Here is a 228,225-nt window from a genome sequence, read left to right on the forward strand (position 1 = left end):
CGGGCCGTCGCCAGGACGATGAGGCCGCCGAAGTCCTGCCGTTCGACGGCGGCCCCCACGAGCAGGTTCTCCGTCTGCAGAGCACCCGGGTGATCCCCGGTGACGGCCGGTGGACCGTGCTGGCGCCGGTCACCGAACGCGGCGAGGCGATCGGCCTGCTGGAGATAGAACTTCCCCACGAGCCGGACGACTCGGTGGTCGCGCAGGTCACCCGCACCGCGCACGCGCTGGCGTTCGTGGTCATCGCCAACCGCCGGCACACCGACCTGTTCGAGTGGGGCCAGCGCAGCACCCCGTTCACCCTCTCCGCGGAGATCCAGCGCCGGCTGCTGCCCGCCGCCTTCACCTGCGAGGCCGGCGCCTTCGCGCTGTCCGGATGGCTCGAACCGGCGGCCAGCGTCGGTGGGGACACCTTCGACTACAGCTTGGCCCGGGACCTGCTGCACATCAGCGTCACCGACGCGATGGGGCACGGCGTGGCCAGCGCGCTGACCGCCACTCTCGGAGTGGGCAGCCTGCGCAACACCCGCCGCCGCGGCGACGGCCTCGTCGTGCAGGCCGACCAGGCCAGCCGGGCCATCGCGGAGCACGCCAACGTGCCCGGCGCGTACGTGACCGCCGTGCTCGGCCGGATGGACCTGCCCAGCGGCCGCTGCGAACTGCTCAACGCCGGGCACGTTCCGCCGGTGCTGGTCCGTGGCGACCGGGTCGTGCCGGTGGAGCTGCCCAGTAACTTCCCGCTGGGCATGTTCCCCGAGGAGCCCTACCGCGCCGGGGAGATCTCCCTACTCCCCGGCGACCGGTTGGTGATCGTCACCGACGGGGTGCGGGAACGCAACGCCGCCGACCTGGACCTGGCCGGGGCGCTGCGCGAGATCGCCCACCTGCACCCGCGCGAGGCGGTCCGGGCGCTGTCCGACGCCGTGCTGGCGGCCGCCGGGCCGGTGCTGGCCGACGACGCGACCCTGCTCATCATCGACTGGTACGACGGCCACGGGCCGCGCCGCAGCGCCGCCGGCGCTGACACCGCCCGCGTCAGCGCCTCCTGAACGACGCTCAGGACGCCGCCGGGGACGCCTCCTCGGCGTCCTGCACGGTGTCGAAGGATTCGATGACCCGGTCCACCGACGTGATCGAGAGCACCTTGCGGACCGCCGGACGGACGCCGGCCAGACCGAGCCAGCCGTCCCGCGCCCGCATCTCCTTGTAGGCGACCACGAGTGCGCCCAGGCCGCTGGAATCCATGAACCCGACGTCGGTGAGGTCGACCACCACCACCCGGGCGCCGCTCTCCACCACCTCGAGCAGCCCGTCCCGTAGTCGTGGTGTGGTGCTCATGTCCAGATCGCCGACGACCTTTACCACCGTGCCGACGTGCCCTCGCCGGGTTGCCAACGCGAATTCCACCTGTCCCCCTCCCGTGCGCTACGCCGGCCCGCTCCGCGGCGCCTGATCGGTGTTCGCCTCCACCGTGCCAGAAACCGGTACCCACCGCCTTACCTGGGGGTCCCCCACTCGTCGCGGAGGCACCGGGTATCAGAGCGCCCGCCCCTGGGTATGACAGGGTGGTCCGGGTTCGCGACGCCGGGCCCGGGAAAGGAGCTACGCGATGCGGGTGGGCTTGACACTGTCACTCCCCCGCCAGGCGTCGACGGTGGCCCGCGCCCGGCAGATACTCGCCACCCTGCTGAGCTTGACAGACGTCGGCGACGACATCCGCGCCAACCTGGCCGTGGTGGTCAGCGAGGCGTGTTCCAACGCGGTGATCCATGGCGATCCCGACAGCACCGTCGACATCGCCATCAGCATCGACGACGACGTGTGCCTGATCGAGGTCGGCAACCGGGGCCGCACGCCGGACGCCGCCAAGCTGCACGCCGACCTCCCGGCGCCGCTCACCATCGGCGGCCGAGGGCTGCCGCTGATCGCCGCGCTCTCCGACACGGCCACCTTCGTCGCCGGGACGCCGGACCGGGTGCTGCTGCGCATCACCAAGGCCCTCACCGGGGTACGGGCAGCGTCCTAGCGCCGGGCCCTCGCGTCGCGCCGCAACCCACTCGACACAGCATTGACATATTTCACTGTCAGATCTAGCGTCGGGGCCGAATCGATTCGGCCGTGGACCGGCGCTCCGGCACCGTCCGACGGTCGGCCGCGTGGCGTTCGGGCGTACGGCGTGGGCCACCGACGATTCGACGACCCTCTGGTCCCGCTTGGGCGGCGAGGCCAGCGGTGGAGAACCCGTGGCGACGAGCCGACCGGCCGCCGTGGGCACACCGCGTCGGGGGTGCTTGTCCGCGCCGAGCGGCGTCGGCGGCGGTGAGCGGTGGCGTGTCGTCGCCGCCGTGGATCCCTTCACCTTCACTTCGTGCCGATTGGCGGAGCCCATCATGACAAGACGTAGACCCATCCTTGGTTCCCTTGCGACGGCGGCGCTCGTCGTCGCGACAGTGGGGGCGGCGATAGTGACCGGCGGTGCGAGCACCACCGCGTCGGCCGCGAACGTCACGGCGGCCGCAGCCACCGCCGGGTGCGGCAAGGCGCCCACGTTGACCAGCGGTCAGCGGTCCATCCAGAGCAGCGGCCAGAACCGTAGTTTCATCCTGCGGATTCCCGACAACTACGACCGGAACCACCCGTACCGGCTGATCTTCGGATTCCACTGGAACGGCGGCACCATGAACGACGTCGACGGCGGCGGATCGGACGGGGCTGCCTGGTCCTACTACGGCCTGCGCTCGCAGGCGAACAACAGCACGATCTTCGTGGCCCCCCAGGGGAACGGCAACGGCTGGGCCAACCCGGGCGGCCAGGACGTCACCTTCGTCGACAACATGATCAGCCTGATCGAGGCCGACCTCTGCGTCGACACGACGCAACTCTTCGCGCTCGGCTTCAGCTACGGCGGAGGCATGAGCTATTCGCTGGCCTGTTCCCGTGCCGGCGTCTTCCGCGCCGTCGCGGTCTACTCGGGCGGGCAGCTCAGCGGTTGCGGCGGCGGCACCCAGCCGATCGCGTACATGGGAATCCACGGCATCGGGGACCCGGTCCTCAACGTCTCCGCCGGGCGGTCCCTGCGCGACACGTTCGTCCGGAACAACGGGTGCACCGCACAGAGTCCTCCCGAGCCGAGAGCGGGCAGCCTGACCCACATCACCACCACCTACTCCGGCTGCCGGGCCGGCTATCCCGTGGTGTGGGCAGCCTTCGACGGCGGGCACACCCCCGGGCCGGTGGACGGCGGCGGGGACAGCGGAGCGCGGACCTGGACCAAGGGCGAGGTGTGGAGGTTCTTCACCCAGTTCGGCAGCACCGATCCGACGCCGAGCCCGAGCCCGACCGTCTCGCCCACCGGCAACCCGACCACGCCGCCGCCGAGCAGCACGTCGGCGGTACGCAACACGGCCTCCGGGCGCTGCCTGGACGTCAACGGCGGCTCGCAGGCCAACGGCGCGACGGCGATCATCTGGGACTGCCACGGTCAGAACAACCAGAGCTGGACCTCGACGGCCGCGCAGGAGTTGCGGGTGTTCGGCGGCAAGTGCCTCGACGTCAACGGCGCCGCCACGGCGAACGGCAGCTCGGTGATCATCTGGGACTGCAACGGCCAGTCCAACCAGCGGTGGCGGTTCAACTCCGACGGCTCGATCACCGGAGTCGGTTCCGGTCGGTGCCTCGACCTGGTCAGCAACGGAACCGCCAACGGCACGCGCGTCCAGATCTGGGACTGCAACGGCGCCGCCAACCAGCGGTGGAGCCGGAGCTGAGTCCGGCGGCCAGCCCCGGAGCACGACGGTAGGGGTCGTGGTGCTGCCGCACCACGACCAGTTCGGCGGCGGGACCATCCGGTCCCGCCGCTGAACCACCCCGGACCGCACCCACGGCATTCATCAAATCTTTTCCCTACATCGCCGGAGTCCATCGATGCAAATGGCGGCAAATGCGAGTGGTTGAGGCGTTGACCCGCGATCTATGCGGTGCTTAACATATGACGTCTACTCATCAACGATCTTCGATCGTCGGCCCCTGTGCCATGCGACAGCTCGACAACCTGCCGTACGGCTTCGGGCGTCCGTAACGGTCAGGGAGGCGGATCAGATGTTCCGTAGAGAGAGCCAGCGGCACGGCGCGGGCGAGGCGGCACGACGCCGGTCATGGCGACACACGCGGCGTCCACGTCGGTTAACTGCCGCGCTGGTGGGGGCGCTCATGGGGGCGGCAGCCGTGCTGACCGCCGTCGCCTCCCCGGCACAGGCCGCGACCGCCATCACGATCAACGGCGGGTCCGGTGGACGGGCGCTCGACGGGATCGGCGCGGTCAGTGGCGGTGGAGGCAACAGCAGACTGCTGATCGACTACCCGGAACCGCAGCGCAGCGACATCCTGGACTACCTGTTCAAGCCGGGCCGTGGCGCTGCGATGCAGCTGCTCAAGACGGAGATCGGCGGCGACACCAACTCGACCTCCGGCGCGGAGCCCAGCCACGAGCACACCCGGGGCAGCATCAACTGCAACCGGGGCTACGAGTGGTGGCTGATGGAGCAGGCGCGGACGCGCAACCCCAGCATCGCCCTGGCGGGCCTGGCCTGGGGCGCACCGGGCTGGATCGGCAACGGCAACTTCTGGTCCAACGACTCGATCGAGTACCTGGTCGCCTGGCTGGACTGCGCGGGCACCCACGGGCTGACCATCAACTACCTCGGCGGGTGGAACGAGAAGGGCTACAACGCCACCTGGTACAAGAACCTGCGGTCCACCCTGAACTCCCGCGGCTACAGCAACGTCAAGATCGTGGCCTCGGACGACTTCGGCTGGGGCGCCGCCGACGAATCACTGCGCGACCCGGCGTTCGCCAACGCCGTGCAGGTCTTCGGCAGCCACTACGTCTGCGGCTACCGCAGCGCCCAGACCAGTTGCCCCAGCTCCAACAACGCGATATCCACCGGCAAGTCGCTCTGGGCCAGCGAGAACGGGTCCGACGACTACAACGCCGGCGCGCAGGCGCTCGCCCGGGGCATCAACCGTGGCTACATCGACGGCAAGATGACCGGCTACATCAACTGGCCCGCCATCGCCGCCATCACCCCCAACATCCCGTGGGCGACCACGGGCGTGGCGGTGGCGCAGCAGCCCTGGTCCGGTGCCTACTCCATTGGCAAGAGCACGTGGGTGATGGCGCAGACCACGCAGTTCACCGCCCCGGGCTGGCGCTACCTCGACGGATCGACCGGCTACCTCGGCGGCAACCGCAACAACGGCAGCTACGTGTCGCTGAAGTCGACCAACAACAGCGACTACAGCACCATCATCGAGACTATGGACGCCGGGTCGGCGCAGACCCTCGACTTCACCGTCACCGGCGGACTGTCCACCGGCGCCGTGCACGTCTGGTCGACGAACGTCAGGTCGAACAACACCGCCGACCACTTCGTCCGGGGTAGCGACCTCACGCCGAGCGGCGGGCGCTTCTCGCTCACCGTCCAGCCCGGATACGTCTACAGCATCACGACCACCAGCGGGCAGGGCAAGAGCACGGCGACCAGCCCCGCGCAGGGCACGCTGAAGCTGCCGTACAGCGACACCTTCGACAGCTACGACGTCGGGCGTGAGGCCAAGTACCTGATGGACCAGCAGGGCTCGTTCGAGATCGCCGCCTGCGGCGGTGGTCACTCGGGTCGGTGCGTACGGCAGATGTCGGAGCAGACGCCGATCTTCTGGACGTCCGGCCAGGCCGAGCCGTACACGTTGCTGGGCGACCTGAGCTGGCGCAACTACACGGTCTCCTCCGACGTGATGCTGGAGAAGTCCGGTTACGCGCAGCTCATCGGACGCGCCAACACGTACAACCACCAGGGGCCGCAGAACCTCAACGGCTACTACTTCCGGGTGACCGACGGTGGCGCGTGGTCCATCCGGAGCAACAACACCAGCGGTAACTGGCGCACGCTGGCCAGCGGGAACACCTCGGCGCTGGGCACCGGCCGCTGGCACACGCTGGCGCTGACGCTCAACGGGAGCACCCTCACCGCGAGCATCGACGGCACCACCGTCGGCACGGCCTCCGACTCGACCTGGGTCGCCGGTCAGATCGGGTACGGCACGGGCCAGGGGGTCACCGCCCAGTTCGACAACCTCTCCATCACACCGGTCGGCAACTCCGGCGAGCCGGGTCCGACCGGGACCGTCCGGGGCGCGGGCTCCAACCGGTGCCTGGACGTCAACGGCCAGAGCCAGGCCGACGGTTCGGTCGTCCAGATCTGGGACTGCAACAGCGGGGCCAACCAGCAGTGGACGCTCACCTCGAGCAACCAGCTCACCGTCTACGGCAACAAGTGCCTCGACGTGGCGAGCACCGCGACGGGGAGCCGCGCCCGGATCATGACCTGCAACGGCGGCAGCGGCCAGCAGTGGCGCGTCAACGGCGACGGCACGATCACCGGGGTCGCCTCGGGGCTCTGCCTGGACGTCAACGGCGCGGGAACCGCCAACGGCACCGCCGTCCAGATCTGGACGTGCACCGGCGGCAGCAACCAGCAGTGGATCCGCGGCTGACCGACAGGAGTCCGTTCGAGGACCCCGTACCCGATTGATCGGCTGGCTGCCGGCCGCTCACCTGAGCGGCCGGCAGTCGCCTTTCCGGGCGGCCGACGCGGGCTCCACGTCGGAGGGTGAGGGCGTATCGTGTGGTGGCCGCGCCGCCTCCGGTGTCATTTCCCGAGGCGGCCGTCAGCCGTCACACGGGGGAGGTCTGATGGCGCAGTTTCCCAGCGCCGATTTCGGGGCGGCGACCGAGCGGTTCGTCGCCTCCTGGTCGGCCGGCATCTCGGAGCGGGCCGCCCGGGCGCACGAGTTGTCGGCGCGCGTGGCCGCGATGTCGGCGACCGCCGAGGGCGCGGAGGGCGCCGTCCAGGTCACCGTCGCCGCGTCCGGCGCGATGACCGACCTGCGGCTCGACGACCGGGTGCTGCGCTGGCGGGCCGACGAGATCGCCGTCGAGGTGCTCGCGGTGATGCGCCGGGCGCAGGGGCGGTTGGCACCGCAGGTGGCGGAGGCCGCCGCGGAGACCGTCGGCGCCGACTCCGAGACCGCCCGCGCCGTGGTGGGCAGCTACGAGACGCGCTTCCCGGAGGTGCCCGAGGAGGACGAGCAGGGGTACGGCCCCTGGGGTGACCGTGGGCGCTGAGGCAGCCGGGTTCGAGGTCACCACGGCGGCGGTGACCACCCACGCCCGTTCCGTCGACCGGATCTCCGGGGGGATCGGCGTCGCACACGACGCGGCGGCGTACGTGCGGATGGGCGGCGACGCGTACGGGCACCTGCCCGTCTGCCAGGCGATCCCCTTCCTGTTGGACTTCCTCCAGGGCCCGGCCGCCGACGCGCTCGCGGCGGCTCAGGAGGCGCTGCACAGCGCGGCCGGAGCGCTCGACGCCACGGTAGACGCCTACCACGACACGGATTCGACGATCTCCGCCTCCCTCGGGCGGATGCACCGGTGAGCACCGACGTCGCGAACCCGCTGATCGCCGCCCGGCAGGACACCACCACCTCGTACAGCGGCCTCGGCATCGTCGAGAGCCTCGTCGACCTGCGCAACGGCATCGAGAGCGGTTCCTGGGTCGACCTGAGCATCGGCGGCTTCGGCACGTCGATGGAGGTGCTGGCGACCTGCGTCGACCCGGTCGGTTCGATCGTCTCGTGGGGGGTGGCCTGGCTCATCGAGCACGTCAAGCCGCTCTCCGACGCCCTCGACTGGCTGGCCGGCGACCCGGACCAGATCACCGCGTACGCGCAGACGTGGCACAACGTCTCACGGCAGGTCGGTGATCAGGTCACCGCATTGTCCGAGGCGGTACGCACCGAGATCGCCACCTGGACGGGCCCGGCGTCCGAGGCGTACCGGCGCTACAGCGACCAGCACCTGCGCCACCTGGCCGGTCTGGCGGACGCCACCGATCTGATCGGCACCGTCGTCGAGGGCGCGGGCCTGCTGGTGGCGCTGGTCCGGGAACTGGTCCGCGACCTCATCGCCGACTTCGTCTCGGTCCTCGCCGTCCGGCTGTGGGTGTGGCTGGCCGAGGCCGGGCTGACCCTGGGTGCGGCCACTCCGCTGGTCGCGGCACAGGTCTCCTCGCTGGTCGCCAAGTGGGCCGCCAAGGTCGCCGGGCTCCTCACGGCGCTGGCCCGCAGCGTCAGCCGCCTGCGGCCGATCCTGTCCAAACTCGGCGAACTGCTCGACACCCTCCGTACGGCGCTGCGGGGCCTGCGACGTACCCCGGGTGGGTCGCCCTCCACCGACATGCCGGCACCCGGTCCGGGTGCCCGTGGCTACACCGATCCTGCGGGCGGCGGCGGGCAGCCGCCGCCGTGGGCCCGCCAGGACGACTGGCCACCCGACGTCGACCGCGAGCCGGGACCGCCCGGTGGCGGCGGCCCTCCCGGTGGCGGTGGCCCGCCGCATGGCGGCGGTGGAGGTCCCGACGGTGGTACGACGCGTGACGGCGGCTCAGGAAGTGACGGCGGCTCAGGAAGTGACGGCGGCTCTGGGCACGACGGCGGGGAGCCGGCGGACCTCGACGGGTCCGACGCGCCGGAGCCCGGGTCCGGCGCCGATCCGCAGGTGCCCGATCATGCGAGTGACGCCGAGTTGCGGCTGCTCGGCAGGGAGGTGCAGAGCATGACCGAACTCGACCCCGGCGGACACGTCAACGACGCGTACGACGTCACGTTCACCGACGGTACGCACGGCGTCTACAAGCCGAACGTGCCGGAGAACGAGTTCGTCCAGGTGCGTTCGTCCATCCCGGAGAACGAGTTGGCCCCGCGTGAGGTCGCCGCCTCGCGTCTGGACGAGGACCTGGGCTTCGGCCTGGTGCCGACGACGGCGCGCTGGGACGGTCCGCACGGGGCCGGTTCGATGCAGGAGTTCGTGGAGAACGCCAGCCCCGGTCGGCCCCCCAACGCCTACCCGGCCGCCGAGAGCGAGCGGATGGCGGTGCTCGACTACATCAGTGGCAACACCGACCGGCACATGGGTAACTATCTGACCGGACCCGACGGCCGCCTCGTCGCCATCGACCACGGCTACTCGTTCCCCGAGTCGAACGCCGAACCGTTGCGCTCGGACTTCGTGACGCAGCAGATGAACCGGCCGCTGAGCCCGGAGACGATGGCCCGGCTCCAGGACACCGACCCGGCGGCGCTGGCCGAGCGGCTGCGCGGCACCGGCCTGAGTGAACAGGCGCTGTCCGGTGCGATGGACCGCTTCAACGAGATCCGTGTCCGGGGCACGATCACGGGCGAGGCGTGGAACGCCTTCCGCCCGCCGAGCCCGTGGTGAGTGAGCCGCAGTGAACCAGGAGGCAGGAATGACCGAGCAGGTGGCGACCAGGGTGGCGCTCTACACGTTCGCCCAGCACACCAATCGCCGGGTGGCCGAGTTCCGTTGGCAGCCGGGCCAGCCGGTGTCGCTGACCGTCCTCGACCCGGAGTGGGGGGCGCTCGCACAGGACTTCTACGACAACGGCGTGCCGGTTGGACCGCAGCGGGTGCTGCCGGAGGCCGGTCCGGAGTTCATGCGCGCCCTGCTGCACCGTTTCCGGATGAGCTACTACAAGTTCGTGGACGAGAGCGACTGACCCGCGCCCTGCCCGGCGGCTTCGCGGCTCTTTTCGTATCCTGGCGAGGGTGAGCGGACCGCGTCGCAGTGGTCCTTCGACGAAAAGCCTTACGGAGAGGGACGACCACACCATGACGGCGGTACCGGACCAGCGGGCGACCGCCGTGCCATCAGGGGACGCCGGGCAGGCGGCGCAGGAGGATCTGCGGACGCTGTTCGGGCAGTCCATCGCGGTGTTCGCGTCGCTCGTGGGGCCGACGCACGTGGTGGAGGCGGCCAACCCGGCGTTCTTCGCCGCCATCGGTGAGGAACGCGCACGCATCGGGGGTCCGGTCGCCGAACTGCTGCCCGAGTTGGCCGGGCAGGGTTTCATCACTCTGCTCGACCAGGTCTACCGCACGGGTGAGGCGTACACCGGCCGCGACGCCCGGATCGTGTTGGGCACCGGCCCGCAGGCACGCGAGGCGTTCTTCGACTTCACCTACGAGCCCCGCCGCGACCTCGACGGCACGGTCACCGGCATCCGCGTGATCGGCGTGGAGATCACTCAGGTGAAGCACGCCCAGCGGCTGATGGCCGAGCACCGCGCCATGCTGGAGCAGATCGCGCGTCAGGCGCCCCTGGCCGAGGTGCTGGACGGGATGGCCCGCTGCATCGAGAACCTGGCACCGGACCAGGTGCTCGTCTCCGTGCTGCTCGCCGACGCGGACGGCCGGCACCTGCGGCACGGGGCCGCGCCGAGCCTGCCCGAGTTCTACAACCAGGCCATCGACGGGATCGCCACCGGTGAGGGTGTCGGTTCGTGCGGCACCGCCGCGCACCGGCGGGAGCCGGTCATCGTCACCGACATCGCCGTCGACCCCTTCTGGGCGGACTTCCGCGAGCTGGCCGAGCGGGCCGGTCTCGCCGCCTGCTGGTCGATGCCGATCCTGGCCCGTGACGGCGGCCTGTTGGGCACCTTCGCCATGTACCACCGCACGCCGCGGGTTCCACAGGACACCGACCTGGCTCTGGCCCGGGTCTTCGCCGACACCGCGGCCCTGGCCATCGAGCGTCACCGGGTCGAGCAGGCGAAGACCGCCGCCGAGGCACGTGCCAGGGAGGCCCACGAGGACCTGGCCAGGGCGGTACGCGCGGAGCGGCAGCTACGCGCCGAGGCGGAGCAGCGGGCCGCCACCGCCGCGGAACTCGCCGACCGGATTCGTGCCGCCGCGGCCGCGCAGGCCGCCCGACCGCACCCGGAGCACTGTCAGCTCGGCGGTGTCCAGGGCTGCTCCGCATCCGCCAAGATCAAGATCGCCGATTCGTGGGGCGACTCGGCCTGGGGCTGCGACGCCCACGTCGAGGAGGCCATCCTCAACGTGCGGTCGGTGTTCATCGCCAGCGAGGAACTCGGCGGCCTGGCCGCGTACGTCAGCCGCTGACCGCTGGCCCTCAGGCCGCGACGGCGGCCCGGACGTCGTCCCCGGCCGCACGCAGCCGTGCCGCGGCCTCCTCGGCCGTGCAGTGCGCGAGCAGCAGCACGATGGCCGTCTTGGCGTGGCCGTGCGCCGTGGCGAGCGCCCGCGCGGCCGTGTCGAGGTCGGTCTCGGCGGCCTCCGCGACGATCCGGCGCGCCCGGTCGACGAGCTTCTCGTTGGTGGCGTTCATGTCGACCATCAGGTTGCCGTAGACCTTGCCGAGCCGGGCCATCGTGACGGTGGAGAGCATGTTGCAGACGAGCTTCTCGGCGGTGCCGGCCTTGAGCCGGGTCGAGCCGGTGAGCACCTCGGGACCGGTGGGCACCTCGATGGCGACATCGGCGTGCCGGCTGACCACCGCGTCGGTGTTGCAGGCCACCGAGACGGTGGCCGCTCCGCGTGCGCGGGCGTGCGCCAGCCCACCCACCACATAGGGGGTACGACCGCTGGCCGCGAGCCCCACCACCGTGTCGCGGTCGGTGAGGCCGGCCGCGTCGAGGTCGGCGACGGCACGGGCCGGGTCGTCCTCGGCACCCTCGACGGCGACACCGAAGGCGCCCGCCCCGCCGGCGAGCAGACCGATGACCCGCTCGGGCGGCGTACCGAAGGTGGGCGGGCACTCGACGGCGTCGAGCATGCCGATCCGGCCGCTGGTGCCGGCGCCCAGGTAGATCAACCGACCTCCCTGGCGCAGCGAAGCCACGATGACGTCGACTGCGGCCGCGATGTCCGGCACGGCCCGGCGGACGGCGTCCGCGACCGTACGGTCCTCGTCGTTCATCGCGAGGAGCATCTCGGTGGGTGACATCCGGTCGAGGTCGGTGGTCTTGTCGTTGCGGGTCTCGGTGCCGAGGGTGCTGAGGTCCACGGGGTGTTCGTTCCTCTCGCTGGTGTCTCAGTCGCCGACCGGGCGAGTGCTCCCTGACCAGTTCGGCGGCGCGTACCGAATCGTTGAGATTCGGTCGGCAACGCGCCGTTCGGGCCTCGCGTCCGCTCGCATCAGCAGGCTGAGACCACAGCGTAACCAGGCCGGAGGGGCACTGGCAAAAAGTTTCGCGATAGTGTGGGCCAACGTCATTTTTTGACAACCCCGCTGGTTGGGAGTGAGCCGTGCGTCAACTCGACCTTGTCGTGATCGTGCTGTACCTCGTAGTGATCGCCGCCGTCGGACTGCGTCTGTCCGGCAAACAGAAGTCGTCCAAGGACTACTTCGTGGGCGAGGGCAAGCTGCCCTGGTGGACCGTCTCGTTCTCGGTGGTCGCCACCGAGACCAGCGTCCTGACGGTGATCAGCGTGCCCGGTGGCGCCTACAGCAGTCAGGGCTTCGGCAACGTCGAACTGGCCCTGGGCTACGTCATCGGTCGCGTCGTGGTGGCGGCGGTACTCATCCCGCTCTACAAGCGGGGTGGCTTCGTCAGCGCCTACCAGTACCTGGGTGAGCGGTTCGGCCTGAAACTCCAGGGCCTGGCGTCGGTCACCTTCGTCTTCACCCGCCTGCTCGCCGAGGGCGTACGACTGTTCGCCTCGGCCATCCCGATCAAGCTGCTCCTGGACGAGTTCGGGCTGAACGTCGGCTACCAGGCGATCATCATCGTGCTGACCCTGATCACGGTGGTCTACACCTACCTCGGTGGCATCAAGGCGGTCATCTGGACCGACGCCATCCAGATGGGCCTCTACCTGGGCGGGGCGATCCTGGCCATCGCGGTGCTCAGCCACGCCATCGGGTTCGACGGCTACTCGCAGGCGTTGGACGCCGGCAAGTTCCAGCTCTTCGACACCAACTTCAACCTGGCGCACGTGCTCACCAGCCCGTTCGCCCTGCCGACCGCGATCATCGGTGGCGCCATCTTCGCGATGGCCAGTCACGGGTCGGACCAGCTCATCGTCCAGCGCATCCTGTCGACCCGCACGCTTCGTGAGGGTCAACTGGCGATGGTCTCCTCCGGCATCTTCGTGGTCATCCAGTTCGCGGCGTTCTCGCTGGTCGGTGCCCTGCTGTGGTCGTACAACAAGGGTCAGACCTTCAAGGAACTCGGCCTGAACAGCACCGACAACCTGTACCCGAACTTCATCCTGCACGCCCTGCCGGTGGGCATCTCCGGCCTGCTGGTCGCCGGCATCCTCGGCGCGGCGATGGGATCGCTGTCGTCGGCGCTGAACTCAATGTCGAACTCCACGGTCGCCGACTTCATCCACAGCTTCTTCAAGAAGGTGCCGTCGGACGACGTGATGCTCCGGCTGGCCCGGGTGATGACCCTGGTCTGGGCGGTGTTCATGGCGATCTTCGCCTGCGCGTTCAGCTCGAGCACCGGAAACGTCTACCTGACCGGTCTGACCATCGCCGGCTACACCTACGGGGCGCTGCTCGGGGCCTTCCTGCTCGGCCGCCTCGTCAAGCGGGCCAACCAGGTCGACGCGGTGATCGCCTTCCTCGTCACGGTGGCGGTGATGACCTACATCGTCCGCTTCGTCAAGATCGACGTGACGACGGCCGGGACCACCACCGCGACCGCCATCGCCGCACAGTGGCTGGTGCCGATCGGCGTCCTGATCACCCTGGTCGTCGGCGCGGTGTCGAGCCGCTTCCACGCCGCACCGGAGACGCCGTACGACCACCGCCGCGTCGCCGATGACGACGAGGCAACGGCGACTCCCGTGAGCCGGGCGTGAAGGAGGCCGTGATGCGCGTGCTCGGCCTGATGTCCGGAACCTCGTACGACGGCATCGAAGCCGCCGCCGCTGAGTTCGAGCTGGACGGCGACACCCTGCGGATGCGCCCGCTGGGTCGGCTCAGCCACCCGTACCCCGACGAGCTGCGCACCCGCATCGCCGCCGCCCTGCCACCCGCGCCGACCACCACCGAGGCGATCTGCGTGCTGGACACCGGCATCGGCCAGGCGTTCGCCGAGGCCGGTGTACGGGCTCTCGCCGAGCTGTGCGACGGCCGGGCCGACCTGGTGGTCTCGCACGGCCAGACCATGCACCACTGGGTGGAGAACGGCGTGGTCCGGGGCACCCTGCAACTGGGCCAGCCGGCCTGGATCGCCGAGGCAACCGGTCTGCCGGTCGTGGCCGACCTGCGCAGCCGCGACGTCGCGGCCGGTGGTCAGGGAGCACCGCTGGTCGCCCTGTTCGACGCGCTGCTGCTGCGCGGCCTGCCCGGCGTTCCGGCCGCTCTCAACCTGGGCGGAATCGCCAACATCACCGTCGTCGCGCCGGACGCCGAGCCTCTCGCGTTCGACACCGGCCCCGCGAACGCGCTCCTCGACGCCGCCGTGCGCCACTTCAGCGGCGGCGTCGAGGAGTACGACCGGGACGGGCGAGGAGCAGCGGCCGGGCAGGTCGACCCGGCGCTGCTGCGACGGCTGCTCGACGAGCCGTACTACCGGCTGCCCGGCCCGAAGAGCACCGGCAAGGAACTGTTCCACCTGCCGTACCTGCTCGCCGCGCTGGCTGACGCGCCCACCCCGGATTCGCGGGACGTACTGGCCACGCTCACCCGGCTGACGGCGGTGACGGTGGCCGACGCCTGCCGGGCGCACGGCGTCACCCGGCTCGTCGTCTCCGGCGGCGGGGCGCACAACCCGACCCTGATGGGCATGCTCGTCGACGAGCTACCCGACGTCGACCTGACGTCCAGCGACGAGGTCGGTGTCGCCTCGGACGCCAAGGAGGCGCTGGCCTTCGCGCTGCTGGGCTACCTGACCGTGCACGGGCTGCCGGGCACCCTGCCCTCGGGCACCGGCGCACGGCACCCCTCGGTGCTCGGCAGCATCACGCCCGGTCGCCAGCCCTTGCGGCTACCCGATCCGGCCGGCACCGCCCCGAACCGGCTGCTGATCGTCGCGTCCGACTGACCGCCTCTTCCCGGGAGGATCCGCCATGAGCACCGTCGTTCCCGCGCCGAACGCGGCCGACGTCCGCGCCCGCGAGGTCGCCGACCTGCTGCGTGCGCGCATCGACGACCCGAGTCGGGTCAGCGCCGAGCTGCCCCGTCGGCTGGCCGTGGCCCACGACGCGTCGCCGTACCTGTTCGAGCCGCAGGCCGTCGTCCGCGCCGCCTCGGCGGCCGAGGTGGGCGCGTTGATGGTCGGCGCCCGGGAGGCCGGCGTGCCGCTGACCCTGCGCGGCGGCGGCACCAGCCTCGCGGGTCAGGCCGGCGGCGCGGGCGTGCTTGTCGACGTCCGCACCGACTGGCGCACCGCCGAGGTGCTCGACGACGGGCGGCGCATCCGGCTCCAACCCGGCCTGACGATCCGGCAGGCGAACGCCCGGCTGGCCCGCTACGGCCGCCGGCTCGGCCCGGACCCGGCCAGCGAGGCCGCCTGCACGGTGGGCGGCATGGTCGCCAACAACTCCAGCGGGATGACCTGCGGCACCACCGACAACGCCTACCGCACCATGGAGTCCCTGCGCTTCGTGCTGCCGTCCGGCACTGTCGTCGACTCCGCCGCCCGCGACGCCGACGAGCGGCTGCGCGCCGCCGAGCCCGACCTGCACGCCGGGCTGCTGCGGCTGCGCGACCGGGTGCGCGCGGACCCGGGCTCGCGGGCGACGATCGAGCGGCTGTTCGCCATGAAGAACACCATGGGGTACGGGCTGAACTCGCTGCTCGACCACAGCAGTCCGGTGGACATGCTCGCCCACCTCATGATCGGCAGCGAGGGCACGCTCGGCTTCGTGGCCGAGGCGGTCTTCCGGACCGTGGAGATCCACACGCACGCCGCCACCGGCCTGCTCGTCCTTCCCGGCCTCACCGACGCCACCGACGCGCTGCCCGCCCTGCTCGCCGCCGGTGCCCGTACCGCCGAACTGCTGGACGCGGCCGCGCTGCGGGTCAGCCAGCGCGACCCCGGCGCGAGCGCCGCCCTACGCGGACTGACGGTGACCGGGCACGCGGCGCTGCTCGTGGAGTTCGCCGAGGACAGCGAGGAGCACCTGGCCGCGACGCTGGCCGACGCGCGGCCCGTGCTGGACCGGCTGCCCGCCGTCGGCGGCACCGAACTGACCCGCGACCCGCGCGAACGCGCCAAGCTCTGGCATCTGCGCAAGGGCCTCTACACCGCCGTCGCCGGGGCCCGGCCGCCCGGGACCACCGCCCTGCTGGAGGACATCGCGGTGCCGATGCCGCGCCTGACCGGCACCTGCGACGGCCTGATCGACCTGTTCGAGCGGCACGGCTACACCGACGCGGTCATCTTCGGACACGCCCGCGACGGCAACCTGCACTTCATGCTGACCCAGTCGTTCGACACGCCAGCCGAGGTCGACCGCTACGCGCGGTTCACCGACGACATGGTCGACCTCGTGCTCGCCGAGGGCGGCACCCTCAAGGCCGAGCACGGCACCGGCCGCGCCATGGCGCCCTTCGTCCGTCGGCAGTACGGCGACGAGCTGTACGACGTCATGCGCGACCTCAAGCGGCTGTGCGACCCGAGCGGCCTGCTCAACCCGGGTGTGTTGCTCAACGACGACCCGATCGTGCACCTGCGGCAGCTCAAGGCCGTGCCGACGGTCGACGAGGAGCTGGACGCCTGCGTGGAGTGCGGCTACTGCGAGCCGGTCTGCCCCACCGCCGACGTCACCACCACGCCCCGGCAGCGCATCGTGCTGCAACGGCAGATCGCTCTGGCCACCGCCGCCGGCGACGAGGAGCGCCGCCGCCAGTTGACCGACGACTACGTGTACGCGGCGGTGGACAGCTGCGCCGCCGACAGCCTCTGCGTCACCGCCTGCCCGGTCGGCATCGACACGGGAGCCGCGATGAAACGGCTGCGCGCCGAGCGGCACAGCCCTCGTGCCCAGCGCACCGCCGCCGGTGCCGCCCGGCACTGGAAGACCGCCGTGGCCGGCGTCCGGGTCGGCCTGAACGCCGCGCACGTCACCCCGACACCGGTGGTCCGCGCCGCCACCGGGGTGATCCGCTCACTCGGGGCCACCGAACTCGTACCACAGTGGAGTGACGACATCCCACGTGCCGGCGCGCCCCGACCCGCGCCGCGCAGTTCGTCGGACGCCCGGGCGGTGTTCTTCGCGGCCTGCATCGGCAGCGTGTTCGCAGCCCAGGACGGCTCGTCCGGTGGCTCGGCGGCGGCGTTCCTGCGCCTGTGCGAGCTGGCCGGGGTGCCCGTGGTCGTACCGGACGGCACGGCGGGTCTGTGCTGCGGGACGCCCTGGCAGTCCAAGGGCTACCCCGCCGGGCACCGCGAGATGGCCGAGCGGACCCTCGCCGTGCTCTGGGAGGCCAGCGACCAGGGGCGGCTGCCCGTGGTGTGTGACGCGTCGTCCTGCACGCACGGCCTCGCGCAGCTGACCGCCGCGCTCGCCGTCCAGGACCGGGCACGGTACGCGGGGCTGCGCTTCGTCGACAGCGTCACCTTCACCGCCCAGCACCTGCTGCCGGCGCTGCCCGAGCCCCGGCGACTCGCTTCGCTCGCGCTGCACCCCACCTGCTCCACCGTGCACCTCGACGGCATCGACGACCTGCGCACGGTAGCCGGAGCGGTCGCCGAGACGGTCACCGTGCCGGACAGTTGGGGCTGCTGCGCCTTCGCCGGTGACCGGGGACTCCTGCACCCCGAGGTCACCGCGAGCGCCACCGCCGCCCAGGCCGCCGAGGTCAACCAGCGCCACCACGACGCGTACGCCTCCTGCAACCGCACCTGCGAGATGGGCATGAGCCGAGCCACCGGGAAGCCGTACCGGCACGTGCTCGAAGTGCTCGCCGAGGCGGTCGAGCCGCCGGCCTAGCGAGCAGCAGTCGCCGACCGCTCCCGGGGACCCGCGCGGCGCAGCAGCGCGGCGGCGAGCAGGCCACCGGCCAGGACCGCCGCCGCGCCGACCAGCTGACCGGTCTCCAGCGCCGCGGCGAAGGCGCTCGTCACGGCTACCCGCTGCGGTCCCTCCTGCGCCGCGGCGAGCGCAGCCGGGAACGAGTCCGCGCCGGCCAGCGCGGCGGGCAGAAGCGCCGCGAACCGGGCGTTCAACACGGCGCCGAGTACGGCGATGCCGAGGCTGCTGCCGACCTCCGTCATCGTCCCGTCCACCCCGGCCCCGGCGCCCGCCTTCTCGGCCGGGATCGCGCTCATCACCGCCTCCACGATCGCCGGGTTGGCCAGGGCGCAGCCGATGCCCATGACGAGCAGACCACCGAGCAGCACCCCGTACCCGCCGTCAGGCACGAGGGTCACCACCGCGAGGCCGCCCGCGAGCAGCGTCATGCCGACGGCGATGGCAGTGGCCAACCCGAGACGGCGGATCACGGCGGCGGCGACGCCGGTGACGTTGAGCAGCACGATGGACAGGGCGAAGGGAGCCATGCGCAGGCCCGCCTCCCAGGCCGGGTAGCCCCGGACGAACTGGAGGTGCTGGGTCAGCAGGAACAGCGCCCCGGTGGCCCCGAAGGTGATCAGGACGACGCCGGAGACCGCGCCGACGAACCGCCGGTCCCGGAAGAAGTGCATGTCCAGCATGGGGTGGACGATCCGCCGCTCCCAGCGGACGAACGACCCGAGCAGGAGTACGCCGACGACGGCCGCGCCGATCACCTCGGTCGACACCCAGCCCCGCTCCGGCCCGGCGATGATCGAGAAGACGACCGCGGTCAGCCCCGCGGTGGAGAGGATGGCGCCCCAGACGTCGAGGCGACCTCCGGCCGTGCCGCGAGACTCCGGCACGAGTGCCCGACCGACGAGCAGGCAGACCAGCACGATCGGTACGTTCAGCAGGAAGATGGCACCCCAGGGCAGGTGGGCCAGGATGGTGCCACCGATCGGCGGCCCGACCGCGAAGCCCAACGCGCTGGTGGCGGCCCAGATGCCGATGGCCCGGGACCGTTCGGGGCCGTCGAAGACCTGCATCGCCACCGCGAGCGTCGACGTGACCAGCAGCGCCCCGCCGACGCCCATTCCCGCCCGCGCGGCGATCAACTGACCACTGCTGCCCGCGAGGCCCGCCACCAGCGAGCCGAGTCCGAACAGGACGAGACCGGCGAGCAGCATCCGGCGGCGGCCGTACCGGTCGGCGGCGGCACCCGCCGTGAGCAACAGCCCGGACAGCACCAGGGCGTACGCGTTGATCATCCACTGCACGTCGGAGGTGCTGGCGCCAAGCTCGCTGGTGAGCACCGGCACCGCCACGGTCAGGATCGTGTTGTCCAACACCACGACGAGCTGGGCGACGCAGAGCACGGCCAGGATGAGCCAGCGGTGTGCTGGCCGGACCGCCACCGTGGGGACGGCGGCCGGTTGGGTGAGCGTCACACCGCCGCCCGTACGTACGGCGCGGTCAGCGTGCCGAGTCGGCCTCTCACGGGGCTTTCCAGTAGCCGAGCGAGGTCAGCCGGTCCTTGTCGACGCCCAGCGTCCGTCGGATGTGTCGGGTGATGCCCCGCGTGGTGGCGGCCTCGCAGGCGACCCAGTAGTGGGCCGCGTCGTGCGCCGGCAGGTCGGAGCGGACGGTGTCCACGAGGTGCTGGCCGTCGGCGTTCCGGGGCACCCAGGTGACGTCGTGGTGTGCCCGGGCGCGCGGCGCGAGGGCCTTCTCGCCCTCGTGGGCGTACTCCAGCCAGATCGTCGCCGGGATGTCGGCGCCGGCGTCGAGCAGGCTGTTCACGGCCGGCAGGGATGCGGCGTCACCGACCAGGTAGAGGTGCGCCGGTGCGGGGTCGGGCAGCTCGAAGGCGCTGCCCTGCACGGTGGCGACGATGGTGTCGCCCTCCTGCGCCGTGGTCGCCCAGCGCGCGGCGCAGCCGTCGTGGATGGCGAATTCGATGCTGAACCGGCCGGTGGCAGCGTCGGGGTCGACGAGTGTGTACGCCCGCTGGTGCGCCCGGCCGTCGTTGTCGAACCACAGTCGGACCCACATCGTGGGGTGGACGCCGCACGCCGCCAGCAGGCCACCGTCGTCCAGGAGTAGCCGCTGGTAGTGCCCGTCCACCGACTCGGTGGCCCGCACCGTCAACTGAAAGTCCCGGCCTCCCATGGCCTTGAGGACCAGGGCTTCCCAGTTCCGTTTCACGCACCCCTCCAGGTAAGGCGAACCTTTGTTAGGGCAGGCTAACCTACCTAAACCGCAGACGGAACGCGTGCCCCTCTCTCGACCCCCTCAGCAAAGGACCACGGCATGACATACCAGGAAAAGATCACCGGCCTCGGCGAGCTGGCGCTGACGCCCGTGGTGCCCGAGCGGGACACGGCGCTCCTGCACGGCTGGGTCACCCTGCCGCGCAACTCGTTCTGGGGGATGGAGTCACGCAGCCTCGACCAGGTCCGCGAGATCTACGCCTTCGTCGACGGCCTGCCCACCCACCACGCGTACCTGATCAGGGTCGACGGGGAGCCGGTCGGCCTGTTCCAGAGCTACCAGCCCGAGGCCGACCCGGTCGGCGAGCGGTACGCCGTACAGCCCGGCGACGTCGGGATGCACCTGCTGCTCAACCCCCCACGGCACCTCGCCCGCGGCCTGACCGACGCGGTTGGTCCGGCCCTCGCCCGGTTCCTGTTCCGCGACCCGAGCGCCCGGCGGATCGTCGTCGAGCCGGACGTCCGCAACCACCGCGCGCTGCGCCGCCTCGTGATCGAGGGGTTCACCTTCGACACCGAGATCGACATGCCGGACAAGCGCGCGCAGCTCGCGTTCCTCACCCGCGCCCGGTTCGAGGCCGACCACCCGACGGCCGCCTGACGGCAGGGCGGCGGTCAGCGGTTCGCGCTGAGGAACCCGATAAGCGTCGCGGTCCACCAGCCGAGCTGGGAGGTGACGGCGGCGACGACGCCGGGCAGCAGGGCGGACCAGGGCGGGCGGCCCTGGACCGCGACGAGTCGATCCCGCACCCGGCCGAGGAACAGCCCGTTGACGCCGACCACGAGCACCGCGAGCAGCTTGACCCACACCATCGCGGAGGACATGTCCGGTCCCAGCGCCGTGCCGCTGACGACGAGACCGACCAGGCCCAACCAGATGAGCAGGTGCGCTCCCCGCGCCGCGTTCAGCACGGCACCGAGCTGTTCACGGCGCACCATCCAGCGAAGACTGAACCAGTCCACAGTCAACACCGCACCGAAGCCCACCACCAGGCACGTCAGGTGGCAGAAGAGAGCGACCATCCGCCAGCCGGCGGAGATTGTCAGGTGCGGCGCGGCGAGGATCGCGAAGAGCCACCCGAGAGTCACCAGAGCGGTCGCGCCGACGAGGGCGGTGCGCCCGGCGGCACGACGGTGGCCACCGCGCCAACCTGCCGTCGGCGTGGTCGCGGCACCCCCGCCGGGCGCCACGGTCGTGCCGGTACGACGCCGTGGGGCGCTGCCCGCGTACCCGGTCGTCGTGGCACGATGGGCGGCCCGCATCGGGCTGCGCACGGCGGTGTGCAGGTCAGTTGTCCGCATCGCCGGTCGCGCCGGGCCGACCTGCCAGCGCCTTCAGTTCGGCAGCTCGCGTCGTCTGGATCCGGCCGGCGAGCGCCTTCACCTCCGGGCTGCCCCCGGCGTTCTGCTCGCCCCGACACAGCACGACGGTCTGTTCGAGGTGTGCCCGGAGCAGACCGACGGCTCGGGACGGCACCTCGGCTTCGGGGGCGGCGCGCAGCTCGGCGAGGCGGTCGTCCGTCACCATCCCCGGCATCTGATGCCCCTCGTGGATGTTCTGCTCCGGGACGTTGCCCGCGGCCAACAACCTCCGCAGCTCCACCAGCTCGGCTCGGTGCGCCGTCCGGATGTCGCCGAGAACGGCGCGCAACGCAGGGTCGGCGGCCGACGGACGGGTGTCGAGGTGGTCGATCAGCGCCAGCACCCCGTCGTCCATCGGGAGCAGCAGTTGGATGAAGGCGTCGTCGGTGCCGTTGAGGAGCACGGACGCGGTAGGCGCGGCAGCAACTGACGGGAGCGCGGCGGGCCGGTCGGTGCGGTCCGCGTGCCGGGTCAGGCCGACGGCCACCGTCGTCGCGGCCACCGTCACGACGACGCCGGCGATCCGCCAGCCGGACGTCCTGAGCCCGGTGCCGATCATCAGCGCGCGGCCTGGAACGCGCGGCCGATCGCCGTCACTCTGGTGCCGTCGCTGAACAACCCGGAGCGGTCCTTGTCGGTCGCGGGCAGACCGAACCAGGCGTACCGCTGCACGTAGGAGAGCTGGCCGAGCATGCCGCTGGCCGCGGTGAGGAAGGCCGCCTGCTGCTCCTGGCTGGGGAACACCTGACGCCCGCCGTCGTAACGGATCAGCGCGAACTCGGTCAGCCAGATCGGTTTCTTGTACCGCTGGTAGACGGCTTGCAGGTACTGCCGTAGCTGGTTCACCGCAGCGGTAGTCGTGAAGTCGGCCCCGTACCAGTGCAGGGCGATGAAGTCGACCCGGTGACCTCGGGCCTCGGCGCCGGTCATGAATCTGTCCAGCCAACCCTGCGGGTCCGCTCCGCCCCAGGCGACCGCCGGGCTGCTCAGTTTGCTGCCCGTGGCCATCAGTTGGGGCCACAGGTCCAGCGCCCGCTCGACGCTCATGTTCGCCTGCTCGCCCAGGTCCGGCTCGTTGAAGCCGAGCAGGTAGGGCCCGGCGGCACGGGCCCGCGCCAGCTCACCGGCGTTGACGTTCTCCGCGCTACGGATCATGGGGACGAACGTCGCGCCTCGCGGAGTGGTGATGCCGGGGTGCTGGGTGCCCCAGGTGTAGTACCAACCGGCCTTCGAGTTGGCCAACGCCTGGCTCGCGCCGGCGAAGTTCCACACCCCGACGCCCTTGCGCGCGGAGCTGACCGCCGGCACGACCGGTGCCTTCGACGGCGTGGGACGCACGCTCGGTGACGGAGCCCTGCTCGGGGAGGCGACGACGGTGGGCGAAGCGGGTGGCGCGGCGGCCCAGGAGGGCGTGGGCTGTGGCGCGGCGGCCGGGTCGGCCGGCAGGAGCACCACCACCGCGGTGATCGCGGCGACCGCCACCGCCACCGATGCGGCGAGAGACGGCAGCAGGCCCTTGGGTGCGGTCACCGCCAGGTCGACGACGTTCGAGGGGGGTCCGACCGGATGCGGCGCGGCCGGGGCGACCGCCGCGTGCGGGATCTTGGCGCCGAGCCCGGCCGGCAGCGGCAGCAGCGACATCCCCGCGAGCAGCCGGTCGATCGGCAGGAAAGCGGCACCCAGGTGCCCGCAGAACGCACAGTCACGGACGTGCCGGGCCAACCGCTTGCGCCACAGCGGGCTCGGGGTGCCGTCCCACTCGGCCGTCACGGCGTGCAGGTCCGGGCACCCGGGTCGTTCGTGCAGCGCGCGGACGACCCCGCGGGCGCTCTGGATCTGCTCCTTCATCCGGTGGATGCGTACGGCGACGTGCCCCGGTGACAGACTCGCCGCCTCGGCGATCTCGGTGCGCGTCAGCTCACCGGTCTCCTCCAGCCACCACAGCGAGAGCAGTTCCTGGTCGTCCGGATCGAGCCACCGGGTCGCTTCGGCGACTTCCCGACGCTGGTCGGTGAGGCCGAGCCGGAGGATCGTCATCCCGGCGAAGTCGGACGCGGGGTCGGGCACGTTGTGGATCACGTCGAGGCCGGCGTCGCGGTTGAGGGCGACGCGCCGACGCTGGTCCCAGTCGCGCACCTGCCGGATGGTGATCGCCACGAGCCAGGACCGGTACGCCTCCGGGTCGTTGAGGGTGGGCAGGTGCCGGATCACCCGTACCAAGGTCTCCTGGACCACGTCGTCGACGTCGGCGTGGCCGCGCAGCGCACGCCCGACGATGTTGTAGACCAGCGGAAGCGAAGCCGCCACGAGGTCGTCGAGAGCGCGCCGGTCGCCCTGTCGAGCTGCGACGACCAACCCGGGATCGGGTACTGCCCGACCGGCTGACGACATGGGTTCCACTCCTTGTGCGCTCGACCCGAACAGCGCCTGTGCGCGCTGACCGCCTCCTGATCGGAGACGAGCGGTGGCAGCCCAGATTACGGTTTTCTCCTCGGACCGGACACTGGTCGCGGCGGCCGGACGTGACCTGCCCGACTCACCCTGCCGGGTCCGCCCAGCACCGTTACGGTCGAGGATGCGGTAAGCGGATGTGGTGCGAAAGAACGGGACGGGACGGACATGACGGTTCAGATCGATCTTGCCGGTAGGACCGCGCTGGTCACCGGCTCGACCCAGGGCATCGGCGCGGCCATCACGGTCGGGCTCGCCCGGGCCGGCGCGCGCGTGGCCGTGAACGGTCGTACCGCCGCCGGGGTCGAGCGCGCGGCGAAGGCGCTGCGCGACGAGGTCCCGGGCGCCGAGGTGGTCGAGGTGGACGCGGACGTGTCGACCGACGAGGGTACGGCTCGGACGCTCGATCTCCTGCCCAGCGTCGACATCCTGGTCAACAATCTCGGCGTCTTCGGCCCGACCGATGCGTTGGAGATCTCGGACGACGAGTGGCGGCGCTACTTCGAGGTGAACGTGCTGGCCGGCGTCCGGCTGACCCGCGCCTACCTGCCGGCGATGATGGAACGGGGTTGGGGGCGGGTGCAGTACATCGCCAGTGACTCGGCGGTCGTCATCCCCGCCGAAATGATCCACTACGGCGTCTCGAAGACGGCCCTGCTCGGCGTCTCACGCGGCTTCGCCAAGGCCGCCGCCGGCACCGGCGTGACCGTCAACTCGGTGCTGGCCGGGCCGACGCACACCGGCGGCGTGGAGGATCTGGTGGCCGATCTCGTGGGTGACAGCCTTCCGTGGGAGGAGGCGCAGCGGGAGTTCATGCGGCTGCACCGGCCACAGTCGCTGCTCCAACGGCTCATCGAGCCCGAGGAGATCGCCAACATGGTCACGTACCTCGCCTCTCCGCTCGCCTCCGCGACGACGGGCGCGGCGGTCCGGGTCGACGGCGGCTACGTGGACGCGATCGTCCCGTAACGGCGTCCGCTCAGAGCTGGACGACGTGACCCACCCGCGGGGGCGTACGACCGGCGAGGACGTCGAGCCACGCGTGCCGCAGTGCCTCGGGACCGTTGCCGACCCGCACGTCGAGCCACCCGCTCACCATCGGGACGAACCGCTGCCAGGCGGCGGTGAACCGCTCGTCGAGCCCGTCGCGGCCCCAATCCTGGCTGCGCTTGCGCATCTGCACGGGCGCGAAGAAGACCTCCCCGGCGGCGTCGGCGTTGGGCGTCTGGTTGGTGAGCCCGACGGCGATGTCCCGGACGAGCCGGTCGCCGAGGTGATCGCGGAGCGCGGCCCTGGTCGCGGGCGCGCCGGACAGGTCGAGGTACGCCGTGTCGACCGCGTCGAGGGTGTCGATCGCGTCGTACGTGACGACGTCGTCGTAGCAACCCAGTGAGCGCGTGAACGCCAGGTTGCCGGGCGAGGTGAGCCCGACGAGTCGCGCGCCACGGCCGTGCAGTTCACACGCGGCGGCGTACGCCGTCTTGCTCGACGCCGACGACAGCACCAGCGACCGTGCACCGTAGAAGTCGTTGTCGACGACCTGGTCGGCCAGCATGAAGGAGGTGAAGAACAGCGGCCGGAACAGGATCAGCAGGTCCTCCTGCTCCGCCCGGTAGGCCGGGTCGCCGGTGGTCGCCCGGTACGCGTTGTACGGCGAGGGCAACCCGGCCCGGTGCGCGCTCGCGTCGCGGAACCCGGACGCGTCCACCCGGTCCGGGCGGACCACCAGGTGACCGGCGGGAGGGAGGTAGCCGTAGACGCGTTGACCCACCTCGACGCCGGCGACCGTCGACGCGACCACCTCGGCGAACCCCCACAGCGGCGGCAGCCCCCACTGTGGATCGAGTCCCTGCGGGCCGGGCGGAAAGAACTCCCAGTAGCGCATCGCCTCGCCGAGCACGGCGTAGGTCACGTTGTTGGCGGTGAGGCCGACCCGATCGACGCGCAGCAGCGCCGCCCCGTCGGGCACCTCGGGCACATTGCCGTCGGCGAGCGTGGTCCGGGAGAGATCGTCACGGGCCACGGCGAAGGTCCACGAGTCAGCCATGGTGTGACGCTAGACAGCCTCCGAATCCCAGACAAGTGCACTGGGAGTGCAAAATCCCACTCGGCGGTCAGAAGTGCGGCGTGGTGACGTGGCGCAGGTGCCCCAGCGGCAGGTGCGGCGGCTGCCACTCCAGGATCAGGGCCGTCGCGTCGTCGTCGAGCTGCTCGTCCTGGTAGGCGAGGACGGCACGCACCAGGCGGCGCATCGTCTCCGGGCTGGGCAGCCGGTCGTTGAGGGCACGGTTGACGAAGTCGACGAGCCGGTCCAGCCCGAACCGCTCCCCGTCGGCACTGCGCGCTTCGGTGATGCCGTCGGTGTAGGCGAGGAGGCGATCACCCGGGTGCAGCTCCTCCTCGTACACCTGGGGTCTGGTCTCCGACAGGTGACCGAGACCGAGCGGCAGCGCGGTCGGCCCCGGCAGCTCCCGGATCGCCTTGCCGTCGCGCAGCAGCATGGCGCCGGGGTGCCCGGCGTTGATGAGCTTGAGCCGGCCGGTCCGCCGGTCCAGCTCGGCGAGCAGCGCGGTCGCGAAGTAGCTCGGGTGCTCCGAGCGCACCCACCGGTCGATACTGATCGCCGTGTCGACGAGGTCGAGGCCGGTTCGGCGGGCGTTGCGGTACGCGCTGACCACCAGCGACGCCAGGCTGCTCGCCCTGATGCCGTGCCCACAGGTGTCGAAGAGCCCGACGCTGAGCACGTCGCCGTTCAGCGCGTAGTCGAAGATGTCCCCGCCGACGTCGTAGCACGGTTCGAGGATCGCGGTGACCACCAGATCGTCGGTCGCGAAGGTCAGCGGCGGCAGCAGCCCCCACACGATCTCGGCGGCGACCTGCATCGGCAGGCGGCGGCGCATCCGCTCGATGACGTCGCCGTAGCGCCGGCGGTTCACCAGGACCTGGGCGACGTTGACCGCCACCTCCCAGGCGGGCCCGTCCAACGACGTGTCACCGGCGGCCGGCGACACGACCTCCAGGACACCCAGCCGCTCGCAGCCGAGCAGCAGAGGCACCCAGACCCGGTCCGGGTTGTCGGCGGCCCGCTGCACGTCGAGGGTCGTGAACGCCCGTCCGGCCAGGGTCGTCTCGATCGTCAACTCGTCCCGGATCGGACCCGCGCCGAGCATGGGCACGAGGCAGGACTGGGTGTAGTCCGCCAGGTAGATCACGATCTCGGTGGCGCCGATCGCCGGCGCCGCCCGGGTGACGAGGAGCGACAGCTCGTCCGGCCCACCTCGGGGTGCGTTGAGCTGTAGCCAACGCGCTGCGTCGCCAGCGTCGACCACGCTTCACCTCCCCGTGTCCTCACCACCCTAGAAGCCCGGCAGCGAACTGCCAATGTGGGCCTGACCTCGCTTGACCTCCGACCCCTCATACTTTCGGCTAGTAATAACTCGGACTTTCGGGTAGCGTCGGGGCCGACATGTGAACGACATGACGCGGTGGCGAGGCCGGGTTGTGGCCCCTCCTCGACAGCGCATCCCGTCCGTCCATGCGCTCCGGCGACAGCCGGTTCGGATCTCTCTCCGGTCGACCTCGTCGATGGGCTCCCGCAGAGAGGACCATTCCCATGGTCACCACTGTCGAGCACGCCCCCACCACCGGTTTCACCCGTCGTAGCACCGCAGGCCTGGAAGAACTGATCGTCGAGTTGGCCACCACCGCGGTCGACGACCCGCGCCGACCGGCCCTGCGAGACCGCACCATCGAGGCGTGGATGCCACTCGCCCGTCACCTGGCCCGCCGTTACTCGGGACGCGGTGCAAACGACGAGGATCTGATGCAGACCGCGATGGTCGGGCTCATCAAGGCCGTCGACCACTTCGACGCGACCCGGGGCGTCGACTTCAGCGGGTACGCCATCCCGACGATCGTCGGCGAGGTCAAGCGGTACTTCCGGGACCGCACCTGGGCGGTGCGGGTGCCGCGCCGGCTCCAGGAACTCCGGTTGTCGATCAGTGCCGCCAACAGCACGCTGACGCACACTCTGGGCCGCTCGCCGACGGTCGCGGACATCGCGACCTACCTCGACGTCTCCGAGGAAGCCGTGCTCGAAGGGTTGGAGGGTGCCCGGGCGTACCGGGCGACCTCACTGTCCACACCCACGGGCCCTGACGGAACCCTGGAACTCGGCGACACCCTCGGGGAGCACGACCACGAGTTCGACCTCGTCGACCTCCGCGTCGCCCTCGGCCCGGCCCTCGCCACGCTGCCCGAACGCGAGCGCCGGATCCTGAGCCTGCGGTTCCACGGCAACCTGACCCAGGCCCAGATCGCCGAGCAGATCGGCGTCTCCCAGATGCACGTCTCCCGACTGCTCACCCGGGCGCTTGTCACACTGCGCGGGCACCTCGCCGAGGACGACGCCTAGGGTTCCAGCACCACCTTGCCGGGCCGACTGCGGGCCTCGGCGAAGGCCAGCGCGGCGGAGACCTCGGTCAGGGGGTAGCGGGCGGCGATCTGCGGCACGATCACACCCTGGCGCAGGAGGTCGAGCACGATGCCGAGGTCGGTACGCAGGCGACGTCGGAACGCCGCGCCGCGCGTGCGGCGACCAGCCCAGAAGTTGTAGAAGCCGACCCGGTGCCCGTTCGGCAGGGCGTTCCAGGTGTAGAGGCGGGCCAGCAGCTTCACGAAGACCCAGACGATCGACTGCGCATTGCCCGTGGCCGAGGCGTTGCCGTAGACGACGAGCGTGCCGCCGGGAGCGAGCAGCCGGTACGAGGTGCGTACGCCCGGGCCGGCAACCGGGTCGAAGACGGCGTCGACGCCTCCCGGAGACAACTCCCGGACGCGCGCGGCCAGGTCCGGGTCGCGGTAGTCGAGCGGTTCGACGCCGAGGTCCCGCAGCGCCGCGTGGTGTCGCGGGGCGGCTGTGCCGATGACCCGCACTCCGAGGTGGCGTCCGAGTTGGACGAGGACGGTCCCCACCCCGCCGTTCGCGCCGTGCACGAGGATCGTCTGGCCGGTCCGCAGCCGGGCGCGCTCCAGCATCTGCCATGCGGTCACCCCGTTGACCACGACGGTCTCGACTGCGGCCGGGTCCAGGTCGGGCGGGACGGGCGTGAGGTCGTCGACGTCCACCAGGGCGTGGGTCGTCCAGGCACCGGTCTTGGTGACCGCCGCGACCCGGGTGCCGACCAGCGCGCCGTCACCTCCCGGCCCCACCGCCCGGACGGTGCCGACCAGGTCGTAACCGGGCACGAACGGGAACGCCGGTTGGCCCGGGTAGAGGTCGCGGCGCATGCTCTGCTCGGCGTACGAGATGCCGGTGGCCTCGACCTCGACGAGCGCCCACCCTGCGGCGGGAACGGGCATGGCCCGTCGGTTGATCTGGAGCCCGTCCGGCTCCACGACGCCGGGAAGCACCACTTCGGTGATCATTGCACTGCTCGCCATCAGCTTCTCCTTTGTTTGTAAGTGTGCACTCACACACTTAGCTGGCGGAAAAAGTGGGCCGCCAGGAGCGGCCCGATCCGGTCGAACGTTGGGGCTCAGGGGTGCCGGATACCGGCGGTCAGCGCACGAGCCCACGGCTCGGGCACCTGCTCCAGGCCCGCCGTCACGATCAGGTGACAGAGCTGGCCGTACGCGAAGAACTGCTGCACCTGGGCGTCGCCTGCGCCCGACCGGTTCTGCACGAAGGTGGCGACGCGCCGGTAGCCGGCGCGCACCGCCTCGGCGATCTCTGGAACGTCACTGACGGCCTGCGCCTGCACCTGGAGCAGCAGGAGATCGCGATCGGCGATCAACTCGGCGTAGGCGTCACCCATCGCGTCCAGGATCTCCTGCGGACCCGTGCCGTCGGCACGCTCCGCGCCCATCTCGAGCGCCGCGACGATCCGCTCGAAGCACGCCTCGGCCGCCGCCACGAACAACCCGAGCTTCCCGCTGAAGAGCCGGAAGACGTACGCCTCGGAGATGCCGGCGGCAGCCGCGACGGCGGTGACCGGCGTGGCGTGGAAGCCAGTACGCGCGAACGCCGACACAGCGGCGTTCAGGACGGTGGCCCGACGGGCCTCGGCGGTGGATCGCATGTTTGTAAGTGTGCACTCACACACAAGACGGCGTCAAGTCCATGTCGCCGAGCACCTCGCCCTGCCGATCGGGGCGGCACCCGACGGACAGTCGTCCCAGGCATATCCGCGACGACAACGGATAGAGGAATGACATGAGCGACAACCTTCCCGGCGGGGCCCTGACCCTCGCCGACGGCCTCACCCTGAGCCGGATGGGCTACGGGGCGATGCAGCTTGCCGGCCCGCACGTCTACGGCCCACCGCGTGACCGCGCGCAGGCCCTCGCCGTGCTCCGTGAGGCGGTCGACCAGGGCGTGCGCCACATCGACACCAGCGACTTCTACGGCCCCGTGGTGGTGAACGAGCTGATCCGCGAGGCGCTGCACCCGTACCCCGAGGATCTGCACCTGGTCACCAAGGTCGGCGCGCGACGCGGCGACGACGCCTCCTGGATCCCCGCGCTCCGGCCGGACGAGCTGAAGGCCCAGGTCCGGGACAACCTCAAGCACCTCGGCCTGGACGTCCTCGACGTGGTCAACCTGCGGGTCGGTGTGGCCGAGGGCACCGAGGACGATCCGCTGTCGGAGCAGTTCGGCGCCCTCGCGGAGCTGCGGCAGGAGGGTCTGATCCGACACCTCGGGCTGAGCAACATCACGCCCGCCCAGCTCCCCGAGGCCCAGGCCATCGCCCCGGTGGTCACCGTGCAGAACCTCTACAACCTCGCCAACCGGCGGGACGACGCGCTCGTCGACAGGTGCGCTGCGGAGAACATCGCGTTCGCCGCGTTCTTCCCGCTGGGCGGGTTCACGCCGTTGCAGTCCGACACGCTCAACGCCGTGGCCGACCGGGTGGGCGCCTCAGCGCAGCAGGTCGCGCTGGCCTGGCTGCTGCAGCGCTCCCCCACCATGGCCCTGATCCCGGGTACGTCGACGCTGGCGCACCTGCGGGAGAACCTCGCCGCAGTCGACCTGACGCTGCCGGCCGACGCGATCGCGGACCTCGACACGATCGCCGACTGATCGCCGTCGGGTGCGTGCCGGTGTCGACGCGTACCCCGGCTCAGGCCGGTGCGACCGCGGCCCGGCGCTGGCGCGCCTGGCTGGTGCGGCCCTGCGCCGACGAGGCCTGGGCTGTCGCTGATGCGGGCTAGTGCTGGTGCTGATGGGGGCGGTTGCGGATCAGAGTCAGCGCGAGGGCGGCGGTGACGAGGAAGACGACGCCGGTCACCCGCAACCCGGCCTGGACCCCGGAGGTCATGGCCTCGGCGAGCGCCGCCCGCACCGGCTCGGGCAGCGGCTGGTCGCCGCCGGTCGCGCCGGCGGCGACCGCTGCCCGCACGGCGCTCCGCGTCGGTTCGTCGACCTGGTGGGCGGTCAGGCGGTCGGGCAGGTCGGCCGCCATCGTGGTGGTCAGCAGCGTGCCCAGCAGGGACGAGCCGAGCACCGATCCGACCTGGCGGGAAGCGTTGACCGCGCCGGAGGCCATCCCGGCCCGGGCCGGTGCCACGCTGGCCAACGCCGCCGCTGTCGCCGGCGCCACCACCAGACCGCTGGCCGCACCGAACAGCACGAACAACGCCCAACGGTGGTCGAACGTCGTGGTCGGGCCCTGCGCCGCCAGCCCGAACACGGCCACCGCGCCGAGCACCAGGCCGAGGGTGAGAGGCGCCTTGAATCCGGTACGCCGGATGGTCCGCCCGGCGGCGAAGGCCACGAGAACGTACGCGCCGAAGAGCACCAGCATCCGCCAGCCGGTGTCCAGCGGGCTGAGAGCCTGGGCACGCTCGTGGAAGAGGACCAGCAGGATCGCCACACCCGTGAAGCCGAACAGCGACACGGCGGCGACCACCATGACGGCGCTGAAGGACGCCGAGCGGAACAGCCGTACGTCGAGCATCGGCGCGCTGGTACGCAGCTCGACCAGCACGAACGCGACGAGCGCGGCGGCCGAGACGACCCAGACGACCGTCACGACTCCGCTGGTGTAGCCGTCGCGGCCGCCCTGGATCATGGCGTAGACGGCGGCGGCGATGGCGACGGTGCCGAGCAGCAGACCGGGCAGGTCGAGTCGACCGGCGCTGGGCCGCGACTCGGCCACCCCGATCGCGGCGACGACGAGGGTCACCACGCCCAGCACGATCGTCGACAGGTAGACGCTGTGCCAGGAGTGATGGTGCAGCAGCCCACCGGCGATGAGCGGGCCGACCGCCAGACCGATGCCCGAGGCGGCCGACCAGGCGGTGATGACCTCCGTACGGCGGTGCGGGTCGGTGAATGTCGCGCCGAGGATCGCCAGGCTGTTCGGCAGGATCAGGGCACCGCCGAGACCGGCGACCAACTGGCCGAGGATCACCCAGGCCACCGAGGGCGCACTGGCGATGACAGCGCCACCGACGACCATCGCCAGGATGCCGGCGCCGAACATGCGCCTGCGCCCGTAGCGATTGCCCAGGGTGGCGGCGGACAGCACCAGACTCGCCACGACCAGGGTGTACGCGCTGGGAATCCAGATCACGGTGGTCGGGTCGACCCGAAGGTCGGCCTGGATGGTGGTCAGGGCCGACACCGTGGCGGTGATTTGCAGGAACGTGATCATCGCGCCCAGGCACATGGCGATCAGAGTCACCGGCCGGGAGCCGCGAACTGTCGTACGGGTGGTGCCGGCCGGAGCGGTCGGCGCCGTGCTGCTGGTGGTCACAAGGCGTCCTCGGGCTGAAGTCCCGCTGGCTTGCGGTTGCATAAGTCAGCAGCGCCCCAGTTAATCACCTGGCTAGCCTTGTCGCAAGCCAGGTAGTCTGGGTGACATGGAGGACCTACGGGACGACCGCGAATCCTGGTCGATGGAGAACTGCTCCGTCGCACGCGCGATGGAGATCGTCGGCAGCCGGTCGACAATCCTGATCATGCGTGAGGCGTTGCTCGGCACACGCCGTTTCGACGACTTCGTCCGCCGCGTCGGCGTCGGAGAGCCCGCCATGGCGGCCCGCCTCAAGGAGATGGTCGGTGCCGGCCTGCTCGAACGAATCCCCTACCGGGAGCCAGGGCAGCGCACCCGCCACGAGTACCAACTGACCCGCAAGGGCCAGGAACTGCTGCCTGTCATCACCGCCCTGCGCAACTGGGGTGACACCTGGAGTGCCGACGAGGCCGGCCCCGGCATCCTCGCCACCCACCACGACTGCGGCGAACCGGTCCGCGCGGTACTGCGCTGCGCCGCCGGGCACGACGTCGGGAGCGGTGACATCGACATCACCGCAGGGCCAGGCCTGATCCGTCGCGACTGACCCCTCGACCCAGGCCCGCCACCTGCGGCACCACGGCCACCTCGTACTCGGGCGGACGATGCGCTCGGGCGGTCTGATGCGCTCGGGCAGCGAATGCGCTCGGGCGGTTTGATGCGCTCGGGGCGTCGGGGCGCGAGCCCTGGACAGCGATCGATCCCGGTCTACGAAAATTGTCGTACAGGTGTTCTAGTCTCTGGTCATGGTGGAAGGGCTGGCGCAGGCAGAGGCCGCTGTCGCGGCCTGCGCCGACTCGGCGCCGTGGGCCCTTCCTGGCGACGATCTCATCACCGCGCTCGACACCGCACACCGCGTCGAGCAGCGCCTCGCCGCCGTCAAGCTGGCCCTGATCCGGGAGCTTGACGGCAGGGGCACGGCAGTCGCTCAGGGTGCGTCGTCCACGGCGGTCTGGCTGCGCGAACGCCTCCACCTGACCGTCCCGGCCGCCCACCGTCTCGTCGGCCTCGCCAGCACCCTCGACGCCGGCCATCCAGCGATACGACAGGCACTCGCCGACGCCGACATCACGCTCGACCAGGCCGGGGTCATCAGCGACGCCGTCACCACGGTGCAGAACACCGCCGGCGCGGAAGCCGCCGACAAGGCCGTCACCGTGCTCGTCGACTGGGCCGGGCAGTTCGACCCCGCTCTGCTGCGCCGCCTCAGCACCCGCATCCTCGACCACGTCGCGCCCGACATCGCCGACGCCGCTGCCCGCGCCGCCATAGAGGCCCAGGCCCGGCGATCCGCTCGGGACCGGCACGTCACGCTGTCCCGACTGTCCGACGGCCGACTCCGACTCGGCGGCTTCCTCGACGCCGGGACGGGCGGCCTACTGCGCTCGGCGCTCGACCCGATGACCGCTCCCACTGGCCCCGACGACACCCGCAGCCCTGGGCAACGCCGTCACGACGCGCTCGCCGACATCTGTCGACTCGCCCTGCGCACCGGGGAGCTACCCGCCAACGGCGGCGACCCCGCCCAGATCGTCGTCACCACCAGCTACGACACACTGACCCGGCAGCTCAACAGCGGCTTCCTCGACACCGGCCCCACGCTGACCCCGGAGACAGTGCGCCGCATCGCCTGCGACGCCGCCATCCTGCCCACCGTCCTTGGCGGCACGGGCCAGGTCCTCGACGTCGGTCGACAACGCCGCCTGATCACCGGGCCACTGCGTCGGGCACTCGTCCTGCGCGACCGCGGCTGCGCGTTCCCCGGCTGCGACCGCCCACCTCGCTGGTGCGACGCCCACCACATCCGACACTGGGCCGACGGCGGCGGCACCAGCCTCGACAACGCCGTCCTCCTCTGCGGCCACCATCACCGCCACATCCACCACAGCGACTGGAACGTCCGGCTCGGCGGTGATGGCCAGCCGGTCTTCGTTCCACCCGCCTGGCTCGATCCCGAACAGATTCCCCGACGCAACCACTACCACCGGCGTACATGAGCCAACCCGCGCCAACGGCCGGCCCCCGACCGGCAACCATGCCCTCTGCGGGAGCGTGGACGGTGGAGATGCGCGGTACGGTCCGCTGACCGGCGGTCGGCGGCAACGCCACGGACCCGCTGGAGAGCCGCAGGAGGCGCGAGATGGAGCTGACCGAACCGACCGTCTGGAACGCGGAGCGGTTGGAGCTGGGCGAGGGGGTGCGCTGGGTCGACAACCGGCTGGTCCTCGTCGACCTGCTGGCCGGGCGCCTGCTGGAGACCGGCGGCGACCGGCCCGGCCCACTACGCGAGCTGCGCCGCCTCGACGTTCCGCTCGGCGCGGTCGCCCCCGTGGCCGACCGGCCCGGCGAGTGGCTGGCCGCCGCCGGCACCGGCATCGCCGTGCTGCCCGCCGCCGGTGATCCCCGGCCGGTCGCCGACCTGGTGGCCGACGCGCCCGAGCCCACCCGGATGAACGACGCGGTCGCCGACCCGCACGGCCGCTTCTGGGCCGGCAGCATGACGTACGCCGGCGGCCCCGGCGGGGGCACGCTGTACCGGCTCGACCCAGGCACGGCACCGGTGCCGGCGGTGACCGGCCTGTCCATCCCGAACGGGCCGGCCTTCGACGCCACCGGCACCACCATGTACCTGGCGGACACGCCGCGCGGCGCGATCGACCGGTTCGTCGTCGACCCGGCCACCGGCGACCTGCACGGGCGGGCGCCGTTCGTGCGGCTCGCACCGGGCGAGGGCAGCCCGGACGGGATGACCGTCGACGCGGCGGACCACCTCTGGATCGCGCTGTGGGGCGGCTCGGCCGTCCGCCGCTACCGGCCCGACGGCACCCTGGACCGGGAGATCCGGCTACCGGCGGTCCAGCCGACCGGCATCTGCCTGGGCGGCTCCGACCTGCGGCGACTCTTCATCGGCACCGCCTCGATCGGCCTCACGCCGGCCGGTCCCACGGACGGCGCGCTGCTCGCGGTCGACGTCGCCGTGCCCGGCCTGCCGATCTCGTACGCCCGCGCCGCCTGAAACGACCCGCCCGACCCGACCCGCCCGACAGCCCGACCCGTTCAGCAGCGCGGCGGAGGCATATCGGACGCCGGGGCGGGAATAGCCACGCCGGAAGCGGCAGTGGGTCGACCATCAGGGGGCTGGACGATGAGCACCATGGAGCGTGCGGCGTGAACGGGCCGGTCGGCGACGAGCCGCTCGGCGAGCTGGAGTTGGTGCACACCTTCACCGGGCCGATGCCGACCGGGGTGAGCGTCTCGCACCAGGGTCGGATCTTCATCAACTTCCCGCAGTGGGGCGACGACTCGCACGTCAGCGTGGTCGAGCTGCGCGACGGCCAGGAGGTGCCCTACCCCGATCAGGCGTGGAACAGCCCGTCCGGCGTCGACGACGCGGGCGCGTTCGTGTCCGTGCAGAGCATCGTGGTGGACCCGGCGGACCGGCTGTGGGTGGTGGACACCGGCAGCCCGAAGTTCCAGCCGACGAAGCCGGGTGGGCCGAAGCTGGTCCGGATCGACCTGGAGACCGACACGGTGGCCCAGGTGATCACCTTCCCGCAGGACGTGGCGCCCTCGACGACGTACCTGAACGACGTGCGGTTCGACCTGCGCAAGGGCGAGGCCGGGGTCGCCTACATCACCGACTCGACGGACTCCGGGCCGAACGGGATCATCGTGGTCGACCTGGCCAGCGGGGCCTCCTGGCGGCGGCTGCACGACCACCCGTCCACGAAGGCGGACCCGGTGACGACCTTCCGCCCGTTCGTCGAGGGCCGTCCGCTCATGAACCGGCCCCCGGACGGGCCGCCGAAGCCGATGGCGATGGGCTCCGACGGCATCGCCATCTCGGCGGACGGCGCTCGGTTGTACTACTCCCCGCTGATGTCCCGACACCTGCACAGCGTCTCGGCCGAGGCGTTGGCGGACCCGTCGGTGACCCAGGAGGCGGTCGCCGCGACGGTCGTCGACGAGGGGGACAAGGGCACCGGGTCGGACGGGTTGGAGTCCGACGACAAGGGGCGGCTCTACTTCACCTCGTACGAGCACAACGCGGTGCTGCGGCGGCTCCCGGACGGCGAGTACGAGACCTTCGTGCACGACCCGCGGCTGCTCTGGCCGGACACCATGTCGGTGGCCACCGACGGGTACCTGTACGTGACGGCCAACCAGCTGCACCGGCAGCCGCAGTACCAGCGGGGCCAGGACCTGCGACGCAAGCCGTACGGGCTGTTCCGTGTCCGCGTCGACGCCGGCCCGGTGCTGCTGCGCCCCTGACCGACGCAGGACGCAGCCCGGGCCTGCGGGTAGGCCCGCGTCAGTCCACCGGCAGGGTGCGGTCCAGCAGGTCGAACAGGGCCGCCCAGTGCCGTTCGGTGCCCTCCTCGTGGTACATCGGGGTGTCGGCCATCGTGAAGCCGTGGTGGGCGCCCTCGTACACCTCGGAGCGGTAGCGCACGCCGGCGGCGTCGAGCGCCTTCTCCAGCGTGGCGATCTGCTCGGACGTCATGGACTGGTCCGCGTCGGCGTGCCCGAAGTACAGCTCGCCGGTGATGGCGCCGACGCCCAGGTGCGGGCTGTCCGGCGCGTCGGTGACGACCCGCCCGGCGTGGAAGCTGGCAACGGCGGCGATCCGGTCCGGGTACGCCTCGATGGCCCGCAGCGCGTTCGTTCCGCCCATGCAGTAGCCGGTGATCGCCACCGGACCCGGCCGGACGTCGTCGCGGGCGGCCAGGAAGTCCAGGTACGCGGCGGTGTCCCGGCTGATCGCCTCCGGGGTCAACGCCCCGATCAGCGGCACGATCTTCTCGAAGAGGGCACCCCGCTGGTCGGCCTCGCCGAGCCGCGACAGGTCGAACAGCGGCGCCCGGCCGGCCCGGTAGAACAGGTGGGGCGTGAGCACCAGGTAGCCGCGTTCGGCGATCCGCTCGGCCATCTCCACCAGGCGGGGCCGGGGGCCGAAGGCGTCCATGAAGAGCAGTACGGCCGGGAACGGGCCGTCGCCGTCGGGCCGGGTCAGGCTCGCGTCCGCCGTTCCGTCGCTGGTCGGGATGTCCACCGTCGTCGTCTGCACCGAGCCTCCTCGTACGCCGATCTTGGTCGGTTCCGACGTTACTCGCCCCGCCGAAGTGCCCGACACCGCTCCAGCGCGGAGGCGATGCGGAGGCGATGCGGCGTCAACGACGCGTCAAGAATCGGCGGGCGCCCGTCGAAACGGCGTATCGGCGGCCCCTTCGCCGCCGGTGGACGGTGACGATGGGTCCATGAGCCCTTGGCGGATGACGCGTTGGGAACGCGGGAATGTGTCGCCCGACACCGACACCGGCGGCGATCCGATCGAGCCGGCCGCCGGCGTGGGGACGCCCGAACGCCGGCACGAGGCCCTGGTCAGCGTTCGGCTCGGGCCGTCCGCGCCCGGCAGCCACCTGGTGGAGTACCTGCGGCACGAGCCGTGCGCCGTCGACGCGTGGTGGATCGCCGCCGATGTCGACGCCGTGGTGCGGCTCTCCGCGAACAGCATGACCGTGCTGCATCGAGCCGTGGCCGACCTGCGTCTGCGCGCCGGGGTGGAGGTGGCCGAGGCCAACTACATCCTGCGCGCGCTCGACCTGTCCCGGCCGGCCGAGCGGCGCGACGACGCACCGGTGTGGGCGGTGTCCGCCGCATGAGCCCGATCGTCTACGTCGTTCCGGTGCGTGCGCTGCCGGGACGACTGATGGGGATGCTGCGGACCGGGCGTACGCCGCAGGGCGAGCGGGTGGGTGTCGCCTTCACCCGACCCGACCTGCTGGTCACCGCGATGGGCGCCGACCAGGCCTGGGAGGAGCTGTGCGAGTCGGCCCTGCGCGGCATGCTGCGGCCGCTCGGCATCGACCGGATCCAGGTCGACCCGCTGCTGGTGGCGCCACCGGTCGACGAGAGCATCGGCGACAGGGCCGCGCCGAGCGCCCCCGTTCAGGCCGGCACGAAGCGCACCGCGTCGGCGACCACGTAGCCGTCGGTGTTCTCGGTACGGATCAGCACGCTTCCGTCGCTGCCCGCCGTGAACGGGTAGATGCCCAGCGCCACCCACTGGCCGCCGGACTGCCGCTGGTCGACGGTGCGGGTGGTCACCCCACCGGAGTACGTGATGTCCACCGGCACGTTCGTCGCCCGGTTCGGGTGCCCGGTCCAGCGCAGCTGCACCGTCCACGATCCGGAGGTGGGCAGGGTCGGGCGGAACCGCAGCCGGTTGACGCCCTTGGCGGTGTTGCCGTCGTGTTCGTAGTCCGCGCCGTAGTAGCCGCCGACGTCGACGCTGCGCACCCACGTGCCGGCCCGGGTGATGCCGCTGGCCGCGGCGTTGTCCAGGATCACCTCGCCGGGCATCCCGGTGTCCAGCACCGCGCCGTCCTGACGGAGCCGGGCCTGGAGGGCGGGTACGGAGATGGTCTGCACGGGGAGGTTGCCGGTGAGCGCCAGGGACGCCGCGGTGGCCGCCGCCTGCCCGAGGATCATGAACACGGGTTCCATCCGGATCGAGCCGTACGCGATGTGGCTGGCCGAGAGGCAGACCGGCACGAGCAGGTTGGCGCACTGTGCCTCGTGCGGGACTATCGCGCGGTAGCTGACCGGGTACGGCTGCGGGACGCTGATCTGCACGTCCCCCTCGTTGCGGACCCTGCCGTCGACGACGACCCGCTGACAGTTGTGCGAGTCCATCGTGTAACTGGCCAGACCCACGGAGTCGGTGGCGCGTACCCGGCCCCGGCAGTCGGCCTCGGTCATGACGTACGCGGAGACCATCCGGCGCGCCTCGCGGATGTAGAGCAGCGGCGGCCAGCCGCCCGTGCCGGTGAACTCGTCGACCGGCAGCCCCCACCGGGCGGTCGACTCACGCACCGAGGCCGGTAGCCGGGGATCGTTGGCCAGGAACCACATCAGCCCCTGCTGGTACGTGCGGTGCTCGGCGATGATGCTCTCCCGGGCGGCCCAGCTCGCCGTCGGGTACGCGTAGTTGAAACCGATGTCGTCGGTGGAGACAGCGCCGTTGTTGTTGGAGTCGGTCTTGCCGCCGCCGATCGAGTTGCTGGTGAAGTACGGCCCGGTGTAGCCGGCCTGGATGTGGCGCAGCAGCAGCTCGTACCGGATCGGGTCGTAGCCGGACGGCCTGCCGAACGGGATGCGGTTCGCCGCCTGGGTCAGGCACATCCGGAAGCAGTACGCCTGGATGCGATCGTCGCCGCTGCCCTGCGGGGCGAGTGGTGTGGTGGAGATGCCCGGCAGCAGGCCGCTGGCGGGCGAGCCGGCCGTGACGTACGGGTCGACGGGGTAGACGAACTGGTGGGTGCTGCGGGACTGCACCCCGTTGATCGTCTCGCCGTAGGTGTCGTTGGACTCCCGCCCGACGGTGAACCCCACCCCGGCCATGGCCAACAAATCGCCCTCGTAGGTGGCGTCGACGAACATCGCACCCCGGTAGACCGAGCCGTCCTCGGTGCGCAGCTCGGTGATCCGGTTGCCGGTGCGGCCGAGGCTGGACAGCCGCGCGTCGACGATCACCGGGACGTCCGCCTCGGCCAGCATCTCCGCGAAGACCTCGGTGGCGACGTGCGGTTCGAAGGTCATCCGCAGCGGGGACGTCGGGGTGAGGATTCCGCCGTGGTACTTGACGTACACCCGGCGGTAGAACTCGGCCGCCAGCCCGCCGATGGACGCCTGGATGCCGGTGTCGGTGGCGCCGAGCCCGGCGGTGCTCAGCCCGCCGACGTGCCCGGTGGGCTCGACCACCACGGCGGTGCGGCCGAGCCGGCGCATGGTGATCGCGGCGGCCAGCCCGCCGGAGGTGGCACCGTAGACGACCAGGTCGGCGGTGGTGACGGCGGCTCGGGCGGGGCCGGCGCGGAACCGGTCGGCCAGGCCGGCCAGGACGAGACCGGCGCCGCCGGCGGTCAACAGCCGGCGGCGGGACAGGGGTAGGGACACGGCGAACTCCATCGGGGTAACCGGAGGTGACGGTTACAGAAGCACGCCGCTGCCGCTGCGGTACGAGATTCTTCAATCTCTTTCGGCGGGTGTCAACAGGTCAGGGACGGTAGCGGTAACCCATTCCCGGCTCGGTGATGAGGTGGCGGGGACGGGCCGGATCGTCCTCCAACTTGCGCCGGAGCTGGGCCAGGTACTGCCGCAGGTAGTTGGTCTCGTTCTGGTACTCCGGCCCCCACACCTCCTGGAGGAGCTGGCGCTGGCTGACCAGCTTGCCGGGGTGGCGCAGCAGCTTCTCCAGCACGCTCCACTGCGTGGGGGTCAGCTTGACCTCGGTGGCGTCGTCGCGCCACACGCGGTGGTCGGCCAGGTCGACGGTGTGCCGCCCGATCCGTAGCGCCGGCACGGCCTCGCTGGGCGCGCCGAGCCGCCGGGTCACCGCGCGGATGCGGGCCAACAGCTCCTCCACGCCGAACGGCTTGGTGACGTAGTCGTCGGCACCCGCGTCGAGCGCGGCGACCTTGTCCTCGCTGCCCGCCCGCCCGGAGAGCACGATGATCGGCACGCTGGTCCACCCGCGCAGGCCCCGGATCACCTCCACGCCGTCGATGTCGGGCAGGCCGAGGTCGAGTACCACCAGGTCGGGCGGGTGGCTGGCGGCTGCCTTCAACGCGGCGGCCCCGGTGTCGGCGACGTCCACGTCGTACCGGCGGGCGCGCAGGTTGATCCGCAGCGCCCGCAGGATCTGCGGTTCGTCGTCGACGACCAGGATGCGCGTCATTCCTGCGGCTCCTCCGGGCTGGTCTGCGCGGCGGCGGGCAGCCGCAGCACCATGGTGAGCCCACCACCGGGGGTGGTCTCCGGGGTGATGCTGCCACCCATCGCCTCGGCCAACCCTCGGGACAGGGCGAGCCCGAGGCCGACGCCGGTCTGGTTGTCCCGGTCACCGAGGCGCTGGAACGGCAGGAAGACGTGCTCCCACTTGTCTTCCGGGATGCCCGGCCCCCGGTCGATGACCCGCAGCTCCACCTGGCCGGCGTGCGCGCTGGCGGTGATCGTGGGCGGCTGGTCGGGCGGGCTGTAGCGCAACGCGTTCGCGATGACGTTGACCAGCACCCGTTCCAGCAGGCCCGGGTCGGCGGTCGCGGCCGGCAGGTCGGCCGGGATGTCCGTCGCGACGGTCGCGGCCGCGGGGCCAAGTTCGTCCAGAGCCAGGGGTACGGCGTCCTCCAGGCCGATGGCGGTCGACGTGATGCCCAGTGCGCCGGCCTGGAGGCGGCTCATGTCCAGCAGGTTCGCGACCAGCCGGGCGAGGCGGTCCAGTGACTCCTCGGCGGTCTCCAGCAACTCCTCGCGGTCGGCCTCGTCGAACTCGATGTCGTGACTGCGCAAGCTGGTCACCGCCGCCTTCGCCGACGCCAGCGGCGTACGCAGATCGTGGCTGACCGCCGCGAGCAGTGCGGTGCGCATCCGGTCGGCCTCGGCGAGGGGCCGGGCGCTGGCGGCCTCCTCGGCGAGCCGTTCCTGGCGTAGCGCGACGGCGGCCTGGGCGGCGAACGCCTCGACGATCCGCCGGTCGGCGGCCTCCAACCGCCGGCCGCTGAGCACGACGGTGATCCGCTCGTCGACGGGTACCGCCGTCTCGCCGTCGTCGGGCGTGCAGGCCGGCTGCTCGCCGACGCTGGCCACGACGCACCAGGCGTGCTCCTCGCGGGCCCGCTCGGGGCGGCCGATGGCCTCCTCGGCCAGCTCCAACAGGCTCACCGCGCGCAGTCCGAAGGTCTCCCGGAGCTGGTCCAGCAGGGCGGGCAGCGGGCGTTCGCCGCGCAGCACGCCGCCAGCGACGGCAGCGAGGGTCTGCGCGTCGGCGGCGGCACGCGCGGCCTCGCGGGTACGCCGGGCGGCCACGTCGACGATCCAGCTCACCGCGAGGGCCACCCCGACGAAGACGGCCAGGGCGAGCAGGTTGTCGGCCTCGGCGATGGTGAGCGTCCGGTACGGCGGGGTGAAGAACCAGTTGAGCAGCAGCGAACCGCCGAGCGCGGCGACCAGCGCCGGCCACACCCCGCCGACCAGCGCGACCCCGACCACCCCGGCGAGGAACAGCAGGATGTCGTTGGTGAGGGTCAGGTCGGGCAGCGCCTTGAGCAGCAGCGTGAGCAGGGACATGCCGAGCACCGCCAGGCCGAAGCCGAGCAGTCGACGACGGCGGGACAGCGCCGCCGGCACGGCCGCCGCCCGCCGGCCCTTGCCGGCCTGCTTGTGGGTGACCAGGTGTACGTCGATCGAGCCGGAGAGCGCGGTGGTGGTCACCCCGACGCCCCGGGCGAAGATCTGCGCGAGGCGACCCCGCCGACTCGCACCGAGCACGAGTTGGGTGGCGTTCACGCCCTGGGCGAAGTCGAGCAGCGCGGACGGCACGTCGGTGCCGAGCACCTGGTGGTACGTGCCTCCCAGGCTCTCCACGAGCACGCGTTGGCGGGCGAGCTGGGCCGGGTCGGCGCCGGCCAGACCGTCGCTGCGGGCCACGTGCACGGCGAGCAGGTCGGCACCCTTGCTGCGGGCGGCGATCCGGGCCGCCCGGCGGATCAGCGTCTCGCCCTCCGGGCCGCCGGTCAACGCGACCACGACGCGTTCCCGGGCCTCCCAGGTGGCGGCGATGCCCTGCTGGCTGCGGTACCTGTCGAGCTGCTCGTCGACCTTGTCGGCCAGCCAGAGCAGCGCCAGTTCGCGCAGCGCGGTGAGGTTGCCGACCCGGAAGTAGTTGCCGAGCGCGGCGTCGATCTTGTCGGGTCGGTAGATGTTGCCGTGCGCCATCCGCCGGCGCAGCGCCTCCGGGGTCATGTCGACGAGCTCGACCTGCTCGGCGGCGCGGACGATCTCGTCCGGCACGGTCTCCCGCTGGGTGGTGCCGGTGATCTGGGCGACGACGTCGTTCACGGATTCCAGGTGCTGCACGTTGACCGTGGACAGCACGTCGATCCCCGCGTCCAGCAACTCCTGGACGTCCTGCCAGCGCTTGTCGTGCCGGGCGCCGGGCACGTTGCTGTGAGCCAGCTCGTCGACGACCACGATCTCCGGACGGCGGGCCAGCACCGCGTCCACGTCCATCTCGGTGAACTCGACGCCCCGGTAGGTCATCGCCCGACGGGGCACCTGCTCCAGGTCGCCGATCATCGCGGCGGTGTGCTGGCGGCCGTGGGTCTCCACGAAACCGATCACCACGTCGGTGCCGCGCGCAGCCCGCCGCTGGGCCTCCTCCAACATGGCGTACGTCTTGCCGACGCCGGGAGCAGCCCCGAGATAGATGCGTAGTTCTCCGCGTGGCACGGGAACCATCCTCCCTGGTCAGAGTGGCGGGCGGGGCCGCGCCGGTCGGCACGGCCCCGCCCACGGGACGCTCAGTGCGCGGCGAACTGCCTGTCGAGGGCGACGTTGAGTTCCAGCACGTTCACGCCGGGCTCGCCCATGAAGCCGAGCCCCCGCCCATCGGTGTGCTCGTCGATGAGCCTGCGGACCGCCGCCGGGTCCGCGCCACGCTCCCGCGCAACCCGGTTGACCTGCAACTCGGCGTACGCCGGGCTGATCTGCGGGTCGAGGCCGCTGGCGCTGGAGGTGACCGCGTCGCCGGGCACGGCCGGATCGGCCGGCGCGTCACCCCGGATCGGGGTGACCACCCCGCCGGCCGCCACGTAGTCCTCGCCCGGCTTGGCCAGCTCCACCGCGACCCCCTGGTACGAGGTGACGAACGGTGTCGCCGGGGCGACCTGGTTGACGCTGACCACCCGGGTGACCGGGCCGGTCAGACCGTCGGCGCGGAAGACGGCGAGCACGGCGCCCACCCCGTCGTCGGTGCAGTAGGGCCGCCGCCCGTCGACGCCGTTCAGCTCGCCGACGGCCTTGCTGCGCCCGCAGACCTGGGTGAGCAAGCTCGCGCTGGACTCCTCCGGGTCGGTGGCGATGGTGTCGACCACGCTCTCCGGCCCGAGGTTGCTGGCCGAGGTGGACGTCGGGTCGTAGCCGTCACCGGCGGCCGACGGGCGGGACTGGAAGTAGCGCGGGACGGGGTTGCCGTCCGCGTCGGTGAAGGACTGGCCGATCAGCGAGCTGCCGACGGTGGTGCCGCCCACGCTGATCAGCGAGCCGTCGGCCTTGTGATCGAGGCCGGGCAGGTGACCGAGAGCGACCAGGGCCAGTGGGTAGACCAGGCCGAGCAGCACCGTGAAGACGAGCAGTGCGCGCAGGGCGGCGAGGTGTTGGGCGATCCAGGTGGGTAGGCGCATCACGAAATCCCCGGGACGAACTGGATGAGCAGGTCGATGAGCTTGATCCCGATGAACGGCACGATGATGCCGCCCAGGCCGTAGACCAGCAGGTTGCGGCTGAGCAGCTTCGACGCGGCGGCCGGCCGGTACCGCACGCCGCGCAGGGCGAGCGGGATCAGCGCGATGATCACCAGGGCGTTGAAGATGACGGCGGACAGGATCGCCGACTCCGGGCTGGCCAGCCGCATGACGTTCAGCGCGTCCAGGCTCGGGTAGAGGCCGGCGAACATGGCCGGGATGATCGCGAAGTACTTCGCGATGTCGTTGGAGATGCTGAACGTGGTCAGCGCTCCCCGGGTGATCAGCAACTGCTTGCCGATCTCCACGATCTCGATGAGCTTGGTCGGGTCGGAGTCGAGGTCGACCATGTTGCCGGCCTCCTTGGCGGCCGACGTACCGGTGTTCATGGCGACCCCGACGTCGGCCTGTGCGAGCGCCGGCGCGTCGTTGGTGCCGTCACCGGTCATGGCGACCAGCCGGCCACCCTCCTGCTCCCGCTTGATCAGCGCGAGCTTGTCCTCCGGCGTCGCCTCGGCCAGGAAGTCGTCCACCCCGGCCTCTTCGGCGATGGCCTTCGCGGTACGCGGGTTGTCACCGGTGATCATCACGGTCCGGATGCCCATCCGGCGCATCTCGTCGAACCGCTCGCGCATACCGGACTTGACCACGTCCTTGAGGTGGATGACGCCCAGAGCGCGGGCGGGCTCACCGTCGACGTGCTCCGCGACGACCAGCGGGGTGCCGCCGGTGCCGCTGATCGCGTCCACGATCTCGCCGACCTGCTCGGTGGGGTGGCCGCCGTTCTCGCGTACCCACTTCATGACCGCCGCGGCGGCGCCCTTGCGGACCCGACGGCCGGTGCCCGACGCGCCGCCGTCGACGCTGGCGTCCGGGGTCAGGTCGACACCGCTCATCCGGGTCTGCGCGGTGAACGGCACGAAGGTGGCGTGCGGCATGACGCCGGGCTCGCGTTCGCGCAGTCCGAACTCGTTCTTCGCCAGCACGACCACCGAGCGCCCCTCCGGGGTCTCGTCGGCCAGGCTGGAGAGCTGCGCTGCGTCGGCCACTGTCGCGGCGTCGACGCCCTCGACCGGTACGAACTCGGCGGCCTGCCGGTTGCCCAGCGTGATGGTGCCGGTCTTGTCCAGTAGCAGGGTGTTGACGTCGCCGGCCGCCTCGACGGCCCGACCGCTCATCGCCAGCACGTTGCGTTGGACCAGGCGGTCCATGCCGGCGATGCCGATGGCCGACAGCAGCGCGCCGATGGTGGTGGGGATCAGGCAGACCAGCAGCGAGACCAGTACGACGCCGGTCACACCGGCGCCGGTGATCGCCCCGCTGTCCGGTGCGGCGGCCTGGTACGCCTTCGAGAAGATCGCCAACGGCTGGAGGGTGACCACGGCCAGTAGGAAGATGACCGTGAGCGCGGCGAGCAGGATGTTCAGCGCGATCTCGTTCGGCGTCTTCTGCCGGTTGGCGCCCTCGACCAGGGCGATCATCCGGTCGATGAAGCTCTCCCCCGGCTTCTGGGTGATCTTCACGATGATCCGGTCGGACAGCACCTTCGTGCCACCGGTGACCGCGCTGCGGTCGCCGCCGGACTCTCGGATGACCGGGGCCGACTCGCCGGTGATGGCCGACTCGTCCACGCTGGCGATGCCCTCGACGATGTCGCCGTCGCCCGGGATGATCCCGCCCGCCTCGATGAGCACGACGTCGCCCTGGCGCAACTCCGGCGCGGGCACCGCCTCGTCGCGGTAGGTGTTGGCCCGCGCGCCGGGCTTCCAGTCGATCAGTCGGGTGGCGATGGTGTCCTTCTTCGCCTGCCGCAGCGTCGCGGCCTGGGCCTTGCCCCGGCCCTCGGCGACCGCCTCGGCCAGGTTGGCGAAGATCACTGTCAACCACAGCCAGACGGTGATCGCCCAGGCGAACACCGACGGGTCGGCCACCGCCAGCACGGTGGTGAAGGCCGCGCCGACCTCGACGATCAACATCACCGGGTTGCGCCACATCGTGGCCGGGTTGAGCTTGCGGACGGCGTCCGGCAGGGACCGGAGCAGTTGCGTGGGGTCGAGCAGGCCTCCGCCGATCCGGTTGCCCTGGTCGGTCCCGGTGGCGGGTTGCCCGGATGTCACGGACATGTCCTCGTTCCTCATGGTGGTCACAGCCCCTCCGCCAGCGGGCCGAGCGCGAGCGCGGGCAGGAAGGTCAGCGCGACGAGGACCACGGTGACGCCGACGACCATTCCGATGAACAGCGGTTTGTGGGTCGGCAGGGTGCCCTCGGACGCGGGGGTGGGTGCCTGGCGGGCCAGCGAGCCGGCCAGCGCGAGCACGAAGATGAGCGGCAGGAAGCGGCCCAGCAGCATGCACAGCGCCGTCGCGGTGTCCCACCAGGTGGTGTTGACGGTGATGCCGCCGAAGGCGGAGCCGTTGTTGTTGCTGGCCGAGGTGAACGCGTACAGCACCTCGGAGAGGCCGTGCGGGCCGACGTTGAGCGCCGTCGAGTTGTTGCCGGTGGCGAACGCGGCCGCCGTACCGACGAGCACCAGGATCGGCGTGATCAGGAAGTAGAGCGAGGCGAACTTGATCTCCCGCGAGCCGATCTTCTTGCCCAGGTACTCGGGAGTGCGACCGACCATCAGCCCGGCCACGAAGACCGTGATCACCGCGAGGATCAGCAGACCGTAGAGGCCGGAACCGGTCCCGCCGGGCGCGACCTCGCCGAGCATCATGTTGACCATCGTCATCATGCCGCCGAGCGAGGTGAACGAGTCGTGGAACGAGTTCACCGCGCCGGTCGAGGTGAGCGTGGTGGCGGCGGCGAAGGTTGCCGAGTTCGACACGTCGAACCGCACCTCCTTGCCTTCCAGCGCCGCGCCGACGGCCTGCGGGACCGTGCCGTGGCCGGCCAGCTCGAAGACGTTGGTGATGGCGACGCTGAGGAACGCGAGAATGCCCATCACCGCGGCGATGGCGTAGCCCTGCCGGTTCTGCCCGACCATCCGGCCGAAGACCCGGGGCAGGCTGAACGGGATCAGGAAGATCAGGAAGATCTGGAGCCAGTTCGTCCACGTCGTGGGGTTCTCGAACGGGTGGGCGCTGTTGACGTTGTAGAACCCGCCGCCGTTGGTGCCCAACTCCTTGATCACTTCCTGGCTGGCAACCGGGCCGCCGGTGACGGTCTGGGCGCCGCCGGTCAGGGTGCTCACGTCGGTGCCGGCGGAGAGGTTCTGCACCACCCCGCCGATCATCAGCGCGATCGCGCCGAGCACCGCGATCGGCACCAGGATGCGCAGCGTGATCCGGATCAGGTCGACCCAGAAGTTGCCGAGCTGCCCGGTGCGACTGCGGGCGAAGCCGCGGACCAGCGCGACCGCCACCGCGATGCCGACCGCCGCCGAGACGAAGTTCTGCACGGCCAGACCGGCCATCTGCACGAGGTGGCCCATCGTCGACTCACCCGAGTACGACTGCCAGTTCGTGTTCGTCACGAACGACACGGCGGTGTTCCACGCGCCGTGCGGCACCACCGGGTCGAAGCCCAGCGACAGCCACAGGTGGTTCTGCACCCGCTGGAACAGGTACAGGAACAGGATCGAGACGGCCGAGAACGCCAGCACGCTGCGGGCGTACACGCCCCAGGTCTGCTCGGCGGTCGGGTTGACCCCGACGAGGCGGTAGATACCCCGCTCGACGCGCGACTGCCTCGTCCCGGAGACCGCCCGGAACATGTAGTCGCCGAACGGCTTGTAGACGGCCACCAGGGCCGCCACCAGCGTCAGCACGAAGATGACGCCCGCTGTTGTCATGGTCATCAGAAGCGCTCCGGAAACAGCAGGGCGAACACCAGGAACGCGCCCAGGACGATCGCGAGCACCAGACCAACCGCGTTTGTCGCGTTCACAGCTTCTCCACCGCCCGGACCACCAGGGCGAGCACTGCGAACAGCGCCACCGTGAGGACCACGAACACCACGTCAGACACGCTGACTCCTCTTACCGGAAAGGTTCGTCGCGACCGCCTTCCGGTCGCGCCGGGCAAGCAAAGCCCGCGTGCCCACCGGGCGACAGGGGTCATAACGCGACCGTGACGGGGGTGCGCGTTTTCTTGACGTGGTTTTCACGCGCGTGCCTGATCAGGTGAAATGCGGCACAGAAGCGCGGAGGCCGAGGGGCCGAGGGGTGGGTGTCCGTCCTTTGCGCTGCTTCAGCCCAGGAGACAGTGGGGCTTCGAAACTGTTGCGTCGGTTGAAGCAGAGCAAAGGGGCCGGGGGGAGGGTGGCCGCGGGCGGCCAGGCCCCCGGTGCGCGGGGGTCGGGCCGGGGGGAGGGTGGCCGCGGGCGGCCAGGCCCCCGGTGCGCGGGGGTCGGGCCGGGGGAGGGTGGGGCGGGGCCGGAAAAGCCCGGCGCGCGGCGGGTCAGGCCGGGCGGCGGGCCACCAGCACGTCGCGCATGATCGACTGGTCGACCCGGTGCCGCAGCGCGCGGTAGGGCTCGTCGTCGACCACGGTCAGGCCGGCGTCGGCCAGTGCGGCCGCCGCGTCGTCCCGGCTCGCGACATGGGTGTTCCACGAGATGCCGAGCGCGCCGCCGGGGCGCAGCAACCGGGCCCAGACCGGCGCGGCGTCCGCGAGCAGCGCCAGCGGATCACGCGACAAGCCCTTGTCGGCGGTACGACTGCCGTGCTGTACGCCGTACGGCGCGTCGGCGACCACCACGTCGACGGTCTCCGGGCGGAAGAACTCACCGGCCCGGGTGGTGTCGGCGTTCACCACGTCCAGCAACTGCGTGCGGCCCGCCTTGTGCTCCTCGCGGGTCGGGGCCAGCTCGATGCGTACCCGCCGGCCGACCACCTTGCGCTCGCGCCGCACCGGTCCCGACTCCAGCACCCGGTGCTTGACGCGCTTCTGCTTCAGCCAGGTGGTGACGAACGCCCGGTACGCCTCGACGTCCTTCTGATCGCGCTCGATGCCAGCCGCGTCGAAGCCGTACATCAGCGCCTGGTTGAGGGTGGTGCCCCGACCGCACAGCGGGTCGAGCACGCGGAACCGACGGTCGGTCAGCTCGCCGGCCCAGTCCGACGCGAGCAGGGTGACGTTGAGCAGCAGCTTGGTGAACTGCTCGTTGGTCTTGCCCGCGTACTTCTGGATGGTGAGCAGGTCGTCGTCGTAGCGGTCCAGCCGGCTCCAGTCGACCGGGCGCAGCAGGTCTCCGACGATCTCGAACAGCGCGTACCCGGCGGAGAGATTGCCCAGGACGGCCAGGTCCCGTTCGGTCAGCCCGTCGCCGGCGAACGTGACGTACGTCGCGCCACCGACGACCTCGGTGTCCAGCTCGTCGATCCGGCCGTCGAGCGCCGACCGGCCGAAGATCTCCAGCTCGGCCCGGGTGAGGTCGATGGCGGAGCGGGCGTACACCCGGTTGGTGGCGGGCAGGATCAGCAGGCCGTAGCGCGTCATGATCGGGCGAGTATTCCACAACGGGTGACGGTCGCCGGGAACCGGAGCGGTCTGCGGACCGACTACCCACACATGGGGTGTGAGCAGTGGCGGGAGGTCCTGTCCGCGCAGTTGGACGGGGAAGAGACCGCCGTCGAACGGGCGGCGGCGCAGGGGCACCTGGACGAGTGCGCCCAGTGCCGGGCGTGGTTTGCGACGGCGGCGGCGGTAACGCGCCGCGTTCGTACCCGATTGGTCACCGATGTCCCCGACCGGACCGACGCGATCCTGGCCGCCCTCGGCGGCGCTGCCGCTGCCGGCGGGGTCGCCGACACCGGTGACATGCCTGCGGCCCGACGGTCGCGGTGGCGGCCCCACCTGCCCGGACGCGGCGCCCTGGTGCTCGGGCTGCGCGCGGCGCTCGGGCTGCTCGGCGCGGTTCAACTGGTGCTCGGCCTGGCCCAGGTGGGCCGGGGGGCGACCGCCGAGCACCTGCACGCCTCCGGCCAGCACCTGTGGCACGAGTCGGCCGCCTGGAACGTGGCGGTCGGGGCCGGCTTCCTCTTCGTGGCGGTTCGTCGCAGCCCGCCGGCGGGGCTCCTGCCGATGCTCAGCGCGTTCGTCGGCACCCTGCTGCTGCTCTCGGTCAACGACCTGGCCACCGGGTCGGTCAGCGGGGAACGACTGGTCAGCCACGGTTTCCTGGTGGTCGGCTACCTGGTCACCGTGCTGCTGTCCCGCCCGGGGCTGCGTCCCGGCGGACCCGCCCCGCAGCGGCAACCGGCGCCGTCGCGCTGGCGGTTCGGCGCGGACGAGGCCGAGCGGCCCCTGCGGGTGGTCAACTCCGGGGCGTACCCGGCGCAGGCCGCCGACCGTCACGCCGCCCCGGCGGCGCGGGCCGGCGACCGTCGGGCGGCCTGAGTCGGGGTACGACCTGGTCAGTCACGCCCGTGTCCCGCGTCGTCTCCGGCGATGACCTGCGGGATGACCTGTTCGACGATGGTCAGCAGCGTGGTGGTGAGCAGCAGGTGTACCTGGGCGCGGGTCAGCGCGCCCCGCTGAAGCCACTCCCGGGCCGTCGACGTCGCCAGCCCGCAGTACGCCCGGACCATCCCCCGCAATTCCTCGTGGTCCTCGGCTTCGTCGGCCAGCCCGACGGCGACGAGCATCCGGTCCGCCGCGACCTCCTCGGCCTCGGCGAGCACCCGCTCCACGTCGGCGTCGCCACCCATGCCCCGTGCGGTGACGGCCGCCAGCCAGGACGTGCTGTGCCGGGACACCACGTCGAGGAACCACGAGACGCTGGCGTCGACCCGCGTCCGCAGGTCGCCCTTGGGCAGCCGTTCGAGGGCGACCTCCGGGATCGTCACCATGACCCGGACGACCTCCAGATAGAGGTCCTTCTTGGTGCCGAAGTAGTGGTTCACCAGCCCTCGGGCGACGCCCGCCTCCCGGGCAACATCGGTGGTCGACACGTCGGCGTACGGCCGCTCGCCGAACAGCCGGACCGCACAGGCCAGGATCTGGCCGCGCCGGGCGTCCGGCTCCAGCCGGCGACGGCGAGGAGCGGTCTCGACACTCATCTGCCCGACCCTAGCGGCAACTTCCAGGCCGGCCCCCGCCCTCGCACTGATCACGTGGAGTAATCAATTGACGCGACTCTCCATTGCTAATCAACCAATCGTCCAGAGTGCCGCTTTAGCCTGAGTAATGCCCCATCCTGGCTGTGTGCCCGAAAGGGTCCGCCAGGGCACCACGGCCCGGGCCGACGGCCGACATGCCGGCTGGACCCCTGGAGCATCGAGCAAGGGAGCACGATTGTGGTTTCTCGACGTCGAGTCCTCTACGGCGCAGCCGGCGCGGCGGTGGGCCTGTCGACCGCCGGCACGTTCGCCGGGTCGGCGGCGGCCGCACCGTCCACCGCCACCGAAGTGACGTCGCCGCTGGCCGCCCCGCGCGGGCGACTGATGAGCAGGACCGTGGTGACCTCACCGGCCATCCCGCTGACCCACCTGTCCATCAGGCACGGCGGCCCCTCGGCGGCGGTGCGCCTGCGTACCGGCACGGTGTGGAGCGACTGGCTGGAGCTGAACGCGTGCCAGAACGGCCGCGACGGCGGCCGGGCCTCGGCCCGCTCGAACGTGGTGGTCGCCAACGGCGCCACCGCGTACGAGGTCCAGGTCGCCGACGGCTCCGACGCCACCGTGGCCGAACTGAACATGGTCGACGGGCCCCGGCGGACTGTTGCGAACCCGCAGACGAACAGCCTTCCGGTTCCGCGAGGTGGCCGAAAGCCGACGTACCTGCCCCGAGCCCGCTGGGGCGCTGACGAGTCGCTCCGCTTCGCCGACGACGGCAGCGAACTCTGGCCGGCCGAGTTCTTTCCCGTGCAGACGCTGACGGTCCACCACAGCGGCGTGTACGAGCACAACGAGGACCCGGACCCGGCCGCGACGGTCCGGGCCATCTACTACGACCAGTGCGTCCTGCAGGAGTTCGGCGACATCGGCTACCACCTGCTGATCGACGAGGCGGGACGGATCTACGAGGGCAAGTACTCCGACCCCGGCCCCCTCCCGGTGTACGGGCCGGGCCTCGGCAGCGACGGTCGACCGCTCATGGTCAACGCGGCGCACGTCGGTGGCTACAACGCCGGCAACATCGGCATCTGCCTGCTGGGCCGGTTCACGTCCCGCCAGCCCAGCGCAGCGGCGCACCGGTCGCTGGTGTTCGTCCTGGCGGGTCTCGCCGCCGCCGGCCGGCTCGCCCCCGGCGCGCGGACCAACTACGTCAACCCGGTCAGCGGGGCGAGTGGCAAGGTCGACGTCATCTCCGGTCACCGGGACTGGGCGACGATCGGGGCCGATCCGACCGAGTGCCCCGGCGACGCCTTCCACCCCTACCTCGGCACCCTCCGCCAGGAGGTCGCGGTGCTGCTGAGGCAGTTCCCGACCCCACCAAAGCACTCCCGATAGGTCGACGCCCGCAACAGGTCGACCCCTGGGCCCCACCGTCTCCGCTGGTCCCCTCCCGGCGGAGACGGTGGGGCCCAGTGCTCATCCAGGGTGATCATCGGAGCCCACGACGGCGGCGGACCACATGGCGGCCGAGGTGCCGCAGGTTGGACGTCTCGGAGTAGAGCGCCGCGTTGATCGCACCAACGGCGACTCCCGGCGCGCGCTGCACCCGGTCGACGTCCTACACCACCCGGCCGATCAACGTCAGCCGACACCGCAGGTCGAACAACTCCCGCCGCGCGGAGTGCAACGCCGTCTCCAGTCCCCCGACCCGCTCCCGCAACCACGCCAACTCCGTCGCCTGATCCATCACGCCCACCTCTCGCTGGACCGCACGAACACGGCCCGATGCCTTCTCGGATCACGTTCACCCTCACCCATTCGAGAGGGCTGCGCAAGTAGGTAGACGCAATTCGGCATGCCTGATCGCCCTACCGTCAAGTAATGGGTGAAGTTCCGGGTCCGCTGGTCGGTCCGCACGAGCTGCAAGAGCTGCTCGGCGTGAGCCGGACCCGCATGCGCCAGCTCATCCGCTACCCGACCTTCCCCGCGCCGTTCCAGAGGCTGCACGGCACCACGGTCTGGCTGCGCGCTGACGTGGAGGCGTGGATCGCCGAGCACCGCCCGCCACGCCCCACCGACGGCGACGAGGCCGAGTAGCACCCCATCCAACGTGATCCACACGAGATCGCCGAGCTGGGCGTATCCGATCGCCTGGATACCGCCACATCGCCGACCCGGAGTGGATCACGCTGTGCAGGCGTCCACGAAGGTCGCCATGGAGGGTGGCTTGCGGGCACGATCCTCACCCAACCGGGCTGCGTGATTGACTCGGTTTCCGGGAAGGCGGGGTGTCCGGCTCGGGCGGATGGCCCGACTTCATGGAAGCGGAGTCGATCAAGGCGTTGCAGGCTTATTGACATGCCGCCAACAGGGCGCGAGGGTGATGGACATGTCCACGCCCGCTGGCTCCCCCTCACCCTGGCGCGAACCGGAGCACGACGACCTGGCCGAGCTGGCCCGCACCTTCTTCACCAGGGAGGTGCTGCCGCACAGCGACCGCCTGCTGGCGCAGGGGCATCCGGACCGCGAGCACTACCGGCGCGCCGGTGAGCTGGGGCTGCTCGGCCTGTCCGTCCCGCAGGAGTACGGCGGCGGGGGCGGCGGCTTCACCCACGAGGCCGTCGTGCTGCACGAGCAGGCGTACGCCGGGGAGGGCAGCCTCGGGTTGGCCGTGCACAGTGGAATCGTCACCGGCTACCTCGTGGCGTACGGCAGCGAGGAGCAGAAGCGGCGGTGGCTGCCCGGCCTGTGCAGCGGTGAGCTGGTGGGCGCGATCGCGATGACCGAGCCCGACGGCGGCTCGGATCTTCAGGCGATGCGGACCAGGGCGGTCCGCGACGGGGACGACTACCTGGTCAGCGGCGCGAAGACGTTCATCACCAACGGCGGCCTGGCCGACCTGGTGATCGTGGCGGTCAAGACCGACCCCGAGCAGCGGGCCTCGGGCATCTCCCTGCTGGTCTGCGAGGTGGGCGGTGACCCCGCGGGGTTCCGTCGCGGCCGGCTGCTGTCCAAGATCGGGCTGCACGCCAACGACACCGCCGAGTTGTTCTTCGACGAGTTCCGGGTGCCGGCGGCCAACCTGCTCGGTGGCGCGGAAGGGCTGGGCTTCGTCCAGATGATGCAGCAGCTTCCGCAGGAGCGCCTTGTCATCGGCGTCGGTGCGGTGGCGGCCATGGAGCGGGCGGTCGAGCTGACCGTCGCGTACGCCAAGGAGCGCACCGCCTTCGGCAAGCCGCTGATGGGGCACCAGAACACCCGGATGGTGCTCGCGGAGTGCGCCACCCGCACCCGGGTCAGTCGGGTCTTCCTGGACGACTGCATCGTCCGGCACACCCGCGCCGACCTGGACCTGGCTACGGCGGCAATGGCGAAGTCGTGGCTCACCGACGGGCAGTGCGAGGTCGTCGACAGGTGCCTCCAGATCTTCGGCGGCTACGGCTACACGACGGAGTACCCGATCGCCCGGATGTACGCCGACGCCCGCGTGCAGAAGATCTACGGCGGCACCAACGAGATCATGAAGGAGTTGATCGCCCGTGCCCTCTGAGGCGTTTCCGCCCGGCGCGGACGGGTCGTCGCGGGGTGGGCCGTTGGCCGGCGTGCGGGTGATCGAGCTGGCCAGTCTCGCTCCGGCGCCGTTCGGCTGCATGGTGCTCGCCGACCTCGGTGCGGACGTGGTGCGGGTGGACCGGCCCGGCGGCCCGGGTGCCGGCCGGTTGGCCGCACCGAGCGGCGGCCCGTTGCAGCGCGGTCGGCGGCTCACGGCGCTGGACCTGAAGTCCCCGGCAGGTGTGGCGGACCTGCTGCACCTCGTCGAGCGGGCGGACGTGCTCGTCGAGGCGTACCGGCCGGGGGTTGCCGAACGGCTCGGCTTCGGCCCGGACGTCTGCCGGAACCGCAACCCACGACTGGTGTACGCCCGCATGACCGGCTGGGGTCAGGACGGCCCGCTGGCCACTCGGGCCGGGCACGACATCGACTACATCGCGCTCGCCGGGGCGCTGGAACCGATCGGCCGGGCGGGTGAGCGCCCGCACGCCCCGTTGAACCTGATCGGTGACTTCGCCGGCGGCGGCATGCTGCTGGCCGTGGGCGTGCTGGCCGCGCTGCTCGAACGGCAACGTTCGGGCCTCGGCCAGGTCGTCGACGCGGCCATGGTGGACGGTTCGGCGCTGCTCACCTCGTTCCTGCACGGGCTGCTCGGCACCGGCCTGTGGTCGGCTCCGCGCGGCCGGAACCTGCTCGACGGCGGCGCACCCTTCTACGACACGTACGCCACCGCCGACGGCGGTTTCGTGGCCGTCGGGGCGCTGGAACCAGCCTTCTACGCCGAACTGTTGACGGGTCTCGGCCTCGCCGACGCCAACCTGCCCGACCAGTACGACCCGCGTGGCTGGGACGAGCTGCGCAGGCGGTTCACCGAACGGTTCGCCGAGCGGACGCGGGACGAGTGGACGGCGGTCTTCGCCGACCTGGACGCCTGCGTCGCTCCGGTGCTCGCTCCCGGCGAGGCGCACCGGCACCCGCACAACATGGCCCGGGGGACGTTCGTCGAGGTGGACGGCGAGGTCCAGCCGGCACCGGCACCGCGCTTCGACCGTACGCCGACGGATCCGCCGGTGCCGGCACCCGACCCGGAGCGGGACGTCGCACCTGTCGAGGAGATCCTGACCGCCTGGCGGTAGATCCACCGTTGACCTGCGGGGCAGCCGGACGGTGGGGCGCGTTGGTACGGTCGTGCACCGACGGTGGATCACGGACCGAGGGGAACGAGCATGGCGAGTGGGATGGATCCGTCCGGCCTGAGCCGTTCGCTCGAAGAGGCGATGCGCCTGCTGAGCCAGGCGTCGGGCGCGGTCGCGGCACAGTCCGGCGACGCGGACGGGCAGACCGACGCGTCAGCGCCCTCCGCCGAGGAGATGGTGGGTCGGGGCACCGGCGGGGACGGGCTCGTCGAGGCCGAGGTCGCCGCCTTCGGGGCCCTGCGGAGCCTGACGATCGACCCGAGCCTGTCCCGGGCCGGCACGACCGTGATCTCCGAGTACGTCCTGGTGGCGGTGCAGGCGGCACAGGCCGACGAGCGTGCCCGCCGCGCCGAGGTGACGGCCGGGGCGCAGGTCGACGGCGCCGCCCTGACCCAGCAGCTCGAACGCGTCTCGGAGCAGGCGTTCCGCGGCTTCAACCAGATGATCGGTGACCTGGACGCGGCCACCCGCCGGATGGATCGTCGCTGAGCCATGACCGACGGGATCGAGGTGGACGTCGACGCGCTGCACGCCGCCGCGGCGTCGCTCGGGGCGACCGGGCAGCAACTCGGCGAGGCGGTCAGCGGCCTCGAAACGACAGTGAACGGCTCGGGTAACCCGTGGGGCGCCGACGAACCCGGGTCGCTCTTCGGCGCCGTGTACGTCGAGGTCCTGACGCATGCGCTCGACGTCTACCGGTCGATGGCCGACCAGTTGACGGAGACCGCGGAGAAGCTCGACTTCAGCGCCGACGCGCATGAGGCGACCGACCTCGCCAACGCCGAACTCTTCACGGGGCGAGCATGAGTGCGGACCGGTGACGTCCGACGCTAAGATCGACACGAGATCGTCGATATCGGGCTATCCGACTGGCCGGTATACCGCGACATCACCGATCTCGTGTGGATCTTGCGGCCGGCGGCGCGGCCTCTGACAAAGGAGATGCCCGTGCCGGACGCGGACGAACTCGTCGCCGACGCGCTGGCGGCGGTGCGCGGCACCGACGTACGCCAGGCGGAACGCCACCTGGACCGGCTGATGGTCGGCACCGGCGCGGCGGACGGCGGCACGGCGGTGGACGCCGCCCTGGCGCGTCGGCTGGTCCGCGGCCTCGGGCAGCTCTGGCGGCGCGGCTGGCAGCCGGTCGACGTACACCGGATCGCCCTGCGCCGGCTCGACGCCCGGGCGGCCCGGCTGGTCCGCGACGCGCTGGCCGCGCAACGACGCGAGCAGGCCGAGCCGGTCCCCGACTGGTGGGACGACCAGCTTCGCGCACTGGCCGCCGCGGGTCGGGACGACCGCCAGAACCTGCTGGCCACCTGGACGGCCGAGGAGGGGCTGGACCGGGTCGACGCGCTGCGCGCGGCTGTCGACGTCCTCGCGCTGGTGGAGAGCCTGCCGCCGGTTGCGGTACTGCGCCCGCCGCCGGGCTCGACCGGGACGGCGCTCCCCCGCGCCGCCGGCACGGCCCGCAGCGGGTCGCCGATGCTGGACCGGGTACGCGCGCTGCTGGCGAAGGCCGAGTCGACCACCTTTCCGGCCGAGGCGGAGGCGCTGACCGGCAAGGCGCAGGAGCTGATCGCCCGGCACAGCATCGACGAGGCGCTGCTGGCCGCCAGCACCGAGCGGGGCGACCTGCCGAGCGGGGTACGCCTGGGCGTCGAGAGCCCGTACGCGGGGGCGAAGGCGTTGCTGGTGCAGGAGGTGGCGGCGGCGAACCGGTGCGAGGCGGTCTGGTCCGACGACCTCGGCTTCACGACCGTGTTGGGCTGGCCGGCCGATCTGGTGGCGGTGGAGCTGCTCTACACCTCGCTACTGGTGCAGGCGACGGCCGCGATGCTGCGCGGGCGTGCCGAGCGTCGGCCGGGGTCGGGCCGCCGGACGAAGGTGTGGGACGAGTCCTTCCTGAACGCGTTCGCTCTGCGGATCGGTGAGCGGCTGCGCGCGGCCACGGACGCGGCGACCGAGGAGGCGGGTCAGACGGCAACCGGGTCGGATCGGCTGTTGCCGGTGCTCGCCGCGCGGGGCGAGGCGGTGCGGGAGCGGCTGGAGACGCTGTTCCCCGGCGTCACGCGGCACCGGCTCAGCGTGCGCGACGCCGAGGGTTGGTCGTCGGGCACCTCGGCCGCCGACCGGGCGTCCCTGGACGTCGGCGCTGGCCGGAAGCCCCGGCAGGTGCCGGGCCGACCCTGATCCGACCGGCGTGGGAACGTCACGGCCGGAAGTTTCTGCGATCTTCTTCGGTACGCGGTAGGGAACGGGCTGACGGCTCCGACCTTCCGGTGAGACGCACCCCAGCCGGGGCGCGACCAGTAGTCGAGGAGCATCGCCGTGAAGTACATGTTGCTGATCTGGAACCGGCCCGGCTTCACCGAGGGGCTGACCGAAGAGGACCGCACCGCCCTGTTCGGCGAGGTCGACGAGATCATGAAGGAGTTGACCGAGACCGGTGAGCTGATCGGCGGCCAGGCGCTGGCCAACCCGTCGCAGACGCAGACGGTCCGGCTCGCCAACGGTCAACCCGAGGTCGTCGACGGGCCGTTCATGGAGAGCAAGGAGCAGTTCGCCGGCTACCTGGCCGTGGACTGCGACAGCCCGCAGCGGGCCGCCGAGATCGCCGCCCGCTGGCCGGACGTGCGCTTCGGTGGCGCGATGGAGGTCCGACCGATCATGGACGAGGCCGGGACGGAGATGTGACCGACGACCGGACGGTCGAGGATCTGCTGCGCACACTCGCGCCGCAGGTCCTCGGCCTGCTGGTCCGCCGGCACGGCCAGTTCGACAGGTGCGAGGACGCGGTCCAGGAGGCGCTGCTCGCCGCCGCGACGCAGTGGCCCGGGCAGGGCGTACCGGACAACCCACGCGCCTGGCTGCTCACCGTGGCGACCCGCCGGCTCACCGACGAGTGGCGCAGCGAGAGCGCCCGCCGCCAGCGCGAGGTCGCGGTGGCGCTGCGCGAGCCGGCGTACGCCCAGGTGGCACCTCCGGCGGACGCCGAGCCGGCGGTGCCGGACGCGGACGACACCCTGACCCTGCTGTTCCTCTGCTGTCATCCGGCGCTGGCCCCCTCGGCGCAGGTGGCGCTCACGCTGCGCGCGGTGGGTGGTCTCAGCACCGCGCAGATCGCCCGGGCGCACCTGGTGCCGGAGGCGACGATGAGCCAGCGCATCCGGCGGGCCAAGCAGCGGATCGAGGCGGCCGGCGCTCGGTTCGCGCTGCCCGGACCGACCGAGCGGAACGAGCGGCTGCGGACGGTGCTGCGGGTGCTCTACCTCATCTTCAACGAGGGGTACACCGCGTCGAGCGGACCGGATCTGCGTCGGGCCGAACTGACCACCGAGGCGATCCGGCTCGGCCGCGTCCTGCACGGGCTGCTGCCCGACGACGGCGAGGTGACCGGACTGCTGGCGCTGATGCTGCTCACCGATGCGCACCGGGCGGCGCGGGTGGGCCCGGACGGGGAGCTGGTGCCGCTGACGGAACAGGACCGCTCCCGGTGGGACGCGGCCGCCATCGCGGAGGGGATCACGCTTATCACCGAGGCGTTGACCTGGTCGCCGCCCGGGCCGTACCAGCTCCAGGCGGCCATCGCCGCCGTGCACGCGGAGGCGTCGACGGCAGCGGAGACGGACTGGCGCCAGATCGTCGCGCTCTACCGCCTGCTGGGTCGGATCGCCCCGAACCCGCTGGTCACGCTCAACCAGGCGGTCGCGGTCGCCATGGTGGACGGACCCCGGGCGGGGCTCGCCCTGCTCGCCCCGTTGGACGCCGACGAGCGTACGGCCGGGCACCACCGGCTCACGGCCGTCCGGGCTCACCTGCTGGAGCTGGCCGGCGAGCCGGCCGCGGCGCGGGAGGCGTACCTGGCGGCGGCGCGCGGCACCACAAGCCTGCCCGAGCAGCGGTACCTGGAGCTGCGGGCCGCCCGACTGGCGGCGCGGCGGTGACCGCCGCGCCGCCCGCACATCAGACGTCGACCGCCGGGCAGGTCGTCCCCCGCGCCGGCACGACCGCATCGAGCAGGTAGGCGTCGACGGCCCGACCCACGCACGGACTGGTGGTGTAGCTGCCGTGCCCCCAGCCCTGGTAGGTGAGCAGCACCCCGTGCCGGCCCAACTGTCGGGCCACCTCGCGTGCCCAGACGTAACCGCTCGCCGGGTCGTGCACGGTGGCGGCGATCAGCAGCGGCACGTCGGTGCGTACCCGCAGTCGGTGTTGCGGGTTGGCGACCGGCGTCGGCGTGCCCAGGCAGGTGACCAGGGCGAACAGCGCCGGCGGATACCGCAGGTCGGGCGCGAGCCGGCCGCTGCGGCGCAGCAGCCCGGCGTACTCCCGGTAGTCGCGGACCGGCAGGCTCCAGTCCTGGCAGAAGACCGCGAAGGGGTACGGGACGACGGCGTCGTCCGCCAGCGTGGTGACGCCCGCAGTCGCGGGCCTCTCCAGCGTGCCGATCCACTCCGCGAGCCCCGGCCACCGCCACGTGTCGTAGAGCTTCTTGTGGGCGAGGCGGCTCAGCTCGAACGGTGGCAGTGCGGCCCCGGCGCGGTCCGGGTCGGTAAGCGTCCCGCGCTCGGCACGCGCGTGCAGTCCGGCCCAGAGCGCCCGCACGTCCCGCCCGTGCAGGACGCAGTCAGCGGACCGGTCACACCAGGCGATGAACTCGTCGAACGCGTCCTCGGCGGTCACGGCCTGGGTGTCGAGGAACGCGCGGGTGTCGAGGCTGTGGTCCATCGCGGCCTCCAGGACCATGGCCCGCACCCGAGAGGGGAACAGCTCGGCGTACCGCTGGCCCAGCAGGGTGCCGTACGAGCTGCCGTGGAAGGTGAGCTGTCGTTCACCGAGCGCGGCGCGGACCGCGTCCAGGTCACGGGCAGCGCTGGTGGTGTCGACGTGGTCGTAGAGCGCGCCCGTACGCGCCCGGCAGTCGGCGCGTAGCAGCGCGTTGGTGGCCAGGGTGGCGTCGAACTGGGCCTGGTCGGCGATCACCTGGGGTTGCCGGCCGAGCAGGTCCCGTGCGCAGCGCACCGGGTGACTTCCGCCGGTGCCCCGCGGGTCGAAGCTGACGATGTCGAATCGCCGGCGTAGGTCGGCGCTGAACCGGGAGACGCCGTTCACCACCCGGTCGACCCCGCTGTCACCCGGCCCTCCGGGGCCGAAGACCAGCGCGCCCTGCCGGGCGTTCGCGTCGGTGGCGACCCGACGGGCCAATGCCAGCTCGAAGCGCTCCCCCCGTGGTCGGTTCCAGTCGACCGGCAGCGACAGGGTGCCGCACTCGGCCGGGGCCTCCGGCTCCTCTTCGGGGGCGTCCTGGACGCAGGGATGCCAGCCGATGACGGGTCGGGCGACGGCCGGGCTCGCCGGGGTCAGGCCGGCGGCCGTGAGTGCCAGGGCCACCGCCCAACCAACTGCGGATTTGTGTACGCGCAGCATGAGGTGCTGTCCTCTCCTCGAAGGAGCGTTGCCGGTGAAACTCGCCCTCGGGGCGAGGTGATGCTGCTTCCACCCGGGTCGTCGAGTAGCCGCTCGACGACCCGGGGCCTTGACGGCGGGGTCAGTCGACGTCGCGCAGCACGCGTTCGAGCGTGGTCATCCGGGTCTCCATCCCGCCCAACCGGCCGTCCATGGCGGCGAGCAGTCGGGCGTTCTCCGCCTGCGCCTGCGCGGCGGTCTCGGCGAGCTTGCGGTAGTCGTCCGCGCGGTCCGCCTCGTACCGGGCTCGCCGGGTCTTGGCGATCTGCACGACGGTCACCGTGAACACGCTGATCAGCAGGGCGAACACCCCGAACGCGCCGACCACCTCGGTCCAGTCGTGCTCGCTCATGACCGCGCCTCCGGCTGCTCGCCCGCATCGGGCACGGTCAGCGTCTCGACCGCCGTCGCGATGACCGCGGGGGTGAGAGTGAGCACGAAGGGCTCCACCTCGTAGTAGTTCATGGCCTTCCCGTCCTCCGACAACTCCATGCGGGCGGTGACCAGCCCGGCCGCCGCCAGCTTCCGTAGGTGGACCTGCAACAGCGCGCGGCTGATGCCCAGTTGCCGGGCCAGCCCGCTGACGTACGCGCGCTCGCGGGCCAACGCGGCGACGACCCGCAGCCGGTGCGGGTTGGCCAGTGTGGCCAACATCCGGACCAGGTCGTCGCCGGTCGGCGGTGACGCCGCGCTCATAACCAGCCCTTGCACATGCCAAGGAAAGTTAGCAGGTGTTTCCGCACGACGGTGCGGCACGGAAGCGGAATCAGGGGGATCTCAGGGTCGCCGGGAGGGTCCGGACACACAGCACGCCGGGCCGGTGATGATCACCGGCCCGGCGTGCGGGTTACGTCGTACGTCAGCTCTTGAAGGCGTCCTTGATCTTCTCGCCGGCCTGCTTGAGCTTGGACGTGGCCTGGTCGGCGCGACCCTCGGCCTCGAGCTGCTCGTTGTCGGTGGCCCGACCGGCGCCTTCCTTCAGCTTGCCGGCCGCGTCCTCGGTGGCGTTGTTGATCTTGTCATCGAAACCCATTGCCAACCTCCATTGCAAGCGTCGCTACGAACTGAGAGGTACCCCCGTCGTCACCGGTCCAACCATCGCGTTCGTCACAGATCGGCAGCGGCCGAACGGAAGCGCCGCAGCCGCAGGCTGTTGGCCACCACGAAGACCGAGGAGAACGCCATGGTGGCACCGGCGATCATCGGGTTGAGCAGCCCGGCGGCGGCCAGCGGTAGGGCCGCCGCGTTGTAGCCGAACGCCCAGAACAGGTTGCCCCGGATGATGCCGAGCGTGCGCCGGGACAGCCGGATGGCGTCCACCGCGGCGTCCAGATCGCCCCGGACGAGGGTGAGGTCGGACGCCTCGATCGCCACGTCGGTGCCGGTGCCCATGGCGAGCCCGAGGTCGGCCTGGGCCAGCGCGGGCGCGTCGTTGACACCGTCGCCGACCATCGCCACCGACCGCCCCTGCGCCTGGAGCCGCTTGACCACGTCGACCTTGCCGGTCGGCAACACCCCGGCGATCACCTCGTCCACGCCCACCTCGGCGGCGACCGCCCGGGCGACGGTGGTGTTGTCGCCGGTCAAGAGGACCGGAGTGAGCCCCAGGGCACGCAGCCGCGCCACGGCCGCCCGACTCGTCGGCCGGACCACGTCGGCGACAGCGAGCACACCCCGGGCCCGCCCGGCCCAGCCCGCGACGATCGCCGTACGACCGGCCGCCTCCGCGTCCCGCACGGCCCACTCGACCTCCGGCGGTACGTCGACACCGCGTTCGCGCAGCAGCCGGACCCGACCGAGCAGCACGACGCGCTCCTCGACCGTGCCGGTCACGCCCAGCCCTTCGAGGTTGGCGAAGCCGGTCACCGCGGGCAGCTCGCCCGCCTCAGCCGCGCCCGCGGCGACGGCCCGGGCGATCGGGTGCTCGGAGGCGGCCTCCACCGCGCCGGCGAGCCGGAGCAGTTCCTCCCGGTCCTCGCCGCTGGCCGGCGTCACGCCCACCAGCGTCATCCGGCCGGTCGTCACGGTGCCCGTCTTGTCCAGCACGACGGTGTCCACCCGGCGGGTCGACTCCAGCACCTCCGGCCCCTTGATCAGCACACCGAGCTGGGCGCCTCGACCGGTGCCGACCAGCAGCGCGGTCGGGGTGGCCAGGCCCAGGGCGCACGGGCAGGCGATGATCAACACAGCTACGGCGGCGGTGAACGCGGCGGTCGGGCCGGCACCGGTGCCGAGCCACCAGCCGAGGGTGCCCACGGCCAGGGCGATGACGATCGGCACGAACACCCCGGAGATCCGGTCGGCGAGCCGCTGCACGGCCGCCTTGCCGCTCTGCGCCTGCTCGACGAGGTCGGCCATCCGAGCCAGTTGGGTGTCCGCACCGACCCGGGTGGCGGTGACGATCAGCCGGCCACCCGCGTTGATCGTGGCACCGACGACGGCGTCGCCGGGTGCGACCTCGACCGGCACCGACTCGCCGGTCAACATGCTCGCGTCGACGGCGGACGTGCCCTCGTCGACCACACCGTCGGTGGCGATCTTCTCGCCGGGGCGGACCACGAACCGGTCACCGACGGCGAGCCGGTCCACCGGGACCAGGGTCTCCACCCCGTCCCGCAGCACCGCCACCTCCTTCGCGCCGAGTTCGAGGAGGGCGCGCAGGGCCGCGCCGGCGGTCCGCTTGGACCGGGCCTCGAAGTACCGACCGGCCAGGATGAACACGGTGACCCCGGCGGCCGCCTCCAGGTAGATGTTGCCGGCGCCGTCGCTGCGGTTGATGGCGAAGCGGAACGGGTGGGTCATGCCGGGCATGCCGGCGTCACCGAGGAAGAGCGCCCAGAGCGACCACCCGAACGCGGCGAGCGTGCCCAGCGAGACCAGCGTGTCCATGGTGGCCGCGCCGTGCCGCAGGTTGGTCCAGGCCGCACGGTGGAACGGCAGCCCACCCCACACGACCACCGGGGCGGCCAGCGTCAGCGAGAGCCACTGCCAGTAGTCGAACTGCCAGGGTGGCACCATGGCGAGCAGGACCACCGGCACGCTCAGGACCGCCGAGACCCACAGCCGGGTACGCGGCAGGCGCAGCGGGTCCTCCATCGGCGGCTCGGCGGTCGGCGGTGCCGGCAGCGCAGCCGTGTAACCGGTCTTCTGGACGGTCTCGATCAGGTCGTCCGGGGTGACGTCGGCGGCGTACCGGACGGTCGCCTTCTCGGTGGCGTAGTTGACGGTGGCGCTGACCCCGTCCATCCGGTTGAGCTTCTTCTCGACCCGCGCGGCGCACGCGGCGCAGGTCATCCCCCCGATCGCCAGTTCGATCCGGTTCGGTGCCTCGGGCAGCGGTCTGCTGGTGGTGGTCATCGTCTGGTCCCGTCAGTTGTGCCCGTGCCCGGGGGTGCCGTGGTCGGCGCTCCCGGTCGGCGCGGGTCCGCTCGGGGTGGGCGCGGTCGTGGTGGTGGAGGTGCCGACGACCACGGTGAACTCGGCGGTGTGCACGCGCCCGCCGTGCTGGAAGTCGAGGTAGAGCCGGTAGGTGCCGGACGAGGGCACCTCGGCGAGGAAGGTGACGGCGGGGCCGGGCGGTGTGCGTCCGTCGTCAGGAGTCCCATCCGGGTGCACGTGCAGGTACGCGAGATCACCCCGCCGCAGCGCCACCAGGTGCCCGTACGCCCCCAGGTAGGGCTCCAGGTCGGTGACCGGCTGCCCGGCGCGGCTCACCGTCAGGGTGAGCGCCGAGGTGCGGCCCGGCTGCGGCGCGCCGGCCAGGGTGACCGTGTAACCGTCGACGGTGGTGCTGGTCGCCGGGGCGGGCAGCGGCGCTTCGGTCGGCTCGCCGGGGACGGCCACGTCGACGCCGAGGGTCAACGGCTCGCCCCCGGTCGGGGTGAAGTCGGCGAACGCCCGCCACTGCCCGGCACCGGCCAGCGGGGTGTCGACCCGCCAGGTGCCGTCCGGGGCGAGGTCGGGGTGGACGTGGCGGAAGCCGGACAGGTCCCGGCGGGCGACGATCAGGTGCATCCGCTTGTCGTGCGCCACGTCGTACCTGGTCACCGGCCGACCGTCCGGCCCGTCGATCCGGAACGCGAACTCGCCGGACGGGGCGACGACGGGTTCGAGCGTGTAGCCCCGATCGGAGACGAGCAACCCGCCGGGAACGAGGTCGGAGGTCTCGTCACTCGTGGTGGGGCCCGGGGTGCGGACGACCTCGGGCACGCTCTGCGCGACCGGGTCGGCCGGGTCGACCACCCGACCGACCGCGTAGGCCGCGCCGAAGATCGCCGCAAGGCCGAGGGTGAAGGCGCCCAACCTGGTCACCGTGGTCATCCCGGGCCCTCCGCTCACGCCTCGACGAGGTCGTAGCCGGCCTCGTCGACCGCCGCCCGGACGGCCTCGGTGTCCACGGGCTGCTCGCTGCTGACGGTGACCTGACCGGCGGCGAGATCGACCCGCACGTCACGCACGCCCGCGATCGCGCCCACCTCGGCGCTGACCGCGCTGACGCAGTGCCCGCAGGTCATACCCCGCACCTGGTACGTCGTGTCGACCATCGAACCGCTCCTCTCATCGTACCGGTACCCGGTGGGGGTATCCCGGCAGGAAGGGACGTTACCATACCCCCCAGGGGTACGCTATTCTCGTCGCTATGACCGCACCCACCCCGATCCGCGGGTACACCGCCAGCAAGGACCAACTGCTCGCGCGGCTCCGCCGCGTGGAGGGGCAGGTCCGGGGCATCGAGAAGATGGTCGACGAGGACCGCTACTGCATCGACGTGCTCACCCAGATCTCCGCGATCCAGGCCGCGCTCGACAAGGTGGCCCTGGGCCTGCTCGACGGGCACGCCCGGCACTGCATGCACGAGGGGGCGGCCGAGGGCCGGGCCGACGAGATGGCCAGCGAGATGATGGCGGCCGTCGGCCGACTGATGAAGCGCGGCTGAGCCGTCACTCCCGCTCCGGTTCGAGGCGTACCCGGCGCAGCAACTGGGCGTTGAGCGCCACCACGATCGTGGACGCGGACATCAGCACCGCCGCCAACGCCGGACTCAACGCCACCCCGGCCCAGGCGAGCACCCCGGCCGCCAGCGGCAGCGCCACCACGTTGTAGCTCGCGGCCCAGGCCAGGTTCTGCCGCATCTTGCGGTACGACGCCCGGGACAGCCTCAGCACGGCACCGACACCGCGCGGATCGGACGACGCAAGCACCACCTGGGCGGATTCGATCGCCACGTCGGTCCCCGCCCCGATCGCGATGCCCACGTCCGCGCGGGCCAGCGCAGGCGCGTCGTTCACCCCGTCGCCGACCATCGCCACCGTCAGTCCGCGCCGCTGGAGTTCCGCCACCCAGCTGTCCTTGTCTGCCGGCAGCACCTCGGCGAAGACCTCGTCCACGCCGGCCCGGAAACCGAGGTCGGCGGCCACCGACTCGGCCACCGACCGCGCGTCCCCGGTGATCATGGCGAGGGTGTGGACGCCGGCGGCCCGCAGCTCGGCGATGGCCTGCCGGGCCTCCGGGCGTACCTCGTCGGTCAGCGCGAACGCCCCGAGCACGGTGTCCGGAAGCCGCAGGAGGTACAGCACCACGGCACCGCGTGCCGACCAGCGTCCGGTCGCCTCCCGCAGATCGTCCGGCAGCGGCCCGCCCCGCTCCCGCAGCAGGGCCGGTCCGCCCACCGCGTACTCCGTACCGTCGATGGTGGCCCGCACCCCGCGGCCCGGCAGCGACCGGAAGTCGACAGCCCGCGCCGGGCCGCCCGGCCCGGCCGCCGCCACGATCGCCCAGGCCAGCGGATGCTCGCTGTCGGACTCCACAGCGGCGGCCGTCCGCAACGCCTCGTCCCGCCCCACCCCGGGGGCCGTCACCAGGTCGGTGACCGCATGCCCACCCCGGGTCAGCGTGCCGGTCTTGTCGAAGAGCACCGCGTCGACGGTCCGCATGCGCTCCAACGCCATCCGGTCCTTGACCAGGATCCCGCCCCGCGCCGCCGACGCCGTGGAGAGCGCGACGACGAGCGGGATGGCCAGGCCCAGCGCGTGCGGGCAGGCGATCACCAGAACGGTCACGGTACGCACCACCGCCTGGTCGGGCTCGCCGAGCGCGGTCCAGACCACAAGGGTGAGCACGGCCATACCGGTGGCCACGTAGAACAGCGCGGCGGCGAACCGGTCGGCGAGCAGTTGGGCCTGCCCTCCCGAGCGCTGCGCCTCCGCGACCATGCGCTGGATGCCCGCGAGCGCGGTCTGGTCGCCCAGCGCCTCGACCCGGACCCGGATCGCCGAGTCGGTGGCGACCGTGCCAGCAACCACCCGTTCGCCCACCGACCGGGCGACCGGGCGCGACTCGCCCGTGATCATCGATTCGTCCAACTCGGCGTCGCCGTCGACGATCCGACCGTCGGCAGGTACCCGACCTCCGGGGCGGACCAGCGCCACGTCGCCGACCCTCAGCGCGCCCACCGGCACGCGCTCGACCTGCCCGTCCGCCACCACGCGCTCGGCCTCGTCGGGCAACAACGCCGCCAGTGCCGCCAGAGCCCCTCGGGCCTGCCCGATGGCCTTCATCTCCTGCCAGTGCCCCAGCAGCATGATGGTGACCAGCGCCGCCAACTCCCACCAGAAGTCCAGGTCGAAGGCACCCAGGCTGGTGGCCAGCGACGCGGCGTACGCCACTGTGATCGCCATCGCGACCAGCAGCATCATGCCGGGCGTGCGATCCCGCACCTCCCGTACCGCGCCGACCAGGAACGGCCAGCCACCCCAGAGGAACACCACCGACCCGAGCACCGGCCCCACCAAGGAGCGACCCGGCACGTCCAGCCGGAGCCCGAGCCGGTCCACCACCAGGTGACTGCTCAGCACCACCGGCACGGTGAGCACCAGACAGACCCAGAACCGGCGACGGAACATCGCCGGGTCGTGCCCGGCGTGCCGGTCGTGCCCGGCGTGCCGGCGGTGGTCCGTCGCCGGCGCGGTGTGCCGGTGGTGCTCGGGGTCAGGCGGTGGCGCGGGCATGACTCCACCCTCCCGCCCCCGACGGGGCGGTGTCAGCGGTTCGACCGTCCGACACTCCGCCACGACCTGCGACACCCAGGCGCGCTGGTTAGCATCTTGCGACGATGACCCCTCCGATCCCGCCGAACAGTAGGGCGCCCGTGTCGTCCCGGTCGCGCGCCGCTGCCCGCCAACCGGGCCCGCCGGTCACGTTCCGTGATCGCCGAATCGTCAGCCCGCGAATTGCGGCGCTCGGCACCGCGTTCGTCCCGCAGAGCTGAACCGGACGGCCCGCCGGCACGTACCCCGCACCGGATCGTTGGGAGTCTCGCATTAACCGTCGTCGTCGCGCTGGTGCTGTGGCCGCGAGACGGCGCTTCCCCATCCACCGCCGCCACCGGGTGGCCAGAGCCGAACAGGAGCACGGATACGGCATGGTGACACTCCTCAGCGTGACCGGATCGGGCACCCGCCCTGAGAACCGCGTCACTGGTCACTCAACGCCATGGCGAAATGACGCTTTTAGTCGGCATCGGGACGTAGCTCAGGCGGTGGACTCTCGGGTAACCTCGCTGCCGGTCACCGACGAAGGCGCGCAGCGGCGCCTGCGGTGCCACCGCCCAATCGCCAACCGGCGAGCCGGGGACCCAGGTACGTGGGGTGAATCCGCGACAGCGGTAGGGGCCACTTCCGCCCCGAACCCGTCAGCTAACCCGGTCGGCGGTCGACGGAAGGGAAGATTGTGACGGCACCCCTACGCCGCTGGTTGACGCCCGTGGTGGCCGTGTTCGCCGCGCTGACCGTGCTCGCCGGGCCCCTCCCGGCCCACGCCGCCCCGACGACCCCCACACCGTCCGGGCACGAGGAGGACGGCGACGAGCCCAAGCTGCTCAATGACGTCATCGAGCAGACCAACCGGGACTACGTGGCGGCCAAGTCCAAGCTGGACAAGTCCAAGAAGCGGCAGGTCGAACTGGCGGCCGAGGTCGACCGGGCCAAGGCCGACCTGGCGGCGCTGGCCCCGCAGGTCGGGCAGATCGCCGCCCAGTCGTACCGGACCGGGCGTGTCGGCGCGATCGCGATGCTGCTGGAGAGCGACGCTCCGGACTCGTTCGTCCAACGGGCTGCGGCGCTCGACGAGATGAACATGGTCAACGAGAAGAAGCTCGCCGAGGTCAACGCCGTGAAGGCCCGCGCCGAGCAGGCCAAGCTGGCCCTCGACGCGGAGGTACGGGAGCAGCAGAAGCAGACCGCCCTGATGGCCAAGGACAAGCGCGACGCGGACAAGGCGCTCGCGCTGGTCGGCGGCCAGGGCTTCACCGGTGGCCTGGTCGACGCCATCTCGCCGGTCGCCCGGATCGGCCCGGGTCGCACCGCCGACGGCGAGTGGAAGGCGCAGTCGTGCAGCGAGGACGACCCGACCACCTCAGGCTGCATCACGCCGCGCACGCTGCACGCGTACAAGGAGGTCAAGCGGGCCGGGTTCAACCGGTTCGTGGGCTGCCACCGCAACGGTGGACCGTACGAGCACCCGAAGGGCCGCGCCTGTGACTGGTCGCTGCAGAAGAGCGGCTTCAGCCCGTGGCACAACAACGACACCCGCATGTACGGCAACAACGTGGCCGCATTCCTCATCCGCAACGCCGACCGGCTCGGCATCTACTACGTGATCTGGAACCGGCAGATCTGGATGCCGGCGACCGGCTGGAAGTCGTACAGCGGGCCGTCGAACCACACCGACCACGTACACATGTCGTTGCTCTGACCCGGTGATCAGCAGTCCGAGGGCCGTCCCGCGTTCAGCGGGGCGGCCCTCGGACGTGTTCGGTGCGGACCGGCCGGGTCAGGCGTCGGTCGTCGCGGCCTCGGCCGGTACGGGGGTCACGGGCCGCACCACTCCGGCCGCGAGCCGGTACGACATCCCCACCACCGCGCACCGCCCCCGCGCCACCTCGCCGGCCAGCACGGGGGACTGCTCGAGCAGTGTCTCGACGGTCTGTGCGATGTGGATGTCGACGATGCCGTCGATGTCGTCCACGCCCTCGGCGGTGGCGCGCCGCAGGCTGGGCAGCACGGCGTCGACCACCGCGGAAAGGTGCCCCGGGGGCGCGATGCCGGTGGCGGCGGACTCGCGGGCCGCCTGCACGGCGCCGCACGAGTCGTGACCGAGCACCACCACGAGCGGGGTGCCGAGCACGGTCACGGCGTACTCCACGCTGCCCAGCACCTCCGGCCCGGTGGTGTGCCCGGCCGTACGGACGACGAAGAGATCGCCCAGGCCCCGGTCGAAGATGATCTCGGCGGCCAGCCGGGAGTCGGAGCAGCCGACGATCACCGCGAACGGGTGCTGCCCGTCCGCCACGGCGGCCCGGTGTCCGGCGTCCTGGTTGGGGTGGCGCGGCGCTCCACCGACGAAGCGGAGGTTGCCGGCGGCCAGCTCGGCGTACGCTCGGGCCGGCTCGGTCGTGACCGACGATCGATCGACAGCCCGCTGTGCGCCCGGCTGCCCGCCAGGCGTACCGGAACGGCTCATCCCCGCACCTCGTTTCCACGCGTTTGACCTGCTCAACGGGCTTTGCAGCCGGGCCGGCGGTGGGCACTGGCTCGCGCTCAACGGTCACACGCACCGCAAGATGCGTCAAGATATGCGTGATTTAGATTTCATACGTTGACCGGAGAGGCGGCCCCCCGATGGCGAGCACGGCGGCCGGCGGCGGCCGGAACTGGACATTCCTCACCAACCACGGGCATGTGCTGCTCGCCATCGCCCGCGATCCCACCGCACGACTGCGCGACGTGGCGGCGGAGGTGGGCGTCACCGAGCGGGCCGCCCAGGCCATCGTCGCCGACCTGGAGGCCGGCGGTTACCTGCACCGCACCCGGGTGGGGCGTCGTAACGAGTACACCCTGAACCCGGCCGGGCGGTTCCGGCACCCCGCCGAGGCCGAGGTGCAGGTCGGCGACCTTCTCGCCCTGTTCGCCGAAACCCCCGCCGGCGACACTCCCTGACCGTCGCCACCGCACCCGTCGTCGGACGGCGTCGCCGGGCCGCGGCTCGACCCGACGCAGCGGTAATCTCAGCGGGTGCGCGAATGCCTGCCGTCGAGCGCTACCGAGCCGACCCGCCGTACCGTCCGCGCGGTCCTCAGTGGAACGCTCGCGGCCCTACTCGGGGCCGCCCTGGCGGTGGCACCCAGCACACCGGCGGCAGCGGCAGCGCCCGTCTGCGGCCCGCCCGGCGAGGACGGCCTGGCGGAGATGCCGTGGGCGCTGCGCCGGATCGACCCGGCCTCGGCGTGGCCCCTCTCCCGAGGTGCCGGTGTGACGGTGGCGGTCATCGACTCCGGGGTCTCGGCCATCCACCCGGTCCTGAAGACCCGGGTGCTCCCCGGACGCGACTTCAACAACCTGCCCGCCAACCGGGGCCAGTGCGACCTGGTGGGCCACGGCACGATGGTCGCCGGCATCATCGCCGGCCAGGACGGCACCGGAGCGCCGTTCAGCGGTATCGCCCCGGCCGCCCGCATCCTGCCGATCCGGGTCCTGCCGGACGCCAAGGGCACCAACGACGAGGCTCTGCCCGGGCAGATCGCCGCGGCCATCGACTGGGCGGTCGACAACGGCGCCGACGTGATCAACCTGTCCCTGGTGACCCTGCCCCGTCCCGAACTGGCACAGGCCGTCGAACGCGCCCTCGCCAAACGCGTCGTCCTGGTCGCCGCCGCTGGCAACCGGCAGGAGACGCAGGAGGACAAGCCGGCGTACCCGGCCGCCTACCCGGGCGTCATCGCCGTCGCCGGCGTCGACGAGCAGGGTGGACACGTCGGCACCTCGGTCAGTGGCAGTTACGTCGACGTCGCCGCGCCGGGCCTGAACATCATCGGCCCGGCACCGGGAGGATCGGGCTACCGCGCGGAGCCGACGGGCGGCACCAGCTTCGCCGCCGCGTACGTCTCCGGGGTGGCGGCGCTGGTCCGGGCCGCCTACCCGGACCTCACCCCGGAGCAGGTCGCCGACCGGTTGGAGCGTACGGCGGACAACCCGCCGCAGGGCCACAACGCCGAGGTCGGCTACGGGGTCGTCAATCCGTACCGGGCGGTGTCGAGCCTGCTCGGCACCCGCCCCAACCCGCCGGTCGGGGCGCTCGCCGCACCCGCACCCGAAGCCGATCCGCTGAGCTGGCAGCGCACCGCAGCTGTCTGGGCAGCCGTGGTCGGTGCCCTGCTCACCGTTCTGCTGCTGATCACGCGGCCAATCGTGGCGCGGGGCCGCCGACGCGGCTGGCGCACCGGCCCCCGCACCGACGAGCCGGTCACCGGCTGAGCCCGGTCACGGCGCTGGTCTGGTCGACCACACCAGCGCCGTGCCGCTGCGCTCAGCGCAGGATGCCGGAGGTGCCGCCGCCGTCCGCGCCCCACACGTCCTCGTCCTCTTCCAGCCAGGTGTTGCGGGCGCTGTCCTCCTCGCCGTAGCCGGCACCGCCACCCGCTCCGGCCAACCCGCCGGCACCGCGAGCACCCGCACCCCGACCGCCGGCACCCGCCGCGCCACGACCGGCACCGCCCCGCCCGGCACCGCCGCCGCCAGCGGCAGCGCCACCGATGCCGGGTGCCATGCCACCGCCCAGCTTGCCGCCCGCGCCGAGCCGACCGCCGGCACCCCGGCCACCACCGCGACCGGCGCCCGCCGCGCCACCACCCATCATCGGGCCCATGCCCGGGGCGACCGCCCGACCGAGCGCACCGCCGCCCGCGAGAGCGCCAGCGCCTCCCCCGGCGCTGCCCAGGCCGCCACCGCCGCCGAGCCCGGGCGAGGAGCCCAGACCACCGGAGCCGAGGCCGCCCAGCCCGGGTGAACCGCCACCGCCCGCGCCCGCGAGGCCGCTGCTGAACTCGTCGTCCGCGCCGGGTACGCCGCCGGTGCCCGGGTAGTCACCCGTGCCCGGGGTGTCGTACCCGCCGGAGAGGTCGGGATGGGTGCCGGACCCGCTGGGCAGGTTGCCGGTACCCGGCATGTCACCGGTCCCGATCGAGGGCGTTGCGCCCAGGCCACCACCGCCGCCACCGCCGCCGATCTTCGGCACGCCACCGCCGCCGCCACCGCCGCCGCCACCGTTGTCCAGATTGGGAATCTCGGTTGTCGGAGTGCTTTGTCGGGTGTTGCCAGCCTCACCCGGGGTGCCGGGCGCGATGGCCTGGTAGTCACCGCTCACCTGCTCGTAGACCCGGGCCGCGTCGTCCGACTGGTCGTTGATCCAGTCGGCGATCGCGGTCACCGGGTCGAACCAGCCCAGGAAGTCCGGCGAGACCTTCGCCTCGAAGAAGCCGACCCCGAGGGTCAGCTTGGCGTTACGCGCCTCCAACACGTCGTTGACGCAGGTCGCCGGGACCGGGAAGTCCCGCTGGGCCGCGGTCAGCTTGTCGGCGGCGCTCTTGAGCGACTGGACGATGCCGGTGCCCTTCTCGGCGTCCGCCACGATCTGCCCGGTGTCCTTGGAGATCTGCTCGACGTGGCCCTTGAACGCCTCGTACGCCGGGCCCTTCCAGGTCGTGCCCAGGTCCTTGATGTTGGTGTCGAGGCTCTGCTTGACGTTGTTGAGATTCTTGATCAGCTGTTCCCAACCGAGGGCGGCGCTCTCCACGTCGCCCGGCCGGCCGTCGATGACGACCTTCTGGCACATCTCTTCCCAGCTCAGGCCCATCTGCCGTCCTCCCCCGTCCTAGCGTCCGTCGCCGTTGCCGGCCACGTCGCCGAAGACACGCTGCATGTCGGCGGCGGACATCCTGTTCTGCTCCTCCGCCGTCTCGTAGTTCTGCTTGACCTGGCGCAGCGCCTCCGCCGCGTCGTACAGGCTCTGCGAGAGCTTCCGGACACCGGATTCGGTGCCCTGGTAGAGCCCCTGGTGCTTGGCGGCCAGCCGGGCCGCCCAGTCGAACCCCCCGAGCGGGCTCGGCTGGCCGCCGGCCCCGCCCGCCACGCCGCTGGCCGCGCCACCCATCAGGTCCTGGATGTCGACCATGTCGTAGGAGAGCTTGTTCAGGTACGCGGCGTGGGTCTCCAGCCAGGTGATGGCCGAGTCCAGGCTGGTCGCGTCCCACTCGGTCTTGACGCCGGCCTCACCGGGCGCGGCGACCAGACCTTCCGGCGTCGCGGCGTGGTTGACGTTGTCGAGCTCCAGGCCGGTCACGGCCAGGCCCGACGTCGGTATCCCGCCCACCGGAACCGGAATGTAGAGGTCGTCGTTCACATACCGTTCCGGCTGGGTGGTCCTATCGTCCGTCATCGGTCCCCTCCCCGAAACCCTGACTGGTGGTGTGCGCTCACTGCTGCTGATGCGGGCCCGGCGACGGTGGGCCCGAGCCCGGCCAGCCGGACGTGCCCGGCGCCGGAGCGGTCTGCGCCGGCGGATGGCCCTGTGCGGGATAGCCGGGCGGCCGGTACCCGGGCGGGCCGGGTGGTGGACCGTATCCGGGGACCGGCTGCTGCGGCGGGCCGTACCCGGCCGGTGGCGGTTGGGTGGCGGGCCAGCCGGGTGGCGGCATGCCGGGTGCGCCCGGGTACGGGCCGACGGCGGCCGGCGGTGTGCGCCGCCTGCGGCGTCGCAGCACCACGAACAGCACGATCAACCCGATGATCGGCACGCCGACACAGAGTCCCACCTGGACGATCGCGCCGGCCTTGTTCGTCACGCCGAACTCGACCGCCGGGCCGTCGTCGTCGCCCGGACGGGCAGCGCCACCGGAGCGGGTCGGGCCGGCCGCCTCGCCCTTGAGCAGCGGGTTCGCCGTCACGGCGGGCACCGAGCGGGTCAGGGCGGCGACCGGGTCGACCCGGCCGAAGCCGAACTGCGGGTCCCGGCCGGCCGGCCCGGCCTCGCGGGCGGTCTCGATAAGGCGGCTGATGACGTTGGGTGCGTCGAGCTTCGGATACTTCGCGCGGATCAGCGCCACCACGCCGGAGATGATGGCGCCCGCCGAACTGGTGCCGCTGCTCAGCGAGTAGCCGTTCGGCGAGACCACCTTGGGCGCGGGGGCGATGATGCTTTCCATCGGACTGGCGATGACTGTCTCCGGGCCCTGCACCGAGCCGGCGAAGAAGCCACCCCGCTTGTCGAACCCGGTGACGGCGACGACGCCGGGGATGTTGGCCGGCGCGGTGACCTCGCGGTCGCCCTGCTCGATGTTGCCCGCAGAGGCGACCACCACGGCGTTCTTGCTCAACGCGTAGTTGATGGCGTCCACGAGCTCGGGAGGAGCCACCGGCTGCGCGATTCTCAGCGAGAGATTGATGACGTCGGCACCGTTGTCCGCCGCCCACCGGACACCCAGGACCACGTCTTCGGTGCTCGACCTGGCACCCATCGAGACCGGAAGGATCTTCGCGGCCGGGGCGATGCCCAACTCGTGCGTCGTACCACCGCCGCGTCCGGCGATGATGCCGGCCATCGAGGTGCCGTGTCCCTTCACCTTGTCGTCGTCACGCCGGCCGTCCGAGGCAGCCGTGACGTTGGTGCCGTGCCCCGCGAGTACCTGCCCGCGCAGGTCGGGATGACTGGCCTCGACTCCAGCGTCGACGACGGCGACCACGACACCCGCGCCCTTGGTGATCTGGTGTGCGGCGGGGATCTTGAGGTAGTCCAGGTACCACTGCAGGCCACGGACCGTGTCAGCCGCCCGGGCCGACGCCGGCGCGACAGTCACCGCAGGGGCCAGCGCGGCGCAGAACGCCAGCACGGCCGCGCCCACGGCACGTGTCGATCGGAAAGGCTTCCCCGTACGCATTGCTCTCCCGTATCTCACCGACGCCTACACGATGCGGCTCCGGCCCGGTCGAGCCGGACCGGAGCCGCATCGGTGATTGTGTCAGCCCCAGACCTTGGAGTTGCTCATCTCGGTCGAGACGTAGTTCTCGCGGGCGATGCCGACGGCACCACCGATCTCGTTCAGGACCCGGTTGATGTCCCGGACCGACGAGTCCCACTTCGCCTGGTGCTGCTCGTAGGCGGTGCGGTCCTCGCCCTCCCACTCGAGCTTGGACAGCATCGACCGCAGCGTGTCCAGCTTCTCGTCGATGGTCTTCGAGATGGCCTGCATCTGCTGGTTGCTGCTCTCGAGGACCGCGTAGTCAACCTTGATCGTCACGACTTTCCCCTCTGCTGGCTGTGGATCACGGGTTGAGAGCAGAGTGGAACTTGTCCAGCATCTGCTGCTGCTCCTCGTCGTTGACCTGGTGCGTCGTACCCGACTTATCGAGCAGGTCCGCGATGTCGTCCATCGCGGTCAGCAGGCTCACGGTGTCCTCGTTCCAGCGAGTCATGAGCGACTGGAACCCCGTGGACGCCTGACCCTTCCACGCCATGGCCAGGTCGTCGACTACGTTCCACAGCTTCTTCAGCTCGCCGTCGACCTCGCTGCGCGTGGACCGCACGTCACTCGCGGCGGTATGCAGAGTCGCAGCTTCGACCTCGAACGCCATGCTTCACACCCTTCCGTCATGTTGTGGCGGCGGCTTTGCCGCGCCCCTCCCCCGCGGCAAGGCAGCAACACCCCACCGACGGACACTCCAACAGAGACCGTAGCGGAACCTGTCCAGCCACCGCAGCCCTGAGCGGGGCTGTTCGATGGATAGCGGTGGATCGGGCTGTTGGGATGAGTCACACCGGTCCGCGCGGGCCGACCGGAGCGGCTCGATCAGGCCGGCTCGGACCAGGCGGTCTGGATGAGCTGCTGACCGTCGCGCCGCCGGACCAGCGTGCCCCGACCCGGCGGCTGCGGGCTCGGACGCAGCGTGCCGAACACCGCACCCTCCTCCCGGTTGCCGGACATCAGCAGACCGGGAGAGTCCAGCTCACGCAGCCGTTGCAGCACGGGCTCGTAGAGCGCACGGGACACCCCGCCGACCCGACGCGTCACGATCAGGTGCAGGCCGATGTCGCGGGCCTGGGGCAGCAGCTCGTGCAGGGCGCTCAGCGGATTGCTGCCACCGGACGCCACCAGGTCGTAGTCGTCAACCAGGATGTACAGGTCCGGACCCTTCCACCAGCTACGGTCCCGCAGCTGGGCGGTGGTCACGTCCGGGCCCGGCAGGCGGTTGGACAGCGCGCTGCGGATCGATGTGAGCCCCTGCGCGAACGCCTGGTTGGACGGCGCGTAGTCGAGCAGGTGATCGCCCTCGACCGCGCCCAGCAGGCCACGCCGGTAGTCGGCGATCACCAGCCGGGCCTGGGCCGGCGTGTACCGCTCGGTGATACCCCGGGCGATCAGCCGCAGCAGGTTGGTCTTGCCGCACTCGGCGTCGCCGAAGACCGTCAGGTGCGGCTCGTTCGCCAGGTCCAGGTAGACCGGCGCGAGCGCCGACTCGTTGACACCGATCGGCAGGCCGGGCGCCGACCGGTCGATGATGCGGGCCAGCTCGGACACCGGCAACCGGCGCGGCAGCAGCCGTACCTTCGGCGCGGGACGCCCCGGCCAGTTCGCCGCCACGTGCCCGGCCAGCGCCACCGACGCCTCGCTCAGGTCCTCGATGTCGCGTCGACCGTCGATCCGCGAGATGGCCGTGAGGAAGTGCAGCTTGTCACGGGTGAGGCCGCGGCCGGGCGACTTCTCGGGCACGTTCATCGCCGAGCGCCTGTCGATCTCGGACTCCGCGGCGTCGCCGAGGCGCAGCTCCAGCTTGGTGCCGAGCAGGTCCCGCATGTTGATCCGGATTTCCGCCCAGCGCACCGCAGTGAGCACGACGTGCACCCCGAAGCCGAGGCCCCGGTTGGCGAGCGTCGTGATGGTCTGCTCCAGCTCCTCGTAGTCCTGGCGCAGGGTGTTCCAACCGTCGACCACCAGGAACACGTCGCCGAACGGGTCGTCGGCGAACTCGCCGGCCGCCCGGCGACGGCGGTAGCTCGCCACCGAGTCGATGCCGTGCTGGGCAAAGCGCGTCTCCCGCTCGTCCAGGACCGCGACCACCTCGGCCACCGTCCGGCGTACCGCCTCGACGTCCCGCCGGCCGGCCACCCCGGCCATGTGCGGCAGCCGTTCCAGGCTGCGTAGCGCGCCGCCCCCGAAGTCCAGACAGAAGAACTGGACCTCGCGCGGCGTGTGGGTGAGCGCCAACGAGGCCAGCAGCGACCGCAGCATCGTGCTCTTGCCGCTGAGCGAACTGCCGACGATGACCACGTTGCCGCCCGCGCCGGCCAACTCGACCATCATCGGATCGCGGCGCTGTTCGTACGGGCGGTCCACCACGCCGACCGGCACCGTCAGACGTCCACGGCCCGGCCAGGACGCCGTACACAATCCGTAGGTCGGGTCGACGGCCAGCGGGCCGAGCAGCTCGCCCAGGCCCGGCGGGTCGGCCAGCGGCGGCAGCCACACCTGGTGCGCCGGTCGGCCCTGCCCCCTCAGCTGGTCGATCAGCACGTCGAGCATGGCGACGGCCTTGCCGTCGGCCGGCTGCTCCGGCTCCGGCACGGAGTCCGCCGACACCTGCGGGACCTGCGCGGGGATGAAGTCGATGGTGTACGGCACGATGCGGCGCTGCACCAGGGCCTGCGACGCGGAGGCCTGCTGGCCGGGCGCCCGGTACGGCCCCGAGACGTACGCGGCCCGGAACCGCAGCATGGTGCTGGTGTCGGTCTTCAGGTAACCGTGCCCCGGCGCGCTCGGCAGCTCGTACGCGTCCGGTACGCCGAGCACGATCCGGCTCTCCACCGCCGAGAAGGTCCGCAACCCGATCCGGTACGACAGGTGCGTGTCCAGACCGCGCAGCTTGCCCTCCTCCAGACGCTGCGAGGCCAGCAACAGGTGCACACCCAGCGACCGACCCAACCGGCCGATCATCACGAACAGGTCGATGAAGTCCGGCTTCGCGGCCAACAACTCACTGAACTCGTCACAAATGATCAACAAACTCGGCATCGGCGCCAGCGGCTCCCCCGCCGCCCGCGCCTTCTCGTACTCGAACCGCGAGACGTAGTTACCCGCCGCCCGCAGCAACTCCTGCCGCCGCACCATCTCACCGGCGAGCGCGTCACGCATACGGTCGACCAGCGGCAACTCGTCGGCCAGGTTCGTGATCACCGCGCTGGTGTGCGGCAACGCCTCCAACGAGGCGAACGTCGCGCCACCCTTGAAGTCCACCAGGACGAAGTTCAGCTCCTCCGACGAATGGGTCACCGCCAGCGCGGCCACCACCGTACGGAGCAGTTCGCTCTTGCCGGAACCGGTCGCGCCGATGACCAGGCCGTGCGGTCCCATGCCCTCGTGTGCCGACTCCTTGAAGTCCAGCTCGACCACGTTGCCGTCCGGGCCGACGCCGAGCGGGATGCGCAGCCGGTCCCGGTGGCCGCGCGGCCGCCAGGTCTGGTGCACGTCCACCGCCGCGGCGTCGCCGACGCCGAGCAGGTCGGGCAGCTCCGTGCTGCGGGCCAGCGGCTCCTCGTTGCTGGTCTGCTGCTGCGACAACCGGTACGGCGCGATCTGCCGGGCGAGCCCCTCGGCCGCTGCGGCGGACAGCCGGTCGGGCCTGCCGAGACGCGACGTCGACGTGCCCCGGATCAGATCGAGGGTGCTGCCGTCGCCCGCGTCCAGGCAGAGCAACCAGCGGCCGGCGTCGCGCGGCACCGTCCCGGAGAGGTCGACGAGGGTGACGCCGAGCAGACCCTGACCCACGAGCTGGCAGGTCGGGGAGATCTCGCCACCGTCGACCACCACGACGAGGTGCGGCGCGGTGGTGAGCGGCTTGGCCTCGGCCGCGAACCGGGGTCGCCCGGCCAGCTCGGCGGCGAGGGAGTCCTCGGCCTCGGCCAGGCTGGCGAAGACCAGCCGGCGCGCGCCACCGGCGTCCGTCCGACCACTGTGGTGTGCGTGCGGGAGCCACTTCACCCAGTCCCAGGCGGACTGCCGGTCGGGCGCGGCGACCACCGCGATCACCAGGTCGTCGGGGGCGTGGAAGGTCACGAGCTGACCCAGGGCCGAGCGGGTGAGGTCGAGCACGGGCTCCCGGTCACCGCGCAGTACGACCCGGCTGAACGCCCGCACCGACAACGCGGTCGGCAGGTCGGGCACGTTGGAGTGCGCGCGGACGAACCGACGCAGCGCGATGGCGCTCATCGGCTCCAGGTCCTCGACCGGCTTGGTCTCCGGCGGAACGATCTCGACGGCGAGCCGCTGCGGGCCCAGCGCGATCCGCGTCTCGCCGAAGTCGGGCTCGGTGATCCGCCGCTCCCACAGTCGACGGGACGCCGCGATCGACCAGAGCGCGTCGGGCTCGGGGTGCCGCCAGGCCATCGCGTCGCGCTGCTGGGCCGCCGCACGCCGGGTGCGCTTGCGCATCTGCGCCAGGTAGCGCATGTAGTCGCGGCGGTCGGCGTTCAGCTCGGCCTTGTCGTTGCCGCCGCCGTTGCTCAGCGAGCCGATGGCCATGCCGAGCATCGACACACCGAACAGGCCACCGGCGACGTACGTCATCATGCCGCCGCCGCGGCCGGCGTAGAGGAACGCCATCGCGCCGACACCGCAGACCATCGGCAGGATCATGAGCAGTTGCCCCATCCCGCGTGGTGTCGGTTCGGGCAGCTCAGGCGGGGATTCCAGTACCACCTCGCCGCGCGGCAAGGCCGGCCCCGACTGGCGCGGGGGTCGGCGGAACACCACCGTGCTCACGGCTGTCTCCTCCCCAGAAGCGGCCCTGCCGTCGTGCCGGCGCGGCCCGAAGCTCGCGGGTGGGCACTGTACGTGCCCGTCATCGTAGGTAATCTCCCGTGGGCGCGGTGCACCCGTACCGTGGTGCCGCGGCCCGCTGATCGTAGATGGACACCAGGAGGCCACTGTGGTTACGAAGTCGGCGACCGGTGGTCTGAGCCGGATCACCATTGTGGCTCCACGTACCCGGATGGATCTGGCGCTGCCCTCGGACGTACCGATGGCGGACCTGCTGCCGACCCTGCTGCGCTACGCCGGGGAGGACCTGGCCGACGACGGGGTGCGGCACGGCGGCTGGGCACTGTCCCGCCTGGGTGAGCCGCCTCTGGACGGTGGTCGTACGGCCGCGCAGCTCGCGGTCCGCGACGGCGAGGTGCTGTACTTCAACCCCCGGTCGGCCGCCGCTCCGGAGATCGTCTTCGACGACGTGGTGGACGCGGTCGCCACCGCGACCACGCAACGGCCCGGCTCCTGGCAGGTCGACGCGACCCGCTCGTTCGCGGTGCTGTTCGCCGCGGTGGCGCTCGGCGGCGGCGCGCTGGCGGCGCTGTTCACCGGCCCTCCGCACCTACCCGGGGCGGTGGCCGCCCTGCTGGTCGCGGTGGCGCTGCTGGTCGGCGCGGCGGTGCTCGCCCGGGCTGCGGGCGACAGCCGGACGGGCGCGGTACTGGCGTTGGCCGGGTTGGCCTACGCGGGCACCGGCGGCCTGCTGCTGCTGGCCGGCGACCGGAAGCTGACCGAGCTGGCGAGTCCGCACGTCCTGCTCGCGGCAACCGCCGTGGTGGTCGCCGGGGCGGTGGCCGTGCTGGCGGTCGGTGACGACAGGTACCCCCTGTTCTTCGCCGCGATCGGCCTGGGCGCGGCGACCGGCGTGGGCGCGCTGCTCTGCCTACTGCTCGACATCGACGCCGCAGCCGGGGCCGCGGTGGTGGCGGCGGTGGCCTTCGGCATGGTGCCGGCGCTGCCGATGGCGGCCTACCGGCTGGCCCGGCTGCCGGTGCCGTCGATCCCGACCGGCCCGGACGATCTGAAGACCGACAGCGAGTTCGTGGACGGCCGACGCGTGCTCGAGCGCAGCGACCGCGCGGACGCGTTCCTCACTGGTCTGTGGTGGACGGTGTCGCTGCTGGTGCTCGGCGCGCAGCTGGTGTTGGCCCTGGACGGCAGCCTGGCCGCCGTACTGCTGTGCCTGGTGCTGGCACTCTTGTCGCTGCTTCGGGCGCGTCCGCTGCTGGGGCGGGCCCAGCGCGTCCCGGTGCTGCTCGCCGGCACCGTCGGGCTGGGACTGGGCGCCGCCGCGACCTTCGCGGGTGGCCCGCTGGCGGTCCGCCTCGGCCTGATCCTCGGTGGCCTGCTGATGGCGGCCGTGGTCAGCCTGATCTACGGCCTGTCCGTCGCGGGCAAGCGCATCTCGCCGGTGTGGGGGCGACTGCTCGACATCGTCGAGATCCTGCTGATCATCGCCCTGGTGCCGCTCGCCGTCTGGGTCTGCGGCATGTACGGCTGGATCGTCAACCTCCGCCCCTGACTGATCAGGCGGCGCCGCCCGGCTGGCGGCATTCGTGGTCGCGGTGGTGCTGAAGGGCTTCTTCCAGCTGGTCTTCGAGGATGATGATCCGGCAGGCGGCTTCCAGGGCGGTGCCGTGGTCGACCATCTCCCGGGCTCGTACGGCCAGGCGCAACTGGTATCGGGAGTAGCGGCGGTGGCCGCCGGCGGAGCGGAACGGGACGATCAGTCTCGCCTCGTCGAGGCGGCGCAGGAAGTCCTGCGAGGCGCCGACGATCTCGGCGGCGCGGCCCATGGTGTAGGCGGGGTAGTCGTCGTCGTCGAGCATGTCATCGGGTTGGGCCATACATTCCTTCTTCGTGAACGAGGGCCCCGGCGCGTGTCGCGCCGGGGCCCAGGGTTACGGGTTGAATACACCATCTACCGACAGGTTCGTCGGGTTCTCGTTTCCGCACCCTGCCGCTATCAGCAGGCAGTGCGAGGATCGCATAAGCGTGACCGGAGACCACCTCGCGTTCAAAGTGATTACGGTGTCCGCCCCAGAACTGGAACTACGTCCTGACGGCGGGCGATCCAACGGCGCCAAACCCTCCCTTTCCTCTGCTTTCACCTATCTACCGTGCTATCCGTCGATGTCGGAGCCCCACGCGACTTCATGGCCCCAAACATGTGCGGCGGATCCCTACTGCTTCAGGCGGAGCCCCGAACACTGCATCGGCCCGGCCTGCGGTTGCCCTGACCTGGAGTTACGTCAAGGTCTTGTCGTGCACGTGCCGTGTTGCACGCGGTGATGTGGTTCCACCGCGGTTACCGAGCCAGCCACGAGAACTTCCGGGCTCTGCTTCGCGCTCGGCCTGTCACGTCTGCGTCTTTAACCGATCTTCGTCGTCAACGGAGGAAACGTTACCACTCCCGCCGAGAAAGTCTAGTCTCCAGAGACTAAATTTTTTGGGCGACCGATTGCAGCTTCCCCTCCCCGTGCCGCCTGCGACAGGCTGGTGCGCCTGCCGGGCAGGAGGGGCCGGGTACCCGAGCAGGAGGAACGGTCAGCGGGGCTGCCGGCCTGTCGTCGAGGCGACCGGCGCGCTGGCGTACACGCCGGGTCCGTGCTGCCCGTCCATCGGCCGCGTCGGCGTACCGGCGCGATGCGCCACCTCCCGGACGACCTTGACCAGCGCCTCGACGTGGTTGTCCATCGCCGCGACCCGCAGCAGTGGGGCCGCCACGCGCCCGTCGGGCGTCACCGCCGCCGCCACCGTGTGCGAGGGCGCGGAGGTGGCGGTGATCGCGTCCACCAGCGGGCCGAGCGGTGCGCCCGGCCGGCCCCGCAGGGTCAGACAGCGGTGCGTCCAGCCGCCGCCGCGCAGCCCCTGCCAGGTCTCCGTCGGCGGCTCCGGCACCAGGTCCAGTCCGGCGGCGGACACCACGGCGGCGCGCAGCTCGTCGCGGCCCAGCGGCCGGTGGGCCAGGCCGGCCGCCGTCAGCGCCTTGCCCAGCCGGCCGATCCCGGTGGCGAGCGTCCGGTGGACGCCCGGCAACCCACCGCCTCGGCTCACGGTCTCGACCCGTGCGTCACGGACCGTGAGCCGCAACGCCACCCAGACGGTACGGTGTGCCGCCGGTGGCGCACCGGCTGCCGGGTACCAGACCAGGGTGTGCGCGACCACCTGGGCCCGGGAGACCGGCGCCGAGAAGTCGGCAAGCACCCGCAACGCCCGGTCCACTGTCGACGCGTCCACCGAGCCGACTGCGGCGCCGGTGGCCGGTTGCAGCGCGACCGCCGCGAACCACCCCTGGTCGTCCTGCCCGATGCCCAGCCGGGTGCCCCGATCGGTCAACTCGATGACATGCAGTTCGGGTGCCAGCGCGGCCAGCCGGGGGTCCGCTGCGGTATCGCCGGCCAGGGTCGCCTCGGCCCGCTCACGGCGGTCACGCAGCCGGCGCCGCAGCAGCACGTCCTCGAACCACCAGCGTCCACCACGTCGGGCGAACGCGGCGAGTACGAGCACCACCGCCACGACCGCCACGGCCGCGAGCAGCCAGCTCGGACCGGCCGTCGCAGCCCACACGGCCACGGCACAGACCTCGAGTACGACGAGCTGACCGACCAGCACCGGACCGATCCGACCCCGACCCGGCCGATCGGCCGCAGGGGTGGCCCGCGCCGGTACGGTGGACGGCCTGGTGACGGCATCCGCGGGTCGCGCCTGAACCTGCGTCATCGCTGACTGTCCCTCCTGGACGGTACGGCTCCGTGCCGAAGCGGTCCGGCGGGGGCCCCGAGGACCCACCGTCGGCCCCTTATCGTAGGGAAGCCCGCGACGGCACCCCGAGGACATCGTCGCGGATCCACCCCGCCGGAGGTAAGTCATGCGGACCCGCCGCGATCAGGTGCAGGCGTACCGCTTCGTCACCCGCCGGATCGTCTCCGCGCTGCTGTCGGGCGACCCGGAGACCACCAACCTGCCGATGCGACGACTCGGCATGGCGGTCATCGGCAGCGTGATCGCCGCCGCCGTGGTGCTCGGCGGCGTGGGCGCGTACGGCCAGTTGACCGGGAACACCGCTCCCCTGGAAGAGAACACGCTGGTCATCGAACGGGAGACCGGCGCGACCTACGTGTACGCCCAGGGACAGCTGCACCCGACGCTCAACTACACCTCGGCCCGGCTGATCCTGAACGAGCCCGACCCGGCGGTGCGCACCAAGTCGCAGGCGTCGCTGCGGGACCGGCCGCGGGGTCGTACCGTCGGCATCGTCGGCGCGCCCGACGCGCTGCCGGACCGCAAGTCGTTGACGGGCCTGCCGTGGTCGGTCTGCGACGTGCCCGACCCGGTCGACCCGCGCCGCTCCACCACCCGCGTCGTGATCGACCGGGCGCTTCCCGGCGGCACGCCACTCGGTGACCGCGCGGTGCTGGTCACCGTGGACGGCCAGCGGCACCTGCTCACCGGCGACTCCCGGCTGGAGGTGCGCGGCGGGGACCAGGCGATCGCGGCGCTGCGAATGACGGGTACGGCCCCACTACCGGTCGGGCAGCAACTGCTCAACGCCGTACCGGCCGGTCCACCACTGCGCAAGCCGTCACTGCCCGACATGGGTGAGCGCAGCGGGCTGAGCGTCGCCGGCAGTCCCGCCACCATCGGTCAGGTCTTCCAGGCGGCCGGGCAGCACTACGTACTGGCCCGCGAAGGCCTCGTCTCGATCAGTGAGATCACCGCGCTGCTGCTGCTCAGTGGTGGCGGTCGGATCACCGACATCACGCCCGATCAGGCCGGCCGTCTCCTGACGGAGCAGCGGCTCGACGCGGACGGGATGCCGAGGACGCTGCCGACCCTGTACGCGGCGCGGGCCGGACAGACGCTGCTCTGCGCGACGTACCGGGCCGGCGACGCGGGTGGTCCGCCGATCACCACGTTGGAGATCTTCGACCGGGTGCCGGCGGAGCTGACGGATAACGAGCCGGGCTCGGTGCCGGTGCGCCAGACCGCCCGGGACGCGGTGCGGACGGCGGAGTCGGTGCTGCTGCCCGGCGGTAAGGGCGTCCTGGCGCAGGCCGCGCCCGGCGCCGGCACCAGCGGTTCCGGCGCCGCCGGTGCGACGGTCTACCTGATCAGTCCCCAGGGTGTCCGGTACCCGCTCGGTTCGCCCGAGACGCTTGGCGCGCTCGGCTACGAGGGGGTCAAGCCGCTGGCGGTGCCCGGCTCGCTGCTCGCGTTGATCCCCACCGGCCCCACCCTTGACCAGCAGGCCGCGCTCGCTCAGTTCGCGCCCGGCGACGCACCGGCGAGCACGCCTGCGTCACCGCCGACCTCGCCGACGCCCAGCACGACCGCCCCGACGGGTGAGGGCACCGGCGGCGGAGGGCCGGAGGCATCGACCAGCGCTGACGACTGAGCCGTTCGGACGGGTCGCCCGGGTCGCGGAGGTGGACTAACCTGGGTCCGCTGACGGTTGTCAACCAGAACGACGGGGATGTTGCCATGACCGGGCGTACGGAAGTCGACCTGCTGTCCCTTGAGGACTTCCACCAGCACCTTGCGTTGCGGCTGAGCCAGGCCGAATCCTTGCTGCGCAAGCTCAACACCGAGATGCAGTGCAGTCCGCCGGCGCTTGGCTCGTTCGACGACGCGACACAGAACTCGCGCCGCTACAGCGAGGTCCACCAGTCCTACGTGGACCAGGCCGAGCGGCTCCGGCAGGCGGTGCAGGCGGCGCAGCAGGCGACCAGCACCATCCTCGCCAACTACCGCACCGCCGAGGCGCGTAACGCGGCCAACGCCACCGACATCACCGCGGCGTTGACCGGGGTCGACCGGGCGTTGCAGCCGAAGGGGGACGGGCGTGTCTGAGTACACCCAGCGTTACGAGGGTCGGAGCCACCAGGAGCTGTACGACGCGGTGATGGCCGGCAAGCCGGAGCAGATCGAAGGGATCGCCGCCCAGTGGGCCGCCCTCAAGGGCATCCTGGACGGCCTCGGCCGGGAGCTGAGCGGCGACCTCGACAAGCTCGGCAACACCTGGACGGGCTCGGCGGGCCGGGAGTTCCAGCGGCGCCTGACGCTGATCGTCGACCACTCCGACGCGCTGGGCGAGGGCATGTCCGGCATCAAGCAGGGGCTCACCATGATGGCGGGCCAACTGCGCACCGCGCACAAGAAGGCGGAGAGCCCGGAGGAGACCGACGACAACGATCAGGCCGTCTCCGGCGCGCTCAAGGGTTCCGCGTTCGGGCTGCCCGGCATGGTGGTCGGCGGCATCATGGGCCACCAGCAGGACAAGGCGGAGCAGGAGAAGGCCCACCAGCGGATGGTGACCCTCGTTGCCGAGTTGGCGGCCGGCTACGACCTCTCCGCCTACGACCGCGTCGTGGACCCGCCTCCTCCGCATCCGGAGACACCGCGCACGGTCAACGACGATCGGCCGACGCCGCGCAGCGGCCCGGCCAGCACGACGCCGTCGGCCGCGCCGACCGCCACCGGCCTCACCGCGCACACGGGCGGCGCGACCATGGCGACGCCCGACGGCGTGGCCGCTGCGCCGGCCGGCGGGGGTGGCTCGGTTCCCGGCCACGACGGCGGCACGTCTGTCGTCGTCGTCGGGCCGGAGGGCACCGGCGACGGCGAGCAGGGCTCCACCTCCCTCGCTGGCGCGGACCCGCTGGTCAGCGGCGCCCTGCTCGCCGGCGGGGCGGCCGGGTTGGCCGGTCTGTCCGGGCCGACCACCATGCCCGCCAGCGCCACCGGCGGTCCGAGCCTGCTCTTCGGGACACCGGGTGGCACACCGGCCGGCGGGGTGCTGCGCACCTCCGCGCTCGCCGGCTCCACCAGCACCCCCACCACGTCGGGCCGGCCGACCGGGGGCGCCGCCGCTGCCGAGAGCCGTTCGGCCAGCGGCGTCGGGCGGAGCATCGACGGTCGGCGCAACGAGTCCGGTCGGGCCGCCGCAGGCGGTCGGCAGGGCCTGACGGGTAACGGTCGGTCCGCCGGCCGTCCCGGGGTGCTCGGCGGGCACGGCCATGGAGAGGACGACGATTCCGACGACCGGCTGACCTGGCTGACCGAGGACGAGATGGTGTGGCGGGACGGCGGGGACGCCGCGCCACCGGTGCTCGGCGGCTGACACCGGCACCGCACACGACCACGGGTGACCCCCGCCGGAACCGCTCCGGCGGGGGTCACCGTGCGTCGGCGCACGAATATCGGCGTGCGGTCCACCGCCCACGGCTTGCAGCTCACGGCGCGGGATGTCGGGTTGGCGCGACCGTCCACAGTGTCGGCGGTGGCGGTGGTCACTGCCGATGTCGTCACCGCCGTGCTGCGCCGTGCCGGCGCGGAGGATAGGTTGGTCGGGTGTCGTCCGCAGCTCTGGTCCGCCCAGCCCGCTGGGCCGTGCTGCGGTCGCTGCGGGAGCTGACCCGGCTGGCGGTCACCGCGCTGGTGCTCGCTGTCGGCGTCGGCGGCGCCCTCGCCGCCACCCCGCCTCCCGCGCAGGCGCAACTGCGACCGAGCGCCGTGAGCAGCCGGGTGGACGCGGTTCGGCCCGGAGCCACCACGACCACCGAGCGTGCGAGCCAGCCGGCCCCTACCCGGCCGACCGACGGCGACCTCACCGCACCGGCCGGCCCGGTCCTCGCGGGCGCGGAGCACGTGCCGACCGTCGAGCCCGGCCGCCGCACCCCGCCCCGACGCGGCCCTCCCGCAAGCTGAGTTCAGGCCGCCAGGTCACCCGACGCTTCGCCTGACCCTTCTCCGGGTCGTCGTCCGGGTGCCCAGGGCGGCAGGTCGGCCGCGACGCGCAGCCACAGCCGCTCCGGAGCGCGAATCCGCCCGGCGACGGCGCTGAGCCCCGGCCGACCACCCGTACAGCTCGCCCCGACGCCGCGGAGCCCGTCCCGTCGGGACCCATCCCTCGATACCGTCATCCGACCGCGAGGTGCTGATCATGCAGACCGTCCTCTCCGCCGTCCTGCCCGACGTACCCCGGGCCGCCTTCATCTGGCTGAGCCTGCTCGGGGTGGTCGTGTTCGCCGTCGCCGCACTCCTGGTACGCCCCGGCCGCCTCGGCCTCGACCCGACCGCCCGCATCCGCGAGGCCGCCATGCCCAGCCACCTGGAACAGGCGCTCCAGGAGCGGGAGCAGAGCCGTTACGCGCAGGAGATCGCGGTGGCCGCCGAACGTGCCACCACCACCGCCCAGCGCCGCCGGGCGGAGTGGGAAGCCGCGCAGGAGACCGTCGAAGCCGCTTGGCAGGCGCTGGAGACGGCCGAGGCCGGCGTACGGCGGCTCGGCGCGGCGGCCGCGATGCCGTTGCCGCACACCGACCGGACGCCGGCCGAGTACGCCGACCGCGAGCGCTACCTGCACCGGGCCGCACTGGACGCGTACTGGCGACGGGAGTTGTCGGTGGAACAACTCAGTGACGTCTTTGCGCACCGCGACGGCTGGGACCCCCGGCTGCACCCCGTCGAGCAGGAACTCGTGCTCCACCGGGCCGTCCGCGACAACCTGGCGGCCCGGCACGCTGCCGCCCGGGATCGGGAGCAGGCTGCCTGGCGGGCTGCCGAGTTGGCCGTGGCGGCGGCTCGCAGTCTGCGTGCGGAGGCGCAGGCGGCCAGCGGACGGCGCAGGGCGGAATCGTCCTCGGTGCTGCCGCTCAGCGAGGTCCTTCGCCCGTCCGCCGACCAGACGCGGGAGAACACGGTGGTCGCCAGGGGTCGGGCGGCGGTCCCGGCGTTCTGACCCGGCGGCGCGACGAGCGGTTCTGCCGAGCGAGCGATCCGAGCCGGGACGGCGTCCGTGGGTTAGCGTGACGGCATGTCCCGACAGTCGTGGGTCCTCGTGGTGGTCGCCGGCATCCTGGCGCTCGCCACACTTGTCGGCGCGGTGGTGCTGGCGGTGCGTGTGGTGCGCACGAGGCGGCTGCTGACCGGGCTCGGCGCGGGCGGCAAGGTGGCCTTCTACGGGGCACTGATCTATACGATCTTCCCGGTGGACATCCTCCCGGACCCGATCTACCTGGACGACATGGGCGTCCTGGCCGGCGCGCTGATCTATCTCACCCGACTGGTCCACAAGCGCCGGGCGGCCGGCCGTCGCCTGCCCGGGCAGTCGGACGCTCCGCCGGAGGAGGACCGCGCCCGCTCCGTACGATGATCGGGGTTGGGACACAGGACGGGAGACGCACATGGCGGGTGGTCACCGGCTGGACATCCGTGACGACCGGGTGGCCGCCTTCTGTGCGGAGCGGCACCTCGCGACGCTGACCACCCTGCGCGCCGACGGCACCCCGCACGTGGTGCCCGTCGGAGTCACTCTCGATCCGGCGGCCGGGCTGGCCCGGGTGATCACCTCCGGCACGTCCCGCAAGGCCCGGCAGGTGGCCGCAGCCGGCCCGGACGGCACCCCGGTGGCCGTGTGTCACGTGGATGGCCGTCGCTGGTTGACGATCGAGGGGCGGGCGGTGCTCCGCTCGGATCGGACCGCCGTCGCGGAGGCCGAGCGCCGTTACGCCGAGCGGTACCGTACGCCGCGCCCGAATCCGGAGCGTGTGGTCATCGAGATCACCGTGACGGGTTTGCTCGGAAGTCTCTGACGTCCGGTACGTCCCTCCTGACCGTTTCGGCGGTGGCGGAATGCCACCCGGAGCCGGGTCGTTACGTCCCCGGTAACCACGGCCGAGACCGCCACGAGGGCGGCACCCCCGAACGGAGACTCGACCATGAACCCCATCGTGCAGAAGAGCGGCCTGTCCGTCGTCGGGCTGCTGGTCGCCGGCGGTTGCGCCCTCGGGCCCGCCGTCGCCGCGCAGGCAGCCCCCGCGCAGGGTGCCCCGTCCTCGTCGAGCCAGACCAACCGCAGCGCCGAGCGAATCCTCGACATCGACTACCAGGCACAGCCGAACTTCTTCTACTGCGGCCCGGCCGCGACACGCATCGCGCTGTCCGCGCAGGGCAAGGCGCTGTCCCAGGACGAGGTGGCCAAGCGCCTCGGCACCACCGAGGCGGGCACACCGTCGGCCCTCGACACCACCCGCGTGCTCAACGAGCTGACCGGAGGCCGCTACCGGACCACGGAGATCCGTGACTCGGTGGCCCGCCCCGACCAGGTCGAGAAGCTACGCCGAGACGTGCTGGCCGCGATCGACGCCGGCCGCCCGGTGGTGGCCAACATCAAGGGCACAACCGTGGACACCGACGGCAACCCGCACTCGTACGAGGGCGGCCACTACCTGACGCTCGTCGGCTACCGCGACGGTGGAGACGACATCCGTGTCGCCGACCCGGCCGACCCGGCGCTGGGCGAGTACTGGATGAGCCTGCCGAAGGTCGCCAACTGGATCGCCGAACGCGGCTACTCGTCCTGATCCGACCGTTCAGCGGGCCGGCCTCTCCCGCGCGGAGGGGCCGGCCCTGCTGTTGTCGCGTCTGCGGTTGGCGAGGTGCACCCGACGCCGCGCACGAACGGCCCGCGTCGGCCGGGCGCGGTGCAGCTCACGCCGGGGCGGCGGAGCGATGGTCGACTCGCCGGCGCCGGCCGCCCGACGCACGATCCGGTTGGCGTCGTCCGGTTCGCAGCCGGCGGCCCGGAGCAGGTCGCTCGCCGCGGTACGCAGGCCGGTGACGAGCGCATCGCCGAAGGATTTGACCCCGCTCGCGGCGGCCCTTCCGGCCAACTCGGCACACTCCTCGACCAGCTTCCGCGTGCACCGCGGATCGTTGCCGACCCGGCACTCCTTCCGCATCTCCGTTACCGCCTGCCCCAGCCGACCGATCGCGTCCGGCAGCTCCGACGGGATCGGCTCGTCGTACTCGAGGGCGGTCGTCGACCAGCGGGCGAGGACGCGAGTGTCCAGCAGCAGCCGTTCGAGGTTGTCGGCGCTGTGGGCGTACCGGTGGAACTGCTGGCGACGGTGCCACCGGACCGGCGCGATCGTCACCACCTCCTCCGCCCCGCTCAGTGCGTCGTGCAGTCGGCCGAGGTCCTCGTCGGTGCCGCGCAGCCGATCCAGCACGTGTCTCGTCCGGTTGCTGTCGCGCTGCCGCAGCGCCCGCCCAAGCTCGTCGAGTTGCTCGCAGAGGATCGTGAAGATCGGCGTCGCCGCCCGGTCCAACACCCGCATCGGGTTGACCGGCAGCAACAGCGCGACAACCACCAGACCAACCGCCCCGCCGACGAGCGCGTCGAAGATCCGGGGCACCTCCAGGCCACGGCCCATCGGGGCCAGCGTGGCGATCAGTACGGCGGTACCGCCGGCCTGACCGACCAGAGGGCCACCCTTCCCGGCCACCAGCAGCGCGCTGGCGATGGCCAGGGCGACGACCACCCCGGTCTGCCACGGTCCCGAGCCGACGATGAAGCGCAGCCCGTCGCCAATGACGATGCCCAGCCCGACACCGGCCAACAGTTCGAAGGTGCGCCGGGCCCGCTGCCCGATGGCGGTGGCGATCGTACCGACGGCGGCAGCGGGAGCGAAGACGTGCGCCCCCTGGCCAAGGAAGTGCTTGGCGATCAGGGCCGCGAGCGCCGCCGCCAGCCCGGACTGGACGGCGATCACCAGGGTGACCTGCCACTGCCGGGCACGAATCCGGCCCGCCTGGCCGCTGCGGTGCCGCACCCGTTCGACCGCTTGGCCGCCGCGCTCGGCTGCCTCGTCGAGGCGTGACCGGTCGCGCTCTGCCGGTGTGCGGTCGTCGGGCATGGCGGCGCTTACCCCGGAGGCGTCCGACCAATCGTGCCTCTGTGTCCCACCCGCCCCACCGACACCGGCAGCATCCGAATCCATCGGCGTCCGTAGGTTTGCCGGTCCGCTGCGGGGTACCAGGGGCCACACACCCACCGATCCGCAACCGGTAAGGGGCCCAGATGAGCAGTCCACAGAGCACCGGCGACCAGGATGTGGTCGACATCCTCGTCGCCGACCACCGCGAGGTCGAAACCCTCTTCGTCGAGTTGGAGACGCGACAGGGTACGCCCGAGCACCGTCGTCAGCTCGCCGACGTGGTGATCGCCGAGCTGGTCCGGCACGCCGTGGCCGAGGAGGCGTACGTCTATCCGACAGCCCGCGAGGTACTGCCCGACGGCGACCAGATCGCCGAGCACGAGATCGCGGAACATGCCGACGCCGAACGCACGATGAAGGACCTGGAATCGGTCGACCCGTCCGACCCACGCTTCGACGAGTTGCTGGCCCACCTGACCAGCACCATCCGTCACCACGTGCAGGACGAGGAGAACGACCTGTTCCCGCGGCTGCGCGCCGCCACCGCCCAGGAGGAGATGGTCGAGCTGGCCGGCAAGGTGACGGCGTTCAAGAAGATCGCGCCGACCCGGCCGCACCCGAGCGCCCCGGACCACCCCCCGGCCAACAAACTGCTCGCCCCCGGCACGGGGATCATCGACCGGATGCGCGACGCGCTGAGCGACCGGCCGACCTCGATGGACGAACTGCGCCAGGGCTGACCGACGTCAGGTCCGACAAGGACAGTCCCGGGCCGCCGAATCCTCGGCGGCCCGGGGAACGTCCGGTACGTCAGCGGACCTGGTCACCCTCACCGGTACGCGCCTGAGCCTGGTCGACGCCCTTGTCGATCTGGTCGTCGTACTTCCCGCCCGTGCGCTTGTCGGCCATGTCGCCGGCCTTCTCCATACCCTGGTCAACCTGCTTGTCGTGCTTGTCGGCGAAGTCCTTGGCCTTGTCCATGAAGTCACCCACGGCGCTCCTCCTCCTTCGGTGGTTCCCCTTCGCCTTCCCCCGGCCCGACGGCGCAAACACCGGGCGATGGCCCTTCGGACGCGAAGCACCGACCAGCGGACCCCGGGCGGCGTACGATCCGCGCGGGCGGTCGGGTGTCGGCGCACGACCGGCCGGGTACGGACCTCGCCGAGCGAGGAGGCCGACATGACGGCAGACGAACCCGGGGCGCACGCCGCACCGACGACCGGCGGCACGGCGACGACCGGTGACACGGCGACGACCGGTGACACCGGAGCGCGCCACGCGTGGGCGGCACTGCCCTGGTTGGTCCGGACCGCGGTGCTCTGGAGCGCCTGCCTGGTGGTGATCGTCACCGGGCTCTACCTGCTGGGCCGGATCGCCGTCCTGCTGGCCCCGCTCGCCATCGCCCTGGCCGCCACCATCTTCCTCACCGCGCTGTTGGACCCGGTGCTGGTCCGCCTGCGCCGACTTCGCCTGCCCGCGGCGCTGGCCGCGCTGCTCACCGTCCTGCTGCTGCTCGGCATCCTGGTGGGCGTCGGCGCGCTGGTGTGGAACCTGACCGCCAGCCAGTTCGACCAGCTCAGTCAGGAACTCACCCAGGGGCTCGACCGCAGCCGCGACTTCGTCACGTCGACCCTGCCGGTCAGCGAGGCCCAACTCGACAAACTGGTCGACCAGGCCCGCGACGGGCTCAGCGGCAGCTCGCCCGACCCGGTGTCCGGGGCCCGGACGGCCAGCGAGGTCGTCGGCTCCGCACTGCTCGCACTGGTGCTGCTCTTCTTCCTGCTCAAGGACGGCCGGTCGATGTGGCAGTGGACGCTGTCACGGATGGCCGGCCCGAACCGGGAGTTGGTGGCCGAGGCCGGTCGGGGCGGCTGGCAGACGCTCGGCGCGTACAGCCGGGGAACCATGCTGATCGCGGCCATCGACGCGATCGGCATCGGTCTGGCCCTGGTGGTGCTGCGGGTGCCGCTGGCCCTGCCGCTGGCGCTGATCACATTCCTGGGCGGCTTCGTGCCGATCATCGGGGCGACGGTGGCGGGGGCGGTCGCGGTGCTGGTGGCGTTGGCAGCCAACGGGCCGACAACCGCCCTGCTCACCCTCGCCGCAGTCGTCGCGGTGCAGCAGATCGAGGGCAACCTGCTGGAGCCGCTGGTCATGAAGCGCCAGGTACGCCTGCACCCGGCCGTGATCCTGGTGGCGGTCACCGCCGGCACCCTCATCGCGGGCATCGCCGGCGCCTTCGTCAGCGTCCCGATCACCGCCGTCCTGTGGCGCATCATCGACACCGTGCAACGCCACCGCTCCACCACGCACGTGCCAGCGGCGCAGTGACGCCGACGCCCGGTCAGGCGTGGCGGCGCGCGGTGGTCGTCCGGGCCAGGTGGGTGGTGAACCAGACGCCGGCGTGCTCGGCGACCTGGTCGAGCGTGCCGGGCTCCTCGAAGAGATGGGTGGCCCCCGGTACCACCCGCAACTCGCCGACATCTCCCAGCTCGGCGAGCGCCCGCTCGTTGAGCGCGAGCACCTCCTCGTCCAGGCCACCGACCAGCAGCAACGTCGGAGTGCGCACCTGGCCCAACGCCGAGCCCGCCAGGTCGGGTCGGCCACCACGGGAGACCACCGCGCCCAACCGGTCGGCGCGGGACGCGGCCGCCACCAGCGCGGCGGCGGCGCCCGTGCTGGCGCCGAAGAGACCGATCGGCACGTCACCCGCCGGACGTTCGGCCGCCAACCAGTCGACGATCCCGGCCAGCCGGCTGGCGAGCAGCCCGATGTCGAACCGCAGTTCGGCGGTGCGGGTGTCCACCTCCTCCTCGGCCGGCGTGAGCAGGTCGACCAGGACGGTCGCGAGGCCGTAGTCGTTGAGCTTCCGGGCCACCGCCACGTTGCGCGGGCTGCGCCGCGAGCTACCACTGCCATGCGCGAACAGCACCACGCCGGCCGGCTGAGCCGGCACCAGCAGGTCGGCGGGGAGCGGGGCGTCCCGAACCGGGATGGTCACCGTGCTGCCCTGCTCGTCCATGCCACACCTCCGCACGCTCGCCTGCGGTCCGGTTACCCCGCCCGCCGCGTCACACGCGCCGGGTCGCACAGCGCGTCAGTTGCGCCCGGTCGCACAGCGCGTCAGTTGCGCCCGGTCGCACAGCGCGTCACACGCGCCGGGCAGCCGGAGGGCGCGGCGTTTGTCGGGTGGGCCGTCGGGTACGCGACGCCGAGACCGCAGACCGTGTAGGCGCAGCCGCGCCCCGACGGATCGCGAGGATCATGATGGCCAAGCAGCAGATTTCCCGACAGCAGCAGATGGCCGAGCGCGCCCAACGCGAACAGGACGCCGAGCGCAACCAGGACTTCGGCGACCAGGCCGCCTCGGCCCGCCTGCCCGACGATCCCAAGGCCGCTGCGCCCCGGGACGCGATCGGACGCCCCTCGACCGGAGAGCCGGTCTGACTTACGCACACGACGGCCGGGGCGGGAACATTCCCGCCCCGGCCGTCACTGCTGCTTGTGTTCGGGCAGCCGGAGCAGGGGCGACCGGCCCGGCGGCTGTTCCGGTGGGGGCCCCGCCGGCTCGGCCGGAGGCACCGGCACGGTCACCGGCTCGTCGCAGGTGACCCGCAGCATCTGGTCGTGATGCCGCAGCTCCACGACGTCGTCCGGGCCTCCGTGGCGCAGCGAGTACGTCGTCTGGTGCGGCCGGACGTCCACCCGTAGCGACAGCCCGCGCCACTGGACGGAGAACTCCAGACGGCTGAGCCGGCTGGAGAGCCGAGGTGCGAACGACAGCTCGCCGTCATGGTCGCGCAGCCCGCCGAGCCCGCTCACCAGGGCGAGCCACGCGCCGGCCAGCGAAGCCATGTGTACGCCGTCGCGGGTGTTCTCATTGAGGTCGTGCAGGTCCATCAGCGCGGCTTCGCGCAGGTAGATGTGCGCCAGGTCCGGGTGGCCCACCTCGGCGGCGAGCACCGACTGGGTGCAGGCCGACAGCGACGAGTCGCGAACCGTCCGGCGTTCGTAGTAGAGGAAGTTGCGCACCTTCTGCTCGGGGGTGAAGGCGTCCCCCCGCCAGTGCATCGCCAGGACCAGGTCGGCCTGCTTGACGACCTGTTTGCGGTACAGGTCGAAGTACGGATAGTGCAGGAGCAGCGGGTACTTCTCGGCGGGCGTGTGCGCGAAGTCCCACTCCTGGAGCCGGGTGAACCCCTCCACCTGCTGGTGCACGTCCAACTCGTCGTCGTACGGCACGTGCATCGACGTGGCGGCGTCCCGCCAGCTCGCCGCCTCCTCGTCGGTGACCCCGAGGTGGAACGCCTCGTCCCGGTAGCGCATGACGGCGTCGGCGGCGGTGAGCAGGTTCCGCTGGGCCATCAGGTTGGTGTAGATGTTGTCGTTCTTCACCGCCGTGTACTCGTCGGGGCCGGTGACCCCGTCGATGTGGAACTGGCCGCGCCGGTCGTGGTGCCCGATCGAGCGCCAGAGTCGGGCGGTCTCCACCAGCAGTTCCAGCCCGATCTCCCGCTCGGTGGCGGTGTCACCGGTGACCAGCACGTACCGTCGTACCGCGTCGGCGATGTCGGCGGCGATGTGGAAGGCTGCCGTACCCGCCGGCCAGTACCCGGACGACTCCGGCCCTTCGATGGTCCGCCACGGGAAGGCGGCACCCTTGAGGTTGAGCGTCGCGGCGCGTTCCCGGGCCTGCTCCAACGTGCTGTGCCGCCACTGCAGGGCGCTGCGCACCGCGGAGGGCTGGGTGTACGTGAGCACCGGCAGGACGAACATCTCGGTGTCCCAGAAGGCGTGCCCGTCGTAGCCCGGGCCGGTCAGCCCCTTCGCCGAGATCGGCCGCTGCTCGGCACGGGCACCGGCCTGGAGCACGTGGAAGAGCCCGAACCGTACGGCCTGCTGGATCTCCGGATCACCGTCGACCAGCACGTCGGCCGCGTCCCAGAACTCGTCCAGGTACGCGCGCTGCTCCCGGTGCAACCCGTCCCAGCCGTCCAGCCGGGCGCCGGCCAGTGCCGCGCCGACCTGGTCGCGCAGCGCGGGCAGCGACCGTCGACTCGACCAGCCGTACGTCAGGTACTTGACCACCCGCAGCTTCTCGCCGGGTTGGAGCACACAGCCGATGGTGGTACGCACCCAGTCCTCGTACCCCTCGGACTCGATGGTCGTGCGGTCCGGACCGTGCACCTCGTGCTCCATGGCCGCGGCCACGCGCAGCCCGGAGACCTTGGTGCGGTGGATGAGCTGGCCGCCGTCCGGGGTGGTCAGCTCCTCCTCGGCCTGCAACGGGGATTCGAGAACGGCCGCGACCCGGGGGTCCTTGCTCTGCGCGGGCAGCGACTCGTTGGCCACCAGCTCGGACTGCACGATCAACCGCAGCGGGCCGTCGACGGCCTCCACCTCGTAGCTGATCGCGGCGACCGACCGTTGGGTGAACGACACGAGCCGGGTGCTGCGAACCTTGACCTCGCGGCCGGCCGGCGAGCGCCAGTGCAGCTCCCGGTGCAGGGTGCCGGCCCGCATGTCGAGGACCCGTTCGTGGGACAGCAGCTCGCCGTAGCGCACGTCGAGCGGTTCGTCGTCGACGAGCAGTCGCATCAGTTTGCCGTTGGTGACGTTGACGATGGTCTGCCCGGATTCGGGGAAGCCGTAACCGGCCTCCGCGTACGGCAGCGGACGCAGCTCGTAGAACGAGTTGAGGTAGGTGCCGGGCAGACCGTGCGGCTCGCCCTCGTCGAGGTTGCCGCGCAGGCCGACGTGCCCGTTGGAGAGCGCGAAGACGGATTCCGACTGGGCCAGCACGTCCATGTCCAGCCGGGTCTCCCGGATGTGCCACGGCTCGACGGGATAGGCCCGTTCCCGGATCATGTCAGGCCCCGCTCGCCGGTCGGGCGTGGCGCCGGCGGGGTGGCGTCGCCCGCGTCGAGCAGATCCGCGAGATCCTTCACCACGATGTCAGCGCCGTGCGCGAGCAGTTCGTCGGCCTGCCCCACCCGGTCGACACCGATCACGTACCCGAAACCGCCGGCCCGGCCGGCGGCCACGCCGGAGAGCGCGTCCTCGAACACTGCGGCCTGGGTCGGGTCGACGCCGAGGACCTCGGCACCGGCCAGGAAGGTGTCGGGTTGGGGTTTGCCGCGCAGCTTCCGCTCGCGGGCCACGAGCCCGTCGACCCGCGCCTCCAGCAGGTCTTCCAGCCCGGCGGCGGCCACCACCTCCCGCCCGTTGGCGCTCGCGGTCACCACCGCCCGACGTAACCCGGCTTCGGTCGCCGCCCGCAGATAGCGCACCGACCCCGGGTACACCTCGACGCCGGAGGTGCGCAGACGATCCAGTAGCAGGACGTTCTTGCGGTTGCCGATGCCGTTGACCGTGTCGGCCTCCGGCGGGTCGTCCGGGCTGCCCTCGGGGAGCTCAATCCCGCGGGAGGCCAGGAACGACCGGACGCCGTCGGCGCGGGGCCGGCCGTCCACGTAGCGGTTGTAATCCGGGCCGGGGTCGAACGGCCGGAACGGTTCCCCGGTCGCCGTGGCCCGCTTGCGCAGGAACTCGTCGAACGTCTCGGTCCAGGCGGCATTGTGCACCCGGGCGGTCTGCGTCAGCACACCGTCCAGATCGAAGAGACAGGCGGTCACATGAGCAGGTAGGCCCAGCACGGTACGAATCTAACCACCCGGCTGGGCGCCCAAACCCGTTTTCAGCCGTCGCCGGGCCGGCTCAGTTCGGGCGCAGGGTCCAGATGACGGTCATCGCCGAGGTGGGTGTGCCGTCCTCGGTGGCGATCTCCACCTCGACGGCGAACTCGGGCCGCCGACCGGATTCGAGCTCCGCGACCACCTCCGAGGCTGGGCGACCGAGCCGCGCGGTGGCCAGCACCGCACCCCGGGCCAGCTTGTGGTACGCGATCTCGGCACGGACGGCGAGCGGCACGGCCCGGTCGAGCAGCTGCCCGAAGGCGGCCAGCACGACCGCGCCGGAGGCCGTCTCGCCGAGGGTGAACATCGCCCCGGCGTGCGGGCCGCCGACGTGGTTGTGGGTGGCCGGCGTGTCCGGGAGCCGGACGGTGGCCCGCACCCCGCCGTCCGCCTCCGGAGCCACCTCGACGAATTCGATGCCGAGCGTCCGGGCGAACGGCACCGCTTGCAGGATGCCGGCCGCCACCTGGCGGGAGTCGATGGTCATGGCCCGACGCTACTTCTCGGTAACCAGGGCGGCAACCAGGGTTTTCCCCGACTCCGCGACGCGTCAGAGGTTGGCGATCGTCCGCAGGATCTCCGCGTAGAAGTTGCCGTCGATGCTGCGGAAGAGGGCGAAATCCTGACCCGGATCGCCGAAGAACGGGCGCAGCGTCCACGCCAACTGGGTGCCGACGAAGCCGAAGAGCAGGATCCAGATGTACAGCAGCGTCATACTTGCCGGACGCTGCGTGGGCTCGCCGCGCCGCACCGGCGGGTTGGCCCACGGGCGCTGCTGCGCCGGGTAACCCGGCGGCAGCGTACCGGGCGGGAGCGCGACGCCGGGCTGCTGCCCACCCCACTGCGCCGGAACAGCCGCCGGGGCCGGCGCGGTGGCCGTGCTGGTCGCCGTGGCGCCGTTGGCAGCCGCCCCGGCCGATACCGCGACCGGCTCGGCGGCTCCCGCCGGCGCGGTGCCGGCGTGCACGACGGCCGAGGCGTCGACCTGGGCCGGAGCGCTGACCGCCACCGGAACGCCGACCTGGCCGGGGGCGCTGGCCGTCGCCGGAGCGCTGGCCGCCGGGGCGAGCAGCCCGTGGTCGTTGAGCACCTGCATGCCGCCGGTCAGGAAGCGGAGCCCGACCAGCGCCGACAGCGTCAGGATCGCCACGTTGAGCAGCTTGAAGAAGCCGTAGTCGGGCGCGGTGATCAGGAAGAAGAGGCTGATCGGCGCGAACGCCACCGCGAGCATCGAGGTGACAGTGATCGCCACCATCACGAGCGCCAACGACTGACGCACCGAGAGCCGGGCACCGAACACCAGGTTGAACAGGTAGAGCGTGGGCAGGCAGATGGCCAGCGTCACCAGGAACAGCAGCGGCAGCTTCAGCGCGGACGTCAGCGCCATCAGCGGGCTGTGGAACGCGCCGAGCACCGCCCCGTAACAGGCGAGGGCGATGGCGGAGCTGGCCAGCATCCGGCCGGTCAACGCGTTGAGATCACCCTCGGCGACGATCTGCTGCCAGATGCCCTGACGGTCGCGCAGGATGCGCTCGATGACGAGCGGACTGGGACGGTCACCCGACACGGGCGCACCCCTCTCGGTCTGGCACGGACGGGACTAGGTGGGCAGACGGTAGGACACCGGACGCACGGGCCGCCACCCCGCTGCGGCGTGGCGTCACCGCCACCCCACGTCGATGCGCGCACCGCGCTCGTCGAAGAAGTGCAGGGCGTCCATCCGGACCGAGACCGCGAGCGGGTGCCCGGCCGTGACGGCCGGGTACGGCGCGAGTCGTACCGCCAGCTCCGCCGGGCGGCGGTGGTGCCGACCCGGGTCGGGAAGGACGCTCGTCGTCCGCGAGGCGGCACTCGGCACGTCCTCGGTCTCCACCGGCTTGCCGGTGAGCCGCTGCATCACCGCGCCGAACCGGCGCAGGCCACGCTGGCCCACCGGCGGCGGGTCCAGCGGCGCGCCCATCTCGTCCACCATGATCGCGGTCGCCCCGATGTCGAGGAACGCCAGCGACTCGTGGCCGTGGTGCTCGAGGTAGCGGATACGGCCCCGCAGCACGTCGCCGGGGCTGTCCGGAGCGACGGGCGTGAGCGCCTCGGCCCGCATCCCGACCACGATCCGCTCACCGTGGTAGTGCGCGACCGCCCGGCTGCGGATGTCGTTCCAGGGCAGGTAGAGCGACTGCTCACCGAGGTTGAGCGCGATGTACCGGTCGAGGTGGACGTAGACCGACGCCTCCAGCAGGTTCATCCGGGGACTGCCCAGGAACGCGGCGACGTAGAGCGTCGCCGGACGGCCGTACACCTGGGTGGGCGTGCCCACGTCCTGGAGCACGCCACGGCGCATGATGGCCACCCGGTCGGCCATGGTCAGCGCCTCGGCCTGGTCGTGGGTGACGTACACGGTGGTAACGCCCAGCTCCCGGGTCAGACCGGAGATCTCCGCCCGCAGCTCGGCGCGCAGCCCGCTGTCCAGGTTCGAGAGCGGCTCGTCCATCAGGAAGAGCCCGGGTCGCCGGACGATCGCGCGACCCATGGCGACCCGCTGGCGCTGACCGCCGGAGAGCTGGCCGGGCTTGCGACCGAGCACGTCACTGATGCCCAGGGCGCTCGCCACGTCGGTGACCCGTTCACCCCGCGGCTCCGGCTCCACACCGGCCAGCCGCAGCGGGAAGGCGATGTTGTCGCCGACCGTCATGTGCGGATAGAGCGCGAAGTCCTGGAAGACCATGGCGATCTTGCGGTCGCGTGGCGGAAGATCGTTCGCCAGCTCCCCGTCCAGCAGCACCGCGCCCTGCGTCGGGTCCTCCAGACCGGCGATCATGCGCAGCACTGTGGACTTGCCGCAGCCCGACGGCCCCAGCAGCACCATGAACTCGCCGTCGTTCACATCCAGATTTATGCTGTCGACGGCCAAGGTGCCGTCCTTGAAAACCTTGGTCACATCTTTGAGTGCGACGGTGCTCACCGTCATCTCCCCCACGTCTCTCGGCCGAACCCCTGATGACTGTGACCAGGATCATTGGTTTCGCACATCGGGTAAACGTCTCATGTTCGGCCCATGTCACCGGCATTACGCGGGGGGCGGGAGACCGAGCTCTCAGCAGCTCGCTGCCTGGTCGGACCGCTCGCCGAGGAACACCCGGCGCACCACCCGCTCGGCCGCGTGTCCGTCGTCCAACCCGCAGAACCGGCTCCGGAAGCGCTCGCGGGCCTTGTGTGCCGCCTCGGAGCGCACCGCGTCCGTGCGGAACAGGTCGACCAGGTCGGCGAACGTACCGGCCACGACGCCCGGCGGTTCCGCCGTGACGTCGAAGTAGACACCCCGGGCCAGGCGGTACGCCTCCCAGTCGGGTGTGTAGAGCACGATCGGCCGGTCCAGCACCGCGTAGTCGAACATCGCCGATGAGTAGTCGGTGACCAGCACGTCGGCGACCAGGTAGAGGTCCTCCACCCGCTGGTAGCCGCTGACGTCGCGCACCCGGTGGAACTCCGCCGGGCGGCCCGGCCGGCGCTCCCGGTCGTGGAAGTAGTGACTGCGCATCAGCAGCCGTCCCGAGTCGCCGAGCGCCTCGACGAACCGGTCCGGGTCGAACGGCGGTCGGTAACCGGGCAGGTGTTCGCGGTGCGTCGGGGCGTACAGCACCACCTGCTCGTCCGGGGAGAGACCGAACTCGGCACGCAGTCGGCGCACTTCGTCAGGGCCGGCGGTGGCCAGCCGGTCGTTGCGCGGGTAACCCACCTCCAGCGTGGTGTACGTGGCCGGGTAGGCCCGGTCCCACATCTGGGTGGAGAAGCTGTTGGCGCTGACGCTGTAGTCCCAGCGGTCCACCCGGCGCAGCAGGCCGGCGAAGTCCATCCGGCCCGCGCCGACCGGGTAGCGCTGCTGGTCCAGCCCCATCACCTTGACCGGGGTGCCGTGGTGGGTCTGCACGTGCACCTGCTCCGGCCGCTTGCGGACGAAGTCCGGGTAGTTCACGTTGTTGACCAGCCAACGGGCACGGGCCAGCACCCGGTAGTAGGCCGGGGTGCCGGCCACCACGTACTCCACCCCGTCCGGCACGGCGTCCACCCGGTCGCGGCGCACGATCCACACCCCGCGTACCTCGGGGGCCAGCCGGCGGGCAGCCTCGTAGATCGCCGCCGGGTTGCAGGAGTATCCCCGGAACCAGTAGGCCGCGTACACCGCGAGTGTCGGGTCCACCGGCCGGCGCAGCTCGGCCCGGTAGTACTCACGCAGCAGGCCGTCGCGGGTCAGTCGGGCACCCCGCCGGGCCACCGGCCCCAGCCGACGCCGGGCGGTGCGCGCCTGCCGACGGGCCGTGTCACGGGCCCGGCTGGCCGCCCGCAGGGCGCTGAACGTCCGCCACCGTCCGTCCGCGACCAGCCGGTGTTTCACCCCCTCGACACCCGCCGGTACGGGGTACCCGCCGACCGGCAGCCACCGCGCGTAGTCCGCGGTGATCTGCGCGAAGAACGCCGGCCGCAGCTCGGGGGCGATGCGCTGGCCGTTGCCCAGCACGGTCAGGTAGTGCCAGATCATCCGCTCGAAGACCGCCGGACGCAGCGCGTCCACGGCCGGTGACCAGGCATCCATCAGGTGGAAGACCCGGTGCCACTGGGAGAACACCTCGAAGTGCCGGTCCCCCCGGGTCTTCGTGATCGCGCCCGCGCGGCGCTGCCGGTAGTTCACGCAGACCCGGTCGAGTACGCCGATCCGGCGCGCCGCCATCAGCACCGGATAGCTGAACGGGACGTCCTCGTACCAGCCGGCCGCGAAGCGCAGGCCCAGGTCGACCAGGAACTCGCGGCGCACCAGGCGGTTCCAGGCGGTGTGCAGCAGCCGCATGGCCTCCGGTCGCTCCCGCAGCGCGAAGGTCTCCGGGCCGGGCGACTCCGGGAACACCTCGGCCATCGCGCTGCGGGTGGCGGTGTCGTTCCAGTGTGTCCGGACGTGGTCCACCAGCAGCACGTCCGGCCGGGTCACCCGAAGGCGCTCGGCCACCTCCGACAGGCAGTCCGGCACCAGCCAGTCGTCCCCGTCGAGAAACCACACGTACTCGCCGACGGCCCGGTCCAGCCCGATGTTGCGGGCTGGACCCAGGCCGACGTTCTCCGACAGTCGGACGGCCCGGACCCGCTGGTCGCGGGCCGCGTACTCGTCGATGATCTCGCCGCTGGCGTCGGGCGAGCAGTCGTCGACGGCGATCACCTCGAGGTCGGTCTCCGGCTGGCCGAGGATCGAGTCCAGGCACTCGCGCAGATAACCCTGCACCCGGAAGGCCGGCACCACGAAGCTGATCAGCGTCATCGGGCCGTCCCCTTCGTCAGCGCGGCGCGACACCTCCCGCGCCCACCGGCGCGGCCGAGGCCCGCGCGCTACGGGCCGGCCGGACGAACCAGGCCAGGACGACGCTCACCACGAAAACCACGAGAAGGTACGCACCGAGTGTAGCCATGCCGATACTCACGACGCCGGTAATCGCCGCGAGCGCCAGCAGCACCGAACGCCCCTCCCAGCCCAGCGTGGCGGTGTGCAGCGGAGGTGCCGCCTGCCGCTTCTCCAGTCGGGCGGTCAGGTCGTAGTGGTGCACGGTGAGCACGAAGACGTACCCGAAGATCAGCCACCCCGGCGCGCCGCCGACGACCCCGACCGCGATCGCGAACAGGTACTCGGCGGCCCGCAACGCGGCGGGTACCAGCCAGTCCAGCGGGCCGTTGTGCGCGGCCCCGGCACCGAGGCCGCCGGCCAGCAGCACCAGCAACGCCACCGGCACCGCCCAGCGCAGTCCGGCCGGATCGTCGCCCACTCCGGCGGCGACCAGCAGCACCGCCGGGCCGAGCGCGGCGATCACCGCCAGGGTGAGCGGCCCCATCGGGCGCACCACGGGCAGCCGGCGGGCCAGTGGCCCGTCGTCGCGGTGCAACGTGGCGTCGACCGTGTCCAGCACCGGCACCCACATCCAGCGGGCCCGCAGCGTCCGCAGGGCACCGGTGTACGCGAACGCCAACCCGCCCCACACCAGCACCGCGATCAGGCTGACCAGCGGGTTGAACAGCGCCACGGTCAGCGCGATCAGCGCCCAGCGCTCCCCGATCGGGAAGACCACGGTCCGCTTCAGCCAGTACGACAGCGAGCCGGTGTCCGCCTGCACCCGGGTGGAGGCCGCGTTGAGCCGGTCGCCGATCCCGCCGCTGGCACCCGTCGTCGTACGCGGTCGGCGGGCCGCCTCGTCGTGCAGCGCCCCGTACCAGGTGTCGGTCATGTGCCGGACGGTCTGCAACGTCATCGCGGCGATGGCGAGTGCCCAGCCGTTGCCCAGTCCGGCGTGGCTCACGCCGAAGCCCAGCCCGGCGTAGACCAGGTACTCCTTGGCCCGGTCCGCCATCGTGTCCAGCCAGCCGCCCCACGCGCTGAAGTGCCGGGTGTAGCGGGCCAACTGGCCGTCCACGCAGTCCAGCACGAAGCCGAGGTAGAGCAGCACCGCGCCGCTGACGAGCGCGAGCCGGCCGCCGACCCCGAACAGCACCGCCGCACCCAACGCGAAGAGCACCGAGATCACCGTGACCCCGGTCGGGGTGAGCCGCAGCCGGGCCGCCATCCGCACGACGTACGGCGACCAGGTGCTGACGAAGTAGGTGGAGAAGAAGTCGTCGCGCTCCTTCACCGACAGCCGCAGCTCGGCCCGGTCCTCGTCGACGGCGGTCACCGCCGCCTCGGCGGCGACCAGGCCGGCACCGTCCTCGACCCGGTGGGCCACGAGCAGACGTACCCGCTGGGCGAAGATCAGGGTGCCGAGCGCCGCGAGACCCGCGACGAGCCGGTCCACGGCGGACCCGCTGTCGTCGTGGCCGGCGCGCCCGCCCGCCGGCAGCGGCGACACGTCACCGGCCGGGCCGATCGGGGCGGCGACCGGCCGCGCGCCGACGGCGGCGGCCCGCGCGGCGGCGGCGAGGGTCGGCAGGTCGTCCACACCGACCCGGAGCGCGCCGCCGAACACGCCTGTGGCGTCGCCGTCGAGGGCTTCCAGCGGGCCGGCGTCGACCACCTGACCGCGCTCCTCGCGCACGGCCGTCCGTCCGGGCACCGGCGGATCGGTCAGGACCAACGCCACGGTCGGCCCGACCGGGCTGGTGGCGAGGTGCCGCAGGACGGCGGTGTGCGCCACCAGGTCGGTGCCGGTGATCAGCAGCGGACCGGTGGCCGTGTCGGCCAGCGCGGCCAACTCGTCCAGGGTGGCGGCGAAGCGCACCTCGGCCGCGCCGGCCCGGCGCAACTGGTCGGCGAGCCGGTCGGCCAGCGGCTCGCCGGTCGCGGTGGTCAGGCCCGCCGCGGTCGTTCCGCCGGCGAGCACGATCGCGAGCGTCACCGCGGGACCGCGGCGTGATACGCGTCGAGCGCCTCGGCGATGGTGCCGTCGAGCGTCAACCGGCCCGCGTCGAGGTACAACCCCCGACGGCAGAACCGGGTCAGGTCCTTTTCGTTGTGTGACACCAGCACGAGCGTGCGCCCCTCCCCGAGCAGACGGTCAATCGTCGCGTAACACTTCTTGCGGAACTCCGCGTCCCCGACCGCGGTCACCTCGTCCATCAGCAGGATCGGGTGCGGCAGGTGCGAGATGATCGCGAACCCCAGCCGTACCTTCATCCCCGACGAGTAGTGCCGCACCGACGTGTCGATGGCCCGTTCCACCTGCTCACCGGCGAACTCGACGATCTCGTCGAAGTGCCGCTTCAGGTAGCTCGTCGACAGCCCGTGCAGCCCGCCGACCAGGTGCAGGTTCTCCCGGCCGGTCAGGTCGTTGGAGAAACCGGCCGACAACTCCAGCAGCGGCGCCACCGCGCCGTGCACCCGGATGTCGCCCTCGTCCGGGATGAGCACCCCGGCGATCAGCCGCAGCAGGGTGCTCTTGCCGGTGCCGTTGCGCCCGATCACCCCCACGGTCTCGCCCGGCTCCACGGTGAACGACACGTCCCGCAGCGGCCAGAACTGACCCGGCAGCGCACCGCGCCCACCCCGATGGATGAACAGCTCACGCAGCCGAAGCTGGCGGCGACGGTTGCGGACGAACCGGATGCCCAGCCCGTCCGCCTCGATGATCGGCGCGGCCACGTCAGAGCTCCTTGAGCACGGCGGGCTCCAACCGGCGGAACGACCACCAGCCGGCGGTCAGCACCAGCAGACTGCCGACGATCGTCGTGGCGAGCAGCCGGGCGTCCGGGAACTCGTCCGGGTACCAGATCGCGTGGTGCAGCTGGAAGATCCCTACCAGCGGGTTCAGCTCGTACAGCACCTTCAGCCAGTGCGGCAGGCCGGACTCCCGGACCAGGCTGAGCGGGTAGATGATCGGCGTGGCGTAGAAGAGCACCCGGATGATCAGCCGCATCAACCGTTCCACGTCGCGCATCAGCACGTTCCAGGCCGACAGCAGCAGTGCGAGCCCGATCAACAGGACCGCCTGCACGGCCACCGCCAGCGGCAGGGCGAGCAGCGACCAGCCGGGGTGCACCCGCCCGTGCGCCGCGTAGATCACCGCGATGGCGGCGAGGATCGGCAGGCCGGCCGCGTACTCGGCGAACCGGCCGGTGACCCGGCCGATCGGAAAGACCTGACGCGGCACGTTCATGGTGGTGATCAGCCGGGACTGGCCGGTCAACGCGTTGGTGGCCTCGCTCAGCGCCGAACTGGTCCACATCCAGGCGAAGATGCCGGTGATGAGAAACAGCGGGTACGACCCGGCGGCCTCACCGAGATGCCGCCCGGTGTCGCGGGAGTAGAGCACGCCGAAGACGAACCAGTAGATCGCGCCCATGCCGAGCGGCTCGATCAACGACCAGAAGTAGCCCAGCACCGACTGCTGGTACTTGACCGCCAGATCACGCCTGACCAGGATGCGCAGCGAGTTGCGGTGCGACCACAGGGCCGCGACGCCAGAGGTCACCGCCGCCTCCCGCCTCCTGAAAACGGACGCCAGGTTAGCAGTCGGTGAACGAATGCCCCGAATCGACCGGCTTCAGCACTCGATCACGTTGACGGCCAGACCGCCACGCGCCGTCTCCTTGTACTTGACCTTCATGTCGGCGCCCGTCTCCCGCATGGTCTTGATGACCTTGTCCAACGACACCTTGTGCACCCCGTCGCCGCGCAGCGCCAGCCGGGCGGCCGTGATCGCCTTGATGCTAGCCACCGCGTTCCGCTCGATGCAGGGGATCTGGACCAGGCCACCCACCGGGTCACAGGTCAACCCGAGGTTGTGCTCCATCCCGATCTCAGCCGCGTTCTCCACCTGCTCCGGGGTGCCACCGAGCGCCTCGGCCAGCCCCGCCGCCGCCATCGAGCACGCCGAACCGACCTCACCCTGGCAGCCGACCTCCGCCCCGGAGATCGACGCGTTCTCCTTGAACAGCACCCCGATCGCACCGGCCGCCAACAGGAACCGCACCACCCCGTCGTCGTCGGCGCCGTCGACGAACCGGCTGTAGTAGTGCAGCACCGCCGGGATGATCCCCGCCGCGCCGTTCGTCGGGGCGGTCACCACCCGACCCCCGGCCGCGTTCTCCTCGTTCACCGCCAGGGCAAACAACGTCACCCAGTCCATGGCGTGCAGCGGATCGGGCGTCCCGGCGTCCGCCTCCAGGCCGCGCCGCAGCTCCGCCGCACGCCGCCGGACCTTCAAACCCCCCGGGAGTACGCCGTCCCGCTCGCAGCCACGCTGCACGCACTCCTGCATCACCCGCCAGATCTCCAGCAGGCCCGCCCGGATCTCCGCCTCACTGCGCCACGAGCGCTCGTTGGCCAGCATCACCTCGCTGATCGACAGCCCGGTGCGGGTGGTGACGTCGAGGAGCTGCGCCCCGGTCAGGAACGGGTACCGCACCCGCGTCGTGTCCGGCTTGATCTTGTCCGCGCCCGCCGCTGCCTCGTCCACCACGAAACCGCCACCGACGGAGTAGTAGGTGCGGGCCCTGACCTGCTCCCCGGCCGCGTCGAAGGCCACGAAGGTCATCCCATTCGGGTGATACGGCAGCGAACGGCGGCGGTGCAGCGTCAGGTCCCGATCCGGGTCGAAGTCGATCTCGTGCGCGTCGAGCAGGCTGATCCGCCGCTCGGCACGGATCCGCTCGACGCGAGGCCCGACGGTGTCCGTGTCGACCGTCTCCGGAGACTCGCCGGCCAGCCCCAGCAGCACCGCCGGCCCGCTGCCGTGCCCGTGCCCGGTGGCCCCCAACGAACCGAACAGCTCCGCCTGCACCCGCGCGGTGTCGGCGAGCAGGCCGTCGGCCTTGAGCCCGGCGACGAACGTACGCGCCGCCCGCATCGGCCCCACCGTGTGCGAACTGGACGGCCCGATGCCGACGCTGAAGAGGTCGAAAACACTGATCATGGCTGCGCTTCCTCGGCGTCCTCCCGTCGTACGGGAAACCGCCCGGTCGTGGCCGCCGGTCGGCAGCCCCGCTCGTGGCCGCCCGGTCGGGTGGCCGCCGGTCACCCGGGGTGTGGGTGCCCGACCTGTCAGCCTACCTGCCCTGCTCACCCCTTACCCGAGCACCGCAGCCCGGCTACCCGATCATGGCAGCGCGGCCATCCGACCGCCGACTGCCAGCCACCTCTCCGCCACCCGCCCGCAACCCGCGATGCCCCGCGCAGCCCGCGATGACCTGCACAGCACGCAGTGACCTGCGCAGCCCGCATGACCTGCACAGCCCGCGATGACCTGCACAGCCCGCAATGAGGCGCGCAGCCCGCATGATCGCGCTCGAACCTGGTTGTAGTGGCCTCGGGAGCGGCCGGAAGCCACTACATCCAGGATCGAGCGCGATCTTGGCGCGGGCGCGGGCGCGGGCGCGGGGCGCGGGGCGCGGGGCGCGGGGCGCGGGGCGGGCGGGCGCGGGGCGGGCGGGCGCGGGGCGGGCGGGCGCGGAGGCGTCGGACGGGGCCGCACGGGTAAGTACCTACGGGTCCACGGGTCGACGATCCTCCTCGGGACCGAGGGCAGGGTCGCCACCCCTTTCTACCGTGGATTGCAGACGCGGCGCACCGCCGCAGAGTGGGAGTACGACGATGAGTCGCAAACTGGTTCGACCCCGCCAGGGGCGCATGCTCGCCGGTGTCTGCGCCGGCCTCGGACAGCGGTTCGGCATGTCCGCCGGGATGGTTCGGCTGCTGTTCCTGCTGTCACTGCTGCTGCCCGGCACCCAGGTGATCGTCTACCTGATCCTCTGGGTCCTCATGCCCAACGAGGACCGCTACCTGGCCTCCACCGGCCACTAACCCACCCCTGCACGAGCCGGCCGCGGCGGGTCGAGCCGGCCGCAACTTCGGGGATACTGCTGCCTCCGGCGTCCACGAGGCAGCAGTATCCCTGAAGTTGTCCAGATCTTGGCGGCCACCCGGCGAGCGCGGCAGCTTGGCGAGCGCGGCAGACGTGACAGCGCCCGCTCCGATGGTGGTCGGGGCGGGCGCTGTCGAGATGTCAGAGCGCCACGGGGGGCCCTGGTGTCGGGGTCAGGGGGCCGTGTACGTGACCGTCACCTGCTGGTAGCCCAGTGAGCGCAGCAGCCCCTCCAGCATCTTGCGGGTGTTCTCCTGGGCGCGGGCGGAGAGGCCGCTGTCCCGGGCGGCGGCGGTGATCCGCTCCTCGGCCAGCTGGTAGACCTGCTGCTGCCGGTTGGGGTCGTTGCCGACCAGGTCACCGAGCCGGTTGAGCAGGCCGCGCTGCTCGGCGAAGACGTAGCTCTTCTCCATGTCGAGGTTGGTCTCGCCGAGCTGTGGAGCAGGCAGCTTGATCTCGACGGACTTGCCGTCGGCGGACTGCACGATGGCACCCTCACCGATCTTGGTGAAGTCGACGTACGCCTCGACGCTGCCGGCCCCGACGAACAGCGTGCGTTCGTTGAGCAGGAAGTCCGGGACGTTACGCCGGTCGTTCTGGGTGTCGACCACGACCTGGAAGTTGCCTTCGGCGGCCACGTAGCGGCTCAGGTCCTGGATCGACTTGAGCAGTGGTGGCTGGCTGCGGTCGGTCTGCTCCTTGGCGAACGGGTTGCGGAAGTCCGGCAGGAAGCCGGTCACCTGCACGCCCAGGAGCACCACCACGGCCAGCGCGGCGGCGCCGAGCAGCAGGAGCAGCCCACGGGCCGCACCTCCACCCCCACCTCCGCCGCTCGGGGGCCCGTCGGTGCCACCCGGCCCGTCCGGAGTCGGGTCGGGTGTCCCGGCCGAGCGCTCCTTGAGGTCGTCGCCGGTCGGGTAACCGGGGAACTCCCTCGTGGGCTCGTTGATGCCAGCGTCGCGGGCCATCACACTCACCGTCCTCGTCAGACACGTCGTCTACCAATGACGGTACGGCCCCCGTACGACAGCCGCGCGGCGAGCGGCCGGAATGCGTAAACGGGCAGGTCAGGCGAAGGCGGAGAGTCCGGTGAGCCGCTGCCCGACGATCAGCTGGTGGATCTCCGACGTGCCCTCGTACGTCAGCACGCTCTCCAGGTTGTTCGCGTGCCGCAGCACCGGGTACTCACCGGAGACGCCGTTGGCGCCGAGGATGGTGCGGCACTGCCGGGCGATGGCCAGGGCCTCCCGCACGTTGTTCAGCTTGCCCACGCTCACCTGGTCGGGGCGCAGCCGGCCGGCGTCGGCGAGCCGCCCGAGGTGCAGCGCGAGCAGTTGCGCCTTCACCAGTTCGACGGCCATGTCGGCGAGCTTGGCCTGGGTGAGTTGGAACCCGGCGAGCGGTCGACCGAACTGGGTCCGGGTGGTGGCGTACGCGAGGGTGGTCTCCAGGCAGTCGCGCGCCACCCCGACGGCCCCCCAGACGATGCCGTGGCGGGCCTCGGTCAGGCAGCTCAGCGGGGCCTTGAGCCCGACGGCCTCGGGCAGTTGGGCGTCGGCCGGGAGCCGGACGTCGTCGAGCACGATCTCGCCGGTCAGCGACGCGCGCAGCGACATCTTGCGGCGGATCTCCCGGGCCGTGACACCGGGCGTGTCCATGGGTACGGCGAAGCCGCGTACCCCGTCGTCGGTGCGCGCCCAGATCACCGCGACGTCCGCGATCGGCGCATTGGTGATCCACATCTTGCCGCCGGTGAGCACCCAGTCGTCGCCGTCGCGGCGGGCCCGGGTGGCCATGGACGCCGGGTCGGAGCCGTGGTCGGGCTCGGTGAGGCCGAAGCAGCCGATCGACTCGCCGGTGGCCATCGAGGGCAGCCAGCGCTGCTTCTGCTCCTCGCTGCCGTAGCGCCAGATGGCGTACATCGCCAACGAGCCCTGCACCGAGACGAGCGAGCGGACGCCGGAGTCGGCGGCCTCCAACTCCTGGCAGGCGAGCCCGTACGCGACGGCGGAGGCGCCCGCGCAGCCGTACCCGCTCAGGTGCATGCCGAGCAGCCCGAGCTTGCCGAACTCCCGGGCCAGCTCACGGGCCGGCACGCGACCCTCCTCGTACCAGTCGGCGACGTACGGGCGGACCCGGTCGTCGACGAGTCGGCGGACGACGTCGCGGATCTGCCGCTCCTCCTCGGTGAGCGACGGGTCCAGGTCGAGCAGATCGAGGGCAGTCATGCCGTCACCTTAGTGAAGGCTCAGCCCGCGCCGCTCAGTCGACGGCCGCGTCGCTCAGTCGACGGGCTCGGAGAGCACCAGCACCCGGGCGTGGATCTGGTTGCGCTGTTGCAGGGCGGCGCGCAGCGCGCGGTGCAGCCCGTCCTCCAGGTAGAGGCCGCCGTTCCACTGCACGACGTGCGGGAAGAGGTCGCCGTAGAAGGTCGAGTCCTCGGCGAGGAGCTTGTCGAGCGCCAACTCGCGCTTGGTGGTGATCATCTGATCCAGGCGCAGCGGACGGGGCGGGATCTCCGCCCACTGCTTGAGCGTCAGGTTGTGCTCCGGGTAGGGACGCCCGTCCCGGACCGCTCTGAAGATCACGACGGCACGCTCCCCTCCCCGTGACCGGGCCGACCGACGGCGCCGAGCCGGGCCACGGCGGGCACCGCGCGGCGCGGCACCGATGACCGTGTCAGCCTAGCGGCCCCGCGCACGCGGCGTTCTGCTCCCTGATGTCAGTTTCGCCATCGCTCGTCCGATCCTCAACCCGACGAACGGGACACCGTGCTCAACTCCACCGGCCGCGCCGCACGACCTCGTCCACTCCGCGACGTCCACGACGCAACGACGGTGACCGATGGTCGGGTGCGCGGTAACCGATTGTGACGGCCCCGATGGGCTGGTAGTCCTCCGGTACGCCGAAGCTCTCCCGGTACACGGACAGCCGCTGCGGCGGAATGCCGAAGAAACACGCACCCAGCCCCTCGTCGACGGCGGTGAGCAGCATCAGCAGCGCGGCGAAGCCGGTGTCCACGTACCAGTAGGGCACCGGCCAGCGGTCCACCGAGCGGTCGGTCCAGCCCTTGTCGGGCTCGGCGTACCGGGTCAGGTAGGCCGACTCGTTGGCGTGCGGCACCACGATGAGCGGCGCGCGGCGCATGCCCGCCAGCCAGCGTTCCCGTCCACCGCCGTCCGGGGTGGTGGCCGCCCAGAACCGCTCCCGGTCGGCCGCCTCCTCCAGCACCAGGAAACCCCAGCCCTGGGCGAAGCCGGCCGACGGGGCGCGTACGGCGTGGTCGAGCAGCCGGTCCACCACGTCGGGCGGGACGGGACGGTCCGGGTCGTAGTTGCGGACCATCCGTCGACGGCGGACGACCTCGGCGAACTCCATCAGGCTCCGGGACGGATGCCCCAGGCACCCCGCCAGGTCGTGCCGGGCTTGAGCGCGAGCACGTCCTTGCCCGAGCGGAACGCGTCCGGCGGGCAGGTCATCGGCTCGATCGCCACCGACCGGCGGTGTCGCTCGCCGGTCAGCGCGTCGCCGGTGAAGACCTGCCACCAGCCGAACTCGGCGTCCGCCCAGATGCTCACCCCCGACGAGTCGTCCGGCGCGGCCAGGCTCACCGAGGAGCCGCCGTCGGCGTCGCGGACGACCTCGCCGAAGCACAGGTCCAGCTCGGCCTCGCCGATCCGCCGCGGGCTGGTCCAGTCGTGCTCGGTGCCGGCCACCGGCGTCGCACCGACCGGCAGCAACCGCCCGTCCACCATGATCCGGGTACGCGCGGGCAGCCGCATGACCAGGTCGTCCACGGCGACGCCCGGCAGTTGCAGGTACGGGTGCACGGAGAAGCCGAACGGCGCGACCTCGGTGCCGATGTTCGTCACCTCGTGCTCGGCGCGCAGGCCGTCAGCGCTCACGCTCCACCGGCTGACCAGCCGCAGCGGCCACTCGTAGCCGGGCTGCGGCGGCAGGTCGTAGCCGAGGGTCACGGCGTCCGTGGACTGCTCCAACAGCCGCCACGGCACCCAGTTCACCAGCCCGTGGATGGCGACGTGCCGCCCCGGCTCGGTCAGCGCGAGTTGGCGCGTCCGGTCGCCGTACACGTAGCGCCCGTCGCGGATGCGGTTCGGCCAGGGCGCGAGCACCTGTCCGGCGCAGCCGGGGCAGACCTCGTCGACGCCGTACCCGTCGAGCAGGTCGACGCCGTCGTGCCGGTACGTCCGCAGCCCGCCGCCCACCTCCACGATGACGGCCTCGTGGCCCGCGGCGGCGATGGTCCACTGTGCGCCGGAGAAGGGGCGCTGCTCAGGGCTCTCCATGCCGGCGACCCTAACCGGTCACGACCGGTCGCCGCTCGACGCCGTCGTGGCCCGGTAGCGCAGCAGCGCCGGGAAGGCGACCGCGAGCACCACGACGAGCACCGCCGAGGCGAGCCCGCCGGCGACCCAGGCCACCCCGCCGCCGAATCCGGCGGCCATGGTGCCGGCCCGCAGGTCACCGAGGCGTGGGCCGCCGGCCACCACTACCGTGTTGACGCCCTGGAGCCGTCCGCGCATCCGGTCCGGCGCGTACACCAGCAGCATGGACTGGCGCAGCACTGCGCTGACCAGGTCGGCGGCGCCGGCCACGGCGAGCAGCAGGACCATCAGCCAGAGTTGCTGGGCCAGCCCGGCGGCGGCGATCGCGACACCCCAGCCGACCACCGCGGCGACCAGGCCGACCCCCTGCCGCCGGAGCCGACCGATCCAGCCGGAGGTCAGCCCGCCGATCATGGAGCCGATCGCGATGGCGCTGTAGAGCAGGCCGACCGTGCCACCCCCACCGAACCGCTCGTTCGCGATCTCCGGGAACAGGGCCCTCGGCATGGCCAGGATCATCGCGATCAGGTCCACGCCGAAGGAGAGCAGCAGGACGGGTGTGGTGGCCAGGTACCGGAACCCGTCGATCACGCTGGCCAGGCCGGCACGGTGGACCTGGCCGTCGGGGCTCGGCTCGGGCGGCAGCGCCGGCAGGCGCAGCGCGGCCCAGAGCATCGCCGTGAACAGCACCGCGTCCAGGCCGTACGCGATCGGCAGCACCACGTGTGTGTCCGACGAGGCGGCGAGGATCAGGCCGGCGGCGAGCGGGCCGGCGACCGACGCGGCGGTGAAGGTCGTGTAGTTCAGGGTGCTGGCGGCCGGGACGAGGTCGTCCGGGACGAGCCGGGGCAGCATGGCGCTGCGGGCCGGTGAGCTGATCGCGAAGGCCACCGACTGCACCGCCATCAGGGCCAGCAGCAGCACCGGACTACCCACGTCCAGCAGCGCCTGGACGAGCAGCCCGAGGGTGGATGCCCAGAGCAACAATGAGCCGCCGAGCAGCACGGCACGGCGGTCGCGGGCGTCGGCGACCGCGCCGCCCCAGAGCCCGAAGATCAGCAGGGGTACGAAGGCAGCCACGCCCAGCAGGCCCACCCAGAACGAGTCCCGGGTGAGGGCGTACATCTCCACCGGCACCGCGACCGCGGTGAACTGGAAGCCGAACATCGCCACGGTGTTGCCGAGCCACAACCGCCGGTACTCCGGGACGCGCAGCGGGCGGACGTCGATCGCCCAGCGGCGCGCACCGCGCGGCCGGGCCTCCTGCACACCGGTCATGGCGCCAACCGCTCGACGATCCAGTCGCCCGCGTCGGCGCGACGAAAGCGCAGGCGGTCGTGCAGCCGACCGGCCCGGCCCTGCCAGAACTCGACCGAGTCCGGCCGCACCCGCAGCCCACCCCAGTGCGGCGGAGGCGGGATGACATCCGCGTCGGCGTACCGCTCGGCCACCTCCCGGTAGCTCTCCTGGAGCGTGGCCCGGTCCGGCACCACCGACGACTGCGGGCTGGCCCACGCGCCCAACTGCGAGCCGCGCGGCCGGCTGGCGAAGTACGACTCGGTCACCGCCCGCTCGACCGGGGCGATCGACCCGGCGACCACCACCTGCCGCTGCATGGGAAACCACGGAAAGACCAGGCTGGCGTACGGATTGTCGGACGCCTCGACACCCTTGCGGGACAGGTGGTTGGTGAAGAAGACGAAGCCCTCCGGGTCGTACCCCTTGAGCAGCACCGTCCGCCCACTCGGCCGGCCGGCGGCGTCGGCCGTGCCCACCACCATGGCGTTGGGTTCGGGTAGCCCGTGGGCCACCGCGTCGGCGAACCACCTGTCGAACTGGGTGTGCCAGTCGGCGGCCAGGTCGGATTCGGTCAGTCCCAGGTCCGCGGCGTACTCGTTACGCATCGCGGCCGGGGCAGGTGTGTCGCCCGTCACGTCCCCACTCCTTCTCGGCGTCCCGACCAGCGCCCTCCCGCGCTGGCCAGCCCGCTTCGCCCAGTCTCACCGACCGACGCGGAGAATGCGCGCCCTGAGATGTCGCGTGCAGCACAGTCGCACTGGGTCGCATATCCGGTTACGCAGCAGGCAAGATGTTCCGAACACATCCCTGAGGATCGCCTAAGGCGCTCGGCCGACCGGCCGGATCAGCTGTTCGGGCGTACCGACCAGATCCAGGAGAGCGACATGGCCGACTTCAAACCCGGTCTGGAGGGCGTCGTAGCCTTCGAGACCGAGATCGCCGAACCCGACCGCGAGGGTGGCGCGCTGCGCTATCGCGGGGTCGACATCGAGGATCTGATCGGCCAGGTCTCATTCGGCAATGTCTGGGCGCTGCTGGTCGACGGCCGGTTCGGGCCGGGCCTGCCGCCGGCGGAGCCGTTCCCGGTGCCGGTGCACTCCGGCGACATCCGGGTCGACGTGCAGTCGGCGGTCGCCATGCTGGCGCCGTACTGGGGCCTCAGCCAGCTGCTGGACATCTCCGACGAGCAGGCCCGCGAGGACCTGGCCCGGGTGTCGGTGACCGCGCTCTCCTTCGTCGCCCAGTCCGCTCGCGGCCTCGGTCTGCCGGCGGTGCCGCAGAAGGAGATCGACAAGGCGCAGACCATCGTCGAGCGGTTCATGAAGCGCTGGCGGGGCGAGCCGGACCCGCGGCACGTCAAGGCCGTCGACGCGTACTTCATCTCGGCCGCCGAGCACGGCCTGAACGCCTCCACCTTCACCGCGCGCATCGTGGCCTCCACCGGCGCGGACGCCGCGGCCTGCATCTCGTCGGGCATCGGCGCCCTCTCCGGCCCGCTGCACGGTGGCGCGCCGTCGCGCGTGCTCACCATGCTGGAGGCGGTGGAGCGCAGCGGCGACGCCGAGGGGTACGTCAAGGGCGTCCTCGACCGCGGCGAGCGGCTGATGGGCTTCGGCCACCGGGTCTACCGTGCCGAGGACCCGCGCGCCCGCGTGCTCCGGCGCACCGCCAAGGAGCTGGGCGCGCCGCGCTTCGAGATCGCCGAGGCGCTGGAGAAGGCCGCCCTGGCCGAGTTGCAGGCCCGCCGCCCGGACCGGGTGCTGGCCACCAACGTCGAGTTCTGGTCGGCCGTCGTGCTGGACTTCGCCGAGGTGCCGGCGCACATGTTCACGTCGATGTTCACCTGCGCGCGGATGGGTGGTTGGAGCGCGCACATCCTGGAGCAGAAGCGCCTCCAGCGGCTGGTCCGGCCGTCCGCCCGCTACGTGGGCCCGGAGACGCGCAAGCCGTCCGACGTCGAGGGCTGGGGCGCCGTCCAGCACGGCGTCTGAGCTGACAGCCAGGGGCCCCTGCCCGACGTTCCGCGTCGGGCAGGGGCCTTCTGCGTGTCCCGGCCCGGTCGGGCGTGACGGTGTGGCGAAGGACTCAGCCCGGCCGTCGGGACCCCGGCCGTCGCCGCCAAGCCCGGGTGCGAGGATGAGGGCCGGCAGTGTCGCCGGGCCCGCCCTCGCCCTTGCGGAAGGATCTTCAGAACCGTGGCTGACGCACCGATCATCCGGATTCCCGACGAGATCAAGCCCGCCGACGGCCGTTTCGGCTGCGGCCCGTCCAAGGTCCGTCCGGCGGCCGTGTCCGCGCTCGCCGAGGTGGCGACCAGCTACCTGGGTACGTCGCACCGGCAGAAGACGGTCCGCGACCAGGTGGCCCGGCTGCGCTCCGGGATCGCCGAGTTCTTCTCCCTGCCCGAGGGCTACGAGGTGGTGATCGGCAACGGCGGCACCACCGCGTTCTGGGAGGTCGCCACCTTCGGTCTGGTCCGCGACCGGGCGCAGTTCGCCAGCTTCGGCGAGTTCGGCGCGAAGTTCGCCAAGTCGGTCAAGGATGCGCCGTTCCTCGGTGAGCCGACGGTCCGCAAGGCCGACGCGGGCAGCGCCCCGGCCCTGGTGGCCGAGTCGGGGGTGGACGTCTACGCGACGCCCCAGAACGAGACCTCGACCGGCGTGGCCGTGCCGATCAGCCGGGTGGCCGGCGCGGACGAAGGTTCGCTGCTGCTGGTCGACGCCACCTCGGGCGCGGGTGGCCTGGACGTCAACGTCGGCGAGACCGACGTCTACTACTTCGCGCCGCAGAAGTGCTTCGGCTCCGACGGTGGCCTGTGGCTGGCCCTGATGTCGCCGGCCGCGCTGGACCGGGCCGCCGAGGTCAAGGCCTCCGGGCGCTACATCCCGGCCTTCCTCGACCTGGTCACCGCTATCGACAACTCGCGGCTCGAGCAGACCTACAACACCCCGGCGCTGGCCACGATCTTCCTGGCCGCCGAGCAGACCGACTGGATGAACGCGCAGGGTGGCCTGGCCTGGGCGGCGAAGCGCACGGCGGAGAGCGCCGCCACGGTGTACGGCTGGGCGGAGCGGTCCACGGTGGCCACGCCGTTCGTCACCGACCCGACGCTGCGGTCCAATGTGGTCGCGACCATCGACTTCGCCGACGGGGTCGACGCCACCGCCATCGCGAAGGCGCTGCGCGCCAACGGCATCGTCGACACCGAGCCCTACCGCAAGCTCGGCCGCAACCAGTTGCGGGTGGCGCTGTTCCCGGCCGTCGAGCCGGCCGATGTCGAGGCGCTGACCGCGTCCATCGACTACGTGGTCGAGCGCCTCTGAGCTTCGTCACGGTGGGTGTCCGTTGACGCCTCGATGGACACCCACCGTGATCATTGCCGCAGCTCAGTCACGACTTGCGGGGTGTCGCTTCCCCCACCCTGAGACAGATGCGCGTACGGTGGTCCGAGACGCCTGGGTGGCCGACTCGTGGCGTGCGGCCAGCGAAGCGGGACGGAGGCAACGCTATGCGCCCAGTACGCTTCGTCGCCCTCTCCGAGGACGGCCAGGCCCTGGTGCTCGCCGACGAGGTCGGGCGACTGCTCGCCCTGCCGATCGACGAGCGCATCGCCGGTGTGATGCACCCCGAGCCAGGTGCCCCGCCGCTCGCGGTGGCACCGACCGGCGTCGACCCGATTCCCTCGCTGTCCCCCCGGGACATCCAGGCCCGCATCCGTTCCGGTGAGTCGGCCGAGGACGTGGCCCGGATCGCCGGGGTGCCGGTCGACCGGGTCCTGCGCTACGCCGGCCCGGTGCTCCAGGAGCGGGCCATGCTCGCCCAGCACGCCCGTCGCACCCGCCTCAAGGGCGCGGAGAAGCCCACCCCGCTCGCCGAGGTGGTCAACGGTCGGCTGAGCCAGCACGGCATCGACACCGAGAAGATCTCCTGGGACGCGTACCGGCGCGACGACGGCACCTGGCGGATCATCGCCACCTGGCCGTCGGGCAAGGCCACCGCGCAGGCCATCTGGGACATGGACAAGGCCCGGCAGGTGGTCACGCCGCACGACGACATGGCGCAGTACCTGTGCGCCGAGCGGCCCACGCCGATCCTCGGTCAGGAGCCGGCGCCGGAGCGGGGTGGGCACGGCCTGCCCGGTCCGTCGCGCGGTGAGCCGAGTCGTGGTGGGCACGGGTTGCCGGCGGCGTCCGAGCACCCGCGCTCGGGCCGCGATCCGATCCGGGCCGGCCGGGACGCGCTGCTCGCCTCACTGGACCGTCCACTCGGTGCCTCGTCGGGTCGCGGGCTCGAACCGCGTACGCCGGCGGCTCTGGCCGGGTCCGACGCGCCCCGGCAGCGGCCGGTCGGCGGCGGCGCTGCCGCGCTGCTCGGCGGCGGCCAGGGTTCGGCCTTCGACGACGACTCGGACGCGCCCAAGGAGGTCCCGGCCGTGCCGTCGCTGGCGGTGCTGCGGCCCCGCCGCACCGGAACGGCCGCCGCGGCGGCCGGTGGCGAGACCACCGACGCCAACGGCAAGCCGCGCAAGCGCCTGCCGAGCTGGGACGACGTGCTCTTCGGCAGCGGCCCGGCCGCCCGCGAGTCCTCCTGACGCTCCGCGTCGGCGGGCGGCTCACTGCTTGATCGACTCGGGTTCTCGGAAACCGCGCTGTCGGCGCGTGTCGGACACCCCGACTTTCGAGAACCCGAGTGGATCACGCCTCAGGCGGTGAGCAGATCGCCGAGCCGGTGACGCAGGTTCCGCGCTTCGCGGGCAGAGAACACCACTCGCTGGGTCGCTGTACGGTCGGCGACCGACAACACCACCACCGGTTCGGCTGGCGGACGACACGTCTGCGCCAGCGATACCGAGATGATCGACGCCTCTTGGCGGGGTGACTCGATCAGGAGGAAACGGGACCGATGTTCGCCACGAGCGTCGCAGCCCTCCCGATCACACCACTCCGGATGAGCGTTGGCCGCCAACAGCCCGGTTGGGTATATGTGCACGTACCCGCAGGGCCGGTTCACATCTTCACCGAGGGGCGTAGCTGACGAGGTGAAGCCAGCCATGGCGATCGCGTCAGCCGTCGCCTGCGAATGAGTAGGGCAGACGTAGACCGCACCGTCCAGCGACCCGTCGCCCGATTCGCCGTCCACGCTGTAGACCTCAATACGGGTGGCTGCCGGTTCTGCGCAGTCGGCCAGTCGAAATGGTAGATCCGTCACGGGTTCCACCCTCCCCACGAGATGACGGCCCTGGAAGACTTCAAGCCTCCAAACGCCAAACGGGACTTTACAGTACTTGGCCTACAAAGAACAACATGTCCTTGGCCTACTTAAGAACCCAATATGTTTGGCCTAGATGGCCTCCAGCAAAGATGGCCAAGTGGATCTCGAAGGGGCTATGCGTGCACTGAGGGCCGCTGAAGAGGCGCTACCTCGAGCGGAGGAACAGGCTGCCCGCACCGCTCGGCAGATAAAGGCCGATGCTCGAACCACGGTCGAGCAGGCCCGTGCCGATCTGCACAGAACGATGGTGGCGGAGTACCGAGCCGGTGCCCGGCAAGTGGATCTCGTCAAGCGGACCGGCTACAGCCGCGAACGGGTCCGTCAGATCTTGAGGGCCGCCGGCATCGAGGCGGACTAAAGCAAGCTCAGGGGCACGATATTCCCACCGAGGCCGTTCACGCCGGCTCGCCGAGTCAGAGCGGCCAGGCGGCGAGCCGCTCGTAACGCGGGCGTCCCGACCTGGCCTGGCTGCGCATCAGCAGCAGCTCGGTCGCCGGCCACTCCGGTCCCTGGTAGTCGTCAAGCACGACCCGGTCGGCCTCGACATCAGCCTCGTCCATGCGGTCGCCGGGCCGCGCCAGATTCGCCGGGTCGACGAGCCGTACCCGGGCACCGGCGGCGGTCGCCGCGCCGACCCGCAGCCGCGCGACCTGCGCGCCAAGATGGTTGACCGCCTCCACGGGCGGATAGACCGCGACGAAGAGCCGCAACCGTCCGACCGTTCAGCGGTGCCGTTGCCGGTGCCCGGCCCGGGCAGCCGGCAGGGTCAGCCCGGCGGCGTGCAGCACGCCCTCGACGCGTACCCGCTCGATCTCCTGGTCGACGCCGGTCAGCTCGGCCAGATGCTCGGTGATCCCGAGGGCGCGGCAGGCCAGCCGGAGCCGATCGTCGTACGCCTGGACCACCGCGCCGTGCCAGACCATCGGTCGGCCGATGCCGCCGAGCCGCTGACCGCCGAGGCGGCGCAGGTCGGCGGCGAGCTGTTCCAGGGGACGACGGTCGGCGCTGTCGAACTCGCTGAGGTCGATGTCGCGGGTCAGCGATTCGGCTTCGATGGCCCGGTCGAGGCGGGCGATCGTGCGTCGCTCCCGCCGGCGCTCGCGCCACTCGGCCCAGCCGCAGACCACCCGGTCGAGAATCTCGTCGTAGCAGAAGAGCAGGGCGAACACCGCCGGGATGCTGGCCACGGCGAGGAACGCCAGGGCCAGCATCAGCGCGCGTCCGACTCCCACATATCGACGCTAAGCCCTGTCGTACCGCCTCGCCACCGATTTGGCCGCATCCGCGCTATCCGCCGATCGGGACTCCCGCCACGCGCTCGGGCCCCAGCCCAACTCGGCGGGGACCCGGGGCGCGCAGCTCAGCAGTCGGCGGAGGTGACGTAGAAGCGCGGCATGGGCAGCACACGGAAGCGCAGTCGCGCACCGGAGCGGCGCAGTTGCCAGGTGAGCGCGATCAGCGCGGTGGCCAGCGAGATCAGCCCGCCCATCCAGATGCTCGCGCCAGCGCCGAAGTGCTCGGCCACCCAGCCGATCAGCGGTGCGCCGACCGGGTTGGTGCCCAGGAACACCAGCACCCACAGGGCCATCACCCGTCCCCGGAACGCGGCGTCCACGCCGAGCTGGACACGCTGGTTGGCGGCCTGGGCGAAGAAGACCATGAAGAAGCCGGTGGGCACCAGCAGCGCCACGACCAGCCAGTACGTCGACGCGAAGCCGACCAGGGTACCGAAGCTGGCACAGCCGATCGCCGCGCCGAGCACCAGCCACACCGACGGGCGGCTCCGCCGGCCGGTGCCGCTGAGGGCGCCGCCCAGCGCGCCGACGGCAAGGGCGGTGCTGAACAGGCCGAAGGAGGCGGCGCCGGTGTTGAAGACCGTCTTGGCGAGCGCGGCCAGGGTGAGCTGGAAGTTGAACAGCGACATGCCGATCACCGACATCACCGCCATCGGCAGCAGCAGGTCGGGTCGCCGCCAGACGTACCGGAGGCCGTCGACGACCTTCGCGGACGCCCGCTCGTCACGCGGTAGGAGCGCGTCGCGCTGCAGTTCGGCGGTCCGCATCCGGACGACGTTGACCAGCGGCGCGATGGAGCTGACGGCGGTGAACAGGAAGACCGGGCCGACATCGAAGGCGGCGATGGCCAGACCGGCGACGGCCGGACCGACGATCCGGGCGGAGTTGAACACGGCGGCGTTCAGCGACAGCGCGTTGGGCAGCAGCGGCGTGCCGACCAGTTCGGAGACGAACGCCTGGCGGACCGGGGTCTCGACGGCGTTGGCGACGCCGAGCAGCGCGGCGAACGCGAAGACGTGCCAGAGCTGCACCAGGTCGGTGAGGACCAGCACGGACATCCCGAGCGCCAGCACCGTCCAGAAGGCGTTGGCGGCGAACAGCAGGACCCGCTTGTCGTACCGGTCGGCGAGGCGGCCGGAGAACAGGGTGAGCAGCAGCACCGGCGTGAACTGGCAGGCGGTGACCACGCCGAGCGCGGTCGCGGAGTTGTCGGAAAGCTCGAGGACGAGCCAGTCCTGGGCGATGAACATCATCCAGACGCCGATCAGTTTGATCAGCTGCCCGGATGCGAAAAGGCGGTAGTTGCGGACCTGTAGGGACTGGAACATCGTGCTCAGCTTGGCCTGCACTCTCGGTGCGCCTCCTCAAGGACGTACGCGTCATCGACAGGTGACGGCACGGCCCGGTGGCGCGGGCGCGGGCTCAGGCGCGAGCGAGCTGCTGGAGAATCTCGGCGGCCCTGTGCAGGGTCTCCCGTTCGTCCTCGTCGAGCGCGGCCAGCCGGTGGGCCAGCCATTCGTCGCGGGCCCGCTCGAACTGGTCGAGCACGGCCTGCCCTCCTTCGGTCGCCGCGAGGATGACCTGCCGGCCGTCGGTCGGATGGGGGGTCCGCCGCACGAGGCCACGGTCCTCCAACTTCGCGACGATCTTGGTCATCGTCGGTGGCTGCACCCGTTCGACCTCGGCCAGTTCCCGGGGCGTCATCCCGCCCGCCAGCCGCAGGCTGGTGAGCGCGGAGACCTGGGTGACCGTGAGGTCGCCGACCGGCCGGGCCCGTCGGACCCGCCGGTTGAGTCGGGTGATCGCATCTCGCAACTGGGGAGCCAGCTGCGCCGGTGGCACGCGTTCCGCCGTCACCGTCCGCTCCGTCACATTAGTTAGCTTAACTAATGAGCCTGGCTAACGACATCCGTTATGACCAGGCTCACGAGGATGTTTGTGCTGCTCCGGGCGGGGAATCACGATCGACCCCCCGCCCGGACGCGTCTAGAGCACCAGCGACTCGATGGGCCCGCGCAGGAAGTACAGCACGAAGAGCACTGCCACCCCGTACAGCAGCGGGTGGATCTCCCGGGCCTTGCCCCGGGCCAGCTTGACCACCACGAAGGTGATCAGACCAGCGCCGATGCCGTTGGAGATCGAGTAGGTGAACGGCATCAGCACGATCGTGAGGAACGCCGGAATGGCGATCTCGTAGTCCGACCAGTCGATCGTCCGCACCGCGGTCATCATCAGGAAGCCGACCACCACCAGGGCCGTCGACGCCGCCTCGAACGGCACGATCACCACCAGCGGCGCCAGGAACATCGCCAGCAGGAAGAGGACGCCGGTGACCAGGCTGGCCACGCCGGTCCGGGCACCCTCCCCGACACCGGCGGCACTCTCGATGTACGACGTGTTGCTGGAGGTGCTGGCCGCACCACCGGCCGCCGCCGCGATCGAGTCGACCAGCAGGATCTCCTTGGCCCTCGGCGGGGTGCCCCGCTCGTCGAGCAGTCCACCCTCCTGACCGACCGCCACCATCGTGCCCATGGTGTCGAAGAAGTCCGTGATCAACAGGGTGAAGACGAACATCAGCACGACCACCCAGCCGGCCCGGCCCCACGAGTCGAGCACGTTGAACTTGCCGAGCAGCGACAGGTCCGGCACGTCCACCACCGTCTTGGGCAACTCCGGCACGTTCAGTGCCCAGCCCTTCGGGTTGGGCTTCCCGTCCACGAACGACGGGCCGATGTTGCCGATCGCCTCGACGATGACGGCCAGCACCGTGGACGTCAGGATGCCGATCAGGATCGCGCCCTTCACCCGGCGCACCACCAGCACCAGCGTGAGCAGCAGGCCCAGGACGAAGACCAGCAGCGGCCAACTCACCAGCTTGCCGCCGATGCCCAGGCCGACCGGCACGGTGGTGTTCGCGACGTCCGGGATCCGGCGGACGAAGCCGGCGTCCACCAGGCCGATAATGGTCAGGAAGAGGCCGATGCCGACGCCGATCGCGGTCTTCATCTGGGTGGGCACCGCGCGGAACACCGCGGTCCGCAGACCGGTCAGCACCAGTACGGTGATGATCACGCCCTCGATCACCACGAGACCCATGGCATCGGCCCAGGTCATCTCGGGAGCGATCTCGTACGCCACCAGGGCGTTGACGCCCAGACCGGCGGCGAGCGCCAGCGGGAACCGGCCAACCACACCCATCAGGATGGTCATCAGGCCGGCGACCAGCGCGGTCGCCGCGGCCAGCGCCGGAATCGGAAGGGACTTGCCGTCACCGTCGACGGCACCGCCCAGGATCAACGGATTGAGCACCACGATGTACGCCATCGTGAAGAAGGTCGCCAGGCCACCTCGTACCTCACGACTCAACGTTGAGCCGCGGGCAGAGATCTCGAAGAACCGGTCGAAGCTGTTACGCGGTTGAGCGGGGTTGGGAGGTGTGTCGTTCTCGGGCGGCGCTACTGCCATGAGGACCTCGCAGGTGATCTTCCGGTTGTCGCGCGCATCGTCCCAGATCGCCGCCGGGCAGGGGAAGTGGATCGCGTACGCTTGCCCGATGCCGAACGACCAGCCACCGCGCCCCGCGCCGCTGGACCCGCCGATGGTGCCGTTCGCCGTCGCCGGCCTGATCGTGTGGGCAGTCGTCGGGCTGGTGCTGCTGGTGTTCTTCCGGGGCTGGCTGACCGAGCACCACCACGAGAACTGGCTCTGGACCTGCCTGGCCGGCTTCCTGTGGGGCTTCCCCGGCCTCGCCGCCATGATGCGTCACGACGCCAACCGACGCCGCCGCCGAGCGAGCTGAACGCGCCGACCGCCCGCGGTACGGGCGATCAGGAGTGCCCGTACGGCTCCGCCGGCTCCCCCGCCTCGACCGAACCCGGCGCACGGCTGACCGACATGGCCTCCATCGCGCTGTCGTCGTACACCGTCGGAAGGTCCTCGACCGCGGTCTCGGCGGCCTCGATCAGCGTCTCGGAGTGGGCGCCGCAACCGTGGTCGGCGCTCACCACCCGGCCGTCGTCCGGGGCGTAGAAGTTGCCGCACGCGCCGAACGCCTGCCGCATCGCCCCGGCCAACGGCAGGTAGAAGCCGCAGGTGCCGCAGCGGGCGGCTGCCGGGGCAGCGGCGGAGATGGCCGCCGACGGGCCGTGGTCGCCGTCGTACCAGCGCTGCGCCGCGTCGGTCCGGCCTTCCCGGGAGAGCACCCGTGCCCGACCGAGACCCAACTCCCAAGCCGTCTCCTCGACGGCCGGGTCGTCCGAGAGCAGATAGCCGGGGGCCAGCCGCTCGTCCTCCGGGGCGGTCGGCAGCAGGTCGCCCGGGCCGAGGTCACCCGGCTTGAGGCGCTCCTGCCAGGGCAGCCAGCCGGGAGCGAGCAGCGCGTCCGGGCCGGGCAGCAGCACCGTCTCGCAGATGGTCACCGTGCGGCTGCGCGAGACGCGGGTGACGGTGACCGCCCACCGCCAGCCGCGGTAGCCGGCCAGGCGGCATTCGAAGTAGTGGGTGACCAGCCGTTCACCCTCGGCGACGACCTGCAGGTGGTCGCCGACGTCGTCGGCTTCCACCTCGGTGATGCCAGCGCGGGCCACCTCGACGGCGGCGGCGCAGACCTGGTCAAGACGGGCGGCACGGGTGGAGACAGGCCTGGTCACCTAACCATTGTTCCCCATGCTCCCCGCAGGGGTGACAGGGACTCCCGGGGAACCTTTCGCCGTGAGTGGTGCGGCACACCTGGGTCACATGGGCGAGGATGGTGCACATGCCGCCGTACTCCCACTCCGGGCGATCCCTCCTCGGGCGGACCGTCGGCACCGGCATCCGGGCTATCCGCCTGCTCCTGCGCGGTTCGGTGGGCAGCGGCCGCTGGGTGACCCGTCGGGCCGGTCGGGCCCGGACGCGGGGCGCCGGCGGCGAGGTCGGCATGGTCCGCCTGTTCGATCTGCACGCCGTCTCCTGCGCCGGTGACACCCTGATCGCCATCGGCCTGGCCGGGACGATCTTCTTCAACGTGCCGCTGGGTGAGGCGCGCAGCAAGGTCGCGCTCTACCTGCTGGTGACCATGGTGCCGTTCGCGATGCTCGCGCCCGTGGTGGGGCCGCTGCTGGACCACTTCCGACACGGCCGGCGGTATGCGCTGGCCGCCACCATGCTCGGCCGGGCGTTCCTGGCCTGGCTGATCTCCGACTACATCCACGGCTTCGGGCTCTATCCGGCGGCGTTCGGTGTGCTCGCGCTGTCACGCGCGTACGGCGTGGCCCGCTCGGCGGCGGTGCCCCGGCTCTTACCGGAGGGGCTGGGCCTCTCCCAGGTGGGTGCGCGGGCCAGCGTCTACGGCACGGTGGCAGGCGCGCTGGTGGCGCCGATCGGGCTGGCCGCCTTCTGGTTCGGGCCGCAGTGGCCACTGCGCGTCGCGTCGGTGATCTTCCTGATCGGCATGGTGATCTCGCTGCGCCTGCCCCCGAAGGCGGACTCGGAGCCACCGGAGCGCGTCCCCCGCGCGCTGCGCGCGCTGAGCCGCCGCACGGACCGGCCGCTGGGCCGGGGCCGACCCGCCGGGCGGCTGGTGATCGCCACGCTGGTCAGCGCAGCGACCCTGCGCGCCCTGTACGGCTTCCTGCTGCTCTTTCTCGCCTTCGCCATCAAGAAGGGCGACCTGACCACCGACGTGTTCGGGCGGGACCTGGGCGCGGAGTGGGCGCTGGGACTGGTCGGCGGGGCGCTGGCCGTCGGCAGCTTCCTGGCGACGGCCGTCGGCACGCGGCTGCGCATCCACCGACCGACCGCCATCCAGTCCAGCAGCATGATCATCGTGGCAGGGGTGGCGGTGCTCGCCGTCATCCAGTTCTCGCTGCTGATGGTGGCCCTGCTCTGTCTGGTCACCGCGCTGGTCAGCGGGGTGGCCAAACTCGCCGTGGACGCCTCGATCCAGGAGCGCATCCCGGAGCGGCTTCGAGCCAGCTCGTTCGCCCACTCCGAGACGGTGCTCATGCTCGCCTTCGTCGTCGGCGGTGGGCTCGGGCTGGTGCCGTTCGACGGCCGGACCGGCATCGCGGTCGCCGCGGGCGTGGGCGTCGTGGCTGCCGTCCGGGGGGTACTGGTCGCCGCTCGGCTGCGTGCCGAGAAGCTGGCCGGCCGACCGCTGGGTGACGACGAACTGGTCGAGGACGAACCGACGGTAGAGCCCGAGCCGACGATCGAGCACGAGACCGTCGCGCCCGTCTCGCCGGCGCCACCCCGGGCCACCTCGCAACGGCACGAGGAACCGGGGCTCGCGCCACCGGGCTACCACATCTACCGCCCCTCCTCGTCGGTCGGCGGCCCGGGCGGGGGCGCGGACGACGAGACCCGCCGCGAGTCCCCCGGCTCACTCCCGTGACCGGCCTGCTGGTGGTGACCGCGGTTCCGGCCGAGGCGGACGCGGTGAGCGCCGGGCTGACCGCCACCACGATCACCGTCGCCCCGGTCGGGGTGGGCCCGGCAGTCGCGGGTGCCGCCACCGCACGGCTGCTGGCCCTGGCAGAGGCGGCCGGTCGCCCGTACCGCGCGGTGGTCAGCGCCGGCGTGGCCGGCGGCTTCACCGGGCGCGCGGCCGTCGGCGACACCGTGCTCGGCACCGCGAGCATCGCGGCCGACCTGGGCGCCGACTCACCGGACGGCTTCATCGGCATCGACGAGTTGGGCATGCCACCCGCGCTGCTCGGCTCGGGCAGCGTCGTACCGGTCGACGCGGTATTGCTGGCAACGCTGCGGGCCGCCCTGCCCACTGCCACGGTCGGCCCGGTGCTCACGGTCAGCACGGTCACCGGGACCGCCGCCGGCACCGAGGAGCTGCGCCGGCGGCATCCGGAGGCGGTGGCCGAGGCCATGGAGGGGTACGGGGTGGCAGTCGCCGCCGCACAGGCCGGAGTGCCCTTCGCCGAGCTGCGTACCATCTCCAACCCGATCGGCCCGCGCGACCGCGACGCCTGGCGGCTGCGCGAGGCACTCAGCGCGCTGACGAAGGCGGCTCGGGCGCTGCGCTGACCCCGGGCACACCTCGGACGTCGAGGGCCGCACCCCCGTCTGTGGATAACCCTGTGGACAACCTCCACGCTGCTGTGGGTATCCCCCTACGTCGATCCTGTCGAGCTGCCCATGATTCGCGGGCGGCGCGTCCCATCGGCCCTCGCTCGGTGCCGGTCCTCCCTCGGGGCCCGCTCACGCCGCCCGCCGCCCGCCGCCCGCCGCCCGCCGCCCGCCGCTCGCCGCCGCCCGCCGCCCGTGACCGCCCCCACCCACCTGTCGCGGGTCCTTTGCTCTGCTTCAGCGGAGGCGACACTTGGCGGCCTCTTGTGTTGCGCGGGTTGAAGCAGAGCAAAGGACCCGTCAGGGTGGGGCTGGCCCCCGACGGTCAGGCGCGCCTGCCGAACGCCGCGTCGACCGCGGCGGCCAGCGTGGCGACGACCAGGCCGACCGACGGGCAGACGACCGAGGCACGGTGCTCACCTGGCCGGAGAAAGTCCGCGCCACCTTGCCCCATGTCTGGGGCGCAGCTCTACAGGGAGCGCAGTAACCCCACCCACCCCGCCCGAGCTGGACGGGAGGCCGGGCGGCCAGTCCGTCGTGGATCACAGTGGGCGGGGTGTGCGCGGGCTGCCGACCGGGCGCAGGGCTAACGTGAAGGCGTGGCGCTCTCCCTGACGATCTCGCCCTGCCCCAACGACACGTTCGTCTTCGACGCCCTGGTGCACGGGCGGGTGTCCGGCGCCCCGCCGGTCGAGGTGACGTACGCCGATGTGGACGTGACCAACACGGCGGCCGAGCGGGGTGCGTTCGACCTGGTGAAGGTGAGCTACGCGGCGCTGCCCTGGCTTCTCGACGACTACCACCTGCTGCCCTGCGGCGGCGCGCTCGGTCGCGGGTGCGGGCCGCTGGTGCTCACCAGGGGCGACCGCACCGACCTGACCGGCGCCACGGTGGCGGTGCCGGGCGACCGGACCACCGCGTACCTGCTGTTCCGGCTCTGGTCGGCCGGACGGCCGCCGGGGCGGATCGAGGTGGTTCCGTTCCACGAGATCATGCCGGGCGTGGCTGCCGGCCGCTACGACGCCGGGCTGGTCATCCACGAGGCCCGCTTCACCTATCACCGGCACCATCTGACCGCCCTGGTCGACCTCGGCGAGTGGTGGGAGGCCGACACGGGCCTGCCCATCCCCCTCGGTGCCATCCTGGCCCGGCGGGGCGCGGTCGACCCGGAGGCCGCCGCCGGCTGGATCCGCGAGTCGGTACGGCAGGCCTGGGCGGACCCGACGGTCAGCCGGGAGTACGTGCTCGCGCACGCCCAGGAGATGGAACTCGACGTGGTGGACCGGCACATCGGCCTCTACGTCAACGAGTTCACGGCCGACCTGGGCGAGGCGGGCTTCGCCGCGGTGACGGCGCTCCTCGACCGCGCCGCCACCGCTGGGCTGGTGCCTCAGACCTCCAGCTCGCGCGCGACCGCGTGGACCAGCTGAGCGATCTTCTGCGCGGCCTTCTTGTCCGGGTACCGGCCGCGACGCAGGTCCGGCTGGACCTTCGCCTCCAGCACCTTGATCATGTCTTCGACGAGGCCGTGCAGCTCCTCGGCCGGCCGGCGACGCAGCTCCGCCATCGACGGCGGTGCGTCCAGCAGCTTGACGCCCATGGCCTGCGCACCGCGACGGCTGTCCACCACGCTGAAGTCGACCCGCTGACCGCCCTTGAGGTCGGTGACGCCCGCCGGCAACGCGCCCTTGGGCAGGAACACGTCACCGCCCTCGTCGCTGGTGACGAAGCCGTATCCCTTGGCCGTGTCGTACCACTTCACTCGACCCGTAGGCACCTGAAAACCCCTGCTTCACTTGAGCCGCTACTGCTCCAAGGCTAGCTGGATCATGCCGTCGAGCGCCGCTGGGAATCCGGTGAGATCGTCCAGCACGACGCTCGCCCCCGCCGCGCGCAGCTCATCAGGGGAGCAGGGGCCGGTCGCCACGGCGATACCGGGCACGCCGGCGGCGCCCGCAGCGACCATGTCCGCAACGTGATCGCCGACGTAGTGGGTCGCGCCGTGCTCCCGCAGGGCGGTCGCCTTCTGCTCGGCGAACAGGTCACCGGCCAGCTCGTCGACCGCGAGGCCGAGGTGATCCAGGTGCAGCCGGGCCAGTCGACCGATCTTGGACGTGACGACGAGCACCCTTCCGCCCCGGGCACGGATCGCGTCGATCGCCTCCCGCGCGCCGGGCATCGCGACCGTCGGTGTGATGGCGTACGCCGGATACAGCTCCCGATACACCTGCACGGCCGACTCGACCTGCTCCGGCGGGAACCAGTGCGCGATCTCGGTGCGCAGCGGCGGACCGAGCCGGGAGACCGCCAGGTCGGCGTCGACGGGTACGCCCGTCCTGGCGGTCAGTGCCCGGTAGGCCGCGGCGATGCCGGGGCGGGAGTCGACCAGGGTCATGTCGAGATCGAATCCGACGGTCAGTGCAGACATGCCGAGAAACGTACCCGCCGACGCCCAGCCGACCGGACGTCCGAGGGGCGCGACGGCCCGATACCGGGCTAGCGTGGAAAGACGATGACCACCTCACTCGCCGACCACCTTCGGTCGCTGCCCGACGAGTCACTGGCCGCACTCCTGCAACTGCGGCCGGACCTCGTCGTGCCCGTTCCGGCCGACATCTCCGCGCTGGCCATCCGTGCCCAGTCCCGGGTCTCGGTGGCCCGCGCGCTGGACGGGCTGGACCAGTTCACCCTGCTGATTCTCGACGCCGCCCGACTCACCCGGGGCCCGGACGACGGCACCACGGCCACCGACGCGGTGCTCGCCATGGCGACCGCCGGGCCGCATCCACCAGCCCCGACCGCCGTCCGGGCCGCCGTGGACCGGCTCAGGGCGCTGTTCCTGCTGTACGGGCCGGAGCACGCGCTGCACGTGGCAGCAGCCGTCGACGAAGTGTCCCCGTACCCCGCTGGGCTCGGCCGACCTGCCGCGGACCTGGACCACCGCACGGCCGCCCTCTGCGCGGACGCCGCGAAACTCCGCCGCACGCTGCTCGCCGCGCCCCCGTCGGCCCGGGCGATCCTGGACCGGTTGGCGGCCGGGCCGCCGGTCGGCAGCGTGCCCCCGGGCGCGTTGCAGGCACCGCCGATCGGCGCGCAGGACGCCGCTCTCGCCGACCCGACCAACGGTGGCGCGCCTACCGGCTCGCCGGTGCGCTGGCTGGTCGACAACCGGCTGCTGGTGACCGTCTCCGCCGGCTCGTCGACGGCCGGCGGCACCGTCGAGTTGCCCCGCGAGGTCGGTCTCCTGCTGCGGCGCGACAGCGGCCCGCTCGGGCCGTTGCAGACCAGCCCGCCGTCGGTGGTTGCCGCCCCGCGCGAACCGAAGGCTGTCGACTCGGCCGGCGCCGGGCAGACCATGGAGGTGGTGCGGCACACCGAGGGGCTGCTGGAACAGCTCGGCGTCGAGCCCGCCCCGGTGCTGCGTTCGGGCGGTATCGGGGTTCGGGACCTGCGCCGGCTGGCGCGTACCGCCGGCCTGGACGAGCCGACCGCCGCGTTGCTGCTGGAGGTCGCGTACGCGGCCGGGCTCGCCGGTGAGATGGAGCTGTCCGGCTCGGTCACCGGCCGGTACGGGGCGGACCAGCAGGTGCTACCGACCGGCGGGTACGAGGTGTGGCGGGCCGGCTCCCTGGCCCAACGGTGGGAGCACCTGGCCCGCGCCTGGATGAGCATGACCCGGCAGGTGGGGTTGGTCGGACGACGCGACGACCGGGACCGGCCGATCACCGCGCTCTCCGCGGAGGCCGAGCGGGCCGGTGCGCCGGCGACCCGGCGGGCGGTGCTCGGGGTGCTCGCCGATCTGGAGCCGGCGACCGCGCCCACTCCGGAGGAGCTACAGGCACTGCTGGACTGGCGGGCACCACGGCGCAGCCGGGGTCGGGAGGCCGCCCACCGGGAGGTGCTTGCCGAGGCGGCGCAGCTCGGCATGACCGGGCTGGGGGCGCTCACCTCGTACGGGCGGTTGTTGTTGACCGAGCTGACGTCGACCGATGAGCCGGGCGATCCGCTGGGGTTGCACGCGGACGCGGAGAGCGGCGACCCGTCCAGTGCCGCTCGGGCGTTGGACGCGCTGCTGCCCGCCCCGGTCGACCATTTCCTGGTGCAGGCCGACCTGACGGTGGTGGTGCCGGGGCCACCCGAGCCGGCGTTGGCCGCCGAGTTGGAGGCGACGACCGAACCCGAGTCGGCCGGCGGCGCGAGTGTGCACCGGGTCACCACGGCGAGCGTGCGGCGGGCGCTGGACGCCGGTTACACGGCCGACGACCTGCACGAATTGTTCCGTCGACGGTCACGTACCCCGATTCCGCAGGGGCTCAGCTATCTGGTGGACGACGTCGCCCGTAAGCACGGTGGGCTCCGGGCCGGCGGGGCCGGGGCGTATCTGCGCAGCGACGACGAGGCGCTCCTCACCGAGGTGCTGGCCGACCGGCGGCTGGAGTCGTTGACGCTGCGCCGGCTCGCGCCGACCGTGTTGACCACCCCGTACCAGGTCAGCCGGATGCTCGGCGCGCTGCGGGACGCCGGGTACGCGCCGGTACAGGAGGACGGCACGGGCAGCACGGTGCTGACGCGGCCACGGGTCCGGCGTGCTCCGGCGCGGGTCGCGGTGACCACGAGGTCGCTCGACCCGCTGGCCGCACCGAAGCTGCCGATGCCCCGGCTGCTCGGCGTGGTGGACCACATCCGGCGGGGTGAGGCGGCGGCGCGGGCGGCCCGCCGGGCTCCGGCAGTCGTCCGGGGTGGTGCGGCGGGGCTGGGCGGAGGCCCGGCGCCCGCGCACACGCACAGCGAGGCGCTCGCCGTGCTCCAGCAGGCGGTCCGCGATCGGGCACTGGTCTGGGTCGGGTACGTGGACGCGCACGGGGCGACCGCGTCACGGCTGGTCAAGCCGGTCTCGATCGGTGCGGGCTACCTGCGGGCCGAGGACGAGCGGACGGAGATGCTGCACACCTTCGCGCTGCACCGGATCACCGCGGCGGTGCTGGCGGACTGAGCCGAGTGACGCGCCGGCGCGGTCGCTCAGCGGCGGCTGCGCCGTACGGTGCCGACCACCGACACGATCAGCAGCAGGGCGAATCCGGCACCCGCCGACTCGCCGACCGAGTCGACGAAGCCCTGCCGCAGCACCAGCCAGCCGAAGAGGAACCATCCGAGGAGGAGCGTCGCCGCGAAGGCGTACGCGAACACGGTCGCGCGGGACACCTCGTCGGGTGGTGCCTGGTCATGTTCTGCGATCACGTCACGGTCGACCGTCATGCCCAGCCTCCCCGCCCGGTACGGCCCTGGACTCCCAGCGTGACACTCCTGCGACCGGTGTGACAGGGGATAAAACCCGGAAAGGGGGGCGTGTCGCTCAGGTGCCGGGGCGGCGACCGATCAGGGTGTCACCGGGCGTGGGGCGGGCGACGCCGGTGTGGGCCGGCCGTGCTGGGCCGGCCCGGACGTGCCGCTCGCCCCCGATGCCTGCTCCGCCGCACCGACCGGGGCGGCTCCCCCGCCACCACTCCCGCCGGACTGCGGATCGAACGTGCACGCGCCGGCGCCGACCAGCACGACCACCACCAGGGCAACAAGTCGGGGAATGCTCCGGACACGCCTCATGGCACCTCCCCTGGACAGTTGTCCCACTACTAGACGTTCGTGAGTGCCGTCCTGGTTGCGTCCGGTGAGCATCTTTCTTTCCACGTCCTCCGTCGTGTAACACTGGTTGGTCGGCCAGCGGTGGGTAAGTGACCGCCCAGCCCCGACGGCCAACCGAGGAGAGGACGCTGGCGTGAGTGGTGGACCCCTGATCGTGCAGTCGGACAAGACCCTGCTGCTGGAGATCGACCACCCCGATGCGCAGGCCTGCCGGATGGCGATCGCGCCGTTCGCCGAGTTGGAGCGCTCTCCGGAGCACGTGCACACGTACCGGCTGACGCCGCTCGGGCTGTGGAACGCGCGGGCCGCGGGCCACGACGCCGAGGGCGTGGTCGACTCGCTGATCAAGTACTCGCGCTATCCGGTACCGCACGCGCTGCTTGTCGACGTGGCCGAGACGATGGACCGGTACGGCCGGCTCCAGCTCGCCAACGATCCCGCGTACGGGCTGGTGCTGCGGGCGCTCGACCGGCTGGTGCTGATCGAGGTGGCCAAGAGCAAGAAGCTCGCCGGCATGCTCGGCGACAAGATCGACGACGACACGATCCGGGTGCACCCGTCCGAGCGTGGCCGGCTCAAGCAGGCGCTGCTCAAGCTGGGCTGGCCGGCGGAGGACCTGGCCGGGTACGTCGACGGTGAGGCGCACCCGATCGAGCTGGCCGAGGCCGGCAAGGACGGACGCAAGCCGTGGACGCTGCGGTCGTACCAGCGCGAGGCCGTCGAGGCGTTCTGGGCCGGCGGGTCGGGCGTGGTGGTGCTGCCCTGCGGCGCCGGCAAGACCCTCGTCGGTGCTGCGGCGATGGCCGAGGCGAAGGCGACCACACTCATCCTGGTCACCAACACCGTCGCCGGCCGGCAGTGGAAGCGGGAGCTGATCGCCCGCACGTCGCTGACGGAAGAGGAGATCGGCGAGTACTCGGGCGAGCGCAAGGAGATCCGCCCGGTCACCATCGCGACGTACCAGGTGCTCACCTCCCGCAAGGGAGGCGCGTTCACCCACCTGGACCTGTTCGGGGCCCGCGACTGGGGCCTGGTCGTCTACGACGAGGTGCACCTGCTGCCCGCGCCGATCTTCCGCTTCACGGCGGACCTCCAGGCCCGCCGTCGGCTGGGCCTGACGGCGACTCTGGTACGCGAGGACGGCCGCGAGGGCGACGTCTTCAGCCTGATCGGGCCGAAGCGGTACGACGCGCCGTGGAAGGACATCGAGTCGCAGGGCTGGATCGCCCCGGCCGAGTGTGTCGAGGTCCGGGTGACGCTCACCGACGCGGAGCGCATGTCGTACGCGACGGCGGAGGCCGAGGAGCGTTACCGGATGGCGGCGACCGCGCGCACCAAGCTGCCGGTGGTCAAGGCGCTCGTCGACCGGCACCCCAACGACCAGGTGCTGGTGATCGGCGCGTACATCGACCAGTTGCACCAGATCGGCGAATACCTGGACGCCCCGATCGTGCAGGGCTCCACCACGAACAAGGAACGGGAACGGCTGTTCGACGCGTTCCGCACCGGCGAGCTGCGGACCCTGGTGATCTCCAAGGTCGGCAACTTCTCCATCGACCTGCCCGAGGCGGCGGTGGCGATCCAGGTGTCCGGCACGTTCGGGTCACGCCAGGAGGAGGCCCAGCGACTGGGTCGGGTGCTGCGCCCGAAGGCCGACGGCCGGCAGGCGCACTTCTACACTGTCGTCTCCCGGGACACGATCGACACCGAGTACGCGGCACACCGGCAGCGCTTCCTCGCCGAGCAGGGGTACGCGTACACGATCGTCGACGCCGACGACGTCCTCGGACCGTCCCTGCCGTCCTTCGACTGACGCGCTCAGGCCTCGGTCAGCGGGAGAAGCGGTCGACCAGCACCGCGAGCCGGCGGTCGTGGCCTTCCCGGCGAAGCCTGCCGCTGCGCATGAGCGTGACCAGACCGTGCAGGCCACTCCAGAACGTCTCGGTGAGGACCTCGAGGTCACCGTCTCCGGCGAACGGGCGCACCGTCTCGGCCAGCTCGGCGAAGCCGCGGGCGAGGTCGGTCGGCACGTCCGAGCTGGCGAACGGCAGGTCCACGGCGAGGGTGAACATCGCGTCGTAGAGCGCGGGCCGCTGCTCGGCGAACCTGACGTACGCGGCCGCGACGTCGGCGACCGCCTGTCGCGGGTCGGCGACGGACGCGCGGGCGGTCACCAGCGTGGTCGCCAGTTCGGCGAAGCCCTCGACGGCGACCGCCGCCATGATGGCGTCCTTGCCCTTGAAGTGGCTGTAGAGGACGGGCTGGCTGTACTCGATCTCGGCGGCTAGCCGCCGGGTGGTCACCGCGTCCCAGCCTTCCGCCAGGGCGAGGTCGCGGGCGGCGGCGATGATGGCGCGTTCCCGTTCCGCCCGCTCGCGCTCCCGGCGCGTCTGAGTCGACATGACAACAACCCTAGCACCGCTAGCGCCGCTGTCATTGCTCTGCTAGCGTTGCTCCTACATCTAGCGGCGCTAGCAACTGGAGCGGATCATGTTGTCACCCCTGGCCTACGGACTCGCCATCGTGCTCAGCCTCTTCGTCGTCTTCATCGGCGCGCGGTTCCTGCTGGTGCCGCAGGCCGCAGCAGCCGGGTACGGCGTACCGGCCCGACCGGACGGCGATCCCGCCTACCTCACCGTCAAAGGACTGAAGGACCTCACCTTCGGGCTGATCGGCCTCGCCCTGATCGCCTTCACCACTGCCGACGCGGTCGCGTGGTTCATGCTGATCGTCGCGCTCGTCCCCCTGGGCGACACCCTCATCGTGCTGCGCAACGGCGGCACGAAGGCCGTAGCGTTCGGCATCCACTTCGCGACGGCCGCAGTAGTCCTCCTCGACGCCGCCCTCCTGTTCGCCCTGTAACGCCCCACGCTTCCCTAGTGATCAAAAGGTTCGCGCGGCCCTGATCGACTCGGCTTCGTGAAAGTCGCGGCATCCGGGGCACGTTGATGCCCCGGGTTTAGCGAAACCGAGTCGATCAAGGGAGAAGAGCGCACCGGCCCGGGACCAGCATCGGTCCCGGGCCGGCAGTCACGCGGATCTGACTACTTGATCAGCTTCCAGGGGCCGTTCGGGTCGCCCGGCTGCTGGCCGCGCGTCCACCACTTCGCCTCGTAGGCGTGTCCCTTGAAGGACACCCGGTCGCCGGCGTTGTACACCTTTGTCAGCGTCCAGGCGGCCGGGCTGTTGTCCGGCGGGGTCGGGGCGATCTCCTCCCACGACCCGTTGCGGTCACCCGGCTTCTGGTTGCGGGTGTACCACTGGGCCCGCCACTTCTTACCGTCGTACATCGCGACGTCGCCCGAGTTGAAGATCCGCGACGCGGTCCAGATCGCCGTACCGTCCTCGGTCATGGCGATTTCCTGCCACGCGCCGTTGGCGTCCGCGCCCGGCTTCTGGTTCCTCGTGTACCAGGAGGCCCGGAACACCCGACCCTGGTAGGTCACCCGGTCACCGTCGTTGTAGACCGTCGACGAACTCCACTGTGGTGGCAGGTTCACCGCCAGGGTGGCGGTGGCCTCGACCGCGGTGAGGTGGTCGTCACCCGGGTACGAGGCGGTCAGCGCGTGCTGGCCTCCGGCCAGGCCCACCGGCAGGGTGAACGTCGCCGTGCCGTTGGTCAGCGTGGCCGAGCCGCGCACTGTCGTGCCCTCGCGCAACTCCACCGCGCCGGTGACCGGCGTGCTGCCGGCGGCGACCTGCACTGTCACCGTCGCCGCCGTGCCCCAGGCGGTCGGGGTGGTGGTGACGGTCATCGTCGGGACCCTCTTGGCGGTCGTGAACACCGCCGGCTGGGCCACCGCCTCGCCGCCGTCGGCGCTCTTCGCCGAAACGATCCAGCCGTACGAGGTGCCCGGCTGGAGCTTGTCCCACGTCGTCGTGGCCACGTCGTTCGAGGTGACCTCGTCGGTGCCGATCGTGCCGGCCGGCACGTACGCGGCGAGCGAGTCGGTGGTGAACGACGTCTTGCGGGTGGTGAGGTCCACCGGCAGGGTCAGGTTGTCCTCCGAGCCGTTGTAGCGCGGCTTGGGCTGGCTGCCGTCCTGGCGGATGTCGTACTCGGTCGCCCCGAAGTTCTTGAGGAACGGCGAGTACGTGTCGATGTGCATCTCGGCCCGGTCCACGTCGAACTGGAGCAGCCGCAGGAAGCTCGCCCCGAACTGCAACCGGTCGGTCGCCTTGTGGTCCGGTGTGCCGTCGCCGTTGACGTCGATGGTGCCGTCGGCGGCGACCTGGTTCGGCCACAGCTCGGCGGCGGTGACCGTGTAGAACTGGTAGTCGGCCAGCAGCTCGACGACGTCGTGGCTGACCGTCACGCCGATCTTCGACTTCAGGTTGGTGCCGACGCCGTGCTCGTGTCCGGCGAGCACCAGGAAGACGTTCGGGTTGGTCTCGACGACCTGCTTGAACAACGGCGAGCCGTCCGGAGCGGAGAAGTCCGCGCCGCGACCGTCGGGGTTGGCCGACGGCTTCAGGTAGTCGTGCGAGAGCAGGATCCCGTTGCGGTCCTTGTACCGCTTGAAGATCGAGTCGGCCCACTTGGCCTCGGCCGGCGTGACGCCGTACGACAGACCGACCGCCACGAAGTCCAGGCCACCGGCGGAGAACAGCAGGTAGTTGTTCTGGTTGTCCTTGCCCGGCGTGACCGAGCCGTCGGCGTTCGTCCTCTCGTCCCAGGCGTGGTATTCGGTGCCCTTCGGCCAGGCCTTCGCCGTCCCGTAGTACCGGTCGGCGCTGAAGGTCCGACTGAACCGGGAGGTGGGGCCGGTCTCGGCGCCCAGTTGGTCGTCGTGGTTGCCCGCGATGACCTGGTTGACGACACCGTTGTCGTCGAGGATCTTCTGAAAGCCCGAGGCGGTGGCGAGTTCCTTCTCCACCTGCTCGTTCAGGCCGGGCCGCTTCAGCGAGCCGTCCGGGTTCTTGGCCAGCGGGTCGTAGTAGTCGTTCTCGATGACATCGCCGGTGTGCGCGGTGTACGCGATCTTGCGGCTGTCCGCGTTGTCGGCGATCCACTGCATCTGGTCGCGGTACGCGGCCGACCAGATCGCCTGCTCCTCGGCGGTCTCGACGTCCGAGGGCTCGGCGTTGCCGTCGAAGTCGTCGTACGTGCCGCCGGCCGCGCCCTCGGTGACGTACTGGGTGTCGGTGAAGTGCGCCAACGAGAAGTCGTACGACGCGGGGTCCTCGAAGCGGTCCTTGTCGTTCTGCGCCGTCGAGTCGCGCGGCGACAGATCGTCGGCGAACGGGTCCTCGCCGGTGACCAGCACGTGCACGACACCGCCGTCGCGGTAGCCGGCCTCGACCGACGCGGTCAGGACGGTGTCCTGACCGGCCTTGCCACGCAAGCTGGTGAGCACGACCCACTTCCCGGTGGCCGGGTTCCAGGCGCGCAGCGCCACGATTCGCGCCGGGTCGATGCTGCCCGACCAGCGCAACGTCGGCTCCTGCTTGGTGGCGCCCAGCGGCAGGTCGTACCGCTGGAAGACCACCCCACGGCCGGACGGGCTGTCGATTGTCGAGCCGTCGAGCGGACGCAGCGACGTGACGTCCACGCTCCGGTCGTGCTGGACGTCGAGCGTGGTCGGCACGTCGGCCGCCTCGCCCTGGTAACCCTTGGTCGGCAGGACGACGTCGGCCTTGGTGAAGGTCGCGGTCAGACCGACACCCCCGGCACCAGGAATCCGGGCGGACAGCTCCGCCGAGAGCGGGTCGGTGTTCCGGACCGTGGCGTTCAGCTCGGTCGGGACGTCCGGGATGCTCGCGCTGCTGAAGCGCACCTCGCGGGTCGCGGTGTTGCCGAGCGCGTCGGTCGCCGTCATCGCGATAACGTGTTCGCCGGCCGGCAGGCCGTGACCGATCTGGTCGCCCTGCTTGACGACCGCGCCGTCGAGCGTGATGGCCGGCGTGCCGACAACCCCGCTGGCGTCCTTGACCGTGAGGTTGAGCGCCACTGTCGACGTCAGCCGCTGACCGGCCGCCGGGACGCTGCTGGCGATCTCCGGCGCGGTGTTGTCGGTGGTGAACCGCCGCGTGGACGTCCTGTCGCCGACGACCGCCTTGATGGTGTGAACGCCGTCCGCGATGGTCGTGGTGTCCACGTCGGCGCGCTTGCCCAGCGCCGGCAGCGCCGAGCCGTCCTGGGCGGTGACGTCGAACAGGACCATCGTGGTGAGGCCACCGTTGAAGCTGCTGCCGCAGGTGCCGTCACCGACGTACGTGGTCACCGGCGAGCCGGCCGGGTAGGTGGCCGAGCCGATGGTGACGGTCGTCTGCGCGACCGAGCGGGTCAACCGGGTGGCCTTCGCGCCGCTGGGCAGCAGCTCGAAGTCCCGCAGCGTGAAGTCGTCGTAGTTGTCGCAGCCACCCGGCTTGGCACTGCCGTGGTCGCTGCCCGCGACGAACTCCAAGGCGTTGACGCCGGGCACCAGCCACTCGTTCGGGAAGGCGAGGTCGGCGACCTCCTTCTCCCACATCCCGATCTCCAGCGGGATGCCGTTGACCAGCACCTTGTTGTCGTACCCGTTGTCGCTGCCGTTGCCACCGACGAACGCCTTCAGGTGCGCGTCGCCGCCGCTGGCGAGGGTGTCGACGGTGCGGGTCGTCGGCGCGTCCGCGACGGTGAAGTGGAACTCGGCGTCCTTGTTGGCGCCGCAGGTGCCGTCGCCCAGCGCCAGGGACGCGGCGGTCGTCTCCGCCTTCGTCACGGTCGTGCCGCTGGTGGTGACCAGGTACGTGGTGCCTGCCGTCACCGTGCCCGCCGTGCTCAGCGTGAGGTTGGTGGCCTCCCGCATGAGCGTGAAGTCGTCGTGGTTGGCACAGGTAGCGCCGTTGAGCGTGCCGTTGTAGTCGCCGGTGCGCACCTGTACGACGTTGTCGCCGAGGTGCAGGAACCGGTTCGGGAACGCCAGCCTCACGGCCTCCGCGCCGAGCGCGCCGTAGTCACCGCCGAGGTCGACCCGGTGGCCGTTGACCAGCGCGTAGTTCTGGTAGCGGGCCTCGATCGAGTTGCCCGCCTCCACGGTGAGGCCGAGAGTGGCGGTGCCGGCAGCCAGCGTCTCCGCGTTCTCGGCCGGCTTGTCGTCGATCGCGAGCGACTCGACGCGGTCCTTGCCGTCCGTCGCGAGCGCGGCGATGACCGGCTGGGTTCCGCGTACGCGAGCGCCGTCACCGGGCGTGACGACGGCCGCGCCCGCCGGGGCGTTGTTGACGTCGACCGTGACGCTCGTCTTCGCGCCCGACAGGCTCGTCGCGCTGACGGTGTGCGTACCGTTGGTCAGCTTCGTGGTGTCGAGGTCGGTACGCAGGCCGGACGTGCTGCCCGGTTCGCCGGAGATGACGAAGGTCAGGTCCTGGTTGAGCAGCTTCGCCGAGCTGCCGCAGGTGCCGTCGCCGAAGTTGTAGCTGAACAGGTTCTGCTCGCCGTCGGCGACCACGCCGAGCAGGCTGAGGCTGATGCTGCTCAGCGCGTAGTCGTCGTAGTTGGGGCAGCGGCCACCCTCGCCGTTCGGCAGTTCCTCGTAGCCGACGGCGGTCTTCGTGGTGGTGTCGACCCAGTTCGCACCGGCGTGGACCGAGACGGTGTTCGGGCCGGGCTTCAGCCAGTCGCCCGGGAAGTCGAGGGTGCCGACCCGTCCACCCGGGACGTCCGGGAAGTAGACCCGGTCGGCCTCGGCCGTGTGCCCGTTGACGGTGAGGTAGTTGCGGTAGCGGGCCTCGGTGCCGTTGCCACCCATCTCGAACGCGAAGTGGGCGGTGCCTGCGGTCTTGTCGGCGGCGATCTTGTCGCCGTCGACCGCAAGCGTGGTCACGGAGTCGTTCTCGGTGACCGGCTCGACGACGACAGGCACCATGCCCTCGACGTTCTGCCCGTCGCTCAGACTGATCAGCGGCGTGATCGCACTGGCCGGCACGGCCACCGCTCCGGCCAGCGCCGGATGCAGGGTCGTCGCCGGTCCGGCGATGAGGACGAGCGCCATCGCGGACAGGAGTCCGCGTGTTCGCTTCCGGCGCGCACGTTGTTCGTGCGTCATGGCGGGGTTTCTCCTTTGTTGGGTGCGAGGATCCGCCGACGCCGTGATGCCGACTGCGGCGGGCAGGGGGGCCGCCCTGGTGGCGGCCGGTCTCAGGACGACGGTCGAACGCGGCTGACCCGTCGGCGACGTACCTGCCGTCGCAGGATCGAGACAGCGGCCGCGACGAGCAGGAGGGGGCCGACGGCCAGGGCTGCCAGCTGGGCCGTGCCGCGGTCGTGGCCCGTCCCGCTGTCGGCAGCCGCTGACGGTGGCGCGTCGCCGAGCAGCCAGTCGTGGAAGTACGCGTCGGGGCCGTACACCTGGCGTTTGCCCTTGGGCCCGGTCGCCACCGTCCGGTACGCGGGGTCCAGGTCGCTCAGCATCCGGATTTCGATGCGGGCGACACCGATCGGGCCTGGGCAGGTGTAGTCGACGTCCACACCGGAGTCGCTCGCCTTTCCGACGACGCCGGCGCACGCGTGCCCGTCGCTGCTGACGGTCATCTGCCTGAGCAGGTAGTTCGCGAACAGCTTAGATCCGGCGAGGATCGTCGCGTCCTTCTCCCGAGTGTCGACGGCACCGTCGAGCAGGACGCGGTCCTGCGGCAGCAGGCCGAGGTGGACGCCGAGGAGAGTCAGCTCGTCGACACCGCCCGGCTTCCACCTCAGGTGCACCACGTCGGGGCGGGCCGCGTCCGCCGCGATGGTCACGGTTTGCGGATAGCCGTAGGGGTGGGCTGCGGCGGGGACCGCCGGTGCGAGCAGGGCGAGGGTGGCCGCCGCCGACATCACGACGCGGCGGGGCCACCGAGCGGTTTCGGGCATGCCAGCGCTCCGGTCTACAGGGCTGTGGCACGCCGGTGGGCGCGGCCGTTCAGTGACCCTGCCGGCCGTTGGCGAACTCGCCAGGCGAGCTTGATGAGAAACGGGCGCAGCGAGGGTGAACAGTTAGTTGATCAACTGCGCTCTGCTCATGCGGCGCTGAGCTTCCGTAGGACGTACTGGTTGAGGCTCATGCCATCCTCGGCGGCGTGGATGGCCAGCTCGCGGTGCAGGCTCTCGCCGACGCGCCGGTTGAACTTGCCCGAGTAGCTGCGCTCGGCGAACGGCTGCGGCACCGTCTCACCTTCCGGGTGAAGGTACGGTGTCCAAGACATCACGACGCTCGAGTTGAACTGGAGATGAGCGTGGTTGAACAGCGCCGACAGACAACCCAGCCTGTCGCTTGGTTCTTGGACCTCCACCGCCGCGGCCTCCTTGACCTCGATCCGCCCTACCAGCGTCGTAGCGTATGGAATCAGTCCTACAAGGACTACTTCGTAGACACGGTTCTCCTCAACTATCCCGCGCCAGCCGTCTTCATCTTCGAGGACATCACCGACGAAGGCGTTACCAATTACGCCGTTGTAGACGGAAAGCAGCGCCTGCAGACAGTCTTCGAATTCATTAATGGAGAGTTCCCGGTAAGCGAGAAGGCCTCGATCCCGCGACTTTCGGGAATCTATTTTCCCGACTTGGGCAGCGCGGAGAAACGAAGCGTCTACGCCTACCAGTTCTCGATCGAGTTTTTGCCGTCAACCGACGAAGGCACTCTGAGCAACATCTTTGACCGCATCAACCGGAATGTGGCGAAACTGACACCTCAGGAACTGAGGCATGCAAAGTACTCAGGCTTGTTCGCCACTGCCGCAGAACGACTGACTGCAGAGATGCTGCGGAAGCTTCCGAATGACTTCCCTCGAATCGCGGCGTCTTCGCGGCGGCAGATGAAGGACGTCGAACTGGTTGTTCAACTACTACTTCTGACCGAACGGGGTATCGAGTCATACTCGCAGAACGATCTCGATGCAGCTTACAGCGAGAGGGATGAGGACTGGGAGAACGGGCCGGAAGTAGAAGAGGAATTCAATACGGTCATCGCAGTCATTAGGTCATGGGCTGATAGAATTCAGGCAGGGGAGGCAAAGCGACTGCGAAATCAAGCAGACTTTTACTCCCTCTACGGCTCGATCCTAGAGTTGGACCGCGCCGGCAGCCTTCCAGATGCATCCACCGCTACGGCGCGACTCGACCACTTTTTTGCAGCTGTGAATAACGACGGCATTCGCGCTAACCTTGACCACGCACGCCGATATTTTGAAGCCGCAAGATCAGCCTCTAATGACCTAGCACAACGACGGGACAGAATAGAGATCATTCGGGACGTAATCGTGGGCAAAAAGTAGAGATGCCCGCCCCAGAACGATTGCGGCTCGCATACGAGCAGAGCGCGCCGCTTCTCCGGGAGCTCAGAGATTATGTCTCGAAAACCCTGCGGCCGTATTGCGACTCGAAGAAGTTCATGTTTCTCGATCGCATCAAAGACTTAGAGTCCTTGAATGAGAAGCTCGAAGGCGGTCGCTTCTCCTCATGGGAGGATCTCGACGACCTTTACGCATGCACCATAGTGATTCCGGTGCCTGAGCTAGAGGGTGAGGTGCTGCGCAAGCTGGCTCAGAGCTTTCAACAAATCAATACTAGAGATCGCAGTCAAGCAAAGAAGGCGCCCGACGTCTTCCGCTTCGACGGCCTCCGATGGTATGGAAGGATGAGAGCCGAGGAAGCAGCAAGGCGACAGCCTGGACTTGGAGACGTAACTTTCGAGGTCCAAGTACTAACTGCTTTTGAGCATGCACTTTCGCTAGTTACCCACGATCTCGTCTATAAGGCAGACAACGCCGACTGGAAGCGACTGCGCCTGGCCGCCCAACTGAAAGCCGCAGTAGAGCAGATTGAGCTAATTATTGTTGCTTTCGACCATGCAGCCGACTCCGTTCGAGTCTCACCCTGGCCGGAAATGGAAGTAAAGACTCTGCTCATTGACGGCTTCAAGGCGTTGGTAGGCCGCGGCTTGATACCCGAAGCTCTCGTGCCGGGAAGCTGGCGACGCTTTGCCGACAACGTCGTCCAGCTCATCCAGACTTTCGATCGGAACCCACAAAAGCTTAAAGACTATGCGGAGAATCTACTTCGGGAAGCGGAAGCCGACCTCAGCGCGCACGATTCCTCGGGGCCACCTCTGAGCGGGTCTCTGTTCAGGTACGTCTTGTCCCTGGTTCAGCGCCCCTCCGTAGGCGGAAACCTCAACCGATTTGTTGTTGTTGAGTCCTCGGATTTGGGAGAGCTGTATGGGATTCAACGAGTTGGGAGGCCCTTCCGTTTTCCGCAGCATCCTGAGTAGTTCCTAGGGCCTCGCGCCACGTCGAGGCCCACCCCGTCGACGGACCATCGACGTGCCCTTCGAGCGACCAAGCCCTCCGGATCGCCATGACAGGCCGACCTTGACGACCGCGCGGACGTGGCCGAGCGCATCTCCTCGGCTCGCCTGGGTCGATCGGACAAGAAATGGCCTACCAGAACGTGACCTGGCACCGGCCTGTCGTTCTGCGGCTCTTTCGGCTTCCACGCATTTCCCTAGCCGAGCAAAGGTGGTTTGGCTCTGTAAAGCTTGAGCACAATCGCAGGACCGCCGCTTCTCCGCCGACGGAACGGCTGTGTGCTGCCCGGACGGTTGACCAACCCACAGGCGGCCAGCGCGGTCAGCGTCAGGTGGACTCCGCGACGAAGACGCCGCGACCCGGTCGGCCGACCAGCACACCCTGCTTCCGCAGCCTCGCCACCGCCCGGCTGATCGTCGACTGCGAGACGTCGTACGCATCCGCCAGCGCGCGCCCAGAAGGAAGCTGCGACCCAGGCGGGTACGTCCCGTCCTTGATCTTTCTCGTGAGCGCGTCGAGTAGTTCGTCCATTGTGGGTGGGATAGGCACGTGGGGCCCCTTGCAGTCGGTTGGCCCACCCAGTATTGATCAGCCGTTTCGACACAGGCAACACACATAGCACGAGTGACATAAGTGGGTAGCTGACTCACAGACATGCTTGACATAGGTGACTCGGTGGCAATAGTGTCACTGTCGGTGATGCGGTGCTGCTGCGGTCGGTTGGCGCCTCTCGTACCGGTCTCGCATCGCCGCCGAGACCCCACCCCCCGCGCTCCCCCGGCGCGGCCCTGCTGCCGTACCGCCGATCAAGGCTGCGGTCGCAGGGTGGGGCGGTCTCCGCCGCCCGCAACCGGCGGAGGCCGCCCCCTCCACTTCGGCACGACCCGACGAAGGGCGGTCCCCGTGCGCGACCTGATCCACCGGCCGGTGAGCCGACGCAAGGACCGACCACCGACGGCAGCAAGCCAAAACCGATGACCGAACGCTGGGTGATCCACCTGCCGGTCACCGCGCCCGACCTGCTCCGGGCCCGGATTCTCGCCCGGACCGCCGCCCGTGTGCTGGCCCGGCTCAGCGCCCGTGTCGAGCCGGGCGGGGTGACCGTGTCGGCCGAGGACCAGCAGTGCGTACGCCACTGGGTTTTCTGCGATCAGCGACTACCCGGCGGCGGCCGTTGTGCCCTACCGCCCGACCACACCGCGCCCTGCTCCCGGCGAGCCCTCTTCCGGAGATGACCAAGAGGTTTGCGTCACCGATCACGCACTCCGGTGACGCAAACCTCTTGATCAACGCACTCAAGCTGCCCGGCGGGGGCGCGTCAGCCGGCACCGCCCGCGCGGAACGCCACCCAGGCGCCGCTCATCCGGTCGGCCTGGCCGGCGGTGAACATGTCCATGCAGGAGTCCTGCGTGTAGTCCATGAAGTTGTGGATCGGGTCCAGCCCGGGTGCCGTGCAGGAGTCCGCGCCCACCGGGCAGTCGAACTGCGGGGCCGCCTCGCGCGGGGTGTCCGCGACGAAGTCGCCGGACGCCGAGCAGCCGTGCGCGAAGGTGTGCTCCAGCATCAGCCAGTGCCCGACCTCGTGCGTCAGCGTGTCGCCGAGGGCGTACTTGCCGGCCGTGCCGCCCGGCATCGACTCGTCGAGCATCACCACGCCGTCGATGTAGTCGCGGCCGTTGTTGTAGCCCTTCGGGGAGTACGCCCAGCCGAGGAGCCCGCCACCGATGTTGGCCGCGTACACGTTGAGGGTCTCCGAGTCGCCGGTGTAGAGCGCCTTCTTCATGTCGCGCTCGTTCTTGCCCGGCTCGACCGTGTACCAGGCGCTGTTCACCGTCCACGTCGTGTCGACGAGCGAGAACCGGAACGGCGTGTCGGAGGCGTCCGCCGCCGTGCGGCCAGCGTACGAGTCGTTGAGCACCGTCATCTGTGCCGCGATCAGGGTCTTCCAGCGGGCCGTCTCGGCAGCGCTGAAGGGATGCTCGGAGACCATGTGGAAGACCGTCGGCACGGTCACGCTGCCGTTGGGCAGACGCGGCACGTCCTTGATCACGCCGTAGGCGTTGGCCTCGTTCTTCGAGTACAGCGCCGGCTCCTGGGCGGTCGCACCCGCGGTGACCCGGGCGGCGCTCTGCTCGCCGGCGCACGCGGTGACGCCCGGGGATTCGGTCACGGGGGCGGCGGTGGCCAGCGCCCCGGACGCCAGGAACGTCGCGGCGGTAGCGGTGAGGACCGCGAGAACACGTCGACGACCTCCACAAAAGACCCTCTGAGCAGGGCAGATGGCGCTGTAACGGAACAGAGTTCGCTAGCGCTGATGGGGGCACTCCGCGCGGCTGCGGAGCATTAAGCTGCTGATCCGGCAGACAGTGGCGAGGCCAGGACGGGGGCGGCGGTGCAGGCCGAAGATCGCATCGAACGGGCCAGGACGCTCTACGAACGGGCCGTGTACAGCGGCGATGCCCGCGTACTGGCGGACGCCGAACGGGACCTGGACGCCGTGGAGGCCGATGCCGCGCTGGCCCGCGGGCGGATCCTGCATGCCCGTTTTCTCGGCGAACGCGCCCGCAGCGGCACCTCACCCGTCGAGGACCCGGCCGAACTGCCGCTGTTCGAGCGTGCGAGCGAGCTGTACCAGTCGCTCGCCGACACCCGCGGCCAGGCCGAGGCGCTGTTCTGGATCGGCTGCCTGCACCAGATCGTCCGGCGCGACAACGAGACCGCCGTTCCGTACCTGGATCGGTCCCGTCAGTTGGCGGCGCAGGTCGGCGACCGGTCGACCCAGGCCGAGGCACTGCGTCACCTGGGCATCGCGGCGCACATGGCCGGTCGGCTGGAGGAGGCGCGCGAACGCCTGGAGGAGTCGTCGCGGCTACGCCGGGAGGTGGGAGCACTGCCGGGCGTGGCCGCCAACATGGTCGGGCTGGCCTACGTCGCCGCCGCCCAGGACCGCCATGCGGACGCGCTCGCGACCCTCGACGAGGCGGCCGCCATCGCACAGGCGCACGGCGCCCACGTCATCGTTCGACAGGTCGAAGAGGCAAGATCCCACATCTAGGCGGGTCAGAGGATTCGGGTGACCTGCTCGGCGGCGACGACCGCGTCCCGGCGCGCGGGGTCGAGGTTGGCGCTGATGACCACCGACGCGCCGGCCGAGAGCGGCGCGAGCAACCACTTCAGCGGCTGCTCGTGCTCGGCCGCGTCGACCAATAGCCGGTCGCCGGCGCGCAGGTCGAGCATCCCGGCGACCTCCCGGGCGAGCGCTCCCCACTGCCCGTAGGTCGTGCCGTCCGCGCTCGCCGGGTCCGACGGGCGGATCGCGGTGTGGTCGGGCGTGACGCCCGCATGGCGAAGCACCTCGGCGGACCAGTCCAGCCAGCCCAGCGGCACGTCGGCGAGCCGGCCCGGCCCGGTGCCGACCAGGTAGCGGTGCGGCGCGTCCGGCACGTCCTCCAACCAGTCGTTCTGGCGCTCGGGCGTCACGAAGACCGCGTCGAACGGCCGGTCGCCACCGGGCTCCAGCACCGGCAGGCCCGCCGTGGCGCGCGGCCGGAACGACACCGCCAGGCCGCACGCCCACGCGCCCAACAACACCGCGGCGGTACGCCAGTGCGGCGGCAGTAGCACCGCTACGCGGCTGCCGGGACCAAGCCCGCAGCCGTCCCGCAGCAGGCTCGCGCTGCGCGCGGACCAGGCGCCGACCTGCTGTGTCGTGAGGTCCACGCGTTCACCGGTCGCCTCGTCGCGGTAGCTGAGCAGCGGGATCTCGGTGGCGGTGGGCGGGACCGACTCCTCGGCCGTGGCGTGTGGCTGCATCCGCGTGCTCCCGGTGGTGACGACGTCCGCACCACCCTACGCAACGACTTTGGTCGCCGTCGTCGTCGGCCGATGGCCGTAGCGCCTGGCCGGGTGGCCCGCGCACGGTAACCGGCGACCCCCGACCGAGCAGCCGAGGAGCGTCCGTGCCGACCGAACCCGATTCCGCCGACAACTCCGGCGCGCCGCAGGCCGCCCCCGACCTCGCCGACCGTCCGCCGCTGCGCCGGCGGCTCGTGCCGGTGGTGGCATTGCTGCTGCTCGCGCCCTGGGCGGCCGAGTGCTCGTGGGGCGGCTTCGCCATCGACGACTTCCTCCCGGTGATCATCGCCTTGGGCCCGATGTACGGCGGGGCCGCGATCCTGATCCGGGAGACCGCCCGACGCCTCGGCGCGGGATGGCCGACGATCGTGCTGCTCGCCGCCGCGTTCGGGGTCCTGCAGGCCGGTCTGGTGGACCAGTCGCTGTTCAACCCCGGCTACCTCGACGACACGCAGTACGCCGACACCCGAGCCGCCGCCGAGGCGTCGCTGGTGCCGGGGCTCGGGTTCAGCCTCCGGCAGGCGTACGACTACGTGGGCAACCACATCCTGCTGACGATCTGCGCGCCGATCGTGTTCGTCGAGTCGTTCCTCGGCGCGAAGCGGCGACGCCAGCCGTGGCTCGGGCGACCCGGGCTGGCCGTGGTCGGGGTGCTCTACCTGCTCGGCAGCCTGCTGGTCTTCGCCTCGCCCGAGGGTCGCAAGAACTTCCTGGCCAGCCCGCTGCAACTGACCTTCGCCACGGCGGTCGTCCTCGCCCTGGTCGCGGCGGCCCTGCTGCCCCGCTGGCGTCGTACCCACCCCCGCCGCGCCCGCCGGGTGCCGCACCCGCTCTGGGTCGGCCTGCTGGTGTTCCTCGCCCATTTCTTCACCGACGTGACGCCCGGCTGGGCAGGGGTGCTCGTCGCGCTGGCACTCGCGGCGGCGGTCGGCGCACTTGTCGCGTACTGGTCGAGGGGCGCGCGCTGGGGGCAGCGGCACGTACTCGCCGCCGCCTCGGCGAACGTGGTCAGCGCCGCCGCCTTCGCGTACCTGGTGCCGCCCTACTCCCCGGCGAGTCCGGCGGCGGCCCTGGCCGGCGACGTCGCGGTCACCGTCGTCACCGTGGCCCTGGTCTGCGGCGCGTGGTGGCGGCTGCGCCCTGCCACTTCCGGCCCGGCGTCCACAAGCGTGGACGCCGGGCCACCCGCCGCTACTTCGACATCATGACGATGTCGGTCGGGCGTTCGACCTGCACCGGGACGCCGTAGTCGAACAGTTGAAGCGTCGAGGTGCCCGTCCCCTGGTCCAGTCGGCCCTTCGCCGTCGACTGCCAGCTGAAGGTGAGCGCCACCATCGCGATCCGGCTGTCGCGGTCCAGCGTGACGTCCCCGGCCGTGCTGGTCGACCCGTCCCGATCCGCCGTCGTGTACGCGAAGTGCAGTGTGCCGTCCGGGTTCTCGGTGACCGTCGCGTTCGCGCTCCTCAGCGCCGCGAACAGGGCGGCCGGGTCGGGTGCGGCGGCGCCCAGCACGGCATTCCCGTCGCCCTGTAGCGAGAGGCGGTCGTACCTACCGGGGTACTGCCCGTAGCGGCCGTACGTCTCGCCCGGCCCCTTGTCGGCCGGCAGCTCGCCCTGCGGCCGTTCCGCGCCCTCGTAGCGGGTGCCGTCGATCAGCAGCTCGACCTGGATGGAGTCGTCGTGCGGCACGCGGACGTACCCGGTGGCGGTCCTCGGGTCGAACGCACCCTCGTACGTCAGCCCACCCGGGCCCGAGTTGGTGAGGCGCATCCGGTAGCTGATGTTCTCGCTGGCGGTGGCCGCCGAGACCAGGCGCAGCGCCGGCGGGACCGGCTGTGCGGCCTGGGCGGTGACGCCGGGGCGCTCGGGTGGGGCGTTCGTCGTCACGGTGACGGCGGTGCCGACGCCCAACGCCAGCAGTGCGCAGGTCGTACCGGCCAATGCGGTGGCCCGGCGGCGGCGACCCTGCCGGCCGCGCTCGATCAGCGCCCGCACGTCCGGGGCGGAATCCGGTTCGCCGTCCACGAGGTCGTGCAGTCCGCGTACCAGACGGTCGTCGATGTCGTTCATGACTGTCACCTGCTCACCGAGTCGAAGGAGTTGTCCAGGAGGTGTCGCAACGTGCCCAGTGCGCGGGCGTTCTGGCTCTTGACCGTCCCCAGTGAGCAACCCAGCACCTGGGCGACCTCGCGCTCACTCAGGTCCTCGTAGTGACGCAGCACCACCACCGCGCGTTGCTTCGCCGGCAGCGCCAGCAGCGCCCGGCGCAGGACGTCGGCGTCGGGGTCGCCGCCGTCGCCCAGGGCGGCCCGGTCGGGGACGTCCGCGACGAGGCTCTCGCGTCGGCGTCGCCGCCAGACCGAGGTGTGGTTGTTGACCAGCGCCCGGCGCAGATAGGCGTGCGGGTCGTCGAGCCGGGACAGCCGCCGCCACCGCTCGTAGACCCGGACCAGGCTGTCCTGGAGCAACTCCTCGGCCCGCCACCGGTCGCCGCAGAGCAGCATGGCCAGCCGGATATGTCGCTCCCACGCCACCTCGACGAACGCGACGTAGGACCGGTCCGTCGCGGACAGGGGTTTCTGTTGGTCGGTCACGCCCCTACCACGCGGCGACCCCGCAGAAGGTTGTCGCGGCGGCCACCCTTCACAGGCCGGACGGTGTTCAGAACTGGTCGCGGGCCCGGGCGCCGGCCTGGATGAGCCGGTCCAGAACCGCGCGAGCACCGGCGAGCTGGTCGATGGACGTGGTGATTCGATCGCGCTCCACCGCGAGAGCGTCGAGGAGCTCGGGGCAGGTGGGAGCCAGCACGGTGGCGTCATCCGGGATGCAGGGAAGGATCTCGGCGATCGCTGCGGTGTTCAAGCCGGCGGACAACAACAGTTGGATGTGCCGCACCACCCGCAGCGCCTGGGGGTCGTAGTGACGGTAGCCGCTGGCGAGACGGGCCGGTCGCAACAGGCCCTGCTCCTCGTAGTAGCGCAGGGCGCGTGGGGTGGTGCCGGCCTCCCGCGCCAGTTCGCTGATCCGCACACCGACAGCAGATCAGGGCTTGACCTTCACGTCAACGTAAAGGTTTAGCGTCGTCGCTGTGACACACCGCAACCTGGACGATCAATCCGCCGCCGTCGCCGTCCTGGGGCTCGGCCCGATGGGCCGGGCGCTGGCCGCTGCGTCGCTCGCCGCCGGCCACCCCACCGTGCTCTGGAACCGCTCACCCGCCAAGGCGGCCGCGTTGGTGGCCCAGGGGGCGATATTCGCTCCGACGGTGGCCGAAGCCGCAGACCGGGCATCTGTCGTCATCGCCTGCGTCATCAACTACGAGGCGGTCCGCGCCATCCTGTCGGGGCTCAAACGACCGCCGAGCGGGACGTTCGTCAATCTCAGCAGCGGGCACGCCGCCGAGGCGCGGGACATGGCGGGCTGGGCGGCGCAGCGGAATGTCAACTACCTGGACGGCGCCATCCTGACGCCCGCGCCGACCATCGGGACAGCGGCCGCGACAATCCTCTACAGCGGTTCGCGAACCCTTTTCGACGAGAGCCTTCCCTGGCTGGAGAGCTTCGGTGGCACCAACGCCTACCTCGGCGCGGATGCCGGGACGGCAGCAGCGTACGAGATGGCTCTGCTCGACCTGTTCACCATGTCCGTCGGCGGGCTCGCGCACGCCTTCGCCCTGGCCATGACCGAAGGGATCGCCCCGACCGCGTTCGCTCGCTTCGCCAGAGGAATCGGTGGCTTGTTGCCCGACATGGCCGACCGGTTCGCCGATCAACTCACGTCCGGGTCCTTTGCCGCCGACATCTCCAGCATCGCGTCGGCGGGCTCAGCGGTCGCGCACGTCCGCGACGCCGCGGCCGTGCGCGGTGTCGACCCCGCGCCACTACAGGCCGTGCAATCGATCATCGAACGGGCCATCGCGGCGGGCCACGGAGGCGACAGCTACGCCAGGCTGGCCCGGTCGCTCGTCCCAGCCCATCCGGCAGGGGCGGCAGGGGCGGCGGAGGCGGCACGCTGATCTCGGTCGGCGGAGGGCCGCATACCGCGACTTGCACGTGCGGGGCCGCCCCACCTTCGCGTCCTTTGCTCTGCTTCAGCCAAGGAAACACACACGCTCCGTGCGGGCACACCTGGGCGCTCATTCTCGCCAAAGATGCAGAACAGCAGGTAGACGCCGGTGTTTCCTCGGTTGAAGCAGAGCAAAGGGGTCGAGCAAGGTGGGCGGGGGCAGCGGAGGCGATCACACTGAGCGACAGGTGGCGACGGTGCCGGTCGCGCACCTGTGGGCGACCCGAATGACCGGGCTGGGCTAGCGTCCGCCGGGCAGTTCCGGGCCGCCATCGAGGAGCGCGGCCAGCAGGTCGCCGTACTCCTCGACCCGGTCCAGGACCTCGGCGGCGGTGAACTGGCGGACGGCTGGCTTCCGGCCGCGCGCGCCGGCCTCGACCTCGTCCCACGTCAGCGGCGTCGAGACCGACGGCGTCCGCTGGGCGCGCAGAGAGTACGGCGCGACGGTGGTCTTCGCCGCGTTGTTCTGGCTCCAGTCGATGAAGGCCTTGCCGGGGCGAAGGTTCTTCGCCATCTTCGACACGATCAGCTTCGGGTGGGCCTTCTCCAGCTCCTGGGCGACCCGACGCGCGTAGGCGGACACGTCGTCGGCGGACTGGGTGCCGGCGATCGGGCAGCAGAGCTGCATGCCCTTCTTGCCGGACGTCTTCGGGTACGAGTCGATGCCGTCGTCGGCGAGCCGGTCACGCATCAGCACGGCGACCGGGCAGCACTCGGCGAGCCCGGCGGGCGGCCCCGGGTCCAGGTCGACCACCATCATGTCCGGGTTCTCGTCGACCTTCCACTGGGGCGTGTGCAGTTCCAGCGCGGCGAGGTTGGCCAGCCAGACCAGGGTGGGCAGGTCGTCGGCGACCACGTAGTCGATGGTCTCCCGGCCCTTGGTCGACCCGGGCGCGGGCAGCGTCTCGACGCGTACCCAGTCCGGGGTCGCGGCCGGTTTGTTCTTCTCGAAGAAGGACTTGTCGTCGACCCCGTTGGGAAAGCGGATGCGGGTGACCGGCCGGTCGGCCAGGTGCGGCAGCAGCACCGGCGAGATCCGGGTGTAGTAGTCGATCACCTCGCCCTTGGTGAAGCCGACCGCCGGATAGAGCACCTTGTCCAGGTTGGACAGCTCAAGCGCGCGGCCCTCGACGTCCACCCGCAGCTTCTCAGCCGGCATCGTCGACCTCCTCCGGCGGCTTGTCCGGGCGCAGGCGCAGCACCCGGGGGAAGCGCAGCCGGCCGTCGGGAGTGCGCTGGCCGTACTTCACCTCCACCACCACCCGTGGTTCTACCCAGATGGCGCCCCGGGCATCCTCGCGCGGCACCCCGGGCGCGAACGGTGACGCGCCCGAGCGCAGCGGCTCCAACTCGGCGAGGAGCTGCCGTTCGATGGCCGCCCCGATCCCGCCACCGACCCGACCTCGGTAGATCAGCCGGCCGTCCGGGCCGGGCACCCCGACCAGGAGCCCGCCGATGCGCCGCGCGCCCGGCCGCCAGCCCCCGATCACGAAGTCGCCGGTCACCTCCAGCTTGACCTTCACCCAGTCGGGGGAACGCACCCCGGGGCGGTAGACCGCGCCGACCCGCTTGGCCATCACCCCCTCCAGGCCGTGCTCGCCGGCCGCCTCGTACGTCGCCGGACCGTCGGCGAACATCGGCGGCACCGCCCACCGCGCGCCGCCGAGCGCGAGCGCGTCCAGGGCCTCCCGGCGGCGCTCGTACGGCCAACCCGTCAGGTCGTCGCCGTTCAGCCGCAGCAGGTCGAAGATCATGTACGTGACCGGCATGACCGCCGCCAGCCGGGCCGCCTTGTTGCGGTCCCGCACGTGCATCCGCTCGGCCAGCGCCGTGAACGACGGCTGCCCACCCTCGCCGAGCAGCACCACCTCGCCGTCGAGCAGCGCGTCGTCGACCTGCTCGGGCAGGGTGGCCAGCTCCGGGTAGGCGGCGGTGATCTCCACGCCGGAGCGGGCATACAGGTGCTGGGCTCCGCCGGAGATGTCGGCGAGCGCACGGACGCCGTCCCACTTGAACTCGTACGCCCAGCCGTCACCCGCCGGGAGCGGCCCGGTCATCGCGAGCATCGGCTTGAGCGGCGCGCCGGGCACGACCCGACTGTAGTAGCAGGCCGAACACCTCGCGTCAGGTTCTTCCGGATGCGAGCATGGTCGATACCGGGGAAGGGAGCGCAGGATGCGTGCCATCTGGAAGGGAGCCGTGTCGTTCGGGCTCGTCTCGATCGGGGTGAAGCTCTACTCCGCCACCGAGGAGAAGGACATTCGGTTCCACCAGGTGCACCGCGAGGACGGCGGGCGCATCCGCTACAAGCGCACCTGCTCGGTCTGCGGCGAGGAGGTCACCTACGACGACATCGCCAAGGGCTACGACATCGGCGGCGGCGAGATGGTGATCCTCACCGACGAGGACTTCGCCGACCTGCCGCTGACCAGCTCCCGGGCGATCGACGTGCTGGAGTTCGTTCCCGCCGAGCAGGTCGACCCGATCCTCTACAACAAGGCGTACTTCCTGGAGCCGGAGGGCACCGCCACCAAGCCGTACGTGCTGCTGCGCGACGCGCTTCTCGACTCGGAGCGGGTGGCCATCGTCAAGGTGGCGCTGCGCCAGCGCGAGCAACTCGCCACGCTGCGGGTCCGCGAGGGTGTGCTGCTGCTCAACACCATGCTCTGGCCGGACGAGATCCGTAACCCCGACTTCGGATTCCTCGACGAGGACCTGAAGGTCCGTCCCCCGGAGCTGGCGATGGCCAGCTCCCTGATCGACTCGATGACCGGCGAGTTCGAGCCGGACGTCTTCACCGACGACTACCGGGCCGCGTTGCAGGAGGTCATCGACGCCAAGGTGGAGGGTCGGGAGGTCGTACAGCCGGAGGAGGCCGAGCAGGCCCCGGCCGCGGCAGTGGATCTGATGGCCGCGCTGAAGGCATCGGTCGACCGAGCCCGGGCGGCCCGCGGCGAGCAGCCCTCCCGAGGGGGCGGCGGCGAACCGACGCCCATCTCGTCAGCCCGCTCGGCGCAGAAGGCCGCCGAGAACAAGGCCGCCAAGGCGCCCGCGAAGCAGGCCGCGACGAAGAAGACCGCCGAGAAGAAGGTGGCCGAGCCGGCGAAGAAGACCGCCGCCAAGAAGACCCCCGCGAAGAAGGCCGAGCCCGCGAAGAAGACCGCAGCGCGCAAGACCACACCCCGCAAGAGCGCCTGAGGTACGCGGCACCGCCGGTGTCCGCCGCACCGGGTACGCTCCGCCGGCCGTCGGCCACCGGAGGAGACCCATGCCGTACACCCCTGACCTGGACCGGTTGTTGACGCCCGGGGCGCGCTTCACCGACCAGCACGGCGCGTACCTCGTCGAGCCCCACCCGGTGGGCGACGTCGTCCTGCCGACCGGGCGGGTCGTCGGATGCGATCCGCTGGTCTGCCCGGAGGCCGAGCCGTACACGGTCGAGGTGACGCCGGGGCGGTACCGCGCCCGCGCCTGGGTGGCCGTGGTGCTGCGGGAGGACGCCGAGGTGGACCGGCGGGTCGCCGCGCTGGAACTGGTGATCTCCGACGAGCCGACGACCCGCTGGGAGCCCGCCATCGTGGGCGACCAGGACGTCGCCGCGCTCGGTGCCGACGACTACTTCGGGTACGGCGTGGACGCCGGCGCCGGCACCCTGGCCGACCCGACCGCGCTCGCCGCCCTGGAGAACTGGGACGAGGAGCGGATCGAGGACGTCTTCATCCCCGCCGAGCTGCCGTCGTCACCGGTTCCGGGGCTGATCACGGCCGTCCTCGACGAGGCCACCGGCGCGAACGTCGTCACCGTGTCCACGGGTTGGGGGGACGGCTGCTACGGCACCTGGATCGGCCGGACCGCCGACGGGCGGCCCACCTCGTTCGTGACCGACTTCATGGTCATCCCGGAGTAACGCCCCGGCGAAGGTGCTCCTGGGCGATCCGAGGCGTCCGGGGCGGGCACGGCGGGCCGCTGGGCGGGTACCGTGTGCGTCGGCTTTCCCCCCGGCACCGGGTGCCGGCCACACCTTCGCAGCAGGGAGTCGACGACGTGAGCGAGCGCACGCAGGAGAACCGGTCGGAGGGCCAGAGCCCGGCGACGAAGGCGGGGCGGCGGCTGGCCGCCCAACTGGCGGCGCAGAAGGCGGCCGAGGCCAAGCGCCGCCGCCAGGCGTGGGCCGGTGGGCTCGCCGGTGTCGCCGTGATGGCGCTGCTGATCGGCGGTTTCGTCTGGATCGACAGCAACCGGGACGACAAGCCCTCCACCGCCTCCGGCGCCAGCCCGTCCGCCTCCGCCGCGGCCCCGGACGCCCCCACCGCGCCGCCCGCACCGCAGCTGCCCGAGGGCTCCGACCCGGCGCTGGGCACCAAGCCGACGGTGAAGGCGGGCACCGGCGAGCTGAAGAAGCTCACGGTCACCCCGGTGATCAAGGGCACCGGCCCGGCGGTCAAGAAGGGGCAGAACATCACCACCAATTACGTGGGCGTCTTCTACAAGGACGGCAAGGAGTTCGACTCGTCCTGGAACGCCGGTCAGCCGGCCACCTTCCCGATCGGTGTGGGCCAGGTCATCCCCGGCTGGGATCAGGGTCTGGTGGGCGTGACCGTGGGCAGCCGTGTGCAGCTCGACATCCCGGGCGAGCTGGCGTACGGCAACGACGAGGCCAAGGCCGGCGGTCGTCCGACCGGTCCGCTGCGCTTCGTGGTGGACGTGCTCGCCGCCCAGTGACCCGCCCGGATCGTCCCGGTTGTCGCCGCGGCGCGATGGAGTTGTTCACATGGGGCTTCCTGCCCGTCACCCTCCGGCAGTAGGTTCGGCGTCACCCCGGGCGGCCCGCCGTCCGGGGTGACCATGCGGACGCGGAACGGCGGAGGTGCGTGTGACGGCGCTGGACGAGCCGGGGCGGACCGCCCGGGTGATGTGGACGTACTTCGAGCCGGTGCACGCGGTCACCTACTTTCACCCCCGGGCCCGCGCCGCGTACGAGGCTGTCGGGTTGCGCGGCTACTGGCGGGGCTACTTCGCCGGCCGTACCGCGCCGCTGGGCGCCGCCGAGGCGCCTCCGGTGATCGCCGCGTTCTTCAGCTTCGCACCGCCGATGGTGAGCCGGGCGCTGCCGGCGATCTGGCAGCTCGCCGCTCCGCAGGAGGCGCTGCGCGCCCGGCTCACCGGCGCGGTGCAGGCTCTCGCGGAGCTGACCTACGAACTGCCCGAGGGGCACCTGGCCGAGGCCGCCGACCTGTTGGAGCGGGCCGCCTCGGCAGCGCAGACCGCCGGTCGGGTGCTCGGCGCGGCCAACGCGGCGCTGCCGGTCGGGGAGTACCCCCTGGCCCGGCTCTGGCAGGCCGCCACCACGCTGCGCGAACTTCGGGGTGACGGGCACATCGCCGCCCTGGTGGCCGCCGGCCTGGACCCGGTGGAGACGCTGGCCTGGCGCGTGGCGGTGGACATGTCGGCCCAGAGCCTGCTCGGGCGGGGCTGGTCCGAGGAGCAGTGGCGGGCCGCCCGGGAACGGCTGACGCGGCGCGGCTGGCTGGCCGGGGACGGCACGCCCACCGAAGCCGGCCGTGCCGGGTTCCAGGCGATCGAGGATGCCACCGACCGGGCCGCCGGGCATCCGTGGCGGGCGCTCGGCCCGGACGACACCGGACGCCTGCGTGACCTGCTGGAGCCGATGGCCCGGGCCTGCCACGGGGTGATCCCGCCCGACAGCCCGATCGGGCTGCCCGCGCTGGCCGCCTGACCGGCGGCCCCTCCGTCGGGCAGGATGGGCGCGTGGTGGATGCGGTGGTCTTCGACCTGGACGGCGTGATCGTGGATTCCGAACCGGTGTGGGAGGAGGTCCGGCGGGCGTACGTGGCGGCACACGGTGGCACGTGGCAGCCCGACACCCAGCGCCGGTTGATGGGCATGAGCACCGGCGAGTGGGCGCACTACCTCAGCGGCGAGTTGGGCGTGCGGCGCACCGCCGAGCAGGTCGCCCACGAGGTGGTGCGGGAGATGGCGCAGCGCTACCGGGAGCACGTGCCGCTGATCGACGGCGCCGACGCCGTGGTGCGCCGGTTGGCCGCGCGGTGGCCGCTCGGGTTGGCCAGTTCGTCGCCGACGCGGCTGATCGCGGCGGCGCTGGACGCCACCGGCCTGACCGACGCGTTCGGCGCGACCCTGTCCACCGAGGAGACCGAGCGGGGAAAGCCGGCACCGGACGTGTACCTGAGCGTGGCGCAGCGCCTCGGCGTCGACCCGGCCCGCTGCGCGGCCGTGGAGGACTCGTCCAACGGCGTGCGTTCCGCCGCGGCGGCGGGGATGCGGGTGGTGGCGGTGCCGCACGGGTCGTACCCCCTCGATCCGGACGCCGCCGGGCTCGCGGCCGTGACGCTCGGGTCGGTCGGTGAGTTGACCCCCGAGCTGGTGGACGGTTTGGCATGACGGGAACGGTGCGGGGTACCGCAGCAGACGGCACGCCGGCGGCGTGCCGCGCCGGCCAGCGAGGGGATCACTGATGAAGGCCATCGTGTACGAGCGCACCGGCGACCCGTCGGTGCTGGAGCTGGTGGATCGGCCGGTGCCCGAGCCGGGTGCGGGCGAGGTGCTGGTCCGGATGGCGGTGTCGGGTGTGAACCCGACGGACTGGAAGTCGCGGCGGGCCTTCCCGCCGGACGGGTGGCAGATCCCGGGGCAGGACGGCGCGGGCGTCGTCGAGGCGGTCGGCGAGGGCGTCGACCGTGAGCTGATCGGCGAGCGGGTCTGGATCTGGGAGGCGGCCTGGCAGCGGCAGTGGGGCACCAGCGCGGAGTACACGCTGGTGCCGGTCCGGCAGGCGGTGCCGCTGGGCGACGCCTCGTTCGAGCTGGGTGCCAGCCTGGGCATTCCGTTCCTCACCGCACACCGCTGTCTGACGGCCGGCGAGTTCATGCCGGACGCGTTGCGCGCCGGCGCGCTGGCCGACCACGTCGTGCTGGTGCAGGGCGGCGCGGGCGCGGTCGGCAACGCGGCGATCCAGCTCGCCCGCTGGGCCGACGCCACGGTGATCGCCACGGTGAGCAGTGCCGAGAAGGCGCAGCTAGCGGCGGCGGCCGGCGCCTCGTACGTGATCAACTATCGCGAGCAGGACGTGGTCGAGGAGGTCGGCAAGATCGCCCCCGACGGGGTCCACACGATCGTGGAGGTCGCCCCGGCGAAGAACTCGGCGATGGACGCGCAGATGATCCGCAACGGCGGGGCGGTCTGCGTGTACGCCGACAACGGCGGAACCGAGATGACGCTCCCGATCCGACCGCTGTACGTGGTGAACGCCCGGTGGCAGTTCGTGCTGGTCTACACCGAGCCGAAGGCGGCCAAGGCGCAGGGCGTGGTCGACGTGGCGGCGGCCGCCAACCAGGGCGGCATCCGGGTGGGCGCGGATGCCGGCCTGCCGCTGCACCGCTACCCGCTCGCCGACACCGCTGCGGCGCACCAGGCGGTCGAGGACTCGGCGGTCGGCAAGGTGCTGATCTCCACCAGCGACGCCTGAACGGGTCGACGGACACCCGATTTCCCCGTCACCGGGACAGAGGCGAACAATTTTCGCAACAATGACGGTGCGGGGTCACCCGCATGGAGCGGGCGGCCCCGGCGCGGTGCGAACGCCGGGGCCGCCCTCTGGGGAGGAATGTCAGGAGTACTCCTCTGCCCATAGGCGACGGTGCCCGTTGAAACGTTACGGTGCTGTCAGCTCCCGGACACTGAGCTCACCTTCGGCGTACCGCGAACGGACGACTTTCTTGTCGAACTTGCCCACGCTGGTCTTCGGCACCGTGTCGATGAACGCCCACCGCTCGGGCAACTGCCAGCGTGCCACCGAGCCGGCCAGGAAGTCCCGCAGCTCCTCGGCGGTCACCGAGGCGCCCTCCCGGACCACCACGGTCGCCAGTGGCCGCTCGTCCCACCGCTCGTCCGGTACGCCCACCACGCAGGCCTCCAGTACGGCCGGGTGACCCATCAGCGCGTTCTCCAGCTCCACCGACGAGATCCACTCCCCGCCGGACTTGATCACGTCCTTCGCGCGGTCGGTCAGCGTGATGTACCCGTCGGTGGAGAGCGTGCCCACGTCGCCGGTGCGCAGCCAGCCGTCGCGGAACTTCTCCGGATCAGGGGCGTCCTCACCGACGTACCGGGCGGTCACCCACGGCCCACGGACCTCCAGCTCGCCCACGGCCGTGCCGTCGGCGGGCAGCGGCTCGCCCGACGGCCCGACGATCCGCGCCTGCACGCCGGCCGGCACGCGGCCCTGCGTGTAGCGGTAGCGCCACGCCTCGTCGCCGGACACCCCGGCGGGCGGACGCGAAACCGACCCCAGCGGCGACATCTCCGTCATCCCCCAGGCGTGGATGACGTCGATCCCGTGCCGCTCGTCGAACGCGTGCATCAGCGCCGGCGGACAGGCCGACCCGCCGACGATCACCTCGGTGAGCGACGAGGTGTCCACGTCGTGGCCGTCCAGGTAGGCCAGCAGGTCGGTCCAGATGGTCGGCACCGCGCCGGCCAGGGTGGGCTGCTCGGCGGCGATCATCTCGGCGATCGGCGCGGCCTGGAGGAACCGGTCCGGCATGATCAGTGACGCGCCGGAGAGGAACGCCGCGTACGGCAGACCCCACGACATGGCGTGGAACATCGGCACGATGGCCAGCTCCCGGTCGGTCGGTCCGAGACCGAAGCCCTCCGGCATGCAGACCTGCAACGAGTGCAGGTAGATGGACCGGTGCGAGTAGGCGACACCCTTGGGGTTGCCGGTGGTGCCGGACGTGTAGCAGAGCGCCGCGGCATCCCGCTCGTCCACCTCCGGCCAGTCGTACACGTCGGGCCGGTCGGCGAGCAGCGCGTCCCAGTGGTGCACGGTGATCCGGTCGCCGGCCGCCTCCTCCAGCGGCGTCGGATCGCCACCGCCGACCACCACCACGTGCCGCACGGTGGCCAACTCGCCGATCACCCGGGCCAGCAGCGGTATGAGCGTGCTGTCGACGAGCACCACCCGGTCCTGCGCGTGGTTGGCGATGTACACGACCTGGTCGGGGAAGAGCCGGATGTTGAGCGTGTGCAGTACCGCGCCCATGCTCGGCACCGCGAAGTAGGCCACCAGATGCTCGTTGTTGTTCCACATGAAGGTGGCGACGCGCTCGTCGCCGGTCACCCCGCACTCGTCGCGCAGCGCGTGGGCCAGCCGGGCCGCCACTCGGCCCACCTCGGCGTACGTCATCCGGCGGGGCTCGGCGCCCGTCCAGGTGACCACCTCGGCCGTGCCATGCACCCCTGCGCCGTGATCGAGGATCCGCGAGACCTGCAGGGGGGCGTCCATCATCGTGCTACGCATGGGTAACAAGCTAGTGTCGGCGGTCACACGTTGGGAACCCCCGTAAATTGTCGCGGGTGAGCATCTCTTGGGCCGACTCGTACGTGGGGCAGTTACGCGCGCTGGCTGGGGACCGGACGCTGATGTTCGTCGGCGCCCGTGCCGTGGTCAGTGACAACGTGGGGCGCATCCTGCTGATCCAGCGCTCCGACAACGGCCAGTGGGCCATGCCCGCCGGGGCGATGGAGTTGGGCGAGTCCATCGCCGACTGCGCGGTACGCGAGGTCCGCGAGGAGACCGGACTGCGGGCGCTACGGGTCTGCGCGTTCGCCCTCTACACCGGCCCGGACCGGACCAGCACCAACATGTACGGGCACACGTACCAGGTCTTCACCACGGCGTTCAAGGTGGAGGACTGGGACGGGCAGCTCACCCGGGTCACCGACGAGACCACCGACGCGGGCTTCTTCGCCCGCGACCGCTTCCCCGCCCCACTCTCCGCATCGGTCCTGGAGACCCTTGCCGATCTGGACGTCTTCGAGAAGACGAACCGGCTGATCCTCAAGTAGCGCGGCGGTGGCGTCCTGCTGGCGGACGCCGCTTCGGTGATGTTCAAGAAGTAGCTCTGATACGGCTGAATCGGGTGCGGATCTGCTGATGAGCGTGATGCCTCTCAGTCATCAAGATGACTGAGAGGCATCACGCTCATTCGGGAGTTGCCCGCCCTGGCGGAGAGGCCCGGGCGAACGCGCGGTCAGATCATCGTCTGGGACTTGGCCTCCATGTCGGCGGCGGCCTCTTCCTTGGACTCGCGGGTCAGCGGCTTGCCGCCCGGTGCCGGCGCCTCGCCGCCGAGCGGGTCGGCCCCGCCCTTGGCACCCTGCGGGCCGGCACCCCGCAACTCGCTGTTGGGCATCGCCAGGGTCACCAGCACCGCCACGATGGCGACGAGCCCTGCGGTCAGGAAGACCAGGTGCAGCGACTCCACGAACGACGCCTGGATGGCGGCCCGGACGGCACCGGGCAGCGCCATGATCGTCGCGGGGTCGTTGATCGAGATGTTCGTGCCGCCACTCGCCGCCACCGCGGCCCGCTGCTCCGGTGGGAGCTGGGCGATCGCACCGGGCAGCCGGTCGGCGAGCTGCGAGTTGAGCCGCGACGAGAGCACCGTGCCGAGGATCGCCACCCCGAACGAACCACCCAGCGACCGGAAGAACGTCGCCGACGAGGTGCCGGCACCCAGGTCCCGGACGGAGACCGCGTTCTGCACCGCGAGGACGAGCGACTGCATGCACAGGCCGAGGCCGACGCCGATCACCACCATGAAACCGAACGCCACCCAGAGCGACGTACCCACCTGCAACCGGGTGAACAGCAGCATGCCGACCAGCAGGGTCGCCGCCCCGGCCACCGGGAACCACTTGTAGCGGCCGATCCGGCTCATCGCCCGACCGGTGACGATCGAGGTGACGATGATGCCCGCCATCATCGGCAGCATCAGCAGACCGCTGCGGGTCGGCGAGGCGCCCTTGACGATCTGGAGGTACAGCGGGATGAAGATGATCGACCCGAACATCACCAGACCGAGCACGAAGCCGGCCGAGTTGGCCAGGGCGAAGGTGGCGCTGCGAAACAGCCGCAGCGGCAGGATCGGCTCGGCGACCCGCGCCTCCTGGAGCACGAAGAGCGCGGCCAGCACCGCACCGGCGACGAAGAGACCGATGATCAACCCGGAACCCCACGGGTACTCGTTGCCGCCCCAGCTCAGCGCGAGCAGGAGGCTGCTCACCCCGGCCACCAGCAGGCCGGCGCCGAGCCAGTCGATCGCGTGGTCCCGGCGCTCGAACGGGATCAGCCGCATCACGTGGTAGCAGACCACGATGGCCAGGATCGCCAGCGGCACGTTGATGTAGAAGATCCATCGCCAGTCGGTCTCGGCGAAGTATCCACCGACCAGCGGGCCGGCCACCGACGCGATGCCGAACACCGCCCCGAAGAGGCCCTGGTAGCGGCCTCTCTCCCGGGGTGAGACCACGTCCGAGATGATCGTGAACGCCAGCGTCAGCAGGCCGCCGGCACCGAGACCCTGGATGCCCCGCGTGATGATCAGCTGGGTCATGTTCTGCGACAGCCCGGCGAGCAGCGACCCGAGCAGGAACGTGCCGATCGAGAAGAGGAAGACCGGGCGACGCCCGTACAGATCGGCCATCTTGCCGTACAGGGGCGTCGAGGCGGTCGAGGCGAGCAGGTACGCCGTGACCACCCACGAATAGTGGTTGATGCCGCCCAGCTCACCGACGATCGTCGGCAGGGCCGTACCGACGATCGTCTGATCGAGGGCGGCGAGCAGCATGCCGGTCATCAGGCCCAGCATGAGGAGTCTGATCTGCTGGCGGTTCAACACCGGTGCAGCGGAGGCGTCGGCAGTCATACGTCCTTCTATCCGCCACACCCCAGAACATGCACGCAACCCGCGCCCATATCGGCGTTGATCATGAAGTTATTGCCCTGACACGCCGAACTCGACGGCAATAACTTCATGATCAACGGGGTGAAGCGGGGTCGGGAGGGGGCGGGAGGGGGAGGGGGCGTGGGGGGAGGGGTTAGGAGGTGATCCGTCGGCCTCGGACCACGTCCGCCTCGATCAGCGTCCACGGGCCGTGGCAGATCACCCCGACCGGCTTGCCAGCGTCGAAGAACGCCTTCACGAACCGCACCGCGTCCGGGTCCGACCGCAGGAAGTCCGGGTTCGCCACACCGCCGGGGAGCACCAGCGCGTCGTATCCGGCGGCGTCCGCCTTGTCCGCGGTGACGTCGACGTCGTACGTCTTGGACTGGTCGAGGTGGTTGAAGGACTGGATGGAACCGGGCTTGAGCGAAACCAGCTCGGCCGTCGCGCCGGCGTTCTCGACCGCCTCGCGCGGCTGGACGTACTCGACCTCCTCGACGCCGTCGGCGGCCAGGAAGGCGATCCTCTTGCCCTGCAATGTCGCTGCCATGTCGGTACATCTCCTCTCGGGGGTACGTCAATGTCCTTCCCGCGCCCTACCGACCGAAACACCCCACGACGGGCATCACGCCAGCGGCCCAGGTTTGTCCCGAGGGCCGCTGGGGACCCGGGGAGGCATGGCAGGAGCAGCAGCGGAACAGCGCAGGCTCGCCACCGTCGTGGAGAGCTGGCTCGGGCGTCCCGTCCTGATCGTCGGTGACGCCATGCTGGACGAGTGGCGGTTCGCCGATTCCGACCGGCTCTGCCGGGAGGCGCCCGCCCCGGTCCTGACCCTGCGCCGGCGGATCTCCGCAGCCGGCGGGGCCGCGAACACCGCGGTCAACGTCGCCACCCTCGGCGGTCGGGCCGTCCTGGTCGCGCCGGTCGGCGCCGACGTGGCCGGAGACGAACTGCACGACTGTCTGGACCGGGCCGGCGTCTGGGACCGTACCGTCAACCAACCCGGCAGGCCCACCCCCGTGAAGCGGCGGATGCTGGCCGGCAACCAGATCCTGCTCCGGGAGGACTCCGGCGACCCGGACGACGCGCTCGACCCGGAGGGCGTGACCCGGCTGCTCACGGCGCTGGACTGCGCCACCGAGGAGCTGCGCGCCGCCGCCGGCGGCGAGGCGCCCACGCTGGTGGTCTGCGACTACGGTCTGGGAGCACTGCCCGCGCCGGTCCGCGCGTGGCTGGTCGAGCACCGCGAGCGGTACGCCACGGTGGCGCTGGACGCCCACGACCTCGCCGACTGGCGGGGGCTCGCGCCGACAGTCGTCACCCCGAGTTTCGCCGAGGCCACCCGGCTGCTGGCCCGCGCCGGTGGCGCGACCCGTCCGACGTCCGGTGCCGACCTGCACCTGGAACACCCCGACAACGATCCGGCCGACGGGCCGTCCGAGCTGAGCGTCGGGGCAGCCCCGGGCGGGGCCCGCGCCGACGACCGACCCGGTCCGGTCGGCGAGCCCACGCCGGGCGAGAGTCGGGTGGCCCTCACCGGCGACGGTCTCAGCGTCACCGGCACCGGCGTCACCGTGAACACCGAGGCCGGCGCGGGCGTGGACCGGGCCGTGCTGGCCGAGTCGCGCCTGGCCGAACTGCACGCCCACACGGGCGCCGACGTCGTCGCGGTGACCCTGGACACCGACGGTGCGGTGGTCGGCGGCGCGGACGGCGAGCGGCGGCGCAGCCACAGCACGCCGGTGCCGGCGAGTCACGCCGTGGGGGCGGGAGACGCGTACCTGGCGGCGATGACCCTGGCCCTGGCCGCCGCCGCGCCCCTGCCCACCGCCGCGCAGCTCGCCCAGCTCGCGGCCACCATCACGGTCTCCGACACCGGCACCTGCGTATGCCTGCGCGACGACCTGCTCGCCGCCCTCGACATGCCGCCGGAGGCCACCGGGCACCCGGCCGTGGTCGGCACCGACGAGTTGGACGCGATCGTCGCCGAACACCGCGAGGCGGGACGGTCGGTGGTGTTCACCAACGGCTGCTTCGACGTGCTGCACCCCGGGCACGTGCGCTACCTGGAGCAGGCTCGCGCCCTGGGTGACCTGCTCATCGTGGCGGTCAACTCGGACGCCAGCGTCCGCCGGCTCAAGGGTCCGGACCGGCCGGTCAACCCGGTCGAGGACCGTGGCACCCTCCTGGCGGCGCTGTCCTGCGTGGACCACGTGGTGGTGTTCGAGGAGGACTCGCCCGCCGCGCTGATCGAGGCGGTCCGGCCGGACGTCTACGTCAAGGGCGGGGACTACCCACCGGAGCTGGTCCCGGAAGCGCCGCTGGTGCGGCGGCTGGGCGGCCAGGTGCGCACCCTCGGGTACGTGCCGGACCGGTCCACCTCCGCGATCATCGAGCGAATCCGGTCACACGGTCAGGACCCGTCGTCTTACGCCTCCGACCCGTCGCTGAGCACCCGCACCCAGTCGTCGTGAACCGGCCCCTCGACCTCGGCACCCCGGCGGAGTTCCGCGCCGACCGGCTGGTCGACGTGCTGATCCCGACCCGTAACCGGCCCACCGAACTGGCGGTCACCCTGGCCGGGCTCGCCGCGCAGGAGGGGGTGCCCGGCTTCGGCGTGGTGGTCAGTGACCAGTCCGACTCCGAGCCGGCGTACGCGCACCCCGCCGCGGCCACCATGGTCCGGGCGCTGCGGCACGGCGGCCACCCGGTGCTGCTGACCCGTCGGCTGCCACGCCGGGGCCTGGCCGAGCACCGCGCGTACCTGCTCGCCGCGTCGGCCGCCCGGTATGTGCTCAACCTCGACGACGACGTCTGGCTCGAGCCCGGGGCGTTGCGCCGGCTGGTCACCGCGATCGGGGAGCTGGGCTGCGGGTTCGTCGGCAACGGTGTGCACGGCCTGTCGTACACCGACGACGTACGGCCGGACACGCACGGGCACTACGAGGAGTGGACCGGGCCGCCCGTCCCGGAGCGGGTGCGTCCGGGCACCCTCGAATGGGACCGCGCCCGGATCCACTCGGCGGCCAACCTGCTGCACGTCACGTCCGCCGTGGGACTTCCGCCGGGCGGGTGGCGGGCGTACAAGGTGTCCTGGATCGGCGGGTGTGTGCTCTACGACCGGGCCAAGCTCCTCGACTCCGGCGGGTTCGACTTCTGGCGTCGGGTGCAGGAGAGACACCAGGGTGAGGACGTGGCCGCCCAGCTCGCGGTGCTGGCCCGGCACGGCGGGGCGGGCATCCTGCCCAGCGGCGCGTACCACCTGGAGACGCCCACCACGGTCACCGAGCGGGACGTGGAGGCGTGGGAGGTCGTCCTCGCCGACGAGGGCCTGACTACGGGTTGAGCAGTTCGCGGGCCGCTTCCCGCACCTCGGCCACGGGGACGTCCGTGACGAACGAGTCGCGGTGCGGGCACTCGCCGTCGCCCGGCCGGTGCGGGTAGATGCCCGGCGTGCAGTCCACGCCGCACACCGGGCAGTGCACCATCCAGGAAGCGATCGGCCGGTGCCGGCCCCGCAGCGGGTTCGCCGTGTTGATCAGGTTGCCGACCCAGAAGATGCCCACCGTGGGAGCGCCCACCGCGGCGGCCAGGTGCAGCGGACCGGTGTCGTTCGAGACGACGAGCGCACAATCGGCGTAGCAGCCGGCCAACGCGCCGAGGCTGAGCGTGCCCACCTGCGGCCGTACCGGCACTCCGGCCGCCGCGACCACCCGGTCCACCACCTCCCGCTCCGACGGCGTACCGGTCACCAGCACCTCGTAGCCGTCGTCGTGCAAGGCGCCCGCCACCTCGGCGAACCGCTCGGCCGGCCAGCGTCGCCGGGTGTCGCTGGCACCGGGATGCAACGCCACCCGGGGTCGGTCAGGCGGACCGAGCACCCGCTCCGCCTCCGCCCGGTCGGCGTCGGTGACCGCCAGCGTCGGCACGATCGTGGTCGCCGGAGCGCCCACCAGGGCCACCGTCTCCAGGTAACGGATCACCTCGTGCTGGTAGTACACGTAGCGGACCCACCGGTCCAACGGCGGCGCGTCCTCGGCGCGCAGCCCCACGGTCACCCGGGCACCGAGGCGGCTGATCAACGGGTTCGAGTTGGCGCCCCCGCCGTGGATCTGCACCGCCAGGTCGAAGCCCTCGGCACGGGCCGCCGCCACGAAGTCGTCCATCGTCGACGGCGACTCGTCCGCCTCCGGCTCGCGGATGCCCGGGCCCGGCGGCACCACCAGCACCCGGTCCACCGGGCCGGGCCGGTCGCGCCAGAGCTTCGCGTGCCACGGCGCACCGAGCAACACGATCTCCGCCGAGGGGTACGCGGCACGCAGCGCGTCCAACGCCGGTAGCACGAAGATGAAGTCGCCAAGGGCGTTGGCGCGCAGCACCGCGATCCGCCGCACGTTGTCGACTCGCCCGGCCGTCGGGCCGAGCAGGGACGGGGTGACCACGCGGCCCGCTACGGCCGGTCGATCTCGCCGGCGGTGTCCGGGTGGTGCAGCTCCCGGTCCGCAGCGGGGTCGGCCGGCACCGGCGTACCCCCGGACAGTCCGCCGGAGCGCGGCCCGGTGCGGCCGACGGTGATGGTGCGCGGCGTCGGTCGCGCCGCCCGGGGCAGGTGGACCCGCAGCAGTCCATGGTCCATCACCGCGTCGATGCCCTCCGGGTCGACCCGCGACGGCAGGTCGACGCGGTACTCGAAACCGCGCGTCTCGAAACCGCCGGGGATGCCCTGGTCGGCGTTGACCTCCGCCTCGGAGCGGGCCCGCACGCACAGCTCACGGTCGTCCAGCTCGACGGCGACCTCCTCGGGCGCGACGCCGGGCAGCCGCACGACGACCTGCCAGCCGTCGGCGGTCTCGGTCAGCTCGACGTCGGACGCCCCGGCCCGGCCGCCGACCAACCGGCTCAGCTCGGCACGCAGCGACTGCAACTCGCCCATCGGGTCCCAGCCCTGCTGCCGGCTGCGCCATCCCCGGCCGAAACCACCGGCCTGCTGCTCGCTCATCGCGCGTCTCCGATCCGCTGGGTGGTGGGTCGCAGCGAGCTGGGCGCGTTCAGATCGGCGTCGCGGTCGACGCCCACACCGAGCCGGTCGACCAGCTCGCCACCGAGCCAGGCGCTGATGCCGAGAATCGCCACCGCGACGATCTCGATGGCGATGAGCGCGCCACCGGCGGCCCGCGAGTCCGCGTTGAGCCGGACCGCCCAGACGGCGGCGAAGAGCAGGATCACCGCGACGTTCGCGCCCGCGTGCAGCAGACCCACCCGCTTCGCACGGGTGCCGGTCGGAATCGCCAGCAGGTCGAACGAGCCGGCCGCCGCGGCGAGCAGGCCGCCGATCAACCCGACGGTGATGTTCCAGTACGCGACCTCGCCGAGGAAGTCGGGCCCGCCAACGGTGTCGATGATGTCGAAGAGCACCGCCGTGACCAGCAACGCGACCGGGAACATGACAAGCATCGGATGGACTGGGTGACCCAGCACCTTGAGTCGGCTCTCCATGTCCCGGCCTCCACTGGTGGGCGCTTTCGCGAACGGTACGTGCGGCGGGCGTGTCGCGTGAGGCCGTACCCCCGGCGGTCGGGGGGCAAACCTCGATGGCCACGCGGGCCTAGGCTGGCGATGGTGGCGCGCCCGCCACCCTGGTCAACGGCTCAGGGAGGATCACGTGACGGTGGAGATCACCACGCACGAGGAACTGCGCGAGCTGCTCGGGACACCGCACTCCCGGGCCGCCAACAAGGACCGCCCCCGCCTGCACGAGCGGGACCGGCAGTGGCTCGCCGCCGCGCCGTTCTGCCTGCTGGCCACGGCCGGCGCGGACGGCAGTTGCGACGTCTCGCCCAAGGGCGACCCGGCCGGGTTCGCGCTGGTGCTCGACGACACGACCATCGCGCTGCCGGAGCGGCCGGGCAACAAGCGCGCGGACGGCTACCAGAACATCCTGGACAACCCGCATGTCGGGCTGCTCTTCCTGATCCCGGGCCGCACCGACACGCTGCGCATCAATGGACGGGCCCGCCTGGTCCGCGACGCGCCCTGGTTCGACGACATGGTGGTCAAGGGCCACCGGCCGGTGCTGGCCGTCGTGGTGGAGATCGAGCAGATCTTCTACCACTGCGCGAAGGCGTTCCTGCGGTCCGCGCTGTGGCAGCCCGAGACCTGGCAGCCCGACGTCCTGCCGTCCCGCGCCCGCCTGATCAAGGAGGTCGAGGCGCCCGTCGAGAGCCTGGAGGAGTTGGAGAGCCACTACGGCCCGGAGTACGCCAAGAAGATCTACGTCTAGGCGGTCAGCTCGACCAGCCGGCCGGGTTGCCGAACGACTCACGGGAGATGCCGGAGCCGGTCTCCGGCCACGACCCGAACCGGTCGTTGTGCAGGTGGGCGAAGAAGTAGCACATGCTCTCGCACTCGGCGTCGAACACGGCGAGGGCGGGCGTGGCCCGGACCGCCTCGTAGTAGTCACGGCCGAGGGCGACGATGAAGCCCCGGCAGTAGAGGAAGCCGTCGTCCGAGCCGTCGGTCACCTCGTGGATGTCGTCGCGGTCGATGTCGTGCAACTTGCGCTCCACCACCCGGTCGAGGTCGGTCAACTCCTGCGTGGACAGTCCGGCGGAGAGGTGCGTGAGGCGGTCCAGGAAGGGGGGCAGCCACCGGTCGATCGCCGAGGACCGCTCATCGTCGTCGGGCTCGTCGTCATCGTCGGCCGGATCGCGCTCGACCAGGGCTCGCCGCAGCGCCTGCGGCTCCGCGCCCAGCTCCGCCCAGGCGGACTCGATGAGCGCCCACAGTCGGGCCTCGTCGGCGGAGGTCGGCAACGTCCCGGTGGCATCGGTGGTCACAGTCACGCGCGGACCGTACGTCGCACCACCGACAGATCCGCTCACTGTGGAGCGTCTAACCTTCCCTGGTGGACGCGGACGACTGGCTGGCAGACACGCGCACGTCGTACGACACGGTAGCGGTCAGTTACGCGGACCTCGTCCGCGATTTCCTGGCGACCGCGCCCTACGAGCGGGCGGCGCTGGCGTTGTTCGCCGACCTCGTGCGCGCCGCCGGCGACGGTCCGGTCGCGGACGTGGGCTGCGGAACGGGCCGGATCACCGCGCACCTGCACGACCTGGGCCTCGCGGTCTTCGGGATCGACCTCTCCCCCGGAATGCTGGCGGTGGCGCGGCGCGACAACCCCCACCTCAGGTTCGAGGTCGGCTCGATGACCGACCTCGACCTGGCCGACGGCTCGGTGGCCGGCCTGATCGCCTGGTACTCGCTCATCCACATTCCCGACCAGCGGCTCGGTCAGGTCCTCGCGCACTTCCACCGGGTGCTGCGCCCGGGTGGCCCGCTCCTCGTCGGCTTCCACGTGGGTGACGAGTCGACGCTCAAGACCGAGGGGTACGGCGGTCATCCCATGAAGATCCACGTGCATCGTCGTCGACCGGCCCAGGTGGCGGCCTGGCTGCGCGACAACGGGTTCGCGGTCGAGGCCGAGATGACCGTGACCTCGCCCGAGAGCAAGCTCGGCGGGATCACCTTCGGCCGACGGAAGCCCTGAGCCGACACACCCGTTGGCAGCCCTCCGCGGCCCCTGCTACCTTGAAACTGCGAACACCGTTAGCAATAACGGAACGGGGATTGGGGAAGCGATGACTGACGAGACGCGGCCGGTCTGGGTTCTCGGTGGTGGCGGGGTCGTCGGCATCGCCTGGGAGGTCGGTGTCCTCGCCGGTCTCGCCGACGAGGGGCTGACCGTGGACGCGGACGCGGTGCTCCTCGGCACGAGCGCCGGCGCCGTGGTGGGCGCCCAGATCGCCAGCGGAACACCCCTGCCCGAGCTGTACGAGCGCCAGCGACAGGGCGTGCCCCACGAGACCGCACCCGCGCTGGGCCTGCTCAGCCTCCTGCGGCTCGCCCGGGCACAGATGTTCGCCCGCAGCCCCGAGCAGGCCGCCCGCCGCCTCGGCCGACTCGCCCTCTCGGTGCACATCGACGACCCGTCGCGGCAGCGCCGGATCGCCGAGGCCCGACTGCCGGACCACACCTGGAAGGACGCCGATCTCCGCGTCACCGCCGTCGACGTCGAGTCGGGCACCCTCCGCGTCTTCACGCGGCACGACGGCGTACCCCTCGTGGACGCCGTCGCCGCGAGCTGCGCCATGCCGCTGTCCGCGGCTCCGGTGACGGTCGACGGGCGTCGGTACATGGACGGCGGCATGCGGTCGGCCCTCAACTTGGACCTCGCACCCGGGAACGGCCCGGTGATCGCCCTCGTGCCGAGCACCGCCGCCATCGGGCCGTGGGCCCGCGTCGAGAAACAGCGGGCCACCCTGGGCACGGGTCGCCGGGTCGAGCTGCTGCTCCGCGACACCGCGTCCAAGCGGGCGCAGGGCACGAGCGTGATGGACCGGTCGGTCGTCCCCGCCCTCGTGGCCGCCGGACGGGACCAGGGCCGGCGCGAGGCGCCCCGCGTGGCCGCCGCCCTCGCCACGACCAACCAACCGTAGGCAGCGACATGGGCAGGTGCCCGCTTCCAGGCGACGATCGCCATCGACGTACCGGCGTGGCGGGCGCCCCCGGCGGCGCGTGATCGCCGCCCCCGACCGGATTAGCGATCGTGGATAGAATCTAGCCGTGGCTCGGGAATTCGACACTCAGCTCATCGAGTCGGTCGCGGTTCGCCGCGCCCGCATGCGTGAGCTGCTGCTGTGGGGCAGGCAGCGCCGGGTCCGCGCCACCGGCGACGGTTTCCGGTGGCTGCGCACCGGTCTCGTGTTGTCGGCGGTGGCCTGCGCGGTGTGCGTGGGCTGGTCCTTCCTGCAGAACGTCGTCGCCGAGCAGCAGAAGGCACGCAACCCGCCAGCGGTCCAGCCGACGGGCCAGCGATGACCGGCCCGCAGACCCTCGCATCCGCCGGTCACCTCAGTCGGGTGACCCTCGCCGGGCCGCACCGCCGCATCGACCTCGTGCTGCCCGCCGACGAGCCGCTCGGCCTGCTGCTGCCCGAGGTCGTCGTCCTCGTCGGCCACCCGCCGACGGACGATTCGCGCGGCTACCAGATCAGCACCCTCGACGGTACGGTGCTCGACCCGGCCGGCAGCCTGCGACAGGCTGCCGTCCCCGACGGCTCGCTGTTACGGGTCGACCCGATCTCCGAGGCGCCGCCGGCGGCGATCGTCCACGACGTCTCCGACGAGGTCGGCGACGACCTCACCCGTCGACACGGCCGGTGGGGCGACGTCCCGCGAACGTGGACCGCCACCACCGCCTGCGTGGTGGCCGCCACGATGGCGGCACTGCTCTCCGGCCCACGGCTCGGCCCCGCGGTGATCGGCCTCGTCGGCGGCGTGGTCGCCCTGTCCGGCCTCCTCGTCTCGATGCTCGGGCGACGGACCGTCGGGGTGGCGGTGCTGCTCAGCGGTGCCGCGATGGTGATGACCGCCGTGCCCGGCTGGACCGACGACCGCACCGCCCGCTGGGCTCTGTGGGCCGTGGTGATCGGCTGCACGGTCCTGGCCGTGGGCACGGCGACGGGCAATGGGCGTGCCGGCGTCCTCGGAGGCGGGACGGCAGTGGTCCTGGTCGCGGGCTGGAGCATCGCCCTACTGCTCGGCATGTCCGCCGAGCGGGCCGCGGCGGTGATGGCGATCGTGTCGGTGGGCGTGCTGGGGCTGCTACCCCGGTTCGCGATGATCGCGTCGGGCCTCACCCGTCTCGACGACCGACGCAGCAACGACGAGCCGGTGAGCCGCGTATCGGTACAGGCCGCCGTCGACTCCGCGCATCGAGGCCTGGCCGTCGCGGCGATCGCGGCGGCGACATCGGCAACACTCGCCGGGCTCGCCCTGGCGTCGACGCCCGGCCCGTGGCGGCTGGCGCTGGCGGTTCTGGTGGCCGCCGCCCTACTGCTGCGAATGCGCGCCTTCCCGCTGGCGGCCGAGGTGGTGGCGCTGGTGACCGGCGCGCTGGCCGTCGTGGGCGGCCTGCTGCTGTGCTGGATACGCCAGCGGCCCGACACCTGGTGGGCCACCGCCGTAGCGGCCCTCGGCGTCTGCGCGGTGACCCTGGCGATCCTGGCGTACCGGCCACCGCCACACGTCCTGGCGCGAGGCCGGCAGATCGCCGACCGCGTCGAGGCCCTGACCGTGATGGCACTGGTGCCCGTCGCCGTCGGGGTGTTCGGGCTCTACTCGCGACTTCTCGACACCTTCTGACGGAGGCGGTGGCATGAGCGCTCCACCGGTGCCGCGCACTGCGCCGCCGACCGGCCCCTCGACGGCGGAGCCGGACGACCTGCCGATCTCGCGCAGGCCGCCCTCCGGCGACTCCGCGCTACGGCGTACGTGGCGCAGCGCCAGCCAGATGTTCACCAGCGGGCAGCAGACCCGGGAACTCGCCGATCTCGCCGCCGAGGTGCAGGCGCCCGTACACACCGGCCGGCGCATCGCGGTGGCCTCCGTCCAGGGTGGCGCGGGGAAGTCCACGGTTGCGGCGCTGCTGGCAACGGTGTTCGCGGCGCGACGCGCAGATCCGGTGCTCGCCGCGGACGCCGACCCGTACGAGGGCTCGCTGACCTGGCGGCTCGGGGTGCCGAGCGACCCGTCCCTACAGCAGCTCGCACCCGGCCTGCTCGCGGCACGGGGCAGCGACCTGCGCGCGCTCGAACCACTCCTCCCCCGCACCGGTACGGGTCTGTGGGTGCTGCCCGGCGGCACCACCAACCCCAACCTGTGCACCGCTGTCACGCGGGCGCTGTCGCGCCTCTTCGCCGTCACCGTCACCGACTGCCCGCCCGGCCTGGAGGCCCGCACCCCGGCGGGGGTGATGGCCGACGCGCACGCGGTGGTGCTCGTCGCGGCCGCGACACCCGACGGGGTTCGGGGCACCTACCAGGCGCTGCGCCGGATCGTCGACGACGGGTACGGGACGTGGCTGGAGCGGGTGGTCGTCGTACTGGGCGCGGGCAACCCGCACGGCCGCTCGACGTTGATCCACGGTGCGGCACGTGAGCTGATCGGGCAGACCGGCGTGCCGGTGGTGGTCCTGCCCTACGACCGTCACCTGGCCGCCGGCGCGCTCATCACACCGTCGCGGATCGGCGAGGCGACGCTCGTGGAGGTGACCCGCGCCGCCGCGTTGGCCCTGACCCGCGCTCGGCAGATGTGACCGGAGGACCCCTGTATGTCGACGCGCATGGTTCATCGCCCCGCCCGGATGGCCCGCCCGATGTCCACCATGGACCCGCTCGTCCTGGACCCGCCCCCGCAACTGCCCGACGGCAAATCCGCGATGGGGATCCAGGCGCTGCTGCCCATGGCCGGTGCGGGTGTGGCCATGAGCATGATGATGTTCCTGCGCGGCTCCGGGTTCGCGGCGCTGGGCGCTGTGGTCATGGTGGCGGCGCTGGGCGCGGCCGGGGCGATGTACCTCACCCAGTTGGGCAAGGCAGGCCGACAGCGCCGGGCGCAGCGTGAGCGCTACCAGGATTATCTGGAGGAACTGCGCGACCAGTTGCGCGAGACCGAACAGCGTCTCCGCGATGAGGCGAACCTCCTCGACCCGCCGGTGAACCGCCTGCTCGACGTGATCCGCAGCCCGGCCCGGCTGTGGGAGCGCCGACGCGCCGACATCGACTTCCTGCACGTACGACTGGGAATGGGCGCGCTGCCCGTACGGCCGATCGAGCTGCGCGAGCAGAGCACTCCCACCAATCCGCTCGATCCCTTCATGCGCCACGAGGCGCGTTCGCTGATGCGCCGCTTCGCGCTGACACCGGGGCTACCACTGCGGGCGAACCTCGACTGCGCCGGGGATGTCAGCGTGATCGCGCCGAACCACGCCGAGGCCGTCGCCCTCGCCAGGGCAATCCTCGTGCAGGTCGCCACGTTCCACGCGCCGGACGACGTGACCCTCGCGATCATCACCACTCCGGAGCGTGCCCGGGACTGGCGGTGGGCCCGGTGGCTGCCACACCTGCTCGACCGGACCTCGATCGGCCCGTCCGGCCCGACGCCGCTGCTGGTCACCACGGCACAGACGCTCGCCGAACTGCTCCGCGAGGACCTGGAGGAGCGGACCACGAGCGCCCTCAAGTCGTTCCGCCACGGTGTCGGACGCACGGAGGCGAAGGCCCGGCCGCGCCTGCTGGTCATCGACGACGCACACGGCGAGCTGGCCCGCGTACTGGCCAGCCCCGACCCGACGGTCGGTCTGGCCAGCCTCGGTGTCACCGTGGTACACCTGCTCTCCGACCGGCTGCACGAACCCGGCGACGTCTCCCGCCGGATCACCGTCGACGGCGACTCGGTCACCCTGGAAGACCTGAGCGCGTCCCCGGCGGTGACCGTACGCGGCACCCTCGACGAGGCACCGGGTCCGCTCGTGGAGGGACTGGCCCGCAGCATCGCTCCACTGCGGTTGTCCGCCGATTCCTACGACGACGGCACCGGCACACCACCGGCCGACTTCCAGGAACTGCTGGGCCTGTCCGACCTCGCCGACCTGGATCTGGTCAGCCTCTGGCGGCCCCGCGGCGAGCGGGACTTCCTCCGCGTCCCGATCGGGGTCGATCCCGCGGGGCGTCCGGTGCTGCTCGACCTCAAGGAGCCCGCGCAGCTCGGCATGGGGCCGCACGGACTATGCGTCGGAGCGACCGGTTCGGGCAAGAGCGAACTGCTGCGTACGCTCGTGCTCGCCCTGGCGGCGAGTCATCCGCCGGAGCGGATGGCGATGGTCCTCGTGGACTACAAGGGTGGTGCCACCTTCGCACCGTTCGGCGAGTTGCCGCACCTGGCCGGGCTGATCACCAACCTGGCCGCCGACGCGGCGCTGGTGGAACGGATGTACACCAGCCTCGACGGCGAGGTGCAGCGCCGCCAGCAGATGCTCGCCGACGCGGGCAAGGTCACCGACATCACCGAGTACCACATGCTCCGCGCGGCGCAGGGCGAGCAGACCGACCTGCCCCCGCTGCCCCACCTGCTGGTGCTCATCGACGAGTTCGGTGAACTGCTCGCCGCCAAGTCGGAGTTCATCGACCTGTTCCTGCGGATCGGCCGGATCGGTCGGTCCATCGGTGTCCACCTGCTGCTGTCCAGTCAGCGCGTCGAACAGGGCAAGATGCGCGGCCTGGAGAACTACCTCGCCTACCGGATCGGCCTGCGTACGCTCACCGAGATCGAGTCGCGCACGGTGCTCGACACGGTCGACGCGTTCCACCTGCCGCCGCTGCCCGGTAACGGCTACCTGAAGGTCGACGTGTCGATCTACCAGCGGTTCAAGGCGGCCTACGTGTCCGGGCCACTCGACGACGGCGCGAATGACGAACTCGCCCCGATCGTCGGGCCGCTGGCGAAGCCGATGCCGATGTTCGGCACCGCGTTGACCGACGTCGAGGACGTGCCGGACGAGCCCAGGGCCACCCGACGTACCACCGGGCCGACTCTGCTGTCCACTGTGGTACGCCAGATGGCGGCGAGCGGGCAGAGCGTGGCGGCGATCTGGCTTCCGCCCCTGCCGCCCCTGCTCACCCTCGACGAGGTTGGCGGTGGAGTGATCACCACACCGGACGGCGTACGTCTGGAAGTCGCCGTTGCGTCCGGCGGTGGCCTGCCGGTTCCACTGGGCCGTCTCGACGATCCGGCCCGCCAGTGGCAGGGGCCCTGGGTGTTGAACCTGGCGGGGAGCGGCGGCAACCTGCTCATCCTCGGCGGGCCCGGCAGCGGCAAGACGACGGCGCTGCGGACCCTCGCGCTCGGCCTGGCCACCACCCACCGCCCCACCGACGTCGGGATCTACGGCATCGACCTGCTGGGGAACGGTCTGTCCGGGCTCACCGAACTGCCCCACGTCGGCGGCGTCGCCAGCCGCGAGGACCGTGAACGCGTCCGCCGTGTCGTCGACGAGGTACACGCGATGCTCGCCCAGCGACAGCGCATCTTCAACCGGCACCAGTTCGACACGGTCGAGGACCTGCGCGGGGCCGACGAGAGCGTGCGGACCGAGGTCGGCTGCGTCGACGTGGTGTTGCTGATCGACGGGTACGGCCAGCTCAACGCGGAGTTCGAGAGCCTCGAGACCAAGGTGCACGCCCTGCTCGCCCGAGGCGGCCGTTACGGCATCCACGTGATCGGCACGGCCCGACGGTGGAGCGAGGTCCGCGCGGCGCAGCAGGTCGCCTTCGCCAACCGGGTCGAGCTGCGGCTCACGGACCCCGCCGAGTCGAGCATCGACGGCCGGCAGGCTCGCGCCGTCCCCAAGGATCAGCCCGGCCGGGCGCTGACCAGCGAGAAGCTGTTCGCGCAGGTCGCGCTACCCCGCCTGGACGGAGTCGCCGACCCGGCCAACGCCGGTCTGGTCGCGGCCGCCCGATCGGTGCGGGAAGCCTGGACCGGCGCGCTACCGCCGCCCGTGCGGGTCCTGCCCGCCGTGCTCCCGGTGGCCGACCTGGCCGGTACCCCCTCCGGCCACGGAGTGGTTCCGCTCGGGCGCTACGAGCACGACTTCTCCCCCGCAGCCCTCGACCTCTTCGGCCGCGACCAGCACCTCCTCGTTCTCGGGGACCCCCGGACGGGCAAGACGAACCTGCTGCGGCTCGTCGCCGAGGAGCTGATGAGTCAGTACGACTCCGAGGAACTGGTCTTCGCCGTGTTCGACCCCCGCCGCGCCCTCGCCGAGGTCGTGCCCGACTCCTACTGCGGTGGGTACGCCACGAACCCGGCGCTCGCCCAGCAACTGTCCCGAGCCGTCACCGACGAACTGGCGAAACGGCAGTCGCCCGAGGCGGCGCGTACCCGGATCGTGCTGCTCATCGACGACTACGACATCCTCGCCGCCTCGGCCACGCAGCCGCTCGGCGCACTGGTCCCGTACGTGGCGGCCGGGCGCGACACCGGTCTGCACGTCGTGATGGCCCGACGGGTGGCCGGCGCCTCACGCGGCCTGTTCGAACCCTTCCCGCTGGCCGTACGGGAGGCCGGCTGCCTCAGCCTGCTCATGTCGGGCGACCGGACGGAGGGCCAACTGTTCTCCGGCGTGCGGCCCATGGTCCTGCCGACCGGCCGCGCGCAACTGATCCGTCCCGGCGACACCCCCCGCGTGGTGCAGACCGCCTACACCGGCGAGACCAAGGAGCACTGATGACATTCGACACGGTGGCGTTGTGCCGGGCCGAACCCGATGCCGCAACGATGCTCGGTGCCCTGCTCGCGGCCGGCTCCGAGCTGAAGATGGACACCGTCGAGGCGGCCGGACTGGTGCAACTGTTCGACCCTGTCGACGGCCGGCTGCTGCTGAGCGTCGAGGCCGCGCGTCTGATGCGCGTACCCGGCGAGGCACAGCGGCTATTGGGCCTGGCCGCCACCGACGACGTACCCCAGCCGATCTGGTGGGTGGAGAGCCGGGCGCCGGGCGCGGACCCGCAGGCGGCGGAGGTCGCCCGTCGCTTCACCGCCGCGCTGGTCGAGAGCACGGGAGGGCTGACATGGGAGAGCCGATGAACGGTACGACCGACACGATCACCGATCGTGCGGTCGTCCTGCACCAGGACCGTGCCGTGGTCGGCCTTGCGCCGTGGCTCGCGCAGGCCGCCGTCGACGCGGTACGCGACGGTCTGCTGCTCCAGGTCGTCACGCCGGCCGACGGCGTCATCACGTACCCGTTCGAGACGACGCTCGCCCAGGCACAGGGGCAGTGGATCGTGCGGGCGGGCGACCAGTACCGCGACGGGCTGACCGGGCTGCCGTTGCAGTGGGACGGCCAACGCTTCGCCAGGTCAGACGCCGCGCAGCCCGCCGATTCGTTGCCCACCGACGAACCGTGGACGGGCGGCCTGGAAGTCCAGATCGTCACCGTGCACCCGGCCACCGAGGCCCTCCGGCTGGGTGCCAGCGCGGAAGCCGCCGTCCGCGCCCTCACCGGCGGAGATCCGGCCGGCTGGGGCGTCGCGGAACCCGTCACCGAGCCGTGGTCACGCAACGAGCTGACGGCGTTCTGTCGTACCCGCGCACCGGCACCCACCAGCCTGACCATCGTCGGCGGCGAGCGCGAGTCGACGACGCTCGGAGTTCTGACGGTCGAGCGGGTCGACGTCGGTGTCCGCGAACAGCTCCGACTGGCTGGCCCACCACTGTCGGTCGTCGACGCGACGACGATCGAAGGGCTCGCCGAGAAACTGGCCGGTACCGCCCGCAGCATGATCGTGTCCGTGCATCCGGGCCGGTCCGGTGGGCTGCGCTCCAGCACGCCGAGCATGCCGGCGCTGCCGTGGGGCATTCTGGTCGGCCATCAGGAGAGGCCCGTCGAGTCCGAACAGGAACTCGTCGTGGGCCGCGCCCTCGGGAGGGGTGCTCGGCGCGCGTGGTGGTATCGACTCGACGGTGGTCCTGGTGCGCCGTACGAGACGCTCGGCGCGGTGGTGCGCCGCTACGGCCTGAACGTCCCCCGCTGATCGGCGGCTTAGTCGATGGACTCGAGAATCTCCTGGAGGCCTCTGACCAAATACATGGGTCGGTTGCCCAGCCCTTCCAACTGAGCGAACATCTTCCGCGCGGCCGGCTCGTCCAACTGGCCTCGGTGAAAGTCCCGGACCGTCAACACGTACGGCATGTCCTCGAACGGGATCCCCGCGTCGTCCTCCAGGTCGTGACCCGCCTTGAAGTCGAGCGCGAGATCCTCCGTCCTGCCCAGGTAATCGGCGTAAGGCTTGTCGGACGGCTCGAACTGTGCACCCAGGGCGGAACCGACCCTCGGGCAGCCCCCCAGGTCGGGTCCTCGCCATAACGAGCGGCCGAGTTCACCTGGAAAGCCAGACACGCTTCCAGGGCCGAGAATGCCAGCGCCCGCTGCTCAGGATCGGCTGGCAGGTCCCTGATCACGGGGTGACGTCGACCTGAGTCTGCCGCCTGCCACGAGGGCGGCAGGCTGGCCAACAGTTCGGGCTCTACCAGAGAGTTGCTCACAGCAAGTCAACCCTAGAAGTCCTGAAAGAATCGTCTGCCGCTACTGGCGGACCAAGGCGCGTCTCCGCATTGTCCGAGTGTGCCCCACCCGCCGGGCGTCTCCGCTAGATCGGTTCGTGTTGGCGGTCGATGAACAAACTTACGCTCTCCGCCTCGGCGCGGGTCTTCTCGTGGAGGCCCGGATCGTTCGCCAGACGATCGAAGTAGCCCTTCTCCCCCGAATCGTTGAGTTCCAGAATCGTCGGGATGGTGATGATCGTGAGGCGCCACTGCAGACGAGGCGTGGCGTCCTTGAGCAGTTCGACCATCCGAGCTCGTTCCGAATCGACCAACTGATCAGGGCCCAGGCGACGGAACCAACGGACCAGGCTCTCCGCCGCTCCCTGCAGGATGAAGAAGACCCATGACCGACCAATGCTGTCGATCACCTCGTCCGGTGGCGTCGCCCAGGTGACCCCGAAGACGTCCTCCGGGTCCAGGTAGGCCTCGGCCCACTCGCGCACCCTCTCCGGCGTGACGTCGGCGAGAGTCGGCATCGACTGCTTCAGCCGTCCGTACAGGATGAACCAGTAGTCGTCGAAGAATGCCTTCGGAAGCCCCCAGTCGGTCTCGTCGCCGTAACGGTCCCGGACGTCTATCAGGTACGCGAGGCAGGTCTCCAACGCCGTCAGGGCCTCGACCCGGTGCAGCGGGTCGGGCGGCAACTCACGCGTCGCCTTGCCGCGCTCGACGGGATCCGCCAGCCGCCATGGAACTGGCACGGCGGCCAGCACCTCAGCGACAACCCAGGGCTCAGTCACCAACCGATTCCATAGGGCACCAACCTGTCTCGCTCAACTTCCGCGACGAAGCTTTCGATTGGGGCCCCATCTTCAGCCCAACTGATAGCGGCTGAGCAGTTTGCCCTGTTCGCCGAACTCAAGGCGGGCGGCGAGGTTGCCATCACGATGCCACTGCCACTCATGATGAACGCCGACAGCCGTGCCGCATCACGCGCTGCCCTCGGCCCTGCGTTCGCCGCTCGGGTAGAACTCCGTGCAGGGCCATCCTCCATACCGTTGAAGTACATGGTGATGGCGATGTCCTGGCCCTGCGGTGGCCGTTCGACGACCTCGCCGGTGAAAGGTTCACCCTGGTAGGTCATCCGCAGGTCGTCCTCGGTCTCAACGTTGTCGTACTCGACTCGCATGGCGCTACTCCGGGATGAACTGGCTGTCCGGGTGGTCGCTGTCAACGGCCGACAATATTGTCTGAGTCTTGAGAGCAGCGATGGATCTAGGTTCGTGCGCGCTCGCTATCGATGAGCCACCGCTTGCTTGCCGCCTCTGCGCGCGTCTTCTCGTGCAGGTCCGGATCATTCGCCAACTGGTCGAAATAGGCACGCTCATCCGACCCGCCGAGATTCAGAATCGCCGGAATGGTGTGGATCGTGTGACGCCACGGCAGGCGCCGCGTGGCCGCCTTGAGGAGGTCGAGCGCCTTGGCCCGCTCTACGACATCCAAATGATCCCGTGCGACCCACCCGAACCAACGGAGCAGATCCACGGCCAGACCATTGACGATGAAAGTCGCCCACATCTGCCCGACCGCCTCGATGAGCTCATCCGAGGGCTCGGTCCACGTGGCTTCGAGAATCTCCGCCACGTCGCCCTCCTGCAGCCAGTCACGCACGTTCGTACGCGTCACGTCAGCAAGGGTCGGCAGCCGCCGCTTGATCCTCACCTGCAACAGAAACCAGTCGTCGTTCAAGAACGCCTCAGGCAGCCCCCAGGTCGGCTCCTCACCGTAACGAGCGGCCGAGTTCACCTGGAAAGCCAGACACGCTTCCAGGGCCGAGAGCGCCAGCGCCCGCTGCTCAGGATCGGGCGGCAGGTCCCTGATCACGGGGTGACGTCGACCTGACTCCGCCGCCTGCCACGAGGGCGGCAGGCTCGCCAACAGTTCGGGCTCTACCAAAAGATCGCTCACAGGAACCTAACTCCAAAGGGTTCGAGGAAGTCGCGTGCCGCAGCGAGGTTCGGCATGTGCTCGTCGAACCAGGCCGCCGACTGGCCCCTCTTCATGGGGTGCGCTGGATGCACTGACGCCTCCAGCGCCGCCTCACGCAGTTGGCGCAGCTGGTCCGGGGTCAACGTACGCCCGCCGATCTGAACCGGCACGTCAGCATCGGCGATCCGGTCGAGCGCATACTGCTTCGGCTGAGGGTTGGTCATGCTGAACAAGCCCTTCAACCCCTCGTCGGTCCCGACTCGGTAGCTCACTGCTCGCCCTGCGGGATCCGCCGCCCGCCATTCAAGCATCCGGTCCAACTGCTCGGGCTTTTCACTGAGCTTATTGGCTACCGTCTGCGCGGTCGCCTTGACCTCGTCCAAATGCACCTTGCCGTCCCTGGTCTGATACACCAGATCCGACTCGGGGACGTCACCGGTATGGATTACCGTGCCGGTGCCAAAATCGACAGGCTCGTTCTTGACACTGATACCGATCTTCGAGCCAGGCATCAGGTCGGGGCTGTTGAGGACGTCGTTCGCGGCGCGCAACTCAGCGGCGGCTCCCGCTGCGGCGGAACGGTCTCCACCCAACTGTTCCATCATGTCGCGCAGAACCTGGGCCTGCCGATCCGCACTGCCTGCCAATCGCCCGGAATCCTGCAGGTCGACGAAGTCCCGGACGGCGCGGCTGGCCACACCCTCCGGCAGGTCAGTACGGGCGAGCAACTCCAACGCCTGGGCCCTCGCTGCCGGATTGAGCCGCTCGGCCTGATCAACGAAGCGCTGCTGCTCATCCGGCGTGAGATCTCGCCCGCGATCGGGGATTCCCCCGGCCGGCGGGTTCCCGTCGGGGGCGTTGCCCTCCGGGAGGTTGCCACCAGGCCCATTACCGTCCGGGAGGTTGCCACCGGGAGTATTACCCTCCGGCAGGTTGCCACCCGGAGTATTGCCGTCCGGGATGTGCCCACCGGGGGTGTTGCCGTCCGGGATGTGCCCACCGGGGGCGTTGCCGTCCGGGATGTGCCCACCGGGCGTCAGGTCACCTGGGACGTGACCGCCTGGCGTGTTCCCGCCAGGCAGGTGGCCGCCTGGGCCGTTGCCGCCGTCCATGTGCATCGCGTCGCCACCGCGGACGTGGGGCATGTCGACATCGAAGCCACGCCCGATCGGCACGTCGCCGGCGATCGCCGGAACCAGCCCGAGCTGCGGGATCTTGATGTCGAACTTCCTGGCGAAGTTGATCGCCACCTCGCCGACGGTGGGCAGCTTGTCGATCCAGTTACCGGTGCGGACCAGCGCGGCGCTGATCCGTGCGGCGGTGGCGCTGCCCCGAATGGTGTTGACCGCAGCGCCCGCGCCACGCAGCCCGGAGGCGGCACCCTTGGTACCCACGATCGCCGAGACGATATTGAAGGTGGCCATGCCGGCCGCCTTCGACTTGTCCTCGCCCCACGTGTCGTACGCGATGATGGTCTTTCCCGCGTTGAGCAGGAGATTGCCCGCCTCACGCTGCTCCATGAACGGCATGCCGACCGTCTGGTCGATCACGATCGTCACCGGGTTGACGTAGATGGAGACCGCCCACACGAACTTGCCGAGCCCCAGCCACGACTGACCGGCGGTGCCCCAGCTCCAGTCGCCGGTGGTGGGATCGCGGCCGATCAGCCCGCCCAGGTCTTGAAGCATGGTGACAAAACTGATGCCCATGCCGACGAAGTACGCCCCCACGTCGCCGAAGAAGCCGCGGTCGTGCTCCTCGGTGCTGCCCCACGGCAGAGCGCCGTCCTCACCGGCGGCGGCGTTCAGCGTGTCGGCGGTGAAGCCGTACTCGCCGTCCTCGGCCTGGCCGTCGGCGTTGTCGGCCCGATACTGACGGCCGCCGTACAGCGCGTTGATTGTGTTGGCGCACTTGCGCTGCGCCTCGAAGAACGCGGCCACCTGCGTGTCCACGGCGGTGATGAGGCCGTTGTGCTTGTCGACCTTGCCCTGGTCCTCGCGCCAGTCCTCGTCGTCCTTGATCGAGCCGACGAACTCCTCCGCCTGGCTCTTCAGCGCGGCGAGTTGAGCCTTGATCTCCTTGACCTCGGTGGCGTACGTGGCCAGAGCGGCCCCGACGGCCTGGATGTCCTCGCCGACGGAGGCCGACACCGTACGCACCGGGCCGGTGGCGGCGAAGAGCTGCGCCGCCTCCGGCGCCTTGTACACCGCCGCCAGCCCCTGCCAGGTGCTGTCGACCGCCTGGCCGGTGTTGGCGAAGTCCACGCCGACGGTCCGGACCGTCTGGGCATGGGTAGCCAGCGTGTCCATGTTGCCGGGGATCTGCGGAATCTCCCCAGGGTTGATCATCGGGGCACCGCCCCGCGGCCCGGCCCCGGCATCGTGGCCGACGGGTCGGGTGCCGCCGCGGCGCTGCGCTGCGCGTTCGCGGCCATCTCGAGATCACCTTCGACGTAGGCGTTCGTCGCCTGCGCCGCTGCCTGCATGCACGCCCCCGTGCGAGTGAACACGAACTCGAGATCCGTCCGAATCGACTCGACGAAGCCCTGAAGCGCCTGGCCCACGATCTCCGAACTGGACTCGGTGGCGGATCCCTCCAACGCCGAGTTCAAGCTCGTCATCTGCCCCTCGAAGGGCATGGCCGCGGCATGTGTACGAGTCAGGACGTCGCGCACTCCACCGGGGGAGATATCCCACGCGCTCACGCTCGTGCTCCCTCGTCAACAACTCGTCGGATAACGACTCAACCGATCGACTGCACCGCAGAGCGGGCCCGGGACAGCGTGCTGTTCGCCGTCTCGTCGTTCTTGGTCATGGTGGTCTTGACCAGGTCGATGATCGTGCGGACCTCGCCCGCTGCCCGGTTCCACCGGTCCTCGACTGTCCGGTACTCCTCGGACACCCCATCGGCCTGGAAGTCGGCCATGGCGGCGGCGACGTCGGAGCTGCGCTGCGAGATCAACGACTCGAGCCGCCCGATGATGCCGGCGAGGTCACCTTGAACCTGCTGCGAGGTGCCGGTGTCGAAACTGCGTCGGTCTGTCATGACTGTCACTCCCCGTGTCAGCGGCTGCTGGAGAACCTGGCGGCGTCGAAGTTCGCGGTGCCCTCGGACGACCTGGCGTTGTCCGACATCTCGGTGTCACCCTGGCCGAACGAGGAGTCCATCCCACCCTGGCCGCCGAGAATCGCACCGAGAGCCGAGTTGAGTTCGGCGGTGATCGAATCGGCATTGGCCTTGAACGAATCGAACGCCACACGTCCGGCCCCGTTGAAGTTGCCCTGCAACGGCTCCGCCGCGGTGATCAACTGCTTGATCAGAGAACCGAGATCATCGGATGACCCCTGCGTCTGCTTGGTCAGACTGCCGAGCGTCTGCGCCCCCATGTCGAACTTCATGCCACCCCTCCCGGTCATCGGTCCAACGTCCGCCATCAATGCTACGAGGTTCGCGCCACATCTACGCCAACTGATTCGACACAGGTCGATAACTGTGGGTGGTTGCCGGATAGGCCAACGGGCAACCCGACCGTCGACCTACGCCTCGAAGGTCGCGCTCCCCGACCTGTCATCGATCATCGAGGTTCGTCCCTGGACTGCACGAGGGTCCGGCCGACGACGATGTGCCGTGGCTCTTCGGGTGCACGATCCGCTGTCCGTCGACCTCAAGACGCACGGGATTGCTCGACGCCCTCCGCAGAGGTGTGGGTCGGACCGGACGGTGCGATGATCCGCCGTCCGAGGAGCACCGTGACGGCCGTGCCGGCGGCAAGTGCGAGCGCCGCGAACGTCGCGGTCTCGTCCTCGGTCAGGGTGCCGAACATCATGGAGAGGGGTCCGGACCACGACGTGAGCACCACGGCCAGCAGGCCGAGCAGCAGGCCGCCGATCTGCGCGGCGACCAGCGCCACGGGCCACGCCGCGACCGTGAGAGCCAGGGTACGCAGCGTGCGGCCGACGGCCAGGCCGATGATGCCGGCCAGGGCGGTGATGAACACGGTCTGCATCACCATGAAGCCGATGTTGTTCCGGTGGAGCTCGCGCAGCACCGCGAAGCCGGCATCGTCAAGGATCAACGTGTACCGGGCAGCCGCCAGGCGGAACGGAACGGCTACCGTGACCGCGCCGATCCCGCCGGCCACCAACGCCCAACGGAGCTTGGTGATAAGCCAGCGTAGCCGGGGCACCGACTGGGTGAGCAGGAAGTCGTCGGTCGACTCCTCCCGTTCCCGGGCGAACAGCGGCACGCCCAGGATCAGCCCGAGCAGCAACGGCACGAACGCGGCGACCAGTGCGATGGCCTGGGCCAGGTTCGTCGCCGAACCGGCGGGCAGGCAGCTGACGAGCGGTTCACACAGGCCGGTACGGTCAGCCGCGTAATCCCCGATCACGATGCCGTGCACGTCGGCCTGCTGCCGGATGACATACGCACCGGCCAGCACGAAGGCGGCCGAGGCGACGCTCAGCGCAGCCGCGATGATCAGGTACGGGCGCAGCAGCCGCAGGGCGAGCCAGTTCATGCGGTGGGCACCTTTCGCTCCGGCTGCGGGCCGGCCGCCCGCAGGTAACCCAGGATCAGTTCCTCCAACGCCGGGCGGTGCCATGCCAGGCCAGCCGTCGGGACGGGTCCGGCCGACCGGATCAGGGCAGCGGCGTCGCGGCCCGCGGCGCGGACCTCGATGACCTCCGTGCCGTCGAGCGCACCGAGCTCGCGGCCAGCGCCCACCGCGACCAGGTGGCCGGCCAGCGCCTGTTCCACCTCGATGGCGAGGCGAGTGCGACCTTCGGCCAGCACCACCAGGTGATCACAGACGCCGTCGATATCGGCCACCACATGCGACGAGAGCACCACAGTCGTGCCACGGTCGGCGACGTCCGCCATCAGCACCCCGGCGACCTGGGCCCGGGCGACCGGGTCGAGCGGCGCCAAGGGCTCGTCGAGCAGCAGCAACCGGGGGCGCTTGGCCAGCGCCATCACCAGCGCCAGGCGGGTGCGGTGCCCCGGGGCGAGGTCACCCACCCGGGCTGCGGGCGGTAACGCGGCGTCGTCGGCGAGCTGTTGTGCGTACGCGTGATCCCAGCGCGGATTGAGCCTGCCGCCCAGGACCAGCGTCTGCGCCACCGTCAGCATCGGGTAGAGCGGCGCGTGCTGGGCCACATACCCGATCGAGGGAAGTGCGCGGTCTCCAGTCGGCTCGCCGAACACCCGCACCGCGCCGCGGTCCGGCCGCAGCAGCCCAGCGGCGACGCGTAGAAGCGTGCTCTTGCCGGCCCCGTTGCGTCCGACGATCGCGGTGACGGCACCAGGCGGCACGGTGAGCGAGCAGTCGTCGAGGGCGCGCCGCCCGCCGAAGCGGGAGGTGACCCCCGCGACGTCTAGCGCCGGAGGCACGCGGTCAGCCGACACGGTCAAGCTCCGCCACGACCGGTTCGGGATCCGCCGTCACCTCGGCGAGCAGAGCCTGCATGTCCGAGACGTCCAGACCCGCCGCTCGGGCGCGAAGAGACCAGGCGGCCAGCTCGCGACGCAGCACCTGCCCGTTCTGCGGCAGCGGCGTCAGGTGCTCCCGCACGAACGTGCCGGAACCCTGCCGCGCTTCCACGAGACCCGCCATCTCCAGCTCCCGGTACGCCTTGAGAACGGTGTTGGGATTGATGCCCGTGTGCTCCGAGACCTCCCGGGCGGGCGGCAGCTGATCTCCGGGTGCCAGCCGGCCCATCCGGACCGCCTGGCGGACCTGCTGCATCAGCTGGACATACACGGCGGTCCCGGTCCGCCGGTCGATCCGGAAGATCACCGTGACCACCAATCCATCAATTGACTAGTGGACTGACTGTCCCCGAACCGGTCGACCCTGTCAAGATCGCGACAGACCGCCCACCATGAGCTGAGGCTGACTGATCATCGATGAAAAATGCCCCGATCAGCGTCTCCGCTGATCGGGGCATCCTCTGAGCCGCCTGACGGAATCGAACCGTCGACCTACGCATTACGAGTGCGTCGCTCTAGCCGACTGAGCTAAGGCGGCAACGATCAGGAAGTGTACGGCACCCGAAGGCCCCGGGCGGAGCGGGATACCCCTGCGACGCTCCGGTCCGCACCAAACGGACAACCACCCCCATCCGGCTAATTACCGGACAGCGCTGCATCCAGACCGGTACTACGCTGCGGCGGGTGACTGACGAACGCGACGATCACCCAGGACCGGCGGAGGAACAACCCGACGGGGAGCCGGCTCCTCGCCGCCCGCGCTCGACCGATCCGCTCGAACTGGGCTTCACCCCGCGCAAGCCGGTGCCGTGGCTGGCGCCGTTCCTGCTGATCAGCACCGGCATCCGGACGCTGCTGGCGATCCTGTTCGGCGCGTACCTCGACAAGCGCGAGTTGCAGAACGCCTTCGGCGACGACATCTTCCGGCAGGCCGGACCGGACGGTGGGCTCTGGCTCGACTACGTGGCCGACCTCGGGGACGGCTTCCACGCCACCTACTCCGTCGCGTACCTGCTGGCGCAGCCGGAGCTGACCGTGGACGGACACCGGCTGCCCCGCGCGCAGACACTCGTGATGGGTGGCGACCAGGTGTACCCGTCGGCGGCCTACGCGGAGTACGAGAACCGCTGCAAGGGCCCCTACCAGGCCGCGCTGCCGGCGACGCCGCCCGACCGTCCCACGTTGTTCGCGGTGCCGGGCAACCATGACTGGTACGACGGCCTGACCGCCTTCCTGCGGCTGTTCGTCCGCTCCCGGGACCGCAACTTCGCCGGCTGGCGTACCGGGCAGTCGCGGTCGTACTTCGCCGTCGAGTTGCCGGCCGGATGGTGGCTGCTCGGCGTCGACGACCAGTCCGGCTCGTATCTGGACGACCCGCAGTTGGCCTACTTCGACGAGGTGGCCCGGCGCCTCACCCCGGAGTCGAAGGTAATAATTGCGACGCCGTCGCCGACGTGGGTGAAGGCCGCCGACAGTCCGACGGCGTACGACTCGATCGACTACTTCGTCCGCACGATCATCGACCCGACGGGTGCACAGGTACGGCTGCTGCTCTCCGGCGACCTGCACCACTACGCCCGCTACACCGGACCCGAGCGGCAACTGATCACCTGCGGTGGCGGCGGGGCCTACCTGTACCCGACGCACAAGCTGCCCGAGCGCATCGAGGTGCCACCGCGCGACACGCTGGCCCGGCGGGCCAGCCGCACCCAGCAGTACGACCTGGTGGCCCGCTATCCGGACGTGGCTCGCTCGCGCCGCTACGGCTGGGGCATTTTTCCTCGACTGCCGTTCCGCAATCCCGGCTTCACCACGCTGCTCGGCACCCTGCACACCCTGCTGATGCTCGCGATGGCGGGCGCGACGGCGAACTGGGCCGACAGCAGCGATCAGCGACTGTTCAGCGTCCCGCTGGTGATGATGGTGCTCGTGACGGTGATCGCAGCGGTCCTGTTCGCCAAGCCGCCCAGCGCCAGCGGCAAGCGGCACGCGCGGCACTGGCTTCTCGGCGTCGGCCACGGTGTGGCCCATGTCGCCCTCGCCGCCGGCGGCGCCTGGGTCTGGTTGGCCCTGCCGTTCTACGACTGGCCGTGGCCGCTGCCGGCGGTCGCCGCAGTGGTGCTGTACGGCCCGGTCATCGGCCTGGTGGCGAGCCAACTGGTGGCGGCGTACCTGCTGTTGGCGAGTGCGTTCGGGGTCAACGTCAACGAGCTGTTCGCCGGCCAGGGCATCGAGGACTCCAAGTCGTTCCTGCGGCTGCGCATCGACCCGGACGGCACGCTGACCGTGTACGCGATCGGCGTCGACCGGGTCTCCCGCGACTGGCAGGTCAATCCCGACCAGTCCCCGACGGCAAGCTGGCTGCTCCCCAAAACCGCCCTGACCCCGCACCTGACGGAACCCCCGGTGGTCCTCACCTGACCCACTCCGCCGTCCCGCCTAGTTGATCATGAAGTTATTGCCCCGACACGCCGCCAGTGGTGGCAATAACTTCATGATCAACCGGGAGCGGGAGCGGGAGCGGGAGCGGGAGCCGGGCTGGGGGCGCGGGGGGGGTTAGGGGGTGTAGTGCTGGTCGTGGGCTTGGCGGGGGGCGCAGACGGAAGCGCGCGAGCAGGAGCAGCGGGAGCCGTCGGCGTCGAGGCGGACGGTCACCGCATCACGGGGCACGCTGTGTCCTACCACTCGGCCAGCACCCTCGGGCGTCGTCACCCGACTGCCGACGGCGGGCGCGGTCTCCTGGAAGCGCTGGTACAACGGGTGCTCGTACTTGAGGCAGCACATCAACCGACCGCATGCCCCCGAAATACGCAGCGGGTTCAGCGGCAGGTCCTGATCCTTGGCCATCCGGATCGTCACCGGCTCGAAGTCGGTGAGGAACGTCGCGCAGCACAGGTCCCGGCCGCACGACCCGATGCCGCCCTGCACGCGGGCCGAGTCGCGCGCCGAGAGCTGGCGCAGCTCGACCCGACAGTGCAGGGTGGCGCCCAGGTCGCGGACCAACGAACGGAAGTCCACCCGGTGCGGGGCGGTGAAGTAGACGGTGCTGCGCTCGCCACCGCCGTCGGCGGAGCCGAGCACGTGGTCGACGGCCACCACCTTCATCGGAAGGCCGTGCGCGCGGATCAGCCGTTTCGCCGCCACCTTGGCCTCGGCCTTGCGGCGACGCAGTGCCTCGTCGCGGCGTAGGTCGTCGTCGCCGGCCACGCCCACGAGCCGGGGGAAGCCGTCGGTCTCCTCGCTCACCCACTGAGCGGCCCAGACGCACTCGGCCACCTCGGGCCCGTCGTCGGTCGGCACGAGCACCCGGTCACCCACCTGCGGACGCAACTCGCCCGGGTCGAGGTAGTAGAGGCGCCCGTACCGGTTGAAGCTGACCGCGCAGAGCATGCCCATCCCCCCACCCTACGACGGATCACCGCAAAGGACGCAGCGGCCGATGCCTCGGCCGCCATTCATGACCGTCGACTCGACCGATTGCCGAGCCACCCGTCGTGCCGATGACCCTCGCCCAGACGGTTGAATCCGCGCCCCAGGAGGGGACAAACGCTCGCGAGCGGCGTTGAGTGGAGGCAGACCTGCGGGGGGTGCAGGGGGAAGACCACGGCGTCGCCGTGGGCGCCGACTCTGCTCAGGCGCCCACGAGCGACGCCGTGGCCTGTCCGCGAGCGAGCCCCATGGCCGGACCGAGCCACACACCAGGGCCGGAGCGCGACGACGTCGTGGCCGGATCTGGCTACCAGCCGACCCGGGTGGGCTGGTCGTAGCGGGGGCGGCCCTGGGTCGTCGGCCGCCAGGTGGACTCGGCCAGGCTCGGCGCCCACTGGCGCAGCAGGGTCTCGGCACCGTCGTACGCGACGCAGAGCACCGCCAGCACCCGCGCGGCGATCTCGGCCGCGTCGGCGACGCCCGGCCCGACCGGCGTCAGGCGGGTCGGTGGACCTGCCGCGGTGGCGGCGACCACGGCCACCGCCTCGGCCGAGCGCAGCACGTCGGCCACCGTCCGGGCGAGGGCAAGGCGGCTGCCCTCCACCCAGTCGGCGAGCGCGTCGGCGTATCCGGCGGTGGAGTCCATCCGGCCGACCAGGCTCTCCGGACCTTCGTCCAGGTGGCGCAGCAGCGCGGCACGCTCCTGCCCGTACGCCGAGGCGGCCGGCCCCGACCAGAGCACCGGGTCGGTGAGCGCGGCGCCGACATCGTCGTACCCCCGGACCAACCGGCGCACGGCGTGCCCGGCGCTGGCCAGCGGCGCCGGGTGCAGGTCGAGGAAGCCCCGGACGGCGTCGCCCGGCAGCACCTGCATCCGGCGTAGCAGCGGCCAGACCCGGTGGCCTTCGGGGACGCCGGCCGCGAGCAACGCGTCCACCCGGCGAAGCAGATCGAGGCCGGGTTCGGCGAGCCGGTCCAGTGGATCCATCACGGCTCTCCGGTGATCCGGCGTCGTGCCGCGCGGTCGACCTCGGCGTAGCGGTCGGCGGCCTCGCGGACCGCCGAGGCGGCGGCGGCGAGCCGGCCGGCGGCGGCTCGCGCCTCGCGGGCCCGGTCGTCGGTGGCGGCGGCCCACTGGCGGTACAGCGCGCGACCGATCTCGCCGGGGCGACCCGGGGCGTCCGCGCCGAACGCGGTCTGGGCCGGATCGCTGGCGGTGACGGTGTGGGACAGGGTGGTGAGCGTGGCGCTCGCCTCGTCCAGGCGGGCGGAGAGGGCGCGCAGTGTGTCCATCTCAGGCCCCCGCGAGCGGTCGGTAGGCGGCGAACGTCTCGTTGTGCAGCTTCTCCCGGGCCCACTCGGCGGCGTCCGCCGCCGCGGTGACAGCGGCCTGCACCGAGCCGGCCACGTCGCGCGGGCTGCGGGCGTGCAGTGGCCCCAGGAACCGGACGTCGGTGATCCGCCCGCCGGCGGTGACCACCACCTCGACCAACCCGTCCGGTGATCGGACGGTGACCTCGACCGTCGACACGGCCTGGTCGAACTCGGCCTGCAACGACTCGATACGGCGGTAGCGCCGCACCGCCTCCTCGATCCAGGCCTCGTCGATCTCCCCCCGCGGCATCGGCGACTCCTCCCGGATGGGCCATCACTGAGCGTGCTGTCGCCGTCACCACGGCACACCGGACCGTACCGCACACCAATCGCGCGTGTCGATGGCTGTGGACAACCGGGCGGGAGCTGCGGCTCAGCCCTTCCAGAGGGTCAGCATCATCGCCTCGACCGCGATGCGCGGCTTGACGTTCGCCTCGATCGCCGCCCGGCAGGCGAGCACGGCCTCCAACCGGCGCAGCGACCCCTCGGCGTCCCACTTCTGGGCTCCGGCGGCAGCGAGCGCGGCGGTGTCGGTGTGCACCGCGTCGACCGGGGCGCGCAGCGCCATGGTGAGCGCGTCGCGGTAGAAGCCGGCCAGGTCGACGAGCGCCCGGTCCAGCGCGTCGCGTTGGGCCCGGGTGGCCCGCGACTTCTGCCGCCTCTCCAGTTCCTTGAGCTGCCCGGCGGCACCCCGGATCGCGCCGGCCGCGCCCCGGCCGGTGCCGCCCGCGCCGAGCGCCGTCTCCAGCGCGGCCCGTTCGGCCGTGTCGGCCTCGGCGACCGACGCCTCGGCCTCCGCCTCGGCGGCCTCGATCAGCGCGGACGCCGCGTCGAACGCCGCGCCCACGCCGGTCAGCCGGCGCGGTACGGCCAGCACCGCCTCACGCCGCTTGCGGGCCTCCGGGTCGCGGGCGAGCCGGCGGGCCCGCCCCACGTGGCCCTGCGCGGCCGACGCCGCCCACTGCGCCACGTCGGGCGCGATGCCGTCCCGACGGACCAGCACCTCGGCCACCGCGGTAGCCGGCGGCTGCCGCAGGGGTACGACCCGACAGCGCGACCGGATGGTCACCGAGATGTCGTCCGGGTGGGTGGACGGGGCGCAGAGTAGGAAGACAGTCCGTGGTGGCGGCTCCTCGATGGCCTTGAGCAGCGCGTTGCCGGCCGCTTCGGTGAGCCGGTCGGCGTCCTCGATGACCACCACCTGCCAGCGCCCGCCGGACGGGGTGCTCGCCGCCCGCAGCACCAGCGCGCGCATCTCGCCGACGCCGATGGAGAGCCCCTCCGGCACCACCAGCCGGACGTCGGCGTTGGTCCCGCCCATCGTGGTGTGGCAGCCGGGGCACTCGCCGCAGCCGGTGCCGTACGTGCACTGCAGGGCTGCGGCGAAGGCGCGGGCGGCGACCGAACGGCCGGAGCCCGGCGGCCCCGTGAAGATCCAGGCGTGCGTCATCCCGGTGGACGGGTCCAGCACGCCGGGCTCGGCGTCACCGGCCTTGGAAGCAGCCTCGCTGGGAAGGCCGACAGCGACCAGCGCGGGTGCCCGGTCGGCGGCACCGGCGGCCAGCACGGCTGCCGCCGCGCCGGCGGCCCGACGCAGTTCGGCGACCGCCTCGTCCTGGCCGACCAGGTCGGCGAAGACGTCCGGCATCAGGTCTTGTGCTCCATCGTCACCAGCTCCGCGTCGGATAACTCCGGCTGCACCGAGGTGTCCGGGCCCTGCGCGGGCCGGGGGTGCACGATGCCGCCCGGCTTGCCGAGCATCTCCCGCACCCGCCGGACCACGAGCTGAGTGATCTCGTCGACCGGCTGGGACGCGTCGAGCACCAGGTAGCGCTTCGGATCGGCGGCGGCGAGGTCCAGGAACGCGTAGCGGACGCGCTCGTGGAAGGCGATCGACTCCGCCTCGAGCCGGTCGGTGCCCGCGTTGCGCGAGGCCACCCGGGACAGGCCGGTCCGCGGCGCGACGTCGAGCAGCACCACCAGATCCGGCTTGAGCCCGCCGGTGGCCCAGGAGGAGAGCCAGGAGACCTCGTCGACCGGGAGCGTGCGCCCGGCGCCCTGGTACGCGAGCGACGAGTCGACGTACCGGTCACTGATCACCACGTCGCCACGGACCAGCGCGGGCCGGACGACGGCCGCCACGTGGTGCGCCCGGTCGGCGGCGTAGAGCAGCGCCTCGGCGCGCGGGGAGGGCGCCTCGTCGCCGGAGGTGTCCAGCACCAGCGACCGGATCCGCTGGCCGACGGCCGTGGCCCCCGGTTCGCGGGTGACCAGGACATCGCGCCCCTCGGTGCGCAGCCGCTCGGCGAGCGCGGTGAGCTGGGTGGACTTGCCGGCGCCTTCGCCGCCCTCGAACACCACGAAGAGCCCGGCGGAGACGAACGGCTCGGAGGGCATCAGCGGGCGACCCCGGATCGAGCCCCACAGGTCGGCGAGGACGGGGACGCCCTTCTTGTCGTCCATCTGGCCGAACGCGCTGATCCCGGCGAAGATGCCGGCGGCACCGGCGGCGAGCAGCAGCAGGCGGGTGGAGGAGACGGAGATGCCGAGGTCGGCGATTGTCAGTTTGCGGGAGCCGCCGACGCCGACCAGGACGCTGCTCAGCCCGATGGCCAGGATGAGCACCAGCCGGGTGCCGATCTGCACCACCGCGAACACCCGGCCACGCACCTCGTCGGCCACCTCGCCGCCGAGCAGCGTGGTGCCGGCCAGGAAGGCCATGCCGGCACCGGCGCCGACCAGCACCGCGCCGACGATCGCCATGGACAGGTGGATGGCGAAGGCGAGGGTCATCACGGCGGCGCTGGCGAGCACGATGCTCATGCCGAACCACCGGCGCCGGGACATCTCCTTGACGATCATCGGACCCAGACCGATGCCGAGGGCCAGCCCGAGGAACATGGCGCCGAAGAGCAGCGAGAACGCGGCATCGCCAGCGCCCAGCGAGTTGGCGAAGAACTTGGCCGTGCCGACCACGATGCCGCCACCGGCGAACGCGCCGAAGATGCCGAGCACCAGGCCGCGGACGAGCGGGGTCTGGCCGATGTACTTCCAGCCCTCGGAGAACTGCCGGAACATGCTCTGCTCGGCACGCTCGACCTCACCGCGCTGCGCCTCGCTGATCTCCTTGATCCCGAACGCCACCACAAGCGCGGTGGCGAGCCGGGAGAAGGAGTTGATCCAGAGCGCGAGCTGGGCCGGCTCGGCCCAGGAGGGCAGGTCGCCGCCGACGGCACCACGGACGCCACGGTCGAGCACGGCCAGGCCGACGGCGGCGGCGATCGGAGTGAGGCCGTACGTGGTGATCAGGGTGAGCTGGTTGGCCGCCTCCAGCCGGGCCCGCGGGATCAGGTTCGGGACCGCGGCCTCCTTGGCCGGGATCCAGAGCAGGGTGATCGACTCGATCAGGAAGGTGGCGATCAGCGCCCAGCCGACCACCAGGCCGCCCGCGGCACCGCTGAGGGCGTAGAGCGGAATGGACGCGAAGAGGACGAAGCGCAGCAGGTCGCAGATGACCATCGTCCAGCGTCGGTCGAACCGGTCGGCGAAGACGCCGGCCACCGGGCCGAGCACCAACGCGGGCAGCAGCCGGATCGCGGTCACCCCGCCGAACGCGGCGCCCTGGGCGGTGCTGCCCTGCACCTGGGAGGCGGCGAACAGGGCGGTGGCCAGCAGACCGAGCCAGTCGCCGAAGGAGGCCGCGCCGAGCACGATCCAGAGCCGCCGGAACGGCCTGATCCGCAGAACCGAGCGGATCGCGGCGTAGCCGGACGGGTCGACCTGACCGGAGCTGGACTGGTTGGCGGCGTTGCCCGACTGGTCACCCGCGCGCGACACGCCGGGCGACTCGCCGCTGTTCTGGCTTTCGATGGCCGTACCTCCACGTGCCGGCCCATCGCTGGGCACCCCCGGTGCAACACTCTAGACCCGGTGGGGGCCGCCCCACCGGCGACATTCTCCTGCTCGCTGAGCCTAGGCTGCCGAAGGCGTCGACCGCAGCCCAGGACGTATGCGAGGGTATTTCGCATTCTTCGTCGGACAGTTAGCGTGCACACGTGGCCATCGAAAGCGACAAACTGCGCGAGCGCCTGGACCGGGCGACCGCCCATCTCGACCCCCCGTACGCCGTGGTGGATCTCACCGCCTACGACAGCAACGCGGCGGCCCTGGCCGACCGCGCCGCCGGCAAGCCGATTCGGCTGGCCAGCAAGTCGGTGCGCAGCCGGGACCTGATCGGCCGGGCACTCGCCCGAGAGGGTTGGCGGGGTGTCATGGCGTTCACCCTGCCCGAGGCGATCTGGCTGGTCCGGGCCGGCCTCAGCGACGACGTGCTGGTGGCGTACCCGAGCGCCGACCGGGCGGCGCTCGCCGAGCTGGCCGCCGACCCGACACTCGCCGAGGCGATCACCCTGATGATCGACGGCATCGGCCAACTCGACTTCGTCGACGCCGTCCGCGCCCCCGGGCAACGCGCCGAGCTGCGACTCTGCCTGGACCTGGACGCCTCCTGGCGACCGCTGCGCGGGGTGCACGTCGGCGTCCGCCGCTCACCGGTGCACAGCGCCCGGGCGGCCGGCGCGCTCGCCGCCACCGTCGCCGGCCGCGCCGGCTTCCGGCTGGTCGGGCTCATGTCGTACGAGGCGCAGATCGCCGGCCTGGGCGACGCGCCGCCGGGGCGGGCGCTGCTGGCCGGCGCGATCAGGCTGGCCCAGCGAGGCTCCTACCGCGAGCTGCTGGCCCGCCGTGGTGCGGCGGTGGCGGCGGTACGCGAACACGCCGACCTGGAGTTCGTCAACGGCGGCGGCACCGGCAGCGTCGCGGCGACCAGCGCCGATCCCGCGGTCACCGAGGTCACCGCGGGATCGGGCCTGTACGGGCCGACGCTGTTCGACGCGTACCGCGCCTGGCGGCCCACCCCGGCGGCGTTCTTCGCCTGCGCGGTGGTCCGCCGACCGACGCCGGAGCTGGCGACGGTGCTCGGCGGCGGTTGGATCGCCTCCGGCCAGGCCGCCGACAGCAGGCTGCCCCGACCGTGGCTGCCGGCCGGTCTGAAGCTCGTCGGCACCGAGGGTGCCGGCGAGGTGCAGACCCCGCTCTCCGGCGCGGCGGCGGCCACCCTGCGCGTCGGTGACCGGGTGTGGTTCCGGCACGCCAAGGCGGGCGAGCTGTGCGAACGGGTCAACGAGCTGCACCTGGTCGAGGGGGACGCGATCGTGGCGACCGTGCCCACCTACCGGGGCGAGGGCCACGCGTTCCTCTGAGGGCCAGCCCGCCCAGCCCGCCGCCGCTTGGTCAGGCGGGCTGGGCGGCCTCGGCGGCCTCGGCGGACCGCTCGCTGTCGCACCCGTCGACCTGCCGGTGCAGGTACTCCCGGATCAGCGCCTTCGCCTCGAGCAGGACTCGCTCGTCGCCGTCGGACTTCCGCCGGAACGCGAGCTTGATCAACGCGTCGGCGGCCTCCACCGCGATCTCCAGGACGAAGCGCAGCTTCGGCACGTCGGTCAGGCCGAACCGCTCGGTGAGCACCCGCGCCAACTGGTCGGCGATGACGCCGTTGTTGTCGCGCTGCTCGTCGAGCAGGTGCAGGTCGACCACGTCGCCGAAGTGCAGGGTACGAAAGCCGGGAACGGTGCGGTGCATCGTGATGTACTCGTCGATCCCCGCGTCGACGCCGTCCCACCAGTGGGTCATCTCGTCGGAGGCGAATCGCTCGTCGAGCCGCTGCAGGTAGGACTCCATCGTGCGCAGGGTCAACGCCTGCACGATCGCCCGCTTGTCCGGGAAGAACTGGTAGACCGACCCGATCGCCACTTCGGCGCGCTCCGCGAGCAGGGTCGTGGTCAGCCCCTCGTACCCCACCTCGTCGACGAGTTCGGCGCAGGCGTCCAACATGCGCTGTACCCGCGCGACACTTCGACCCTGCACCGGTACGCGGCGCAGCGGCCCGGTCGTGGCGGCTGGTGTGGACACTCGGTGCCACCCCCCTTCGACGGATGAACATATCTCCACGTCACGAGTCCGTGACTACCGGTACAACGAGCGGACTGCAATTGCGGTATTTACCAGGGACAACGTTCCTGATATGAAGTCAGTTCATATTCATGAATGGGGAGAGCAGATGGTCGGCACCGCACCGCTCACCGCTCGCTGGTCCAACTGGGCAGGCAACCAGAGTGGCAGCGCCACCGCCGTCCTGCGCCCCGGCTCGCCGGACGACGTCGCCGAAGCCGTCCGGGACGCCGCCGCCACCGGAGGCCGAATTCGCGTCGCCGGCAGCGGCCACTCGTTCACCGCCGTCGCCCTCGCCGACGACCGGCGGATGGAGTTGTCCGAGCTGGAGACCAGCGTCAGCGTCGATGTCGCGCGCCGACTGGTCACCGTACCGGCGGGAATGACGCTGCACACGCTCAACGGGCTGCTCGCCCGGCACGGTCTGGCGCTGCCCAACCTGGGCGACATCGACGCGCAGACCGTCGCCGGGGCCATCTCCACCGGCACCCACGGAACCGGCGCCGGCTACGGCTGCCTCTCCACCTTCGTCGAGGCTCTCACCCTGGTCACCGGCACCGGCGAAGTGCTGCGCTGCTCCGCCGACAACAACCCAGACGTCTTCGCCGCCGCCCGGGTCTCGCTCGGCGCGCTCGGCGTCCTGGTCGAGGTGACACTGCGCTGCGTCGACGCCTTCGTCCTGCACGCCCACGAACGTCCCGCCGCCCTGACCGATGTGCTCGGCGACCTTCCCGCGCTGATCGGTCGGCACGACCACGTCGAGTTCTACTGGTTCCCCTACACCTCCCGGGTCCAGGTCAAGGCCAACGACCGATCGCCCGCGAACGACCGTCCGCTGTCCCGCTGGCGCGGCTGGCTGGACGACGACTTCCTGGCCAACAGGGTCTTCGCCGGCGCCTGCCGTCTCGGCCGCGCCGTACCGGCCCTCGCGCCCGGCATCAGTGCCGTATCCGCCCGCGCGCTCACCGAACGGCGGTACACCGGACGCTCCGACCGGGTGTTCTGCACCCCGCGCCGGGTGCGCTTCGTCGAGATGGAGTACGGCCTCCCCCGCGAGGCCCTGCCCGAGGCGCTGACCGCGCTGCGGCGGATCGTGGACGGGCTGCCGTTCAAGATCCTCTTCCCGGTCGAGGTGCGGTTCACCGCCGCCGACGACATCTGGCTGTCCCACGGCTACGGCCGGGACAACGCGTACGTCGCCGTGCACCAGTACGTCGGCATGCCGTACGAGCCGTACTTCCAGGCCTTCGAGAGGGTCGCTGCGGCACTGGGCGGTCGCCCGCACTGGGGCAAGCTGCACTACCGCGACGCGGCGTCACTCGCCGAGGCGTACCCCCGCTTCGCCGACTTCCAGGCCGTCCGCGACCGGCTGGACCCCCACCGCGTCTTCAGCAGCCCGCACCTGGCCCACGTCCTCGGGGCCTGACGGCGCGGGCTGGAGCCCGAGGGGCCGCGCCCCCGGCGGTGGTGCTCAACCGCCCGACGCCACCACCTGGTCCGGGCCGGCACCCAGGGCCCGGACGTAGCCGATCACCCGCTGGTACGCCGCCCGATAGTCGCCCCGCGGACCTGGTGGGGTGCCCGGGTCGGCAAGCGCTGCGGTCAGGTCGACCAGCCGGAGGGCCGGTGCCAGGTCGGTCCAGGTTGGCAGTGCCTCCATCCGGGTCACCGTCCAGCGCCCCGAGGCGGTCTCGGTGAAGGTCGCCCGGACCATCACGCCCTCGCGGTTGTCGTCGATCGGCTCCTCGTGCCGGGCCAGTTCGTTGCCCATGCCGAACACCACCCACTTGTCGCCGAAGCGCTGGAACGGCTGCACCGCGTGGGCGTGATGGCCCAGGATGAGGTCCACGTCGGGCGAAGAGATCAACTGCCGGGCCCAGGCCCGCTGGTCGGCGTCGGGCAGGTGCTGATACTCCGTACCCCAGTGCAGGCTGAGCACGACGATGTCGGCGCCGGCGGCGCGCGCCTTGTGGGCGGCGGCGAGGATCTTGGGCGGATCGATCAGGTTGGCCAGCCACGGCTGGCCCGCAGGGCGGCTCAGCCCGTTGAAGTTCAGGCTGTACGACAGGTGGGCGACGCGGACGTCGCCGACCTGGTAGATCCGGGGCCTGGCCGCTTCGGCGGCGCTGCGGGCGCTGCCGGTGTGCCCCAGCCCGGCGGCGTCGAGTGCGCGGATTGTCCGGGCCACCCCGTCGGCGCCCTGGTCGAGAGTGTGGTTGGAGGCGGTCGAGCAGCCGTCGAATCCGGTGGTGCGCAACCCGTCGAGCACCTGCGGAGGCACGTTGAACGACGGATAGCCGGCGAACGGGCCGGCGGGATCGGCCAGTGGCGTCTCGAGGTGGCACAGCGCCAGGTCGGCGTCGCGGACCGCCGGGGCGACCCCGGCGAACATCGGGGCGAAGTCCATGCCCCCGGCACGGGCACCGTCCCGGCGCGCCTGGTCGGTCACCGCTGGATGGATCAGAACGTCACCCGCGGCGACGAGTCGCACGGTCCGCCGGCCGGCGGGATCCCGGGTCGGCCCGGTGGACGGCGCGTCGGCGGCGGTCTGCGGGGGATTGTGCCAGGCGGTGGCCCCGGCCGGCTGGGAACTCCCGGCATCCATCGCCGAGAAGCCGACTGCGGCCACGGCGAGCAGCAGCGCTCCCGCCGAGGCGCCGACGAGAACCCGGCGACGTGGGGCAGTGTAGGCGAACATCCCCTCACGTTAGGGGACCTCCACCAACCGCCTGTCCCAAATAGGACATTTCACCCACAGGGACAGGGGTGGCGATCGTCACTCCTGGGCGGGCCTGGCGGCGGCCTTCTTCGGGGCCGCCTTCTTCGCCGGGGTCGCCTTCCTGGCCGCCGTCGCCTTGGCGGTGGTGGTCTTCTTCGCGGCGGTGGACTTGCTGGCGGCGGCCGTCTTCTTGGTGGCCGTGGCCTTCTTGGCGGGTGCCTTCTTCGCCGCCGCCTTCTTGCGCGGCGCCGGACCCTTGGCACGCTTGTCGGCCAGCATCTCGGATGCTTCCTCGATGCTCAGCGCCTCCGGAGTCTGGCCACGCCGAAGGGACGCGTTGAACTCGCCATCGGTGACGTACGGGCCGAAACGCCCGTCCTTGATCACCAGCGGCTTCTCGGTGAGCGGGTCGACGCCCATCTCGCGCAGGGGCGGTGCGGCGGCCCGCCGGCCACGGGTCTTCGGGGCGGCCAGCAGGGCCAGCGCCTCGTCCAGGGTGACCGTGAACATCTGCTCTTCGGACTCGAGCGAGCGGAACTCCTCGCCCTGCTTCACGTACGGGCCGTAGCGACCGTTGTTGGCGAACACCTCGACGCCGTCGGGCGCGACGCCCACCAACCGGGGCAGGCTCAGCAGCCGCAGCGCCTCGTCGAGGGAGAGCGAGTCCGGCGTCTGCGAGCGCAGCAGCGAGGACTTGCGCTCTCCGCTGGAGACGTACGGGCCGTAGCGGCCGGACTTGAGCACGATCGGCTCGCCGGTCGCCGGGTCGTCGCCGAGCTTGCGCTCGCCGCTACCGCCCAGGAACAGCTCGTGCACCTTTTCCGGCGTCAGCTCGTCCGGGGCGAGGCCCTCGGGGATCGGCGCCCTGTCACCCTGCGGGCTGGCCTCCTCGCCCTGGGGCGGAGCGGCCGGCGTCTCGCCGGGGACCGCCCGCTGGAGGTACGGCCCGTACCGGCCGACCCGGACGACGACCTCCCGGCCGTCCTCGTCGGTGAAGAGCGGGATCGAGTTGACGCTGCGCGCGTCGATCTCGCTCAGGTCCTCGGTGACCAGCTTCTTGAGCCCACCGGAACGGGCGATGTCCTGGTCACCGGCACCGTTGGAGCTGCCGAAGTAGAACGCGGTGAGGAAGTCGACAGCGGCGTGGTCACCACCGGCGATCTCGTCCAGCTCGTTCTCCATGCTGGCGGTGAAGTCGTAGTCGATGAGGCGGGGGTAGTGCCGCTCCATCAGCCCGATCACCGCGAACGCCAGGAACGTGGGGATCATCGCCTGGCCGCGCTTGGTGACGTACCCCCGGTCCTGGATCGTCTGCATGATCGACGCGTAGGTGGACGGGCGGCCGATGCCCAGCTCCTCCAGGGCCTTGACCAGCGACGCCTCGGTGTAGCGCGACGGCGGCTGGGTGTGGTGGCCCTGCGCGGCCAGCTCGTCTGCGGTCAGCGGCTGGTCCTTGACCAGGGTCGGCAGCCGGCGCTCGGCGTCCTCGGCCTCGGCGTTCTCGTCGTCGCTGGACTCGACGTACGCGCGCAGGAAGCCCGGGTCGGTGATGGTCTTGCCGGTCGCGCCGAAGTCGGCCTCCTCCTGGGAGGTGGAGACCGCCCGGATGCGCACCGACACGCTGGAGCCGACCGCGTCGGTCATCTGCGAGGCGATCGTGCGCCGCCAGATCAGCTCGTAGAGCTTGAACTCCTCGGCGGACAGCTCCTTGGCCACCTCGCCCGGCGTGCGGAAGTTGTCTCCCGCCGGGCGGATCGCCTCGTGCGCCTCCTGCGCGTTCTTCACCTTGCCGGTGTAGCGGCGGGGCTCCGGCGGGACGCTGCGCTCGCCGTACAGCTCGACGATCTGCCGGCGGGCCGCCGAGATGGCGGTCTCCGACAGGTTGACCGAGTCGGTACGCATATAGGTGATATAGCCGTTCTCGTAGAGCCGCTGCGCGGTGCGCATCGTCTGCTGCGAGGACAGGCGCAGCTTGCGGGCCGCCTCCTGCTGGAGGGTCGAGGTGATGAACGGCGCGTAGGGGCGGCGCCGGTAGGGCTTCTCCTCGACCCGGGTGACAGTGAACGGCCGACCTTCGAGTCGGGCCGCCAGCCCACGGGCGCCGCCCTCGTCGAGGTGCACGACCCCCGCGCCGGCACGGACGCGGCCGGTGGTCGGCTCGAAGTCCTTACCGGTGGCGATCCGGTCGCCGTTCAACGCGAGCAGGGTGGCGTTGAAGTTTCGCGGCCCCTCGCCAGCGTCCGCCACGGCGAGCGTGGCCAGGATGTCCCAGTACTCGGCGGTGCGGAACGCCATCCGCTGCCGCTCCCGCTCGACCACGATCCGGGTCGCCACGGACTGCACCCGGCCCGCCGAGAGCTTCGGCATGACCTTCTTCCACAGCACCGGGGAGACCTCGTAGCCGTAGAGACGGTCGAGGATGCGCCGGGCCTCCTGGGCGTCGACCAGGTCGCGGTCGATCTCGCGAGGGTTGGCCACGGCAGCCTGGATGGCCGGCTTGGTGATCTCGTGGAAGACCATCCGCTTGACCGGCACCTTGGGCTTGAGCGTCTCGACCAGGTGCCAGGCGATGGCCTCGCCCTCGCGGTCCTCATCCGTGGCCAGGAAGATCTCGTCGACCTCCTTGGCGAGCTTGACCAGCTTGCTGATCTGCTGCCGGCGGTCGGCGGAGACGACGTAGAGGGCATGGAAGCCGTTGTCGACGTCCACCCCGAGGCGGGCCCAGGACTCGCCCTTGTACTTGGCCGGGACGTCAGCGGCGTTACGCGGCAGGTCGCGGACGTGACCGAAGCTGGCCTCCACGACGTACCCCGGGCCGAGGTAGCCCGAGATCGTCTTGGCCTTCGCCGGTGACTCGACGATGACCAGACGGGTGGTTCCAGCGTTGCTCGGCACGTTTCTCCCCGACCTCACTCCTGCTCGTGGCCTGCCGGCGCCTACGACAGCGACCGCTCTCGACCCCGCCGTGGCACCGGCGGTCCGGATGTCCAACGTAACGCGCCGTCCGCGTTTCGGGTTTCGCGGGCGGCAATCCGCTGCGGCGCGACGGTCGAATCCGTCCGCCGTGCTCGACACTGCCAGACGGCGCCACGGTACACCGTGGGTAGGGCTCGAAGCGGGTCACTGTGACGATGGCGGGCCCTCAACCAGCCCGTCCAAGCCCAGCTGTCCAACACCGGACACCCCACCCCACGCCGCCCCCGCACGCCTCGGGCCCGGCGCGGCGACGGTTACGGCCAGGCGTCCGCCGGTGCCGCCGTCGGCGGTCCCCCGACCAGTTCGGCGAGCCGCGCCAGGCGGCGTCGACCGGTGATCCGGTACGCCGGGCCGCCCTCGGCGGGGCCGAGCAGCGTGCCGGCCAGGCCGGCGGCGGTGAGCGCGGCACCTATCGCGTCCCACGACTCCTGGTCCCCCGCGCCGAGCCCCAGCAGGAAGCCGCTGGGCGGCTCCGGCGTCCCGGCGGCGGCGACCCAGAGCCGCAGCCGTCGGCCGGTCAGGTGGAAGGCCTCCGGCGGACGCTTCGCCGGACCGTTCAGCCAGGCGACCGCGAGCGGCTTCAACAGCCGGGTGTACGACGTACGCACGGCGTGTCGCTGGTCCTCGGTCGGTGCCCAGGTCGCCGCCAGCCCGCGCAGCGCCAACTCGGCGACGAGCACGTGCACCCGCCAGGCGGCGTCCACCCGCACCGCGAGGCGGGCGGTGCCGCCCATCCGGACGACCTCGCCAGGCCCGGCGAGCAGCCCGGCCAGGTCGGCGACCACCGGCTCGGCGGCATCCGCGCCGAAGAAGACCAGTTGCCGCCCGGCGTCGTCGGCCCGGGGTGGCGCGGGGTGGCTCGACTCCGACCGGTCAGGATCACCGCGCCGCCGGCTCGGGCCCGACGTCGCCGGGCGGGTGTCCGACGGGTCGGCGCGCGACGGGTCGGGCTCGGGTACGGGGAACAGCGCCGGCAGCGACTGCGCGGCCGGCGTGTCACCGAGCCCGTTCAGCGACACTCGGGCACCTCGTCGAAGGCCTTCTTCAGCTCCTCGGAGTTGAGCTTGCTGGTGTCCAGCGCGCTGGCGTCGTACTCCTTGTTCAAGGTGTCGACGGCGGTCCGCACGCCGTCGTAGAAGGCGGTGGGTTCGCCGGTGCCCAACCCCGCGATGGTGGCCCGGGCCCGGCCGTAGGCGTCCCGCATCTTCTCCAGGGACCCGCGGAAACCGGCGGAGATGGCCTCGCCGTTGTCGGTCTCCGGGACGCCTGCCTGCTCGACCTTGCGACGCGCGGTCTCGCTGGCCTGTTCCGCGCCACCGAAGAGCCGCACCAGATTCTCCTTGGCCTGTGCCGGAGTGGTCTGCGCCGTCATCTGCTGGTCGGTGCTGCTGGTCAACTTGCTGATCTCGGAGCGCCACGGGGTGAGCGCGCCGCAGACCGACGCCGCCCAGGCCCGTGGGCTGGGACCACCGCCGCAGCCGGCGAGGACGACGACGAGCGTGGCCAGGACCACCGTGAGCTTTCCGGCGGCAGACGCCCGGCACGTACGCATGCGTTGCAGCGTACGACCTTCAGCCAGGTGTGGCACCGGTCCAGATGGCCACGGTCCCCGCCCGACGGGTGCGTCGGGCGGGGACCACGGTGCCGCTGGTGTCAGGCGTTGACCGTCTCCGACCGGTGGTCGGCGCTGCCCGCGCCGGTGTCGGAGTCGTCCATCGCGATGCCCTTGCGCTTACTGAAGACCACCGACGCCACGATGATCAGCGTCGCGACCAGCGCGATAGCGACCCGCAGGCCGACATTGCGGTCGTCACCGACGCTCCAGGCCACCACGGCGGGGGCGATCAGCAGCGAGACCAGGTTCATCACCTTGATCAGCGGGTTGATGGCCGGGCCGGCGGTGTCCTTGAACGGGTCACCGACGGTGTCACCGATGACCGTGGCGGCGTGCGACTCGGAGCCCTTGCCGCCGTACGCGCCGTCCTCGACCAGCTTCTTGGCGTTGTCCCAGGCCCCACCGGAGTTGGACAGGAACACCGCCATCAGGGTGCCGGCTCCGATCGCGCCGGCCAGGTAGGAGGCCAGCGCGCCCGGGCCGAGGCCGAAGCCGACCGCGATCGGCGCCAGGATGGCGAGCAGGCCGGGGGTGATCAGCTCGCGCTGTGCGTCCCGGGTGCAGATGTCGACGACCTTGCCGTACTCCGGGCGCTGGGTGCGGTCCATGATGCCGGGCAGCTCACGGAACTGCCGGCGAACCTCCATCACGACCGCGCCCGCCGAGCGGGACACCGCGTTGATGGCCAGCCCGGAGAAGAGGAAGACGACGGCCGCACCGATGATCAACCCGACCAGGTTGCGCGGGTTGGCCACGTTGAGCGAGTTGAGGATCTCGGTCCCGACGTCGCCCACACCGGCGTCCGCGTACGCGGTGCGCAGGGTGTCCGTGTACGAGCCGAACAGCGCGGTCGCCGCGAGCACCGCCGTGGCGATCGCGATGCCCTTGGTGATCGCCTTGGTGGTGTTGCCGACCGCGTCCAGCTCGGTGAGGATGCGTGCGCCGTGCTCGTCGATGTCGCCGGACATCTCCGCCACGCCCTGGGCGTTGTCGGAGATCGGCCCGAAGGTGTCCATGGCGACGATGACGCCGACGGTGGTGAGCAGGCCGGTGCCGGCCAGCGCCACCGCGAACAGCGACAGCGTGATCGAGCTGCCGCCGAGCAGGAACGCCCCGAAGACGCCGGCGCCGATCAGCAGAGCCGAGTAGACCGCCGACTCCAGGCCGACGCTGATGCCGGCGAGGATGACGGTGGCCGCACCGGTCTGCGAGCTCTTGCCGATGTCCTGCACGGGTCGCTTGTTGGTCTCGGTGAAGTACCCGGTCAGCGCCTGGATCGCCGCGGCGAGCACGATGCCGATCACCACCGCGCCGATGGCCACCAGGCGCGGGTTGCGGTCGACGTCGGTGAGGCCACCCTCCAGGTCGGCGAAGCTCGCCGGCAAATACGTGTACGCGGCGATCGCCACCAGCACCGCGGAGATCACGGCGGAGATGTAGAACGCACGGTTGATCGCGGTGAGACCGTTGCGGTCGGAGGCGCGCAGCCGGGTGATGAATACGCCGACGATGGCGACCAGCACGCCGATGGTGGAGATGATCAGCGGGAAGACCAGACCGTCCTCGCCGAACGCGGCCCGTCCGAGGATCAGCGCGGCCACCAACGTCACCGCGTACGACTCGAAGAGGTCGGCGGCCATGCCGGCACAGTCACCGACGTTGTCGCCCACGTTGTCGGCGATGGTGGCGGCGTTGCGCGGGTCGTCCTCGGGGATGCCCTGCTCGACCTTGCCAACGAGGTCGGCGCCGACGTCGGCGGCCTTGGTGAAGATGCCACCGCCGACCCGCATGAACATCGCCAGCAGGGCGGCGCCGAAGCCGAAGCCCTCCAGCACCGTCGGCGCGTCGCCCCGGTAGACCAGGACGACGAGCGCGGCGCCGAAGAGGCCGAGACCGACGGTGAGGAAGCCGACGACGCCACCGGTCCGGAAGGCGATCTTCATGGCCGCCTCGCGGCCACCCTGTCGCTCCCGGGCGGCGGCGGCCACGCGCAGGTTCGCGCGGGTGGCCAGCCACATGCCGGCGCCACCGATGGACGCGCTGAACACGGCGCCCACCACGAAGAAGAGCGAGCGGCCGAGCTTCACGGCCATCTCGCTGCCGTCGGTGTCGTGCACCGGCAGCAGGAAGAGCAGCACCACGGCGACGACGACGAAGATCGCCAAGGTGCGGAACTGGCGGAGCAGGTAGGCCGAGGCGCCCTCCTGGACCGCCCCCGAGATCTCCTGCATGTTGGTGGTGCCCTTGCCGGCTGCCAGCACCGTCTTCGTCAGCGCGGCCGCGAAGACGAGCGCCACCAGCGCGATGACCGCGGCGATGACGACGTACGTGACATTGCTTCCGGTAAGGGAAAGCCCGCCGCCATCGGCGGCCAAGGTCTCGGACATCTGCGTCCTCCTGTTACCGAACACTCGCGTCGACGGGTGGAGACGCACCGGTCGACGCCTGGATGCGGACTCGCAAGCGCGCGCCAACCCACCCCAGCGGACCAGCGATAACCACCCATACCCGCTGGCTGCGCGTTGGATCACTTGCTGACAACCCGGGTACTGTAGCCCTCCACAGTGTTCGAGGTCACACGGAGGTAGCACCGTGTCGTGATGATCTTCATCGCTGTGTTATGAAACGAAATCTGATATAGGGCCCGATCCATGACGACAAGGCCGCATCCCCGACGGGGACACGGCCTTGTGCGCAGTCGTTGCAGGCTCAGCGCCCGACGGGCCACACCATCCGCACCTCGGTGCCGATGCCCTCGTCGACCGGACGTACCTGAAGGTCCTCGACGAAGCCCGCGAGCAGGGCGAACCCGACGCCTGTGGTCAGCGCCTCGTCGGTCAGCGCCTCGTCGGCCAACTCGTCCGGCGGCAGTGCCGTCAGCCCGATGCCGGCCTCGATCGGCGCCCGGTCCACGACCCGCACCGCGTACGTGCCGCCGTCGGACATCTCCACCAGCACCGGATCGGCCAGGCCGTACTGCCGGTGCAGGGCGACCGCGCGGGTGCACGCCTCACCGATGGCCAGGCGCACCTCGTCCAGCAGGTCCTCGCGGACACCGGCCCGCCGCGCGACGGCCACGCCGACCAGTCGGGCGGTGCGCACGTGCACCGGTGCCGGAGAGAAGGAGAGCCGGACCGTCGCCATCACGCGTTGGCGCCGCTCGGGCCCGCACCGACCGCTGCCTCGACCGTGGCGTGCAGCGGGAACACCTGGTCCAGCGCCGTGATCCGGAAGATCTTGAGTAGCGGCTCCTTGTCACAGATCAGGGCGAACGATCCGCCGGCCGTGCGCAGCCGCTTGTGCGCGCCCACCAGCACGCCCAGCCCGGTCGAGTCGAGGAAGTCCACCCGCCCGAGGTCCACGACCACGTGCCGGGCACCCCCGTCGATCAGCTCGAGGAGACGTTCGCGGAGCCGGGGCGCGGTGTAGACGTCCACCTCACCGCCGACCTCGAGCACCGTGTGCTCGCCCACGGTGCGCGTCGCCAGCGACAGCTCCATCGGTCCTCCTCGCCAGAGCCGTAAACTCTCCTGGGCATCTAACCACTACCGCCGGGACACCCTGCGGTCACCGGCGGAGGCTTTCCCTTACCCCCGGGCCCGACTTTTCATCTCCGAACACCAGTGCGAGAGTGCAGGACGTGACTTCCTCCCCGCCGGTCGACCTGCTGCGCCGCTTGCGCGCCCGGGGCGCCGGCGACCCGGTCACCCACGTCGAGCGGGTGCCGGCCCGCGTCGGGGTGCCCGCCGCCTGGCCGGACTGGGCACAGCCGGAACTACGGGCGGCGTTCGCCCGCCGCGGCGTCGTCGCGCCCTGGCAGCACCAGGCCGAGGCGGCCACCCTGGCGTACGGGGGCGGCCACGTGATCGTCGCCACCGGCACCGCGTCCGGCAAGTCCCTGGCGTACCAACTCCCGGCGCTGGCCACCCTGCTCGCCGACCCCCGGGCGACGGTGCTCTACCTGGCGCCGACGAAGGCACTCGCCGCCGACCAGTTGCGGGCCGTCGCGGGCCTGGAGCTGGAGGGGGTACGCCCCGCCTGCTACGACGGGGACACACCGCGCGCCGAACGGGAGTGGATCCGCCGGCACTCGCGTTTCGTGCTGACCAACCCGGACATGCTGCACCACGGCATCCTGCCCGGGCACGCCCAGTGGTCCGGTTTCCTGCGCCGCCTGGCGTACGTGGTGATCGACGAGTGCCACACCTACCGGGGCGTGTTCGGCTCGCACGTGGCGCACGTACTGCGCAGGTTGCGGCGGCAGTGTGCCCGCTTCGGCGCCGATCCGGTGTTCGTCCTCGCCTCGGCCACCTCGGGCGACCCGGCCACCGCCGCCGGCCGACTCACCGGCCTGCCGGTGACCGCCGTCACCGAGGACACCTCACCGCGCGGCGGCGTGACCTTCGCGCTCTGGGAGCCGCCGCTGCTGCCACCCGACTCGGGCACCTCCGCACCGGTCCCCCCGCAGCCGACAGGCGACCACGACGACCTCCGGCAGGTACGCCGCTCGGCGCTGCGCGAGACAGCGGACCTGCTCGCCGACACGGTCGCCGAGGGCGTACGCACGCTCGCGTTCGTCCGTTCCCGCAAGGGCGCCGAGGTGGTGGCGGCCAACGCGCGCCGGGCACTCGACGACGCCGTGCCCGGGCTCGGCGACCGGGTGGCCGCCTACCGGGGCGGCTACCTGCGCGAGGAGCGGCGCGAGCTGGAACGGGCGCTGCTGCACGGCGACCTGCTCGGCCTGGCCTCCACCAACGCGCTGGAACTGGGCGTGGACCTGGTGGGGCTGGACGCGGTGCTGATCTGCGGCTACCCGGGCACCCGGGCGTCGCTGTGGCAGCAGGCGGGCCGCGCCGGGCGTTCCGGCCAGGAGGCCCTCGCGGTGCTGGTGGCCCGCGACGACCCACTGGACACCTACCTGGTGCACCACCCGGAGGCGATCTTCGGTGCGCCCGTCGAGGCGACGGTGCTCGACCCGGCCAACCCGTACGTGTTGGCCCCGCAACTGGCCTGCGCCGCCGCCGAGGCACCGCTCACCCCGGCCGACCTGGCGCTCTTCGGCGACGGGGCGAAGGAGGCCATCGACCAGTTGGTCGAGGCCGGCGCGCTGCGGCAGCGGCCCACCGGCTGGTACTGGCGGCATCGCGAGCGCCCGGAGGTGGACCTGCGCGGCGAGGGTGGCGCCCCGGTCTGCGTGGTGGAGTCGTCCACCGGCCGGTTGCTCGGCACGGTCGACGGCAGCTCGTCCCACTTCCTGCTCCACCCCGGCGCGGTCTACCTGCACCAGGGCGTCTCGTACGTGGTCGACGAGCTGGATCTCGCCGACGGCTGCGCGCTGGTGCACGTGGAGGAGCCGGACTGGTCAACCCATGCCCGGGACGTCACGGACCTGTCCGTGGTGTCGGTGCGCTCCTACGTCGACGCCGGGCCGGTCGGGATGTTCCTCGGCGAGGTGGACGTCACCAGCCAGGTGGTGTCGTACCAGCGGCGCAGGATCGCCACCGGCGAGGTGATCGACACCCGGCCGCTGGACCTGCCCACCCGGGAGCTGCGCACGGTCGCCGTGTGGTTCACGCTGTCCGAGCGGTCGCTGGCGTCCGCCGGGGTGCAGACGGCCGACGTGCCGGGTGCGCTGCACGCCGCCGAGCACGCCGCGATCGGCCTGCTCCCGCTGATGGCGACGTGCGACCGCTGGGACATCGGCGGCCTCTCCACCGCCCTGCACCCGGACACCGAGGCGCCGACGGTCTTCGTCTACGACGGGCACCCGGGCGGCGCGGGCTTTGCGGAGCGGGCCTACGGGACGGCTTCGGCGTGGCTGCGGGCCACCCGGGACGCGATCGCGGAGTGCGGCTGCGACACCGGTTGCCCGTCCTGCGTGCAGTCACCGAAGTGCGGCAACGGCAACAACCCGCTCTCCAAGCCGGACGCGATCCGGGTCCTCGACGTGGTGCTGGGAAATCTGCCCGCCTGAGGCATCTTGCATGAATCCCGGCTGCACTGGGCACAATGATGTGGGAGCGCTTCCATCGATGCTTGTGTTGTAGTAGTTCGCCCCCGTGCCCGAGGAGAAGCCGTGGCCGACACGATCGCCGAGACCGTCGACCTGCTCTACACCATCGACCAGGAACACCTCACCCTCGACCAGCAGATCGCGCTCGGGTCCGCGCTGGCCGCGCTGGCTCAGGCAGAGCGGCTGGAGCAGATCAACGAGCGGCTGCGCGGCATCCACCAGGTGCTCAACACCTGGTCGTTGCGCTCGACGGTGGACGGCCGCTAAGGCCGTGTGTGACCGGTCCGGCCGGGCGGACCGGTCAGCTCAGCTGATCAAGGGTGTACTGGGCGGGTCGATCACGTCGGGGTGAGCCGGCCGGGTCGGGCCGGTCAGCGTGAGCCAGCCGCAGCGACGCTGGCAGGGTCGGGGTGGCCGGCGGATTTGTCGGTCGGGGCACGGGCCGACGGTGGTTGCCCGGCTGTGCGAGACTCCGGCGCGACACCCTTTGAGGAGATTAGATGCAGCTCGACAACTTGCAGACCCTGCAGCAGTTCCACATCCGCCAGCGGCTGCGGATGATGGTCAACCAGTACGAGGTCCGGGCGGTCGCGCCCGACGGCAGCGAGGGCGAGTTGCTTGCCTTCGCGCAGCAGAAGCGGCTCGCCTTCAAGGAGCAGGTGACGATCTACACCGACGACTCCAAGCAGCAGCCCCTGCTCGGCTTCAAGGCCCGCCAGCGCCTCGACCTCGGTGCCACGTACGACGTCACCGACGCGGCCGGCAACCCGATCGGCCTGTTCCGCAAGGACTTCGCCCAGTCCCTGCTCCGCTCCACCTGGCACGTCGAGCAGGCCGGCCTGCCGCAGGTGACGGGTCAGGAGCGCAGCCTGCCGGTGGCGCTGCTGCGCCGGTTCGTCGACTCGCTGTCCTGGCTGCCGTACCACTTCGACTTCCTCGCCGGCGGCCAGCCCGCCTTCTCGGTGATCAAGAAGTGGGGTCTGCGCGACAAGTACGTGGTCGAGGTGCAGAACCCGCAGATCGACCGCCGCCTCGTCATCGCCATGGCCGTCGCCCTGGACGCGCTCCAGTCCCGCTGACGCATCCTGCTGGCGTTTCGCCGCCCACCCCTCGACCGCTGCGCTTTGCTCTGCTTCAGCCGAGGAAACAGTTGGCGTCCGGTATCCGGACACCGGGTGTTGCCTATGGTGAAGCAGAGCAAAGGGGACTCAGAGGCAGCTTGGTCCGCCGGGCCGGTGAGCCGAATCCGCCGGCCCGGTCCGCCGAGTTCCCTGGAGTTGCGCTACCGCCGCGTGGCGACTAGCTGCCGCACTCAACAAGGTCGGACTCGCCAACGGACATCACGCGCAGCATCAGCGCCCGGTCCCCCGTGAACTGCGGCGAACAGGTGGCCCGATCAACACGACGTCTCCCGGCTTCACGCCACCCACCCGAGGAACCGGCGGCACACGGCGTCGGCAGGCGCCCAGGTCATGTCCTGCGCAGCTGCGGTGAGGTGCGACCCCGTGTAGATCCGGAGGGCTACCGGCGACGAGGCGTACTCCCCCAGCAGTTCCAGGCGGCGCGTCGAACAGGGCCAGGGCCGGTCGCACACCTCGCACAGCCACAACGGGAGCACCGGCCCGTGCGTGGTCATCAGCTCTCACCTGGCCAGTGACCCCGGTTGATCGGGATCTTGTGCCTCGCCCGGCAGGGCAACTCGTTCCCGCACTTGCAAACGTTCCGCCACTTAATCCACGACCACACCGGCCTATGCCTGCGAGCCAGGGTCATCGCTACAGCCGTCAGATACTCGGCAAAAGAAACGCGTCGCGTCATTCACCCATGGCAACACGAGGGGTTGCATGAGGGCAACCCCCTTGGGGGTTGAACTACCCAGTTTAGTCTGGTTCAACTCCAAGGGCTCCTACCGTCGAGATGTGGAGTTGCTTGGGCTCGATGAGATCCGCGACTTGCTTGGAGGCATCAGCAAGCAACGCGCCACGATCATCGTGGGCCGCAAGGGCTTCCCCGACCCCCTCGCCACCTTGAGCATGGGCCGCGTCTGGGATGGCAAGGCCGTCCGCGCTTGGATCGCCAGGAACAGGCCAGCCCCGACCGACGACATCCCGGACTGACTAACGCCGCTGTCGGACTCGTCCGATGCCCGCGCTTCGATGCTGCGCCGAACCAGCGCGGAAGAGTTCCGCAAGGGTCTTGATGACGCAACTCGCTCCTTCGGGCTCACGCCTCGCGTGGCCCAAATGAGCATGAGCAGCTTCATGGTTGCCGGTACGCCTAGCCCCAAGGCCAGCAGCATCCACGGCTCGACTACCACGTAACCCCCGGTTGCTGAATCTGCTATCGCTAGCGCTGCCGTCAGGGGCGGCCCACAGCATGGCTGCTGCCTGCTCGATGTCCACGGCCACCACCCGGGCGGCGGCCGCGGCAGTGCCCAGATGAGATTGGCGTCCCCTCTCCCCACGGTCGGTGTGGTCCACCCCTTTGGAGCTGATGTCGCATCGTCGTAACCGGCCCAACTCCAACGCTCGCCAGTTGGGCTAAGCCGTTCAGCCGCGTACCGGACCGGCGCGGGCCGTCGACGCCGCGACCCGGGTCAGCCCTGGAACCGGCGTGAACGTCACCTCGACGGCCACCAGCACGTCCAGGCCGTCGACGACGCAGTCCACCATCCGGCCGGCGTTGCGCTGGGCGATGTCCGCGGCGGACGCGCAGGCCACCGCGTCACCGTCGAGCGCCCGGGTGGCCCCGGCCAGCGCACCGAGATCAGCGGCCACCGATGCCCGCTGGGCCGCCATCCCGGTTGCGGCGACGGCGGCACCGAATGTTCCGACCAGCACGAACACCAGCCCCAGCGCGAGCAGCAGGACGGTCGCGCCACCACGCTGCGCGTCTGCTCGGCCGTCACGGTGTCGCTCGGTGTCGGGTCTGCGGCTACGGAATCGACCACGGCCCGGAGCGATGCCATGGCTGTCGCTGTCGCCGCGTGGCCGTACCGCCGGCCGGAGCATCACCGGCTCACCTCCTGAGCGCCTGGTTCCATCGCGGCGACGGCGGTGGCCACCACCGTGATCCGTGGCAGCCGGCCGCCCAGCGCACGGACGGGGGCACGGGCTGTCGCCCGCACTCGATCACCCTCGACCGACACCGATATCTCTGTTCCCGGTGGCGCGGCCTGTTCCTCGGCTGAAGCGCTGGCGCCCCGGGCGGCGGCGAGCGCGGCTTCGCGGGCGGTGTGCAGGCAACTCGCCTGTGTGCTGACGGCGTTCACCGCCGTCAGGCCGGCGAGCAGCAGCAGGAGAAGCGCCGGCAGGCCGGCCGCCAGTTCGGCGGTGAAGGATCCCCGCTCGCCGCCGACGATGTGGGCCCTCCGGCCGCCGTCGGACGCGCGCCCGGGAGCGTCCGTGTTCCGCATACGGTCGGCCTGCCGGCGCCCGGTCACTTGAGCGCCCGGTCGATGACCGCGGTCAGCGCCGACTGGACGTTTCCGGAGGTCAGCACCTTCAACAGGATGCCGGCGAAGGCCACCGCGGCGAGCGTGCCGACGGCGTACTCGGCGGTGTTCATCCCGTCGTCGCCGCGCAGCCGGGCGATGAGTTTGCGCATGGATCTTCCCTTTCTCGATGGGTCAGAGCACGTCGCCGAGGACGGCGACGATCACCGGCACCAGGCCGGCGAGAATGAACGCGGGCAGGAAACAGAGCCCCAGTGGCAGCACGATGAGGACGCCCGCCCGGCGTGCCGACGCCTCCGCGGCGGTGGCCCGGTCTGCCCGCAGGTCGTCGGCGAGACGGGTCAGCGCACCGGCCAGCGCCGCGCCGCTGTTGGCCGAGCGGAACGCCGCCGCGGCCATCCGATCCGCTCCCGGCACACCGTCCAACGCCGACCACGCCTCGGTCGGGCCGCCACCGAGAAGCAGCGTGCGGCCCACCCGGGCCAGTCGGGTGGCCAGCGGGCCGTCCAACGCCTCGGCCACCGCCAGGACCGATCGGTCCACCGGGGCACCCGCCCGCATCGCCGCCGCCAGGAGGTCAGCGGCGAGTGGCAGGTCGGCGGCTTCCCGGAGCCGCAGGTTACGAACGGCGGGAGTCTCGATCCGCCGCAGCAGCACGTCCAGCACAACTGCGGTCGGGACCGCGCCGAGCAGCCCGAACCAGCCTCCGACCACCACGGCCACGGCGAGCCCGGCCATACCTGCCGCGAGCCGGATCGCATCCGGTCGTCGGCGTTTGTCCGTCCCGCCGCCGGCGAGCAGCACCGGGGACATCAGGCGGCCCGGGCCGGCGCAGTGCTCAGCCGCTCGGCCCAGAACAGGCCGACGGCCTGCAGGGCGACGGCGAGGACCGCACAGACCCCACCGACCGTGCTGTGCAGGAGCACGGCCAAGGGATCGACCCCGATCCCGTAGCCGAGCCCGATCCCGCCGACCGGCAGTGCCGCCAGCAACCAGGCCGTGGCGCGTGCGCCTGCTGCCTGCGCCGCTGCGGCGGCGAGCCCGCGGTCGGTCGCCCGGGCGTCCGCCTCGATCCGCTCGATCAGCTCCGCCAGTGGCGCGCCGGTCCGATCCGCCAGGCGCACGGCGGCCGAGGTCAGGTCGCGTAGCCGGTTGGTCGAGGCCGATGCCTCGACGGCCGCGATCTCAAGAGTCGACGGCACGGGCAGGCCCGCCCGGAGGTCCGCCGCCAGACCACACAGCAGGTCGAGGGAGTGCCGTCGAATCAGCTCGGCCTGCCGGTTCGTCCTCCACCGCAGCAGCGCGCGCGTGGCGAGCGTGCCGTACCCGGCCACCGCCACCGCGGCCACCGGCCCGGCGACCACGGCACCGACACCTGCCCCCACCAGAGCAACCAGCAACAACACACGGCGCGACGACCGTCGGGCGCGTACGGCAAGGTTCGCGAGCGGTCTTCCGGGCATCTCGCCCGCCCGCTCCGCGAGCAGCCCGCCGGCTTCGCGGACCGGCAGGTGGTCCCGGTGTTCGACGGCCGCCAGGGTCTCCGGTCGGACGGTGGCGGCGGGCCGACGAGAGTCCCGGCGGGCCGGTGGACGTGCCGGGCCCGCCGGCCGGGTGGGTCCCTCCGGCCCACCGGCCGCCCGCGAACGACCCGGGCTGTCGTCGAGGTCCCGAGTGGACCAGGCGACAGCGGTTCGCCCGCTGCTGATCGCCGACGCGCCCGTGGGGCGTGCGAGTACGTCCGGGTGGGCCGAGACCGGCACTTCGCCGAACTCATCCGTCGGCCCGTCCTGGCCGCGGGCGAGTTCCTTGATCCACTCGACCAGGGCGTCGTCCGAGGTGACGCCGGTGGCACCCCGGGACGACGACCCCAGTACCCGGCGGCGACGGGCTCGGATGCGCTGCGCCGGCCAGACCACCAGGATCGCGGCGACCAGCGGCAACGCCGCCATCAGCATCGTCGTGGCGTTCATGCCGGACCCGCCGACCCCGGCCACGGCTCGCTGAGGATCGGCGGAACCGCCACACCCCGGTCCCGCAACAGCGCACCGAACGTACGGGCGGCCAGGCCGAGCCCGCGTCCACGTACCCAGGCAGGCACCACACTGGCCACCCGCTCCGGCCCCTCGGGCAGCAGCAGACAGATCGATTCGAGGACTCGACCCTGGTCACCGCGACGCACCTGGAGCAGCACCTGGAGCGCGGCGACCACCTGCGCGTGCAGCGCGGCGCGGGGCAGCCCGCCCAGCATGCCGAGCGCCTCCAGCCGGGCCGGTACGTCGGACGGGGTGTTGGCGTGCAGCGTGCCGGCACCGCCGTCGTGGCCGGTGTTCAGTGCGGCGAGCAGGTCGACCACCTCCGCGCCCCGGCACTCCCCGACGACCAGGCGGTCCGGGCGCATCCGCAGCGCCTGCCGGACCAGGTCGCCGAGGCTGACCACGCCCGTCCCCTCGACGTTGGCGGTACGCGCCTGGAGCCCGACCACGTGCGGGTGCCCGGGTTGCAGCTCCGCCGCGTCCTCGACGAGGACGATCCGCTCGGTGACGGGCACCAACCCGAGCAGCGTGTTGAGCAGGGTGGTCTTGCCCGAGCCCGTGCCGCCGGTGACCAGGTACGCCAACCGCGCCGCGACGACGGCGGCGAGCAGTGGTGCCACCGGCCGCGGCACCGTCCCCTGACGCACCAGCTCGTCGAGGGTGAACGGACGGTGCCGGAACGTCCGCAGGGACAGGTAGGGGCCTTCCGTCGCCACCGGCGGCAGCACGGCGTGCAAACGGGTGCCGTCGGGGAGTCGAGCGTCCGCGTACGGGGAGCCGTCGTCGAGCCGCCGACCGGCGCTGGCGATCAGTCGCTGTGCCAGCCGACGGACGTCCTCGACGGATCCCACCGGGACCGCCACCTGGTGCAGCCCGGCACCCCGGTCGACCCAGACGCGGACACCGTTGACCAGGACGTCGGTGACCTCCGGATCGGCTAGCAAGGTGGCCAGCGGCCCCGCGCCGACGAGATCGTCGTGCACGCGATCGGCGATCCGCAGGACGGCGGTGTCGCCCAGCACCGCCGCCGTCGGCTCGGCGCGTACGGCGGACACGATCGCCGCCGGGGTGACCGGGTCGGTGGCGGCGACGATCCGCTGTCGTACCCGGGCGGCGAACGTGGCGTCCTCCGGCCGGCCACTCATGCCGCACCCGTCGTGGCGCCGGTGAGATCCGCGACGATCCGCTGGCACAGGGCGGCGAGCGGGCCCTTGCCGGCTGCCGCCGGGGCCTCGCCACGTTCGAGGCCACGGCAGAGGCCGGGCTCGGGGCGCAACGTGCCGGCGAGGGGCAGCCCGAGGGCCCGCGCCACCTCGGTCGCGCGCAGGCGGCCCGGGGCGGGCCCGCGCACCACCACCGAGAGCGCGTCGCAGTGTGGTGCGGCAACGGCCACCACCCGGGCGGCGGCCGCAGTGGCACGCAGCTCCGCCGGAACGACGACGAACGCCTGGTCGGCAGCCTGCAACGCGACCACGGCGGCGTCGTCGAACTGCCGGGGCAGATCGATCACCACGAAGTCCCGCCCACGGTGGGCGGCGTCGACGGTCGCCGCCATCGCGGCGGCGGGAAGTGCCAGCATCTCGCCGCGATCCCAGGAGAGCACCACCAGGTCGCCCCGGCTGGGCAGGGCCTGGACCAGCGCGGGCGCGTCCACCCGCCCGTCCGCGCTGGTGAGCGACGGCCAGCGCAGCCCTTCCAACTGCTCCCAGCCGAGGACGAGGTCGAGGCCACCGCCGAGCGGGTCGGCGTCGATGAGCAGGGTGCGCAGTCGGGCTCGCGCGGCGGTCACCGCGAGCCCGCCCGCGAGCACGCTCGCCCCACCGCCGCCCCTGCCTCCGAACAGCGCGACGACCCGCGCGCCCGGTCCGTCCGGCTGGTCGGGGCCGTGCTCGGCCAGACGGTCCACGAGCCACGGCTCGGCGGCGGGCAGCGCGGCGACGTGTTCGGCGCCGATCAGCTCGGCGATCTGCCAGCCGGGGTCGATCTGACCGGCCCTGCCGACCAGCACCAGCCGGGGCCGCTTCGGCAGGCGGGCCCGCAGGCAGGCCTGGGCCTGGTCGACGCCGAGCAGCACCAGCGGCGCGGGCCCCCAACGGGTGCGAGCCGCAGCGGGGTCGGCGGCCAGTTCCACCTCGGTGCCGCCGGCGGCGGCGAGCCGGAGCAGATCATCGAGCAGGTCGCCGTCCGCCGTGACGACCAGTGGGAGCCGTCGGATCGGCGGGACGGAGGTACGGGGTGCCATCGCGGCCTCCAGCGGTCGGGATCGAATGCACCGCCGACCCTGCTCGCGATGGACCCCGCTCAGCGCGGTCGACCGGGTGGCCTGTGGATAACTCCGGGGCCTGTGGACAACGCCCGTCGAGACGGTTGATCTGCTATGCGTACGGGCATTCGCGCAGCTGGCAGCGCTGGCCGGAAAACGCCACGGGGCCGCTCCCGAGAGAGCGGCCCCAGAAAACGTCGGTCAGCCGACGTGGTCGGTCCAGGAGCTGTCGAGGATCACCTGGTACGCGCTGAGCCGTACCGGCGCGAGCGTCAGCATCTCGTGGGCGAGCAGACCACCGGTGCCCTCGTCGAAGATCAGGAGGAACTGGACGCCGTGTTCCCGGTCGTCGTAGGTGACCGCCACACCGGCTCGACCAACACGATCGGTCACCTGCCCCCGCCAGCGAAGGCCGGGCAGGTCGGCGAGGACCCGCAGGATCTGCGCTCGGACCGGGCGCGGTATGACGTACCGCGCATAGAGCGTGCTGACCGCCTTGCTTGCCGCCCCCGGGCCGTACTCGATCTTGAGCAGTTTCCGCAGTCGCGCCGGATCGGCCGGCGGTGGCGACAGCTCCATCGGCGGCAGGGGGATCAACGACGGATCGTCACCCCCCCGGCCCTGGGGGAGTTTGCGCTGCCAGTACGCCCGGGACTCCTCGTCGGGGTACTGCGGCTCCAACTGGCTGTTGGCCTGACTGCCGGTTCCGTCGGCGGCCTGCCAGACCTTCGTCTCGCCGACGAAGGCGACATGGTGACGGTCATCGGGCGAGCTCATCACCGGGTCACCCCAGACCTTCGTGTGGTGGAACATGTAGCGCCCGCTGCGGTGGTCGTACCCCGCGTCCTTGATCTTGTTGGCCAGCGCGCGCAGCCGCGGGCCGGCAGCCGGTGGGTCGGCGTCGAACTGGTAGGCGACCGGCACGAGCACCAGGCCCGCCGCGCCACCGGGACCACCCGGGGCGTCCGGCGTGCTCTCGCCGGACGGCCGCAGGACGGCCACCGCACCGGCCGCCGCCGCCAACGTCCCGGCCGTCAGGACCAGCCGGCGGGTGGGGCGCGCACGACGATGCGCTGCCGGCTCGACGACGCCGGCACGGTCGATCAGCTCGCGGGCCGCGACCGACGGCGGCGCGACGGTCACGCTCCGGGCCGGGTCGGCCGGGCCGATGAGGGTACGGGTACGTGCCACCGGGAACATCACAGCTCCTCTCGCGCGGTCGCCAACAGTGGGCGGGAGGTGCGGACCGGCCGACTCGACATCGCCACGGCCAGACGGCGGCGAGCGCGGTGCAGGCGCACGGCAGCGGTCGCACGGGTGCAGCCGAGGACCTGGGCGGCCTCGGACACCGTCAGCTCCTCCCAACCGACGAGCCGCAGGACCTCCTGGTCGAGGTCGTTGAGGGTGGCCAGCGCGGCTCGGATGTCGGCGATTCCGACCGTCGTGTCCGCACGCGAGGGATCGGCCACCTGCGTCAGGTCGGCGTCCGCGATCGGCAGGACATCGGGCGCAGCGCGGCGCGACCGCCACTGGTTGGCCAACAGGCGCCGGGCCACCCCGTACAGCCAGGGCAGGCTGCGGTCCGGCACCTCGCCACGCCGCCGCCACGCGACGACGAACACCTCCTGGGCGAGTTCCGCCGAGGCGTCGGAGTCACCGAGGCGGCGTAGGCCGTACCTCACGATGTGCGCGTACTCGGCGGCGTAGAGGCTGGTGAACCAGACCTCGTCGCGCTCCCCTGGTGGACCCACCCGAACCCCCACTGCCTCGGCGACCCTCACCCTGACTTGTGTCGCGAAAGGCCCGACGATTACCGCGCCGCCGGCGCGGCCCTCAGACACAGATCCTGATCCGAGCGAGCAAGCTCCCAGTGCAGGGCCAAATCCCGTGAACGTCGATCTGCCCGGGAGCGCTCCCCGACAAAGGGACGACCCCCGTCGGGGGGATGCGGACTCAATCTGTCGACCGCTGCCAGCAGGTGGCGGCCAGCGTCGACGAGCAGGTGCCGACCGTCGTCGGTTCCCGTCCGGTGTCGACTTGCGTCGACGCTGGCGCTGCCTTCTTGCTGCCTCGCCGCTGCCCGAGGTTTCGCTTTTGGCTCCGTACGCTGCGTCCGCGCACTTCGGCAACTGCTGCACGTCGGGTGCCTCGTCCGTGCGCGCACTTGCCAGCACGCTGCCGTCCCCCGCCGCTCCTGTCAGCTGTCGACAGCGTTGCGCTAGCCGTCGTCGCCCCTGACCCACGGACACGAAGGCAGACTGTCCGATCGGTGAAGTTCATACTGCTGTGCAGTGGTTACAGTCTCGGTTACACTCCCAGTTACAGTATGCGCCTACAACCCCTGCCAGGAGGGATGGGCATGGCATCTGGGGAGAAGTTCCCGAACCACCCCATACGTTTGGTGTCCTTCGAGCTACGCTTCCCGATCCGGCGGAAAGTGGCGACTCGCCGCGTCTGGGACGCCTTCGAGGCTATGTTCGGCTCAGAATTGCCCGTGGTTGAACTACTCGTTCGAGAAGATGACGAGACACAGCTACCGGCTTCCCCGAATGAGCCAGTGCTGCGCCTGAGCACAGCGGAGCGAGACAGAGTCGTCACACTTCGCTATGGTGCTCTAACGGTGGAGATGACGACGTACATCTCCTACGAAGATCTTAGAGCTTGCATTGGTGCCGCCGTAGAGGCATTGGAATCAATACCCGCGACACTAGGAATTACGCGCCTAGGTCTTCGTTACATTAATGAACTGCAGGTTCCTTCCATCAGAGGACTAATCAGTGACTGGCGGTCGTATGTCCATACAAGCTTGCTAGCCGCGCTAGATGATCCGCCGCCAGACTTGCGGCCAAGCTGGCTCCAGGGCGGACTAGGCTTCCATTCACGAGATGGCGCAGAACACACGTACCTAGCATACGGGCCTTTACCTAGATCATCAGTGGAACCCGACGGGGTACTTCAGTTGAAGAATATTGACGGGCCATGCTTTTTGCTTGATATAGATAGCTTCTTAAGTGGCCCTGCGAAAGCTCCGATTGCAACCAGGCGGAAGGAAGTCCTCGACGTGGTTGATCGGCTACATGATTCAGTCGAGACGGTTTTCAACTGGAGTATTACCGAAAAACTTCGTGACGAGGTGCTACGTGTTGAAGCGCGCGACAGCGGTGATGTAGAGTCCCACAATTCGGAGGCTGACCGTGTCTGATCTCGCCCACTTCGAAGAGTCGATGACCCGAACCAGTGTCAGCAACGCTATCCGGACCGGCTCAAACGATCAAACCCTTACCGCAATCAGTCAAGCCACCAAGCGAGTGGCGCATTTGCGGGATCAGGTCGGCTTCATCAACAACGACACCGCTCGTCTTCACGAGGATTACCTAAAGCTTCTCCTTGACTCAGAGACAGACGAGAAGGTGAAGATTGGGCTTCAGGGCCTGCTTGCAGAGCTGGCCGAGGACTACGGTTTTGGCTGGACGGATATTGCACGCTTGCTCAGAGTAAGTGTGCCTGCAATCCGTAAGTGGCGCAGGGGCGGTGTCATATCGCCAGGCAATCTACACTCCTTGGCCCAGCTTTGCGCCTTCCTAAAGATCCTCACGTCCCAATACGTAGCCGATCCTGCGGCCTGGCTTACAACACCTCTCAGTGCCGAAATCGACCGCTCCCTTACCAAAGCTTCGATATACTCGCGAGGGAATGCAATCCCCCTTCTCGCCTACGTTGATCACCACATAAATCTGGAGCAACTGCTACAGCTGGTGGGCGTTGCGCCAGACGACCGGAAGCCGACCACGGAACTAATACCCAATGAGGACGGCTCGCTGTCGATCGTTCCTATCGGGAGCTAGCGTGTCCGACCCATTGGAGACACCCAGGGCGATCGACGAACTATACATAGCTCGTGGCATAGAAGTCTCCTTCCTGCGGCCAATCATGACGGGAGATGTTTTTGCAGGCATAAGCATTCCGGGAGTAGAGCGAATTGAGGGCGACGACGAGCTGTTAGCCATGATCGTGTCGCACCCGTGCAGCATGCGGGATGGCCATGAACTTCGGCCTGCACTTCAAGCGCTACGAGTGGTGCAGTCACCCGCCATAGACCTAACGGCATGGAAGCAGCACTTCGATAGGATGCCCTTGCCGAATCTTCAGGGGCGGTCAAGCGATGACGAAACTGTGGATCCGGAAGACTCTTACGCAGCCCTTTTCGAAATGAGGGGACGAGTCCCAACAACGGAAATCACCCTTGATAAGCGAGTTGCATGCCTTTCTGAGGAAGGCGCAGGTTTTTTGCATCAGCGAATGGGACACGCTGA

The 228,225-nt window shown here is 71.4% G+C and carries 218 protein-coding genes, 1 tRNA gene, 1 pseudogene and 1 riboswitch (2 of these 221 only partly in view); of the genes and pseudogenes, 94 read left to right on the plus strand and 126 right to left on the minus strand.

The window, feature by feature from the left end:
- Positions 1-1,049: the 3' portion of a PP2C family protein-serine/threonine phosphatase gene (locus ABZU91_RS06690; protein ID WP_355234986.1), read on the plus strand. The gene continues 193 nt to the left of window position 1, outside the view; only the last 1,049 of its 1,242 coding nucleotides appear in the window; the start codon falls outside the window, past its left edge; its stop codon occupies positions 1,047-1,049.
- 7 nt (positions 1,050-1,056) lie between these two features.
- Here ABZU91_RS06690 and ABZU91_RS06695 read toward each other — a convergent pair whose 3' ends face one another.
- Complete coding sequence (locus tag ABZU91_RS06695; protein ID WP_355234988.1) at positions 1,057-1,407, minus strand: STAS domain-containing protein; 351 nt, start codon at positions 1,405-1,407, stop codon at positions 1,057-1,059.
- Between the two features lie 202 nt (positions 1,408-1,609).
- Here ABZU91_RS06695 and ABZU91_RS06700 point away from each other — a divergent pair, with 202 nt between their 5' ends.
- From ABZU91_RS06700 to ABZU91_RS06735, 8 genes are all read left to right on the plus strand, one after another.
- On the plus strand, positions 1,610-2,026 hold the full coding sequence (locus ABZU91_RS06700; RefSeq protein WP_355234991.1) for an ATP-binding protein: 417 nt from the start codon (positions 1,610-1,612) through the stop codon (positions 2,024-2,026).
- 364 nt (positions 2,027-2,390) lie between these two features.
- On the plus strand, positions 2,391-3,767 hold the full coding sequence (locus ABZU91_RS06705; RefSeq protein ID WP_355234993.1) for a lectin: 1,377 nt from the start codon (positions 2,391-2,393) through the stop codon (positions 3,765-3,767).
- Positions 3,768-4,209: 442 nt separating this feature from the next.
- A complete protein-coding gene (locus ABZU91_RS06710; RefSeq protein ID WP_355234996.1) occupies positions 4,210-6,552 on the plus strand; it encodes a ricin-type beta-trefoil lectin domain protein in 2,343 nt (780 codons plus the stop codon).
- A gap of 199 nt (positions 6,553-6,751) precedes the next feature.
- Positions 6,752-7,183 (plus strand): YbaB/EbfC family nucleoid-associated protein, encoded by a 432-nt coding sequence (locus ABZU91_RS06715; RefSeq protein WP_355234999.1) that lies wholly within the window; start codon positions 6,752-6,754, stop codon positions 7,181-7,183.
- Complete coding sequence (locus ABZU91_RS06720) at positions 7,167-7,496, plus strand: hypothetical protein (protein ID WP_355235002.1); 330 nt, start codon at positions 7,167-7,169, stop codon at positions 7,494-7,496. The genes ABZU91_RS06715 and ABZU91_RS06720 overlap by 17 nt, the downstream gene beginning before the upstream one ends.
- Positions 7,493-9,337: a hypothetical protein gene (locus ABZU91_RS06725; protein WP_355235004.1), complete on the plus strand. Its 1,845-nt coding sequence runs from the start codon at positions 7,493-7,495 to the stop codon at positions 9,335-9,337. Before ABZU91_RS06720 ends, ABZU91_RS06725 begins: the two co-directional genes overlap by 4 nt.
- A 28-nt stretch (positions 9,338-9,365) precedes the next feature.
- On the plus strand, positions 9,366-9,635 hold the full coding sequence (locus ABZU91_RS06730; protein WP_355235006.1) for a hypothetical protein: 270 nt from the start codon (positions 9,366-9,368) through the stop codon (positions 9,633-9,635).
- A gap of 112 nt (positions 9,636-9,747) precedes the next feature.
- Complete coding sequence (locus tag ABZU91_RS06735; RefSeq protein WP_355235009.1) at positions 9,748-11,040, plus strand: GAF domain-containing protein; 1,293 nt, start codon at positions 9,748-9,750, stop codon at positions 11,038-11,040.
- Positions 11,041-11,050: 10 nt separating this feature from the next.
- On the opposite strand, the gene murQ is transcribed toward ABZU91_RS06735, so the two are convergent.
- Complete coding sequence (gene murQ / locus ABZU91_RS06740) at positions 11,051-11,944, minus strand: N-acetylmuramic acid 6-phosphate etherase (RefSeq protein ID WP_355235012.1); 894 nt, start codon at positions 11,942-11,944, stop codon at positions 11,051-11,053.
- 242 nt (positions 11,945-12,186) lie between these two features.
- Here murQ and ABZU91_RS06745 point away from each other — a divergent pair, with 242 nt between their 5' ends.
- From ABZU91_RS06745 to ABZU91_RS06755, 3 genes are read left to right on the plus strand one after another with little or no spacing between them, the layout of a single operon-like run.
- Positions 12,187-13,749, plus strand: coding sequence for a sodium:solute symporter (locus ABZU91_RS06745; protein WP_355235015.1), 1,563 nt, complete (start codon positions 12,187-12,189; stop codon positions 13,747-13,749).
- 11 nt (positions 13,750-13,760) lie between these two features.
- Positions 13,761-14,936, plus strand: a complete 1,176-nt coding sequence (locus ABZU91_RS06750; protein ID WP_355235018.1) for an anhydro-N-acetylmuramic acid kinase — start codon at positions 13,761-13,763, stop codon at positions 14,934-14,936.
- 25 nt (positions 14,937-14,961) lie between these two features.
- On the plus strand, positions 14,962-17,829 hold the full coding sequence (locus ABZU91_RS06755) for an FAD-binding and (Fe-S)-binding domain-containing protein (RefSeq protein ID WP_355235021.1): 2,868 nt from the start codon (positions 14,962-14,964) through the stop codon (positions 17,827-17,829).
- On the opposite strand, the gene ABZU91_RS06760 is transcribed toward ABZU91_RS06755, so the two are convergent.
- Both ABZU91_RS06760 and ABZU91_RS06765 read right to left on the minus strand, forming a co-directional pair.
- Positions 17,826-19,340, minus strand: a complete 1,515-nt coding sequence (locus ABZU91_RS06760; protein WP_355235023.1) for an MFS transporter — start codon at positions 19,338-19,340, stop codon at positions 17,826-17,828. The genes ABZU91_RS06755 and ABZU91_RS06760 overlap by 4 nt on opposite strands.
- Before the next feature lie 46 nt (positions 19,341-19,386).
- Complete coding sequence (locus ABZU91_RS06765; protein ID WP_355235026.1) at positions 19,387-20,097, minus strand: siderophore-interacting protein; 711 nt, start codon at positions 20,095-20,097, stop codon at positions 19,387-19,389.
- 105 nt (positions 20,098-20,202) lie between these two features.
- Between ABZU91_RS06765 and ABZU91_RS06770 the strand changes: the two genes are divergently transcribed.
- A complete protein-coding gene (locus ABZU91_RS06770) occupies positions 20,203-20,763 on the plus strand; it encodes a GNAT family N-acetyltransferase (RefSeq protein ID WP_355235029.1) in 561 nt (186 codons plus the stop codon).
- Between the two features lie 14 nt (positions 20,764-20,777).
- Here ABZU91_RS06770 and ABZU91_RS06775 read toward each other — a convergent pair whose 3' ends face one another.
- Genes ABZU91_RS06775 through ABZU91_RS06785 form a run of 3 tightly spaced genes read right to left on the minus strand, consistent with a single transcriptional unit; the run spans position 20,778 to position 23,915 of the window.
- Entirely contained in the window at positions 20,778-21,464 is a 687-nt protein-coding gene (locus ABZU91_RS06775) for a hypothetical protein (RefSeq protein WP_355235032.1), read from the minus strand.
- Positions 21,451-22,083 carry a DUF305 domain-containing protein gene (locus ABZU91_RS06780; RefSeq protein WP_355235035.1) on the minus strand — a complete coding sequence of 211 codons (633 nt, stop codon included), beginning with the start codon at positions 22,081-22,083 and terminating at the stop codon, positions 21,451-21,453. Before ABZU91_RS06780 ends, ABZU91_RS06775 begins: the two co-directional genes overlap by 14 nt.
- Complete coding sequence (locus ABZU91_RS06785) at positions 22,083-23,915, minus strand: sigma-70 family RNA polymerase sigma factor (protein ID WP_355235038.1); 1,833 nt, start codon at positions 23,913-23,915, stop codon at positions 22,083-22,085. Before ABZU91_RS06785 ends, ABZU91_RS06780 begins: the two co-directional genes overlap by 1 nt.
- A gap of 228 nt (positions 23,916-24,143) precedes the next feature.
- Here ABZU91_RS06785 and ABZU91_RS06790 point away from each other — a divergent pair, with 228 nt between their 5' ends.
- Positions 24,144-24,944, plus strand: a complete 801-nt coding sequence (locus tag ABZU91_RS06790) for an SDR family oxidoreductase (RefSeq protein WP_355235041.1) — start codon at positions 24,144-24,146, stop codon at positions 24,942-24,944.
- A gap of 10 nt (positions 24,945-24,954) precedes the next feature.
- On the opposite strand, the gene ABZU91_RS06795 is transcribed toward ABZU91_RS06790, so the two are convergent.
- Together ABZU91_RS06795 and ABZU91_RS06800 are read right to left on the minus strand one after the other, a co-directional pair.
- Positions 24,955-26,022 (minus strand): DUF2855 family protein, encoded by a 1,068-nt coding sequence (locus tag ABZU91_RS06795; protein ID WP_355235044.1) that lies wholly within the window; start codon positions 26,020-26,022, stop codon positions 24,955-24,957.
- A gap of 67 nt (positions 26,023-26,089) precedes the next feature.
- Positions 26,090-27,304, minus strand: coding sequence for a PP2C family protein-serine/threonine phosphatase (locus tag ABZU91_RS06800; protein WP_355235047.1), 1,215 nt, complete (start codon positions 27,302-27,304; stop codon positions 26,090-26,092).
- 284 nt (positions 27,305-27,588) lie between these two features.
- Here ABZU91_RS06800 and ABZU91_RS06805 point away from each other — a divergent pair, with 284 nt between their 5' ends.
- Entirely contained in the window at positions 27,589-28,389 is an 801-nt protein-coding gene (locus tag ABZU91_RS06805) for a SigB/SigF/SigG family RNA polymerase sigma factor (protein ID WP_355235050.1), read from the plus strand.
- On the opposite strand, the gene ABZU91_RS06810 is transcribed toward ABZU91_RS06805, so the two are convergent.
- Both ABZU91_RS06810 and ABZU91_RS06815 read right to left on the minus strand, forming a co-directional pair.
- The gene (locus ABZU91_RS06810) at positions 28,386-29,417 is read right to left on the minus strand and encodes a medium chain dehydrogenase/reductase family protein (RefSeq protein WP_355235053.1); all 1,032 of its coding nucleotides are present in this window, start codon (positions 29,415-29,417) and stop codon (positions 28,386-28,388) included. The two genes, ABZU91_RS06805 and ABZU91_RS06810, sit on opposite strands and share 4 nt — an antisense overlap.
- Positions 29,418-29,512: 95 nt before the next feature.
- Positions 29,513-30,055, minus strand: coding sequence for a TetR/AcrR family transcriptional regulator (locus tag ABZU91_RS06815; RefSeq protein WP_355235056.1), 543 nt, complete (start codon positions 30,053-30,055; stop codon positions 29,513-29,515).
- A 134-nt stretch (positions 30,056-30,189) separates the two neighbouring features.
- Between ABZU91_RS06815 and ABZU91_RS06820 the strand changes: the two genes are divergently transcribed.
- Positions 30,190-31,056: an oxidoreductase gene (locus tag ABZU91_RS06820; protein ID WP_355235059.1), complete on the plus strand. Its 867-nt coding sequence runs from the start codon at positions 30,190-30,192 to the stop codon at positions 31,054-31,056.
- Between the two features lie 127 nt (positions 31,057-31,183).
- On the opposite strand, the gene ABZU91_RS06825 is transcribed toward ABZU91_RS06820, so the two are convergent.
- On the minus strand, positions 31,184-32,734 hold the full coding sequence (locus ABZU91_RS06825; RefSeq protein ID WP_355235062.1) for an MFS transporter: 1,551 nt from the start codon (positions 32,732-32,734) through the stop codon (positions 31,184-31,186).
- Positions 32,735-32,840: 106 nt separating this feature from the next.
- Here ABZU91_RS06825 and ABZU91_RS06830 point away from each other — a divergent pair, with 106 nt between their 5' ends.
- From ABZU91_RS06830 to ABZU91_RS06845, 4 genes are all read left to right on the plus strand, one after another.
- Positions 32,841-33,320: a helix-turn-helix domain-containing protein gene (locus ABZU91_RS06830; RefSeq protein ID WP_355235065.1), complete on the plus strand. Its 480-nt coding sequence runs from the start codon at positions 32,841-32,843 to the stop codon at positions 33,318-33,320.
- A 199-nt stretch (positions 33,321-33,519) separates the two neighbouring features.
- A complete protein-coding gene (locus ABZU91_RS06835; RefSeq protein ID WP_355235068.1) occupies positions 33,520-34,770 on the plus strand; it encodes a DUF222 domain-containing protein in 1,251 nt (416 codons plus the stop codon).
- A 143-nt stretch (positions 34,771-34,913) separates the two neighbouring features.
- A complete protein-coding gene (locus ABZU91_RS06840; RefSeq protein ID WP_355235071.1) occupies positions 34,914-35,789 on the plus strand; it encodes an SMP-30/gluconolactonase/LRE family protein in 876 nt (291 codons plus the stop codon).
- Between the two features lie 152 nt (positions 35,790-35,941).
- Entirely contained in the window at positions 35,942-37,045 is a 1,104-nt protein-coding gene (locus ABZU91_RS06845) for an L-dopachrome tautomerase-related protein (RefSeq protein ID WP_355235074.1), read from the plus strand.
- Between the two features lie 40 nt (positions 37,046-37,085).
- Here ABZU91_RS06845 and ABZU91_RS06850 read toward each other — a convergent pair whose 3' ends face one another.
- Positions 37,086-37,841, minus strand: a complete 756-nt coding sequence (locus ABZU91_RS06850) for a dienelactone hydrolase family protein (protein WP_355235077.1) — start codon at positions 37,839-37,841, stop codon at positions 37,086-37,088.
- 190 nt (positions 37,842-38,031) lie between these two features.
- On the opposite strand from ABZU91_RS06850, the gene ABZU91_RS06855 reads away from it, so the two are divergent.
- The gene (locus tag ABZU91_RS06855; RefSeq protein ID WP_355235080.1) at positions 38,032-38,436 is read left to right on the plus strand and encodes a hypothetical protein; all 405 of its coding nucleotides are present in this window, start codon (positions 38,032-38,034) and stop codon (positions 38,434-38,436) included.
- Complete coding sequence (locus tag ABZU91_RS06860; protein WP_355235083.1) at positions 38,433-38,762, plus strand: SAV_915 family protein; 330 nt, start codon at positions 38,433-38,435, stop codon at positions 38,760-38,762. Before ABZU91_RS06855 ends, ABZU91_RS06860 begins: the two co-directional genes overlap by 4 nt.
- Here ABZU91_RS06860 and ABZU91_RS06865 read toward each other — a convergent pair.
- The 8 genes from ABZU91_RS06865 to ABZU91_RS06900 all read right to left on the minus strand — a co-directional run bounded on the left by ABZU91_RS06865 (position 38,723) and on the right by ABZU91_RS06900 (position 50,516).
- Complete coding sequence (locus ABZU91_RS06865) at positions 38,723-40,732, minus strand: FAD-dependent oxidoreductase (RefSeq protein WP_355235086.1); 2,010 nt, start codon at positions 40,730-40,732, stop codon at positions 38,723-38,725. The two genes, ABZU91_RS06860 and ABZU91_RS06865, sit on opposite strands and share 40 nt — an antisense overlap.
- A 100-nt stretch (positions 40,733-40,832) precedes the next feature.
- Positions 40,833-41,513 (minus strand): response regulator, encoded by a 681-nt coding sequence (locus tag ABZU91_RS06870; RefSeq protein ID WP_355235089.1) that lies wholly within the window; start codon positions 41,511-41,513, stop codon positions 40,833-40,835.
- On the minus strand, positions 41,510-44,062 hold the full coding sequence (locus tag ABZU91_RS06875) for a DUF4118 domain-containing protein (RefSeq protein ID WP_355235091.1): 2,553 nt from the start codon (positions 44,060-44,062) through the stop codon (positions 41,510-41,512). Before ABZU91_RS06875 ends, ABZU91_RS06870 begins: the two co-directional genes overlap by 4 nt.
- 71 nt (positions 44,063-44,133) lie before the next feature.
- Positions 44,134-45,015, minus strand: coding sequence for a potassium-transporting ATPase subunit C (locus ABZU91_RS06880; RefSeq protein WP_355235094.1), 882 nt, complete (start codon positions 45,013-45,015; stop codon positions 44,134-44,136).
- On the minus strand, positions 45,015-47,198 hold the full coding sequence (kdpB, locus tag ABZU91_RS06885) for a potassium-transporting ATPase subunit KdpB (protein ID WP_355235097.1): 2,184 nt from the start codon (positions 47,196-47,198) through the stop codon (positions 45,015-45,017). The genes ABZU91_RS06880 and kdpB overlap by 1 nt, the downstream gene beginning before the upstream one ends.
- Positions 47,199-47,218: 20 nt before the next feature.
- On the minus strand, positions 47,219-48,874 hold the full coding sequence (gene kdpA, locus ABZU91_RS06890; RefSeq protein WP_355235100.1) for a potassium-transporting ATPase subunit KdpA: 1,656 nt from the start codon (positions 48,872-48,874) through the stop codon (positions 47,219-47,221).
- Positions 48,874-48,963 carry a K(+)-transporting ATPase subunit F gene (gene kdpF, locus ABZU91_RS06895; RefSeq protein WP_355235104.1) on the minus strand — a complete coding sequence of 30 codons (90 nt, stop codon included), beginning with the start codon at positions 48,961-48,963 and terminating at the stop codon, positions 48,874-48,876. Before kdpF ends, kdpA begins: the two co-directional genes overlap by 1 nt.
- Positions 48,964-49,475: 512 nt before the next feature.
- Complete coding sequence (locus ABZU91_RS06900; protein WP_355235107.1) at positions 49,476-50,516, minus strand: SAM-dependent methyltransferase; 1,041 nt, start codon at positions 50,514-50,516, stop codon at positions 49,476-49,478.
- A gap of 72 nt (positions 50,517-50,588) precedes the next feature.
- Between ABZU91_RS06900 and ABZU91_RS06905 the strand changes: the two genes are divergently transcribed.
- Positions 50,589-51,416 carry a zf-HC2 domain-containing protein gene (locus ABZU91_RS06905; protein WP_355235743.1) on the plus strand — a complete coding sequence of 276 codons (828 nt, stop codon included), beginning with the start codon at positions 50,589-50,591 and terminating at the stop codon, positions 51,414-51,416.
- Between the two features lie 17 nt (positions 51,417-51,433).
- Here ABZU91_RS06905 and ABZU91_RS06910 read toward each other — a convergent pair whose 3' ends face one another.
- Positions 51,434-52,078 carry a TetR/AcrR family transcriptional regulator gene (locus ABZU91_RS06910; RefSeq protein WP_355235110.1) on the minus strand — a complete coding sequence of 215 codons (645 nt, stop codon included), beginning with the start codon at positions 52,076-52,078 and terminating at the stop codon, positions 51,434-51,436.
- 237 nt (positions 52,079-52,315) lie between these two features.
- Between ABZU91_RS06910 and ABZU91_RS06915 the strand changes: the two genes are divergently transcribed.
- Positions 52,316-53,470, plus strand: a complete 1,155-nt coding sequence (locus ABZU91_RS06915; protein ID WP_355235113.1) for a peptidoglycan recognition family protein — start codon at positions 52,316-52,318, stop codon at positions 53,468-53,470.
- A 223-nt stretch (positions 53,471-53,693) separates the two neighbouring features.
- Here the strand turns inward: ABZU91_RS06915 and ABZU91_RS06920 are convergent, their stop codons facing one another.
- Complete coding sequence (locus ABZU91_RS06920; protein WP_355235116.1) at positions 53,694-53,822, minus strand: hypothetical protein; 129 nt, start codon at positions 53,820-53,822, stop codon at positions 53,694-53,696.
- Positions 53,823-53,956: 134 nt separating this feature from the next.
- On the opposite strand from ABZU91_RS06920, the gene ABZU91_RS06925 reads away from it, so the two are divergent.
- The 8 genes from ABZU91_RS06925 to ABZU91_RS06960 all read left to right on the plus strand — a co-directional run bounded on the left by ABZU91_RS06925 (position 53,957) and on the right by ABZU91_RS06960 (position 60,770).
- Entirely contained in the window at positions 53,957-54,172 is a 216-nt protein-coding gene (locus tag ABZU91_RS06925; RefSeq protein WP_355235119.1) for a hypothetical protein, read from the plus strand.
- 292 nt (positions 54,173-54,464) lie between these two features.
- A complete protein-coding gene (locus tag ABZU91_RS06930) occupies positions 54,465-55,625 on the plus strand; it encodes an acyl-CoA dehydrogenase family protein (protein ID WP_355235123.1) in 1,161 nt (386 codons plus the stop codon).
- Positions 55,615-56,763, plus strand: a complete 1,149-nt coding sequence (locus ABZU91_RS06935; RefSeq protein ID WP_355235126.1) for a CaiB/BaiF CoA-transferase family protein — start codon at positions 55,615-55,617, stop codon at positions 56,761-56,763. Before ABZU91_RS06930 ends, ABZU91_RS06935 begins: the two co-directional genes overlap by 11 nt.
- Before the next feature lie 90 nt (positions 56,764-56,853).
- Entirely contained in the window at positions 56,854-57,312 is a 459-nt protein-coding gene (locus ABZU91_RS06940) for a YbaB/EbfC family nucleoid-associated protein (RefSeq protein ID WP_355235129.1), read from the plus strand.
- A gap of 3 nt (positions 57,313-57,315) precedes the next feature.
- Positions 57,316-57,630 (plus strand): type VII secretion target, encoded by a 315-nt coding sequence (locus ABZU91_RS06945; protein ID WP_355235132.1) that lies wholly within the window; start codon positions 57,316-57,318, stop codon positions 57,628-57,630.
- Between the two features lie 135 nt (positions 57,631-57,765).
- A complete protein-coding gene (locus ABZU91_RS06950; protein ID WP_355235135.1) occupies positions 57,766-59,016 on the plus strand; it encodes a DUF2786 domain-containing protein in 1,251 nt (416 codons plus the stop codon).
- 147 nt (positions 59,017-59,163) lie between these two features.
- Positions 59,164-59,520: a YciI family protein gene (locus ABZU91_RS06955; RefSeq protein WP_355235746.1), complete on the plus strand. Its 357-nt coding sequence runs from the start codon at positions 59,164-59,166 to the stop codon at positions 59,518-59,520.
- Positions 59,517-60,770: a DUF6596 domain-containing protein gene (locus ABZU91_RS06960; RefSeq protein ID WP_355235138.1), complete on the plus strand. Its 1,254-nt coding sequence runs from the start codon at positions 59,517-59,519 to the stop codon at positions 60,768-60,770. The genes ABZU91_RS06955 and ABZU91_RS06960 overlap by 4 nt, the downstream gene beginning before the upstream one ends.
- 19 nt (positions 60,771-60,789) lie before the next feature.
- Here the strand turns inward: ABZU91_RS06960 and ABZU91_RS06965 are convergent, their stop codons facing one another.
- The 7 genes from ABZU91_RS06965 to ABZU91_RS06995 form a co-directional block, all read right to left on the minus strand.
- Positions 60,790-62,217 carry an alpha/beta hydrolase gene (locus ABZU91_RS06965; protein WP_355235141.1) on the minus strand — a complete coding sequence of 476 codons (1,428 nt, stop codon included), beginning with the start codon at positions 62,215-62,217 and terminating at the stop codon, positions 60,790-60,792.
- Positions 62,218-62,374: 157 nt separating this feature from the next.
- Entirely contained in the window at positions 62,375-62,644 is a 270-nt protein-coding gene (locus tag ABZU91_RS06970; protein WP_355235144.1) for a hypothetical protein, read from the minus strand.
- A complete protein-coding gene (locus tag ABZU91_RS06975) occupies positions 62,641-62,988 on the minus strand; it encodes a helix-turn-helix domain-containing protein (RefSeq protein WP_355235147.1) in 348 nt (115 codons plus the stop codon). The genes ABZU91_RS06970 and ABZU91_RS06975 overlap by 4 nt, the downstream gene beginning before the upstream one ends.
- Positions 62,989-63,151: 163 nt before the next feature.
- Positions 63,152-63,325 (minus strand): CsbD family protein, encoded by a 174-nt coding sequence (locus ABZU91_RS06980; protein ID WP_355235149.1) that lies wholly within the window; start codon positions 63,323-63,325, stop codon positions 63,152-63,154.
- Between the two features lie 74 nt (positions 63,326-63,399).
- Entirely contained in the window at positions 63,400-65,649 is a 2,250-nt protein-coding gene (locus tag ABZU91_RS06985; protein ID WP_355235151.1) for a heavy metal translocating P-type ATPase, read from the minus strand.
- Positions 65,650-65,661: 12 nt separating this feature from the next.
- Positions 65,662-66,612: a hypothetical protein gene (locus ABZU91_RS06990; protein ID WP_355235153.1), complete on the minus strand. Its 951-nt coding sequence runs from the start codon at positions 66,610-66,612 to the stop codon at positions 65,662-65,664.
- Positions 66,613-66,626: 14 nt separating this feature from the next.
- Positions 66,627-66,836 (minus strand): copper ion binding protein, encoded by a 210-nt coding sequence (locus ABZU91_RS06995; RefSeq protein WP_355235156.1) that lies wholly within the window; start codon positions 66,834-66,836, stop codon positions 66,627-66,629.
- A gap of 95 nt (positions 66,837-66,931) precedes the next feature.
- On the opposite strand from ABZU91_RS06995, the gene ABZU91_RS07000 reads away from it, so the two are divergent.
- Positions 66,932-67,228, plus strand: a complete 297-nt coding sequence (locus ABZU91_RS07000; protein WP_355235159.1) for a metal-sensitive transcriptional regulator — start codon at positions 66,932-66,934, stop codon at positions 67,226-67,228.
- 4 nt (positions 67,229-67,232) lie between these two features.
- Here ABZU91_RS07000 and ABZU91_RS07005 read toward each other — a convergent pair whose 3' ends face one another.
- Positions 67,233-69,194, minus strand: coding sequence for a heavy metal translocating P-type ATPase (locus ABZU91_RS07005; RefSeq protein WP_355235749.1), 1,962 nt, complete (start codon positions 69,192-69,194; stop codon positions 67,233-67,235).
- A 691-nt stretch (positions 69,195-69,885) separates the two neighbouring features.
- Positions 69,886-70,017: riboswitch (cyclic di-AMP (ydaO/yuaA leader) on the plus strand.
- 3 nt (positions 70,018-70,020) lie between these two features.
- On the opposite strand from ABZU91_RS07005, the gene ABZU91_RS07010 reads away from it, so the two are divergent.
- Positions 70,021-71,043 carry a hypothetical protein gene (locus ABZU91_RS07010; RefSeq protein ID WP_355235162.1) on the plus strand — a complete coding sequence of 341 codons (1,023 nt, stop codon included), beginning with the start codon at positions 70,021-70,023 and terminating at the stop codon, positions 71,041-71,043.
- A gap of 78 nt (positions 71,044-71,121) precedes the next feature.
- Here ABZU91_RS07010 and ABZU91_RS07015 read toward each other — a convergent pair whose 3' ends face one another.
- Positions 71,122-71,811 carry a carbonic anhydrase gene (locus tag ABZU91_RS07015; RefSeq protein WP_355235165.1) on the minus strand — a complete coding sequence of 230 codons (690 nt, stop codon included), beginning with the start codon at positions 71,809-71,811 and terminating at the stop codon, positions 71,122-71,124.
- A gap of 158 nt (positions 71,812-71,969) precedes the next feature.
- On the opposite strand from ABZU91_RS07015, the gene ABZU91_RS07020 reads away from it, so the two are divergent.
- Both ABZU91_RS07020 and mycP read left to right on the plus strand, forming a co-directional pair.
- On the plus strand, positions 71,970-72,287 hold the full coding sequence (locus ABZU91_RS07020; RefSeq protein ID WP_355235168.1) for a MarR family winged helix-turn-helix transcriptional regulator: 318 nt from the start codon (positions 71,970-71,972) through the stop codon (positions 72,285-72,287).
- 75 nt (positions 72,288-72,362) lie between these two features.
- Positions 72,363-73,601 (plus strand): type VII secretion-associated serine protease mycosin, encoded by a 1,239-nt coding sequence (mycP, locus tag ABZU91_RS07025; protein WP_355235171.1) that lies wholly within the window; start codon positions 72,363-72,365, stop codon positions 73,599-73,601.
- A gap of 52 nt (positions 73,602-73,653) precedes the next feature.
- Here the strand turns inward: mycP and ABZU91_RS07030 are convergent, their stop codons facing one another.
- The 6 genes from ABZU91_RS07030 to eccCa (ABZU91_RS07055) all read right to left on the minus strand — a co-directional run bounded on the left by ABZU91_RS07030 (position 73,654) and on the right by eccCa (ABZU91_RS07055) (position 81,934).
- Entirely contained in the window at positions 73,654-74,979 is a 1,326-nt protein-coding gene (locus ABZU91_RS07030) for a hypothetical protein (RefSeq protein ID WP_355235174.1), read from the minus strand.
- 18 nt (positions 74,980-74,997) lie between these two features.
- On the minus strand, positions 74,998-75,561 hold the full coding sequence (locus ABZU91_RS07035) for a hypothetical protein (RefSeq protein WP_355235176.1): 564 nt from the start codon (positions 75,559-75,561) through the stop codon (positions 74,998-75,000).
- A 37-nt stretch (positions 75,562-75,598) separates the two neighbouring features.
- Entirely contained in the window at positions 75,599-77,023 is a 1,425-nt protein-coding gene (locus tag ABZU91_RS07040; RefSeq protein WP_355235178.1) for a S8 family serine peptidase, read from the minus strand.
- A gap of 117 nt (positions 77,024-77,140) precedes the next feature.
- Positions 77,141-77,419, minus strand: a complete 279-nt coding sequence (locus ABZU91_RS07045) for a WXG100 family type VII secretion target (protein ID WP_355235180.1) — start codon at positions 77,417-77,419, stop codon at positions 77,141-77,143.
- Between the two features lie 25 nt (positions 77,420-77,444).
- The gene (locus ABZU91_RS07050) at positions 77,445-77,753 is read right to left on the minus strand and encodes a WXG100 family type VII secretion target (RefSeq protein WP_355235182.1); all 309 of its coding nucleotides are present in this window, start codon (positions 77,751-77,753) and stop codon (positions 77,445-77,447) included.
- Positions 77,754-77,968: 215 nt separating this feature from the next.
- Complete coding sequence (eccCa, locus tag ABZU91_RS07055; RefSeq protein ID WP_355235185.1) at positions 77,969-81,934, minus strand: type VII secretion protein EccCa; 3,966 nt, start codon at positions 81,932-81,934, stop codon at positions 77,969-77,971.
- 166 nt (positions 81,935-82,100) lie between these two features.
- Here eccCa (ABZU91_RS07055) and eccD (ABZU91_RS07060) point away from each other — a divergent pair, with 166 nt between their 5' ends.
- Positions 82,101-83,501 carry a type VII secretion integral membrane protein EccD gene (gene eccD, locus ABZU91_RS07060; RefSeq protein WP_355235188.1) on the plus strand — a complete coding sequence of 467 codons (1,401 nt, stop codon included), beginning with the start codon at positions 82,101-82,103 and terminating at the stop codon, positions 83,499-83,501.
- A 4-nt stretch (positions 83,502-83,505) separates the two neighbouring features.
- On the opposite strand, the gene ABZU91_RS07065 is transcribed toward eccD (ABZU91_RS07060), so the two are convergent.
- Entirely contained in the window at positions 83,506-83,826 is a 321-nt protein-coding gene (locus ABZU91_RS07065) for a MerR family transcriptional regulator (protein WP_355235191.1), read from the minus strand.
- A gap of 700 nt (positions 83,827-84,526) precedes the next feature.
- The gene (locus tag ABZU91_RS07070; protein WP_355235194.1) at positions 84,527-85,702 is read right to left on the minus strand and encodes a type VII secretion protein EccE; all 1,176 of its coding nucleotides are present in this window, start codon (positions 85,700-85,702) and stop codon (positions 84,527-84,529) included.
- Between the two features lie 148 nt (positions 85,703-85,850).
- Between ABZU91_RS07070 and eccB the strand changes: the two genes are divergently transcribed.
- From eccB to ABZU91_RS07110, 8 genes are all read left to right on the plus strand, one after another.
- Positions 85,851-87,377: a type VII secretion protein EccB gene (gene eccB, locus ABZU91_RS07075; RefSeq protein WP_355235197.1), complete on the plus strand. Its 1,527-nt coding sequence runs from the start codon at positions 85,851-85,853 to the stop codon at positions 87,375-87,377.
- Between the two features lie 86 nt (positions 87,378-87,463).
- Complete coding sequence (locus ABZU91_RS07080; protein WP_355235200.1) at positions 87,464-87,832, plus strand: hypothetical protein; 369 nt, start codon at positions 87,464-87,466, stop codon at positions 87,830-87,832.
- Positions 87,825-89,102, plus strand: a complete 1,278-nt coding sequence (locus ABZU91_RS07085; RefSeq protein WP_355235202.1) for a WXG100 family type VII secretion target — start codon at positions 87,825-87,827, stop codon at positions 89,100-89,102. The genes ABZU91_RS07080 and ABZU91_RS07085 overlap by 8 nt, the downstream gene beginning before the upstream one ends.
- Positions 89,103-89,332: 230 nt before the next feature.
- On the plus strand, positions 89,333-89,689 hold the full coding sequence (locus ABZU91_RS07090) for a hypothetical protein (protein ID WP_355235205.1): 357 nt from the start codon (positions 89,333-89,335) through the stop codon (positions 89,687-89,689).
- 235 nt (positions 89,690-89,924) lie between these two features.
- A complete protein-coding gene (locus ABZU91_RS07095; RefSeq protein WP_355235208.1) occupies positions 89,925-90,722 on the plus strand; it encodes a hypothetical protein in 798 nt (265 codons plus the stop codon).
- 75 nt (positions 90,723-90,797) lie between these two features.
- Positions 90,798-91,136, plus strand: a complete 339-nt coding sequence (locus ABZU91_RS07100; protein ID WP_355235211.1) for a YkvA family protein — start codon at positions 90,798-90,800, stop codon at positions 91,134-91,136.
- A gap of 31 nt (positions 91,137-91,167) precedes the next feature.
- On the plus strand, positions 91,168-91,575 hold the full coding sequence (locus tag ABZU91_RS07105) for a TIGR03618 family F420-dependent PPOX class oxidoreductase (RefSeq protein ID WP_355235214.1): 408 nt from the start codon (positions 91,168-91,170) through the stop codon (positions 91,573-91,575).
- A 126-nt stretch (positions 91,576-91,701) separates the two neighbouring features.
- On the plus strand, positions 91,702-92,346 hold the full coding sequence (locus ABZU91_RS07110; protein WP_355235217.1) for a C39 family peptidase: 645 nt from the start codon (positions 91,702-91,704) through the stop codon (positions 92,344-92,346).
- 9 nt (positions 92,347-92,355) lie between these two features.
- On the opposite strand, the gene ABZU91_RS07115 is transcribed toward ABZU91_RS07110, so the two are convergent.
- Positions 92,356-93,681: an FUSC family protein gene (locus ABZU91_RS07115; RefSeq protein ID WP_355235220.1), complete on the minus strand. Its 1,326-nt coding sequence runs from the start codon at positions 93,679-93,681 to the stop codon at positions 92,356-92,358.
- Positions 93,682-93,845: 164 nt separating this feature from the next.
- Between ABZU91_RS07115 and ABZU91_RS07120 the strand changes: the two genes are divergently transcribed.
- Positions 93,846-94,442 (plus strand): hemerythrin domain-containing protein, encoded by a 597-nt coding sequence (locus tag ABZU91_RS07120; protein WP_355235223.1) that lies wholly within the window; start codon positions 93,846-93,848, stop codon positions 94,440-94,442.
- Positions 94,443-94,512: 70 nt separating this feature from the next.
- Here ABZU91_RS07120 and ABZU91_RS07125 read toward each other — a convergent pair whose 3' ends face one another.
- The gene (locus ABZU91_RS07125; protein ID WP_355235226.1) at positions 94,513-94,695 is read right to left on the minus strand and encodes an antitoxin; all 183 of its coding nucleotides are present in this window, start codon (positions 94,693-94,695) and stop codon (positions 94,513-94,515) included.
- Positions 94,696-94,881: 186 nt separating this feature from the next.
- Here ABZU91_RS07125 and ABZU91_RS07130 point away from each other — a divergent pair, with 186 nt between their 5' ends.
- A complete protein-coding gene (locus ABZU91_RS07130; protein WP_355235229.1) occupies positions 94,882-96,033 on the plus strand; it encodes an AI-2E family transporter in 1,152 nt (383 codons plus the stop codon).
- A gap of 13 nt (positions 96,034-96,046) precedes the next feature.
- On the opposite strand, the gene ABZU91_RS07135 is transcribed toward ABZU91_RS07130, so the two are convergent.
- Positions 96,047-96,724, minus strand: coding sequence for a dienelactone hydrolase family protein (locus ABZU91_RS07135; RefSeq protein ID WP_355235232.1), 678 nt, complete (start codon positions 96,722-96,724; stop codon positions 96,047-96,049).
- A 245-nt stretch (positions 96,725-96,969) separates the two neighbouring features.
- On the opposite strand from ABZU91_RS07135, the gene ABZU91_RS07140 reads away from it, so the two are divergent.
- Positions 96,970-97,149: a hypothetical protein gene (locus ABZU91_RS07140; protein ID WP_234591596.1), complete on the plus strand. Its 180-nt coding sequence runs from the start codon at positions 96,970-96,972 to the stop codon at positions 97,147-97,149.
- A 45-nt stretch (positions 97,150-97,194) separates the two neighbouring features.
- On the opposite strand, the gene ABZU91_RS07145 is transcribed toward ABZU91_RS07140, so the two are convergent.
- The 10 genes from ABZU91_RS07145 to ABZU91_RS07190 form a co-directional block, all read right to left on the minus strand.
- Positions 97,195-99,570, minus strand: coding sequence for a glycoside hydrolase family 65 protein (locus tag ABZU91_RS07145; RefSeq protein WP_355235235.1), 2,376 nt, complete (start codon positions 99,568-99,570; stop codon positions 97,195-97,197).
- Complete coding sequence (locus ABZU91_RS07150) at positions 99,567-100,358, minus strand: beta-phosphoglucomutase family hydrolase (protein ID WP_355235238.1); 792 nt, start codon at positions 100,356-100,358, stop codon at positions 99,567-99,569. The genes ABZU91_RS07145 and ABZU91_RS07150 overlap by 4 nt, the downstream gene beginning before the upstream one ends.
- A gap of 61 nt (positions 100,359-100,419) precedes the next feature.
- A complete protein-coding gene (locus tag ABZU91_RS07155; RefSeq protein WP_355235241.1) occupies positions 100,420-100,884 on the minus strand; it encodes a DUF4442 domain-containing protein in 465 nt (154 codons plus the stop codon).
- A gap of 63 nt (positions 100,885-100,947) precedes the next feature.
- Positions 100,948-101,964: a hypothetical protein gene (locus ABZU91_RS07160; RefSeq protein WP_355235244.1), complete on the minus strand. Its 1,017-nt coding sequence runs from the start codon at positions 101,962-101,964 to the stop codon at positions 100,948-100,950.
- Positions 101,965-102,057: 93 nt separating this feature from the next.
- On the minus strand, positions 102,058-103,359 hold the full coding sequence (locus ABZU91_RS07165; RefSeq protein WP_355235247.1) for an ABC transporter ATP-binding protein: 1,302 nt from the start codon (positions 103,357-103,359) through the stop codon (positions 102,058-102,060).
- Positions 103,360-103,491: 132 nt separating this feature from the next.
- On the minus strand, positions 103,492-105,702 hold the full coding sequence (locus tag ABZU91_RS07170) for a bifunctional glycosyltransferase family 2 protein/CDP-glycerol:glycerophosphate glycerophosphotransferase (RefSeq protein ID WP_355235250.1): 2,211 nt from the start codon (positions 105,700-105,702) through the stop codon (positions 103,492-103,494).
- 16 nt (positions 105,703-105,718) lie between these two features.
- Positions 105,719-107,716, minus strand: coding sequence for a DUF5941 domain-containing protein (locus ABZU91_RS07175; RefSeq protein WP_355235752.1), 1,998 nt, complete (start codon positions 107,714-107,716; stop codon positions 105,719-105,721).
- 41 nt (positions 107,717-107,757) lie between these two features.
- The gene (locus ABZU91_RS07180) at positions 107,758-108,504 is read right to left on the minus strand and encodes an ABC transporter ATP-binding protein (RefSeq protein ID WP_355235253.1); all 747 of its coding nucleotides are present in this window, start codon (positions 108,502-108,504) and stop codon (positions 107,758-107,760) included.
- 1 nt (position 108,505) lies between these two features.
- Complete coding sequence (locus tag ABZU91_RS07185; protein WP_355235256.1) at positions 108,506-109,333, minus strand: ABC transporter permease; 828 nt, start codon at positions 109,331-109,333, stop codon at positions 108,506-108,508.
- A 72-nt stretch (positions 109,334-109,405) separates the two neighbouring features.
- Entirely contained in the window at positions 109,406-110,776 is a 1,371-nt protein-coding gene (locus ABZU91_RS07190; RefSeq protein WP_355235258.1) for an L-serine ammonia-lyase, read from the minus strand.
- A gap of 677 nt (positions 110,777-111,453) precedes the next feature.
- On the opposite strand from ABZU91_RS07190, the gene ABZU91_RS07195 reads away from it, so the two are divergent.
- Positions 111,454-111,663, plus strand: a complete 210-nt coding sequence (locus ABZU91_RS07195; protein ID WP_234589045.1) for a PspC domain-containing protein — start codon at positions 111,454-111,456, stop codon at positions 111,661-111,663.
- A 234-nt stretch (positions 111,664-111,897) separates the two neighbouring features.
- On the opposite strand, the gene ABZU91_RS07200 is transcribed toward ABZU91_RS07195, so the two are convergent.
- The 7 genes from ABZU91_RS07200 to pdxH form a co-directional block, all read right to left on the minus strand.
- Positions 111,898-112,692 carry a DUF4230 domain-containing protein gene (locus tag ABZU91_RS07200; protein ID WP_355235263.1) on the minus strand — a complete coding sequence of 265 codons (795 nt, stop codon included), beginning with the start codon at positions 112,690-112,692 and terminating at the stop codon, positions 111,898-111,900.
- Between the two features lie 99 nt (positions 112,693-112,791).
- The gene (locus tag ABZU91_RS07205) at positions 112,792-113,952 is read right to left on the minus strand and encodes an acyl-CoA dehydrogenase family protein (RefSeq protein ID WP_355235265.1); all 1,161 of its coding nucleotides are present in this window, start codon (positions 113,950-113,952) and stop codon (positions 112,792-112,794) included.
- A gap of 54 nt (positions 113,953-114,006) precedes the next feature.
- The gene (locus tag ABZU91_RS07210; RefSeq protein WP_355235268.1) at positions 114,007-114,312 is read right to left on the minus strand and encodes a type II toxin-antitoxin system VapB family antitoxin; all 306 of its coding nucleotides are present in this window, start codon (positions 114,310-114,312) and stop codon (positions 114,007-114,009) included.
- 187 nt (positions 114,313-114,499) lie between these two features.
- On the minus strand, positions 114,500-115,102 hold the full coding sequence (locus ABZU91_RS07215; protein WP_355235271.1) for a nitroreductase family protein: 603 nt from the start codon (positions 115,100-115,102) through the stop codon (positions 114,500-114,502).
- Complete coding sequence (locus ABZU91_RS07220) at positions 115,102-116,031, minus strand: aldose 1-epimerase family protein (RefSeq protein ID WP_355235274.1); 930 nt, start codon at positions 116,029-116,031, stop codon at positions 115,102-115,104. The genes ABZU91_RS07215 and ABZU91_RS07220 overlap by 1 nt, the downstream gene beginning before the upstream one ends.
- An 18-nt stretch (positions 116,032-116,049) precedes the next feature.
- Positions 116,050-117,348 (minus strand): MFS transporter, encoded by a 1,299-nt coding sequence (locus tag ABZU91_RS07225; protein ID WP_355235277.1) that lies wholly within the window; start codon positions 117,346-117,348, stop codon positions 116,050-116,052.
- Positions 117,345-117,974: a pyridoxamine 5'-phosphate oxidase gene (pdxH, locus tag ABZU91_RS07230; protein ID WP_355235755.1), complete on the minus strand. Its 630-nt coding sequence runs from the start codon at positions 117,972-117,974 to the stop codon at positions 117,345-117,347. Before pdxH ends, ABZU91_RS07225 begins: the two co-directional genes overlap by 4 nt.
- 279 nt (positions 117,975-118,253) lie before the next feature.
- On the opposite strand from pdxH, the gene ABZU91_RS07235 reads away from it, so the two are divergent.
- The 3 genes from ABZU91_RS07235 (at position 118,254) to sepH (ending at position 121,960) form a co-directional block, all read left to right on the plus strand.
- Entirely contained in the window at positions 118,254-119,360 is a 1,107-nt protein-coding gene (locus tag ABZU91_RS07235; RefSeq protein ID WP_355235279.1) for a citrate synthase 2, read from the plus strand.
- A 204-nt stretch (positions 119,361-119,564) separates the two neighbouring features.
- Positions 119,565-120,692 (plus strand): phosphoserine transaminase, encoded by a 1,128-nt coding sequence (serC, locus tag ABZU91_RS07240; protein WP_355235282.1) that lies wholly within the window; start codon positions 119,565-119,567, stop codon positions 120,690-120,692.
- Positions 120,693-120,877: 185 nt separating this feature from the next.
- On the plus strand, positions 120,878-121,960 hold the full coding sequence (gene sepH / locus ABZU91_RS07245; RefSeq protein ID WP_355235285.1) for a septation protein SepH: 1,083 nt from the start codon (positions 120,878-120,880) through the stop codon (positions 121,958-121,960).
- 110 nt (positions 121,961-122,070) lie between these two features.
- Here the strand turns inward: sepH and ABZU91_RS07250 are convergent, their stop codons facing one another.
- Complete coding sequence (locus ABZU91_RS07250) at positions 122,071-122,577, minus strand: hypothetical protein (RefSeq protein WP_355235288.1); 507 nt, start codon at positions 122,575-122,577, stop codon at positions 122,071-122,073.
- A gap of 136 nt (positions 122,578-122,713) precedes the next feature.
- Here ABZU91_RS07250 and ABZU91_RS07255 point away from each other — a divergent pair, with 136 nt between their 5' ends.
- Positions 122,714-122,998, plus strand: coding sequence for a hypothetical protein (locus tag ABZU91_RS07255; protein ID WP_355235291.1), 285 nt, complete (start codon positions 122,714-122,716; stop codon positions 122,996-122,998).
- 55 nt (positions 122,999-123,053) lie between these two features.
- Here ABZU91_RS07255 and ABZU91_RS07260 read toward each other — a convergent pair whose 3' ends face one another.
- The 5 genes from ABZU91_RS07260 to ABZU91_RS07280 all read right to left on the minus strand — a co-directional run bounded on the left by ABZU91_RS07260 (position 123,054) and on the right by ABZU91_RS07280 (position 127,400).
- Positions 123,054-123,350 carry a hypothetical protein gene (locus tag ABZU91_RS07260; RefSeq protein ID WP_355235293.1) on the minus strand — a complete coding sequence of 99 codons (297 nt, stop codon included), beginning with the start codon at positions 123,348-123,350 and terminating at the stop codon, positions 123,054-123,056.
- Positions 123,351-123,362: 12 nt separating this feature from the next.
- Complete coding sequence (locus ABZU91_RS07265) at positions 123,363-123,872, minus strand: hypothetical protein (protein ID WP_355235296.1); 510 nt, start codon at positions 123,870-123,872, stop codon at positions 123,363-123,365.
- A gap of 128 nt (positions 123,873-124,000) precedes the next feature.
- Positions 124,001-125,284 carry an MFS transporter gene (locus ABZU91_RS07270; RefSeq protein WP_355235298.1) on the minus strand — a complete coding sequence of 428 codons (1,284 nt, stop codon included), beginning with the start codon at positions 125,282-125,284 and terminating at the stop codon, positions 124,001-124,003.
- 73 nt (positions 125,285-125,357) lie between these two features.
- A complete protein-coding gene (locus tag ABZU91_RS07275) occupies positions 125,358-125,807 on the minus strand; it encodes a MarR family transcriptional regulator (RefSeq protein WP_355235301.1) in 450 nt (149 codons plus the stop codon).
- Between the two features lie 114 nt (positions 125,808-125,921).
- Positions 125,922-127,400, minus strand: coding sequence for an NCS2 family permease (locus ABZU91_RS07280; RefSeq protein WP_355235303.1), 1,479 nt, complete (start codon positions 127,398-127,400; stop codon positions 125,922-125,924).
- Positions 127,401-127,488: 88 nt separating this feature from the next.
- On the opposite strand from ABZU91_RS07280, the gene ABZU91_RS07285 reads away from it, so the two are divergent.
- Positions 127,489-127,734: a DUF2530 domain-containing protein gene (locus tag ABZU91_RS07285; RefSeq protein ID WP_355235306.1), complete on the plus strand. Its 246-nt coding sequence runs from the start codon at positions 127,489-127,491 to the stop codon at positions 127,732-127,734.
- Between the two features lie 28 nt (positions 127,735-127,762).
- Here the strand turns inward: ABZU91_RS07285 and ABZU91_RS07290 are convergent, their stop codons facing one another.
- Complete coding sequence (locus ABZU91_RS07290) at positions 127,763-128,584, minus strand: DUF3027 domain-containing protein (protein WP_355235309.1); 822 nt, start codon at positions 128,582-128,584, stop codon at positions 127,763-127,765.
- A 107-nt stretch (positions 128,585-128,691) separates the two neighbouring features.
- On the opposite strand from ABZU91_RS07290, the gene ABZU91_RS07295 reads away from it, so the two are divergent.
- The 3 genes from ABZU91_RS07295 (at position 128,692) to ABZU91_RS07305 (ending at position 132,427) form a co-directional block, all read left to right on the plus strand.
- Positions 128,692-130,308, plus strand: a complete 1,617-nt coding sequence (locus ABZU91_RS07295) for an MFS transporter (protein WP_355235312.1) — start codon at positions 128,692-128,694, stop codon at positions 130,306-130,308.
- Positions 130,305-130,955 (plus strand): futalosine hydrolase, encoded by a 651-nt coding sequence (locus ABZU91_RS07300; RefSeq protein WP_355235314.1) that lies wholly within the window; start codon positions 130,305-130,307, stop codon positions 130,953-130,955. The genes ABZU91_RS07295 and ABZU91_RS07300 overlap by 4 nt, the downstream gene beginning before the upstream one ends.
- Before the next feature lie 641 nt (positions 130,956-131,596).
- Positions 131,597-132,427 carry a 1,4-dihydroxy-6-naphthoate synthase gene (locus ABZU91_RS07305; RefSeq protein WP_355235317.1) on the plus strand — a complete coding sequence of 277 codons (831 nt, stop codon included), beginning with the start codon at positions 131,597-131,599 and terminating at the stop codon, positions 132,425-132,427.
- On the opposite strand, the gene ABZU91_RS07310 is transcribed toward ABZU91_RS07305, so the two are convergent.
- The gene (locus tag ABZU91_RS07310; RefSeq protein ID WP_074316242.1) at positions 132,388-132,774 is read right to left on the minus strand and encodes a cold shock domain-containing protein; all 387 of its coding nucleotides are present in this window, start codon (positions 132,772-132,774) and stop codon (positions 132,388-132,390) included. The two genes, ABZU91_RS07305 and ABZU91_RS07310, sit on opposite strands and share 40 nt — an antisense overlap.
- A gap of 27 nt (positions 132,775-132,801) precedes the next feature.
- The gene (locus tag ABZU91_RS07315) at positions 132,802-133,425 is read right to left on the minus strand and encodes an HAD family hydrolase (protein ID WP_355235320.1); all 624 of its coding nucleotides are present in this window, start codon (positions 133,423-133,425) and stop codon (positions 132,802-132,804) included.
- Positions 133,426-133,509: 84 nt separating this feature from the next.
- Between ABZU91_RS07315 and ABZU91_RS07320 the strand changes: the two genes are divergently transcribed.
- The gene (locus tag ABZU91_RS07320) at positions 133,510-135,990 is read left to right on the plus strand and encodes a helicase-associated domain-containing protein (RefSeq protein ID WP_355235323.1); all 2,481 of its coding nucleotides are present in this window, start codon (positions 133,510-133,512) and stop codon (positions 135,988-135,990) included.
- 26 nt (positions 135,991-136,016) lie between these two features.
- On the opposite strand, the gene ABZU91_RS07325 is transcribed toward ABZU91_RS07320, so the two are convergent.
- Together ABZU91_RS07325 and ABZU91_RS07330 are read right to left on the minus strand one after the other, a co-directional pair.
- Entirely contained in the window at positions 136,017-136,253 is a 237-nt protein-coding gene (locus tag ABZU91_RS07325) for a hypothetical protein (RefSeq protein WP_355235326.1), read from the minus strand.
- Positions 136,254-136,373: 120 nt separating this feature from the next.
- Complete coding sequence (locus ABZU91_RS07330; RefSeq protein ID WP_355235328.1) at positions 136,374-136,598, minus strand: hypothetical protein; 225 nt, start codon at positions 136,596-136,598, stop codon at positions 136,374-136,376.
- Positions 136,599-136,770: 172 nt separating this feature from the next.
- Between ABZU91_RS07330 and ABZU91_RS07335 the strand changes: the two genes are divergently transcribed.
- The gene (locus tag ABZU91_RS07335) at positions 136,771-138,450 is read left to right on the plus strand and encodes a DNA repair helicase XPB (RefSeq protein WP_355235330.1); all 1,680 of its coding nucleotides are present in this window, start codon (positions 136,771-136,773) and stop codon (positions 138,448-138,450) included.
- Between the two features lie 16 nt (positions 138,451-138,466).
- Here ABZU91_RS07335 and ABZU91_RS07340 read toward each other — a convergent pair whose 3' ends face one another.
- Positions 138,467-139,039 (minus strand): TetR/AcrR family transcriptional regulator, encoded by a 573-nt coding sequence (locus tag ABZU91_RS07340; protein WP_355235333.1) that lies wholly within the window; start codon positions 139,037-139,039, stop codon positions 138,467-138,469.
- Between the two features lie 88 nt (positions 139,040-139,127).
- On the opposite strand from ABZU91_RS07340, the gene ABZU91_RS07345 reads away from it, so the two are divergent.
- Entirely contained in the window at positions 139,128-139,499 is a 372-nt protein-coding gene (locus tag ABZU91_RS07345) for a DUF4267 domain-containing protein (protein WP_355235335.1), read from the plus strand.
- Between the two features lie 182 nt (positions 139,500-139,681).
- Here ABZU91_RS07345 and ABZU91_RS07350 read toward each other — a convergent pair whose 3' ends face one another.
- The 3 genes from ABZU91_RS07350 to ABZU91_RS07360 form a co-directional block, all read right to left on the minus strand.
- Entirely contained in the window at positions 139,682-144,667 is a 4,986-nt protein-coding gene (locus tag ABZU91_RS07350) for a carbohydrate-binding protein (RefSeq protein WP_355235338.1), read from the minus strand.
- Positions 144,668-144,759: 92 nt separating this feature from the next.
- Complete coding sequence (locus ABZU91_RS07355; protein WP_355235339.1) at positions 144,760-145,473, minus strand: hypothetical protein; 714 nt, start codon at positions 145,471-145,473, stop codon at positions 144,760-144,762.
- A gap of 146 nt (positions 145,474-145,619) precedes the next feature.
- Positions 145,620-145,766 carry a toxin-antitoxin system HicB family antitoxin gene (locus ABZU91_RS07360; RefSeq protein WP_355235341.1) on the minus strand — a complete coding sequence of 49 codons (147 nt, stop codon included), beginning with the start codon at positions 145,764-145,766 and terminating at the stop codon, positions 145,620-145,622.
- Between the two features lie 69 nt (positions 145,767-145,835).
- On the opposite strand from ABZU91_RS07360, the gene ABZU91_RS07365 reads away from it, so the two are divergent.
- Both ABZU91_RS07365 and ABZU91_RS07370 read left to right on the plus strand, forming a co-directional pair.
- The gene (locus ABZU91_RS07365; RefSeq protein WP_355235344.1) at positions 145,836-146,873 is read left to right on the plus strand and encodes a DUF262 domain-containing protein; all 1,038 of its coding nucleotides are present in this window, start codon (positions 145,836-145,838) and stop codon (positions 146,871-146,873) included.
- A 2-nt stretch (positions 146,874-146,875) separates the two neighbouring features.
- Positions 146,876-147,868: a hypothetical protein gene (locus ABZU91_RS07370; protein WP_355235346.1), complete on the plus strand. Its 993-nt coding sequence runs from the start codon at positions 146,876-146,878 to the stop codon at positions 147,866-147,868.
- Positions 147,869-148,232: 364 nt separating this feature from the next.
- Here ABZU91_RS07370 and ABZU91_RS07375 read toward each other — a convergent pair whose 3' ends face one another.
- Positions 148,233-148,436 carry a winged helix-turn-helix domain-containing protein gene (locus ABZU91_RS07375; protein ID WP_355235348.1) on the minus strand — a complete coding sequence of 68 codons (204 nt, stop codon included), beginning with the start codon at positions 148,434-148,436 and terminating at the stop codon, positions 148,233-148,235.
- A gap of 443 nt (positions 148,437-148,879) precedes the next feature.
- On the opposite strand from ABZU91_RS07375, the gene ABZU91_RS07380 reads away from it, so the two are divergent.
- The gene (locus tag ABZU91_RS07380) at positions 148,880-149,140 is read left to right on the plus strand and encodes a hypothetical protein (RefSeq protein ID WP_355235351.1); all 261 of its coding nucleotides are present in this window, start codon (positions 148,880-148,882) and stop codon (positions 149,138-149,140) included.
- 83 nt (positions 149,141-149,223) lie between these two features.
- Here ABZU91_RS07380 and ABZU91_RS07385 read toward each other — a convergent pair whose 3' ends face one another.
- Positions 149,224-150,075: a zinc metalloprotease gene (locus ABZU91_RS07385; protein ID WP_355235354.1), complete on the minus strand. Its 852-nt coding sequence runs from the start codon at positions 150,073-150,075 to the stop codon at positions 149,224-149,226.
- A gap of 222 nt (positions 150,076-150,297) precedes the next feature.
- On the opposite strand from ABZU91_RS07385, the gene ABZU91_RS07390 reads away from it, so the two are divergent.
- Positions 150,298-150,960, plus strand: coding sequence for a tetratricopeptide repeat protein (locus tag ABZU91_RS07390; RefSeq protein WP_355235356.1), 663 nt, complete (start codon positions 150,298-150,300; stop codon positions 150,958-150,960).
- Positions 150,961-150,965: 5 nt separating this feature from the next.
- Here ABZU91_RS07390 and ABZU91_RS07395 read toward each other — a convergent pair whose 3' ends face one another.
- Positions 150,966-151,718 carry a TIGR03089 family protein gene (locus ABZU91_RS07395; RefSeq protein WP_355235359.1) on the minus strand — a complete coding sequence of 251 codons (753 nt, stop codon included), beginning with the start codon at positions 151,716-151,718 and terminating at the stop codon, positions 150,966-150,968.
- A gap of 146 nt (positions 151,719-151,864) precedes the next feature.
- Here ABZU91_RS07395 and ABZU91_RS07400 point away from each other — a divergent pair, with 146 nt between their 5' ends.
- On the plus strand, positions 151,865-152,968 hold the full coding sequence (locus ABZU91_RS07400; protein ID WP_355235362.1) for a hypothetical protein: 1,104 nt from the start codon (positions 151,865-151,867) through the stop codon (positions 152,966-152,968).
- Here the strand turns inward: ABZU91_RS07400 and ABZU91_RS07405 are convergent.
- The 3 genes from ABZU91_RS07405 to ABZU91_RS07415 form a co-directional block, all read right to left on the minus strand.
- Positions 152,952-153,830, minus strand: a complete 879-nt coding sequence (locus tag ABZU91_RS07405; protein WP_355235365.1) for a hypothetical protein — start codon at positions 153,828-153,830, stop codon at positions 152,952-152,954. The genes ABZU91_RS07400 and ABZU91_RS07405 overlap by 17 nt on opposite strands.
- A gap of 5 nt (positions 153,831-153,835) precedes the next feature.
- Positions 153,836-154,354 (minus strand): SigE family RNA polymerase sigma factor, encoded by a 519-nt coding sequence (locus ABZU91_RS07410; RefSeq protein ID WP_355235368.1) that lies wholly within the window; start codon positions 154,352-154,354, stop codon positions 153,836-153,838.
- Between the two features lie 67 nt (positions 154,355-154,421).
- A complete protein-coding gene (locus ABZU91_RS07415; protein WP_355235371.1) occupies positions 154,422-154,790 on the minus strand; it encodes a MerR family transcriptional regulator in 369 nt (122 codons plus the stop codon).
- Positions 154,791-154,848: 58 nt separating this feature from the next.
- On the opposite strand from ABZU91_RS07415, the gene ABZU91_RS07420 reads away from it, so the two are divergent.
- On the plus strand, positions 154,849-155,775 hold the full coding sequence (locus tag ABZU91_RS07420) for an NAD(P)-binding domain-containing protein (RefSeq protein ID WP_355235374.1): 927 nt from the start codon (positions 154,849-154,851) through the stop codon (positions 155,773-155,775).
- A 291-nt stretch (positions 155,776-156,066) separates the two neighbouring features.
- On the opposite strand, the gene ligD (ABZU91_RS07425) is transcribed toward ABZU91_RS07420, so the two are convergent.
- Both ligD (ABZU91_RS07425) and ligD (ABZU91_RS07430) read right to left on the minus strand, forming a co-directional pair.
- Positions 156,067-156,984, minus strand: coding sequence for a non-homologous end-joining DNA ligase (ligD, locus tag ABZU91_RS07425; RefSeq protein ID WP_355235376.1), 918 nt, complete (start codon positions 156,982-156,984; stop codon positions 156,067-156,069).
- Positions 156,974-157,915 (minus strand): non-homologous end-joining DNA ligase, encoded by a 942-nt coding sequence (gene ligD / locus ABZU91_RS07430; RefSeq protein WP_355235379.1) that lies wholly within the window; start codon positions 157,913-157,915, stop codon positions 156,974-156,976. Before ligD (ABZU91_RS07430) ends, ligD (ABZU91_RS07425) begins: the two co-directional genes overlap by 11 nt.
- An 85-nt stretch (positions 157,916-158,000) precedes the next feature.
- Between ligD (ABZU91_RS07430) and ABZU91_RS07435 the strand changes: the two genes are divergently transcribed.
- The 6 genes from ABZU91_RS07435 (at position 158,001) to ABZU91_RS07460 (ending at position 163,332) form a co-directional block, all read left to right on the plus strand.
- On the plus strand, positions 158,001-159,023 hold the full coding sequence (locus ABZU91_RS07435) for a Ku protein (protein WP_355235382.1): 1,023 nt from the start codon (positions 158,001-158,003) through the stop codon (positions 159,021-159,023).
- Positions 159,024-159,093: 70 nt separating this feature from the next.
- Positions 159,094-159,732 carry a DUF4241 domain-containing protein gene (locus ABZU91_RS07440; RefSeq protein WP_355235384.1) on the plus strand — a complete coding sequence of 213 codons (639 nt, stop codon included), beginning with the start codon at positions 159,094-159,096 and terminating at the stop codon, positions 159,730-159,732.
- Between the two features lie 101 nt (positions 159,733-159,833).
- A complete protein-coding gene (locus ABZU91_RS07445; RefSeq protein WP_355235758.1) occupies positions 159,834-160,547 on the plus strand; it encodes an FKBP-type peptidyl-prolyl cis-trans isomerase in 714 nt (237 codons plus the stop codon).
- Positions 160,548-160,737: 190 nt separating this feature from the next.
- Positions 160,738-161,562 carry a hypothetical protein gene (locus tag ABZU91_RS07450; RefSeq protein ID WP_355235761.1) on the plus strand — a complete coding sequence of 275 codons (825 nt, stop codon included), beginning with the start codon at positions 160,738-160,740 and terminating at the stop codon, positions 161,560-161,562.
- 32 nt (positions 161,563-161,594) lie between these two features.
- A complete protein-coding gene (locus tag ABZU91_RS07455) occupies positions 161,595-162,248 on the plus strand; it encodes an HAD family phosphatase (RefSeq protein WP_355235387.1) in 654 nt (217 codons plus the stop codon).
- Positions 162,249-162,321: 73 nt separating this feature from the next.
- Positions 162,322-163,332 (plus strand): NADPH:quinone reductase, encoded by a 1,011-nt coding sequence (locus ABZU91_RS07460; protein ID WP_355235390.1) that lies wholly within the window; start codon positions 162,322-162,324, stop codon positions 163,330-163,332.
- 186 nt (positions 163,333-163,518) lie between these two features.
- Here ABZU91_RS07460 and ABZU91_RS07465 read toward each other — a convergent pair whose 3' ends face one another.
- Positions 163,519-165,153, minus strand: coding sequence for a fatty acid--CoA ligase (locus ABZU91_RS07465; RefSeq protein WP_355235764.1), 1,635 nt, complete (start codon positions 165,151-165,153; stop codon positions 163,519-163,521).
- A 71-nt stretch (positions 165,154-165,224) separates the two neighbouring features.
- On the opposite strand from ABZU91_RS07465, the gene ABZU91_RS07470 reads away from it, so the two are divergent.
- The gene (locus ABZU91_RS07470) at positions 165,225-165,716 is read left to right on the plus strand and encodes an NUDIX domain-containing protein (RefSeq protein WP_355235393.1); all 492 of its coding nucleotides are present in this window, start codon (positions 165,225-165,227) and stop codon (positions 165,714-165,716) included.
- A 185-nt stretch (positions 165,717-165,901) separates the two neighbouring features.
- On the opposite strand, the gene ABZU91_RS07475 is transcribed toward ABZU91_RS07470, so the two are convergent.
- Together ABZU91_RS07475 and ABZU91_RS07480 are read right to left on the minus strand one after the other, a co-directional pair.
- Positions 165,902-167,578, minus strand: a complete 1,677-nt coding sequence (locus tag ABZU91_RS07475) for an MDR family MFS transporter (protein ID WP_355235395.1) — start codon at positions 167,576-167,578, stop codon at positions 165,902-165,904.
- 175 nt (positions 167,579-167,753) lie between these two features.
- A pseudogene (locus ABZU91_RS07480) lies at positions 167,754-168,146 on the minus strand (DJ-1/PfpI family protein); the annotation flags it as partial.
- A 127-nt stretch (positions 168,147-168,273) separates the two neighbouring features.
- Between ABZU91_RS07480 and rfaE2 the strand changes: the two are divergent.
- Both rfaE2 and ABZU91_RS07490 read left to right on the plus strand, forming a co-directional pair.
- Positions 168,274-170,070, plus strand: coding sequence for a D-glycero-beta-D-manno-heptose 1-phosphate adenylyltransferase (gene rfaE2, locus ABZU91_RS07485; protein WP_355235398.1), 1,797 nt, complete (start codon positions 168,274-168,276; stop codon positions 170,068-170,070).
- Entirely contained in the window at positions 170,067-170,942 is an 876-nt protein-coding gene (locus ABZU91_RS07490; RefSeq protein WP_355235401.1) for a glycosyltransferase family A protein, read from the plus strand. Before rfaE2 ends, ABZU91_RS07490 begins: the two co-directional genes overlap by 4 nt.
- Here the strand turns inward: ABZU91_RS07490 and ABZU91_RS07495 are convergent.
- Genes ABZU91_RS07495 through ABZU91_RS07505 form a run of 3 tightly spaced genes read right to left on the minus strand, consistent with a single transcriptional unit; the run spans position 170,932 to position 173,092 of the window.
- A complete protein-coding gene (locus ABZU91_RS07495) occupies positions 170,932-172,038 on the minus strand; it encodes a glycosyltransferase family 9 protein (protein WP_355235404.1) in 1,107 nt (368 codons plus the stop codon). The genes ABZU91_RS07490 and ABZU91_RS07495 overlap by 11 nt on opposite strands.
- An 8-nt stretch (positions 172,039-172,046) precedes the next feature.
- Positions 172,047-172,595 carry an Hsp20/alpha crystallin family protein gene (locus ABZU91_RS07500; RefSeq protein ID WP_355235407.1) on the minus strand — a complete coding sequence of 183 codons (549 nt, stop codon included), beginning with the start codon at positions 172,593-172,595 and terminating at the stop codon, positions 172,047-172,049.
- Positions 172,592-173,092, minus strand: coding sequence for a DUF2231 domain-containing protein (locus ABZU91_RS07505; RefSeq protein WP_355235410.1), 501 nt, complete (start codon positions 173,090-173,092; stop codon positions 172,592-172,594). The genes ABZU91_RS07500 and ABZU91_RS07505 overlap by 4 nt, the downstream gene beginning before the upstream one ends.
- Before the next feature lie 166 nt (positions 173,093-173,258).
- Between ABZU91_RS07505 and ABZU91_RS07510 the strand changes: the two genes are divergently transcribed.
- The gene (locus tag ABZU91_RS07510; protein ID WP_355235413.1) at positions 173,259-173,876 is read left to right on the plus strand and encodes a pyridoxamine 5'-phosphate oxidase family protein; all 618 of its coding nucleotides are present in this window, start codon (positions 173,259-173,261) and stop codon (positions 173,874-173,876) included.
- Between the two features lie 4 nt (positions 173,877-173,880).
- On the opposite strand, the gene ABZU91_RS07515 is transcribed toward ABZU91_RS07510, so the two are convergent.
- On the minus strand, positions 173,881-174,438 hold the full coding sequence (locus tag ABZU91_RS07515) for a DUF4240 domain-containing protein (RefSeq protein WP_355235415.1): 558 nt from the start codon (positions 174,436-174,438) through the stop codon (positions 173,881-173,883).
- Between the two features lie 62 nt (positions 174,439-174,500).
- Here ABZU91_RS07515 and ABZU91_RS07520 point away from each other — a divergent pair, with 62 nt between their 5' ends.
- From ABZU91_RS07520 to ABZU91_RS07555, 8 genes are all read left to right on the plus strand, one after another.
- Positions 174,501-175,145: a methyltransferase domain-containing protein gene (locus ABZU91_RS07520; protein WP_355235418.1), complete on the plus strand. Its 645-nt coding sequence runs from the start codon at positions 174,501-174,503 to the stop codon at positions 175,143-175,145.
- A gap of 91 nt (positions 175,146-175,236) precedes the next feature.
- Positions 175,237-176,094 (plus strand): patatin-like phospholipase family protein, encoded by an 858-nt coding sequence (locus ABZU91_RS07525; RefSeq protein WP_355235420.1) that lies wholly within the window; start codon positions 175,237-175,239, stop codon positions 176,092-176,094.
- Positions 176,095-176,221: 127 nt separating this feature from the next.
- Positions 176,222-176,476, plus strand: a complete 255-nt coding sequence (locus ABZU91_RS07530; protein ID WP_355235421.1) for a hypothetical protein — start codon at positions 176,222-176,224, stop codon at positions 176,474-176,476.
- Positions 176,473-177,801: a type VII secretion integral membrane protein EccD gene (gene eccD, locus ABZU91_RS07535; RefSeq protein WP_355235424.1), complete on the plus strand. Its 1,329-nt coding sequence runs from the start codon at positions 176,473-176,475 to the stop codon at positions 177,799-177,801. Before ABZU91_RS07530 ends, eccD (ABZU91_RS07535) begins: the two co-directional genes overlap by 4 nt.
- A gap of 13 nt (positions 177,802-177,814) precedes the next feature.
- The gene (locus ABZU91_RS07540) at positions 177,815-178,753 is read left to right on the plus strand and encodes a hypothetical protein (protein ID WP_355235426.1); all 939 of its coding nucleotides are present in this window, start codon (positions 177,815-177,817) and stop codon (positions 178,751-178,753) included.
- Positions 178,754-178,768: 15 nt separating this feature from the next.
- Entirely contained in the window at positions 178,769-182,725 is a 3,957-nt protein-coding gene (gene eccCa, locus ABZU91_RS07545) for a type VII secretion protein EccCa (RefSeq protein WP_355235429.1), read from the plus strand.
- Positions 182,725-183,084 carry a hypothetical protein gene (locus ABZU91_RS07550; protein WP_355235432.1) on the plus strand — a complete coding sequence of 120 codons (360 nt, stop codon included), beginning with the start codon at positions 182,725-182,727 and terminating at the stop codon, positions 183,082-183,084. The genes eccCa (ABZU91_RS07545) and ABZU91_RS07550 overlap by 1 nt, the downstream gene beginning before the upstream one ends.
- Positions 183,081-184,034 (plus strand): DUF6177 family protein, encoded by a 954-nt coding sequence (locus ABZU91_RS07555; RefSeq protein WP_355235435.1) that lies wholly within the window; start codon positions 183,081-183,083, stop codon positions 184,032-184,034. The genes ABZU91_RS07550 and ABZU91_RS07555 overlap by 4 nt, the downstream gene beginning before the upstream one ends.
- An 8-nt stretch (positions 184,035-184,042) precedes the next feature.
- Here ABZU91_RS07555 and ABZU91_RS07560 read toward each other — a convergent pair whose 3' ends face one another.
- From ABZU91_RS07560 to ABZU91_RS07615, 12 genes are all read right to left on the minus strand, one after another.
- Positions 184,043-184,399: a hypothetical protein gene (locus ABZU91_RS07560; protein WP_355235438.1), complete on the minus strand. Its 357-nt coding sequence runs from the start codon at positions 184,397-184,399 to the stop codon at positions 184,043-184,045.
- Between the two features lie 250 nt (positions 184,400-184,649).
- Positions 184,650-185,318 carry a hypothetical protein gene (locus ABZU91_RS07565; RefSeq protein WP_355235440.1) on the minus strand — a complete coding sequence of 223 codons (669 nt, stop codon included), beginning with the start codon at positions 185,316-185,318 and terminating at the stop codon, positions 184,650-184,652.
- Positions 185,319-185,341: 23 nt separating this feature from the next.
- The gene (locus ABZU91_RS07570; protein WP_355235443.1) at positions 185,342-185,734 is read right to left on the minus strand and encodes a hypothetical protein; all 393 of its coding nucleotides are present in this window, start codon (positions 185,732-185,734) and stop codon (positions 185,342-185,344) included.
- An 86-nt stretch (positions 185,735-185,820) separates the two neighbouring features.
- Complete coding sequence (locus ABZU91_RS07575) at positions 185,821-186,513, minus strand: hypothetical protein (protein WP_355235446.1); 693 nt, start codon at positions 186,511-186,513, stop codon at positions 185,821-185,823.
- A complete protein-coding gene (locus ABZU91_RS07580; protein ID WP_355235449.1) occupies positions 186,510-188,882 on the minus strand; it encodes a hypothetical protein in 2,373 nt (790 codons plus the stop codon). Before ABZU91_RS07580 ends, ABZU91_RS07575 begins: the two co-directional genes overlap by 4 nt.
- Positions 188,879-189,238 carry a DUF6507 family protein gene (locus ABZU91_RS07585; RefSeq protein ID WP_355235452.1) on the minus strand — a complete coding sequence of 120 codons (360 nt, stop codon included), beginning with the start codon at positions 189,236-189,238 and terminating at the stop codon, positions 188,879-188,881. The genes ABZU91_RS07580 and ABZU91_RS07585 overlap by 4 nt, the downstream gene beginning before the upstream one ends.
- Before the next feature lie 38 nt (positions 189,239-189,276).
- Positions 189,277-189,579 (minus strand): pore-forming ESAT-6 family protein, encoded by a 303-nt coding sequence (locus ABZU91_RS07590; protein ID WP_355235455.1) that lies wholly within the window; start codon positions 189,577-189,579, stop codon positions 189,277-189,279.
- A gap of 17 nt (positions 189,580-189,596) precedes the next feature.
- Positions 189,597-189,932, minus strand: a complete 336-nt coding sequence (locus ABZU91_RS07595; RefSeq protein WP_355235458.1) for a hypothetical protein — start codon at positions 189,930-189,932, stop codon at positions 189,597-189,599.
- A 266-nt stretch (positions 189,933-190,198) separates the two neighbouring features.
- Positions 190,199-191,053, minus strand: a complete 855-nt coding sequence (locus ABZU91_RS07600; RefSeq protein WP_355235461.1) for a hypothetical protein — start codon at positions 191,051-191,053, stop codon at positions 190,199-190,201.
- Positions 191,050-191,940, minus strand: coding sequence for an ATP-binding cassette domain-containing protein (locus tag ABZU91_RS07605; RefSeq protein ID WP_355235464.1), 891 nt, complete (start codon positions 191,938-191,940; stop codon positions 191,050-191,052). The genes ABZU91_RS07600 and ABZU91_RS07605 overlap by 4 nt, the downstream gene beginning before the upstream one ends.
- Positions 191,930-192,331, minus strand: a complete 402-nt coding sequence (locus ABZU91_RS07610) for a GntR family transcriptional regulator (RefSeq protein ID WP_355235466.1) — start codon at positions 192,329-192,331, stop codon at positions 191,930-191,932. Before ABZU91_RS07610 ends, ABZU91_RS07605 begins: the two co-directional genes overlap by 11 nt.
- A 157-nt stretch (positions 192,332-192,488) precedes the next feature.
- Positions 192,489-192,562, minus strand: a tRNA-Thr gene (locus ABZU91_RS07615).
- Between the two features lie 146 nt (positions 192,563-192,708).
- Between ABZU91_RS07615 and ABZU91_RS07620 the strand changes: the two genes are divergently transcribed.
- Complete coding sequence (locus ABZU91_RS07620; protein ID WP_355235469.1) at positions 192,709-194,445, plus strand: metallophosphoesterase; 1,737 nt, start codon at positions 192,709-192,711, stop codon at positions 194,443-194,445.
- Between the two features lie 135 nt (positions 194,446-194,580).
- Here the strand turns inward: ABZU91_RS07620 and ricT are convergent, their stop codons facing one another.
- The 6 genes from ricT to tmk all read right to left on the minus strand — a co-directional run bounded on the left by ricT (position 194,581) and on the right by tmk (position 200,565).
- Positions 194,581-195,420, minus strand: a complete 840-nt coding sequence (ricT, locus tag ABZU91_RS07625; RefSeq protein WP_355235472.1) for a regulatory iron-sulfur-containing complex subunit RicT — start codon at positions 195,418-195,420, stop codon at positions 194,581-194,583.
- Between the two features lie 340 nt (positions 195,421-195,760).
- Positions 195,761-196,441 carry a hypothetical protein gene (locus ABZU91_RS07630; protein WP_355235475.1) on the minus strand — a complete coding sequence of 227 codons (681 nt, stop codon included), beginning with the start codon at positions 196,439-196,441 and terminating at the stop codon, positions 195,761-195,763.
- Complete coding sequence (locus ABZU91_RS07635) at positions 196,441-196,746, minus strand: hypothetical protein (RefSeq protein WP_355235477.1); 306 nt, start codon at positions 196,744-196,746, stop codon at positions 196,441-196,443. Before ABZU91_RS07635 ends, ABZU91_RS07630 begins: the two co-directional genes overlap by 1 nt.
- A 1-nt stretch (position 196,747) precedes the next feature.
- Positions 196,748-197,077: a YbaB/EbfC family nucleoid-associated protein gene (locus ABZU91_RS07640; RefSeq protein WP_203122400.1), complete on the minus strand. Its 330-nt coding sequence runs from the start codon at positions 197,075-197,077 to the stop codon at positions 196,748-196,750.
- Between the two features lie 123 nt (positions 197,078-197,200).
- Positions 197,201-198,475: a DNA polymerase III subunit delta' gene (locus tag ABZU91_RS07645; protein WP_355235480.1), complete on the minus strand. Its 1,275-nt coding sequence runs from the start codon at positions 198,473-198,475 to the stop codon at positions 197,201-197,203.
- Positions 198,475-200,565, minus strand: coding sequence for a dTMP kinase (tmk, locus tag ABZU91_RS07650; protein ID WP_355235766.1), 2,091 nt, complete (start codon positions 200,563-200,565; stop codon positions 198,475-198,477). Before tmk ends, ABZU91_RS07645 begins: the two co-directional genes overlap by 1 nt.
- Positions 200,566-200,882: 317 nt before the next feature.
- Here tmk and ABZU91_RS07655 point away from each other — a divergent pair, with 317 nt between their 5' ends.
- Complete coding sequence (locus ABZU91_RS07655; RefSeq protein ID WP_355235483.1) at positions 200,883-202,088, plus strand: amino acid deaminase/aldolase; 1,206 nt, start codon at positions 200,883-200,885, stop codon at positions 202,086-202,088.
- Between the two features lie 31 nt (positions 202,089-202,119).
- Here the strand turns inward: ABZU91_RS07655 and ABZU91_RS07660 are convergent, their stop codons facing one another.
- A complete protein-coding gene (locus ABZU91_RS07660) occupies positions 202,120-202,719 on the minus strand; it encodes a TetR family transcriptional regulator (RefSeq protein ID WP_355235769.1) in 600 nt (199 codons plus the stop codon).
- 226 nt (positions 202,720-202,945) lie between these two features.
- Between ABZU91_RS07660 and ABZU91_RS07665 the strand changes: the two genes are divergently transcribed.
- Positions 202,946-204,262 carry a D-arabinono-1,4-lactone oxidase gene (locus ABZU91_RS07665; protein WP_355235486.1) on the plus strand — a complete coding sequence of 439 codons (1,317 nt, stop codon included), beginning with the start codon at positions 202,946-202,948 and terminating at the stop codon, positions 204,260-204,262.
- A gap of 45 nt (positions 204,263-204,307) precedes the next feature.
- On the opposite strand, the gene ABZU91_RS07670 is transcribed toward ABZU91_RS07665, so the two are convergent.
- From ABZU91_RS07670 to ABZU91_RS07700, 7 genes are all read right to left on the minus strand, one after another.
- The gene (locus tag ABZU91_RS07670) at positions 204,308-205,534 is read right to left on the minus strand and encodes a CapA family protein (protein ID WP_355235489.1); all 1,227 of its coding nucleotides are present in this window, start codon (positions 205,532-205,534) and stop codon (positions 204,308-204,310) included.
- A gap of 78 nt (positions 205,535-205,612) precedes the next feature.
- Positions 205,613-208,450 carry a type I DNA topoisomerase gene (gene topA / locus ABZU91_RS07675; RefSeq protein WP_355235492.1) on the minus strand — a complete coding sequence of 946 codons (2,838 nt, stop codon included), beginning with the start codon at positions 208,448-208,450 and terminating at the stop codon, positions 205,613-205,615.
- 335 nt (positions 208,451-208,785) lie between these two features.
- On the minus strand, positions 208,786-209,349 hold the full coding sequence (locus tag ABZU91_RS07680) for a hypothetical protein (RefSeq protein WP_355235772.1): 564 nt from the start codon (positions 209,347-209,349) through the stop codon (positions 208,786-208,788).
- A gap of 191 nt (positions 209,350-209,540) precedes the next feature.
- A complete protein-coding gene (locus ABZU91_RS07685) occupies positions 209,541-210,083 on the minus strand; it encodes a hypothetical protein (protein ID WP_355235495.1) in 543 nt (180 codons plus the stop codon).
- 101 nt (positions 210,084-210,184) lie between these two features.
- A complete protein-coding gene (locus ABZU91_RS07690; RefSeq protein WP_355235498.1) occupies positions 210,185-212,533 on the minus strand; it encodes a sodium-translocating pyrophosphatase in 2,349 nt (782 codons plus the stop codon).
- A 322-nt stretch (positions 212,534-212,855) separates the two neighbouring features.
- Entirely contained in the window at positions 212,856-213,293 is a 438-nt protein-coding gene (locus ABZU91_RS07695; RefSeq protein ID WP_355235500.1) for an ATP-binding protein, read from the minus strand.
- Positions 213,290-213,646, minus strand: coding sequence for an STAS domain-containing protein (locus ABZU91_RS07700; protein ID WP_355235503.1), 357 nt, complete (start codon positions 213,644-213,646; stop codon positions 213,290-213,292). Before ABZU91_RS07700 ends, ABZU91_RS07695 begins: the two co-directional genes overlap by 4 nt.
- Before the next feature lie 131 nt (positions 213,647-213,777).
- Between ABZU91_RS07700 and ABZU91_RS07705 the strand changes: the two genes are divergently transcribed.
- The 3 genes from ABZU91_RS07705 to ABZU91_RS07715 all read left to right on the plus strand — a co-directional run bounded on the left by ABZU91_RS07705 (position 213,778) and on the right by ABZU91_RS07715 (position 217,238).
- Positions 213,778-216,120, plus strand: coding sequence for a DEAD/DEAH box helicase (locus ABZU91_RS07705; RefSeq protein WP_355235505.1), 2,343 nt, complete (start codon positions 213,778-213,780; stop codon positions 216,118-216,120).
- Between the two features lie 102 nt (positions 216,121-216,222).
- The gene (locus ABZU91_RS07710; protein WP_355235508.1) at positions 216,223-216,426 is read left to right on the plus strand and encodes a hypothetical protein; all 204 of its coding nucleotides are present in this window, start codon (positions 216,223-216,225) and stop codon (positions 216,424-216,426) included.
- 233 nt (positions 216,427-216,659) lie between these two features.
- A complete protein-coding gene (locus ABZU91_RS07715; RefSeq protein WP_355235511.1) occupies positions 216,660-217,238 on the plus strand; it encodes a hypothetical protein in 579 nt (192 codons plus the stop codon).
- 338 nt (positions 217,239-217,576) lie between these two features.
- On the opposite strand, the gene ABZU91_RS07720 is transcribed toward ABZU91_RS07715, so the two are convergent.
- Positions 217,577-217,795, minus strand: coding sequence for a hypothetical protein (locus ABZU91_RS07720; RefSeq protein ID WP_355235513.1), 219 nt, complete (start codon positions 217,793-217,795; stop codon positions 217,577-217,579).
- Between the two features lie 283 nt (positions 217,796-218,078).
- On the opposite strand from ABZU91_RS07720, the gene ABZU91_RS07725 reads away from it, so the two are divergent.
- Complete coding sequence (locus tag ABZU91_RS07725; RefSeq protein WP_355235515.1) at positions 218,079-218,276, plus strand: hypothetical protein; 198 nt, start codon at positions 218,079-218,081, stop codon at positions 218,274-218,276.
- A gap of 432 nt (positions 218,277-218,708) precedes the next feature.
- Here ABZU91_RS07725 and ABZU91_RS07730 read toward each other — a convergent pair whose 3' ends face one another.
- The 9 genes from ABZU91_RS07730 to ABZU91_RS07770 all read right to left on the minus strand — a co-directional run bounded on the left by ABZU91_RS07730 (position 218,709) and on the right by ABZU91_RS07770 (position 225,663).
- Positions 218,709-219,173, minus strand: a complete 465-nt coding sequence (locus ABZU91_RS07730) for an Rv3654c family TadE-like protein (RefSeq protein WP_355235518.1) — start codon at positions 219,171-219,173, stop codon at positions 218,709-218,711.
- Complete coding sequence (locus ABZU91_RS07735; protein ID WP_355235520.1) at positions 219,170-219,574, minus strand: TadE family type IV pilus minor pilin; 405 nt, start codon at positions 219,572-219,574, stop codon at positions 219,170-219,172. Before ABZU91_RS07735 ends, ABZU91_RS07730 begins: the two co-directional genes overlap by 4 nt.
- Before the next feature lie 23 nt (positions 219,575-219,597).
- A complete protein-coding gene (locus ABZU91_RS07740) occupies positions 219,598-219,765 on the minus strand; it encodes a DUF4244 domain-containing protein (RefSeq protein ID WP_234584142.1) in 168 nt (55 codons plus the stop codon).
- Between the two features lie 22 nt (positions 219,766-219,787).
- The gene (locus ABZU91_RS07745) at positions 219,788-220,426 is read right to left on the minus strand and encodes a type II secretion system F family protein (RefSeq protein WP_355235523.1); all 639 of its coding nucleotides are present in this window, start codon (positions 220,424-220,426) and stop codon (positions 219,788-219,790) included.
- Complete coding sequence (locus ABZU91_RS07750) at positions 220,426-221,586, minus strand: hypothetical protein (RefSeq protein WP_355235526.1); 1,161 nt, start codon at positions 221,584-221,586, stop codon at positions 220,426-220,428. The genes ABZU91_RS07745 and ABZU91_RS07750 overlap by 1 nt, the downstream gene beginning before the upstream one ends.
- The gene (locus ABZU91_RS07755) at positions 221,583-222,794 is read right to left on the minus strand and encodes a TadA family conjugal transfer-associated ATPase (protein ID WP_355235529.1); all 1,212 of its coding nucleotides are present in this window, start codon (positions 222,792-222,794) and stop codon (positions 221,583-221,585) included. Before ABZU91_RS07755 ends, ABZU91_RS07750 begins: the two co-directional genes overlap by 4 nt.
- Positions 222,791-223,891 carry a septum site-determining protein Ssd gene (ssd, locus tag ABZU91_RS07760; RefSeq protein ID WP_355235531.1) on the minus strand — a complete coding sequence of 367 codons (1,101 nt, stop codon included), beginning with the start codon at positions 223,889-223,891 and terminating at the stop codon, positions 222,791-222,793. The genes ABZU91_RS07755 and ssd overlap by 4 nt, the downstream gene beginning before the upstream one ends.
- Before the next feature lie 222 nt (positions 223,892-224,113).
- A complete protein-coding gene (locus tag ABZU91_RS07765) occupies positions 224,114-225,112 on the minus strand; it encodes a CU044_5270 family protein (RefSeq protein WP_355235534.1) in 999 nt (332 codons plus the stop codon).
- Positions 225,112-225,663 carry a sigma-70 family RNA polymerase sigma factor gene (locus ABZU91_RS07770; RefSeq protein ID WP_355235537.1) on the minus strand — a complete coding sequence of 184 codons (552 nt, stop codon included), beginning with the start codon at positions 225,661-225,663 and terminating at the stop codon, positions 225,112-225,114. Before ABZU91_RS07770 ends, ABZU91_RS07765 begins: the two co-directional genes overlap by 1 nt.
- A 608-nt stretch (positions 225,664-226,271) precedes the next feature.
- Between ABZU91_RS07770 and ABZU91_RS07775 the strand changes: the two genes are divergently transcribed.
- The 3 genes in view from ABZU91_RS07775 to ABZU91_RS07785 are tightly spaced (at most 1 nt apart) and all read left to right on the plus strand, a layout consistent with a single transcriptional unit that may run on beyond the window.
- On the plus strand, positions 226,272-227,114 hold the full coding sequence (locus tag ABZU91_RS07775) for a TIGR04255 family protein (protein WP_355235540.1): 843 nt from the start codon (positions 226,272-226,274) through the stop codon (positions 227,112-227,114).
- On the plus strand, positions 227,107-227,757 hold the full coding sequence (locus ABZU91_RS07780; protein WP_355235543.1) for a hypothetical protein: 651 nt from the start codon (positions 227,107-227,109) through the stop codon (positions 227,755-227,757). Before ABZU91_RS07775 ends, ABZU91_RS07780 begins: the two co-directional genes overlap by 8 nt.
- 1 nt (position 227,758) lies before the next feature.
- Positions 227,759-228,225, plus strand: the 5' portion of a protein-coding gene (locus tag ABZU91_RS07785) for a hypothetical protein (protein ID WP_355235546.1). 340 nt of this gene lie beyond the right edge of the window; 467 of the gene's 807 nt are visible here — the first part of the coding sequence; it begins with the start codon at positions 227,759-227,761; its stop codon lies beyond the right edge, outside the window.

It is taken from the genome of Micromonospora sp. NPDC005174, assembly GCF_040608495.1.
Taxonomy (GTDB): Bacteria; Actinomycetota; Actinomycetes; order Mycobacteriales; family Micromonosporaceae; genus Micromonospora.

Coding starts and splice junctions, on each gene's coding strand:
- ABZU91_RS06700 (WP_355234991.1), top strand. CDS start 1,610: ATGCGGGTGGGCTTGACACTGTCACTCCCCCGCCAGGCGTCGACGGTG.
- ABZU91_RS06705 (WP_355234993.1), top strand. CDS start 2,391: ATGACAAGACGTAGACCCATCCTTGGTTCCCTTGCGACGGCGGCGCTC.
- ABZU91_RS06710 (WP_355234996.1), top strand. CDS start 4,210: ATGGGGGCGGCAGCCGTGCTGACCGCCGTCGCCTCCCCGGCACAGGCC.
- ABZU91_RS06715 (WP_355234999.1), top strand. CDS start 6,752: ATGGCGCAGTTTCCCAGCGCCGATTTCGGGGCGGCGACCGAGCGGTTC.
- ABZU91_RS06730 (WP_355235006.1), top strand. CDS start 9,366: ATGACCGAGCAGGTGGCGACCAGGGTGGCGCTCTACACGTTCGCCCAG.
- ABZU91_RS06735 (WP_355235009.1), top strand. CDS start 9,748: ATGACGGCGGTACCGGACCAGCGGGCGACCGCCGTGCCATCAGGGGAC.
- ABZU91_RS06750 (WP_355235018.1), top strand. CDS start 13,761: ATGCGCGTGCTCGGCCTGATGTCCGGAACCTCGTACGACGGCATCGAA.
- ABZU91_RS06755 (WP_355235021.1), top strand. CDS start 14,962: ATGAGCACCGTCGTTCCCGCGCCGAACGCGGCCGACGTCCGCGCCCGC.
- ABZU91_RS06770 (WP_355235029.1), top strand. CDS start 20,203: ATGACATACCAGGAAAAGATCACCGGCCTCGGCGAGCTGGCGCTGACG.
- ABZU91_RS06775 (WP_355235032.1), bottom strand. CDS start 21,464: ATGCGGACAACTGACCTGCACACCGCCGTGCGCAGCCCGATGCGGGCC.
- ABZU91_RS06780 (WP_355235035.1), bottom strand. CDS start 22,083: ATGATCGGCACCGGGCTCAGGACGTCCGGCTGGCGGATCGCCGGCGTC.
- ABZU91_RS06785 (WP_355235038.1), bottom strand. CDS start 23,915: ATGTCGTCAGCCGGTCGGGCAGTACCCGATCCCGGGTTGGTCGTCGCA.
- ABZU91_RS06790 (WP_355235041.1), top strand. CDS start 24,144: ATGACGGTTCAGATCGATCTTGCCGGTAGGACCGCGCTGGTCACCGGC.
- ABZU91_RS06795 (WP_355235044.1), bottom strand. CDS start 26,022: ATGGCTGACTCGTGGACCTTCGCCGTGGCCCGTGACGATCTCTCCCGG.
- ABZU91_RS06805 (WP_355235050.1), top strand. CDS start 27,589: ATGGTCACCACTGTCGAGCACGCCCCCACCACCGGTTTCACCCGTCGT.
- ABZU91_RS06810 (WP_355235053.1), bottom strand. CDS start 29,417: ATGGCGAGCAGTGCAATGATCACCGAAGTGGTGCTTCCCGGCGTCGTG.
- ABZU91_RS06815 (WP_355235056.1), bottom strand. CDS start 30,055: ATGCGATCCACCGCCGAGGCCCGTCGGGCCACCGTCCTGAACGCCGCT.
- ABZU91_RS06820 (WP_355235059.1), top strand. CDS start 30,190: ATGAGCGACAACCTTCCCGGCGGGGCCCTGACCCTCGCCGACGGCCTC.
- ABZU91_RS06830 (WP_355235065.1), top strand. CDS start 32,841: ATGGAGGACCTACGGGACGACCGCGAATCCTGGTCGATGGAGAACTGC.
- ABZU91_RS06835 (WP_355235068.1), top strand. CDS start 33,520: ATGGTGGAAGGGCTGGCGCAGGCAGAGGCCGCTGTCGCGGCCTGCGCC.
- ABZU91_RS06840 (WP_355235071.1), top strand. CDS start 34,914: ATGGAGCTGACCGAACCGACCGTCTGGAACGCGGAGCGGTTGGAGCTG.
- ABZU91_RS06855 (WP_355235080.1), top strand. CDS start 38,032: ATGAGCCCTTGGCGGATGACGCGTTGGGAACGCGGGAATGTGTCGCCC.
- ABZU91_RS06860 (WP_355235083.1), top strand. CDS start 38,433: ATGAGCCCGATCGTCTACGTCGTTCCGGTGCGTGCGCTGCCGGGACGA.
- ABZU91_RS06870 (WP_355235089.1), bottom strand. CDS start 41,513: ATGACGCGCATCCTGGTCGTCGACGACGAACCGCAGATCCTGCGGGCG.
- ABZU91_RS06880 (WP_355235094.1), bottom strand. CDS start 45,015: ATGCGCCTACCCACCTGGATCGCCCAACACCTCGCCGCCCTGCGCGCA.
- kdpB (WP_355235097.1), bottom strand. CDS start 47,198: ATGTCCGTGACATCCGGGCAACCCGCCACCGGGACCGACCAGGGCAAC.
- kdpA (WP_355235100.1), bottom strand. CDS start 48,874: ATGACCATGACAACAGCGGGCGTCATCTTCGTGCTGACGCTGGTGGCG.
- ABZU91_RS06900 (WP_355235107.1), bottom strand. CDS start 50,516: ATGACGCGCTACGGCCTGCTGATCCTGCCCGCCACCAACCGGGTGTAC.
- ABZU91_RS06905 (WP_355235743.1), top strand. CDS start 50,589: ATGGGGTGTGAGCAGTGGCGGGAGGTCCTGTCCGCGCAGTTGGACGGG.
- ABZU91_RS06910 (WP_355235110.1), bottom strand. CDS start 52,078: ATGAGTGTCGAGACCGCTCCTCGCCGTCGCCGGCTGGAGCCGGACGCC.
- ABZU91_RS06920 (WP_355235116.1), bottom strand. CDS start 53,822: ATGGATCAGGCGACGGAGTTGGCGTGGTTGCGGGAGCGGGTCGGGGGA.
- ABZU91_RS06925 (WP_355235119.1), top strand. CDS start 53,957: ATGGGTGAAGTTCCGGGTCCGCTGGTCGGTCCGCACGAGCTGCAAGAG.
- ABZU91_RS06930 (WP_355235123.1), top strand. CDS start 54,465: ATGTCCACGCCCGCTGGCTCCCCCTCACCCTGGCGCGAACCGGAGCAC.
- ABZU91_RS06940 (WP_355235129.1), top strand. CDS start 56,854: ATGGCGAGTGGGATGGATCCGTCCGGCCTGAGCCGTTCGCTCGAAGAG.
- ABZU91_RS06945 (WP_355235132.1), top strand. CDS start 57,316: ATGACCGACGGGATCGAGGTGGACGTCGACGCGCTGCACGCCGCCGCG.
- ABZU91_RS06950 (WP_355235135.1), top strand. CDS start 57,766: ATGCCCGTGCCGGACGCGGACGAACTCGTCGCCGACGCGCTGGCGGCG.
- ABZU91_RS06955 (WP_355235746.1), top strand. CDS start 59,164: ATGTTGCTGATCTGGAACCGGCCCGGCTTCACCGAGGGGCTGACCGAA.
- ABZU91_RS06970 (WP_355235144.1), bottom strand. CDS start 62,644: ATGAGCGAGCACGACTGGACCGAGGTGGTCGGCGCGTTCGGGGTGTTC.
- ABZU91_RS06975 (WP_355235147.1), bottom strand. CDS start 62,988: ATGAGCGCGGCGTCACCGCCGACCGGCGACGACCTGGTCCGGATGTTG.
- ABZU91_RS06980 (WP_355235149.1), bottom strand. CDS start 63,325: ATGGGTTTCGATGACAAGATCAACAACGCCACCGAGGACGCGGCCGGC.
- ABZU91_RS06985 (WP_355235151.1), bottom strand. CDS start 65,649: ATGACCACCACCAGCAGACCGCTGCCCGAGGCACCGAACCGGATCGAA.
- ABZU91_RS06990 (WP_355235153.1), bottom strand. CDS start 66,612: ATGACCACGGTGACCAGGTTGGGCGCCTTCACCCTCGGCCTTGCGGCG.
- ABZU91_RS06995 (WP_355235156.1), bottom strand. CDS start 66,836: ATGGTCGACACGACGTACCAGGTGCGGGGTATGACCTGCGGGCACTGC.
- ABZU91_RS07000 (WP_355235159.1), top strand. CDS start 66,932: ATGACCGCACCCACCCCGATCCGCGGGTACACCGCCAGCAAGGACCAA.
- ABZU91_RS07005 (WP_355235749.1), bottom strand. CDS start 69,194: ATGTTCCGTCGCCGGTTCTGGGTCTGTCTGGTGCTCACCGTGCCGGTG.
- ABZU91_RS07015 (WP_355235165.1), bottom strand. CDS start 71,811: ATGAGCCGTTCCGGTACGCCTGGCGGGCAGCCGGGCGCACAGCGGGCT.
- ABZU91_RS07020 (WP_355235168.1), top strand. CDS start 71,970: ATGGCGAGCACGGCGGCCGGCGGCGGCCGGAACTGGACATTCCTCACC.
- ABZU91_RS07030 (WP_355235174.1), bottom strand. CDS start 74,979: ATGGGCCTGAGCTGGGAAGAGATGTGCCAGAAGGTCGTCATCGACGGC.
- ABZU91_RS07035 (WP_355235176.1), bottom strand. CDS start 75,561: ATGACGGACGATAGGACCACCCAGCCGGAACGGTATGTGAACGACGAC.
- ABZU91_RS07050 (WP_355235182.1), bottom strand. CDS start 77,753: ATGGCGTTCGAGGTCGAAGCTGCGACTCTGCATACCGCCGCGAGTGAC.
- ABZU91_RS07065 (WP_355235191.1), bottom strand. CDS start 83,826: ATGGCCCAACCCGATGACATGCTCGACGACGACGACTACCCCGCCTAC.
- ABZU91_RS07070 (WP_355235194.1), bottom strand. CDS start 85,702: ATGACGCAGGTTCAGGCGCGACCCGCGGATGCCGTCACCAGGCCGTCC.
- eccB (WP_355235197.1), top strand. CDS start 85,851: ATGCGGACCCGCCGCGATCAGGTGCAGGCGTACCGCTTCGTCACCCGC.
- ABZU91_RS07080 (WP_355235200.1), top strand. CDS start 87,464: ATGACCGGGCGTACGGAAGTCGACCTGCTGTCCCTTGAGGACTTCCAC.
- ABZU91_RS07095 (WP_355235208.1), top strand. CDS start 89,925: ATGCAGACCGTCCTCTCCGCCGTCCTGCCCGACGTACCCCGGGCCGCC.
- ABZU91_RS07100 (WP_355235211.1), top strand. CDS start 90,798: ATGTCCCGACAGTCGTGGGTCCTCGTGGTGGTCGCCGGCATCCTGGCG.
- ABZU91_RS07105 (WP_355235214.1), top strand. CDS start 91,168: ATGGCGGGTGGTCACCGGCTGGACATCCGTGACGACCGGGTGGCCGCC.
- ABZU91_RS07110 (WP_355235217.1), top strand. CDS start 91,702: ATGAACCCCATCGTGCAGAAGAGCGGCCTGTCCGTCGTCGGGCTGCTG.
- ABZU91_RS07115 (WP_355235220.1), bottom strand. CDS start 93,681: ATGCCCGACGACCGCACACCGGCAGAGCGCGACCGGTCACGCCTCGAC.
- ABZU91_RS07120 (WP_355235223.1), top strand. CDS start 93,846: ATGAGCAGTCCACAGAGCACCGGCGACCAGGATGTGGTCGACATCCTC.
- ABZU91_RS07130 (WP_355235229.1), top strand. CDS start 94,882: ATGACGGCAGACGAACCCGGGGCGCACGCCGCACCGACGACCGGCGGC.
- ABZU91_RS07135 (WP_355235232.1), bottom strand. CDS start 96,724: ATGGACGAGCAGGGCAGCACGGTGACCATCCCGGTTCGGGACGCCCCG.
- ABZU91_RS07140 (WP_234591596.1), top strand. CDS start 96,970: ATGGCCAAGCAGCAGATTTCCCGACAGCAGCAGATGGCCGAGCGCGCC.
- ABZU91_RS07145 (WP_355235235.1), bottom strand. CDS start 99,570: ATGATCCGGGAACGGGCCTATCCCGTCGAGCCGTGGCACATCCGGGAG.
- ABZU91_RS07155 (WP_355235241.1), bottom strand. CDS start 100,884: ATGACCATCGACTCCCGCCAGGTGGCGGCCGGCATCCTGCAAGCGGTG.
- ABZU91_RS07170 (WP_355235250.1), bottom strand. CDS start 105,702: ATGACGCTGATCAGCTTCGTGGTGCCGGCCTTCCGGGTGCAGGGTTAT.
- ABZU91_RS07190 (WP_355235258.1), bottom strand. CDS start 110,776: ATGATCAGTGTTTTCGACCTCTTCAGCGTCGGCATCGGGCCGTCCAGT.
- ABZU91_RS07195 (WP_234589045.1), top strand. CDS start 111,454: ATGAGTCGCAAACTGGTTCGACCCCGCCAGGGGCGCATGCTCGCCGGT.
- ABZU91_RS07200 (WP_355235263.1), bottom strand. CDS start 112,692: ATGGCCCGCGACGCTGGCATCAACGAGCCCACGAGGGAGTTCCCCGGT.
- ABZU91_RS07205 (WP_355235265.1), bottom strand. CDS start 113,952: ATGACTGCCCTCGATCTGCTCGACCTGGACCCGTCGCTCACCGAGGAG.
- ABZU91_RS07215 (WP_355235271.1), bottom strand. CDS start 115,102: ATGGAGTTCGCCGAGGTCGTCCGCCGTCGACGGATGGTCCGCAACTAC.
- ABZU91_RS07220 (WP_355235274.1), bottom strand. CDS start 116,031: ATGGAGAGCCCTGAGCAGCGCCCCTTCTCCGGCGCACAGTGGACCATC.
- ABZU91_RS07225 (WP_355235277.1), bottom strand. CDS start 117,348: ATGACCGGTGTGCAGGAGGCCCGGCCGCGCGGTGCGCGCCGCTGGGCG.
- pdxH (WP_355235755.1), bottom strand. CDS start 117,974: ATGCGTAACGAGTACGCCGCGGACCTGGGACTGACCGAATCCGACCTG.
- ABZU91_RS07235 (WP_355235279.1), top strand. CDS start 118,254: ATGGCCGACTTCAAACCCGGTCTGGAGGGCGTCGTAGCCTTCGAGACC.
- sepH (WP_355235285.1), top strand. CDS start 120,878: ATGCGCCCAGTACGCTTCGTCGCCCTCTCCGAGGACGGCCAGGCCCTG.
- ABZU91_RS07255 (WP_355235291.1), top strand. CDS start 122,714: ATGGCCTCCAGCAAAGATGGCCAAGTGGATCTCGAAGGGGCTATGCGT.
- ABZU91_RS07280 (WP_355235303.1), bottom strand. CDS start 127,400: ATGGCAGTAGCGCCGCCCGAGAACGACACACCTCCCAACCCCGCTCAA.
- ABZU91_RS07285 (WP_355235306.1), top strand. CDS start 127,489: ATGCCGAACGACCAGCCACCGCGCCCCGCGCCGCTGGACCCGCCGATG.
- ABZU91_RS07295 (WP_355235312.1), top strand. CDS start 128,692: ATGCCGCCGTACTCCCACTCCGGGCGATCCCTCCTCGGGCGGACCGTC.
- ABZU91_RS07315 (WP_355235320.1), bottom strand. CDS start 133,425: ATGTCTGCACTGACCGTCGGATTCGATCTCGACATGACCCTGGTCGAC.
- ABZU91_RS07320 (WP_355235323.1), top strand. CDS start 133,510: ATGACCACCTCACTCGCCGACCACCTTCGGTCGCTGCCCGACGAGTCA.
- ABZU91_RS07325 (WP_355235326.1), bottom strand. CDS start 136,253: ATGACGGTCGACCGTGACGTGATCGCAGAACATGACCAGGCACCACCC.
- ABZU91_RS07330 (WP_355235328.1), bottom strand. CDS start 136,598: ATGAGGCGTGTCCGGAGCATTCCCCGACTTGTTGCCCTGGTGGTGGTC.
- ABZU91_RS07340 (WP_355235333.1), bottom strand. CDS start 139,039: ATGTCGACTCAGACGCGCCGGGAGCGCGAGCGGGCGGAACGGGAACGC.
- ABZU91_RS07345 (WP_355235335.1), top strand. CDS start 139,128: ATGTTGTCACCCCTGGCCTACGGACTCGCCATCGTGCTCAGCCTCTTC.
- ABZU91_RS07350 (WP_355235338.1), bottom strand. CDS start 144,667: ATGACGCACGAACAACGTGCGCGCCGGAAGCGAACACGCGGACTCCTG.
- ABZU91_RS07355 (WP_355235339.1), bottom strand. CDS start 145,473: ATGCCCGAAACCGCTCGGTGGCCCCGCCGCGTCGTGATGTCGGCGGCG.
- ABZU91_RS07370 (WP_355235346.1), top strand. CDS start 146,876: ATGCCCGCCCCAGAACGATTGCGGCTCGCATACGAGCAGAGCGCGCCG.
- ABZU91_RS07375 (WP_355235348.1), bottom strand. CDS start 148,436: ATGGACGAACTACTCGACGCGCTCACGAGAAAGATCAAGGACGGGACG.
- ABZU91_RS07380 (WP_355235351.1), top strand. CDS start 148,880: ATGACCGAACGCTGGGTGATCCACCTGCCGGTCACCGCGCCCGACCTG.
- ABZU91_RS07395 (WP_355235359.1), bottom strand. CDS start 151,718: ATGCAGCCACACGCCACGGCCGAGGAGTCGGTCCCGCCCACCGCCACC.
- ABZU91_RS07405 (WP_355235365.1), bottom strand. CDS start 153,830: ATGAACGACATCGACGACCGTCTGGTACGCGGACTGCACGACCTCGTG.
- ligD (WP_355235376.1), bottom strand. CDS start 156,984: ATGCCGGCTGAGAAGCTGCGGGTGGACGTCGAGGGCCGCGCGCTTGAG.
- ABZU91_RS07435 (WP_355235382.1), top strand. CDS start 158,001: ATGCGTGCCATCTGGAAGGGAGCCGTGTCGTTCGGGCTCGTCTCGATC.
- ABZU91_RS07440 (WP_355235384.1), top strand. CDS start 159,094: ATGCCGTACACCCCTGACCTGGACCGGTTGTTGACGCCCGGGGCGCGC.
- ABZU91_RS07450 (WP_355235761.1), top strand. CDS start 160,738: ATGTGGACGTACTTCGAGCCGGTGCACGCGGTCACCTACTTTCACCCC.
- ABZU91_RS07460 (WP_355235390.1), top strand. CDS start 162,322: ATGAAGGCCATCGTGTACGAGCGCACCGGCGACCCGTCGGTGCTGGAG.
- ABZU91_RS07465 (WP_355235764.1), bottom strand. CDS start 165,153: ATGGACGCCCCCCTGCAGGTCTCGCGGATCCTCGATCACGGCGCAGGG.
- ABZU91_RS07475 (WP_355235395.1), bottom strand. CDS start 167,578: ATGACTGCCGACGCCTCCGCTGCACCGGTGTTGAACCGCCAGCAGATC.
- rfaE2 (WP_355235398.1), top strand. CDS start 168,274: ATGGCAGGAGCAGCAGCGGAACAGCGCAGGCTCGCCACCGTCGTGGAG.
- ABZU91_RS07500 (WP_355235407.1), bottom strand. CDS start 172,595: ATGAGCGAGCAGCAGGCCGGTGGTTTCGGCCGGGGATGGCGCAGCCGG.
- ABZU91_RS07505 (WP_355235410.1), bottom strand. CDS start 173,092: ATGGAGAGCCGACTCAAGGTGCTGGGTCACCCAGTCCATCCGATGCTT.
- ABZU91_RS07525 (WP_355235420.1), top strand. CDS start 175,237: ATGACTGACGAGACGCGGCCGGTCTGGGTTCTCGGTGGTGGCGGGGTC.
- eccD (WP_355235424.1), top strand. CDS start 176,473: ATGACCGGCCCGCAGACCCTCGCATCCGCCGGTCACCTCAGTCGGGTG.
- ABZU91_RS07540 (WP_355235426.1), top strand. CDS start 177,815: ATGAGCGCTCCACCGGTGCCGCGCACTGCGCCGCCGACCGGCCCCTCG.
- eccCa (WP_355235429.1), top strand. CDS start 178,769: ATGTCGACGCGCATGGTTCATCGCCCCGCCCGGATGGCCCGCCCGATG.
- ABZU91_RS07550 (WP_355235432.1), top strand. CDS start 182,725: ATGACATTCGACACGGTGGCGTTGTGCCGGGCCGAACCCGATGCCGCA.
- ABZU91_RS07555 (WP_355235435.1), top strand. CDS start 183,081: ATGAACGGTACGACCGACACGATCACCGATCGTGCGGTCGTCCTGCAC.
- ABZU91_RS07570 (WP_355235443.1), bottom strand. CDS start 185,734: ATGCGAGTCGAGTACGACAACGTTGAGACCGAGGACGACCTGCGGATG.
- ABZU91_RS07580 (WP_355235449.1), bottom strand. CDS start 188,882: ATGATCAACCCTGGGGAGATTCCGCAGATCCCCGGCAACATGGACACG.
- ABZU91_RS07590 (WP_355235455.1), bottom strand. CDS start 189,579: ATGACAGACCGACGCAGTTTCGACACCGGCACCTCGCAGCAGGTTCAA.
- ABZU91_RS07595 (WP_355235458.1), bottom strand. CDS start 189,932: ATGAAGTTCGACATGGGGGCGCAGACGCTCGGCAGTCTGACCAAGCAG.
- ABZU91_RS07600 (WP_355235461.1), bottom strand. CDS start 191,053: ATGAACTGGCTCGCCCTGCGGCTGCTGCGCCCGTACCTGATCATCGCG.
- ricT (WP_355235472.1), bottom strand. CDS start 195,420: ATGGGCATGCTCTGCGCGGTCAGCTTCAACCGGTACGGGCGCCTCTAC.
- ABZU91_RS07630 (WP_355235475.1), bottom strand. CDS start 196,441: ATGGATCCACTGGACCGGCTCGCCGAACCCGGCCTCGATCTGCTTCGC.
- ABZU91_RS07635 (WP_355235477.1), bottom strand. CDS start 196,746: ATGGACACACTGCGCGCCCTCTCCGCCCGCCTGGACGAGGCGAGCGCC.
- ABZU91_RS07640 (WP_203122400.1), bottom strand. CDS start 197,077: ATGCCGCGGGGGGAGATCGACGAGGCCTGGATCGAGGAGGCGGTGCGG.
- ABZU91_RS07645 (WP_355235480.1), bottom strand. CDS start 198,475: ATGCCGGACGTCTTCGCCGACCTGGTCGGCCAGGACGAGGCGGTCGCC.
- ABZU91_RS07660 (WP_355235769.1), bottom strand. CDS start 202,719: ATGTTGGACGCCTGCGCCGAACTCGTCGACGAGGTGGGGTACGAGGGG.
- ABZU91_RS07665 (WP_355235486.1), top strand. CDS start 202,946: ATGGTCGGCACCGCACCGCTCACCGCTCGCTGGTCCAACTGGGCAGGC.
- ABZU91_RS07670 (WP_355235489.1), bottom strand. CDS start 205,534: ATGTTCGCCTACACTGCCCCACGTCGCCGGGTTCTCGTCGGCGCCTCG.
- ABZU91_RS07685 (WP_355235495.1), bottom strand. CDS start 210,083: ATGCGTACGTGCCGGGCGTCTGCCGCCGGAAAGCTCACGGTGGTCCTG.
- ABZU91_RS07690 (WP_355235498.1), bottom strand. CDS start 212,533: ATGTCCGAGACCTTGGCCGCCGATGGCGGCGGGCTTTCCCTTACCGGA.
- ABZU91_RS07700 (WP_355235503.1), bottom strand. CDS start 213,646: ATGGAGCTGTCGCTGGCGACGCGCACCGTGGGCGAGCACACGGTGCTC.
- ABZU91_RS07715 (WP_355235511.1), top strand. CDS start 216,660: ATGCAGCTCGACAACTTGCAGACCCTGCAGCAGTTCCACATCCGCCAG.
- ABZU91_RS07720 (WP_355235513.1), bottom strand. CDS start 217,795: ATGACCACGCACGGGCCGGTGCTCCCGTTGTGGCTGTGCGAGGTGTGC.
- ABZU91_RS07735 (WP_355235520.1), bottom strand. CDS start 219,574: ATGCGGAACACGGACGCTCCCGGGCGCGCGTCCGACGGCGGCCGGAGG.
- ABZU91_RS07740 (WP_234584142.1), bottom strand. CDS start 219,765: ATGCGCAAACTCATCGCCCGGCTGCGCGGCGACGACGGGATGAACACC.
- ABZU91_RS07745 (WP_355235523.1), bottom strand. CDS start 220,426: ATGTCCCCGGTGCTGCTCGCCGGCGGCGGGACGGACAAACGCCGACGA.
- ABZU91_RS07750 (WP_355235526.1), bottom strand. CDS start 221,586: ATGAACGCCACGACGATGCTGATGGCGGCGTTGCCGCTGGTCGCCGCG.
- ABZU91_RS07755 (WP_355235529.1), bottom strand. CDS start 222,794: ATGAGTGGCCGGCCGGAGGACGCCACGTTCGCCGCCCGGGTACGACAG.
- ssd (WP_355235531.1), bottom strand. CDS start 223,891: ATGGCACCCCGTACCTCCGTCCCGCCGATCCGACGGCTCCCACTGGTC.
- ABZU91_RS07765 (WP_355235534.1), bottom strand. CDS start 225,112: ATGTTCCCGGTGGCACGTACCCGTACCCTCATCGGCCCGGCCGACCCG.
- ABZU91_RS07775 (WP_355235540.1), top strand. CDS start 226,272: ATGGCATCTGGGGAGAAGTTCCCGAACCACCCCATACGTTTGGTGTCC.